The following is a 230686-nucleotide window of genomic DNA, read 5'->3' as shown; positions in this document are numbered from 1 at the left end:
CAAAGAGTATGAGTCGGACTTGGTAGCGGCCCGCCAAACCCCGCCCATCGACAAAGTGAGCTGGGAGCTGAACAACCGGGGCGTGCAGATCTACGTGAGCACTCACGACGAGGCCAACGCCACGCGCTACTACCGCTGGCGCTACGAGGAAACTTGGCTGTTTCACTCGGCTTACCAGTCGGGCGTAGAGTACGTGGACGGCACCATGCAGCAGCGCCAGGAAGGCATCTACTACTGCTGGGGCAGCGAAAACTCCACCGCCATTCAACTGGGCAGCACCAGCCGGCTCAGCCAGGACGTATTGACGGATGCGCCCCTGCGGCTGCTGGAGTCCAACTCCCTGAAGCTGGGCATCAAGTACAGCATTCTGGTAAAGCAGTACGCCCTCACGGCCGAGGAATTTGCTTACTGGGAAAAGCTGAAAAAGAACACCGAAAGCCTCGGCGGCCTGTTCGACCCGCAGCCTACCCAGCTAACGGGCAATGTGCATAACCTGGCCGACACGGCCGAGCCGGTAATTGGGTATGTGGGCGCGGCCACGGTCACGGAAAAGCGCCTGTTTATCGACCGTACCGAGCTGGGGTCCATTCTGCGCTTTAAGACCGGCTACGAAGACTGCGGCAACCCCGACACGGTGCTCCTGGCCGATGTGCCCGCGTACTTCAGCAGACCCAATCTGCTGCCCATCGAAGGCGTGTATGTGGCCCGTACGCTGATAGGCTATACCGGCAACCCGGCCGTGTGCGTGGACTGCCGCCTGCGCGGTACCACGGTTAAGCCCGATTTCTGGCCCTAGAGCCGGGCAAGCCGTTGCGTTGTGTTGATACCCTGTCTTCTCCGAACCCTTTGCCTGATGCTGTTTCGCCGCCTTTCCCTGGTTTGTTTGACGCGCTGTGTGGCCCTGCTGGGTGGCTGCCTGGCCGGGCTGGGCAACCCAAGCCCGGCGCTGGCGCAGGCCGACTCGCTGCAAAGCATTGCCCGCCGCTTCGCCCGCTACAGCCAGCAAACCCCCGCCGAAAAGCTGTTTCTGCACCTGGACCGGCCCAGCTACGTGGCCGGGGAAAACATGTGGTTCAAGGTATACGCCGTGGAAGGCAGCTCGCACCGGCCGCTGCCCGTCAGCTCGGTGGCGTACGTGGAAGTGCTGGACCCGGCGCAGAAGCCCGTATTGCAAGCCAAAGTTGCCCTGAAGCAGGCCTCCGGTTCCGGCTCCTTTGTGTTGCCCACCACGCTGGCTTCTGGGCGCTACACGGTGCGGGCCTACACCAGCTGGATGCGCAACTTCAGCCCGGAGCTGTACTTCCATACCAGCGTCGCCATCGTGAACACCCGCGCGCCGCTGGGGGTGGCGGCCAGGCCAGCCGCGGCCGCCTACGACCTGCAGCTGTTTCCCGAAGGCGGCTACCTTGTGCAGGGCGTACCGAGCAAAGTGGGCTTCAAGCTAACCAACGGCGCCGGCCAGGGCGTAGCGGCCGAGGGCACGGTGCTGGACCAGAGCGGCAACACCGTAGCTTCTTTCCGCACCCTGCGCTTTGGCCTGGGGTCTTTCAGCTTCACGCCCGCCCAGGCGGGGCAGGCCTACCGGGTAGTGGCGGAGTTGGCCAACCAGCAGACCGTAACGGCCAGCCTGCCGCCGGCCCGGGAAGAAGGCTACGTGATGCGGCTGGTAGACGGCGGTGCGGGCGTCAGCCAACTGCGCCTGGTGGTGCAGACGCGGGGCGCGGCCCTGGAAAACGAGCGGGTGTTTCTGCTGGGCCACGCCGGGCAAAAAGTAGCTTTGGCCACTGCCGGGGAGCTATTTGAGGGCCGAACGGTATTTACCGTGGACAAGCAGCAGCTGGCGGCCGGTATTTCGCACTTCACCCTCTTCAACAGCCGCCGGCAGCCGGTGTGCGAGCGGCTCTACTTCCGCCCGCCCGCTGCCGGCCTCCAGCTCACGGCCCGGGCCGATAAGCAGCAGTACTCGGCCCGCGAGAAAGTGACCCTGCAGCTGGCCTCCGACCAGACCACCGCCCGCTTATCGGTAGCCGTGTACCAGGTCGATTCGTTGTCGGCGGCGGGCGGACCGGATATGGCCGGCTACCTGTGGCTAACGTCGGATCTGAAAGGTGCCGTGGAAAACCCCGGGTACTACCTCAACGCCAGCCCCGAAGCCGCCGAGGCCGTCGACAACCTGATGCTCACCCAGGGCTGGAGCCGGTTCCAATGGAAGGACGTGCTCAGCAACAACTCCGGCCAGCTGCCTTACCTGCCCGAGCTGAACGGCCCGCTGGTGCGGGGCCGGGTGGTGCACCGCTTCACGGGCGCAACGGCCTCCAATATTCCGGCCTACTTGTCGTCGCCCAGCCGCCACATTCAGCTGTATACCGCCGTCAGCAAGCCCGATGGCTCCCTGCAATTTGAAGTGCCCGACCTCTACGGCCGGCGCCAGCTGATAGCCCAGACCAACACCCGGCGCGACAGTATGTACCGGATAGAGCTGTTCGACGCCTTCGCGCCCCGGCCCGCCGGCTCGTCGGCGCTTTCACTGGCTGTACCGGAAAGCTGGGCCGTGGGGCTCCGCCGCCGCGCCGTGCAGGCCGAGGTGCAGCAGCGCTACTATGGCAGCCGCCCCGTGATGTACACGGCCCCGGCCACCGACAGCATTGCCTTCTACGGACAGCCCAGCGAAAAATACCGCCTCGACGACTACACCCGCTTTAAGGTGATGGAGGAAGTAATGCGTGAGTACGTGCCCGGCGTGCTGGTGCGCATCCGCAAAGACGGCTTCCACTTCCTGGTGCCCGACAACAACTCCAACACCGTCTCCGAAAACCCCTTGGTGCTGCTGGATGGCATGCCCGTCTTCGACGTCAACCGCATCATGGCTTTCGACCCGCTGAAGGTACAGAAGCTGGACGTGGTGAAGTCGCGCTACCTGCTGGGGCCACTGATTTCGGATGGCATCGTGAGCTACACCACCTATAAGGGCGACCTGGCCGGTTTTCCCCTTGATGCGCACGCGCTGCTCCAGGAATACGAAGGCCTGCAGGGCCAGCGCGAGTTTTACGCCCCCCGCTACGACGCGCCCCGGCAGCAGCAAAGCCACCTGCCCGATTTCCGCAACCTGCTGTACTGGAACCCCAACGCGCCGGCCGGGGCTCCGCTGACCTTCTATACCTCCGACCAGGTGGGCACGTACCGCGTGGTAGTACAAGGCTTGGCCGGAACCGGGCAGGCCGGCAGCGCTTCCTTCACCTTTGACGTGAAGGCTCCTTTATAGCCCGGCGGTAGCTGCGCCCACAATCCGCCAGGGGTGGGAGTACACGTTGTAGCGGCCCTGGCGCAGGAAGCCGCACACCGTCAGGCCAAAGTTGTGGGCGGCCTGCACGGCCAGGGAGCTGGGGGCGCCCACGGCGGCCAGCACCGCAATACCCGCCACGGCCGCTTTCTGCACCAGCTCGAAGCTCACGCGCCCGCTCACCAGCAGCACGTGCTGGTGCAGGGGCAGCCACTCCTGCAGCAGCGCCGCCCCGATTACCTTATCGAGGGCATTGTGGCGGCCCACATCCTCGCGCAGCAGCAGCAGCTCCCCCTCCGGCGAAAACAATGCCGCCGCATGCAGCCCGCCGGTTTGCTCGAACAGCTCCTGCTGCGCCCGCAGCCGCTCCGGCAGCTGGTGCAGCAGCTCGGCAGCCACGTAGGGGCCGTCGGTGGGCAGCACGGGGCAGGCAGCCGCCTGCACGGCTTCGATGCTGGTTTTGCCGCACACCCCGCAGCTGCTGCTGGTGTAGAAGTGGCGTTCCAGGCGCGGCAGTGCTACGGGCACGGTGGATGCCAGCTCAGCCCGTACCACATTTTCGCGCTCTTCTACCTTTTCCACATCGGGGCAGTACAGAATGCCGTGCAGTTCCTGGCGCCGGCTGATGATGCCTTCGGTAAGCAGAAACCCGGCTGCCAGCTCAAAGTCGTGGCCGGGGGTGCGCATGGTAATGGCCAGCGTGCGGTGCTCCCGCTGGCCCGTGGGCCCAAACCCCAGGCGGATTTCCAGCGGCTCTTCAGCGGCCAGAATGTCGGACGCCGCCGTGATGGTAGTGCCCTGCACCTTGTGCACGGTTACATAATCGTAGCTGGTGGGCGGCAGTAGAACGGGCGCGGGCATGGATATCGATGGAGAATGAGACGGGCAGACTATGACCGGTGAACGGCATAGTCTGTCCTCTTCAGATTTTCTTACTGAAACAAAGCCAGCGCCTTAATGAATGTTTGCGACACGCCCCAGAGCAGCGGCGCGCCCACAACCAGCCAGGCAATGGCCAGCCGCAGACCGGAAGTGGAAGATTCAGGGGTGTTGGGTGTGGTGGCAGGCTCCATACGGCAGTAAGGTTGATGGTGGGAGAAACGGGCTAGTGGCCGCCGGCTTCGGGCGTAACGGGGCCTTTTTCGAAGTACTGATCTTTCACGGCCGTCACGGCAAAGTTGGCCAGCAGCCCTAGTACCAGCAGGCCCGCCATGGTGTAGAATACATTCTGGTAAGCCGCCGCGCCGCTGAGGCCTTTCGCCTGGGCGCTTTCGTGAAGGCTGTGCACAATGAGCGGGCCCAGCACGCCGGCCGTGCTCCAGGCCGTGAGCAGGCGGCCGTGGATGGCACCCACCTGATACTTGCCAAACAAATCGGACAGGTAGGCCGGAATGGTGGCAAACCCCCCACCGTACATGCTGATAATCACGCAGGCTACCACCACAAACAAGATCAGCTGTGCGTTGTGGCCCAGTTTGGGAATGAGGGCATAGAGCAGAATCCCCAGCCCGAAGTAGATGGCGTACGTGGTTTTGCGGCCCATCTTATCCGAAGCCGACGACCAGAAAAACCGCCCCAGCAGGTTAAACAAGCTCAACAGCCCCACAAAGCCGGCCGCCGCGGCCGCCGTTACGCCCTTGCCCGCGCCCAGGGCGCCGTCGGAAAACGTTTCCTGAATAAGGGGCGAAGCCGTTTCGAGCACCCCGATGCCGGCCGTTACGTTGGTGAGCAGTACCACCCACAACAGCCAGAACTGCGGCGTTTTGATAGCGTTGTCGGCCGATACGTTTTGGGTGGTGATAAGGTCATTGTGCTCGGTGCTGGGCACGTAGCCCGCGGGCTTCCAGTCATCGGCCGGCACCCGAATGCTCCAGACGCCGAACTGCATAAAGATCAGGTACAGAATGCCCATCACGATAAACGTGGGCGCCACGCCCATCGGGGCCGAGTCTTTGAAGTGGTTCATCAGGTTGTTGGCCAGTGGGGAGCCAATCATGGCGCCGCCGCCGAAACCCATAATGGCCATGCCGGTAGCCACGCCCTTGCGGTCCGGAAACCATTTGATGAGCGTACTCACGGGCGAAATGTAGCCGATGCCCAGCCCGATGCCACCCACCACGCCGTAGCCGAAATACAGCAGCCAGATGTTGTGCAGGTGCACACCGAGGGACCCAATCAGGAAGCCCCCGCCAAAGCACAGGGCCGAGGCCAGCATAGCCTTGCGGGGCCCCACCCGCTCCAGCCACTTGCCAAAAATGGCCGCCGACAAGCCCAGCAGCACAATGGCAATGGAAAACGTCCAGCCAATCTGGCCTGGCGTCCAGTCGTCGGGTGCCGGCTTGGCCACGTCACCGCTGATGAGCGCGCCCAGTGGCTTGTTGAACACGCTGAAAGCATAGGCCTGCCCAATAGCTAGGTGAATAGCCAGGGCGGCGGGTGGAATAAGCCAGCGGTTGAAGCCGGGGCCAGCCACGGTGCGGCTGCGGTCCAGCAGAGAAGTTGCTGCCATACACGAAGAAAAAAGAACAATGGTGGGGTTTGGGAATGAGGCGCGGATACCGAGCCCTCGACTGGTGCCTTCAGGAAACGGTACAGGGTTTAACCTGCTTCACCCTCAAAAGGATAAAAGTATTTTGCTAATTATGTATAGCCGGGCTCCAGAAGCCCGTATTCCTGGAGCAGCTAGCCGGACGCCGACCGGCTTGTGCCTCATCTTTTCCAGAAAACTAGCCAAACGGCGCCCAGGCGCCCCAACTTTCTGCCAGCCGAACCGGTTAACTCAGCCGGCTTCCGTTGCCCGTTTTTTCCTGCTTTCTGCCATGCTCACTTCCGAAGAACGCCAACGCTACCGCCGCCATCTGCAACTGCCCGAGATAGGCGAGGCCGGGCAGGAAAAGCTGAAAGCTGCCCGCGTGCTGGTGGTGGGGGCCGGCGGCCTGGGCTGCCCGGTGCTGCAATACCTGGCCGCCGCCGGCGTGGGCACGCTGGGCATTGTGGATGCCGATGTGGTGGACGCCAGCAACCTGCAGCGCCAGATTCTCTACGGTCCCGCCGACCTGGGCCAGCCCAAAGCCGAAACCGCCGCCCGCGCCGTGCATCGCCTCAATCCTTTGGTGCAGACCGACGTGTATGGCTGCCGCGCCACCCTCGGCAACGTGCGCGAGCTGGTGCGCAAGTACGACGTGGTGGTGGATGGCTCCGACAACTTCCCCACGCGCTACCTGCTCAACGACGCCTGCGTGAGCTTAGGTAAGCCGCTGATTTCCGCAGCCATCTACAAGTTTGAAGGGCAGGTTTCGGTGTTCAACTACCAGGGCGGGCCTACGTACCGCTGCCTGTTTCCGCAGGCGCCCTCGGCCGACGAGGCGCCTAATTGCGCGGCCACCGGCGTGCTGGGCGTACTGCCCGGCCTGGTCGGCACGGCCCAGGCCACCGAAACGCTCAAGGTGCTGCTGGGCATGGGGGAGGTGCTGTCGGGCCGCCTGTGGCTTTTCGATGCCCTTACTTTTCAGACGCGCACCCTCCGCTTTGCCCGCCGCCCCGGGCAGGCCGCCATCAACCTCGAAACTGCCAATCCCGCCGACTACGCTGACCTGTGCGGCGCCGGCGTCAACCAGATTTCGCCCGCCGAGCTTCGCCAGCAGCTGGAATCGTCGCACCCGCCGTTTCTGCTGGATGTACGTGAGCCCGAGGAGTACGCCGCCGGCCACCTGCCCGGGGCCACGCTGCTGCCGCTCGGCAGCATCGGCCAGGGCGTGGGCGCTGTGCCGCGCCACCATCCGGTAGTGGTCTACTGCCGCTCCGGGGCCCGCAGCCGCCGCGCCGTTGAGCAGCTCCAGACGGAGTTCGGCTTTGCCAACCTGCTGAACCTGGAAGGGGGCTTCCTGGCCTGGACGGAAGCTGTTTAATGTGCTAATGTGGGTGAATGTGCTGAGGTGCTAATACTCGAAATGCGCTCAGATGCTGGTACATGTCGTGGTAAGCAGCAGAAGCCATCCTGACCAACACCCTGCTCATACTTACCCCGGAAAGCTTATTGTTGCAGCATTGACAGGCTTTTCACCTATCAGAACCTAGGCACGTTCCCCAGCGGATGCCTTAGCTCGCCATGACAGCTAAAGCATTAGCACCTCAGCACATTCCCCACATTAGCACATTCAACCACATTAACGCACATGCCCCTGACCACTACCCCGCCCCAACGTCCCCGTCTCCGCTTCGACCGCAACGAGCTGGCCGGGGCGTTCGGGGATTTGGGGACGGACCTGCCGCTGCTGATCGGGGTTATTGCGGCCTCGGGCATGGACAGTGCGGGGGTGCTTATCCTGTTCGGGCTGATGCAGGTGTTTTCGGGGTGGTGGTATGGCATGCCCATGCCGGTGCAGCCGCTTAAGGCCTTTGCCGCCCTAGTCATTGCTCAGAAAATTCCGGGCCGCGTCATCTTCGGCGGGGGGCTGGCCATTGGTGTCGGGATGCTGCTGCTGTCGGTTTCAGGGCTCATTGACGGGCTGGCGCGGCTGGTGCCCAAGCCCGTTGTCCGGGGTATTCAGTTTGGGCTGGCCCTGCAGCTGGCCACGCTGGCCCTCAAGGAATACGTGCCTGCCGACGGCCTTGGAGGCTACGCCTTGGCAGCAGCAGGCTTTCTGGTCACGGTGGTGCTGCTGGGCAACCGGCGCTGGCCGGCTGCGCTGGTGGTACTGGCCCTGGGCGTAGCATACGGGCTGCTGTTCAAGCTCGACTTGGCTACTGCACAACGGGCTATTGGGCTGCGCCTGCCCACCTGGCACGTGCCGCAGTGGCCCGATATCCTGGCGGGCGCCGTGCTGCTGGCTTTGCCCCAGATTCCGTTGTCGCTGGGCAACTCGGTGCTGGCTACCCGGCAAGTGGTGCAGGACTACTTCCCGGAGCGGCCGCTGACGGTGCGGCAAATCAGCTTCACCTACGCCCTCATGAACCTGGTGAATCCGTTTTTGGGCGGCTTCCCGGTGTGCCACGGCTCAGGTGGCATGGTGGGGCACTACACGTTTGGCGGGCGCACCGGCGGCTCGGTGGTACTGTACGGGCTGCTTTTTCTCACGCTTGGCCTGTTCTTCAGCCAGGGCTTCCAGCAGATTGTGCACATTTTCCCGCTGCCCATTCTGGGCGTGTTACTGCTCTTCGAGGCCCTCACGCTGGCTTCCCTGCTCCGCGACATCAGCACCCACCGCGCCGACCTGCTTTTGGCGCTTCTGGTTGGGTTGCTGTGCAGCGGCCTGCCCTACGGCTACCTCGTGGGCCTGGTGGCCGGCACGGCGCTGTACTACGCCATGCGTCAGGGCTGGGTTGGTTTGGGGAAGTAAAAACGAGTTGCCTATGCAGGATAACCAACAGGTAGTTGAAAACTATGAAACCCAACCTACTGCTTGGCCAGGACTTGCCGGATAAGCTGTTGATAAAACGGGTCGTCCGTCATGCCATTGTGGCCCACACCGGGCAGCGTGATAAAGTGGTCCTGGGACTTGAGGACACTCTTTAATGCCAGCGAAGCCTGGTGGCTGATAACCTCGTCCTGTTCGCCGTGAAAGATGACGATGGGGGCTGAAACACGGGGTAGCACTTCGTCGGTAGCCAGTGGGTAGCGCACCACCAGACCCGGCACCCAGGGGTATTGCTGCCGGGCCATTGCCCGCATACTGGTATAGGGCGCCTGCAGAATCAACAGCTTAGGATGATGCCGGGCCGCCAGCCAAGCCGCCGCTCCCGTGCCAAGCGAGTAGCCCAGCAGCACCGTCCGGTTTTCCGGATACTCTAGCAGTAGCTGCTGATAGGCCGTATCCGCATCAGCTAGAAATTGCTGTTGGCTGCTGATGTGGCCTTCGCTTTTGCCGTAGCCCCGGTAATCGAGCAGAAATACGTCGTAGCCCAGGCGGGTGTAGGTAGGGGCTACTTCGCCCCAGGTGTCGAGGGCGCCGCCGTTGCCGTGCAGGTAAAAGATGAGCCCCCTCGACGAATCGGCGGGGAATAATAGTCCGTGCAGGCGGGTGCCGTCGGCGGCCGTAATCCACCGCTCCTCAAAGGGCTTAGGAAACCGAAAACGATAACTGGGCGGGAGCTTGGTAGGAAAGAACAGCAGCCGCTCCTGCTGGAAGTACAGCAATAGGCACACGGCTACATACAGCGCGGCTCCAAGACCCAGAATCCACAGCAAAGCTTTCATCAGAAAAGGAAGGTTAACCCGTTACCCCCCAATCGTGCTCATCGACTCGAAGCTGAGCTGATGCACGGGGCGCTGCTGCTCGGCCTCGAAGCCGTTGGCGGCACGGTGGCGGAAAGCTGACTTCAGGGCCTCGGCAATCTGTTCATCGGAAGCGCCGCCGCGCAGCAAAGCCCGGATATCGAGTACGCCTTGGTCGTAGAGGCAGGTTTTGAGGCCGCCCTCGGCCGTGAGGCGGATGCGGTTGCAGGTGCCGCAGAACGTGCGCGAGTACGCTGCAATAATGCCCAGGCGGCCCTGGTGTCCGGCCACGGTGTAGTGCGCGGCGGTGTCGCCGGGGCGCGTAGCCACGGGCGTGAGCTGGCCCAGGTGCGCTTCGAGGTGCTCCCGGATGCGGTGGTGGTTCCAGGGCAGGGTAGCGGCGTGGCTGTGGCCGTTGAAAGGCATTTCCTCGATGAAGCGCACATCCACGGGCAGCTCGCGCGTCAGCTCAGCCAGGGGCAGCAAATCCTGGGTGTTCTGCCCGTCCATCACCACGGCGTTGATTTTGACGCGGATGCCAGCCGCTAGCAGGGCGTAAAAGGTGTCGAGCACCCGGGGTAGCTCGTCGCGGCGGGTGATGCTGGCAAACCGGGCGCGGTCCAGGGTATCGAGGCTGAGGTTGACGGCGCGTACGCCCATGCGGGCCAGCTCCGGCACGTGGGGTGCCGTGAGCACGCCATTGGTCGTCAGCGTCAGCTCCTCAATGCCGGGCACTTGGCTGAGCCGGTGCATGAAGGGCACCAGGTCGCGGCGCACGAACGGCTCCCCACCGGTGAGGCGCACTTTGCGCACGCCCAGGCCCGCCAGGATGGCCACCAGCCGCTCCATCTCCTCGTAGCTCAGCAGCTCCCGTTTGGGCAGATACTGAATGCCTTCCTCGGGCATGCAGTAAAAGCAGCGCAGGTTGCACCGGTCCGTGACGGCCAGCCGCAGGTACTCCAGCGGGCGGCCGTGGTTATCAAAAAGCACCGACGGAACAGACATTGCAGATTGGGCTGAGAAAAAATAAAGAAGCCAGACGCGGCGAAGCTCCTATACGCAGGCGGTCAGAAGCCGGCTATACGAACAACAATTGGCCGGCTCCGTAGTTCAAGCCCTGACAGCAGGCACGGCAATTACTTGTTCCAAAGTAGCGGTTTCGCCGGAAAACGGGTAATCTGCGCCGGAATCTGCTCTTACTGACTTGTTATGAATCTGAAAATTGCCTTGTTCGGCATTGCCCGCGAAATCGTGGGGCAGTCTGCTCTGGAAGTTTCCGCCCCCGAAGGCCAGTCGGCTCGGGGGCTGCTGCAGGATCTGCACGCCCGCTACCCCGAGCTGGCCCGCCTTTCCAGCCTGGCCGTGGCCGTCAACAACGAATACGCCGCCGAAGACGCACCCCTGCGGGAACACGACGAAATTGCCCTCATCCCGCCCGTTTCCGGCGGATAGAAGGAGGTAGAGACGCGTATTCGCGTCTCGTCGGCGCTGATGTTGTTTAGCTTGGTGCCGTCTGGCGCACAACTGGTCGTTCAACGATGAAGCGTAAATACGCGCCACTACCTCGTCCAGATTGGTCCAGAAGTCAGCGTACAAGATTCTTCGCAGACTCGGAATGACGTTCTGTTTTTCTCCTTGCCATTATCACCTACTGCCACTTGATTCATATCGACCTGACCGACCAGCCCATTGACGTAGCCGCTGCCCTGCAACTCGTGGAGGCCGAGGGGGCGGGCGCCATCAACACCTTCATCGGGACGGTGCGCAACCAAAGCACCGGCCGCTCTGTGGTGCGCCTGGAGTACGAGGCCTACGACAGCATGGCTTTGCACCAGCTGCGCAAAGTGGCCGAGCAGGCCCTGGAGCAGTGGCCCATGCTCCAGCAGGTGGCCATCATCCACCGCAAAGGCACCCTCTACATCGGCGACGTGGCCGTGGTGGTGGCCGTATCAACGCCGCACCGGGCCGAGAGCTTCGCCGCCTGCCAGTTCATCATCGACACCCTGAAACAGGTAGTAACTATCTGGAAAAAGGAGTTCTATGAGGATGGCGACGTATGGGTGGCCGCACACCCGTAAGGGAATGTAGGGGCGGGGTTTGTCCCCGCCCGGTCGTTGCCCGATAACCGTCGAGCGGCGCGGACGGGAACAAAGCCCTTACACAGGTAATGAAGCGGCTCCTCCAGCCTGATTACACCTTCCTCATGGCTTCCACCACCTGCGCGGCTTCCTCCGGCGTGTTCACGTTGCGCAGCTCCTGGGGCGCGGGGGCGGGCAGCAGCTCAATATCGGAGTTGATGAGCGTTTTGCGCGGGCAGCTGTAGCCCAAACTCAGGAACCGCAGCAGCGTGGCATAGCTGCGCGGTTCCCAGATGGTGATAAGCGGCTCGGGCCACTCGTTCTCAGGGCTCCGAAACGCCGTGGCCAGCCGCCCGGCTTGGCGGTGCCGCACCAGATGCTCCAGCGTAGCCGCCGACAGTAGGGGCAGGTCGCAGGCAACTATCAGCCAGGCAGCATTGGGGTCCTGGCGGAAAGCCGAGAGCAGGCCACTCAGCGGGCCCAGGTCCGAAAAGGTGTCGGGCAGAGGGCGCAGCCCGGCGTATTCCAGCTCCACCACCTGGTCGGGCCGGCAGGAAACGTGCACATCCTGGCAAAAAGGTGCCAACAGCTCGGCCGCGTAGGCGCGCTGCTCCTGGCCGTGGTAGGTAAGTTTGCCTTTGTCCTGGCCCATGCGCTGGCTGCGCCCGCCGGCTAGTACCAACCCGCGCAGCGGCGGCGCGGCCTGCTGCCACTCCTGCAAAATCAGCGCGGCAATAGCCGCCGTATCGTGCAGGGGCAGTACGGGAACCTGCGCTTCGCCCAGGTGAGCCCGCAGGTAAGCCGGTACTTCCATCACGCCCGCGGGCAAAAGCAGGGCGCGCACGTCAGTGAGGCGGTCCAGCTTTTTCTCCATCGGCTTGGCCGGGTCCAGTATCACGAGTTGCTGTCGGGCGCGGAAGTGGTTGCCGTTCACCAGCACCAGGCTCTCGTGCTGGAGCAACTCCGACTGACTGAATTTATCCAGGCTCCGCTTTACATCAAGGCGGGTGAAGGTGATTTTGTCGGTCAGCTCGGCCGCGGCGCCGGCTTGCAGAATGGCATCCTGGCCGCCGCTGCCGCCCTGGGCCGCGTCGTCGCCGGCGGCGTGGTCGGCATCCACGTAGGCTACGCGCAGCTGCGGGGCCAGGATGGGTAGCAGCCGGGCCACCAGCTCCTTAATGCGGCCGCAGGGCGCGCCTAGAATGGCTAGTTCGTGGCGGCCAAACTCACCCAGGTGCGGGCGGGCCAGCTGGGCGTGCTTGCTGCGCGGGTTGTCGGCGGGATTATTCGGCATGGTGGAAGTCCTGTTTGCCGCCGGTTTTCGCCAACAGGCGCGTTTCCTGAATCACAATGTCGTGCGACAGGGCTTTGCACATGTCGTAGATAGTGAGAGCAGCCACGGAAGCACCAGTCAGGGCCTCCATTTCCACGCCGGTTTTGCCCGTCACGGTGGCAGTGCACTCGATAAGCACGGCGTCGGGGCCGTCCACTTCAATGGTTACCTGGCAGTTGTCGAGGCCCAGCGGGTGGCACAGCGGAATCAGCTCGGAGGTGCGCTTGGCACCCATGATGCCAGCTAGAATAGCCGTCTGAAATACGGGGCCTTTGCGCGTGGGCAGGTCGCCCTGCTGCACCAGGGCCATTATTTCGGGGCCCAGCACCACGCGGCTGCGGGCCCGGGCTACGCGGCGGGTGGGTTGTTTGGCGCCCACATCCACCATAGCCGGCTGCCCGGCGGCGTTGAGGTGGGTGAGTTTGGCAGAGTCAGACATAAAACGAAAAGGCAAAGAAAAACAGCGGCCGAACTTCTGGCCGCGCAGGAGTACTACGTGAAAAGGCTAACCGTTGCCAACGGAGTAAGTTGAGGGCGCGCCAACGAAAAGCGCCGTGCAAGCTAACGGATCAGGGAATGGATGCGGGGCGTGTACGCTTCGGGCACTAGCGCACCCCTCGCCTGAAGCGTGCTAATCCAAAGCTGAAGCTATGTCCTTACTGAACATTGCAAATGTCGTTGCTGAACATTTGGAATGTCGTTGCTAAACATTTGAAATGTCGTTACTGAACATTTAGAATGTCGTTGCTGAACATTGTGAATGTCGTTGCTGAACATTGTGAATGTCGTTACTAAACATTGCGGATGTCACTGCCCTGCATGGTGTATAGCGGCTGCGGCAGCTGAGGGTGCAGCAGGTATGCGGATGAGAAAGGCTGCGCCCGCTCCGGCGCTTCCGCTACCTTCGCGGGTATGATTTCCGTTGCCGAAGCCGCCCGCCTCGTGGCCGCCACCATCCGCCCGCTGCCGCCTGAGTATCTGTCCCTGCGTTTAGCCGCCGGGCGGGTGCTGCGCGAAGACCTGCGCGCCGACCGTGACTTTCCGCCCTTCAACCGCGTGGCTATGGACGGCATTGCCCTGTGCTACGCGGCTCTGGCGGCCGGTCAAACGGAGTTTCGCATCGACAACACCCAGTTTGCCGGCCAGCCTCCCGTGCGCGTTCCGGACGTCACAGCGGCCGTCGAAATCATGACCGGGGCCATGCTGCCGGCGGAGCTGGATACCGTGGTCCGCTACGAAGACCTTACTTTCCGCACCGATGCCGCCGGCCAGCGCTGGGCCCGGGTGGAAGCAGCGTCGCCCAAGGCCGGCCACAATATTCACCCCCAGGCCGCCGACCGTCGGCAGGGCGACCTGCTCGTGCCGGCTGGTACCTGCCTCGGCCCGGCGGAGCTAGCCGTGGCGGCTACCATTGGAGCGGTTACGGTGGCCGTCACGCGTCAGCCGCGGGTGGCAGTAGTGAGCACGGGGGATGAGCTGGTGCCGATTACGCAGGTGCCCGCCGCCCATCAGATCCGGCGCTCCAACGCCATTATGCTGCAGGCGGCGGCCGAAACTGCCGGCGCCATCACCGAAACGTTTCACTTCGATGACGACCCCGCCGCCCTGCGCCAGGGGCTGCCGGCGCTGCTCACCGGGTTCGATGCAGTGGTGCTGAGCGGAGGAGTATCTATGGGCAAGGCCGATTTTCTGCCCCAGGTGCTGCGCGAGCTGGGCGTTGAGCAGCTATTTCATGAAGTGCGGCAGCGGCCCGGCAAGCCTTTCTGGTTTGGGCAGCGCCCGGGCGGAGCGGTGGTGTTTGCCCTGCCCGGCAACCCGGTGTCGTCGTTCGTGAACTTCTACCGCTATGCCCGGCCCTGGCTGCTGGCCGTGCAGCAACCCACCGGCCCCGCGCCGGCTGGTGCCACCCCCACTACTGCTGTACTCACGCAGCCCGTCGATTTCAAGCCACCCGTCACCCACTTTCTGCTCGTGCGACTGGTGGCTGATTCCAATGGCCGCCTACTGGCTACCCCGGAGCGGGCCGGGGGCTCCGGCGACATGGCCAGCCTGCTTACTTCCAGCGGTTTTCTGGAGCTGCCGCCGGAGATGGAGCACTTTCCGGCCGGCACGGTGCTGCCGGCGTGGCGGTTTCGGGAATGAGTATTTAGGTAAAATCAGTAAAGCGTCAGCCCTCAAAATCGTGGCCGCAGTGAAAGCAGTGGCACAGAGGCCGCTCAGGCGCCAGAAACCACAGGCGCAGGCGGGTAAGTAAAGTGTCAGTAGGCTGTGGGTGCTGGCGGCACACCACGTCGGAGTGCTGGCAGCGCGTGCAGCGCACGGTTTCGGTTGCTGTTTCGTCCTCGGGTGGCAGTGCGTGCATGAGGGCCTGAGCTGGCTGCAACACCACTTGAGCGGCAGCCAGATCGGGTTGGCGCACGTGCAGGCGCACCGGGTCGAGAGCCGAGCTGTAGGGCCGGTGCTCGTTGCTGAGAAAACAGGGAATTCCGGCTGCTTCCAGCTGATTTTTAGCCAGATGGGCCGCAATGCCATCCGCAAAAGTGGCGACGAGCACGATGGGCGAGGACGATGGAGGCTCGGAAGGCATAAGGCAGGAAGCAGCGTAGCAGGCAGTACAATAAACAACAAAAGCACCCGGCTGGGTGCTTTTGGGAGTAGAAATCAACGCCGCCGGATTAGGGCTGCTTCACGGCGCCGCCGAGGTCTTTCACGTCGCGGCTGGTTTCCATGGTTACAAACTCAGCCTGCAGCGCCCGAATGCGCAGCTCGCTCCGGGCCGGCAAATCCAGGCGGATAGCTTTCAGCCGCTCATTCAGCTGTTTGTAGATGGCGCTGGCATAGTCCCAGTCGCGTTGCGTCCACTGGCGGCGCAGGGTGCGGGTCTGGCGCAGCAGCTGGGTGTAGGCCGGCTCAATGGTCGTGACGGTCAGCTGGTCGATAGCAGCGTAGGTGCCCAGCAGCTGTTGCGTGAAAGCCTTGGTGGCCGCGTTATCCAGCGGCTGGCGGCTGCGGGCCCGGGAGGCCGAATCGAAGCGGGCGGCACGGCGGGCGGCCACGCGCATCTTGCTGGCGGCGGTGCTGGCCAGCGTGTCGAGCTCATGCACTTCATTGCGCACGGCTTCCTGCCGCTCACGCGGAGTAGAGTCGCAGGCCGTGAGCAAGGCGGCGCACAGAAGAGGGGCTGCGTAGGGTAGGAACGTTTTCATGCCCCTAACATACGCAGCCCCTCGCTATTTGATGGGTGCAGGCCGCTACTGCGTCTGCATGCGGAAGGTAAAGGGCATTTCGTATACCACGGGCACGGCGCGGGAACCCCGGCGGGCTGGTATCCATTGCTGCGGAATGGATTTGGCTACCCGTAGCGCCTCTTCGTTGCAGCCGCCCCCAATGCCCAGCAGCACCTGGTGGTCGGTAGCGCGGCCTAGCGTATCTACCAAAAAGGTAATGATAACTTTTCCCTGAATTTTCTTGGCCTGGGCTTCCCCGGGGTAGTTCAGGCGACTCATAAAGGTGCCCAGCAGGGCGTCGCCCCCCAGAAAAAGCGGGGGCTGATCGACGCGGCCACTGGTCCAGTTATCACCTTCCTTGATGCGGTAGACGCGGTCTTCGATGGGCCGGAAGTAGATCAGCTGGTTTTTCGAGTGGTCGTACTTCTGGGCTATTACCTGCGTCCCGTCGCGGGTGTAGGCGTAGTACTCCCACACACCTACTTTATTGCCTTTTTCCAGAGTACCGCTTTCGTACTCGGTTTTGCGCGTGCGCTGGGCCCAGGCCCCGGAAACACATAGTAGTAGTAGTAAAGTAAAAAGTAGAGCTTGCTTCATGGGAATTATGCCTGCGAGGTGGGAAATTTTTTGTAGGATCAGTGCAATTTGTAAACGGCAGCTTCCCCTTCCCTTACCAGGTAGCAAGTATTGTTCCAACCGTCTGAGCCAGACTATTGGAACACCATGCGGCAAGGGGTGGGGCACCTACCGTCCGGGAAATTTACAAAACTTCCGCCTGACTAGGAATAATCTTACGCAGCTAATTTTCAAGCTCATCTGTTTTATCCCTCAGATCATATATCTGGCCCTGCAGGCCCGGCCAGTTGGGGCAGAGGCGGGCCACGCTCTCGAGAGCGGCCAGGGCCCCCGACCAGTGTTCCAGCATAAGTAGTATCTGGGCCTTGCCCAGTAGTGCCCCAAAGTGACGGGGCTCCAGGCGAAGCGTGCGGGCAATATCCTGCAACGCTGCCCGGTACTCGCCCCGCATGTAGTACGCGGTAGCGCGTTTGTTCCAGCCTTCCGCGTATTGGGGAGCCGCCTCAATAAGCGCAGAAAAATCCTGAATGGCCTGCGTATAGTCATCGGCAGCCAGGGCGCGCATACCGGCTTCCAGCTGCTTGTCCTGCAGGAGGTTACCAGTACGCAGCCATAGCAGCCAGATGCCTTCCTGCAGGGCCTCTATTTCCGGAGGTGTGGCAGCCCGGCGCAGGCGAACAAACAACTCGTCGAGGGCGTCCAAGGCGTGAAATGATGAGATGGTGAAACAGGGAGTTTTACGTTCTGCCAGCACAAATGGCGCAGTAAGAACGCAAAACTCCCTGTTTCACCATCTCACTGATTAAAACAGAGCGGCCGCTACCCGCCGGGTACTTTCCGATTTGCCCATGCTGTAGTAGTGCAGCACCGGCACGCCGTGGGCCATTAGCTCCCGGCTTTGGTTGATGCACCACTCAATGCCGATTTCGCGGGCGGCTGCGTTGTCGGGGGCTAGGTGCACGGCATCGGCCAGCGGCTCCGGAATGTTCAGGTAGAAAGCCCGGGGCAGCATTGTGAGCTGGCTTTTAGTGGTGAGCGGCTTGAGGCCGGGAATGATGGGAACGGTGATGCCCGCCTCGCGACAGCGCTTTTCGAAGTTGAAAAACTGCTCGTTGTCGAAGAACATCTGGGTCACGATGTAGTCGGCCCCGCGGTCTACTTTGTGCTTGAGGTAGCGCAGATCGGCCCCGTAGTTCGGCGACTCAAAGTGCTTCTCCGGGTAGCCGGCCGTGCCGATGCAGAAGTCAGTGGCCCATACATCATCCTGTTTTTCATCCAGGTATGCTCCTTTATTCAGATCCGAAACCTGCCCGATCAGGTCACAGGCATAGGCGTGGCCGTCGGGGTTGGGAATAAAGCTGCCTTCCGACTTAATCGGGTCCCCGCGCAAAGCCAGCACGTTGTCGATGCCCAGAAAATGCAGGTCGATAAGCGCGTTTTCCGTTTCTTCCTTCGAAAAGCCCCCGCAGATCAGGTGAGGCACGGTATCCACATCGAAGCGGTTTTTGATGGCCGCGCAGATGCCAACCGTGCCGGGCCGCTTGCGCACCGTTTTCTTTTCCAGCAGGCCGTTGGGGTGCTGGCGGTACACGTACTCCTCGCGGTGGTAGGTCACATCGATAAACGGCGGTCTGAACTCCATCAGGGGTTCAATGTTGGAGAACAGGTTCTGGATGTTCTCGCCTTTTTTTGGAGGCAGCACCTCGAAGGAAAACAACGTTTTACCGTTGGCGCGGCTCAGGTGTTCGGTTACTTTCATATAGTGGCGGCCCGGGTGCCCAATGCGGAAGCCTGGGCTAGGTAGCGGGCGGAGGAAGCTTAATAAAACAGCATGGTAGTTGGTGTCCGGGACTTTATCCCGAGGAAATCAGGCGCATTACAGCGCTGGTATCGACACACTAACAGGGTCGTAGTTCAGGTTGGGGGCCAGCCAGCGTTCCAGCTCTGCCAGCGGCATATGCTTACGCTCGGCAATGTCCGCTACCTGATCCTTGCCGATGCGGCCAAGGCCAAAGTAGCGGGACTCCGGGTGGGCGTAGTAAAGGCCGCTAACCGAGGAGGCGGGGTACATGGCCAGGTTTTCGGTGAGGCGGATGCCGGTTTTGTTTTCCGCGTCGAGCAACTCAAACAGCGTAATCTTCTCGGTGTGGTCGGGGCAGCCGGGGTAGCCGGGCGCCGGGCGCACGCCTTTGTATTTCTCCTGAATAAGGTCCTCGTTCGAGAGATTTTCGGCCGGGTCGTAGCCCCAGAACTCCTCCCTCACCCGCTGGTGCAGGCGCTCGGCAAAGGCCTCGGCAAGGCGGTCGGCCAGGGCTTTCACCATGATGCTGGAGTAGTCGTCGTGCTCCTTTTCGTACTTATCCAGCAGCTTTTCGATGCCAATACCCGCCGTCACGGCAAACCCGCCGATGTAGTCCTGGCGGCCGGTTTCTAGCGGGGCCACAAAGTCGGAGAAGGCCAGGTTGGGCACACCTGAGGCTTTCTCGCTCTGCTGGCGCAGGGTGAAAAACTCCGCCTGCACTTCCTCGCGGCGGTCATTCTGGAAAATCTGAATCGTGTCGTGCCCTACAGTGTTGGCGGGCCAGAAGCCGATGACGGCGCGGGCGGTGAGCAGCTTCTCGTCGATGATCTGGCGCAGCATTTTCTGGGCGTCGTTTAAGAGCTGAGTAGCGGCTTCGCCCACGTTCGGGTCTTCCAGAATGCGCGGATAGCGGCCCTTCAGTTCCCAGGTCTGGAAGAACGGCGTCCAGTCGATGTACTCGGCCAGCTCGGCCAAATCGTAGTCTTCAAGCGCCTTGGTGCCCAGGAAAGTCGGCTTCACAATGGGTGTGGTTTCCCAGTCGGCCTTGAAGCCGTTTTCGCGGGCGGCTTCGATGGTCAGGTAGTTTTTCTCGCGCTGGCGGCCGGCGTAGTCCTCGCGGAGCTGACGGTATTCCTCGCGCACGGTGCGGGCATACTCGGCATCGGCCGAGCCTAGCAGGGCTGCCGCCACACCCACGGAGCGGGAAGCATCGTTGACGTGCACGATGGGGCCGCTGTAGTTGGGCGCAATCTTGACGGCGGCGTGCAGGCGGGAGGTAGTAGCGCCCCCAATGAGCAGCGGGGTTTTGAGGCCGCGCTTTTCCATTTCCTGGGCCACGTACACCATCTCGTCTAGGCTCGGCGTAATCAAGCCGCTCAGGCCGATAACATCCACCTGCTGTTTCTGGGCTTCGTCGAGAATGCGCTCCAGCGGCACCATCACGCCCAGGTCCACGATGTCGAAGTTGTTGCAGGCCAGCACCACGCCCACGATGTTCTTGCCGATGTCGTGCACGTCACCTTTCACCGTGGCCAGCAGGATTTTGCCAGCCGTTTGCCGGTCCCCGCTTTGCTTGTCGGCCAGCAGGTAGGGCTCCAGATAAGCCACGGCTTTCTTCATCACCCGCGCCGACTTCACCACCTGGGGCAGGAACATCTTGCCGGCCCCGAACAGGTCACCCACCACGTTCATGCCGGCCATCAGCGGGCCTTCAATTACTTCCAGCGGGCGGCCTACCTGCTGGCGCACTTCTTCGGTGTCCTGGTCGATGAACTCGGTAATGCCTTTCACCAGTGCGTGCTGCAGGCGCTCCTTCACTGGCAGGCTGCGCCAGGCGTCGGCTACTACTTCCACCTTGTCTTTCTGCTTCACGGTGTCGGCGAAGTCCACGAGGCGCTCCGTGGCATCGGCGCGGCGGTTGAGCAGCACGTCTTCCACCAGTTCCAGCAAGTCCTTGGGCACCTCGTCGTACACGGCCAGCTGGCTGGGGTTTACAATACCCATGTCGAGGCCGGCCCGGATGGCGTGGTAGAGGAAGGCCGAGTGCATAGCTTCGCGCACCACGTCGTTGCCGCGGAAGGAGAAGCTGATGTTGCTCACGCCCCCGCTGGTGAGGGCCCCGGGTAGGTTTTGTTTGATCCAGCGGACGGCCTCGATGAAGTCCAGCGCGTAGTTGCGGTGCTCTTCCATGCCGGTGCCTACCGTCAGGATGTTGGGGTCGAAGATGATGTCCTCGGCCGGGAAACCCACTTCGTTCACCAGGATGTCGTAGCTGCGCTGACAGATTTCGATGCGCTTCTCCAGCGTGTCGGCCTGGCCGTTTTCGTCGAAAGCCATGACCACCACGGCGCCGCCGTACTGGCGCACGGTGCGGGCCCGCTGCTTAAAGACTTCTTCGCCTTCTTTGAGGGAAATTGAGTTGACGATGCTCTTGCCCTGCACGCACTTGAGGCCGGCTTCCAGCACGCTCCACTTCGAGGAGTCAATCATCACGGGCACCCGCGAAATATCGGGCTCCGAGGCAATCAGGTTCAGGAACGTGGTCATGGCCTGCTCCGAGTCGAGCATACCTTCGTCCATGTTCACGTCGATAACCTGGGCTCCACCTTCTACTTGGTCGCGGGCTACTTGCAGGGCTGCCTCGTAGTTGCCGGTGCGGATAAGGCGGGCGAAGGCGCGGGAGCCGGTTACGTTGCACCGCTCGCCCACGTTCACAAACAAACTGTCGGGGTACACGCCAAATGGCTCCAGGCCGCTCAAGCGGGTGGCCTTAGGTAGCTCGGGCAGCTGGCGCGGCGCGTATTTTTCGGCCAGCCGGACCAGCTCGGCAATGTGCTGGGGCGTAGTACCGCAACAGCCCCCAACCACCGTCACCAGCCCGTCGGAGAGGTAGCCTTCCACTACGCACGCAAATTCCTGGGCCGACTCATCATAGCCACCAAACGCGTTGGGCAGACCAGCGTTGGGGTAGGCCGAAATGTGCACATCGGCAATGCGGCTTAGTTCTTTGATATACACCTTGAGCTGGTCGGCACCGAGGGCACAGTTCAACCCCACGCTTAGGAGCGGCAGGTGGCGGATGGAGTTCCAGAAGGCTTCTACGGTCTGTCCGCTCAGGGTGCGGCCCGAGGCGTCGGTAATGGTACCCGAAATCATGACGGGCACCACTTTGCCGCCTTCGTCGAAAAACTTCTGCACCGCGTACAGGGCAGCTTTGGCGTTCAGCGTGTCGAAGATGGTTTCGATGAGTAAGGCATCGGAGCCGCCGTCTACGAGGCCGCGCACCTGCTCCAGGTAGGCAGTGGCCAGCTCATCGAAGGTCACGGCCCGGAAGCCGGGTCGGTTCACGTCGGGGGAAAGGCTGGCGGTACGGTTGGTGGGTCCAATAGCGCCGGCCACGAAGCGGGGCTTGTCGGGGTTTTGGGCCGTAAATGCGTCGGCCGATTCCCGCGCCAGCCGCGCCGATTCGTAGTTCAGCTCATATACAATATGCTCTAAGCCATAGTCGGCCTGGGCAATGGTGGTGCCGGAAAACGTGTTGGTTTCCACCATGTCGGCCCCGGCGGCGAAGTACTCGTCGTGAATGCCGCGAATAATGTCGGGGCGGGTGAGGCTGAGCAGGTCGTTGTTGCCGCGCAAGGGCTTCGGGTGGTCGGCAAAGCGGGTGCCGCGGAAGTCTTCCTCCGAAAGCGTATGGCGCTGAATCATGGTGCCCATGGCGCCGTCCAGAATCAGGACGCGCTTGGCAAGAATATCGTGGAGCGGGGAGTCAGTGACGGTCGGCATATCGGCTCTTCTCAGAAAATCGGCAGCAAAAAGTGCCTATCCAGAAAGAGCCGCGTGGGGGCGCGAGTCCTGTACTTATCTTCTTCCAGCCCGCGGTGCGGCCTGAAACGGGAGTTAGCACCTTGTGTCAAGTCAGGTTGCTAAGACGTCGTCGGGCCCAATCCCTCGGTCTTTCTGGATAAGTAACAGAGGCGAAGATACGGCGGAACGAACTAAAAACAACAACCCCGGCCATTGAGAAGACCGGGGGCGTTTAAAGCAGAGAAGCTGCGTCTGACATGCGCTAGTCTTTTTTGATGCAGTTTGGGACAGTTTTGCCGTCTTTCTGCTTGGTTCCAGCCTGCTCGTAGCCTTTCCAGCACGGATCCGTTTTTTTAGCTGAAGTAGAAGGAGTTTTCCTGGTCGCCATGGCTGCAGTGCGCGGGGCTAAATTAAAATCAGGCGCACACTTTACTTTACGACCGGGCAACGGTACTGGTTTGTCGGGCGGTCTATACGAACTACAGCCGTAGGAGCGTTTCTTTGCCCGGGGCTGCCAAACGTCACTATCTTATTCTTTCTTCCGATGAAGCACTTATTCACCTGGCTGATATTGTTGTTGAGCGCCGCGCCGCTACTGGCGCAAACATCCGCGCTGCCCGTGGGCACGGGGCTGAAAGGCACGTATTACCGGGGGATGAACTTCGAGGAAAAAGTCTTCACCCGCACCGACGGCCAGATTGATTTCGACTGGCAGTACACTCCACCCAGGCCGGATATGCCTACCGAGAGGTTTTCGGTACGGTGGCAGGGCTGGCTGTTGGCACCGGTCACGGGGGAGTATGAGTTTTCGACAGTGATGGACGACGGTTTCCGGTTCTGGCTGGGCGGCAAGCGGCTAATTGATGCCTGGCGCGACCAGGACCACCTCAATGCCACTGTGCGCATTCGGCTTCAGGCCGGCCGGTACTATCCGGTGCGCATCGAGTATTTCCAGAACGGAATAGAGAGCCGGGCCCTGTTGCAATGGCGGCGTACGGAGGAACTGGGCGGCTTCGAAACAGTGAGCAGTAAGGTGCTGTTTACGGCGCTGCCTGGCTCCGCCCGCCCTATTCCAGTAGTGCCGCCCCGGCCGGTGCCGGTGGTAGCTGCCACTCCTAAGCCAACGCCCGCACCCGTGGCGGCCCCAACGACACCCCGACGCCGGCCCACGCCCGCTGCCCGGCCGGCCACCCGCCCTGCCGTAGCTGCCGTGCCTGCCGCCCGGCCAGCTCAGGCGGTTGTTTCGGCACCAATAGTGGCTCCGGCCGCAACGCCCGACTCGCTGCCCAGCCTGGCCAATCTGGCGAAGGGCGCCGTGGTGGAGCTGAAAAATCTGTATTTCGAACAGGGCCGCGCCCGGCTGCTGCCCACCTCACAGCCCGAGCTGAACCGGCTGGTGCTGATGCTGCGGACGGAAGCAGCGGCCCGCTTCGAAATAGCCGGCCATACCGATAACGTGGGCGACGCCAAACTCAATCAGCAGCTTTCCGAGCAGCGGGCCCAGATTGTGCGCCGATACCTCGTTCAGCACGGCGTAGACTCGCTGCGCCTCACAGCCGTTGGCTACGGCGGCACCCGGCCCGTAGCCGACAACGGCGACCCACGCCAGCGCCCCCGCAACCGGCGGGTAGAGCTGGTGGCACGCTAATCAGCTTCCAGCTAATGCGCTGCAAGGCTTAGGAGCTGCGTGCTGGTGGCTCCTTCACCGCCCAAACTGCTTTCTTGCCGCCTTGAGCTACTTCCTGGGGCCGGCCACGACTTCCAGCATCGTATCGGCCTGGAGATACTGCTGAGCCAGCTGCTGCAGCTCGGAGGCCGTTACGCGCTGAATTTGTTGCACGAAGTCGGTGTAGTAGCTGGCGGGCAGGCCCAGGAAAACGGTGCTCTTGTATTTGTCGCACTGCTCAAACACGGTGCTCAGCTCATTGGCAAACTTGCCAGCCATGTAGTTTTTGACGGTTTGCAGCTCTTCAGCGGGAATAGCCTCGTCCTGCAGCAGCTGCAGCTCATGCCGAATTTCCTGGATGGCGGCCGCGGTACTGGCGGCGTTGACGTCGGTACCAATGACGAAGCTTGTGGCGTGCTCCCGGGGCGTAACGCTGGCGTAGATGCCGTAGGTGAAGCCCTTGTCTTCGCGGATGTTCTTCATCAGCCGGGAGCCGAAATAGCCACCCAATACCTTTACCAGCACCTGCAGCCAATGCGTGTCGGGGTGAGCAGGGGAGGGCCACAGCCGGCCGATGCGGATGGAAGACTGGATGCTCTCCGGCACCGTGACGTAGTCGACTGCGAGAGGCACGCTCGAAGTGCTGGTCTGCGTGTGGGCCTCGTTACGTAAGTCACTAGCGCTGCCAATGCTACCCAAAGCAGCCTGAACGGCTTGCTGCTGCGTCGGGCCAACGTCGCCGCAAAGAAAGATTTCAGCATCAGCAAATGAATATCCTTGCTGAAAGAAAGCCTGGAGCGTCTCCCGGGGAATAGCCTGAAACGTTTCTTCCTGAAACACCACCCCATAAGGGTTATCGGCCCCGAACAGGTTGCGCGAAAACCGCTCGGCCGCCAGGTAGCTGGTTTTCTGCCGCTCGATGCGCACGTTCTGGATGGTGCGGGCCTTAAGCTGCGCCAACTCGGTTTCGGGGAAAGTGGGTTCCGTGAGCACATCGGCCACAACCGGCAACAGTTGGTCGAGGTGGCGCGCCAGGCAGTAGAGCGTGAGCGTAGCGCGGTCAAAGCCCTGCTCACATTCCAGGGAAGCCCCGAAAAAGGCAACCTCGTCGGCTATCTGGCGGGCGGTGCGGGTGCGGGTTCCTTCCAGCAACATGCGGGCCGTGAGCACCGAGGCACCCGGCGTAGTATCGTACCACTTGCCAGCCCGGAACACCACCTGCAGACGGATTACGGGCTGGGCCGCGTTGCGCAGGATATGCAGGCGGCTGCCGTTAGGCAGCGAAAGCACGTCAGCCGCGGGCAGCGTGATGCTGGCCAGCGGCTGAACGGGAGGAGCAACAAGACGGTTGAGCATGTAGGTTAGTTCGTGGGAGCCGGGTCGCCGGCTGGTGAGGCTGCATCGGCGGCCCCGGCAAAGTTAAAGTGCAACGATACCCGCAAGGTTTGGGAAAGCGGGTTGTTTTTGTTGTTGGGAACCAGATAAGCGGCGTCTACTCCAAAAACCTGGTAGCGCAGGCCGGCCCCGAAGCTCAGATACTGGCGCGCGCCTTTCTGTGGGTGCTCGTAGAAATAGCCTACGCGGGCCGCCAGCAGATCATTGTACCAATATTCCAGGCCAGCAGAAATGTTGATTTCCTGCAGCTCTTCCTTGAACCCGCCGGGAGCATCACCAAACGAGCTGAAAATAGAGCTGACCAGCCCTTTGCCGGCGCGGGCGCGGTTTTCAGCATCAATTTCTTCCAGCACCTGGCGGCCCCGGCCGGTGGTGTCGCCCGTTACATAGTAGGGGCTGGGCACCAGCAGCTTGTTGGCATCCACCGTGAGCGTGAGCTTGTTGTAGGCGTCCAGCTCTTTCGTAATGGCCGTCCCCAGCTTCAGGTTGGCGGGCAGGAAGTTGCCCTGCTCGGGGTTGGTGTAGGTGATTTTGTTGCCGATGTTGGAAATAGCCGCGCCCAGCGCCAGGTTGTAGTCCTGGGCTCCGATGGTCAGATCCTTGGTGTAGTACAAACCCAGATCAACGGCGGCGGCGTTGCCGGGGCGGGTGTCACCCTGGCCGCCGGTGAGGTTGGAGCGAATGTAGCGGGCGGCTACGCCCACACCCAGGTTTTCGCTCAGCCGCTGCCCATATGATACGCTCAGCGAGTATTCCTTGGGGTTGTACGTGCCGTTGTCGGCGTTATTGATGTCGCGGAAGTTGATTTCGCCCAGATCAAAATACATGAGCGACACTCCAAAGGCGGAGCGCTGGCCCACCTTGTGGTAGCCCGAGAGGTAGCCCAGGCCCATATCGTCCGTCACCTGGCGCAGCCAGGGCGCGTACGAAAGCGAGGCGCCCGTGGCATTAGGCATAAAACCCAGCTTGCCGGCGTTGTAGTACATCGAGTTGGCATCGGGCGAAATAGCTACGCCGGCCTCGCCGAGCGCGGCGGAGCGGGAGTCGGGGCTGAGGGTGAGCACCGGCACGGCCGTCGTAATAGCGTGGTCATCCCGCTGCTGGGCCAGAGCGCCCGTAGAGAGAGTGAAAAGCCCGGCCGCAACGCTTAGCCGTACAGTCAACTTCGATAACATACTGAGGGGTGAAATGGTGGTGATAGGGGAGGAAGTGCAAAGAAAGGGGTTAGCGCAGCAGTACAAGCTTCTCGAACTTGCTGACCTGCGAGCCGTCGCGCGGAGAACGAACGTGCACCCGATACAGATACACGCCGCGGGCTACCTGGTCATTAAATTCGTCGCGCCCGTCCCAGCTTAGCGAGCCTACGTGCGACTTGCTGCTGACCAGGTTTTCGGACAGGGTGCGGATAAGCTTGCCGGTGACGGTGAAAATCTGCACCTGTACGTCCAGCTCTTCGCCCGTGCGGTTGTGGTCGAAGTGAAACGTAGTGGAGGCGGCAAACGGATTGGGGTAGTTCAGCAAATGGTCCAGCGCCAGCTTCTCGTTGCGCACCACCACAAACTCCAGCTCCTGCTCCGACGAGTTGTTGAACGTGTCCCAGGCTTTGAGGCGCAGTACGTGCGGGCCGGGCGCGAGGTTCTTAAATAGGTACCGCACCCGCCCGCTCCGAAAGTTATCCACGTCGGCCGTGTAGTACTCATTCAGCACGAGCACCTGCGTAGGAGCATTGTCCACAATGGCCGTGATTTCGTGGCCGATGCCCGAGCCGGCCGTATTGATACCGCTGCTGTCGCGCAGCACGGCCAGCAGCGTAGTGGTAGGGCTGGTGAGGCCGCCAAACACGAACGACTCATTATCCATAAACAGCTGGATGGTGGGCGGAATCGTGTCGCGCTGGGCTTCACCATTGACGCCCCCGATCAGGATTTCCCGGTTGGCTCCGTGCGCATCCCGCCCTAGGCTGGCCGATGAGGCATAAAGGCTGATTTTGCCGGCATCCACCTTGTAGTTGATGTCGCGCGGAATCACGAAGGAGGTGTTGAACTTGCCGTTGCGCACCGTAGCCTGTCCATCGTACAGCACGCTTTCCTGTACCTGCACGGTTTGCTGCCCGTCGCTGCCGTCGTTGCCGAGCATGGTGAAGGGCGTGGGCTTGTCAAACACCGTTATCTGCACTGTACCGTTGAAGTCGGAGGCCAGCTGGCTGCTGCGGTCCGACACGTCACCGGCCAGTTCCACGGTAGCCATGGCTTTCAGCGTATCAGCCGGAGTGGTTCCCTGGGAAACGGCTTTCTGGTTGATTTGCCGGATCGTGGTTTCGTATTCCGGGTAAGCCAGCCGCATGGAAGGGTCTCCGAGCAAAGCGAAATTGCGGTTGTAGGAACCGCTGACGCTGGTGTTTTTCGTTTGGGAAACTACATCGCCCAGGCGGGGCAATGGCTGGCCTGCCTGCGGGAAGGCAGCTTTATAGAAGCTGCTGCTCAGAAACTGGTTGTTGTGCTGGTACACCACGCGGGTGGTCGTCAGCAAGGCAATAGCCCCGCTTGCAATGTCCGTCAGCGCCACCTCGCCGGCCGAGACGATGCTGGGGTCGTCGTAGATGCTGAAGTCGCAGGTAGCGGTGAGCAGAAACGTGAGCCGGTTGGTGTTCTGGAGCTTTTCGATGGAGCTTTTCGTGAAGATCTGCTCGTCGGCCCAGGCTAGCGGCCCGCCGTGCCCCGAGTAATTCACAATAAGGGAGCCTTGCTCGATGCTCTGGTCGATGGCCGTTTCGGCCGCAGGGGAGCGTTGGCCACCTGCTACAGCCTGCTGCGGGTACATATCCAGGTATACCTTATGGATATTGTAGGCCGGCTCAGTGCTTTGGATCATATCAGCCAGCGGCTCGGCGGAATAGAGCGTATGCAGGTTGTTATCCCCGTCGTCGCTGACGAAGGTGAGCCGGTTGCGCCATTTGCCGTACGCGGAAGTCTGGTCGTAAGCAATAAGCTTATCCACCACCAAGCGGGCCTGGGCTGTGGAGCGGGGCTGGTCCTGGGGGGCCCGCACTGGCAAGCGGCCCACACCAATGTCCATCAGCTCAAAATTGCCCCCGGAGCCTTCCGCCCATTCGCCTTCGTTATCGTCCAGTAAGCCAAAATAGTCGTCGGAGGAAAAGGAAACCAGCGTTGAGCTGTTGATAGGGTTAAACGATTCGTACGACTCATACACCGGCACGTAATTCTGATTGGCCGCGTCCTTCACCTGCCGGCTTTTCCAGTAGCCGGGCTCAAAATCGACGTCGTTGGTTGGGTCGGCTTTGTAGTCGTACGAGGCGTCGCCGAACAGCAGGAGCATGATTTTGGACGTGCTGCTGGTGCGCTGGTCGGCTTCGTACACCATCTTCATGAAGTCGCGGATAGCCGAAATATCCTGCCCTCCGGAGCTGAACTCGTTGTAGACCTGCGTGGTCGTCACTACCTGGGCCTGGAGCTTGTCGTGGGTGCGGCGGTGCTGGGCCAGGCGCTCGGCTTCGGCCAGAAACAGCGGGTGCGTCACGATAACCAGATCCAGCTGATTTCCCTGGCTCAGGGCGTGCAGGTTCTGGTTGGCGACTTTCCCAAACAGGCGCGGCGCGGGAAACGAGCTGCCCCGGAAAGCCACGTACTCGCGCACCGAGTCAGTAGGCGCCGGGAAGCGGCCATTCGTGAGCTGGCGCTGGGCGGGCCGGCGCGGGTTGGTTACGTCCCACACGGTAGCATCGGCGGCGTTTTCCAGCACAAACTCACTGACGGCACCTGGGGCTACGTTGGTGCGGGAGCGGAACTCGCGCACGGCCCCATCCAGCCGGAGCTGACGTTCGGCCACCACTTCCAGGTAGTCGAGGTAGCCCTTGGCCGTGATGTCGCCGCTGGAGTTGTAAGCCAGCCGCACCTTCAACTCGGCCCCGCTGGCCGTTGTCGCGAAAGTCGACAGAGTCTGATTGGCAACTTCGGGGAAGTCTCCCCCGCTCCGTGGGCTGATAGACTGCGTGCCAACAGACTGCCCATTAAGCGCCAGTCCGAAAGAAGTATAAGTAGAGGAGGCGGCCGCCGTGAGGCTGGTAACGCGCACCGTGGAGCCGGCTACTACGTCGGGCCCGGAAAAGGTGAATTCCTGCTGGTCGCCGCCCGAAAATGCCTCGCCCAGCCACTGCCGCCCCGATTTGAGCAGGTTGTACAGGTCGATTTCGTGGAACTGCCGGTCGAGATAGGACGTGATGGTGGCCGTGGGCGCGGCGGTGGGCGCGGCGGCCGGGGCCACGCGGCGGCCGGCGGTGGTGCCCACCGTCAGAAAGTAGTAGGCGGTATCGGTGTAGCTGTGGTAGAGGTGGCGGAAAGGCCGCGTAGCCGTGCCAGCTTCCCAGGTGTGCGGGCCCCGGGCGTAAAATAGCACGTACTCATCATCACTCAGACTCCCATCACCGTTGCCCGACACGTAGATGGCGTTTTCCACGAGGTCGTCGGGGCGGGGCGCGCTGTTGAGTTGGGGCAACTGGCCGGTGGCGTTGCCGTAGAGCTGAAGGCGGCGCGGGTCCAGGCTCTGCACATCCAGGCCCAGCTTGCTTAATGTGGCTTTATCGAGCTTGTACATGCCGCTTTCCGGTACGCCAATCTTGAACCACTGGCCCTGGTTGAGCACGGAGTTGGCTGCGTAGACGTGGGCCGTGCGGGCTGCGCGGGTCTGCAGGCTGCGGCCCAGCGTATAGGAATACGTGAAGGAAACGAGCTTTTCGAGCTGGCCGCTGCCGGAACGCCGCAGCGGTGTAAGTGTAACGGTGGTGAGCTGCTGGCGGCTGGCTGTGCCCGTCACCTGCCGGATTTCCGGCGTGGCCACCACGGTAGCCTTGGTCAGCAGGCGCGCATCGGCTGCCGATAAGGGCTCGTACACGGCGTTCAGCAACTCGCCTTGCGCCACGGCGCCCTTCACCGAGAACTGGTAGAAAGGCACGAGCTGACCGGGCAAAAAGCCTCCTTCCAGCAAAGCCGGTACCAGCTGCTTGCGGCCGTTGGGCAGCTCTATGGTTTGGTAGCCTTTCCAGTGCAGCGTGTGCTGGCTGACCATAGCGCCAGCCTGTTGCGCCCGCACATGCAGGCTGGCGCACAAAAAGCTCAGCAGCAATCCTAAAAACCGAAAGCGCATAAATCGTTTCTCAATAAATCAGCTGCTGGATTGACAATAGGCTTGCAACAAGCCGGGCGGGTGCGAGGTTCACCACCGGCCGGAAGTGTCAACGAATCAGTTGCCAAACTATTGTGCCGCTACACGTACTTAGGTTTCAGCACCGACAGCAGCACGTACAGCAGCACGATAAGCGGCACGGCCGTAGCACCCAGCACCAGCAGCAGCCCTACTGACAGCAGCACGAAAATAAACCGCAGGGAATTGTCCTGCCAGCCGAAGTTCTTGAACTTGAGCGCAAACAGCGGAATTTCGGCCACCAGCAGGTAAGACAGCAGCACCGTGAGGCCCAGCAGCACCCAGGGGCTGAGCAGGTAGGTCTGCAGGCCAAACCGGTCGTTCAGCAGAATCAGCGGCAGCGAAACCACCAGCAGCGTATTGGCCGGCGTGGGCAGCCCAATGAAGGAGTTAGTCTGGCGGGTGTCGTTGTTGAACTTGGCCAGGCGCAGGGCCGAGAAGATGCTGACAATGAATGCCAGATACGCCAGCCACGCCGGCAGGCTAGCGGGTAGCGCGTACTGCAGCAGCTTGAACAGCACCGCGCCGGGCACCACTCCAAACGAGACCATATCCGCCAGCGAGTCAAGGTCTTTGCCGATAGGCGACGAAACGTGCAGGGCCCGGGCCACAAACCCATCGAAGAAGTCGGCCACTGCTGCCAGCCCAATGAAATATGCTGCCTGCACCAGCGGTTGCCATTGCTGCTCAGAAGAGGAAACGTACTCTGGCCGGGCGTCGTAGGCCAGAATCAGGGTCAGGGCCACACAGCCGCACAGCAGGTTCAGGCAGGTCAGGGCGTTGGGCAGATGCTTTCGGATAGCCATATATTATTGCAGAAACGGATTGGAAGCACGCTCGGCGCCGATGGTGGTGGCCGGGCCGTGGCCGGGATACACGGTTACCTCGTCGGGCAGGGAAAGTAGCTCGGTTTTGATGCTCTGGATGAGCGTGGCGTAGTCGCCGCCGGGCAGATCGGTGCGGCCGATGCTGCCCCGGAACAGCACGTCGCCCCCGATAACCACCTGGGAAGGCGCGTGGTAAAACACCACGTGGCCCGGGGCGTGACCCGGCGCAAAGCGCACTTCCAGCTCTGTGTTGCCGAAGCGCACCGGCTCGCCGGCGGCCAGGGTGCCTGTGGGCTCGGCAGGCTGGTACTGCGCAAAGCCGTAGGAGGGCGCGTAGGTCTGCACGGCCCGCAGCGTGGCTACGTCGGCTTCGTGCAGCAGAAACGGCACCTTGTAAGTCTCCAGAATGAATTGGTTGCCCAGCACGTGGTCGATGTGGGCGTGGGTGTTCACCAGCAACACTACCCGCAGCTGCTCGGCTGCAATAAACTCCTGCAGGGCCTGCTGCTCGGCGCGGGAATAGCAGCCGGGGTCTACCACCACGCATTCCTTGGTGGCATCGTGTAGCAGGTAAGTGTTTTCGGAAAAGGCGTTGAAAGTAAAGCCGGAAACAAGCATAAACAGAAATAAAAACGGCCCGCAACCGGGGCCGAAAGGCGAGGAAAGGTACGCATTCGAGTTGTACTTGTGTACCTTGGCCGCCATGACACAGTCCGTCGATTATCTGCTCGTGGGCCACGGCCTGGCCGGGGCCACGCTGGCTGCCGTGCTGCGCCAGCGCGGCCGGCGCGTGCTCGTCCTCGACCCTGGCCTGCCGGATACAGCCTCCTCGGTGGCGGCCGGCCTGCTGAACCCGGTGGCCGGCAAGCGGCTGGCGCTGGGCTGGCGCATGGCCGAACTTCTGCCCGCCGCCGTGGCGTACTACCGGCAGCAGGAGCAGGATCTGGGGCAGGAATTCCTGCGCCTGCTACCTATCCGCAAGCTGTTTTCGTCGGTAGCAGACCAGAACGATGCCATGGCCCGGAGCGCCGACCGACCCTGGCAGGACTTTGTAGCCGAAATCAGCCCGGAGCTGCCACCGCTGGCCGGGGTGCGGCAGACGTTTGGCGGTATGCTGATTGCGGGCGGCTACCTGCGGGTGCGCGAGCTGCTGGCGGCCCAGACGGCTGCCGGCCTGCGCGAAGGATGGCTGCGACAAGAAACTTTTGACCCCGGGCTGCTTGTTATCGGCCCAGCCGGTGTAACCTATGGCGACTCCGTACTCGCCGCCCACGTGGTGTTCTGTGAGGGCGCGGCAGCCCGGCATAATCCGTGGTTTAACTGGCTGCCGCTCACGCCCAACCAGGGCGAGGTGCTGGACGTAGAATGTCCCGGCCTGGCCGAAACCGAAGTGCTTAACAAAGGCGCGTACGTAGTGCCGCTCGGCAACGGGCGCTTCCGCGTGGGTGCCACCTACCGCTGGCCGCCCTTTGCGACGGGCACCACCGCCGAGGCATTAGCTGAGCTCAGCCAGCGCCTGGCGGATATCACCGATTTGCCTTTTACGGTAGTGCAGCAGTGGGCCGCAGTGCGCCCCGCCACGCGCGACCGGAAACCTTTACTGGGCACGCATCCGGCGTTGCCTTCCTTGAGTATATGCAACGGCTTTGGCTCGAAGGGTGTGCTGATGGCGCCCCGGCTGGCCGGTCACTTCGCTGATGTGCTGGAAGGCACGGCAGAGTTGTGGGCTGAAGTCAATATCCGGCGCTATTTTTCGTTGTATCCAGCAGTAGCTCCGGCCACAGCGGTTTCTTCCTGATTTATTTTTCCTTCTGGCTTAATGATGCACGTATTTACTTCTCTGCCGGGAACCTGCGAACGACGCGCAAGCGGCTGGTGGCTGGCGGTGCTGTTGCTTTTGGTGGCCTTACCGTATGCGGGCCGGTCCCAAACGTCCCAGGAACCGTTTGGCCGGGTACGCATCCAGTACAAGCAGTTCGACTGGAGCTACTACAGCACGTCCAACTTCACGATTTACTTCTACCCGGGCGGGGAAGCTACGGCCCGCCGCACGGCCGAGTACGCCGAGAAAGAGCTGCAGCGCATTACGGCGCTGCTGGGGTACTATCCGTATTCCAAGACCACCATCATGCTCTACAACTCGGTGTCGGACCTGCGCCAGAGCAACGTTGGGCTGAACTCCGACAAGTACCAGATGGGCGGCGAAACCGATTTGCTGCGCATGGATAAGGTGCAGATTGCCTTCCAGGGACAGCAAACCGTGCTCAAGCGCGATGTGAGCTACCAGGTTACGCGCGTGCTGCTGCACGATATGATGTATGGCGGCTCCCTGAAGGAAGTTATCCAGAGCAACTACCTGCTGCAGCTGCCCGACTGGTTTGTGAGCGGAGCGGCGGCCTATACGGCCGAGGGCTGGAGCGTGGAGATGGACGAGTACATGCGCAACCTCACCCAGGAGATTGAAGGCAACCGCGCCCCCGCGTTTTTCGCCCGCAACCAGGAGCTGGCCGGCCAGAGCGTGTGGAACTACATAGCGGAGCGCTACGGCTACACCAGCATCCAGAACATCCTGAACCTGACGCGCATCACCCGCGACGTGGAAACCGGCATCAGCTCCTCGCTGAACGTGCCCTATAAAACCTTCCTCAAAGACTGGCTGACGTACTACCGCCAACTCAACGCCCAGCCCGAAACGCCCTTCGCCGTCATCGACGACAAAAACCAGCTGGTGAAGCGCAACCGGCGCGGGGCCAAGTACTCGCAGATGGCTCTGAGCCCCAGCGGCAAGGAAATGGCCTACGTCACCAACGACCGGGGACGCTACCGCGTGGTAGTGGGCAACACCGATGGCAGCGGGCGGCACACCATCTACCGGGGCGGCTACAAAACCCCCGACCAGCAGGTGGATTTTCGGCTGCCGGTGCTCACCTGGCGCAGCAACGAGCAGCTGGCCGTGGTAGAAACCAACAAAGGCAAGCTCAATCTGCGGCTGCGGCCCACCAACCGCGGGGCGGGCGGCATCTTTTCCCGCCTGGTAGAAGCGCTGCCATTCGGGCGCCAGGGCAACACGGCTCTGTTCAGCGGCTTCACGCAGGTAATGGGCCTTCATTATTCCCCCGATGGCAAGTCGTTGGTGTTCAGTGGGGCCGCCAACGGGCAGAACGATTTGTATCTGCTACGCAGCGGCAGCCGCACGCCCGAGCGTCTCACCAATGATTTGTTTGACGACGTGCAGCCAGCCTTTCTGCCGGGCGGCCAGGGCATCGTGTTCAGCTCCAACCGCTGGCTCGATACCACCGGCACCGTGAAAAACAACTTTGCCAACGTCGTCAACAACTACGACCTGTTCCTGTATCACCTTGATGGCCGCGTCCAGCCGGTGGAGCAGCTGGTCAGCACAATTTCCAACGAGTCGGCACCCCGGCCCATATCCGACACAGAGCTGGTTTTCTTGAGCGAGGAAAGCGGGGTGCGCAGCCTGTACCGCTACAATCTGTCGACGCGCCAGTACGCGCCCGTCAGCAGCTTTCTGCCCAACATCCGCAGCTACGACTACAGCGCCGCCACCGGCGCTCTGGACTTTATAGCCGCCGACGAAGCTCGCGACTACGTGTATGGTTACGCCTCATACCCACTGCCCGAAGGCTTGCGGCTAGCCAAAACGGCCCGTCAGGAAACGCTGGAAGAACGCTCGAAGCCGGCTCCGGCGCCCAAGCGCCCCGCCCCCGTAGCGCCCGATACAACCCGCGCCGGCCAGACGGCTACCACCGGCGGCCAGAAAAAGGTTGGTGATTATCAGTATGAGGAAGATACGCCGCCCGCCCGCACGCAACGCCGGACAGCAGCCCGCACCACTGCTACCGCTTCGGCCGCTGACGGTATTGCGCTGGCTGGCCCCTTCCGTTACGGCAAGCAGTTCAGCATCGACAACGTAGTATCGTCGCTGTACGTGGATCCGCTGCTGGGCTTTGGCATCATTGGGCAGGCCAATCTGTCGGATCTGATGGAAGACCACCGCTTCCGGGCCGGTATTTTCGCGCTTACGGACTTCCGCACCAGCAACATTTTCGCCGAGTACAGTAACCTGCGCCACCGCTACGACTGGGGCATCAGCTACCAGAAGCAGTCCTATAGTCTGGACTTCGACTTTAACACCGACCGGCTGACGCGCCACGAAGTAGCTCCCCGCATTGCGTATCCGCTCACGCATAACCTGAACGTGCGTATGGCAGGCCGTTATGTGAACGTGCGCCGCTCCCGCTTGGCCGATTTCAGCGAAAAGGACCTGGTGGAAAACTTTGTGGGCGGGAGTGCCGAGCTGGTGTTCGACAACGCTATTGCCACCGGCGTGAATATGCTGGAAGGCACCCGCATGAAGGCCGGAGCCCAGATGCTACACGCTATGCGCGACGAGCAGCAGAGCTTTGGCAAGTTCTTCGTGGATCTGCGGCACTACCAAAAAATCCATCGGCAGATCATTTGGGCCAACCGTGCCAGCTACGGCCACTTCTTTGGCAATGCCACCAAGACCTTTCGCCTGGGCGGCATGGACAACTGGCTCAATAAAAGCTATGATGGCGACGAGGATGCCCTGTTTCAGGGACATCCGGCCAATGTGTTCTACCAGGAGTTTGTGACCAACCTGCGCGGCTTCAACTACAATGCCCGCACGGGGCCCAAGTACGTGCTCTTCAACTCCGAACTGCGGGTGCCTATCATCCAGTATTTCTCCCGCAAGCCTATCGAGTCGGGTTTCTTCCGTAATCTGCAGCTCACGGCCTTTGCCGATGCCGGCTCGGCCTATGCCGGTTCCAGCCCCTTCAACGAAAACAACTCCTACAACACGCGCGAGGTGCTGGGCAACGGGAATGCCTTTTCCGCCACCGTTATCGACTTCCGCAATCCGCTGCTGTTGGGCTACGGCCTGGGTGCCCGGACCACCCTGCTGGGCTTCTATGGCAAACTCGACGTAGCCTGGGGCCAGGAAGACGAGGAACAAACCGGCCCAAAGTTCTACTTCACGCTCGGCTACGACTTTTAGGCCAGGCAACTCCGGCCTGCGTGCTGTTACCCCAGAAAGCCCCGTCAGCAGTTGCTGGCGGGGCTTTTTAACTGGTGCTTACCTGCCTTGCAAGAACATCTTGAGCCCAGCTGATTACCCCTAACCAATCGTGTAGTATCTTTGCGGTCCTGTTCACCACCCCTGTTGCCGTGCCGCTCCTGAGCCAGATTTGGTATTTGATGCAGAAGGACTTCCGTTTGGAATGGCGGCAGCGCGCGGCCCTGAGCGGAATGCTGCTCTACGTGGGCAGCACGGTGTTTGTGTGCTACCTGAGCTTTGCCCTGCGCGGCGGCCAGCTGCCCGTGCCCGCCTGGAATGCGCTGTTCTGGATTATTCTGCTGTTCACGGCCGTGAATGCCGTAGCCAAAGGGTTTCTGCAGGAAAGCCGGGGTCGGCAGCTGTATTACTACGCGTTGGTACAGCCCCAGGCCGTGATTCTGGCCAAAATCGGGTACAACGCGTTGCTGCTGCTGGTGCTGGCCACGGTAGCCTTCGGGGCCTATGCGCTGGTGCTCGGCAACCCGGTGCAGGATGTGCCCCTGTTTGTGGGTACGGTGCTGCTGGGCGCGGTGGGGTTTGCCTCCACGCTCACGCTGGTATCGGGCATTGCGGCCAAGGCCACCAACAGCCATACGCTTATGGCCGTGCTGGGCTTTCCAATTATGATTCCGATGCTGCTCATGCTCATCAAAATATCCAAAAACGCTCTGGATGGGCTGGAGTGGTCGGCCAGCCGCAGCTCGGTGCTCACGCTGTTGGCCCTGAACCTGATTGTAGGGGCGGTGTCGTACGTGCTGTTTCCATTTTTGTGGCGAAGCTAAAGGCCGTTGGCTGCCAACCAGTAGCTGACAGTTTTTCTGATTCCAACCTCTCTTTTGACACTCAAGCCTTCCTTACATTCATATAAAAGCTACCAGCCAACCGCTCCTAGCAAAGTGCTTATGAAAAACAACTGGTGGAAAGTGCTGACGGTGGTTTTGCTGCTTTACACAGCAGTGGCAGGCCTGCTGCTGCCGGTGCCGCGGCTGGCCATCCTCAACGAAACCATCCGCAACCTGTACTTCCACGTGCCCATGTGGTTCGGGATGACCATCATCCTGACGGCATCGGTGGTATACTCGATTCGGTACCTGCGCAACCCCTCGGAACGGCTGGATACCCTTTCCCACGGCTTTGCCCAAACGGGTATTCTGATGGGCATCGTGGGGCTGGCGACGGGCAGTCTGTGGGCACGCTACACCTGGGGAACCTGGTGGACCAACGACCCCAAGCTCAACGGGGCCGCCATTGCCATGCTCATTTACGGGGCCTACCTGGTGCTGCGCTCTTCCTTTGCCGACGAGCAGCAGCGGGCCCGGGTGTCGGCCATCTACAACATTTTCGCCTTTGCCGCGGCCATGCCGCTGTTCTTTATCCTGCCCCGCCTCACGGACTCGCTGCACCCCGGCGCGGGCGGCAACCCTGCCTTTGCCAAGTACGACCTTGACAGCAATATGCGGCTGGTGTTCTACCCGGCCGTGCTTGGCTGGACGTTGCTGGGCGTCTGGATTACGCAACTGAGTGTGCGGCTGACCCTTTTAAAACAATATATTCATGAAAAACAGCTTGCGTAGCTTCATACTGCTGGTGCTGGGGTTGCTGCTGCCGGTGTGGCACGCAGTAGCTCAGTCGGCTGCCAACGCGCCCGAAATGGCCGATACCCTGCGGCAGGATGGAAAAATCTACGTGGTGGTGGCCGTCATTGCCGTGGTGCTGGCGGGGCTGCTGGTGTACCTGATTTCTCTGGACCGCAAGCTCACCCGCCTCGAAAAAGAGGTGCACAACCGCTAAACTTTCTCCCTTCTTGGACCCGGGGGATTTTTCGGGCCCGTTTGGTTGTTCTGAAGCGCTGGCCGGGGGGCTGGCGTCTAGTTCTTTTCGCTTCGTAGCGCCATGAAAAAATCACATTTACTCATTCTGGCCGTTATTGCCGTGGCTATCAGCATTCTGGTTACCACGGCTGGTGATGTAAGCCAGTATGTGTCGTTTAAGGAAGCCCGTGAGCTGGCCGCCGAGGGCAATGCTGCTAAAGTACACGTGGTAGGCCGCCTGCCCCGCGACCCGCAGAAGAACATCATGGGCCTGGAGTACAATCCTACGCTCGACCCCAATTACTTCGCCTTCACGCTGGTGGATACCAACCGCCTGGCTCAGCGCGTGGTATACTTCAACCCCAAGCCCCAGGATTTCGACAAGTCGGAGCAGGTAGTTATTACGGGCTCCATGCGCAACGACGTGTTCGTGGCCGATAAAATCCTGCTGAAATGCCCCTCCAAGTACGTGGAGAAAGACATCAAAGGCGCTACCGCTATGCGGTAAGTATGAATTATGAATTCAGGATTCTGAATTGATTGCAGCCCGCCGCAAGCAGTCTGCCATTCACTCAGTGTTCCAATTCATAATTCTGAATTCATAATTCAGAATTTCCATGAATACATTCATTGGCGACGTTGGGCACCTGAGTGTCATTGTGGCGTTTGTAGCGGCCATTGTGGCTACCTATGCCTACTACCAGGCGGCCCGCGGCCGCGCCCTCGGCGACGCCGAGCCAGCGTGGCTGCGGCTGGCGCGGGGCGCGTTTTTCGTGCACGGTGCGGCCGTCGTTGCGGTTATCGTGAGCTTGTTCGGCATCATCTACGGGCACCGCTACGAGTACTACTACGCCTGGAGCCACTCCAGCAACCACCTGCCGGTGTACTACATGATTTCCTGCTTCTGGGAAGGGCAGGAGGGCTCCTTTCTGCTCTGGATTTTCTGGCATGTGCTGCTGGGCGGCATCATCATCCGCTTCAACCGGCAGTGGGAAGCTCCCGTAATGGCCGTTTTTGCGGGCGTGCAGCTGTTTCTCACCTCCATGATTCTGGGTGTGGTAGTGCTGAACGTGAAAATCGGTTCCTCGCCTTTTATCCTGCTGCGCGACTTCCTGACCGACGCGCCGGTGTTTCGCCTCAACCCCAACTTCATCCCGAAGGACGGTACTGGCCTGAATCCGCTGCTGCAGAACTACTGGATGGTAATTCACCCGCCCACGCTGTTCCTGGGCTTTGCCCTCACACTGGTGCCGTTTGCCTTCGCCATTGCCGGCCTCTGGAAAAATGAACTGACCAAGTGGGTGAAGCCCGCCATTACCTGGAGCCTGGTGGGCGGTGCCGTGCTGGGCGTGGGAATCATGATGGGTGCTTACTGGGCCTACGAGACGCTGAACTTCGGCGGCTACTGGAACTGGGACCCGGTGGAAAACGCCGTGTACATTCCGTGGCTGGTGTTGGTGGCAGGCCTGCACGCGCTGGTGCTCTGGCAGCGCCGCCGCACGGGCCTGCGCACAGCCTTTGTGCTGGTCATCACTACCTTCCTGCTGATTCTCTACGCGACGTTCCTCACCCGCTCGGGTGTGCTGGGCAATGCTTCCGTTCACTCCTTCACCGATCTGGGCCTTTCCGGGCAGCTGCTGATCTACCTGGGCGCCTTCGTGGTGCTGGCTATTGCGCTGCTGGTAGTGAAATGGAAAACCATTCCGGTTTCCGAAAAAGAGTTGACGACTTACAACCCCGAGCTATGGGTGTTTGTGGGCGCTACGGTGCTGTGCCTGGGTGCTTTCCAGGTACTGGTCACCACGAGCATTCCGGTTTATAACGCTTTCCTGGGCTTTATCGGCATCAAATCCAATCTGGCGCTGCCCGCCGACCAGATTGCGCACTATACCAAGTTCCAGCTGTGGATGGGCGTGGCCGTGGCGCTGGTGTCGGGCATTGCGCAGCTGATGTGGTGGCAGCGCAACGACAAGGAAACCGTTTCCAACGCCTTCACGGTACCGGGCATTCTCACGCTGCTGGGCGCGGCCCTAGTTATTCTGCTGGTGCGCTTCTTCGGCCTGAAAATGTCGCCGACTTACATCGTGCTGCTGACGACGGGCATGTTTGGGGTGCTGGCCAACCTGAGCATGATTCTGGTGCTGCTCAAGCGCCGGGTGAGCCTCTCGGGCGGAGCCGTGGCGCACATCGGTATAGCCCTGATGCTGCTGGGCGTGCTGGCTTCGGCGGGCTACTCCAACATTATTTCCCAGAACAGCTCCGGCCTGGTATACTCCAAGGACTTCCCGGAGGATATCAACCGCGACAACGTGCTGCTGTGGCGCAACGAAGCGGCGCCGATGAAGGATTACGACGTGACGTACACCGGCCAGTACCTAGATGTGCCCGGCGTGCCCGGCTACGTGAATAAGGACCTGCTCTTCCGCACCGATGACGAGTACAAGGCCCTGGCCCGCGGCGACGTGAAGCGCGGCGACCGGGTGTACTACAAAGCCGGCGACACGCTCGAAATCCGTCCCGAGGATACGTACTACCGCGTGGAGTACAAGAACCGCAAGTCCGGCGAGGCATTCACGCTGTACCCGCGGGCGCAGGTAAACGAGGAAATGGGCGGTCTGCTGGCTTCGCCCGATATCAAACAGTTCCTCAGCCACGACATCTACTCCCACATCAGCACCGTGCCCGACCCTTCCAAGGAAAAGGAATGGAGCGAGGTGAAGGAGCACCAGCTGAGCGTGGGCGACACCATCTACCTCAACGACTACTTTGCGGTGCTGCGCGCCATTGAGCCCGCCCAGAAATCGGCTACAGCCGGGCTGGGGCTGGGACCCAAGGATGTGGCTATTCAGGGCGACATTATCGTGCACGGCGAGAAAAAGCAATACCATGTGCACCCCGTTTTTGTGGTGCGCAACAACCTGATCGGCCGCGTGCCCGATGAGGTGGAAGACCTGGGTTTGCGCGTGTCGTTCAACAACGTGGACCCCAATACCAAGAAATTCACGTTCGGCGTAAGTACCACCCAGAAGGACTACATCATCCTGAAAGCTGTAGAAAAGCCGTTCATCAACCTGCTCTGGAGTGGTACGCTGCTCATGGCCCTGGGCTTTGGTATAGCCTTGGTGCAGCGCAGCCGCGAGAACCGCAAACCCAGCGCTAAGCCCGTGGCCGCCGCTCGTAAGCGCCCGGTGCAGGTAGCCTAAAGGCTCTGTTGCCCACAAAAAAGTCCGGTTTCTGCTTCAGGAGCCGGACTTTTTTGTGGGCAGCAGAAGGCGCGTTGCGGCGGTATTTACCGTGGCTAACCAGCTGGTCTGTTGCGTCAGTCCAAGCGTTGCTCAGGCAAAGTCGATTTATTCCTTTCACCTTTGAGTTTATGAAGCTTCATTTTCCGGCGGGCAGCCCGTTTCGGGTAGCGGTGCTGGGTACGGGCCGTGTAGCCAGCCACCTGGTGCCGGCACTGGCACGGGCCGGGCACCAGGTAACCGCCGTGTGGGGCCGCTCGTTGGCCGCTGCTACGGAGCTAGCTGCGCTGGCGCCCGGGGCGCTGCCTGTAGCTGGCCCCGGGCCACTGCCCGCCGCCGATATCTATCTGGTAGCCGTATCCGACGCGGCCGTGGCCGAAGTTGTCAGTGCAGTGCATTTCCCCCCCGGCAGCATAGTGGCCCATACCTCCGGCTCGGTGCCGCTGGCCGCGGTGTCTGCTGGACCGGAGGTGCGTGGAGGTGTGTGGTATCCACTCCAGACCTTCAGTGCCGGCCGGGCTGTGGATTGGGCGCAGGTGCCCATCTGCGTAGAGGCCGCTGATTCTGCCGCTGAAGCAGACTTGATGGCGCTGGCTCGCAGCCTGAGCCCGGAAAAAGCACAGCTGGTAGCCACGCCACAGCGCCAGGCTTTGCACGTGGCGGCGGTGTTTGCCTGCAACTTTCCGTATCACCTGCTGGGCATCAGCCAGGAGCTGCTGGGGGCGGCGGGGCTACCGTGGCCGATGCTGGAGCCGCTCATCCGCGAAACAGTGGAAAAAGCCCTGAACAATCCGCCGTTTCAGGGCCAGACCGGCCCGGCCGTGCGCGCCGATGTGCCAACAATGCAGGCGCATCAGCGGTTATTGGCCGACCACCCCGCCTGGCAGGCTTTGTACGAGCAGCTTTCCGCCAGCATCCGGCGCCAACACGAGGCGCACACAACGCAGCTTTGATGGGGGAGCCGGCCTGCGTACCTTTGCGCCCTCAATTTGCCCATACACCTTCACGCCGTGAAAACCGTCAATATCACCTTTCAATTTGAAGACGGGCAGCCCGCACAGACGCACGTGGCCGCCGAGGGCGAATCTGTACTGGACGTGGCCCTCAACAACGACATTCAGCTGCAGCACAACTGCGGCGGGGTGTGCGGCTGCAGCACCTGCCACGTGTATGTGGTGCAGGGCGAAGACGACCTGCCCGAAATCAGCGACAAGGAAGAGGACTTCATCGACCGCGCCGTGAACCCGCGCATCAACTCGCGCCTGGGCTGCCAGTGCGTGGTGCAGGCTTCTACCAACGACCTCGTCATCCGTATTCCGCCCCAACACTTCCTGGGGCACTAATTTTTGATGTGCTGATGCGCCGCTATTGTGGCTGACTGTGTTAATGAAGAACGACTATTACCACAGCCAGCCACAGTAGCAGCCCCTCAGCATACTCCTCACATCAGCACATTACACAGATGACTTACTTCGAGCCCCCGATCCACTGGCAGGATCACGAGGATATTGCCATGGCCCTGTACGAGAAATTCGGCGACGACTTCACGGAGGCCAAAATCTACCGCATCCGCTTCACCGACCTGCTGGACTGGATACTCACGCTGCCCAACTTCGAAGGCACCCGCGAACAGGCCACCGAAGGCCACCTGGAGCAGATCCAGGCCAAGTGGGTGTACGAGTGGCGCGACAATCAATAAATGGTGAGCGGCAGGTAACAGGTGACAGGTGCTAAACCCGCCTGTATAAAAGCTGCCATCTTGTTGCCCGTCACGTATTACCTGTCATTTCATTACCCGGAAGTATGATTGATTTATCGGCTATCAAGGCGTTTATCTTTGATGTGGACGGCGTGCTGACGGATGGCACGCTGCTGGCCCTGAACTCGGGCGAGCAGGCCCGCACCTTCCACATCCGCGACGGGTATGCCATCCGGCACGCGCTGCGCAAGGGCTACCGCATCATCATCATCTCGGGCCGCGAGGAGGAGGGCGTGCGCCGCCGCTTGGAGTCCTTGGACGTGCAGGATATCTACCTGGGCGTGGATGACAAAATGGTCGTTTTCAATAAGTACATCAACCTGCACCGCCTCGACCCCGCCACCATTGCCTATATGGGCGACGACATGCCCGACGTGGAGGTGATGCGCCGCTGCGGCCTGGCTGCCTGCCCCGCTGATGCCGCCGCAGATGTGCGCGCCATCAGCGCATTTGTGGCGGCGCTGCCGGGCGGCAAAGGGGCCGTACGCGAGCTGATTGAGGCCGCTATGAAACAGCAGGGTACCTGGTAAAGCCCGGGCTGCCTACGCTGTTTTTGGCTTGTAGAACCGCGTGAAAGTGGAGTTGTGATTTTGGCAAATGCCTATATCTTTACAACATCATCCATTCACTTTTTTGCATACTTTTCATGAAAACAGGAACCGTAAAATTCTATAATGAGGCGAAGGGCTACGGCTTCATTACGGAAGACGGCACGAAGGAAGACTTCTTCGTTCATGTTACCGGCCTGAACGGGGGCCAGATTCAGCAGAATGACCGCGTGGAGTTTGATACCCAGGAAGGCCGCAAAGGCGTGAATGCGGTGAACGTGAAGAAAGTATAGAGAACCCGTCTACTCAGGTTTTTTGCATGCGGAAAGCCTCTCCAGCCGGAGGGGCTTTCTTTTTTATAGTGTTACGCCCGGTTTCGGTGCCAGGGTGGCATCTTTACGCCGTACAGGTGAACGAGCAACTAATGGTGCAGCCTTCTTCCGCCGCTGATACACGAAACCCCTGGCAGGGCCTGCGCGAGCTGGTGCAGCTGGTGCGCCTGCCTAACCTGCTGCTACTGGCTTTGTGCATGGTGCTGGTGCGCGTGGGGTTGCTGCACCGTCATGCACCCACCGCTGGCCTGGTCGATGCGCGCTTTGCCCTGCTGCTGCTGGCCACGCTGTGCGTAGCGGCCGCTGGCTACATCATCAATGACTACTACGACGTCAAGATTGACGCCATCAACCGGCCCGACCGGCTGGTGGTGGGCCGGGCCGTAAACCGCCGTCATGCCATGCTGGCCCATTTACTGCTTACGGGCATTGGGATGCTGGTGAGTGGGGCGCTGTCGCCGCTGTTGGGGCTGGTGCATGCGGCCTCGGGGCTGCTGCTCTGGGGCTACTCGGTGCGCCTCAAGCGCATAGCGTTGGTCGGTAACCTGAGCATTGCGGCCCTTACGGCGGCTTCGGTGCTCACGCCGGAACTGCAGCTGCGCACGGGCGTAAACACCGTGTGGGTGTACGCCCTGGCGGCGTTTCTGCTCTCGGTTGTGCGCGAAATCATCAAGGACGTGGAGGATATGCGCGGCGACGCCGAGCACGACTGCCGCACGCTGCCCATTGTGGCCGGCGTGGCCCGTACCAAATGGGTGGCTGGTTTCTTCCTGCTGCTGCTGGCGCTGCTGGTGAGCGGGGCCGTGTGGCAGTCGGCGCAGCTGGGCTGGTGGTGGCTGGCCGGCTGGCTGCTGGTGCTGGTGCTGGGGCCGCTAGCGGCCCTGGCCCGGCTGCTCGCCCGGGCCGACCGCAAAGCCCACTTCGCGCAGCTAAGCTTGTGGTGCAAGCTCATTATGCTGGCCGGGGTGCTGTCAATGCTGGTTGTAGAGCTAGGCGGATAACCCGTGCCGGGGCCGGTACGTTAGGAAAGGAAGCCGGCCTGTTGAGCTGGCTGCTTACTTCACCTTCCCCGACTCCTCATGCGTATTCTTACCCTGCTGCTGGCCGCGTTGTGGCTGGCGCCGGCCGCCCTTGCCCAAACCACTCCCATTGCCGCCGATTCTGCCACCGTTGCGCCAGTGCCGGCTGTTACGGCTGTTGAGCCCGCTCCAGCTGCCACCGCATCGGCAACCGCCGTAAAGCCTCCTAAAAACCCTGCCGACAAGCCCAGCTTTATTCCTGCGCCCGTGCTGTTCTATGAGCCTGAAACCGGGTTTGCGGCCGGCGCTACGTTTTTGCCCACCTGGCGGCACGGTCGCGACACCACGGTGCGCAAGTCCAACGGGCGGCTGGGCGGCTGGTTTTCTCAGAAAAAGCAGCTGAACCTGCAACTTTCGCACACCATCTTCACCCGGCAGGAGCGCTACCTGCTCATCGGGGATATTCAGTATTTCGACTATCCCATCTTCTTCTACGGCGTCGGCAACGACACTAAGAAGGAAGACGAAAGCGAAATTGCCTACAAGCTGCTCACCATAAACCAGCGCGCCCTCAAAAGCATCCACCGCTACACCTTTCTGGGCTTGCAATACCGCTTTGCCGACCTGCGCAGCCTGCGACCCAAGCTGGAGCTAAACAACGAGGAAACAGGCCCCAACCTTTACTACTCCGAGCTGACGCCCCGCGAAAAGGAGCCCTTCCGCATATCCGGTGCCGGCCCTACGTTTATCTATGACAGCCGGGACGTGATTCTGAGCACGTTCAAAGGCGCTTACCTGGACTTGCAGGCGCTTTTCAACCTCAAAGGCTTGGGCAGTGACTACACCTTCACGCGCTACGTGGTGGACGGGCGCTATTTTCAGCCCCTGGGCTCCAACCGCACTATCTGGGCCAGTCAGGTTATCGGCACCTTCCATAATGGCACAGTGCCGTTTCGGGAGCTGGGCAACCTGGGTGGGGTGAGTTTGCTGCGGGGTATCTACGAGGGCCGTTTCCGCGACCGGCAGCTGCTGGCCGCCCAAACTGAAATCCGGCATCACCTGTTCTGGCGCCTCAACGGAGCCGTGTTTGCGGGGGTGGGCCAGGTGGCGCCGCACCTGCAGGATATGTCCTTCAGCGGCATCAAGCTGGCCGGTGGTGCGGGGGTGCGCTTTCAGTTCAACCGCCGCGACCGGCTCAACATCCGCTTCGACTATGGCGTAGGTTCGGGCGGCAATAGCGGCCTGTATTTTGGGGTAAACGAGGCATTTTAGGTCCAGTCGCAACACATAAGTTATAGCAGGGAGAGTAGTGCCTAATTCTGTACATTTAGGCGCTACTCTTCCCGCCAGTTTATGCTCGTACTTCGTGCCGGAGCCACTTTGTTGCTGACGTTGCTGGCCCTGGCCACTCATGCGCAATCCTCTACCGACTCGGTAGCTACCCGCAAGCCCAGTAAAAAAACGCGGCGCGTGAAAGTGGCCGCATTGCCCATTGTGTTTTCGCAGCCCGAAACCGGTGTGGCTTATGGAGCCGCCGTGCTGCCGGTGTGGCGCTTCGGGTCAGACACTACCACGCGCAGCTCTAATGCCCGCCTGCTGGCTTACCGCACCCAGCGCAAGCAGTCCAGCGCCAGCTTTACCCACGCCATCTTCACGCCCGGCGAGCGGTACTTCATCAGCGGGGAAGCCCAGTACTTCAACCTGCCGATTTATTACTACGGCGTAGGCAACGACACTCGCAAAAGCGAGAAAAGCGACATTTCGTACCGCCTGTTCATTCTCAACCAGCGCGTGCTCAAGCGGCTGCGGCCGGGGTTATTTGTGGGCGGGCTCTACCGCCTTACTAACCTCCACCGCCTCCAAATCGACGACCCCCTAACGGACGATGGCACCCGCCCCAACTGGCTGCTGGAACGAAGTGAGCGGGAGCGGCAAAACACGCTGACATCCGGCCTGGGGCCGGCTCTGATTTACGATACCCGCGACAATATTCTAAGCGCCCACCACGGCAACTTTCTGGATGCCAGTGCCCTGCTGGTGGGTAAGGCGCTGGGCAGTGACTTCACCTTTTCGCGTCTGCAGGTGGATGCCCGCCGCTACCAGGTGCTGGGCTCGAAGGAAACCGAGCGAACGGTCCTGGCCGGGCAGGTGCTGGGCACGTTTCATGGCGGCACTGTACCATTTCGGGAGTTGGCGCAGTTGGGCGGGGAGCGGATGATGCGCGGTATCTACGAAGGGCGCTTCCGGGACCGGCAGCTGCTGGCCGCCCAGGTAGAGTTGCGCCAGCAGCTGTTCTGGCGGCTGCGGGGGGTAGTGTTTGGCAGTGCCGGCCAGGTGCAGCCCCAGGTCACCGACTTCCGGCCCGGCCAGTTCAACCTGGCCGGCGGCGCGGGTCTGCGCATCGACGTCAACCGGCAGGACCGGCTGAGCATCCGCATCGATTATGGGGTAGGCTCGGGGCAGTCCAGCGGCCTGTATTTTGCCTTCAACGAAGCCTTTTAATTCGTTCTTCGCTCCGGCGCCAGAATTACAGACAGCGGCCCCTCCCTCGGCATTTCTTTTGTCGAGCTTCATCTAAAACTCGACAATTCCGTAGGAGTGTGACCTATGGATTTGGTTTCCCCCCAACTATTTCACTTCTCTGCGGGGCCCGTTGAGTTGCTGATAGCGCCGCTGCGGATGGCGGTGGCACCCCACCCGGCGCTGCAGGCCTCTGTTATTATTCCCGCCAAAAACGAAGCGGCCGACCTGCCGGCTACTCTAGCTGCCCTTATAGCCCAGACCACGCTGAACGGACAGCTGCTTGATCCTGCTACGTTTGAAATTCTGGTACTAGCCAACAACTGCACCGATGCCACTGCCCAGGTAGTCCGCCGTTTTGCTGCCGCTCATCCTGCCTGGCAGATTCAGGTGGCCGAACTGTGGCTGCCGCCCACAGAGGCGCACGTAGGCCGAGCCCGCCGCTTGCTAATGGACGAAGCCTGCCGTCGCCTCGAAGCTGTAGGACGCCCCCAGGGACTGATTCTCTCTACTGATGCCGACACGCAGGTAGCGCCCACCTGGCTGGCTGCTACCCAGCAGGCCATCAGCGCGGGGGCCGACGCCGTGGGTGGACGCATCCTGCCCCGGCACAGCGGCCCTGCGCAGTGTGCTGTGCGTCGCCAGCACCTGCACGACGCTGCCTATCACCTGGCCCGCACCCAACTGGAAGCCCGCCTCAACCCAAGCGCCCACGACGCCTGGCCGCGCCACCACCAGCATTTTGGAGCCAGTCTGGCGCTGACCGCAGCGGCCTACCGCGCCGTGGGGGGGCTGCCCGTAGTGCCTTATCTGGAGGATGAAGCCTTGTATCGAGCTCTGCTGCGCCACGATTTGCGGGTGCGCCACTGCCCGGCCGTGCGCGTTGTTACCTCCGACCGCCGTGTGGGCCGCGTGGCCGTAGGTTTGTCGTGGCAGCTGAGCGAGTGGGCCCGGCAGACAGCAGCGGGCCAGGAACCATTGGTGGAAGGTGGCCATCAGATTGCTGCCGAAGCCACCATGTGCCGCCGCCTGCGCCTGCTCTGGAGGCAGGCCCAAGCTTCCCTGTCCGACATGCTGCTGCTGGCGGCCCAACTGCACGTGCGGGCCGACGAACTGGCATCCCGCTTGACGCAGGCACCTTGTTTTGGCTTGGTGTGGGAGTGGGCGCTGGCCCGCTTCCGGCAGGTACAGCCAATGGAGCCAGTGCCGATGAAGCAGGCTTTAGCCGAAGTCAGGCAGCAGCTCCGGCAAGCTAAGCCGGCTTCTTTTCCAGCAGATCGAGCCGGTACGTGGGCTGCCGCTGGTGCAGCAGATGCTGCGCTATTCCCCCGGGCCGGGCGTATTCCAGAAACAGCGCGTGCACTTCGTCGCCGGTGAGGGGGTAGTCGTGGACGGGCGGTGTCCAGTGCACCAGCAGCAGCTGCCCACCCGGTAGCAAGGCGTCAAATATGGTTTCGGCGGCCCGGCGCAGAGTTGGCTCATCCCAGTAGTAGCCCACCTCCGACACCAAGATCAACTCAAACTGTCCCGCTGGAAATTCATCCGGCACCTGCATCCGCCTGAACTGCACGTGAGGGAAGGCCGTGCACCGTTGCCGGGCCCTGGCTAGCGCGGCTTCAGCCACATCTACGGCCAGCAACTTCTGGCACCGGGGCGCCAGCTGGGCCGTAAGCACTCCCAGCGAACAGCCAATTTCGAACGCGCGCTGGTAGCAGGGCCGGGGCAGCGCCGCGAGGGTAGCTTGGTACTTGCTGTGCTCGTAAGGGCTGGTTTCGAAGCTCCAGGGGTCGGAGTTGGCGCGGTATACGTCGTCGAAATAAGAGGGAGGCAGGTTATGCGGCTGGTTGGGGTTCATGGGCAAGCAATGCTAAGCTTCGGCCGGGAACAAGGGTTCCAGGTAGGTTTCAAAGGGCTGGGCGAAATGAGCCAGCATTGACGGCGCCAAGTAAAAGCCGGTGGGGTCATCATCTATAGGACCGTTGGGCAGCTGAGAAGTGTGGGCGGCCAGGGCGTGCTGCTTCTGGTCGAGAGCAGAACGGATGTCCAGGCGCCAGCCCTGCACTTCCTGCGGCAGAGGTACGTCGGCGGGGGCGGCCCGCTCCCAAGCCCATACCACATACTCCAACACGCGGGGCGCAGTAGGTAGCTGGGCCAGGGCCTGCTGTACCAACTCGGTAGTGGCGCGGTGGTCGGGGTGCGGGTCGCGGCGCCAGGGTGTTAGTACGGTAGCCGGGCGAGTAGTCAGCAGCAGTTGGGCTAACTGCTCCAGTGCCTGGGCATCATCGGCAGCTACCCGACCATCGGGCCGCGCCAGGCAGGTGAGGGCCGCATCAGCCACACCCAGCCGTGCCAGGGCTTCGCGGAGCTCTGCTTCCCGGAGGGCCTGCCGGGCGGCAGGTGGGTAGCGCCGGGAGCCCGGGTGCGACATCGTACCGTCGCTTACCAGCACCACCCATACGGGCACCTGCGCTTGCCGCAATAGCGCTATCAGCCCGCCACAGCCCAGCGTTTCATCATCGGGGTGCGGGGCTACGACCAGCGTAGGGCCACAGGATAAAGCTACCGTAGCGGGCCGCAACGGCAGCGTAGAAAAAAAATTAACCGCACTACTCATTTCCAAAGCTGATAAGTGGGCGTGTCGGAGCTCAGGGCGAAGCGGCCCACATCGGCCAGGGCGGCATCAGGGGCGGGTTGGCGCAGGTAATGGGTCAGGTCGCGGTGGAGGCGCTCCAGGGGCTCAGGGCGCAACAGGCCGCGAGCCCCCACGCAGCGTTCGGCCAGGGGCAGCACCCGCAGGCAGATTTCCTCAATAGCGGTGCGCACCATGTTGGCGTAGGCCACGGTGGCTTCAGCCTGCTCCGTGGCCTCGGGGCGGGCAGCGTGTTCGGCGGCGGCGCGCAGCCACTGGCGGCCACTTTCCACCAGCGTAGCCATTTCGCCGAGGCGCTGGCGTTGGTAAGGGTCATCGGTGCGGCCCAGCTGGCGCAGGAAGCGGCGGGTTTCATCCAGCACGCTCTCGGCCCCGCCCAGCTGCACCGCCGCAAACCGGATAGCCCCACCACTAAACCAGGGGTGCCGGTAATAGTCGTTGGGTGGGCCCAGCAGCTGCGCCGGCGTTACTGTCAGCCCTGTAAAGTCGGCCCGGAAGCTGGCCGAGGCGCGCATACCCAGTGGCTGCCAAAACGAGGAGTCGAGGGCAGGCGGCTGGACGTCCGCCTCCAGGATAAGCATTTGCCAGCCCCCATCGGGCAGGCGCCCCGTAAGCAGGGGCCGCGTGACGTGGCCCGCCCCTGAGGCAAACGTTTTGGCCCCGTGCAAGGCCAGCTGGTCATCGGGTTGGGGCAGGAGCTGCACGCCGTCGGCGGCCTCGGTGTTCCAGACGCCAAACAAGTGCCCCTCACGCGCCTCCGCCGCCCAGTGCGCCTGCTGCTCGGGCTTGCCGAAGCGCAGCATGAGTTGGAGGGCATTCACGTGGCCTTCAAATACGCGGCCCACGGCCAGGTTGCCGCGCCCGATGTGACAGAGCACCCGTAGCAGTGCCTCATCGGCCAGGCCCACCCCGCCCAGCGCAGGCGGCAGCACAGCGGTGAGCAAGCCCGCGTCACGCAGCCAGGTAAACTCCTCCACAGGGAAGCCGCCGTCGAAATCAGAAAAGGGCGCATGAGCAAACAGGCGGGGAACCAGCTGCGCGGCGGCGGTTTCGGGGGCGGGCAGCACCACAGGTGCCAGCGGCAGCTCGGCGGTGGGAGTAGGAGGAACGGACATGGAAAACGAAGCAGGCAAGCACAACAGTAACTCTGATACCGTCAGTTGAGCTTAAGGGTTATGTTCGCCCCTATGTCAAGTGAATCTTGTGGACCTTTCTTGTCACCCCGCCGTCAGAGAAGGAGTGCTGCCGGGCAGCGGGCCTGTCAGCAAATTGGTGCGGGGCTTGGGTAGCTAACCGGACGCTGCCTACCTTCGCGGCGTCGTCCAGTTCAACCTTTTCTTGTTATGATGCAGTCCATTCGCTCCGCTTTAGTTTCCGTGTATTACAAAGACCGGCTGGAGCCGCTAATCCGGGTGCTGGCCCGGCACAGCGTGCAGCTGTATTCTACGGGCGGCACCCAGAAGTTCATCGAGGAGCTGGACGTACCCGTTACGGCCGTGGAAAGCCTGACGGGCTTCCCGGAGGTGTTCGGGGGCCGCGTGAAAACCCTGCACCCCACCGTATTCGGGGGTATTCTGCACCGCCGCCACGAGGCCGCCGACGTAGCGCAGGCCGCTCAGCACCAGATTCCGCCCATTGATTTGGTGATTGTAGATCTGTACCCCTTCGAGGAAACTGTAGCCTCGGGGGCGGCGGAAGCTGATGTGATTGAGAAAATCGACATCGGCGGCATTTCCCTACTCCGCGCCGCTGCCAAAAACTACCGCGACGTGCTGGTGGTCAGCAGCCGCGACCAGTACGAGGCCGTAACCACGCTGCTAACCGAACAGAACGGCGCTACTTCCCTGGAAAACCGCCGCCAGTATGCCGCCGCTGCCTTCGGGGCTACCTCGCACTACGACACGCAGATTCACGCCTATTTCCTGGGGAATAAGGAGTCAACGGACGCAAAATCCTCCTTAATTACCCCGCTGCGCTACGGTGAAAACCCGCATCAGCAGGGCGCATTCCACGGCGACCTGGCGGCGCTGTTCGACCAGCTGCACGGCAAACAGCTCAGCTACAACAACCTCGTGGATGTTGACGCGGCCGTACTGCTGATGCAGGAGTTCCAAGCCGATGGACCGGCCGCCTGCGCCATTCTCAAGCACACCAACGCCTGCGGCGTGGCCCAGGCCGATACCCTCACCGAAGCCTATCTGAACGCCTTGGCCTGCGACCCGGTGTCGGCGTTTGGGGGCGTCATCATCGTGAACCGGCCGGTGGATGTGGCTACGGCTGAGGAACTGCACAAGCTGTTTTTCGAAGTGCTGATTGCGCCCGACTTCGCGCCCGACGCTTTGGCGGTGCTACAAGGCAAGAAAAACCGCATTCTGCTGCGCCAGAAGCCGGTGGAATTCCCGCAAAAGCAAATCAAAACCCTGCTCAACGGCGTCATCGAGCAGGACTTCGACCGCGTGGTAGAAGGTCCCCGGGAGTTCCGCACCGTCACGGAATCGGTGCCCACGGCCGAGGAGACGGAGGCGCTGGCGTTTGCCCTTAAAATCTGCAAGCACACCAAGAGCAATACCATTGTGCTGGCGCGAGCCGGGCAGCTGCTGGCTTCCGGCGTGGGCCAGACGTCCCGCGTAGACGCCCTGCGCCAGGCCATTGAGAAGGCCCGGGCCTTCGGCTTCGACCTGCAGGGCGCCGTCATGGCTTCTGATGCCTTCTTCCCCTTTCCCGACTGCGTGGAAATTGCGGGCGAAGCCGGCATCCGGGCCGTGGTGCAGCCCGGCGGCTCCATCAAAGACCAGGACAGCATTGCGGCCGCCAACCAGCTGGGCATGGCGATGGTACTCACGGGCGTGCGGCACTTCAAGCACTAAGGTGAGTGAGGAGGTGACACGTAACATGTGACCGGTTCGAGCGAGTTGTTACCGTTTGGGTACAAGCCCGGCCGTAGGTATACGGCCGGGCTTGTGGCATTATGGACCGGCCTGGAAGCATGTTAGACGTACTCATTTCTATGTGCGCCCTGTTACCTGCCGCGTATCACTTGTCACTCAATTCCTGCTTACCTTTGCCCCACTTTTGACGGGCGCAACCCGCCCGTTCTCATTTATTTGCCGCTACTCAATGGGTTTCTTCAATTTTCTGACCAGTGACATTGCCATTGACCTGGGCACGGCCAACACGCTCATCATTCACAACGACAAAATAGTGGTGGATGAGCCGAGCATCATCGCAAAAGACCGCACGACCAATAAAGTAATTGCCGTGGGCCGGCAAGCGCAACAGATGCACGAAAAGACCCACGACAACATCAAAACCATACGCCCCCTCAAAGACGGTGTAATTGCCGATTTCCACGCCGCCGAGGAAATGATTAAGGGGATGATCAAGATGATTGACACCCGGACGCGGCTGTTTCAGCCCTCCCACCGGATGGTTATCTGCATTCCCTCGGGCATCACGGAAGTAGAGAAACGCGCCGTGCGGGACTCCGCCGAGCACGCCGGCGCCAAGGAAGTGTGGATGATTCAGGAGCCCATGGCCGCCGCCATCGGCATCGGCATCGACGTGGAGCAGCCTGTGGGTTCGATGATCATCGACATCGGAGGAGGCACCACCGAAATTGCGGTTATAGCCCTGTCGGGTATCGTGTGCGACCAGAGCATCAAAACCGCCGGGGACGTCTTCAACCAGGACATTCTGGACTATATGCGCCGCCAGCACAACCTGCTGATTGGGGAGCGAAGCGCCGAGCGCATCAAGATTGAAGTAGGCGCGGCCCTCACCGAGCTGGACCAGACGCCCCCCGACTTTGAGGTGCGCGGCCGCGACCTGATGACCGGCATTCCGAAGGTTATCAAGGTTACCTCATCGGAAATTGCCATTGCCCTCGATAAGTCGGTGGCCAAGATTGAGGAAGCCGTGCTCAAGGCGCTGGAAATCAGCCCGCCCGAGCTGTCGGCCGACATCTACGAAAACGGCATTCACCTGACCGGCGGTGGGGCCCTGCTGCGCGGCCTCGACAAGCGCCTGGCCGCCAAAACTAAGCTGCCCATCCACATTGCCGAAGACCCGCTTCGCGCCGTGGTGCGCGGCACCGGTGCCGCCATCAAAAACATCCAGGCCTTCCGCAGCGTGCTGCTGACCTAGAATTGAGATGAGCAGAAGTGAGAAGTGAGACTGTTGTTCTGGCACCCCATTCCGGTTGTTTGAACGAAGTCTCACTTCTCACTTCTCACGTTCTCATATCTCTCTTCCATGAATAACCTCTTCGCCTTCCTGTTCCGGTACCGGGGTATGCTGGCATTTGGCCTGCTGGAGGTGTTGAGCGTGTTTTTGCTGCTGCGCAACAGCGACTATCAGCGGGCGGCTTTCTTCAACTCGGCCAATGCCTACACCGGGCAGTTTCTGGCGCTGCGCACCCGCGTGTACGACTACTTTCGGCTGGTGGAAGTAAATAAGGCGCTGATGCAGGAAAACGCCACCTTGCGCCAGCAGCTGTACCCGCCGGATACGTCCCGGCGCGTGGCGGCTGTGCTGCCTGTGCGGCAGGATAGCCTCACGCAGGCCCGCATCCAGCGCTTGGGCCGCCCCGATTCGCTTTTGTTGGGTTTGCGCAGCCTGCCGGCTCAGGACCCCGCTTACCCACTGGTGCCGGCCCGCGTCATCAGCAATACACTGCGGCGGGTAGATAACTACCTGACCCTGAACGTGGGCAGCCGCCAGGGCGTAAAGCCGGGCATGGGCGTGGTGGCGGCGGCGGGCGTAGTGGGCCGGGTGAAGGTGGTGAGCGAGAACTACGCCACGGTATCGTCGGTGCTGCACTCCAAAACGGCTATTTCGGCCAAGATCCTGCGCGACGGCACGTTCGGCAGCATCAAGTGGCTCGGCGACGACCCCACCCGCGTACTGCTCGACTACATTCCGCGTCAGAACCGCCTCGTGCGCGGCGACACGGTGGTGACGTCGGGCTACAACGCGGTGTTTCCGGAGGGGGTGCTCATCGGGCGGGTGGAGAGCTTCGTGAAGGAGCCCGATAAGAACTTCTGGACGGTGCAGGTGCGCCTGGCGCCCGATTTTTCCAATCTTACCTACGTGTACGTGGTAGCCAACCGGGCCCAGGCCCAGCGCGACACATTGAACGTGCGGGCGGGCATCAAACCGGAAGGAGGGCAACCCTGATGCGTGGTCTGGCTGGTACCCTGCTCATTCAGATTCTGCGGTTTGCGCTCTACGCCTTTCTGCAGGTGTTCGTGGTAAGCCACGTGACGCCTACCGGCCTGTTCGGGCTGGGCTGGTGCTTTCTGTACCTGGGCTTTCTGCTGTTTCTGCCTATTGCCACGCCTATTGTGGTGCAGCTGCTGCTGGGCTTTGCCATGGGCATCAGCATGGACGTGTTCTTCGACTCGGGTGGGGTGCACGCGGTGGCTACGGTGCTGGTGGCCTACCTACGGCCCTGGGTGCTGCGCCTGCTCACGCCCCGCGACGGATACGACGCCTCCGACTCCGTGAACATTCACCGCATGGGCTGGCAGTGGTTTGGGGTGTACGTAGTGCTCTTGTTGGCCATTCACCACGCGGCATTTTTCTTCGTGGAGCTGGGCGGGTTTCGGGCGGTTGGTCTCACGCTGGGTAAGATTTTCGTGAGCGTGCTGTTTACGGGCCTGGTGCTGCTGATTGTGCAGCTGGTGTTTTTCCCGGCCGGCCGCCGCAGCCGGTAGCGCGCGGCCACCTTCCCGGTTTTTTGCAACTTCCCCAACGGCTAACCGGTTATCTTTGCACTTCCGATAACTGTATCGGAACATCGTATTTCTCAGGTTTTTCTGCTTTGCAATACTTAGAAGGCCGCAAGTTTGTGGTGATGGCCATTTTTCTGGCCGTGGCAGTAGTGTTTGCGACGCGGTTGTTCTATATCCAGGTGCTCGACGGCAGCTACAAGCTGGCCGCCGACCGCAACACGCTCCAGCGCATTGTGCAGACGCCTTACCGGGGCCTCATCTACGACCGCGCCGGCAAGCTGCTGGTGCAGAACACGCCCGTGTACGACCTGATGGTGGTGCCGCGCGAGGTGAAAACCCTCGATACGGCTCGGTTCTGCCAGCTGCTCCAGCTGCCGGTGGAGGACTTGCGCGCCGGGCTGCTGGCCGCCAAAACGTATTCCAGGGTGAAGGCCTCGCCGCTGGTGCCCAACCTGAGCACGCCCGAGCTGGCGGCCATTCAGGACAACCTGATGGACTTTCCCGGCTTCAGCATCAAGGCGCGCATGGCCCGCTCGTACCAGGATACGGTGATGGCCCACGCGCTGGGCTACGTGGGGCCCGTAACGCCGGCTCACCTCGAAAAGCCCAAGTACGCCAAGTATCTGGCGGGCGACAACCTTGGGATTTCAGGGCTGGAGTCGTTCTATGAGCAGCAGCTGATGGGCCAGCGCGGGGTGCAGTACCGCATGGTAAACGTGCGCGGCATTGAGAAGGGCGCCTTCCGGGGCGGGGAGTTCGACACGCTGTCGAGGGCCGGGCAGGATCTGCACTTGAGCATCGACCGGGAGCTGCAGCGCCTGGCGGAGAAGCTGATGGCCGGTAAGCGCGGCTCCGTGGTAGCCCTCGACCCCAAAACCGGCGAAATCCTGGCGTTTGTATCGGCGCCCACTTACAATCCCAACAAGCTTACCGGCAAAGGACTGGGCAACCGCTACATGGAGCTGCTGCGCAACCCCGAGCGGCCTTTGTTCGACCGGCCCCTGATGGCCACGTACCCGCCCGGCTCGGTGTTTAAGCTGGTGAACGAGGCCATTGCCCTGCAGGCCGGGGTAGTGACGCCTACCACGGGCTTCCAGTGCAACTGGAAGCTGGTGCGCTGCACCCACCGCCACGAGCCGCCCAACAACGTCAATATTGCCATCAAGCAAAGCTGCAACCCCTATTTCTACCAGGTGATGCGCGCCATGGTAATGCGTGGCCGATCTACCCGCAAAACCGAGGACGCGGCCTTGGGCCTAGCCGACTGGCGCCAGCAGGTAGTCAACTTCGGGCTGGCCCAGCATCTGGGCGTGGATTTGCCGGGGGAGCGGATGGGGCTGATTCCTTCGCCTAACTTCTACAACAAGCAGTACGGCAAAAACCACTGGAACTTCCGCACGGTATATTCACTCAGCATCGGGCAGGGCGAAATCGGTATTACGGGCCTGCAAATGGCCAATATCCTGGCCATTATTGCCAACCGGGGCTGGTACTACACCCCGCATTTCGTGCGCAGTGTGGGCAAGCAGGGGCCCTTGCCCCAGTTCCGGGTGCAGCACCGCCTGCCCATCGAGCCGCGCCACTTTGAGGCCCTGGTGCCGGGCATGCAGGAAGTGATAGACGGGCGCGGGGGCACGGCCAACCTGGCTTCGCTGGCCGACGTGGGCATTTCCGTAGCCGGCAAAACCGGGACCGTGCAGAACTACCACGGCGAGGACCACGCCACCTTCGCAGGCTTTGCGCCGGCTCAGGATCCTAAAATTGTGGTAGCTGTGTTCATTGAAAACGCCGGTTTCGGGGGGCTTTCCGCTGCGCCGCTGGCCTCTCTGCTCATGGAAAAATACCTGCGAGGCAACGTGGCCCCCTGGCGGAAGCGCTGGGAGTCCTGGCTGCCCGGCCCCGCCGACCGTTTCCTGTCCCGCCGACACTAAAAAGAGGTGCTGGTTTCTGGTTGCTAGTTTCTAGTTATCAACCAGGCAACCAGCAACTAAAAACCAGCAACCAGAAACTTTCTTAAACATGTCTTCTCCCGCCCGTTATAGCCGCAGTATCGATTGGGTAACGGTGGGGCTGTATGCGCTGATGGTGCTGCTGGGCTGGCTGAACGTGTACGCGGCCAGCTACTCGCCCGAGGCCCCCGCGACGTCGTTGCTCAACTTCGAGTTCAACTACGGCAAGCAGTTGGTGTGGATTGGGACTACGGTGGTGCTCATCGTAGTGCTGCTGGTGATTGACTATAAGGCCTACGACACATTTGCCTTTGTGCTCTACGGGGTGATGATTGTGCTGCTGATTTTGACGAGGTTCATTGCCCGCCCTATTGCGGGGTCCCTTTCTTGGCTGGAGTTGGGGCCGGTACGCCTGCAGCCGGCCGAGTTTGCCAAGTTTATCACGGCCCTGGCCGTGTCGCGCTATATGGCGGGCATCAACCTGCGCAACCAGAACTGGCGCGACCAGCTGGTGCTGGCCGGCCTCACGCTGCTGCCGCCTCTGCTGATTGTGTGGGCCAATGAAACTGGGCAGGCGCTGGTGTTCGGGGCATTTCTGCTGGCTTACTTCCGGGAGGGCATGTCGCCCCTGATTCTGCTGGTGCTGGCTGCTGCGGCCATTATTCTTATTCTGGCGCTGCTGGTGCCCAAGCTGTGGCTGGTAGCGGTTTTTACCCTCATTCTGCTGCTGGTTTTCGCCTTCAATACCCGGGTGCTGCGCCACCATCTGCCGGTGGCGCTTAGCGTGTGGGCCGTGGTTATCGGGATGGTGTTCGGGGTGGATTACTTCTTTAACAGCGTACTGCACGACTACCAGCGCAAGCGCATCGAGGTGCTCATCAACCCCTCGGCCGACCCGCTGGGGGTGGGCTGGAACGTGACGCAGTCCAAAATTGCCATCGGCTCGGGCGGTTTCGCGGGCAAGGGCTTCCTGCAGGGCACCCAAACCAAGTTCGACTTCGTGCCCGAGCAAAGCACCGACTTCATTTTCTGCACCGTGGGGGAGGAGTGGGGCTGGCTGGGCACGATGACGGTGATTGTGCTGTTTGTGGCGCTGCTGGGGCGCATTGTGTACGTGGCCGAGCGGCAGAAATCCGTGTTTGGGCGCACCTACGGCTACTGTGTAGCCAGCATCATCTTCTTTCACTTCAGCATCAACATCGGCATGACGATAGGGCTGGCCCCGGTGGTGGGCATCCCGCTGCCGTTCTTCAGCTACGGGGGCTCCTCGCTCTGGTCGTTTACCACGCTGTTGTTCATTCTGCTGGCCATTGACGCTTACCGCAAGCAGGACCTGGAGCGGTACTAGCAGTAGCGTCAGGCAAGTTGCTACCAAGTCCTGCCAGCCCAAGAGGTAATCAAGCAGCCAGGGAAAACCCGCGTCCGTACCCGGAATCGTTGAAACATGACCCGGAACCGTTGAAACATGACCTGAAATGCCTGGAGCATGACCCGGAACGCTTGAAACATGACCCGGAACGATTGAAACATAGGCCGGAACGCCTGGAACATGGCCCGGAACAATCGATGCTGTAGCCGGAACGCTTCGAACATGACCCGGAACGCTTCGAACATCAACCGGAACGCTTGAAACCATAGACTGGACTTTTGGAATCCGGGAGCGGGACTTTAGAATCAGCCAGCCGGACTTTTTCTGAAAAACAGCACCCGTTGGGGCCACTGCATTTTCGGGAGAACATACAAAAAGGGCCGCAGACATTGTCTGCGGCCCTTTTTGTTTAGGATTGCTCGTCCTGGCTATTCCTTGACGAACTTCTGGACCTCGGTGCCCTGGCTCCCCCGGATGGAGAGGAAGTACACGCCCTGGCGGAGACCATTGACGTTCAGCTCAGAAACCAGCTGGCGCGCGGCTACCTTCTGCTGCAGCACCACCCGGCCCAGGCCATCGGTCACGGTCAGCGTTTCGGCGGCCACCAGGGTTTCTACCCGCAGGCGGCTGGTAGCCGGGTTGGGGTAGAGCTTAGCCGCTATGGCGCTGCTGGCGTTCTGGCTGGCCAGGGCCGTGCCGGTACGGGCCTGCAGGTTGCAGCTAGTGCCCACGGTGTAGGAGAAAGGCGTGGCCGAGTTGTTGCGCTCGGGGCCGCCGGCGCCCACCTGGTAAGTGAAGTAGAGGTTAACCACCGTGCCCGTGGCCATAGGCAGCGTGTAGGTGAAGTCCCCGGCCGCGTTCTTGGTCATCGTGTAACCTGGGTAGGCCCCGCTCGTGCCCTGGCGCAGGTAGAGCAAGGCCAGGTTGCCGCCGGCCGTGGCCCCCAGCGGGTGGAAGGTGATGGTCAGGTTGCCCCCGCTGCTCACGGCCCCGTAGCTGAAGTCTGAGGTCACGGCGCAGTAGCCGCCCGTGGATGCATTGCTCACGCTCACGCTCACGGCCGAAGAAGTCGTTACCGCCCCGGCATTGTCGGTGGCACGGGCCGTCAGGGAGTAAGAGCCCGCGGCTACGCCCGTCCAGGTGTAGGAGTAGGGAGCCGAGGTGTCGGTGCCCAGCAGGGTGGTGCCGTTGTAGAAGGCTACGGAGCTGACCGTACCGTTAGCATCGGCCGCATTGGCATTGATGGTAATGGAAGCCGGGGCCGTGAAGGTCGCGCCATTGCTGGGCGAAGTTAGGCTTACGGTCGGCGGGGTGTTGGTGGTCACGGCCGCGAAGCTCAGCCAGTTTACGTTCACGCCTCCGGCTGCCGCGTAGACGCGCAGGGTCTGCGCGCCGGCCGGCAGGCTCACGGTAGCATTGAGCGTCTGCCAGCTCTGCCAGCCGCCGGTAGCGCCTACGTTCACCGAGCCTAGCACGGTACCGGCGCTGTTGCGCAGCTGCAGCGTGGCCCCGCCCGGCTGGCTAGCCACGCGGAAGCCCACGGTGTAGGAACCGGCCGAGGCCACGTTCACGGCGTAGTCCATCCAGTCCCCGGTTTCGATGTAACCCACGTTCAGGCCCCCGTTTGTGTCGGTAGTCGTCTCGGTCTGGATGCCGAGCATAGCCGAGTAGCTTTCCGCCTCAATGGTGCCGGGAATGGTCTGCCCGCTTGGGGCATTGCCTACTGTCACGCTCACGGCCGAGGAAGTCGTCACGGCCCCGGCATTGTCGGTGGCACGGGCCGTCAGGGAGTAAGAGCCCGCGGCTACGCCCGTCCAGGTGTAGGAGTAGGGAGCCGAGGTGTCGGTGCCCAGCAGGGTGGTGCCGTTGTAGAAGGCTACGGAGCTGACCGTACCGTTAGCATCGGCCGCATTGGCATTGATGGTAATGGAAGCCGGGGCCGTGAAGGTCGCGCCATTGCTGGGCGAAGTTAGGCTTACGGTCGGCGGGGTGTTGGTGGTCACGGCCGCGAAGCTCAGCCAGTTTACGTTTGTGCCCGTGGAGGCTGAGGCGTAGAGGCGCAGGGTTTGCACCCCCGCTGGCAGCGTGACCGTCGTGGTCTGCGTCTGCCAGCTCTGCCAGCCGCCCGTGTTGCCCACGTTGATGGAGCCCAGCACCGTACCACCGCTGTTGCGCAGCTGCAGGGTGGCTCCGCCGTTGGCCGAGGCCACGCGGAAACCGACCGTGTACTGGCCGGCCGCGGCCACGTTCACGGAGTAGTCGAGCCAGTCGCCGGTTTCGTACCAGTCTACGTTCTGCCCGCCGCCCGTGTCGGTGGTGGCTTCTTTGTCCGTGCCCTGCTGGGCTGTGTAGCTCTCGGCTTCAATCGTACCGGGAATGGGCTGCGCCGTGGGCGCTGCTGGCACTGTCACGCTGACGGCCGAGGAAGTTGTTACCGCCCCCGCGTTATCCGTGGCTTTAGCTGTGAGAGAGTACGTACCTGCACCTACCCCGGTCCAGGTATAGGAGTAAGGGCTAGCCGTATCCGTGTTCAGTAGCGTGGTGCCGTTATAGAACTCCACTTTGCTGATGGTCCCATCTGAGTCGGCGGCATTGGCGCTGATGGTGATGGAGGCCGGAGCCGTGAAGCTGGCCCCGTTAGCGGGCGAAGTCAAACTTACCGTGGGCGCAACGTTGGTGGGCGTAGTGCCGGCCGAAAGGCTGCGCAGATTATCGATGTAGAACACCGAGCCGTTGGTGGAATTCGGGGAGAACAGAATCACCACGTTGTCGATATCCGCGTCAGCAGTGCCGGCGTCGGGCGAGTTGGCGTAGGAGAAGGTGAGCGTGTGCCAAGCGTTGGTTTGCTTGACGACGGCCTGGTAGATGCTGTGCCGGCCCGAGGGGTAGTTGCCGGGCGTGGAGGCCGTGCTGCTTTCCAGCTGCCACGACACCACCGTGCCTACCGGCGCTGAGGTATACACGTCCATGGCAAACACTTTCTGGCCCGAAACATAAGCGCTGCCGTCCTTGATCTGCGAGCTGATCAGGGTGAGGGCGTCGTACTGCGAGGCCGTGTTGCGGGTGTACTGGCCCACTTTCGCTGAGGTATTGATGCCCGTGGCTGAAGGGTTGTTGGCAGCGGCTACATACGTGCCGTTGGCGTTGCGGAAGGCCAGGTTCCGGATGGCGTCATAGTTCTCGAAGGTAGTAGCCGCCGAGTAGGTTGGCGTGGCCTTCTTGGCAATACGGATGTTGTCGATGTAGTACGTCTCACCGGTGTACAAGCCACTGTTGAACAGCACCGCCAGCTGGTCGATAGCCACGTTGGCCGTGCCCGCATCAGGCGCGGTGTTGAAGGCGAAGGTCAGCGTTTCCCACTGGTTTTGCTTGGTGGTATTGGCCAGGTAGGTACTGTTGCGGCCGGCCGGGAACGAGTTCAGTGGGGCCGCAGCCGTCTTGTTTTGCAGGGTAATGTTGATGGGTGTACCCACGGGCGCCGAGGTGTACACGTCTACCTGCAGCTGGTAGGTTTGATTTTTAAACAAACCGGCATCCTGGATTACGGAGCCGGGGGAACCGGCATCCAAGAACAGCACGTCGTACTGCTGGGTGGAGTTGCGCACGTATTTGGCCACGTTGGCGGAGGTATTCACACCGGCCGCGCCGGGGTTGGCCGTGGGGGCCGTGTACACGCCGTTGGTGCCGGCCGCGTTGAAGGTCAGCTTGCTGGTACCGTCGTAGTTGAGGAGCACTTCCGTCGAAACCACGGCCGCTTCGGGCTGCTTTTTAATCAGCAAGTTATCGATGTAGTAGGTCGCGCCGGAGTTGGTAGCCGGCTGGAACAGGAAGGCTACGTTGTCGATGGAATAGATGCTGGTGCCCGCGTCCAACGACTTTTCAAACTCAAACTCCAGCGTTTCCCAGGCGTTCTGACGGGTGGTAAAGGCTTTGTAGGCGCTGTGCCGGCCCAGCGGGAAGTTGATGGCCGTGGTTACCTGGCTGTTCTCAAACTGCATAGTCACCTTGCTGCCTGCGGGGGCCGTGGAGTATACATCAATGAACACCTTGCGGCGCCCGGCAATAAAGTCGTTGGCGTTGCTGATGCCCAGGTTGCGTACGTACATCACATCGTACTGCTCGCTGGAGTTGCGCACGTACTTGCCCACTTTCGCCGAAGTGTTGATGACGGTGGAAGGGTTGGTTACGGCCTGCGTGAGCGTGCCGGTGGTGGTGCCGTAGGTGATGACGCGGTTGGCTTCGTAATCCTCGTACACGCGGTCCAGTTGCAGGGCCGGCGTCACGGTAATGGCCTTGGTGTAGGTAGCCGCCGCGCAGCCACTCACGGCTACGGAGGCCGTCACGTTGCCGCTCACGGCCCCGCTGGCGAAGTTCACCTGAATGGCGTTGGTACCCTGCCCACTGGTGATGGTGGCGCCGCTGGGCACCGACCACGTGTAAGTGCCGCCGGTAATGGCGTCCATGCGGTAGGTTTTGTTCTGGTCGCCCTGGTGTACCTGGTCGGCCCCGAACACGGCGTAGTTGTAGGTTCCTTTGTACACCCGCACGTAGTCGACCTGCGTGTTCACGGGGAAATCGGAGGGGGTGGGCTCCTGGTTGCCGGTGTACGGCGTGCCGGGGCCGCCCACGGCCGTATTCAGGATGATGTAGAAGTTGCCATCATTGAAGGGCCAGGAGTTACCGGTTGTGGTTTTGGGTGTAGCCGTGTGAAACAGGTTGCCATCCACAAACCACTTGATCTGATCGGGGCCCCATTCTACGGCGTACACGTGGAAGTCCAGCGACAAATCCACCGTGGAAAGGTAGTCGCGCCCGGTGAAGTGCCAGCCGCCCGCGTCGTAGTGAATGGTGCCACCTACCGACTTAGGGTTCTTGTGCTTGGCCTCCATGATGTCGATTTCACCCGTGTAAGGCCAGTTGCCGGGGTCGGCCAGCATCCAGAACGCGGGCCAAGCGCCCTGGGCCGAAGGCAGCTTCATGCGGGCTTCAATGCGCCCGTACTTAAACGTTTGCAGCCCGCCCGTAGCCGGCACTTTCGACTGTAGCTTGGCGGAGGTGTAGTTGTAGGTGCGCCCGCCTTCCACGGAGTTTTCGTAGCGCGTGGCAATGTTCAGAATGCCACCCGAAACGGTAGCATTGGCGGGGCGGTACACTTGCAGCTCGGCGTTGCCAAAGTTACAGTTGCCTACGTTGCAGCCGTCGCCGTTGTATACCTGCCACTTATCGAAGTTGCCGGGGGTGTCGAATTCGTCCTGCCAGACAATCTGGTTGCATTGGGCCTGCGCGGCGGTGGGCTGAAGCAGCCAGCTGGCACCAGCGGCCAGGGCCAGCCGGGCCCAGCGCCCGAGCCAGCGGCCCGAGGGGGTAGAGGTTGTGTTCATTATGGTGGGATTAAGGTAGAGGGGCAGCGCGGAACCACCAGGAACCTAAACCAACAATCCACCAACCCTAAATAAAGCGGCTGGGAGCTGAGTTAGTTGGCAGAACCAGCTAAAACTGGCTGCCCGGTACTTGGAGGGGTACCAAATATACCGGCATTGTATCTTGGAAAGCAACTAGTAAAACGGGCTTTAATACCGAAAAAGCACGTTTTTCCGTTATGCCACACGTACGTTATACGCTTACCGCGCAAGCGGAAAGCACCTTCATTCCGGCAACAGCCTTTCAGCTGCTACCATCACTGGTTGCGTAGCACAGGTAAGAAACAATGAAAAAAGTATCCGTTAGCCCGAATTATATTCAGCTTGAATGCCGATTGAATGAAATATCTTTTCCGAAAGCACGGCCGGGCTTTCAACAACCGGATAAATGAGGTTAAGTCAGTTGATTAGTAGGGCTTTATTTGCGGGCCGGACCTTCGCTTCGAAGCCTCAGCCCCAGACATACCGACAGCTGTGCTTATGGCAGCAGCCGGCTTTGAACGGTGCGTTGCAGCTGCGTGATGACCAAAGCCAGGGCCACCGTAAATGCCGGGGCAAACAAGTAAGCCATGCGGGCCAGCTCGCTGGAAAGCAGCATGTGTACGCCTACTACAGCCCCTAATGCTGCCCCGCCCCAGCCTAGCGGCCGCGCCCATACGCGGGCAGGCACCAGCAGCAGGGCCAGCGTGGCAAACCCAAACGCACTGAACATTTCTCCCGCCCCTTTCACCGATAACAGCCGGCTCAGCGAATAGGTCACGTTTTCGAAATGGTTGAGGGCATTATGGACGCTGGCACTGGTGGGAGTAGCGGCCTGCGCGTCAATCCAGTAGCGCAAAGCCAGGGTAAGTGCCCCGGATAACGCCAGCCAGGCCAGCTGCACCGGCCACCGCCCCGCGCGCTGCCCAAATACCAGCAGCCACGGTACCAGAAACACAAACGACTCCTTGGCCAGGGGCCCCAGCAGAATGCACGCCACCAGCGCTGCCCGCGAGTGACTGGCCGTTGCGTAGAACCCCAGCGCAAACACCAGCATGTATAGGCTGTCGACTATAGGCAGGCCGGCAATGTACACGGCCCAGCGGCTGCTTAGCACCAGCAGCATGGCCAGCGCGGCTGCTTCGCGGGTAGCACCGTAGCAGCGGCTGCCCTGGTACCACAAAAGCCCTGCGGCGGCCAGTACAAGGGTATTCACCACGTAGAAAGCCAGCCGCAACGGCCACTCCGTAGCAGCACGCTGCGGCCATACCCGGGCGTATACTGTCTCCAAAGGCCAGGCCACAGCGGCCGCTACGGCAGGTACCAACACCCGGTAGCGGCGCGTAATGCTGATATCCCGAAACTCGCCCCGGGCCACGCTCAGGTAGCTGCGCGTATCGAGGGAGTGGGAGAAATCATAGTGCACGTACATGGTGTAGGCCGGGCCGGCCAGCACGCCCACGGCCAGCCCGTACACCAACAGCAGCCGCTGCCAGTGCCGGCGCAGCAGGCGGGGCCAGCCTACAGCCAACATATCCATGGCACTGGTGGGCTTACTCAAACTTGCGGTCAATCAGCCGCAGCAGCTTGTTGATATGCTCATCCTTGCGCACCCAGCTGTATTGCTTGGCCAGATCTTCCTGCACGTAGCGCCGGGCCGAAGCGGCATCGGGCAGAGCATCAAGCTTCTGGATAGCGGCGTGGTATTCCATGTTTTCGCCGTTGAACAGCTCATTGATAAAGCTGAACCGCTGGTTGATGGAAATAGCCTCGCGCAGGGATTCTACCTTGGGCGCTTTGTCGGCCAGAGTGGCCGTGGTCGGGCGCTCCGCCCGCAGCGTTTCTGCCAGGCCGGGAGTGGCGCGCTCCGCTTTTTCGGCCTTCAGCTTTTCGTAGAGCGGCACTTCCGTAGCAGAAGGCACCGCCGGAGGAACCGCGGGTGCTGGGGCAGGTACCGGAGCGGGAATGGGGGCTGGTGGCACTACCACCGAAGGAGCCGGAGTGGGAGCAGGCTTAGCAACAACTGGTTCCGACATGGGAGTTGGCGTCGGGGCAGGGCTGGGCACTGGCAGGGGTGCCGGAGCAGCAACAGGAGCCGAAGCGGAAGCCGCAGCTTCATCCTCACGCAAATCAATTTCCGACAAAGGCAGCAGGGCGCTCAACTCGTTCACCACCGTTTCCATGGGGTGTAGCGTCTGGTAATTGGTTTGCTGATACAGCCGGAAGCGGCTGCTGAGCAACTCTCGGTCCAGGGTCGTGCCTGCCGGCAACGACTCCACGAAGCCCTGAAACAGCGGTTTCTCTACGTCGAAGTAGCGCAGGCCTTCCTGCAGCTGCTCCCGGGACACGGTCGGCTGCGCGGGCAGCAGCTTTTCATCAAAGCCCACGGCCGGCTCGGCGGCTACCCGCAGGGTGTCTGTTACGGCCCGAGCCAGTAGGGGCTCAAATGCTTCCCGGGTCAGCCGGATTCGGCGGGAAAGCAGGTTCATCAGTTGCGTAAGCGCCTGGCGCACTTCCGCGTCCTCGAAGTCGAAGTAAGGGCTGCGGAGCTGGGCCATTTCGGCTGTCCACTTGGCTAGCAGCTGCTGCACCACAAACAGGTTCACCTGCCGCACCGGGGTAAAGCGCAGCACGGCCGGCCCATCCAGCGTGGCGTCGGGTTGGGGGCCAAAGTGCCGCTGGCAGAGGTGGGCAGCCAGCTTCTGGCCGTACGCTTCGAGTTTGGGTTGACTATATTTGTCCTTCATGGCAAGCCGGGTTCACGGCGGGAAAGTTAGAGAAAGATGCCCACACTGACGGTGCAGAACCTGCCCGGCGCTACGCTGGAAGTGCCCGCAGGGGCTACGCTGCTGGCCGCCGTGCAGGCCGCCGGCTACGACTGGATGCACGCCTGCGGCGCCAAGGGCCGCTGCACCACCTGCCGCATAGCCCTGACGGCGGGGGCGGAGTTCCTAACGCCACCCACCGCGCCGGAGTTGCGCTACCAGGCTGCCGGCCGCCTGCTGCTCCAGGAGCGCCTCATGTGCCAGACTCGCCTGGAAACCGGGAGCGTCAGCGGCCGGGTGCCCCGCGCCACTATGCTGCCTCACCAGCAGTACCTGGAGTAGCCAAGGCCGTTCAGAGAATCATACTGCTTGATTTATTGAGTGGTAGCCACTGCTGCCCGGCGGAAGCTTTGAGCCTACCCGCCGGAAGTCGTACCTTAGATGTTCCGAGGAGTGCCGGGAAACCGGCCTCCGGCAACGCTCAACAACCAACGCTGTGTTTATAGAACCCCGTGTGGGCAATGCCCGCGACATGCCCCGCCGGGGCTGGATTGAAGTGGTGTGCGGCTCCATGTTTTCGGGGAAGACCGAGGAGCTGATCCGCCGCCTGAACCGCGCCAAAATTGCCCGGCAGCACGTCGAAATATTCAAGCCCGGCCTCGATACGCGCTACCACGCCCAGAATGTGGTGTCGCACAACGCCAACAGCATCCGCTCCACGCCCATACAGCTGCCCGAGGAAATGCTACTGCTGGCCAGTAGCTGCGACGTGGTGGGGGTAGACGAAGCCCAGTTCTTCGACTCTTCGCTGGTGGAAGTCTGCATCCAGCTGGCCAACCACGGCAAGCGCGTCATCGTGGCGGGGCTGGATATGGACTACCTGGGCCAGCCATTCGGGCCCATGCCGGCTCTGATGGCCGTGGCCGAGTACGTGACGAAAGTGCACGCCGTGTGCGTGTGCTGCGGCGAAATTGCCTCCTATTCTTTCCGCATTGCCGCTTCCGAAAGCAAGATTCTGCTGGGCGAAACCGACTCCTACGAGGCCCGCTGCCGGGTGTGCTTCCTGGAAGGCCAGCAAGGCAAGCACACTGATGGGGAAACCGCCGCAACTACGGTGCTGGCGCAGCACTAAACCGACCGCCGCAGCGTTAGGCGACACTACTTCTTGCTTTTAGCTTTCTTCGATGCGGCTTTTTACTCGTGCGTTAGCAGTTGGATTTCTGATAAGCGGGCTATGCGCCTGGAACGCCACTAGCAGCAAGGCGCAGGGCAGCGTAGGCTACGGCGACTGGCAGCTGCACCTGCCCACCAACCGCGCCCTGGCCCTGGCCGATACCGGCCCGCTGGTATACGTAGCGGCTGAGGACGCTTTCTTCGTGTTCGAGAAGGAGCTGCACACCACCCGCCTGCTGTCCCGCCGCGACGGCCTGCACGACGTGGGCGTGCGCACCGTGGCCTACGATTCGCTGACCCAGCAGGTGCTGGTGGCCTACCGCAATGCCAACCTCGACGTACTGCGGCCCGACGGCTCCATCCGCAACCTCAACGATATTCTGCGTAAGCAGCTGGCAGGTAATAGTAGCATCAATCAGGTGTCTTTTCACGCCAGGCGCGGCTACCTGGCGGGCAGCTTTGGCTTGGTCGTACTGGATATGGACCGCTTGGAAGTGCGCGAAACGTATTCCAACATCGGGCCGGGCGGCGCGGCTGTGCGCACGTACGCCTCCACCATTCTTGGCGACTCGCTGTACGTGGCTTCTTCGGCCGGCGTGTTGCGGGGCCGCCTCACCGATAACCTGCTCGACTACCGCAACTGGAATACCGACCCCGGCGGCGTGCAGCGCGACGGCGACCCGTACCGCGCCATAGCCACCCAGAATGGCCACGTATACGCCGGCCTCGACTACACCAATCTGCTGCGCTTTACTGGCCGCGAGTGGGTAGCCCTCGGGGCGCTGTCGGGCAAGGCCTACCGGCAGCTGACGCCTTCGCGTCTGGGTCTGCTTGTAGCGGACCAGGAAAAAGTATCGGTGCTGAGAGCCGATGGCTCCAGCATCAGTTACACATCGGAGCTGGTAGCCGACCCGCGGGCTGTCCTGCGTGGGCGCGACGGGCACCTGTACGTAGCCGATAACCGCAACGGCCTGGTGGTATCTTCGCCGGATAAGCAGCAGTTCGAAAACTTTGCGACCAACGCACCCGCCACGGCCAGCGCCTTCAACATCCTACCCGATGCCAGCGGCCGGACGACGGTTTTCACGGGGGGATTTTCCGACCGTTACCTGCAAACGGGCAAGCACGAAGGCTTCTTTGAGTTCAAGGACGGGAAATGGACAAACATCACGCCTCAGACTATTCCTGATCTGACGCAGTACCCTGACCCGCAGGATCTGGCCCGGGGTGCCCGCGCGGCCGATGGCACCTTGTATGCGGGCAGCTATGCCAACGGCCTGCTGGAGTGGAAAGGCCCGGGCAAGTTTCGGTTGTTCAACCCCACCGAAAACCAGCCCAACCCTATTATCAGTGCCCTGAAGGATAATCCCGGGTATGCCCGTATCACGGATGTGGCCGTCAATGCCAACGGCGAAGTATGGGTGCTTAACCGGCACCCGGAGTTTCCGAACAGATCGGGTGTGCACATTTTCAAGCCGGCCTCCGGGCAGTGGCGCACGGTGCCGTATTTCCCCGGGGCCGAAGCCCTGGACCGCATTGCGCTGGATGAGTACGGCAATGGCTGGCTTACCCGCTCGCGCAAGGATGGCACCGGCCTGGTAGCCGTAGACCCCGCTACCGGCAACTACCGTGCGTTCACGGAAAGCTCCGGCGGGCTGCCCGAGAAAGGCAGTGACACTTACGACATTGTGAAAGACCGGCGCGGCGCCATCTGGATAGCCACGGCCAAAGGTGTGGCCGTGTACGACGACCCCAGCCTGGTGTTCACGGCCGACGACCCCGGCTTCCGGCTGCCCATCGTGCGGCGCGGCGCGGGCAGCAACTATCCCGCTTTGTTTACCGAAACTGTGCGTACCCTGGCTGTAGATGGAGGCAACCGCAAGTGGTTTGGCACCGATGCCGGCCTCTGGCTGTTCAACGAAGATGCCGACGAAGCCCTGCTGCACTTCACCACCGAAAACAGCCCGCTGCCCTCCAATAAAATCGTGGATGTGGCCGTGAACGACAAAACCGGCGAGGTATTCGTGGCTACGGAGGCCGGGCTGGTGGCGTACCGGGGCTCGGCCACCATCACGGAAGGCGCGCCGGCCTGCGCCAAAGTATTTCCGAATCCTGTGCGCCGCAGCTTTACGGGGCAGGTGGGTATTTCGGGCCTGGCTAATAATGCCATCGTCAAGATTACGGACGTGAGTGGCCTGCTGGTGTACCAGACGCGCGCCAGCGGCGGCACCCTCACCTGGAACCTGCTGGATTATAACGGCCGCCGTGTGCAGTCGGGCGTGTATCTGGTACTCAGCTCCGATGCTGATGGCAAAAACGGCTGTATCAGCAAAATTGCCGTAGTTGAACGATAAGTGAATGTGCGAGGCGGTGAATGAGTGAGCAGCAGCCCTCAGTTCACCTCACTCGCTCATTTACTCATTCACTCCCTGTCTTATGCTCATCAAAACCCGCGGTATCGTCCTCAACTACATCCGCTACCGCGAAACGTCCATTATTGCCCGCGTGTACACGGAGCAGCTGGGGCTGCAGTCGTACGTGGTGAACGGGGTACGCAAGGCCAAACCCCCTGGCCGCATTGCCCTGTTTCAGCCGTTCACGCTGCTGGAGCTCGTAGCCTATACGTCGCGGCAGGGGGGCATTACGCGGCTGTCGGAGTTTCGGTGTGCCGAGCCGTTCGCGGCCATTCCCTACGATGTGCGCAAGAGCAGCGTGGTGCTGTTTCTCTCAGAAGTAGTGGGCCGCACGGTGCAGGAGGAGGAGCAGAACGAGCCGCTTTTCCGCTTTCTGCACGACTCCATTCTGCGCTTCGACCGACAGGCGGAAGGATTTGAGAACTTTGCGCTGGAGTTTCTGCTGCAGCTAGCCAATTACTTAGGTTTCGGCGCCGAATCGGGCCAGGAAATTACGTCCCAGGTAGCTTTTGCCGGCGCTGCGCCCAACACGGCCGCCGATACCGGCCCAGTAGCATTGCGCTTTCAGGAGTTCGACCAGTATTTTGATGAACTGCTACGCACTCCGGCGCAGGCCGCTATTCCTAACGGCCGCGTCCGCCGTGAACTGCTGCAGGTGCTTATCCGCTACTACCAGCTCCACGTCGAAAAGCTAGGCGAAATCCGCTCGTTGGCCGTACTGTCGGAAGTGCTGGCTTTTTAGGTAGTGCTTGGTGCTTCGTGCCTCGTGCTTAGGCCAAGAGGTAGTTAGGGAAAAGAAAAAAGATGAAAAAGAAAGGCCCCGCAACGGTTGTTGCGGGGCCTTTCTTTTTCATACACTCTAAGCTCTACTTTACCCGCACTATGTTCAGCTCGAAGCGCAGATCGGTATTGGGCGGAATGGTGAAGCGCTTGTTGTCGTCGGGGTCGCGCACGCCTTTGGCCCCATAGGCCAAGGCGGCCGGAATATGCACCCAGGCGCGAGTACCGGCGGGCAGGAGCGGCAGCACCTGTTCCCAACCGGGAATGACGTCATGCTCGCCTAAATGAGCCTTCACCGGACGTCCTTCTATGGCCGACGACTCAAACATTTTGCCATCGGGTAGAAAGCCGGTATAGTGCACCAGCACAGTATTGCCGTTACGGCCTGCCGCACCGGTTCCCAGGGTGTGTACCACGTAGCGGATGCCCGTGGGCAAGCTCAGCGTATCCGGCGCAGTCTGGCCATAGGCGGCCACCGGCAGCACCCCCAGCAATAAACTCCACAGGATAGACCGATGCTTCATGGCTAGCGTTGTCTTACGACCTCAATATCAAACATCAGGGGGGAATCGGCGGGAATAACGCCACTGGCGCTGGCACCATAGGCCATATAGGAAGGAATCAGCAGCGTTTTCCGGTCACCTACTTTCATCAGCAACAAAGCTTCTTCCCAGCCAGCAATTACACTATTGGCACCGACCAGCACGTTAAAACAGCCACAGGGGCTGCCGTTGTCGATGGATGAATCAAACTTGGTGCCGTTAAGCAATTGCCCAATGTATTTGACTTGGTACGAGGTGCCTTTCACCACCTGCGCGCCGGTTCCCTCAGTGATAGGCACCAAGTACAGGCCCGATTCAGTTTTGGTGAAGTTGGTGATGTTATTCGTCGTCAGATATGCCCGAATAGCCTCATCATCTTTTATTTTCTGCTCGGCCGTGTGTTTTTCAGTTTCCTTGGCGTAGTCAGATTTGCAGCCGGGCAAAAGCACGGCCGGGGCAGCTCCGAGCATCAAAAGGAGCGCAGGCAGGAGCAGGCGGCGACGGAAGGAAGAAATGCGAGTCATAGAAAAAGGAAGTAAAAAGTTCGCGCCGCCACAGGGGCGGCGCGAGGAAGAGTATGCCACAACCGGAAAAGGTTGCGTTATTTCACGTCAACCAGCTCCACATCGAAGCGGAGCACGGCATCGGCGGGGATATCGGCGCCGGCACCGCGCTGGCCGTATGCCAGCGAAGAGGGGATGAGCAGCGTGGCTTTGGTGCCTTTGTTGAGCAGGGCAATACCCTTGTCCCAACCCGGAATCACCTGACCTACGCCCAAGGGGAACTCAATAGGCTTGCCACCATTGCTCTTCGCCGAAGAGTCAAACTCTTTCCCGTCTAGCAGGGTTCCTTTGTACTGTACCAAAACCGTCTGGCCGGACTTAGGCTTGGCGCCCGTGCCCTGCTGCGCTATCACGTAGTAAATGCCCGAGGCATCTTTTTCGGCCTTCAGGTTGTTTTTTTTGATGTAGTCCTGCAGCACCACATCGTCTTTTTTCATTTGCTGCTCGGCGTAGGCCATCATTTTCTGCTGCTGCACGGCCATCATCTTCTGCTGCTCCACCATGGCCTCGTCGCGGGTCATCAGCTTGGTGGCTTTAGCATATACCGTCATCACATTGCCGGCCTTCTTCATGAATGGCGGCACCGGCACGCGGAACGACTTGGCGAAGATCGTGTCGAGGTTGAAGCGGAACACGCCGCTGTCGCCGGGCTGCATCAGGGAAATAGCATCTTCCAGGCCGCCTTTGGTGGTCAGCTCCTGCAGGGGTACCATCACGGGCGTGCCTTGCTGCTTGCGCGAGCTGAACAGTACGGAATCTTTGGCCGTGCGGTATTCCACGTTCAGGGCCAGGACTTTGCCAATACGGCTCTTGTAGGCCGTATCGGTAGCGGCTATTTCTTTGCGTGAATACTTGCCGCCTTCATTGGCGAAAAGCTGGTATTCAATACCCGATTTGGTTTTGTCGAATCCCTTGTTGCCCTTCTCACAGGAAGCCAGGCTGAGGGTACCGGAAGCCAGAGCCAGGTACAGAAAAGTGCTGTTGAAACGCATGTAAAAAGGAAGAGGGTGTAAACGTAAATTTTGGGCAAGTTACGCCGCAGGCGGCGCAACTGCCAAGGGGCTGGTCACGAGTTGAGTCTGATAGTCGGGCAGCAAACTCAGGAAGCGCTCCACGGTGGCCGGGAGCGGGTCGTAGCTGATGCCGCCGGCGGCATTGTGGTGCCCGCCGCCCTGGAAATGGCGCCGGGAAAAGTCACTGACCGAGAAGTCGCCTACTGAGCGAAAGGAAATCTTCACGGCGTTGCCCCGGTCGATGAGAATGGCGGCAAACACCACACCCTCAATGCTGAGCGCAAAGTTCACGAGGCCTTCGGTGTCGCCGGTTTTCGACTGATACTGGCGCAGCTCATCCTGGGTAATGGCAATGTAGGCCGTGTTGAACTCGCGCAGCACCGTGAGCTTGTCCTTGAGTACGAAGCCCAGGAAGCGCAGGCGCATTTCGGAGTGCGAGTCGTAGATGCGGCGGTGCACGGCCGAGAGGTCGATGCCCGCATTCAGCAGCTCGGCAATGATCAGGTGCACGTTGCGGGAGGTGCTTGGGTGGCGGAAAGAGCCCGTGTCCGTCATAATGCCGGCGTACAGACATTCCCCGATGCCTTTGTCGATCAGCTCCTGGTCGCCCATGTCCCGGATAACTTCAAACACCAGCTCGGCCGTAGCGGCGGCTTTGGCGTTGGAGAAATCGAGGCTGGCAAACTGCTCCGGCTCCTGGTGATGGTCGATAAGCACCTTCGTACCCGAGGCCGCCCGGATGTACTCGCCCAACTCATTGATGCGACTGAGGGCGCTGAAATCAAGGCAGAAAATAACCTCCGAATGGCTGAGCAGGTCCCGCACCTGGGCGTCGTTTTGCGTGGGCTCGTACACGATTACCTCGTCGTTGCCGGGCATCCAGGCCAGAAAATCGGGGTAATCGGACGGGGTGACCACCGTGACGTGGTGGCCTTTCTTGCGTAGGTAGCCTGCCAGGCCCAGCGACGAGCCCAGCGCGTCGGCATCGGGCTTGTGGTGCGTGGTGATGAAAATCTGCCGGGGTTGGGCGAGCAACTCCCGCAGGGCGCTAGTATCGTGCATTGCCTGCTGATAGGTGGCTGAAATCCGGTGGTTTAAGCCGGATACAAGGGCGCAAAAATCGGAAATATTCCGGGTTTCAACAAACCGCGCTTAGGAATGGTGCGCTTTGTTAATGTGGAGAATGTGCTAATGTGGGCTTAATGTGGTTGAATAGCTACATGGTTACATGGCTGTCATGGTGAGGAGGCACAAGGAGGACATCCGTCCTGAGCAACGTGCCAAGCCCCAGGAAGTGCCAAGCCCCCGATGCGGGCAAGCGTCAGGAGCTTTCTGGTAGAAGCACGTATCTGGTGTTGTATAGGACGGATGGCCGCGCTTCGCTCGCCATGACACGCATCAGCAGCACATCATTAGCACATTACCCACATTCTCCACATTAGCGCAGCGCAGCACATTCCTTCACCTTAGCACATTAACAAAGGGGATTCCCTACTTTTGCAGCCGCAATTCCCGTATGCCTTTTCACACTTCACGATAACCCCCCACACCCAACAGTATGGCCACGAACCGCACGTTCACGATGATTAAGCCCGACGCCACCCAGGAAAACCACATTGGTGGCATCCTGAGCATGATTGAGGAAGGCGGCTTCCGCATCGTTAGCCTGAAAAAAGTACTGCTGACGCCCGAGCGCGCCGGCGAATTCTACGCCGTTCACAAGGAGCGTCCTTTCTACGGCGACCTGGTGAAGTACATGTCCTCGGGCCCCATCGTAGCGGCTATTTTGGAGAAAGACAACGCCGTAGCTGACTTCCGCACCCTGATTGGTGCTACCAACCCCGCCCAGGCGGCCGAAGGCACCATTCGGAAGAAATATGCCAAGAGCATCGAAGCCAACGCCGTACACGGCTCCGACTCCGACGAAAACGCTCAGATCGAAGGGGACTTCTTCTTTTCGGCTGACGAACAGTTCTAGACCAAGACGCCAGAACCACGGATTCGCACGGATTTTTCGGATTACACGGATTTTGTGGACGATTCTTCTCCAACAAAAAAGCCTCGCATTGTGCGAGGCTTTTTTGTTGGAGGTTCTAGCTTAACAACCGCTGATTGCGCCAACTACGAAATCCGTGAAATCCGAAAAATCCGCGCGAATCCGTGGTTCCTATACCTGTTCCACCGTCAGCAGGGGCTCGGCGGGGAGTTCGTGCTCAGTGGTTTGGGTGGTGTGCTTGTGCTTGAAGAGAACGACAAACAGTACGGCAATAACCAGGGCGTAGAGGGCAAACGTCAGCCAGATGCCGTGCCAGTCCTTGGTGCCGTCGGCAGCCGTGAAATACTGCTGGATAACGATGCCGCTGACAGAGCTGCCCAGCACGGCCCCGAAGCCGTTGGTCATCATCATAAACAGCCCCTGGGCGCTGGCCCGAATGCTGGAGGCCGTCTGCGTTTCCACAAACAGGGAGCCGGAGATGTTGAAGAAGTCGAAGGCCATACCGTACACGATGCAGGAAAGAATAACCATCCAAAGCCCTGATTCCAGATCACCAAAGGCAAACAGGCCGAAGCGCAACACCCAGGCAATCATGCTGAAAAACATTACCTGCTTGATACCAAATCGACGCAAGAAGAAGGGAATAGCCAGAATGAAAAGGGTTTCTGAGATCTGCGAAATGGACATAATGATGGCCGGATATTTCGCCGCAAGGCCGCTGAGAGTAGCAGAAGGATTGGTTGCTAGCTGGGATAGAAGTTGAGACCAAGATTCAACATTAAAAGGAGTTACAGTTTTACTGACATCATGTAGAAATGTGTCGCCGTAGGCATTGGTTAACTGCAGAGCGGCACCTAGTAGCAGTGCGAACAAAAAGAAGGTGAGCATCTTCGTGTCGCGCAGCAGGGCAAACGACTTCAGGCCAAGTACATCGATGAGTGAGCGGCTGGGCGTGTCTTTGGAAGGCGGCGGGCAGGCCGGCAAGGTAAATGAGTAGAAACCCAGCAGGATGGCGGCCCCAGCCGCTACGTAGAATTGGTTGGCCGACTTCTCGAAGCCCAGCAAGCTCACCGTCCACATGGCCACGATGAAGCCCACGGTGCCCCATACCCGAATGGGCGGGTAGTCCTTCACCACGTCGCCACCCCGACTTTTCAGTACCGAGTACGACACGGCAATGGACAAGGCCAGCGTGGGCATATAGAAAATCATGTTCAGCAGCATCACCCAGAACATGGTGCCGGGCGAGCTAACCATGGGCACCGTAAAGAGCACAATACCGCCCAGGATGTGCAGAATGCCGTAGAGCTTCTCCGCATTCACGTATTTATCGGCCACGATGCCCATGAGCGAGGGCATGAAGATGGAGGCAATGCCCATCGTCGAGAAAATGGCGCCAAACTCAGCCCCCGACCACTGTTTGGTCTGGAACCAGTACGCGCCAATGGTTATCAGCCACGAGCCCCAGATAAAAAACTGTAAAAAGCTCAGAAGAATGAGCCGCAACTTGACACTCATGCAGAACGCGGTTGGAGGGAATTTAAGGAAATTGACTGCTAAATATACAAGAAATCTAACCGGATAGGCAGCTCATCAATGCTGCCCACGCTGGCATTCACAGGAAGCTATAAACGCGCAAAAGCCTTTCCGCGGGCTGCAGAAAGGCTTTTGTGAAATGAACCGGGAACCGGGCTGGTTAGCTGGCAGCTGAGAAGCGGCGGTTTACTTCGTCCCAGTTGATGAGGTTGTAGAAGGCCGCAATGTAGTCGGGGCGGCGGTTCTGGTAGTTGAGGTAGTAGGCGTGCTCCCACACGTCGAGGCCCAGGATAGGGGTGCCTTTGCAGCCGGTGTCGGGCATCAGCGGGTTGTCCTGGTTGGGCGTGGAGCAGATCTGCAGGGAGCCGTCGGGCTGCTTGCACAGCCAAGCCCAGCCCGAGCCGAAGCGCGTGGTGGCGGCTTTGGTGAATTCCTCCTTGAACTTCTCGTAGGAGCCAAAGGCGCTGTTGATGGCCTCAGCCACGGCGCCGGTAGGCTCACCGCCGCCGTTGGGGCCCAGCACCGTCCAGAACAGGGAGTGATTCCAGTGGCCGCCACCGTTGTTGCGCACCGCCGCGGGGGCCGCCGCAATGTTGTGCATCAACTCTTCCAGGCTCTTGCCTTCCAGCTCGGTGCCGGCAATGGCGTTGTTGAGGTTAGTTACGTAGGCCTGGTGGTGCTTCGTATGGTGGATTTCCATGGTCTTAGCATCAATGTGCGGTTCCAGGGCATCGTAAGCGTAGGGAAGCTGGGGCAGTTCGAAAGCCATAGCAGAGTAGGGTTTGGGTGAAAGAAGAAACGAGTTCAGAGTATAACCACCGAAGGGCGGCCGGGGTTACGGCTTCGGTCGGGCGGCACGGCCAAAAGTAGCCTATTTGCGCTTGCGGGCGAAAAACTCCTGCATAAGCGCCGCACACTCCAGGGCCATAATGCCGGTAGCCAGCTCGGTGCGCGGGTGCAGCAGGTTGCCGTAGCGCCGGTAGCCGCGCTTGTCTTCGGGAGCCCCGTACACCACGCGCTTCAGCTGCGCCCAGAAACTGGCGCCGGCGCACATCACGCAGGGCTCTACTGTTACATAAAGGGTGCAGTCCTGCAGATACTTGTTGCCGAGGTGGTTGGCGGCGGCCGTTAAGGCCAGCATTTCAGCGTGGGCCGTCACGTCGCGCAGCTTTTCGGTCTGGTTGTAGGCGCGGGCAATAATCTGGCGGTCCATCACCACTACCGCCCCAATCGGAATTTCCTCCTCTTCCAGCGCATAGCGGGCCTGCTTGAGTGCCTCCCGCATGTAGTGCTCGTCGGAATACAGGGAAAGAGTCATATAGATCGGGACTTGGGGTCTTGGGGACTTAGGGACTTGGTTGGCGGCGCTGGTGGTGCCGGCGCCCGGTCGGCCCCGCCACTGGATCAGTCCAGCGGTTCAATGGGCCTCTGGCAACGGAAAACCCGTCTCCCAACCGTTTGGTTGGACGATTTCCCGCGAAAGGTGGCCATCCAAACAATTGGGAAGCCATCCTACGCACGACAGGTGGCCTCCCAACCATTTGTGAAGCCATCTGGCGCGTGAAATCCGTCATCCAACCATTTGGATCGGCACCTTTCGTCGGAAAACCAGACCCACAACTGGTTGGGAAGAGGTTTTCCCACGAAAGATGGTCCCCCCACTCGTTGGATGCCGCGCAATCAGCCGCGCCAGTCCACATCCCCAAGCCAAGCACTCTACTTCATCGAAATGCTCTGCATCACGGCCTGGGCCACGGGCTGCCAGCGGGCCTGTTCCTCGGTTGGGGCATTGAAGGTGAAGACGGTGAGGGTTTTGCCCTCAATGGCGTACTGCACCAACTGATACTTGCGGATGGGCGCCAGGTTGCTGTTGCGGCGGGTATCAGCCAATTCGGAGGTGAATTCCAGCACGATGAAGTCCCGCTTGTTGATGGTGCGGATGTCCTCCGTGAGAAACGTGACCTTGGTGTACATGTTCTGAATGCTGGCCTTGTAGATTTTCAGCAACAGGGCATAGTCGCCGCTGCCGAAGGGCGTTTCCTTCTGGGCCACGCTCAGATCCACGCGGCCGGCCCGGTCGGTGAAAACGGCCAGGGGCTTGCGCGGGGCCGGAAACTTGGCGGCAATGCCTTCGTCGGGCAAGGGGGTGAAGCCCTCGGGTACGCCCAGGGAGATGCCACCGGCCAGGGCGGTTTTTTTGAGCTTGGGCTTGAGCGCAGCCAGGGCCGAGAAGGCCGTGAGCAGCACCAGCAGGAAAAGGAAACGACTGAAATGCGTTTTCATAGAAAGAGAAAAACAAGAGAGAAAGGGCGGCACTTGGGGCCGCAATCTGCGGGAAAAACGGGAAAAGCCGGCCGGGCAGAAGTAGTCAGTAAAAAAATGCCCCCGCTACCGGGCGGCAGCGGAGGCAAAATCAGGACGCTACTGAAACACCCTAGCGGCGGCTGCGCTTGTTTTTGGTGCTGCTGCTCGATACGGCGGGGTACTTGATGCGCACCTTCTTCCAGTACACATAGTTACCGGTTTTGGCTTCTACCAGGTAGGTGCCGGCCGGAATGCGGCCCAGGTCCACGGGCTGGCCGGTGTTGGTCTGCGGGTCGAGGGCGGTGGTGTAAATCGGCTCGTTCTTGTAGTTGGTCATCACCAGCGTACCGGGTACCGTGAACTGCTGGGTAAAGCTCAGCAGGATAGTGTTGGTGCTGCTGTTGGGATAAACATCAATGCCGGAAAGGGTTTCCACGCGCTTAATGGGCCCGTCCAGCACCACCGGCTCGGCCGTGCTTTTCGACTTCACCGAGGAGTCTTCGTCCTTGGCTTTGGTCTTGATTTTGGTTTGGGCTTGGGCAGCGGAAAAGCTGAGGGCAGAGGCGAGGGCGAGAAGGACGAAACGTTTCATATCGGAAGAAGGAAGGCTGAGGAAGCGGGCAACTGCCCGTGTAAAGTCGCTTTGCAGAAGTCGGGCCAAACTCGCGCACAGCCCAGCTTTGGGGAGGGCTACGGATTTGGGCGGCCGGCAGTTGGGCGCTAGCACCAACAAGAAGCCCGGTCGCAGAACGACCGGGCTTGGAGAGAGGTTCAGATCAGGCATTACGCTTTCTTTTCTTCGGGGGCTTTCACGTTGTCGTCGGGGTTGCGGTCCACCAGCTTGTTAAAGGGGTCGATGCCCACGCGCTCCGGCTTCTCAGGTACGGTAAACTCCAGGCGGTTGCGGCCGGGGCGCAGGTGCTGCTTTTGCACCAGCACGGGCACATCCTGCCACTGGCCGTTCACCTTCTTGCGGGCCAGCACGCCTACTTCCACCAAGTCGCGGGCGTTGGTCACGTCGGTTTCGTTGCCGAGGGAGTCGGCGTAAATCTTCTTGGTATCCACCGTGAACTGGACGCGGTACTGGCCGTTGGGCAGCTTGCGGTAGGAAGCCGAGTCCACCTTGTTCTCGTAGAGGGTAATCCGCTCAAACAAGTCCGTAATCAGGTACTGCAGTGAATCGGGGGTGTGCTTCCGCAGGTAGCCGATAAACTCCACCGAGTTGGTGTACGGGGCCCGCTGGTAGGCTACTTTGTCGCGGTACTCCTTAATGGCGCTGTTCACCGCTGCCTCACCCAGGTAATCCTGCAGGGCATACATCACCAAAGAACCCTTGCGGTAGTGGATGTAGGGCTGATTCTCAACCAGGTACAAGGGTACTTCCTTTTTCCGCTCGAAGCCCCGGCCCGTCAGATAGGAGTTCAGCTCAAAGCGCAGAAACTTCTTCATCTTGTCGGGGCCGTAGAGGTGCTTCATCACCATCAGGGCGCCGTACTGGCTTAGCGTCTCCGACATCAGCGTGCCGCCCTGCACGTTGCCCCCGATGATCTGGTGAGCAAACCACTGGTGCGCCACCTCGTGGGCCGTCACGTAGAGCGGGTAGTCGATGTCTTTGGGGTCGGTGGAGTCCACCTCCGCCACAAAGCCGATACTTTCGGAAAAAGGAATGGTGTTGGGGAAGCTCTGGGCAAAGCCGGAGTAGCCGGGAAACTCGATGATGCGTACCTGCCGGTGCTGGTAGGGGCCAAAGTGCGCGGTGTAGTACTCCAGGCCCTTTTTCACGCCCTGGGCCATGCGCCGGAGGTTGTACTCGTGGCCGGGATGGTAGTAGATTTCGATAGGCACCGAGTTCCACTTGTCTTTATACACCTGGTAGCGGGCCGATTGGAAGGAGTAGAAGTTGAGGATGGGCGCGTCCATCTTGTAGTGGAAATAGCGCCGGCCCTTCTCCGTCCACTCGCGCTGCAAATAGCCGGGCGCAATAGCCACCTGGTCGGGAGAGGTGCTCACCGTCGCCTCAAACCGAATCCAGTCGGCATCGTTGGTGATGTAAGTATTCATGCGGGCCGCCGAGTCACCCACCGGGGCCATGCGGGGCCGGGGCGCCAGGCCCTGCTCTTTGCGGGTGTCGTCGCCGGACAGCTCGGCCTCGGGCTGGTAGCCGATGTGGGGCAGCAGTTGGGAGTTGACGAACGTGCCATTTTCCACGATGCTCGTGTTGGAGCCGCTGTTCTTGAAGCCTGGATTAGTGTAGGCCAGATCGAAGTTCAGCTGCAGGGAGTCGCCGGGTTGCAGGGGCTGAGCCAGGCGCAGGATGCGGTAATCAACGTCGCCCACCTGGTCGTGCAGCACCTCTTTGGCGGGGCGGCTCAAAGCCATCTGCTTTACCTCAGCCTCAACCGCGCCCACCAGGTGCACCGAGTCGATGGGCTGCCGGGTGCGGTTCAGCAGCCAGTAGGAGCCCCGGAAGCGCACGTCGCGCTCCTGGGGGAAGATGTCCACGTTCACCTGCACGGCCGTGATGCGGGGCTGGGGGGCTTTTTCGAAGCGCTTGTACTTGCGCTCAAACGCCGCGCCCAGGGCATCGTTTTCGTCGGAGGTGCGGTACTCGTTTAAGATGTTGGTGTTGTAGAAAATATAAGCACCCAGCCCCGCAAATGCTAGCAGAGCCACGCCCGCCACCACACCCAAGGCCGGCGACAAACTAAAGCGGGCCTGCTGCCAGCGCCAGGAAAAACGCGTCTCGGTGCCCCGGGGCCAGAGCAAGGCGCTGCCCAAGGCCAGCAGCACGGCAAATGCCGCCCAGTAGAGCTTGAAGGCCAGGAACGGACCCACAAAATGCCCGTAGCCGTTCATGGCCGAGTAAGGCGTTTCGGGGGCTCCGTTAAAGGAATACAAGTTGTGCTCCAGCCCTAACGTGCCCTGAAACAGGTTGAAGGCGTAGTACAGGATCATGATGAAGTGCCCCAGGTACTTGTTGTTGACCAGCACCTGCACCAGCATAGCCAGTACGCACAACAGCAGCATGCCTATTAGGCGGAAGCCAAACAGCTCTTGCACATACAGCCCCAGCTCGTAGTTGAAGTAGCCCTTGAAGGTCTGCAGCAGCAGCCCGCACAGCATTACCACGGCCAGCAGCACCACCTGAATCAGCATCAGCGCGCCCAGCTTGGCCAGAAATGGCACCCACGCCGGCATGGGCATAGCATCGTAGATCTGGTTGATCTTGGCATCCCGCTCCCGCCACACCAGCTCCCCGGCGTAGAAGGTGATGATGATGAGCTGGAACAAGGCAAATGTACTGGCCAGCAGCTGCACTACCACCGGCGTGGTGGGGAACGTGTTGGTGCCGTACATTTTGCCTACCTGCATGCCCGTAACCAGCAGAAAAAGCAAGCCCGCTCCGGCAATACCGATGAAGTACACGCTGCGCACCGTGCCGAAAAACTCCAACCGGAGCAGTCGGCTCAACTGGGCCCAGGCCAGGCCCGCCGTGAAGTGCGGCGTAGCCCGTGGCAGCGTCAGATTTGGGGCGGCCTCGGCCACGCCCAGTGCTCCAGCCTTAGGCCGCGGCCCCGAGTCAGCTTTATTGGCGAAGGAAAACCGAAAGAAAGCAAAACAGGCCGCCAGCGTAGTGAAGGCCACGCTCAGCCATAGCAGACGGTTTTGCACCAGCCAGGTGCTCCAGGGAAGCAGGCGGGTGTTCTTCTCGGCCACCGTCCAGTAGCGTTGGGTCAGGTCGATGGCGCTGCCACCCAGTGGGTCAAGCAGGGTGCTGAGCGTATCGTTGTCGAGGTCCTGCTGCAGGGTGCCGCTGATGGTGTAGAGCACCAGAAACAGCACCCCGCCCAGGTAAATGGCTAGGGCCGAACGGGTGAGCGTGGCCGCCGTGAAGAAGATGGCCCCCGACAACAGCAAGTTGGGTATTACCAGCTGCAGGTAGGGCAGCAGGTAGGCGGCGACCACATTGGGGCCCAGCCGTTCCGGCGCAATGGTAGGCCAGTACGTAGCCAGCCAAGCTCCCAGAGCCGCGCCGAGGAATACCAGCACTGTGACTACAAACGAGCCCAGGAAGCGGCCGCCCAGGTAACCAGCCTTGCTGATGGGAGCCGTGTAGTAGAGCGAGTGGGTGCGGTGGTCGAAGTCGCGGAACACCGGGGTGCCCATCATGGCGGAGGTGATGAAGACCCCAAACAGGCTCACCACCGTGAGGATGGTGTTGATTTGGTAAGCCGAATTTGCCAGCATCTTGCCGCTGCCGCCTCCGATGGTCACGTTCACGCCAAACACGCCGGCCACGGCCAGCATAAACAGCCCGGCCATGAGGGCCAGCAGCACAAAGTAGATGTAAGTAGCCGGCCGCTTAAAGCGGTAGCGCAGCTCAAAAAGGAATATTTCCAGGAACATGGTCAGAATATCAGGAAGGTCATGCTGAGCGAAGTCGAAGCATCTCTACCGCTTCGCTGCAAGACTATTCAGACGAAGCAGTAGAGATGCTTCGACTTCGCTCAGCATGACAGACATGTTTGAGTTACTTAGCTACTGGTGCGGTTTCACTGACTGCCTGCTCGGCGGCGTTGATGCGGGCGAAGTACACGTCTTCCAGAGTCGGCTCCACGCCTTCGAACCCGTTGCCGGGCTGGCTCAGGCTGTGCACGTGAATAATGGTCTGGCCCGCAAACAGGCGCGAGGAAATCACCGCAAACTGCTGCTGGTACGTCGCCAGCTCCTCCTTGCGGATGCTGCGCCGCCAGATCTGCCCGCGCACTTCCTCAATGGCCCGCAGCGGGTCGCCGGTATACAGCACCTGCCCTTTGTTGATGATGGCAAACTGCCGGCACAGGTCCGAGACGTCCGACACGATGTGGGTGCTCAGAATCACGATGCGGTCTTCCCCAATTTCAGCCAGCAGGTTATGAAAGCGGTTCCGCTCGGTGGGGTCGAGGCCGGCAGTAGGCTCATCCACGATGATGAGCTTGGGGTTGCCCAGCAAGGCCTGCGCAATACCGAAGCGCTGTTTCATGCCCCCGGAGTAGCCGCCCAGGTTTTTGTTGCGCACCTGGTAGAGGTTGGTTTGCTGCAACAGGGCATCTACCACCTGGCGCCGCTCACTTTTATTGCTGAGACCCTTGAGCACGGCAAAGTGCTCCAGCAGCTCCGCTGCCGTGATTTTGGGATACACGCCAAACTCCTGGGGCAGGTAGCCCAGCACCTGGCGCACGCGCTCCGGCTCCCGCAGCACGTCGATGTCGCCCAGCTGAATGGTGCCGGCATCGGCCTGCTGCAGGGTGGAGATGGTGCGCATCAGGCTGGACTTGCCGGCGCCGTTGGGCCCCAGCAGGCCAAACATGCCGGGCGCAATGCGCAGGCTCACGTCGTTGAGGGCCTTGGTGCCGTTGGGGTAGGTCTTGGACAGGTGGTCGATAACCAGTTCCATAGCTGAAAAGTGTTTTGGTAAGAGAGCGTGAATGCGAGCAGAAGAGCTGCTGCCCGGGCCAGAAAACACCCGCGGCAGGCTCCCAAGCAAACATAGCCAAAGACCTATGAAATGTCCCTGGTTTTCAACCAACGCCGCCGCCAGCCCGCCCAACGGCACGCGGGCCAGCTGTAAATTCAACTTGGAGCGGCTAGGGCGTGTGGCGGGCCCGGCCCGGTCTTCTATCTTTGCGCCCGGCCCGCCGGCTTCCTTTCATTGAATTCCTTTCGTTTATGCTCCGTACGCACACCTGCGGCGAACTTCGCCCCGAACATGTTGGTTTAACCGTCACGCTTTGCGGCTGGGTGCAGCGCACCCGCGACAAGGGCGGCATCAGCTGGGTGGACTTGCGCGACCGGTACGGCCTCACCCAGCTCACCCTGGAAGAAGGTGTAGAAGCTGAGGAGATGCGCGCCGCCGCCCGCGAGCTGGGCCGCGAGTTTGTGGTGCAGGTAACCGGCAAAGTAGCCGAGCGCTACTCCAAAAACGACAAGATGCCCACTGGCGGCATCGAAATCCGGGTAGAAAAGCTGGAGGTGCTCAACCCCGCCAAGCTGCCACCCTTCCTCATTGAAGACGAAACCGACGGTGGCGACGACCTGCGGATGAAGTACCGCTACCTCGACCTGCGCCGCTCGCCCGTGCGCCAGAACCTGATGCTGCGCCACCGCGTGGCCCAGGCCACTCGCCGCTTCCTCGACGGTCAGCAGTTTATTGAGGTAGAAACGCCTGTGCTCATCAAAAGCACGCCCGAAGGAGCCCGCGACTTTGTGGTGCCCTCCCGCATGAACCCCGGCGAGTTCTACGCCCTGCCCCAGAGCCCCCAGACATTCAAGCAGTTGCTGATGGTATCGGGCTTCGACCGGTATTTCCAGATTGTGAAGTGCTTCCGCGACGAAGACCTGCGCGCCGACCGCCAGCCCGAGTTCACGCAGATTGACTGCGAAATGGCCTTCGTGGAGCAGGAAGACATCCTGAACACCTTCGAGGCGCTGGTGCAGTACCTGTTCAAGGAGGTGAAAGGCCTGGAAATCGGCCAGCTGCCCCGCATGACCTACGCCGATGCCATGCGCTACTACGGCAACGACAAGCCTGACACGCGCTTCGAAATGAAGTTTGTGGAGCTGAATGACGTGGTGAAAGGCCAGGGCTTCCCGGTGTTCGACAACGCCGGCCTGGTGGTAGGCATCAACGCGCACAACTCGGCCATGTACACCCGCAAGCAGCTCGACGAGTTGACGGAGTTTGTGAAGCGCCCCCAGATTGGCGCCACCGGCTTGGTGTACGCCCGCGTGGAGCAGGATGGCTCGGTGAAGTCGTCGGTAGACAAGTTCTACTCCCAGGAGGCGCTGCAGCAGTGGAAAGCCGCCTTCAATGCCCAACCCGGCGACCTGCTGCTGATCTTGGCCGGGGAGCCTACTAAAACCCGCAAGGCCCTGAGCGAGCTGCGACTGGAAATGGGCCAGCGCATGGGACTGCGCGACAAAAACACCTTCTCGGCGCTGTGGGTGGTTGACTTCCCCCTACTAGAGTTCATTGAGGAGGAAGGCCGCTACTTCGCCATGCACCACCCCTTCACTTCGCCCAAGCCCGAGGACATTGCCCTGCTTGACTCGCCCGACACGATAGGGGAGGTGCGCGCCAATGCTTATGACATGGTAATTAACGGCGTGGAAGTGGGCGGCGGCTCCATCCGCATTCACGACCGCGCGGTGCAGGCCCGCATGTTCGAGCTGCTCGGCTTCTCGGCCGAGGAAGCGCAGGCCCAGTTTGGCTTCCTGCTCGACGCCTTCGAATACGGTGCCCCGCCCCACGGCGGCATTGCCTTCGGCTTCGACCGGCTCTGCTCGCTCTTCGGCGGTGCCGATTCTATCCGCGACTTCATTGCCTTCCCCAAAAACAACTCCGGCCGCGACGTCATGATTGACTCGCCCTCGCCCATTTCCGAGGCTCAACTCAAGGAGCTGAGCATTGCCACGGCAGTGGTTGGGAAGTAGACAATCAAAGATTTATTGCAGCACGAAACGGCATCCTTGGTGGTGCCGTTTCGTGTTTCTATTATCTTCTCTTTTATGAATAAGGAATTAGAAGTTGCCTTTATCAACAAGTGCGTTGTGAAAGAAAAACGCCAACGCTATATAGGCTTTATTGAGAAGCCGACGCGTCGGCGTGATTTTCTGGAGATGCTGTACCACTGTCAAGATATTGATAAGAGTAAATACAGGAGATTAGATGCATTTTATGAGCGAACTATTCTACAACAGGTAGCAAAGCTGCCAGAAATCTCTAATTGCTACATCATATCAGTTAATAAGAAGCTGGATGGGCAAGAAATGTCGACATCCGAGGCATTGAAGAAATTGGAACCATATACTGAAGGCATTGTGCTGATATTCGGTAACTGTGAGGTAGTTTATTATCAAGGTGAGCCGCCACACAATGAGTGGTTGAGCATTTGAAAAGCTAATACCATTGCTTCTGATACAATGTTGCTATGCCTTTACGCCTCGACCTTTCTGTCTTCAAAGTCGGCTCCCATGAGTAGGATGTACAGTATAATGCCCGGCAGCAGCCCGCAACAATGGGGTAACGTTTAGGCGTCGCAGCTTATCTGGATAGCGTAGCCTTTGGTTATAATCTGAACAACCCACCCCAACTGGACCGCACTTCCTTTTCGGCTCGGTCTCACGCACTGCCTAAGGAATAATTTTTTAGTCAACTCTCTTGCTCATGTGAAATGTATTTAGACATTTGCCTAAATAACTAACCGCTCTTGAACGCCCTCTTCAAAGCCCTCAACGACCCTACCCGCCGCGCCATCCTGGAGATGCTGCGCGAGCGGCCCTGCACGGCCGGGGAAATTGCCGATGCCTTCCAGTTCTCCAAGCCCACCATCAGCCACCACCTCGATTTGCTGCGCCAGGCCGACCTGGTCGCCAGCGAAAAGCAGGGCCAGTTTGTGCTTTATACCCTCAACATGACGGTGATGGACGAGCTGCTGGGCTGGCTGCTGCAATTCAAATCCTAACCTTTCGCTAGCTCCAATCTTATGAAAACGCCTTTCTCGCTCTGGTCCCTGCTTTCCCTTATTGCCTTGGTACTGCCCACTGCCTACTTGGTGTATTGCTGGGATGCGTTGCCGGCCCAGATTCCCACCCACTTCGATGCTAATGGGCAGGCCAACGGCTTCACGGCTAAAGAAAGCATGTGGTGGCTCTGCCTGGCTCTGCCGTTGGGCATGTACGCACTGCTGCATTTTCTGCCCCGCTTCGACCCAAAAAAGCAGTTGAGCGGCACCAGCGTAAACTACCAGAAGCTACAGTTTCTGCTGGTGGCTATGCTAAGCGGGGTGAGCCTGTACAGCCTGTACGTGGCGCAGCACGCTGGCACGCCGCCCGGCAGCGGCTTGGCCGTAATACTCGGCTTATTTTTCGCCCTGCTGGGCAATTACCTGACCACCGTGCCGCAAAATTACTTTGTGGGCATCCGCACGCCGTGGGCGTTGGAGTCGACCATTATCTGGGCCCGGACGCACCGGCTGGGCGGCTACCTGTTCTTCGGGGTAGGGCTACTGAGTGCGGGGCTGGCTTTCTGGTCGGCGCCGGTGGCTACTACGGTGCTGGTGGCGGGCGTGCTGGGGACGGTGGTAGCCACCTATGTCTACTCATACTACCTGTACCGGCAGATGCTGAACGCTGCTTAAGCGGGCTATGGCAGCCCCCGCCGATTTTGCTAGCTTTGGCGGGGCTGCACCGGCACTGGTGGCTGGGCGCCCGTGCCTGCATGAAGCCTTGTACCCTGTTCTTCTTACTGCTGCTGTTTCTGGGGCGCCTAGCCGCGGCCCAGCCGGCCCTGCCGCTCACGTTCCGCACGCTCACCACCGAGCAGGGCTTATCGGAAAACAGCGTGTACTGCATGGCCCAGGACCCGCGCGGCTTTCTGTGGCTGGGCACCCAGGACGGCCTCAACCGCTACGATGGGGCCGGCTTCCGGGTTCTGCGCAACGACCCCCAGTTGGAAGGCAGCCTGAGCAGCAACTTTATTCTTTCGATGGCTGTGGACAAGCGCGGCCAGCTGTGGGTAGGTACCGGCGGCGGCGGCCTCAACCGCTACGACCCCGTCACCGGCCGTTTTCAGGTGTTCAAGCACGAAGACGGACAGGCCGGCTCCCTCGCCGACAACTTTGTGCGGTCCGTTTTCTGCGACCGAAGCGGGACACTATGGGTAGGCACGGAGGGCGGGCTGCACCGCTTCAACCCGCAAACCGGGCAGTTCCGACTTTATCAGCACCCCCCGGAAACCTCTCCTAACGTGCGGCAGAACTCCGTGCGTGCCATTGCCCAGGATGCCCAGGGGCGTATCTGGGTGGGCACCGGGGCCGGCCAGCTCAGCTACCTCGATACGGCCAGCGAACGGCTGGCTGCCCGCCCGAACTGGCAAACGCCTTCCGCCATTACTGCCTTGTGCATCAGCCAGACGGGCGGCGTGTGGGTGGGCACGGAAGTACATGGGCTACGCTTCGTATCATTGACCGGAGCCCGGGAGGAGCTGGTCTTCCGCCACGAGCCGGGCCGGACCGGCAGCCTGCGTAGCGACGCTGTGCGCAGCATTCTGGAAGATGCCCAGGGCCGCCTCTGGGTTGGTACCGATGAGGGTCTGCACCAGCTGGACCGCGTGACGAATACGTTTGCGCCCTACCAGGCTCAGTTGGGCCGCCCGCACCTGCTGCCCGAAAACACGGTGCAGGCCTTGTTTCAGGACCGTAGCGGCCTTATCTGGGTGGGTACCGAGGGCGGGGTAGCCTCGTTTATGCCGCGCCCGGCCACCTTCACGACCGTCCCCGTTACCGCCCAGCCTGACCCCGTATGGGCCGTTTGCGAAGACAAGCAAGGCCGTTTGTGGGCCGGAACCCAGGAAAACGGCGTGGTGTGCTACGATGCTGCTGCCGGCCAGCGCCACAGCTACCGCTACGACCCGGCCCGGCCCGCCAGCCTCAGCGAAAACTTCATCCGGGCCCTGTGCTTTGATAAGGAAGGCCGGCTTTGGGTAGGCACGCAGCGCAGCGGCCTCGACTGCCTCGACCCCGCTACCGGCCAGGTACGTCACTTTCGCCACGACCCGGCCCAGCCCGGCAGCCTGAGTGATAATGCTGTGCGTGCTATTCTGCTCGACCCCTCCGGCCAGCTTTGGGTGAGCACCGAAAACGGCCTAAACCTCTTCGACCCCGCCACCGGCCGCAGCACCATCTACCGCGACAAGCCCCTGACGCCCAAAGCCAGCTTTGGCACCAACTACATCCGCATGAGCTACCGTGACCGACAGGGTCGCCTGTGGGTGGGCACGGGTGGGGGCGGCCTATGTTTACTGGACCCACGCACCGGCCTGTGCCGACCCTACCGCAACGTGCCCGGCCAGCCTCGCACCCTCAGCAGCAACTTTGTGCGCGGCATCGTGCAGGACCGGGCCGGCACGCTCTGGATTGGCACCGAAGGTGGGGGCCTGAGCCGCCTCGACGACGCCGAGAAAGGTTTGTTCACCACGTTCCGGGAGCCCCAGGGCCTGCCCAACGACGTGGTGTACGCTCTATTGCCCGACCGTGAAGGCAATCTGTGGCTTTCCACCAACAAGGGTATTGCCCACTTTTCGCCCACTACGCTGCAGGTGCGCACCTACGACATGCGCGACGGGCTGGCCCAAGACGAGTTCAATGCCGGCTCGCAGTGGGCCGGCTCCGATGGACGACTGTACTTCGGGGGCATCAGCGGGCTGATTTCGTTTCGGCCGGGCGCGGTTCCCGTAAACCAGACGGCGCCGCCCGTGGTGCTTACTGGCTTCCGCAAGTTCAACCAGCCCGTGCGCCTCGATACCTCCATCACCGAGCGGCGCACTCTGCGGCTGGGCCCGCGAGAAAACTTCTTTTCCATCGAATTTGCCGCCCTGAACTTTCAGCTGCCTTCCAAAAACAGCTTTATGTACCGGTTGCGGGGGTTCGACGACGACTGGATTGAAGCCGGGGCCCGCCACGAAGCCACCTATACCAATCTCGACCCCGGCACCTACCTGTTCCAGGTGCGCGCCGCCAACAACGACGGCGTCTGGAACCAGCAGGGCGCCTCACTCCGCATTGTAGTAACGCCGCCGTGGTACCAGACGTGGTGGTTTCGGGTGCTGGCCGCCTGGCTGCTGGTGGGGCTGCTGTTTCTGGCCTACCGGGTGCGGGTGCGTCAGCTCTTGGCCCTGGAACGGGTGCGCCACAACATTGCCCGCGACCTGCACGACGACATGGGCTCCACGCTCAGCAGCATCGGTATTCTGAGCACCCTGGCCCGCAACCACCAGCACCAGAACCGCCCCGAGCAGGCTACCCAATTGCTCGACCAGATAAGTGAAAGCTCGCGCCGCATGCTTGACTCCATGGACGACATCGTGTGGGCCATCAACCCCGCGCACGACTCGATGGAAGCTGTCCTGTCGCGGATGCGCATTTTCGCTTCGGATGTGCTGGAGGCCCGGGGTATCGATTTTGCCTTCACGGTTGCACCTGAGGTGCAGGGCCTGCGGCTGGAAATGCGTGCCCGCCGGGAGTTTTTCCTGCTCTATAAAGAGGCCGTAAACAATCTGGCCAAGTACGCCCAGTGCGAGGAGGCCCGCATTCACCTCGACTACCAGTACAACCGCCTTACCCTCACGGTGGAAGACAACGGTGTAGGCTTCGACCCCAAGGACCCGGCCAAGGGCGGCGGCAACGGCCTCACCAACATGCGCACCCGCGCCGCCGCCCTCCGCGGCCAGCTCGACATCATTACGGCCCCAGGCAAGGGTACCAAGCTGGAGCTGAGCGTGCCGCTGAAAGCGGCGTAGTTTTCCTTGTAAGTCACATCATTGTGTGAGTGTGGGCAGGCCAGCTACCTGGTATCTTTACTGACCGTCTAGCCTTGCTCTGTGCCACCGTTATGGAAAAAAACACCCGCGTCCTCATCTACGAAGACAACACCGATTTACGCGCCAGCCTCAGTCAGCTGCTAGCCGGCACACCCGGCCTGGAGCTGGCCGGCGCCCTTGGCAACTGCACCCAAACCGAAACCGACATCAGCCGCCTGCGCCCCGACGTGGTGCTGATGGACATCGATATGCCCGGCATGACGGGTATCGAGGGCCTGCGCCGCATCAAAAGTGTGTCGCCGGGCGTGAGCGTGGTGATGCTGACCGTGTTTGAAGACAACGACCGGGTGTTCGATGCCATCTGTGCCGGGGCCGACGGCTACCTGCTCAAGAAAACGCCGCCCGTAAAGCTGCTCGATGCCATCAGCGAGGTGCGGGCCGGCGGCGCCCCTATGACGCCCGCCATTGCCCGCCAGGTGCTCAAGCTGTTTCCGCGCACCCCGCCCAAAGCCGCGGCTCCGCCCGAAGACTCGCCGGCCAACCTGAGCGCCCGCGAGCAGGAGGTACTCAACCTGCTGGTAGAAGGCTATAGCTACAAGATGATTGCTGCCGACCGGGGTATTTCCCTCGATACCGTCCGCTCCCACATCAAGAAAATCTACGAAAAGCTGCACGTGCGCTCCATGACGGAGGCCGTGAGCAAAGCCCTGCGCCAGGGCCTTACCTAAATTTCACATCTATATGTGATTGTGCACGCCCGCGGGTTCCTGCACCTTTGTACAGTCAGTGGCCCCGGCAGATCCGGGTCGTAGCGGAGAAAGTCCGGGGCCGCTGATGTAATGCCGGAAAAGTTAAGTACCACCAATACCAGCCGGAATTTTAGGAGCTGGTTTTGAGTTTACTGATCTGAAAACACTAACCCTGTGAAAACAAACGCCCGCCGGCCGGCCCTCGTGGTTGGTCGGCGGTTTTATTTGGGGCCGTGCCCTGGGAAAGCCTATATTCGGTATCCGAATTCAGTTAGTGGCGCCCGGCTATGCAGATTTTGCACAAAGTTTCCCTTGATCAGCTGTTCGTCCTCGACATCGAAACTGTGCCCTGCGTGGGCTGCCACGACGAGCTGAATGACATGCTGCGCCTGCTCTGGGAGCATAAGTGCCATGCCCTGCGCCGCGAGAAAGGCTGGCAGTCCAGCGCTGCCGACGTGGAGCCCCTGCCCGACCACCTGCACGCTACCAGCCTATTTGAGCAGGCCGGCATCTACGCCGAGTTTGGCAAAGTGGTGTGCATTTCCGTCGGCTGCTTTTTCTTCGACAAGCAGGAGGAGCGGTGGCGCTTCCGGGTGAAAAGCTTTGCCGACCACGACGAAAAAGCTATGTTGCGCGAGTTTGCCGCCCTGCTGGCCCGAAAGCCTAGCTACCTGCTCTGCGCCCACAACGGCAAGGAGTTCGACTTCCCTTACCTGGGCCGCCGCCTACTCATCAACGGGCTGCAGCTGCCGCCTCAGCTCGATGTAGCCGGCAAGAAGCCCTGGGAAATCAACCACCTCGATACCATGGAGCTCTGGAAGTTCGGCGACCGGAAATCCTACACGTCCCTGGCGTTGCTCGCCGCCATGTTCGGCATTCCCACGCCCAAGGACGACATTACGGGTGCCGACGTGGCCCGCGTGTACTACACTGACAACGACCTGCCGCGCATCGTCCATTACTGCCAGAAGGACATCATCACCACGGCCCGCCTGCTCCAGAAGTTCCGGGGCGAAGAGCCTTTCTCCGATGAAGCCGTGATGTACGCCGATGAGCTGAGCGCCGTGATGCGCCGGGCCTGAGGCACCGGGTTACTTGGCAGCGGGCAGGGTATCCAGCAGCTGCCAGATGGCGCCGAACTGCTTCGTCAGGGCTTCGTTTTCGTCCAGCGCCACATTGGTGATGAATACTTTGCCGATGCCGGTTTGCGGGTTGTAGAACATAAACGACGAAGCACCCGGGTCGCTGCCGGTGTGCCCGATTTGGCCGTTGCGGCGGATAGCCCAGAAAATGCCGGAATTGGGCTCTTTCGGGTGGAGGTTGCGTGGGGGAGCGGCAGCCGCAAACTGCGGCCCCAGCATCGTCTGAAACGAGGCGTGGGTTAGCAGTAGTGAAGGCTGACCGGCCGCGCCCCGTAATATTTCGGCGAGGTAGAGGCCCAAGTCGTGGGGCGTCGTGAGCAGGCCGCCGTCGGGGTAGGTGAGCAGGGAGTAGGGGCAGAGGGGTTGGCCGCCGGGCTTGTAGTTGAGGGCGTACCGGTTGGCGCGGCGCGGCTCGTACAGCCAGCCGGAGTCGTGCATTTTCAGCGGCTCGAAAATGTAGCGCCGCGTATACTCGGCAAAGCTCAGGCCCGACTTCAGCTCAATCAGGTAAGCCGCCAGCGCGGCGCCGATGTTGCTGTAGTGATACGCGGTGCCCGGCGCATCGGGGCTGAAGTTGGCGGGGCGAAACGTGCGGCCCTTCGGGCTCAGGTAGTCGCGCAGAAAGGCGGCCAGCTGCCATTGGGCCAGGGCGTGCCGCTCCGCCGAGTCGAGGGCCGCCGTGGCCGCCGTCCGCGGCACGTAGGCTTTCCGGTAGGCCGCTTCGCGGTCGATAATGCCCGAGGTGTGCGTGGCCAGCTGCCGGATGGTAATGGGCTGGGCGGGCGCCCGGGGGTGGTGCACGGCAAAAGGCAGCACCTCGTTAATGGGCGTATCGAGCGTAAACAGCCCCTGCTCCACGGCTTTCAGCAACGCCACCCCAATAAAGGTTTTGCTGACCGAGCCCACGTTCTGAATAGTGCCGGCTGAGTAAGGCTGGCGGGTTTGCCGGTTGGCGTACCCGAAGCTGTGCTCATACAAAATGCCGGTGCTATTCACTACCGCTACCCCAAACCCCGGCAGCCCGGAGGCCGAAGCCAGACGACTTAGCTGGGTGGTGAGCGAGTCGGGGCTGGGCGCCTGAGCAGTACCTAGCAATGGGACCCCCAGCAGCAGGACCAAGGCAGGAAAGCATTTCATAGCCGGAGACAAGAGAAGCGCAAAATCAGCCGCAAGTATAGGCCGATTCCCCCGAAAGCCGCGCCCCAGCCCCTTCTGTACCTCGGCGCGGGCCTTCTAGATGTGTCCATCCCCCTCCGGCACTTGGCCGCGAGCGTCTTACACCTGAGCGCGAGCGTCCGAGACGTCAGCCTGAGTGTCCTACACGTCAGCGCGAGCATTTAAAGGGGTTCCGGCAGCGTATGAAGCCCCGCCAGATGCGTATGAAACGTCAGCGCGAGTTATTATTGGCCCTGCGGTGGGCCTGGGATGAGTAACGAAAAAGGCCCCTTCCGAATGAAAGAGGCCTTTTCCAGGAAAAGAAATTCGGGAGTCCGGCGCGGGCCTAGAGCATACCGGCTACCAGGCCGGGCAGCACGCCCAGCACCACCGTGAGCAACGCCAGCAGCAGTAGCGTGGCCGACTGAAACGGGCCTACCGGTACCGGAGTGGCCGTGGTTTCGTCTTCGGCCGGGCGCATGTACATGGCAATGATGGGGCGCAGGTAATAGTAGATGCTCACCATCGACATCACCACCGCGAAGACAACCAGTCCGATGTAGCCATTCTCCACGGCTGCCGAGAAGATGAAGAACTTGCCGAAGAAGCCGCCCGTGAGCGGAATGCCAGCCAGACTCAGCATGGAAACCGTGAGGGCGAAGGCCAGCAGCGGGTTGGTTTTGGCCAGGCCGTTCAGCCCGTCGTAGTCCTCGCGCATGCGGGCATCGGCCACCAGCTTGAGTACCCCGAAGGCCGATACTGTGGCCACCGAATAAGCCAGAGAATAGAACATGATGCCGTTGGCCGAGGCTCCGTACAGCTGCCCGTTGAAAGCTACCAGCGCAATGAGCAGGTAGCCGGCGTGCGAAATGCTGGAGTAAGCCAGCATGCGCTTGACACTGGTTTGGGTCACGGCGCCCACGTTGCCGATGAGCAGGGTGAGTACGCACATGGCCGTGAGCGTGGGCAGCCAGACGCCCTGGGCATTGGCGGCCGGGAAAGCCTGCACCAGCAGTTTCAGGAAGGCCGCGAAGCCGGCGGTTTTCACCACCGTACTCATGAAGGCCGCGAAGAACGTGGGCGTGCCCTCGTACACGTCGGGCGTCCAGAAGTGGAAGGGCGCCGCCGATACTTTAAAGCCAATACCCACCAGCATAATCAGCATACCGATGTAGAGCATGGGCGTTAGCGACTCGAAGCCGGGGGCCGGGTTCTGCACCGCCGCGCTGATCTGGCTCAGCTCGAACGTGCCCGTAGCCCCGTAGATCAGCGCCACGCCAAAAAGCAGCACCCCGGTGAAGAAGGAGCCCATCAGAAAGTACTTCAGGGCGGCCTCGTTGGAGCGCAGGTTGCGCTTGTCGGAGCCGGCCAGCACGTACATGGCCACGCTCAGGATTTCAATGCCCAGAAACAGCATGAGCAGGTGGTTGTAGCTCACCAGCATGATGGCGCCCACGAGCGAAAACAGCAGCAGGGAGTAGTACTCGGCCAGGTTCGGCTCGCCGTCGCGCACGTACTTCTGCGAGAAAGGCAATAGGAGCAGCGCCGTAACGACCACAATACCCGTGAAGGCCACCGAGAAGTTGTCGACCACCAGCATCCCGCTGAAGAACGACAGCGGGCCGGTGTTCCAGTCGAGGTAGTTTACCCCGAGGGCCACCAGCAGAATGAGCATGGCCACGGGCAGCAGCAACCGGTTGGAGCGCAGAAAGCCCAAAAACAGGTTGGCCAGGCCCAGAACGGAAAGTACAATGATGGAATTCATATTCGTCTCGATGTAGAGCGAAGCAGCAAGGCGCTACGCTTAGCGGTTTACTACTTCGTTCAGGATGCCGAGCACGCTGCCTTCCGACAGGTGCAGGAACGTGTTCGGGAACAAGCCAATCCAGAACACCAGCACGATGAGCGGTACCAGCAAAGCCAGCTCGGCGCCGGTGAGGTCGGTGAAGCTTTCGGTGAACGAGGAATCGGGGCCGAGCATCACGCGCTGGAACATGCGCAGCAAGTATACCGCACCCAGAATAATGGTGACGCCGGCAACAGCGCCCATCCAGGCGTTGAACTGGTATACGCCGGCCAGCAGCAGGAACTCACCCACGAAGCCGTTGGTGAGCGGTAGGGCCACCGTGCCCAGCAGCAGCACCAGAAAGCACACCGTGAGCACGGGCGCTTTGCGGGTGAGGCCGCCCAGGTCGGCGATGTTGCGGGTGCCAGTGCGGCGCTCAATGGCGTCGGCAATGAAGAACATGCCCACCACGTTCACGCCGTGGGCCAGCATCTGAATGGCGGCGCCCTGCATCCCCATCTGGGTAAGGGAAAACACGCCGGCAATCATCAGCCCCACGTGGGAAAGGGAAGAGTAAGCAATGAGCCGCTTCACATCCTGCTGCCGGATGGCAATGATGGCCCCGTAGATGATGCCGATAATAGCCAGGATCAACACTAGGTTTTGCCAGTAGTCGGTCCCCAGCGGTACTACCGGAATCAGCCAGCGCATACAGCCGTAGATGCCCATTTTCAGCATGATGCCCGAGAGCAACATGGTGGCCGGAGCGGGGGCTTCGGTGTAGGTATCGGGCTGCCAGGTGTGGAAGGGGAAGATGGGCATCTTCACGGCAAAGGCCGCGAAAATCAGCCAGAACACCCACAACTGGGTGTCAACCGGCAGGTTCAGGTTGTAGAACGAGGTCAGGGCTGAGTTGTGCGCCGAGAGACCATCGGCTGAGGGACCAGTCTGGAAGTAGAGGTACACGAAACCGGCCAGCATGAACAGCGAGCCGATGATGGTGTACAAAAAGAACTTGAACGTGACGCGGGCCCGGGTTACGCCGCCCCACACGCCGGCCAGGAAGTAAATCGGAATCAGGGCCACTTCCCACATGAAGTAAAACAGGAAAGCATCCTGAGCGGTAAATACGCCAATCAGGCCGGTTTGCATGAACAGCACCAGCGCGTAGAACACCGACTCATTTTCGAAGTTGCGGCGGAAGGCGCTCAGCAGAATGATGGGTACCAGCACGGCCGTCAAGAGTACCAGCAACAAGCTCAGCCCGTCCATGCCCACCGCGAAGCGGATGCCGGCCGAGGGAATCCAGTTCAGGTCGTAGGCGAACTGACCAGCGTTGTTGGTGTTGAAGGTGAAGGCAGCATAAGCGGCCAGCGCAAGTTCAACCAGGGCTGCGCCCAGCGCCGGAACCCGGGCCGCACGGCCTTTGAAGAAGTGCAGCAGCAGGGCGGCCGCCACGGGCCAGAGTAGAAGAAGGACGGTGAGCATTAGCTAATCAGGTTGTTCAAGTTGCGCTCAAATTTTCCAAAGGAAACTTGCAAAGGGAAAATCTAGCTGACGTTTGGGGCTTGATATCTTTTTAAAGCTAAATACAGAGCTAAAATCCATCCTATTAGAGTCCAGCCAAAAAAGACATTGATAATAAATACATGTGGTAAAAAACGGCTAGAGCACTTAGATGCTATGATGTAAGGCGTGATGTAGCAATAGATTTCCGCAATAACTATTAGTACTGCTAAGATGAATAAGGGAATACCGGTCACTCCAAGGTTATGGAGGTATTTCACTGGGTATGCTATTATTTCACCTAAAATCTGCTTCACGGAAAACTCGATAGGTTAAAACTTCCCGAAGTTCAATGCCAGCACCAGCACGATGCCCACCACCATCAGGATGAGGTAGGTTTCCACGGAGCCGGTTTGCACGTAGCGCAGGAGCTGGCCCCCGCCCATGGTCAGGCGGCCGAAGCCGTTCACGATGGGGTCGATGATACCGTTTTCCACGTAGCGGAACAGGCCGCGCGAAAGCCACATGATGGGGCGCACGATCAGGGCGTTGTACAGCTCGTCGATGTAGTACTTGTGGTAGATCAGGTTTTCGAGGAAGCCGCGCTGCTGGCCGTCCTCCACCGGGCGCACCCCACGGCTCACGTACTGCACGTAGGCCAGGATAATGCCCAGCACGCCCGCACCCACTGAGAGGCCGATGAGCATGAGCTCCGTAGCGTGGTCGGCGTGTACTGCGAAAGCAGCCGGGTTGATCTTCTGCGAGTAGGTGAACAGCGGCGCGAGGAAGTTGGCGAGATAGGCCTTGTCTTCGCCCAGGAAGAAGGGCGCGTTCATAAAGCCGCCCACGGCCGCCAGAACGGCCAGCACGATGAGCGGCAGCGTCATGGAGGCCGGCGACTCGTGCAGGTGGTGCTTCTGCTCCTCGGTGCCCCGGAACTCGCCGAAGAAGGTGAGGAACAGCAGGCGGAACATGTAGAAGGCCGTCAGGAAGGCGGTGAACAAGCCTACCGCGTACAGCACCTTGCTGTGCTCGAAGGCGTGCAGCAGGATTTCGTCTTTGGAGAAGAAGCCCGAGAAGGGCGGGATACCGGCAATGGCCAGGCAGCCTATGAAGAAGGTGATGAACGTAATGGGCAGGGCTTTGCGCAGGCCGCCCATGCGGCGCATGTCCTGCTCGTTGCTCATGGCGTGAATCACGGAGCCCGCGCCCAAAAACATCAGCGCCTTGAAGAAGGCGTGCGTAAGGACGTGGAACAGGGAGGTGCTGTACCCCATCACGCCCAAAGCTAGAAACATGTAGCCCAGCTGCGAAACGGTGGAGTAGGCCAGCACCTTCTTGATGTCGTTCTGAGCCAGGCCGATGGTGGCCGCAAACAGCGCTGTAGCCGCGCCGATGATGGCAATAACTTCAAGCGTATCGGGAGCCAGCGTGAAGAGCACGTTGGCGCGCAGAATCATGTAGATACCGGCCGTTACCATGGTGGCGGCGTGAATCAGGGCCGAAACCGGGGTGGGGCCGGCCATAGCGTCGGGCAGCCAGGTGTAGAGCGGCAGCTGCGCCGATTTACCGGTAGCGCCCACAAACAGTAGCAGCGTAATAACCGTGACGATGCTCACGGTATAAGGCCCGAACTGATTCAGGGCCGCTTTCTGGAAAACCTCCCCAAACTGCACCGAGCCGAAGGTGAGGTAAATCAGGAAGATGCCGAGCAGGAAGCCCAGGTCGCCGACGCGGTTGATGATGAAGGCTTTCTTGGCGGCGTTGTTGTAGCTGGTGTTCTTGTTCCAGAAGCCGATGAGCAGGTAGGAGCACAGCCCCACGCCTTCCCAGCCGATGAACAGAATCACGAAGTTGGCGCCCAGCACCAGCACCAGCATGCTGAACACGAACAAATTCAGGAAGCTGAAGAACTTGCCTACGTTCTCGTCGTGGTGCATGTAGCCGATGCTGTAGACGTGAATCAGGAAGCCCACGCCCGTCACGAGCAGCAGCATAATCAAACTGAGCTGGTCGATCTGGTAGGAGAAGGGAATCTGCAGGGAGCCAACCGAAATCCAGTCGAACAGCGTGACGGTGTACTGGTACTGGAAGTTCAGGAACAGAAACACCGAAATGGCGAACGAGCCCAGCACGGCCAAACTGCTGATGGCCCCGGCCATCGTGCCCGAGAGCCGGCGGTTGAGCAGCCCGTTGATGAGAAAGCCCAGGAACGGCAGCAGCGGAATAAGCACGTACAGTATCGTGGGGTACGGTGCGCCGGCAGCAGGTAGTACAGTTTCTTGCATAAGTCAGGGACTTGGGGGCTTAGGGGCTTGGGGACTTGGACTGGTCAATGCCAAGTCCCCAAGCCCCCAGGTCCCTAAGTCCCTCGCCTAGAATTTGAGTCGATTCAACAGATTTACGGCGGTGTGCTGAACGTTGCGGTAGATCATCACGATGATGGCTAGGCCCACGGCTACTTCGGCGGCGGCCACGGCCATGATGAAGAACACGAAGACCTGCCCGTTGGGGTCGGCGCGGTAGGCCGAAAAGGCCGTCAGCAGCACGTTCACGGCGTTGAGCATCAGCTCCACGCACATAAAGATGATGATGGCGTTGCGCCGCGTGAGTACGCCCAGCACCCCGATGGAAAACAGGGCAGCGGCGAAGAAAACGTAGTACTGAAGAGGAACCGTTTGGATAACCTGCGGTATGTTCTGGTCCATGCGGTAGGGCTGACGGCGAAGTAATGCCCTGTCAGAGCAAATACGACAGGGCAATTAGCTGGCAAAAGTAGCCCGAAAATCGGAAAACACTACCCTTAAAATAACAGACCAGCCTAGCGCAGCTGGCAAGATGGCAATAGCTGATGGGCCGCAAGGCCGATACTCATTTCCCTGGGTAGAGTAAAAGCCAGTAGGTATATATTTAGTGAAGGCAATATGAACTATGTCATCAACCTGGTAGTTAGCGAAGCCCAATTGGTGCACGCTACGTTGGGTAGTAAATGAAGGTTTATTGAATTTTCCAAGATGAGGTATAGTGATTTGAAGAACTTCAGAGCGCTTGCTTATTCTCCTGGCTAAAACCTGCACTTTTACATTGACAATTGTGCGCCAACGTGTTGTAAATCAGACGTAGTTGTACTTTTTCATTTTGCACTTTCATAACCACCCTATGAAAAAACTGCTTACTCTACTACTCCTGCTGCTCCTGAGCAGTACGGCATCCTGGGCAGCTACTACCTACTACACCTTTGTTGGGGGTGGCACCAGTGGACCATGGAATAACTCCGGCACCACTAAGACGTGGACCACTGACCCCACCGGGCAGACCATTGTTGGTTCGCCAGCCGCGGCACCGCTTTCCAGTGACGTACTGGTTATTCTGAATGGCTACACCGTCAATCTAACGGCCAGCGTCGGGACTACAGGGCATAGCATAACCATCCAGAGTGGGGGCGTGCTAGATCAGGCTACGTTTAGTTTTTCTGCCAGTAACCCGGCGCTTACACTGAGCGGAACCGGTCTGCTACGACTGAAAAGTGTAAACTTTCCCAAAAGTGCGGCTAACACTTTCGCCAGCGCCGGTTCGCTCACGGTAGAATACTACGACCTTGGCGCAAATGCTACGCTGCCAGCCATTGGCAGCTACAAAAACCTGTTGCTGACGAACAGCTCCGGCACTTCGGAGGTGTCTTTGCCGAACAATACCCCGCTCACGATTACGGGTACGCTCACGACCAGCCGCACCAACTCAGCTACCCTAACATTTGCCGCCCGTAGCAACGAGCTGACGCTGCAGGGCAATACCACCTTGGGAGCAGGTACTACGCTAACCTCAAGTGCCGCTATTACCAGCAGTGCCAGCATTACCAACAACGGCACCATTACCAGCACGAATGCTATTGAGTTTACGGGTGCAAGCAACGCTACACTGGCGGCTAATGGTGCTACTACATTCCGGAACCTTACCCTGAATAAAGGCACGAATCAGCAATATATTCTATCGGTAACGGCCAGCTCGCCCGGCAACTTCGTTCTCGACTACGACTATAATGGGTACATCGTAAATTTGCTTAACGGCACTCTGAAACTCGGTAGCAATATTACGTTGCCGCGGTTGCGGGATAATACCAATGGCCAGGCAGGGTATGAAATACCTGCTACTGCCGGTCTCTGGATCAATGGGGCAGATGTTACGCTGCCAGGCGCTGCAGGAGGAGGAAATAAGGGTATTTCCGGTGGTATGATCTGCCGGGGCCTGTTCCGTATTTCTTCTGGTAAGTTTACCAGTGAAAGGAACGATGGCGCCGTAATCGGGGATGTTGGCAGCTATATTATTGAAGGTGGCGAAGTAAAGGCGGAGAAATTCAGTCCCCGCAAAGAAGGTACTCCGGTTGGTAGCTTTTTAATGTCGGGTGGTACCTTTAGTGTAAAGGGCAGTGGCGTGCAGTTAGACAAGCAAAAGGCTTATGCGCGTTTTTCTATTCCCTTCTCCACCCAAACGTTTCAAATGAGTGGTGGTATCATCAATGTTCTTAATACAGAAGATAACGGTGGGATAGATATTGCAACCGCAGCAGGTAATTACTCTGTGACGGGGGGGACGTTCAACGTTGTTCTGCCGCCGGCCGCCGATGCTTTCCCTGGTTCAATCAATATTATATCTACCGCGCCATTCTGGGATTTAAATATCTCCGAGCCAGTGGCAGCCGCTACGACTACAGTGGCTGCGTTAACAACGCAGCCACTGGTTGTGCTCAATAACCTGACCCTGATAGGAAGTAATGATGCCACGTTGAAGGCTGATGCGGGTTCGCAGCCACAAAATGTAACCGTACAAGGCACCTTCACCATCAATACGGGGGCTATCTATTTGCCCGGAACCAACCTCACCAGCTTCACTGGCAGCAAAGACCAGACGCTGCAGATTGATGGAACTATTGGTGTCAATGGCACCCCCGATAACCGGGGGCTGTACCAGATGCTGATGGATAAAACCAACGGCACGCTTTCGTTGGCTGGTTCCGCTACCGCTTCTATGCGGGTGCGCAATACGCTCACGCTGGAGAACGGGGTGTTCAACGATGCCGGCAAAGTGCTGACGGTGTTGGGCAATGTGGTAAACTCGGCTACGCATACCAGCAGCGGTACCACTACCGGTAGCATCACACTAGGCGGCAGCACGCTGCAGACCCTGTCGGGCGACGGTACAGGTATTTTTGGCAACCTGATTATCGACAACTCTTGGGGTTCTGCCGGTGCCATATCGGTGCAGACGGCCGCTGACCAGACCATCAGCGGTAAGCTGACCCTGTTTCGGGCAAAGCTCTTCGACATTAATACACACCGCCTGTACATCACCTCGGTAAGCCAGGATGCCATTTCGAGCGGCCCCGGCGCTTTCTCCAACACTCGCATGATTCTGACTGCGGGCAACCAGTCTGATGGGGGTATCCGCAAAACCTATGGCTTGCTAACGGCTTTCGTGTTCCCGGTAGGTACCAAAGTTGGGACAACGTACTACTACACGCCCGCCAAGATTGCTCTCACAGTAGCTCCTACCAAGTATGGTAAGATTAACGTAGCGCCGGTAAATGCCGTCAACCCATTTGCCACAAACAAAAATGCAGCGTTGCAATACTACTGGAAGGTAACGGAGCACGATTTTTCCGGGCTGGTTCTGAACAAGGTAATGCATACGTATTCGGCTCCGAATGCGCTGATCTACCCCGGGAATATTGTAACCGACTATGTGCCCTCGTATTATAACCCTGCAACGGTAACCTGGAATACTCCCCCTGCAACTGCACCGGCGGTTTCCAAGGATGATGTGGTGGAAAACGCCACAACCATTGATATTAAGTTTAACGCCGTTAATATCAACGGCGAGTATACAGCGGGCTACCCGGCGGCTTTCGGCGAAATCAAAAAGTTCTATAGCCTCACTACTGGCAACTGGCACACGCCCGGCACCTGGTCGCGCGAGAGCCACACCGGTACCGCAGCTACTGAAATTCCCGGCTCCGGCAACCCTGTCTTCATTGGCAACAACCATGTGGTAACGGTTACGGCTAATGGTGCTACCTCGGGTAGCCTGCAGATTGACAAGGGCGCCGTACTGGATCTGGGGACTACTACCGGGCACAACTTCGGTTCCTTGCCTGAGGAAGTAGTACAGGGCTCCGGCACCTTGCGGATTTCCACTACTGCCGCTACAGCACCTTTCCCCGGCGGCGACTTTGCCAATTTCCTAGGTGCTCAGGGTGGTACGGTTGAGTATTACTCAACTGGTACAGATTTCACCCTACCTATGAATTCGGTTACTTCCTATTATAACTTGGTACTGAATCCAGGCTCTGGGCGCCTTATCACGTTGCCCGGGCAGAGCCTGCGGATTTACAACCACTTGTCGGCGGGCACCCGAGCTGGCTTCACCGGAACAGCACGCATGAGCGGGGCTGCCGCCGGGGACCTGGTGATAGACGGGAATATTGATGTAAAGCTCGGTAGCCTACTCTACAACACCACAGCGGTGGTGCGGAACGTAACAGTTGACGACAGCGTGAAAGTAAGCACTGCTGCTACATTCGGCTTTTCGGCCGGTACGGTAATGCACAGCCTGAAAATTGGGGGCAGCGTTATCAATAACGGTACGTTTGCGCTGGCTCCTGCCGGCGTAACCGGCAAAGTGAATGTAACCTTTACCGGCGCTACCAACCAGAAAGTAACAGGTACCAACGCTGGGGCTGCCACCACGCTGAACGCAGTAACAGTAGATAAAGGCACTTCCCGCACACCTACGCTCACCCTGGACGTAGCCGGTACCCTGACGGTACCGGATGGTTCTGACAACTGGCTGGTACTCACCAATGGTACCTTCAGCTTCGCCAAACCAGACGCCACAATTAAAGTAAATACCAACGCATACACGATTGGCAGCACGGCTGGTCTGGCTGTCAACGGCGCTGGTGCGATTATCAACTTGGCCACGGGGGCTACCACCCAACTGGATGGCCGCCTGAGTGCGCTGCAAGGTACCATCAATGTAGGCCAGAGCATAGAATACTCAGGCGCTACCCAGCCGGAAATTGTTGTGCAGGATGGTACTCTAAATGTAGCCGGTCAGATTCGCCGCCCAACGACGACAACCCAAGGCTCCCTGATATACTCACAAAGTGGGGGCGAAGTAGTTGTGAGAGGAACCACCTTCAATACCACTCGCTCTATGTTTGAGGTGCTCAACTCGGGTAGTTTCACTATGACGGGCGGCACGCTTAACGTTCAGAAAAACCTGGGTACTACCAGTGCCACGGCGGAAGTGTACCTGCATCCGGCTACCAGCACCGTAACCGGGGGCGAAGTGATTTTGGGTACGAATGGCACCAGTACATCAACACTCATTAAGCTGGATACTACTGTGCCGCTGTACAGTCTGAAGGTTGAAAACGGCACCAATACCGCTCAGCTCCTGCAGAATCCGCTCACGCTGAAAGGCAACCTCACGATTGGTAACGCTACCTCCGTGTTCGATGCCAACAGCCTGGATGTATCCGTTGCCGGCAACTTCACGAACAACAACACGGCTACCACCACAGATCTGACGACTGGAGGCTACCGGGCGCAAAGTGCCTCGCAAACGACCACACTGAACGGCTCAGGCGCTAACCAAATAGTAGCAGGTGTTGGAACTAACGTTACCAATTTCGCTAATCTGGTGGTGAACAATACCCTGTCGGGTGGAAAGGTGACGTTGGCTGCCAATTCCGCGCTGCGTGTAAATGGCCAGCTGACACTGACTAAAGGCGAACTGGCCGATGGAGGAAATACCATTTCCGTTGTCGGTAACGTGGTAAACTCCGCCAAGCACAGCGGGGCTGGGAAAGTAGCGCTCATGAACCCTACCACAACTCAAACCATTGGCGGTGACGGCACGGGTATTTTTGGTAACCTGCAGCTGACCAACAGCGCCGGCGCAACCACCCTGGCTGCCCAGCAGATAGATGGCGTACTCACGCTCACGAGCGGCAACCTGACTATTGGCTCCAACTTGTTGAAGCTGACCAACACCGCAGCAGGAGCTATTGCCGGAGGTACGTTCTCTACCTCGAAGATGATCATCACCAACGGCTCGGTGGCCGATGGAGGCGTGCAGAAATACTTCCCGGCTTCTTCGCTGCCAAGCTTCACATTCCCGGTAGGGGTAGCTGGTAAGTACACCCCGGCCTCTTATGTTCTGAATACGAACTCCGTTGCGGGCACTATTACGGTGGCTCCCGTGAACACGGCGCACCCATCTACTACCAATGCGACTAACACAACAGAGCTGAAGTACTACTGGCGAGTAAGCAGCACAGGCTTCAGCCCGAGTGCCGGTTTAGCTATCCGCCATGTGTACGAGTACGCTGCGGCCGATGCCAGTTCCGCCAATGCTTACGTGGCAGGCCGCTTCCTCATCAACAAGTGGGAGCCAACAGGTGGCATCAGCAGTACAGTGCTTGCCGGATCAAATCAGATTGCGCTGGCTAACACCACGGCTGGTACTACGGTCAACTACATTAACGGCGACTATACCGCCGGCGCAACCAGCGAATTTGGCACTGTAGCGGTGTATTACAGCCGCAATGCTGCTGCTAACATCACCACCACCGGCGCTACCTGGTCGAATGTAAACACCTGGACGCTGACTGCTGATGGCTCGGGCGCTGCAGTAGCAACTGTCCCTACAACCGGTACGCCGGTAGTTATTCTGCCAAACCATGTGGTCAATACGACTGCGGCTGGTCAGAGCGCTTCCTCGCTCACGCTGAACGGTACGCTCGACATCAGCAGCTACACCTCCAACAACTTTGGGGTGGTAACGGGTACCGGACGGTTGAAAATCAACTCCTCAACGTTCCCGGCCGGCAACTACGATGACTTCACCAGCAGCGCGGGTGGTACGGTAGAATATACCGGTCTGATTGTAACGCTGCCGCCCCGCTCCATCTACAACAACCTGGTCTTCTCGGGCTCGGGTACGGCGGCTACCAAGTCGCTCGGCAACGTGGCGCTCCAAGTGAACGGCTACATGCAGATTGAAGTGGGTAACACCGTCAACAACAACGACAATATTAACGTAACCCTGCTGAACCCGGCGCAGCCGTTTACCAACTACGGTAACGTAAACCTGGGCTCGGGTAACCTGACGCTGGCTGGAGCATTGGTGAACAACACAGGTGCCAGTCTGACGCTGGCTGGGGGCAATGCTGCCATCGGCACCACGCTTACCAACGCCGGTACCCTCACCGCCGGTAACGGCAGCGTAGCCGTAGGTACTACCCTCATCAACTCGGGAACCTACAACCATGGCGACGGAGCACTGACGGTTTCGACGGATCTGGAAAACTCGGGCGCATTCAATGCCCTCAACCAGGATGGCGCAGTGACCGTGAGCGGCAACCTGACCAACAAGAACGTGGGCACCCTGCAAGCCGGCAACGGGCCTATAGCCGTAAATGGTAACCTTACCAACGCGGGCACCTATACCGCCAACGCCAACCTTCTGACGCTTACTGGCGACTTTCTAAACCAGGGCACCTTCAACGCGGGTACCGGCACCATCAGCCTGCAGGGCAACTGGACCAACTCGGCAACCTTCACGCCGGCTAACAGCACGGTTCGTTTCCTGAGCAGCCTGGCTCGCACTCTGAGCGGCACTCAGCCTACGACGTTCTATAACCTGAACAAAGTAGGCAGCGGCTCCCTTACCATGCAGCAGAACGTGACGGTAAGCAACCTGCTCAGCCTCAACAGCGGCAACATTATCACCGGCACGAATACCCTGCGCCTTACCAACACGGGCGCGCAGCCGGTAATCGGGGAGAGCCTGGGGGCCTACATCCTGGGCAAGCTGGCTATAGTATTCCCCACCACGGCCTACGCCACCCGCTCGTTCCCGGTGGGCAACTACAATATTCGCAACGAAGACTTCTACCGCCCGGTAATCATCACGGCTCAGGGCGGCAGCAGCTTAGGGACAGAAGTCTTGGTAGAAATGGTTCAGGAGTCGGCCACGGGCCCGGTAGCTACCACCGACCCGCGCATTTCCAACCTTTCGCGGGTACGCTACTACCGCATCTTCACCCTTGCCGGGACTATCAATCAGCCCACGGTGCGCCTGAGTTTCAATACCAACCGGGAAGATGAGGAAATCAACGTGCCCAGCAACCTACGCATTGCCCGGTCCAGCGTGAGTACGCCCGCCGAATCGGGTGGCACCTGGACGAACGAGGGCGGCGCCGGGGTATTCTCGCCCGCCGCGCCGGCTGGCTACGTAACGTCCGGTGCCACCACCATCGACGGCAGTTCGCTGTTTGCGCTGGCTTCGACCAACCTGGTAGATAACCCGCTCAACAACGACCTGACTCCACTGCCGGTACAGCTGGTAGCTTTCTCGGCTAAGGCCGCGGGTGCTACGGTGCAGCTGGCTTGGGCTACGGCTTCAGAGAAAAACAGCTCCCATTTCGTAGTGGAACGCTCCCTCAACGGCCGCGACTTTGTGGCTCTGACGCAGGTAGCGGGCAATGGCACTACCACCAACTACCACACCTACGCCGCCACCGATGCCAAGCCTTTCCAGGGCCTGTCGTACTACCGGTTGCGCCAGGTAGACTTGGATGGACGTACTGCTCTGAGCTCAGCAGTAACCGTTACAGTCACGACGACGGCCAAAGCCTCGATGCAGGCGTATCCGAACCCCTCGGATGGCAGCCAGCTGCGCGTGCTGACGGTAGGCCTGCGCGGCCAGGGCACGCTGCGCATCCTCGACGGCTTCGGCCGCACGGTGCAGCAGCAGGCCATAAGCCTCACGCAGGCCCGGCAGGAACTGACGGTAACGCCCGCCGCTCGTCTGGCTGCCGGTATGTACATCATCACCGTGCAGACGCCTGACGGACTGTATTCGCAGAAGCTGGTGGTGAAGTAGCTCTGAGGCTACCCACTTCCTAAAAAGCGGCTCCCCAATTTGGGGAGCCGCTTTTTGCTTTTCAGGGCCTTTAGCCACTTCGATTATTCTTATTACGCACGGCCGCTATTGGAAGGTGTGTTCGTACACATTCCTATCGGCGGCTAACGCGTACCTTCGCCGCTCGCACCTTTGTTCGCCAATTCCCTCCCGTATGAGCCTTACCATCGGCAGCCTCCCGGAACTGCAACAGTACGAAACCCAGGAACTGGGCACCTCCGCCTGGCACACCATCACCCAGGAGCAGATCAACCATTTTGCGGCCGCCACGCTCGATTTTCAGTGGATTCACCTGGACGCGGACCGTGCCGCGGCTGAGTCACCGTTTGGGGGCACCATTGCACACGGCTACCTCACCGTGGCGCTGCTGCCTTACCTCTGGAACCAGATTGTGACGATTGAGAACCTGAAAATGCAGGTGAACTACGAAATTGAAGCCCTGCGCTTCAACAAGGCCGTGCTGGTAAACAGCGAAGTGCGGCTGAAAGCCAGGCTACTATCGGTGAAAGACCTGCGCGGCATTGCCAAAGCCCGCATTGAGGTAACCCTGGAAATCAACGGCAGCCGCAAGCCGGCCTACACTGGCATCATCACCTTTCTATATCATTTTCAGTAAGGCAGCGCGCCGTTTCGAAAGGGACTTACGCCCCTTCTAAGCGCATCTAAGCCGCTTCTAAGGGCCTTTACGCCACCTCGAAGAGCCTTCACGCCGTTTCTACGGGCATTTACGCCTCTTATAAGCGCTTTTGCGCCGTTTCTATGAGTCTTTACGCTGCCGTAAGCGGAGGGGCGCAGGGCGGCTGGAATATTTTCGGCGCCGCTAAAATATATTGCCGGCTGGCGCGTCTGCGTCAGTAGAATGGAAACCATTGCTTTACCCCTCGATGCTTCGCTGATGACGGCCGGCCACCAGGACCTGCAGATACAGGAAGCCGTGCGCACCCAGCGTAAGCGCTTGCTGGCGTTTATTCGTCGCCGCATTCCCGATGAAGCGGAGGCCGAAGACGTGCTGCAGGACGTGTTTGCCGAACTGGTAGAAAGCTACCGGATGCTGAAGCCCGTAGAGCAGGCCGCTGCCTGGCTTTTTCGGGTAGCCCGCAACAAAATCACGGACCTGTACCGGCGCAAGCGCACCACCTCGCTGGAAGCGGAAATAGCCGCATACTCCGACGACGAAGAAAATTCCCTGCTGCTGGCTGACCTGCTGCCCGCCACCGACGATGCGCCGGAAAACCGCCTGCTGCGCGAAACGCTGATGGAAACCCTCAGCGACGCCCTGGCTGAACTGCCGGCCGCTCAGCGGCAAGTGTTCATCTGGCATGAATTGGAGGATAAGACCTTCCGCGAAATGGAAGAGGAAACCGGCGTCCCGCTCAAAACCCTCATTTCGCGTAAGCACTACGCCGTGCAGCACCTGCGCAAACGCCTCCAGACGCTCTACACCGAGCTATTTACGGATTGAGTTGCCAAGCGAGAGTTGTCAGTTGCCAGTATCATTGATACAGCCAAGCTGCCGGCTCTTACTACCTGACAACTATCAACTGATAACCAACAACAAAAATGAACCGCTCCTTCTGGCTGCTGCGCGGCCTCAAATTCGTACTTTTTGCCGTTTTGTTTGTGGCCGTGGCGGGCTACGTCACCATGCGCCTGTGGAACTGGCTGCTGCCCGACTTGTTCAATCTGCCGCTTATCAGCATCTGGCAGGCGCTGGGCCTGCTCGTGCTTTCCCGCATCCTGTTCGGGGGCTGGGGCGGGCGCAAGGGCCGCGGGGGCTGGGCACGGCACCGCCGGGAGTGGAAGCAGAAAGTGGAGGCCCGCATGGCCGGCCTCACGCCCGAAGAGCAGGAGAAATTCCGCCAGAAAATGGCGGGTGCCTGCGGACCGGCCTGGATGCGCCGCCGGGCGGCAGACCCTAGTCAGTCGGCTTCCTTATAACGCTTGATACTACTGCGGCCTCTGAGAAATCGGGGGCCGCGGTGGTATTAAGCGTTATACTGCGCCAGCAGGTTTGCGCGGTCGGGGCGCTCTACCTGGGTCATGGCAAGCAGGAACTGGGTGAAGCGTACTTCGTTGATCTGAATCATGCCCAGCGGGATATTCAGCTCCTGAAACCCGAGGGACTTTGCCAACTGGGCCATGGACTGGGCCACGGCGCCCTGGGTGCGGGAGGGCTCAAACTCCTGCGGCACCACCAGGCACAGAATTTTCTGCCCATGCACTTCCATCAGGTAAGCATCCTGAATTATATCCCAGTTGATAAAGCCCTTGTAAGTGGTGCGGTCGAAAATGCCTACTTCGTTGATGATGATCTGCGGGCGCCGGTCGAGTAGCTGAAAAATGCCCACGGGAATGCCCAGCCCAAAGAACCCCACGCAGGCCCACGCCATCAGGCGCGACGTATCCGGCTGCTGCAACAGCCACACGCCCGCCGCCACAAAGGCCCCGCTGCCCAGCAGCAGCTTCACGGCCCGCCAAGGAGATTTATACAGCTTGATTTCCATGCCCAAACATAAAAAACGGCGGTGAAACCGAGGCAGTAACTGCTTTCTACAGCAAGTAGTGTGTGGTCAATATAATGGCGTAAAGCCAGGAGGTATATACTATCGTGTAGGTAAATGCATAGCGCAGGCTTGGGGCAAGCCTTCCCCGGCATTCGCGCCCATGACGCAGCGCAAACCGAAGTGCCCGGAAGAAAATCCAGTAAAGCATAGCGGACAGTACCATAAAAACAACCCAGGCTACGGCCGCAAAAACCCAGAGCAACACCACGGCAATAGCTGCTACCAGCAGCCACGCCAAAATGCCGAGGATGATAGCGCCGCATCCTTCACCCGCATCAAAATCCAGATCTAAACTCCCTGTATCTAATTCGGTTATCTGGTCGGGGAAAGGCATGCGCCGGATGTGTTCCTGCAGATTGCCAAAATCGTCGTGAACCCAGACTCCCTGAAACAGGCTTACCGTCAGGAATGACCCAAATGCTACCGACAGGATGGTAAGCGTAATGAGTGATTCTTTGAACAGGCTCCACTCTTGCCGCAAACCCAAAAACCATACGACTAGAATAGTGGCTGTGGCAATGAACAGAGTATAGAAGAACGGTCTTCTAGCCGGAAGCTTCATAGTTGTTACTGCTACAATGAAGGCGAATGCATAAGAATTTACAGGATGTTGGTTGCAAGTACATAAAAAAACGCGGCGACTGATGCTTCAGCCGCCGCGTTTCATTTCTGCTGATAGCAGCAGTGGAAGCTAGAAATTCCGTTCGCCGGTTTCGCGCTTGCCCAGCATCACGGCGCCGACCATAGCCACCAGAAACAGCACGGAGGCCAGCTCGAAGGGCAGCAGGAAGTCGGTGTACAGCCTCATGCCCAGCTGGTCTACCATCCCGATCTGGGAGTTGAACGCCGTGCCGGCCGGTACTCCGGTGGGCCGCACGTCTTTCAGGGCCGCTACCAGGATGAGCAGCAGGGAGCCACCGGCTACCGCTGCGGCAATTTTGGCCAGGGCCGGCTTGTGCGGTTCCGTGTCCACGTTCAGGTTCAGGAACATAATCACGAACAAGAAGAGAACCATGATGGCCCCCGCATACACGATGATGTTCACGGCCGCCAGAAACTGCGCGTTCAGCAGCAGGTAATGCCCGGAGAGGGAAAAGAACGTCAGGATCAGGAACAGCACGCTGTGAACCGGGTTTTTGGCAAACACCACGCCCAGCGCGCTCAGCAGCGCCACAAACGACAGAAACAGGAAAAGAGGAGACATGGGGAGAAGTTAATTTTGTTGCGCTATGCAGAGCAACACAAGTATCATTATGCCTGCTGCAGCTTGCCGCGCAACGTATCGGCCTGCTCGGGCGTGAGCTGAATGCCGCGGACGGAACGCTCGTCCGGCGACACGGGCTCTACCAGCCGGTCCTTGCCGTAGATGAACTCGTCCCGCTCGAAGCGCGGCGGGGCCATCTTGTCGGCCTGGAGGTAAACGGCGGCTTTCGGGCAGGCTTCTTCGCAGAGGCCGCAGAAGATGCAGCGCAGCATGTTGATTTCGTAGCTGACGGCGTACTTCTCCTCGCGGTAGAGGCCTTCTTCGCCCTTTTTCCGCTCACCGGCTACCATCGTAATAGCTTCGGCGGGGCAGGCCACGGCGCAGAGGCCGCAAGCGGTGCACCGCTCCCGGCCCTGCTCGTCGCGCTTAAGCACGTGCAGGCCGCGGAAGATGGGGGAGAAGGGGCGCACTTCCTCGGGGTAGCGCACGGTGGCCTTCTTCATGAAGAAGTGGCGCATCGTGATGCTGAGGCCCTGGAAGATGGCCGGCAGGTAAGCCCGCTCGGCCAGCGTCATCGGCTTCTTCTCTAGTTTCTTGGCTCGGTTGGTGAGTTGCATAAGAGTAGTCGGATTCGGCTAGCTGTAGCGCAAACTTGGTGTTTTGCCCTATAGCCAGCCGATGTGACGATTATCGTTGGAAGCGCGGGCTAAAAAGCTCGCGCTTGAAGCTTTATTGAATCACCCCAAACAGGATGAGGCCGCCGGTGAGCAGGATGTTGAACACGGCCAGCGGGATGAGAATGGTCCAGCCCAGGCGCATCAACTGGTCGTAGCGGAAGCGCGGCAGCGTCCAGCGCACCCACATGAAAAAGAAGATGAAAGCAAAAATCTTGGCGAACAGGCCCACGGTGCCCAGGATGGTAATCAGGTTCTGGGCCGAGGCCAGCGTCCAGTCGTGGTTGCTCACGAGCCAGTCGCGCAGCTCGTACTGGTAGGGGAAGTTGAAGCCACCGAAGTACAGCACGCTCATCACGGCCGACACCACGAAGATGTTCACGTATTCCGAAAACAGGTACAGGCCCAGCTTCATCGATGAATACTCGGTGTGGTAGCCCCCCACCAGCTCGGTTTCGCACTCGGGCAGGTCGAAAGGGGTGCGGTTGGTTTCGGCGAAGGCGCACACCAGGAAGATGATGAAGCCCAGCGGCTGCTTGACGATGTTCCAGAACTGCCACTCGCCGGCTACCGACTGCTGCAGCGTGATTTCGCGCAGGCTAAGCGTGCCCGACATCATGAGCACGGCAATCAGCGCCATGCCCATAGCCAGCTCGTAGCTGATGTTCTGGGAAGCCGCGCGCACGGCACCTAGCAGCGAGAACTTGTTGTTGGAAGCCCACCCGCCAATCATAACGCCATACACACCCAGCGACACCACGCCGAAAATCCAGAGCATGCCGATGTTTACTTCAATGCCCTGCAGGAAGAAGGCGTTGTTGCCGAAGCTCATGTTGTTGCCGAACGGAATTACCGCCGACGACATAAGAGCCGTAATCATGGCCAGGCAGGGACCAAACACGAACAGCGCCTTGTTGGCCCCGCCGGGGAAGAACTCTTCTTTCGTGAACATCTTCACGGCATCGGCCAGGGGCTGCAGCAGGCCGTAGGGGCCGGCGCGGTCGGGGCCCACGCGGTCCTGCAGGAAGGCCGCAATTACGCGCTCCGCGTAGGTGCAGTAGGTGGCAATCAGCAGTGAAAGCGCAAATACAACGAAGATGACAATGGATTGCCAGCCGAGGGCGGGTAGTTCTAGCATTCTTTTAAGCTGTTAGCCTTGAGGACGTCTGTCATGCTTCGGCAAGCTCAGCATGACGTTCTTTGGTTTAGCTACCGAGTTTCAGTGGCGGGTTTTGCTGCAGGTCGCGCACGGTGCTTTCGGGCAGGTCGGCTACCACCGACTGGTTGAGCACGGGTAGCTCGTAGTGGTTGGCCGAAATTACCGAAGAACGGTCGATATGGGCCGGGCCTTCGATAACCCAATCCGAGGTTTCCTTTTTCTCGAAGCGGCACTCGTTGCAGATCCACTCTTTCACCTCGCCGTACTGGTCTTTGCGGGCCGTGGTACGCAGCACATCTTTGCCTTTGTACCACAGTACCACGTTGCCGGCGCACTTGGGGCAGTCACGGTGGGCATTCATGGGTTTGGTGAACCACACGCGCTGCTTAAAGCGGAAGGTCTTGTCCGTCAGAGCACCTACCGGGCACACGTCAATCACGTTGCCGGAGAAGTCGTTGTCGATGATATTCTCGATGTAGGTGCCGATTTCAGCCGCGTCGCCTCGGCCCAGCACGCCGTGCACCCGGTCGCCCTTGGCAATCTGGTCGGCGGTGTACACACAGCGGTAACACAGAATACAGCGCGTCATGTGTAGCTGAATCAGCGGCCCGATGTCGATTTTCTCGAAGGTGCGGCGCTCTTCCTGGTAGCGGGTAGTGCTCACACCGTGCTCGAAGGCAAAGTTCTGCAGGTCACACTCGCCGGCCTGGTCACACACGGGGCAGTCCAGCGGGTGGTTGATAAGCAGCATTTCCACGATGCCCTTACGCACGTTCAGCACCTGCTCGGAAGTCGTGTTTTCGACCACCATGCCGTCCTGCACTGGCGTTACGCACGAGGCCACCAGCTTGGGCATAGGGCGCGGGTCTTTGGCCGAGCCAGCCGCTACGCGCACGAGGCAGGCGCGGCACTTACCACCCGAGCCTTTCAGCGGGGTGTAGTAGCACATGGCCGGAGGAACGATGCTGCCCCCAATCTGGCGGGCTGCATTCAGGATAGTGGTTCCGTCCGGAACTTCTACCTCAACGCCATCAAAGGTTATTTTAGCCATTATTCAGAGCTTCCGAAAGGGGGAAGTGAAGTCGTTAAGAAATTAAGCCAGTACCGCGCTGGGCCGATACACTGCACCGGGTTGGGCAGCTTCCTTGGCGTGGGTCACGTGCCACTCAAACTCATGGCGGAAGTGGCGCACGGCGGCAGCCACCGGCCAAGCAGCTGCCTCGCCCAACGGGCAAATGGTATTGCCTTCGATTTGCTTGGCTACGCTTACCAGCAGGTCGATGTCTTCCATGTGGCCGTGGCCGTGCTCGAGGCGGTGCAGCACTTTCTCCAGCCAGCCCGTACCCTCGCGGCAGGGCGAGCATTGCCCGCACGACTCGTGGTGGTAGAAGCGGGAGAAGTTCCAGGTGTTGCGCACGATGCAGGTTGTCTCATCCATGGCAATGAAGCCACCCGAGCCCAGCATGGTGCCCGTTACAAACCCACCATCCGACAATGACTCATAGGTCATCAGGCGGTTTTCGCCGGCGGCCGTTTTCAGAATCAGCTCGGTGGGCAGAATGGGTACGGAGGAGCCGCCCGCCACTACGGCTTTCAACTGCCGGCCTTTCCAGATGCCGCCGCAGTACTCGTCGGAGTAAATAAACTCCTCCACGGGTACGCCCAGCTCGATTTCGTAGATACCCGGCTTGTTGAGGTGGCCGCAAGCGGAAATCAGCTTGGTGCCCGTGCTCCGGCCCACGCCAATCTTGGCATATTCGTCGCCACCTTCGTTGATGATGGGCACCACGGCCGCAATGGACTCCACGTTGTTTACTACCGTAGGACGGGCATACAGGCCCTGCACGGCCGGAAATGGAGGCTTGTTGCGCGGGTTGCCCCGCTTGCCTTCCAAGGATTCCAGCAAGGCTGTTTCCTCCCCGCAGATGTAAGCGCCACCGCCCGGATGCACGTGCAGGTCCAGGTCGTAGCCCGAGCCGAGAATGTTCTTGCCCAGGAATCCGTTGGCGTACGCTTCGGCAATAGCTTTTTCCAGGATGCGCAGCACGTACAACAACTCACCGCGGATATAGATGTACGAGGTGTTGGCGCCCAGCGCGTACGAGCTCGTAATCATACCCTCAATGAGCAGGTGGGGTAGCTTTGACATCAGCTGACGGTCCTTGAAGGTGCCCGGCTCCGATTCGTCGGCGTTGCACACCAAGTAGCGTGGCACACCTTCCGGCTTGGCCAGAAAGCTCCACTTCATGCCCGTGGGGAAGCCAGCGCCGCCGCGGCCGCGCAGGCCCGACTTCTTCACTTCTTCCACCACCTCGTCGGGCGTCATCGTTTTGATGGCCTTTTCCACCGAGCGGTAGCCGCCGTGCTTGCGGTATACCTCAAAGGTATCGATGCCTTCAACGTTAATATGTTCGGTCAGCAGTTTGCGTCCCATAGGTTCAGAGCTGAAAGACGTTAGTTGTTGGCCACTGCGTTCGGGAGGCCGGTTTCTTCCCAGGGCAGGGCGGGGCGGTGCACCTGGTTGCGCAGCTCCGTGAGCATGGCATCCACGGCTTCCGGCGTATCGAGCTGCTCGTAGTACTTCTCGCGCACCTGCACGATGGGCGCAAAGCCGCAGGCCGCCAGGCACTCAACTTCCTTCAAGGTAAACAAGCCATCGGCCGAAGCCGGGCCGCCTACTTTGGCGCCGGTAATCCGCTCCAGATGGGCCGTCAGCTCGTCGGAGCCGCGTAGCATGCAGGGGCCAGTGCGGCAGATTTCCAGCACGTGCTTGCCTACCGGCTTCAGGTTGAACATGGTGTAGAAGGAGGAAACCTCGTACACCTCAATCGGCTTGATACCAATGACCTCGGCTACCATGTCCTGCACTTCGGGGCTTACCCAACCGCCGAATTCGGCCTGGGCAATGTGCAGGATCGGAAGCAGGGCCGACTTGCGCCGGTCGTCGGGGTAATGGGTGAGCAGACGCTTGATTTCAGCCTGCGCGGCTTCAGAAAATTGCGGCTTGACGGTAGTCGTCTCCATAGAAGTCAAATTCAGCAAAAAACTACGCGTCCAGCTCCCCGGCAATAACGTTCATCGACGACAAGGTCACGATGGCGTCGGAGAGGGTCTGGCCCACCACCATTTCGGTGTAGGCTTGGTAGTAGATGAAGCAGGGGCGGCGGAAGTGCAGGCGGTAGGGTGTACGGCCCCCATCCGAAACCAGGTAGAAGCCCAACTCCCCGTTGCCGCCTTCCACAGAGTGGTAGACTTCGCCAACCGGGGCCTCAATCTCACCCATCACAATCTTGAAGTGGTAGATGAGGGCTTCCATGTTCTTGTACACGGCCTGCTTGGGCGGCAGGTAGTAGTGCGGGGCGTCGGCGTGGTAGGGGCCCTCTGGCAGGTTTTCGAGGGCCTGATTAATGATGCGCAGGCTTTGCCAGATTTCCTCGTTGCGCACCATGAACCGGTCGTAGGTGTCGCCCTTGGTGCCCACCGGAATTTCAAAGTCGAAATCCTGGTAGCTGGAGTAAGGGTTCATCACCCGCACGTCGTAGTCGACGCCGGCGGCGCGCAGGTTGGGGCCCGTGAAGCCGTAGTTCAGAGCGCGCTCGGCCGAAATGCCGCCTACGTCCACCACGCGGTCCATGAAGATGCGGTTGCGGTTGAACATCTTCTCGAACTCCTGCATCACGGCCGGAAAGCTTTTCAGCCAGGCCCGCAGCTTTTGCAGGGCCACCGGCGTGAAGTCGCGCTCCATACCGCCTACGCGGCCCATGTTGGTGGTGAGGCGGGCGCCGCTTACCTCCTCGTAGATTTCGTACACCTTCTCCCGCTCATCCATCAAGTAGAGGAAGCCGGTGAAAGCGCCGGTATCCACGCCCAGAATGCCGTTGCAGATCAGGTGGTCCGTAATGCGGGCCAGCTCCATCAGAATCACGCGCATGTACTGGGCGCGCTTGGGCACTTCCACGCCAAGCAGCTTCTCCACCGTCATGTGCCAGCCCATGTTGTTGATGGGCGACGAACAGTAGTTCATGCGGTCCGTCAGGGGCGTAATCTGGTAGAAGGGCCGGCGTTCGGCAATCTTCTCGAAGGCGCGGTGGATGTAGCCGATAGTAGGTACCCCGGAAATAATCCGCTCCCCGTCCATCTGCAGAATGTTCTGGAAGATGCCGTGGGTGGCGGGGTGCGTGGGGCCCAGGTTGAGCGTAGTCAGCTCCTGGTTGAAGTCGTTTACCGTAGGCGCCAGCGGATTGATCCGGGGCTGCTGCTCGCGGGCTTCTTCAATGATTTTATGGGTGCCTTCCAGCGTGTCGTTTACTGCCATGTTGGGTAGTATTGAGTAGTGGGTAGTGAGTATTGAGAAACTATTATCGAGTGAAATCAGACCGTTAGTCTCACTACTCAATACCAGCTACTCACTACTAAACTCTATCGTCCGAAGAACAGGTCGGTTTTGTCTTCGCGGGTGCCATCTTCCAGGGCGTACTCCCGGCGCATGGGGTGGTAGTCCATGTCCTCCACATTCAGGATGCGGATGAGGTTGGGGTGACCAGGGAAGATGATGCCGAAGAAATCAAAAGCCTCACGCTCCATCCAGTTGGCGGTGGAGTAGAGGTCAGTCAGGGTGGGCACTACCGGGTCGGTAATGGGGAAGAAGATCTTCAGCCGCAGCCGGATATTCTGCGTCAGGCTGTGCAGGTGATACACCATGCCTAGCTCCTGACCTTCCTTCTCGGGCCAGTGCATGCCGCACATGGTAGTCAGGAAGTTGAGCTGCAGCTCCTGGTCCTGCTGCAAACCAGCAATGATGTCGTGAATCCGCTCCCGGGTGGTGGTGGCGGTCAACAGACCGTAGGGTTCCTCCACATCGGTGAAGGCATCTGCGCCGAACAGGCGGTGCAGCAGGGCCAGCAGCTGCGCGTTTTTCTGCGCGGCCGGGTCCTGGGCGGCAGCTTGTTCCTGAGCCGGGATGGATTCGTTCTGTTCAGCCATTTCTGAGTATTGAGTATTTGGTATTGAGTATTGAGAGGCAGACAGCAGCGGTCCAACTACTCAATACCCAATACTCACTACCTATTTAATGTTGTAAGACGCCAGCAGGGCCTGGTACTCGGGCGAGTTGCGGCGGCGGATGGACTCATTTCGGGCCAGATCCTGCACCCGCATCAGGCCGTCGAGCACTTGCTCGGGGCGGGGCGGGCAGCCGGGTACGTACACGTCTACCGGGATAATCCGGTCGATGCCCTGGAGCACGGAGTAGGTATCGAAAATGCCGCCCGAGCAGGCGCAGGCACCCATAGCCAGCACCCAGCGGGGCTCAGCCATCTGCTCATATACCTGCTTTACAATGGGGGCCATCTTCTTGGCGATGGTACCCATTACCATCAGCAAATCGGCCTGCCGGGGCGAGAAGGAAGGGCGCTCCGAGCCGAAGCGGGAAATATCGTAACGGGAGCCCATGGTAGCCATAAACTCGATGCCGCAGCAGGAAGTGGCGAAAGGCAAAGGCCAGAGCGAGTTGGCGCGGGCCATGCCCACCACTTTCTCCAGCGAGGTAGCGAAGAAGCCAGCTCCTTCCAGGCCCTCGGGGGCCTCCACCATTTTGATTTCAGGAACTCTAGTATCCATGAGAGAAGGTCAGATTAGAAAGCGGAATTACTCCACTTCAGCCAACACCAGCTAGCAAGCAAAAGTTTGGCTTAACGGGCTTCGTTCCAGCGCAGAACGCCCTTTTTGATAACGTAGGCGAAGCCGGCCATCAGCAGCGCCAGGAACACTATCATCTGAATGAAGCCTTCGGTGCCGAGGGCGCGGAAGTTCACGGCCCAGGGATACATGAAGATAACCTCCACATCAAACAGCACGAACAGGATGGCCGTCAGAAAGTACTTCACCGAAATCGGGGTACGGGCGTTGCCCACCGACTCGATGCCGCACTCAAAGGCTTCATCTTTGACCACGCTCTTGCGACGCGGCCCCACGAGGTGCGAAACCACCATGGCAAACGCTACGAAGGCAATGGCCAGCACAAACTGCACGATGATAGGCAGAAAGTCCTGGGGCTGATAGTTGGTCGAAACGGCAAGAAACATAGGCTGCGACAAATAAACGCCGTTTAAACACGGCATGGGAGGCAAAGGTAGGGCCTAGCCGGTTGGGAACAAAGGTGAAATAGGAGGGGAGGGCAAAGGCGTGTATTTGGTGAGAAACTCAGCCTCTCAGCCATGGCACCGGTATTCACGCTGCCTCACATCCACAGAGTAGAAGTATATTTCGTCTTGCAAGAGGCCGCACAATAGTGGTCGAACACTTTACACGAGAAGGTATATACTACGTCGGGGAATACCTCCCGGCACAACCTGAATTGCGCAAATTGGTGCCTATGCGTCGTGTAGCCATTCACGCCGCTGGGGGAGCCTATAGCTATGCTGGAAATGCCGAAACCGGCCAGCACGCTATGGCTAGAGGGTATTTACGATGAAATAGTCATTACGCGAGTGCATCCGCAGACCCTGGTGAGACAGGTAGAAATTGTAATTAGCTGATTTTTTTTGTAGTTGTTTTTAGGCTGAGTAATAGTAGCTTACGTCTGGGTGTGGGCGCACACGCATCTCAGCTTCTCTACTGGCCGAGGCAGGTGGCCCAACTCCCACTACTCTTCCTTTCATCCTTTTCCACAACCACCATGAGAACAGCTTACCAAACCAAACGCCCCCAAACCGCCGGGGCGACGGACAGCCGACTACAGCGGCTGCGCAACCACCGGCTAGTTGCTTTCCTGCTTTTTATATTCGCTTTCATGTGCGGTAATGCCTCCGCGCAAACCGCGTGCAGCCCCGCCTGGAGCTCCTCCACGGTGTACACCGTGGGTAACCCCGTGTCCCGCAACGGCAACAACTACACCGCCAAGTGGTGGACCCAGGGCGAAGACCCCACCACGGCCAGCTGTACGGACTGCGTATGGAAGCTGGTAGGCCCCTGCGGCGGCACCACCACCAATACGCCGCCTACGGTAGGCCTCACAGCGCCAGCTAATGGAGCCTCCTACACGGCGCCAGCTACTATCACACTTGGCGCTACTGCTACCGACAATGTATCAGTAGCCAAGGTGGAGTTCTTCAACGGCAGCACCAAGCTGGGCGAGGACCTGACGGCCCCCTACAGCTACACCTGGGGTAGTGTGGCTGCGGGCACGTACACGCTCACAGCCAAAGCTACTGACAACGCCGGCCTTACGGCTACTTCGGCCGCCGCCACGGTTACTGTAACTGCTGCCCCGCCCGTGGGCATTGCTATTCCGGGTCAGGTTGAAGCCGAGGCGTACTCGGCGTTCAACAACGTCCAGCTGGAAACTACTACCGACACCAACGGGGGCCAAAATGTGGGCTACATTGCCGCCGGCTCCTGGATGGATTACGCGGTAAACGTGACTACCGCCGGGCAGTATGATGTCACCTACCGGGTGGCCAGCCTCAACACGGCCAGCAGCGTCCAGCTTCGCTCGGGCGCTACGGTGCTGGGTACCACGTCGGTGCCCGTTACGGGCAGCTGGCAAACCTGGACTACCACGGCCGCAACCCGGGTGACGCTGGCAGCCGGTGCCCAGACCCTGCGCGTGTACGCGGTAGCGCCGGGCTTCAACCTTAACTGGATCCGGTTTGCCGCTGCCGGCAGCACCACGAATACGCCGCCCACAGTCGGACTCACGGCACCGGCCAACGGGGCCACGTTCACGGCGCCGGCCAGCGTGACTATCACGGCCACTGCTACCGACAATGTATCAGTAGCCAAGGTGGAGTTCTTCAACGGCAGCACCAAGCTGGGCGAGGACCTGACGGCCCCCTACAGCTACACCTGGGGCAGTGTGGCCGCGGGCACGTACACGCTCACGGCCAAAGCCACTGACAACGCCGGCCTTACGGCTACTTCTGCCGCTGTCAGCATCACCGTCAACGGCACTACTACGCCTACTACAAACTTGCCTAAGCGCATCATGTCGGGCTACTGGCACAACTTCGCCGGCGGGGTGCCCTTCATCAAGCTGCGCGACGTGCATCCGGGCTGGGATGTTATCAATATCTCCTTTGCTGAGCCCATTGCCGCCGGCAGCACCGATGGCCGCATGAAGTTTGTGCTGGGCGGCCCGGCCGACTATACACCAGCCGCTTTCAAGGCCGATGTGAAGTTGCTGCAAAGCCAGGGCAAGAAAGTGGTGCTGTCCATCGGGGGCTACGAAGGCTACTTCTCCCTTGGCTCTACTACCGCCGTCAACCAGTTTGTCACCGATATCAAGAGCTTCGTGAACGAGTATGGTTTCGATGGTATCGACATCGACCTGGAGCAGTCCTCGGTGCAGTTCAACGGCGGCGCCGACCCGGATTTCAAGAACCCGACTTCGCCTAAAGTCGTCAACATGATTTCGGCTATCCGACAGATTGTTAATGCCTATCCCTCGACGTTTATCTTGTCGTGGGCGCCCGAAACCTTCTACTTCCCGATGGCGCACCAGTGGTACGGCGGCACCAACAGCTTTGTGGATACCCGCAGCGGCGTGTACCTGCCCATGATTCAGGCCCTGCGCGACCGGACTACCTATGTGCAAACCCAGCTCTACAACTCCGCCCAGATGAAGGGCAACGACGGGGTGATGTACTCGATGGGAACCGTGGAAGGCATCGTAGCCATGACCAACATGGTTATCGAGGGCTTTACCGTAGGCAGCGACACCGGCCCCTTCTTCACCGGCCTGCGTCCCGACCAGATTGTCATTGCCGTGCCTTCGTCGCAGGGGGCTGCGGGCAGCGGGCAGATTTCCAACGCCGGCCTCCAGCAGGCGTTCAACCAAGTGAATAGCAAGCACCCGGGGCTGCGTGGCATTATGGCATGGTCCATCAACTGGGACACTTTCCAGAACAGCAACTCCTTTGTCATCAGCAACAGCAACTTCCTCAAAGCCCTGCCCGCAGCCCGCACCGCTTTGAGCGACCAGCCAGCAGTTAGCCGGCAAACGGGCCTGGGCGTGTTCCCCAACCCGGCGGTGGCCGGCAACCGCCTCAGCCTTAAGCTGGGCGCCAAGTATCAGTCGGTAGACGTACTCCTCACCGACCTGACCGGGCGCAGAGTGGGTGCGTATTCCTTCCGCAGCGTAAGCCAGGCCGACTTTACTCTGCCTAAGCACGCCCGCGGCATCTTGCTGGTTCAGGTGGTGGCCGACGGCAAAACTACCGTTCAGCGCATCCTGGCCGAATAAGGGCTGGAAATCAGCTTCAAGCATAAAAAAGCCGCTCCGGGACTCCGGAGCGGCTTTTTTAGCTTAGCGAAACAACATTAAAATCCGCCCTGCCCGGTAACGTTCAGGTTTTCGCCGGTTTCCACGCCAAGGAAGGGGTAGCGGTAGTCCGTCACGGGCACGAAGGTTTCCTTGATGGCGCGCGGCGACACCCAGCGCAGCAGGTTCAGGATAGAGCCGGCCTTGTCGTTGGTTCCGGAAGCCCGGGCGCCCCCGAAAGGCTGCTGGCCAACCACCGCGCCGGTGGGCTTGTCGTTGATGTAGAAGTTGCCGGCGGCCTGTACCAGCTTCTTCGAGGCCAGGTCGATGGCGTAGCGGTCCTGAGCGAAAATGGCACCGGTGAGGGCATAGGGTGAGGTGCTATCCACCAGCTCCAGCGTCTGCTCAAACTGGTCGGCCTCGTACACGTGTACCGTCACCACGGGGCCGAACAGCTCCTCGCACATGGTCACGTACTTGGGGTCTTTGGTCACGATAACCGTAGGCTCAATGAAATAGCCTTTCGACTTATCGTAGTTGCCGCCGGCCACGATTTCCGCGTTTGGGTCGGCCTTGGCCCCGTCGATGTACTTGGCCAGCTTATCGAAGGACGTTTCGCTGATAACGGCGTTGATGAAGTTCGAGAAGTCCTCCACGTCGCCCATCTTGAACGAGGCCAGGTCTTCCTTCACGTAGCCCAGAATTTCGTCGGCCAGGTTGCTGGGCAGGTACACCCGCGAAGCCGCCGAGCACTTCTGGCCCTGGTACTCAAACGCGCCCCGGCTGATGCCCACGGCCACCGACTTGGCGTGAGCCGAGGGGTGTGCCACAATGAAGTCCTTGCCGCCGGTTTCGCCCACGATGCGCGGGTAGCTCTTGTAGCGCTTGATGTTCTGGCCAATTGTCTGCCAGATGTGCTGAAACACGCCGGTAGAGCCGGTGAAGTGGATGCCGGCAAAATCGGGGTGGGAGAAAATAACGTCGCCGGCGGTGGGCCCGTCTACATACACCAGGTTGATAACGCCAGCCGGTACGCCAGCCTCCTCAAACAGCTCCATCAGCACCTGGGCCGAGTAAATCTGGGTGTTGGCGGGCTTCCACACCACCACGTTGCCCATCATGGCCGCCGAGGCGGGCAGGTTGGCGGCAATGGACGTGAAGTTGAAGGGCGTGAGGGCAAACACGAAGCCTTCGAGCGGGCGGTGCTCCAGGCGGTTCCACATGCCGGGCTGGCTCTGGGGCTGCTGCCGGTACAGCTCCTGCATGAAGTGCACGTTGAAACGGAAAAAGTCAATCAGCTCGCAGGCGGCGTCAATTTCGGCCTGGAAGCAGTTTTTGCTCTGGCCTAGCATGGTGGCCGCGTTGAGGCGCGCGCGGTAGGGACCCGCCAGCAATTCGGCAGCTTTCAGGAAGATGGCGGCGCGCTGCTCCCAGGGCAGCTCGGCCCACTGCGGGCGGGCGGCCAGGGCGGCATCAATGGCCTGCTGCACGTGCGAAGCGTCGCCTTCGTGGAAGTGGCCGAGGGTATGTTGGTGGTCGTGGGGCGGGCTGATGCGCTGGGTGTTGCCGGTGCGCACTTGCTGGCCGCCGATGTGCATGGGAATGTCGCGCTGCTGCTGCTTGAGCTCCTTGAGTGTCTTGAGCAGCTCGGTGCGCTCGGGAGAGTTGGGCGCGTAGCCCTTCACCGGCTCGTTTATCGGGGTGGGGACGTTGAAAAAGCCGTTAGCCATGTCTGTGTTTTTCGTTGTTGGGAATTGATGACTGGGTGGAAAACAAAGGTAGAGAGGAAAGAGTGGAACCTACTAGCGGCCGTAATACCGCGTTGAATCCAGCTGCAGCATCGCCCAATTGTTATAAGCAGCGGCTATCCATTTGCCTTTTACCCGCTGTAGTTCGTCTATTTTCTGTTTAGGCCGGTTGATCAGATAAGCGGCTGGCAATTGCCCGGTGGCCGCATCATACTGTAGCTCCACTGTATCACCCATCAATCGAAAATGGCCACTTGTCTCAGACCCCGGTAAGGAAAGACTGAATTCACCATCCTTGTACAAGGTCAGTGCCCAGTTACCGACAAAGCTGTCAGTGTACGCAGTGAGAATTGTGGGTCGTACAGGTTCTGGCCAAAGTAGATAAGTCAGGAGCCCAAAACCAATAAGTAAAAGCCACCATCTTCTTTTCATGTTGCCTATCCTAACGATGTTATTCTGAGCTTTCCCAAGCTCTACTGCCGCGCCAGCAGCTCGCGGATTTGTTGCTCCAGGTCCGTCATGGAGCCGGTGTTGTGGATGGTGAAATCGAAGTGTGGATAGGTGTCGAGGGCGGTTTCGCTGGGGTGCTCGTCGTCGCGGGTACCGTCGCCGCGCTGGCAGAGCGGGTCGCCTTCTACGCGCAGCATCAGCCCGCCCTGGCGTCGGATCAGATCGGCCTCGTTGGGAAAGCGCACGTCCGGAATGAGCGTGCACTGGTCGGCGGGCAGCTGGGAGAAGAAGGCCTGCACCCAGATGTCGGGCTCCCACTGGCGCAGCGCCAGGCCTACCTGCTGGAGCATCTCGCCCCGGGTGCGCCCAAAGGCCGGCAGCTTTTCAGCCTTGCCCTTCTGCGAAAAGTACGGAGCCGTGCCTTCCCCGGCCAGGGCCGCACACACGGCCTTTATCGGTTCGCCCACGGAGCGGATGTGCCACTTGCGCTCGGGCTGCAGCCGCTGGAGCAGGCGGGCCAGCGTATCCTTGCCGCTGCCGCGCTTGCCCGAAAAACCAATCAACTGTGTCATGGAGGGCAAAGGTAGCAGACCGTACGGTTGTCCTCCCGAGCAGCCCAAAGGATCTTAGCAGGTCAGGGCAATTCGTTGTGCCGAGTGTTGTTCCAGGAAGTGCTAACGGTAAGGCGTAAATTGACGCATGGGTTATCCGCCTGCGGTACTGCTGCGGGCCGCGGGGGTGACACAGCGGGAAATGGCGGCGCGGCGCAAGGACTCCGGGTATCGGACGCGGGGTTCATCATCATCTGGCTGACCTGGTCAGCACTGCGCTGGTACCAGTACAGCCGTAAAAGCACCGAAACGCATTCTTAAAGAAACGTTGTCGGTGCTTTTGCGGCTGCTCAGATTGCAACTATAATTACTCCACTACCAGGCGTAGCGTCTCAGCTCCGCTCCGCACGACATACATGCCCGCCGGCAGCCCAGTTGGCAAGCTTAGTACCACGTTGCCTGCCGCGTCGGCTGTGGCCGACAGCACTGGACGGCCCAGTGCATCCAGCAACTGTACGGCGGTGCCGGGAGCCGCGCCGATGAGTGTGGCCGCACCGTCGCGGGCCGGATTGGGGTACACCATCAGTCTGGTCGCGCCGGTGCCAGCCAAGGGTACAGCCTGCACGAGGGAGTAGGCAGCGGTTCCGTTCTGGTCCACCTGCCGCAGGCGGTAGTAAAGTACTGCGGCGCCGGCCGGTAGCCGTTCATCAAGCAGCTGGTACGAGCGGGGCATAGTACTGGTACCGGCGGCCGCTACCTTACCAATGGCGGCAAACTGCTGCCCGTCTGAACTGCGCTCCACCTCGAAGGTGGCGCTGTTTGTTTCCTGGGCCGTGGCCCAGCTCAGGCGTACGACCTGCGGCCCGGTGGCCTGCGCCATGAACTGCGTGAGCTGCACCGGTAGGGGCGCACTGGGTCCGGTAAGGTAGAACTCGGAAAAGTGGTCGGTCACCTGTAATTCAGCGGCAAACCAGGACGTGCCGGTCGGCGAGGTGGCCGGAGCAGCCAGCGTGCGTTGCTCGCCGCCCGGGTCGTTGTCGCTTAGCAGGCAGTTCTCATTGGCCCCGCTGTACTGCATGGCCTGGAGGGTAGCCATGGTCAGGGCCGGCTCCGCCGCCTGCAGGCGGGTAAACTCTGCATTCAGACCGTAAAAACGCAAAGCTATGGTACGGCCGTCGAAGCGTCCGCTGCTGGCCGTCAGGTGGAAGTTGCGGTCGAGGTAGCTCCCCATACTGGCATCTTGGCGCACAACCGAGGCCGGGGTAGCGCGCCCCACGTCAATGGACAGGTTGCCCAGTGGAGCGCCGGTGTAGCGGTACGCCGCCACTACCTGGCCATTGCCCGCCAGCAGGTAGTGCCAGGCATCGTCGTTGATGCTCGGCGTAGGGGGCACAGCGGCAGTGCAGGCATCAAGAGCGCCACCCTCGTACACGCCCAGCACCTGGAAGGCGGGGGCCGTCAGGCTATTTCCCCCCACAAGGGAGGTAGCCACGATGGGGCTGGTACCGGCCGTAGCACCAGCCGGCACCACGGCCGTGAGGGACGTGAGCGAGTTCACGATGACACTGCTGGCCGCAACCCCACCAAATGTAACCGTGGTACCCGGCGTAAAGCCCGTGCCGGTAATAGTGATGGGCAGGCCCGGCAGCTCGGCCGCAGTACTGAGCGTGACCAGCGCGGGCGGCGAGGTGCAGGGCACGATGGTCACGGTATTTGATGGGGCCGAGGTTTCGCCATTGAGGCTGGCCACGGCCGCATAGTCGCCGGGCGTGCTGGTCACGAGCGGGTTAGCTGTGGTGTTGCCCGGCAAAAAGGTGAAGCTGGCTCCGCCCACGGGCGTGGGCGTGGTGTTCGGGGTGCCGTCGGGCAGGAGGCGGATGAGGTGGCCTGCCGGGGAATCCTGGTAACGGGTGAAGTTGCCGCCGGCCACTACGCTGCCGTCGGGCTGGACAGCCAGGCGGCGCACGCCCACATCGAAGCCCGTGCCGATATTGAACGTGGCGTCGAGGGTGCCGCCGGTTTCGAGCCGGGCTATGCGGTTTTGAGGCAGGCCTTTGTAATTGACGAATTGCCCACCCACCAGCACTTTACCATCGGCTTGCAGAGCTACCACGTTTACCGTCGCGGTGGTGTTAGTGCTAGTCGTGAAGCCGGTGCCGGTTACAAAGTCGGGGTCGCGGGTACCGTTGTCAGTTAGGCGAATAATCCCACCGAGGTTCGGGTTTGCGGTGCCGTTGTAGCTGCTGAACGTGCCGCCCACCAGTACCTTGCCATTGGCCTGCAAAGCCAGGCTATTCACCGTGTTATTAAAGCCCGTGCCGGTCGCGAAGTCGGTGTCGCGGATGCCGTTGGCGGTGAGCCGGACAATCCCGCCCAGGCCCGTGGCACTGTTGTAGCTACTGAACGACCCGCCCACCAGCACTTTACCATCAGCCTGCACCACAATGCTCTGCACGGTACTATTGAAGCCGCCGGTGTTGTTGTTGTTGTAATAGTAGTCGTCGCCACCCGTATCGAAGCTGACGTCGCGGCTGCCGTTGGGGTTGAGGCGAATAATCCTGTTATCTATCGTCGTAGTGCTGTTGTAGGCGGTGAACGAACCGCCCACCAGTATCTGGCCATCGGGCTGCACTACGATGCTCTGCACAGCGGCGCTGAAGCCGGTGCCGGTGACAAAGGTCTCGTCGCGGGTACCGTTGGCATTGAGACGAATAATCCGGGTGGCCGCCGTGCCGTTGTACATCGTGAAGTCGCCGCCCACCAGCACTTTGCCATCGGCCTGCAGCGCCACGGCGTTTACGGTTCCCGTGAAGCCGCCGGTGGTGCCCGTGCCGGTGTCGAAAGCGGCATCGCGCGAACCGTCCGGGTTAAGCTGCAGGATGCCGTTGACCGCGACTCCATCGTAGGTGGTGAAAGGTCCGACCAGCAGCAACTTGCCGTAGGGGCGCACTACGATGCCGTTCACGTTGCTATTCAGGCCCGTGCCGACCGTGAAGGCCGGGCTCGTGGCCGTACCCGTGAGGGTGAGCGGGGCGCACACCTCCAGCGGACCCGCCGGGCTGAGCGTGGCCAGCAGCCCCGCCGGACGGGGCGTGTAGGTGAAGGCCGTGGCCGTGGTCAGGACGACGCCATTCGACGTGGTGAGGGTGAGGACCCCGGAAGCCGCGCCCACCGGCACCTGCACTGTCAGGCTGGTGGCCGACTGCGCCGTGATGGGGGCCAGCTCGCTGCTGCCACCGAAGCGCACGCCGCGCACCGTATTCAGGTTAGTGCCCGTGATGGTGACGAGCGTGCCCGCCGGCCCGCTTAAGGGCGAAAAGCCGGCGATGGTGGATGGAAGGGCCGTATTGAAGCGGATAAACAGCTGGGCATAGTCATAAGCCATGTCGCCAATGTTGCCCGTAACGTTGCCTCTGGAGTTACCGGCGTGAGAGGTGAGCAGGTCCAGCGTGCCGTCGCCGTCCATATCGCCCAGCGCCACGAACGGCTTACTTCCCCCGGTGCCTACGGTGGAGCTGCTGTTGAACGCGCCGCTGCCGTTATTGAGCCGCACCACCGCCTGCCCTACGGCGGCACCACTCAGGTTTGAGTTGTCGCCGGCCGTCACTAGGTCCAGGTCGCCGTCGCCATCCACGTCGCCCAGCGTCAGGGTGTTCGGAGCAAAATCCAAGAGGTGGTCGGCACCGCCGCCGAAAGTGCCGTTGCCGTTGTTGAGCCGCACGCTCACCGTGCTGGTAGCGGAGCTGCTCGTGGCCAGGTCCAGGTCGCCGTCGCCGTCCACGTCGCCCACCACCAGCTTGGTCATGGCCCGGCCCATCGGCACGTCGTACGTGCCGCTGAACACGCCGCTGCCGCTGTTGAGCCGCACGCTCACCTGACTGCCATTGGCTATCAGCGCATCCAGGTCGCCGTCGCCGTCCACGTCACCCAGCGCCACATCCACCGCAACAATCGGAGCTTGAAACGTGCCCATGCTGAAGTAATTGGCAGTTTGGGTGAAGGTGCCATTCGTATAGAAGCTCAACGATGCCTGGGTGGCAGCCGTGAGCATATCCAGGTCGCCGTCGCCGTCCAGGTCGCCCAGCACCGTATGGGTAGGGCGGGTGCTGACTTGGGTAGCCTGGGAATTCCCAAAGCTGCCGCTGCCGTTGTTCAGCCGCCTGTATACCTGATTCTGGACGCTACCGTTGGAGTTAGTTGCCCCGCTCGTCACTAGGTCCAGGTCGCCGTCGCCGTCCACGTCGCCCAGGGTAATGGCCGTGGGGAAGGTGCCATTAATTTCGATGGGGTCCCCCAGCAGGCCGTTGCCCAAGCCGAACCGTACTACCGCCGAGCCACTTGCATTGGTGCCTCCGTAAAAATCGGTCGTCACTACGTCCAGTACGCCGTCGCCGTTCAGGTCGCCCACCGCCACGCTCTGCGACTGCGCCTGCATGGCATAGGACGTGGCGGGGTCCAGGAACGTGGCGGGAGCCTGGCCCGTCTCCGCCGTAAACTCAAACACCTTGGCCGCCGTGCCGAGGCCGCTGGTGCCCTGCACCGTGGTGGGCACCGTCACCATCACCCGCTCGCCGGGAGCAAAGCTGCGGGCCGGGTTCACCGTGATGGTGCTGCCGCTGGCCGAGGCATTGCCGCCGTGCACCAGCTGCCCGCCCCGCTGGCTGCCGAACACGCGTACATTGCCCGCTGTGGTCGCCAAAATCGGTAGCGAGAAGGAGAGGTCAACATTGGCCCCCAGCTGCGCCGTGGGCAGGTTGCGCGCCGGCGACACGTTCACGAGCACGGGTGCCGGGCTGATGCCCAATAGGGGAGTCGTGGCCCCGGTGAGGTAAAACTCGGACAAATGGTCGGGTACGCTTACTTCGGCCGTGAACCAGTCGGCCCCGCTCAGCTCTGTGGCGGACACGGCCAGCAGGCGGCTCTCGCCGTTGGAGTCATTGTCGAACAGAGTGCAGTTCTCGTTGTAGCCGCTGTACTGCGAGGCCTTCAGGCCGGCCAGCGTGGCGTTGGCATCCACGGCCGTCAGCCGGGCCAGCTCGCTGCTCAGCCCGAAGAAGCGCACCCGCACGGCCTGGCCAGGAAAGGTTTTGTTGGTGGCCGTCAGGTAGAAGTTGCGGTCGAGGTAGGCACTGCTGCCATCGGTGCGCACCGGCGTGCCGGTGGCCGTGCCCAGGGCGGTGAAGCCGGCCGTGACTGTGCCCAGGTTGCGCGTGTCTTCCAAGGCGGCCACTACTGCCCCGCCGGCTCCGGCCAGGCGCAGGTAGCGCCAGGTGCCCGCGCCCCCGCTGCCCGTCACCGTGAGGCTGGTGGTGCTCAGGCAACCGCTGGCGGCGGTGCCCCGGTATACCTGCAATACCTCGAAAGCCGGGCTATTGGGGCTGCTGCCGGTAGCGGTGGTCACTACCACGGCGCTGCTGCCGGGTGTAGCCGCTACCGGCACCACAGCCGTGAGGGAAGTAGGTGAAGTATACGTAACGCTGGCCGCAGGCACCCCGCCGAAGCTGACGGTGCTGGTACCGGTAAAGTTGAGGCCAGTGAGTACCACGGCCTGGCCTGGCAGCTCGGCGTCGCGGCTCAGGGCGTTGAGAATGGGCGTCGGAGGGCCTACGGTGAAGGCCGTGCTGCTGCCTGCGCCGCAGCCGGCGGCCACGCTCACTGTGCCCGCGCCGAGGAGAGCCCCGGCCGGCACCACGAAGGTGAAGCCCGTGGAAGTGCTGTTGGTCACGCTGGCCAGGGCGTCGGCCCCGTTCACCGTCAGGACCGTCAGGCCTGCCAGGTTGGTACCCGTTACCGTTACCGGGCTGCCGGCCCCAGCGGCGGTGGGCGTAAAGCTCAGCAGGCTGATAGGATTGATGATCAGGACGGGGCTGGTACGCTGGGTGATGCTGCCGTCGCCCACCTGACCGCTGCCGTTCAGGCCCCAGGCCCAGACGGCGCCGCAGCTTTGCTCGCCCGCCGAGTGGTTGCCTCCCGCCGCGGCGCTCAGCCAGCTGGTGAGGCCTCCCAGGTAGTGCGGAGTGGTTCGATTCGTAGTATTGCCCAGGCCGAGTTGGCCATTGACGTTGCTACCCCAGGCCCAGAGCGAGCCGTCGGTCTGCACGGCCAGCGTGTGCGCGTCGCCAGTGGCAGCACTCATCCAACTGGTGCCGGTGCCCATCTGCTGCGGGGTATTTTGGCTAGTACTATTGCCCAGGCCGAGCTGCCCGCTTCCGTTGCTACCCCAGGCCCAGAGCGAGCCATCGGCCCGCACCGCTACTGTGTGGCTGTCGCCCGCGGCCACGCTGGCCCAGTTGGTCACCGTGCCTACTTGCTGCGGGGAGGTTTGACTGGAGATATTGTTCAGGCCAAGTTGGCCTTGGTCGTTATTTCCCCAAGCCCAGAGCGAGCCATCAACTTGCACGGCTGCCGTGTGGCTTCCACCCGCGGCCGCACTCACCCAATTGGTAGCGGTGCCAATCTGCGTCGGGCTGGTGTAGCCACTGTTCGTGTTGCCCAGGCCGAGCTGGCCGTTGCCGTTGTCGCCCCAGGCCCAGAGCGAGCCATCGGCCCGTACGGCTATCGTGTGGCCGCCGCCCGCGCTGACGCTGGCCCAGCTGGTGCCGGTGCCCACCTGCTGCGGGGTATCCTGGCTAGTGCTACTGCCTAAGCCGAGCTGCCCGCTGCCGTTGCTACCCCAGGCCCAGAGCGAGCCATCGGCCCGCACCGCTACCGTGTGGCCACTGCCAGCGGCGGCACTCACCCAATTGGTAGCGGTGCCCACGCGCACGGGGTTGGGCTGCTGCCCACCGGTGGCGCTCAGGCCAAGCTGGCCGCTGGCGTTGTCACCCCATGCCCAGAGCGAACCATCGGGCCGCACGGCAACCGTGTGGCTACCACCCGCGGCCACGATGCTGGCCCGCGAAAACAGCGCCGCTCCCGCCGGGGTAATCCCCCCGCCCGTGGTGGCTGTGATGGGTCCGGTTTGGGCGCCAGCCGGCACCAATACTCCGGTTATCTGGGTACCGGCCGCATTCACGCTGAATCCCGTGCTGACCGTACGCTGGCCCGCGCTGCCGAAGAAGGTAATGCTGCTCGTGCCCGTCAGGTTGGTGCCCGTCAGCGTCACAATCGAGCCCGGCACGCCGATGAAAGGACTCACGGCCGTGAGGGTAGGCAGCAACACGTTGAAGCTCGCTGTGCTAGTGGCGGTGCCGAAGGGGGCTGTCACGCTAATGAGGCCGTTGGCGTTGCCAGCTGGTACGGGCACGGTGATTTGGGTATCGGAATTGACTACGAAGCCCGGGGCCAGCACACCGTTGAAGCGTACGGCCGTGGCATTGGTAAACTCGGTGCCTGTAATGACTACGCTCGTGCCCGCCGCCCCACTGGTGGGCGTAAAGGAGCTGAGGGTGGGCGTCACGCAGGTGATGGTGGCGGCAAAGCCGGCATAGCCCGTAGCAGAGTTGTCGCTGGAGCGCACCGTAAGCTGGCCGGTGGCGTTGGCTGCCGTCACGGTGCCGGGGCTGGCCTGGGAGTAGTGCCCGATCAGCGGGGCGTTGGCATCCGGCCCATCAAAGATGTCGAGGCTGTTGCTGGCAGGTCCCAGGGCAAACTGCGTGAAGCGGAGACGCACTTTGGCCCCGGCCGTGGCAGGGCTAAGGGTAATGGTTTGGCCCGGGCTGGACACCATGTTGCCGGGTCCGCCATTGTCGTAGAGCGTACCCGAACAAGTAGTAATGGCCGCCGGGGCCATCCAGTAGTTATTGGTGGTAAAGCTGTCAGCACTGGTGCCCGTGCCGCTGGGCGTCGTCACCGCAATGGCGCCGCTGATGGCGCCGGTCGGCACGGGCACCGTGATTTGGGTGCTGGAGTTAACCACAAAGCTCGATGCCGTCAACCCATTAAAGCGCACGGCCGTGGTGCCAGTGAAGTTCGAGCCCGTGATAACCACGCCTGTGCCCGAGGCCCCACTGCTGGGCGTGAAGGAGCTGATGAGCGGGGACAGGATGCTGAAATTATCGGCGCTGGTGCCCGTGCCGCTGGGCGTAGTTACCGTAATAACTCCGCTGGTGGCTCCGGCCGGCACGGGCACCGTAATTTGCGTGCCTGAGTTGACCACGAAGCCCGGGGCCGCCAGGCCATTAAAGCGCACGGCCGAAACCTGAAAGAAGCTGGTGCCCGTGATAACCACATTGTCGCCCACCACCCCACTAGTAGGCGTGAAGCTGCTGATGGTGGGGGCCGGCAGGGTGAAGTTGGTAGTGCTGGTGCCCGTGCCATTGGCATTGGTCACGCTAATCGGGCCAGTAGTGGCCCCAACCGGCACCGTCGCCTTCATGAGGGTGCTGGAGTTGACCGCGAAGCTGGCGGCCGCCACGCCGTTGAAGGTCACGCCCGTGATATTGGTGAAGAAGCGGCCCGTGAAAGACACTTCGGTGCCCGCCGTCCCACTGGTGGGCGTGAAGCTGCTGATGAGGGGCGGGGCCAGCGTGAAGTTGGTGGGACTGGAGCCCGTGCCGATGCCGTTGGTGACCGTGATGCGCCCGTTGGTGGTCCCGACTGGTACGCGCACCGTGATTTGCGTAGCGGAGTTGACCGTGACGTTCGTGGCCAGCACGCCGTTGAAGCGCACGGCCGTGGTGCCGGTGAAGTTCAGGCCGGTGAGCACTACGTTGTCGCCCGCTTCCCCACTGGCCGGCGTGAAGCTGCTGATGTAGGGCACCCCCAGAAAGCAGGTAATCGAGGCCGAAAACATGGGCAGAATAGGGGGACCCGGCGAAGTCGGCAGGTACCGGAAAAGCCTTATCGTGAGCTGGCCGGTGGGGTTGGTGGCCGTCACGGTACCGGGATTGGTAGTGCCGGTGTACTGGCCAATGAGTGGGGAATTGGTGTCCGGCCCGTCGTACACGGCGACGTAGCCGGGGCCGGTGATGCTGCCGTTGCCCTGGCTCGCGTCGAACTGCGTGAACGTGAGCCGCACTTTCCCGCCCACCGTGGCGGGGCTGATAGTGGTGGTTCGAAAGTTGCGCGGGGGCATTAATACCGTGCCGTAGTAGGTATAATTCTCCGCCGCGTCGTAGATGCTGCCCGAGCAGGTGGTGATGGGCGACACGCCGACCAGGGTTTTGTCGGTGGTGAAGACGCTGCTGCTACCCGTGCCATTGCCGTTGGTGACGGTGATGGGGCCGCTGGTGGCCCCGGCTGGCACCGGCACCGTAATCTGGGTGCTGGAATTGACCACAAATCCCGCCGCCGCCGTGCCGTTGAAGCGCACGGCCGTGGTACCCGTAAAGTCGGTGCCTGTAATCACCACGCTGGTGCCCGCCGCCCCGTTGGTGGGCGTGAAGCTGCTGATGGTGGGCACTCCGGCCGCGCAAGAAATAGTGGCGACAAAGCCGGGTCGGAGGGTGGAATATCCGGTAGCGGCACTTGCTAAGCGTATCGTAAGCTCGCCGCTGGGGGTGGTAGCCGCCACAGCACCGGGACTGTTGGTGCCGGCATACTGACCAATCAGCGGGGCATTGAAATCCGGCCCGTCGTAGATGTACAAGACGGCATCATAGGGGTCTATATCAAATTGCGTGAAATAGAGTTTTACCTTGCTCCCAGCCGTGGCGGGGCTGATGGTAGTCGAATAGTCATGGTTGTAGTTGTAGCCATAGGTCGGCCCGCCGTCGTCGTAGAGGTTGCCCGAGCAGACGGTAATCCCCCCCGAACCAATGAGGTGGTTATCGGTTATAAATTCGGTGGCGGTGCTGTAGCTTGTCGAGACGCCGTTGACGGGATTGATGTCGGTGATTATGATGGGTCCGGAGAGGGCCCCGGCCGGCACGCGTAAAGTGATTTGGGTGGTAGTGTGGACCACAAAGTCTCGCTTGTTCACGCCAATGGGGGTGCCAAGCGCACCGGGGAAAGACACGATGCCGGTGTTATTGAAGTTGGAACCCGTGATAACTACACTGGTACCAGTACTCCCGCTAGTTGGCGAGAAGCTGATGCCCTGAGCTCGGCCTAGCAGCGGCACCACCAGTAGCAATAGCAGCAGCACGGCCCGGTAGACCTGGACGGTCAGCGCAGGCCGGCGGCTGGTTATCAGGCGAAGCAGCGAGGAGAAGTTTGTCATAGAACCACGGATTGGAGCTGGAAGAATGGGGCTGGCTAGCGCGGGGACGCGCGCGGAGCAGCAAGCCAACTCAAAGGGGAAACCAGTCCCGCACAAGTGTTCATCTCCGGCGGGCTGGTATCAGCTTACAAAGCTCCCCGCTTCGAGCGCAAAAGCCGGTCAAATTCCTGCCATTTTTTCATTGGCAGGAATTTGACCGGCTTTTGGCAGGAACTTCTCCCTGGCTGATGGGCCCGCTACCCGATTTTCCGGCGCACGTCAGCACCTGGCCGTCCGTCAGCACTGCCCTATGGGCGGCGGCGCACTACTGCTGGGCCGCCTGGTACTCGCTGGGGCGGCGGCCAAACCGTTCGGCGTACACATTGCTGAAGTGCTTGGCCGAGGCAAAGCCCACCGCATCGGCTACTGCGGCCACCGAGCCGAAGCCTCCGGCCTCGAGCAGCTGCCGGGCCTGGTGCAGGCGCAGCTCGCGCAGCCAGGCTGCCGGCGTGAGGCCAGCCAGCTCGCCCAGGCGGCGGTACAGCGTCCGCTCACTTAGGCCCAGCAGGCGGGCCAGTTCGGTCGTGCCAAACTGCTCGTCGGCCAGGTGCGCAGCCACCTGCGTTTGCCACTGCGCCAACTGCTCGCCTACGGCGGGCGGTGGAGCCTGCAAGGTTGCGGCGACGGCCCGGTCTGTCGGGGCTAGTACTACCGTGGGCTCCGGCTGACTGACCGGCTCATCCGGCGCTTCGGCGGGCAGGGCAGCGAAGTGGCGGCGCACGTTGTAGCGAGTCAATAGCAGCTGCACGCGAGCCAGCAGCTCGGCCGGGGCGAATGGCTTGGTCAGGTAGTCGTCCACGCCCACCGTGAGGGCAGTTCGGCGGTGGTCCTCATCGGCCCGGGCGGTGAGCATGAGCACCGGTACGCGGGACCAAGTCGGGTCAGCTTTGAGGGTGGCAATCAGGTCAATGCCGCTCAGGCGCGGCATCATGGCGTCGGTGGTAATAAGGTCGATGGGAGCTTCACGGGCCAGTAGCTCCAGCGCGGCCTGGCCGTCAGCAGCGGTCAGCACCTGGCAGGTGGGTGCCAGCAGCTCGCGCAGGTATTCGCGCAGGTCGGACTCATCCTCCACCACCAGCACCCGGGGGCTAGAGTTAGCAGGTAAAAGCTGAGGGGAAAAAGACGGCCCTTCAGATGCAGGAGTCAAGGATACGGAAGCCGCGTCCGCTGCTGGCCCAGTACTGGTTGTCGTTTGCGTCTCACCAGCTTTCAGCCCTTCCGGTTCCTCTTTTAATTCATTTATTTTCACTTCCTCGGCCGGGAAGCGCAGGGTAAAAGCGGCGCCCTGCCCCGGCTCACTCACCAGCGTGAGGGTGCCGCCCAGCAGCTCAGCCAGCTCCCGGCTCAGGGCCAAACCCAGGCCGGTGCCGCCTTGCGCCTGGTTCTGGGGGCTTTGATAAAACCGCTCAAATACTCGCTCCTGCTCGGCCGGCGCGATGCCGGGGCCGGTGTCGCGCACGGTTATGGCATAGTAGCCGTCAGGTCCGGGGAGGTCGGCCGTGAGGACCAGCGTGCCGCCGGCGGGCGTGTGGTTCAGGGCATTGATGAGCAGGTTGGTTAGAATTTGCTCCACCTTGTCGGCATCTACAAGCAAGTGCAGCACCTCGGGCACCGTGTCGGGGCCACGCAGCGTCAGGCCACGCGCGGCGGCCAGCGGGGCAAACTGCGTTACCACCCGGTGCAGGAATGTGCCCAGGGCCGTGAGCACGGGCTGGACCGGCAGCCGGCCAGCCTGCAGGCGAGTCAGGTCCAGAATGCGGTTCACTAACTCGTTGAGGCGGCCGGCCTGCCGGTGGGCCAGGGCCACAGGGCCGCGCACGGCGGCCGGCAGCGGCCGGTTGGGGTCGGTGAGTAGCGTTTCGAGCGGGGCCAGCACCAGCGTGAGCGGGGTGCGCAGCTCGTGGCTGGCGTTGGCGAAGAACTGGTTTTTGGCCGCGTCCAGCTCGCCCAGGCGTCGGGCCTGGTCTTCCAGCTGCTGCTGCTGGGCCGCCAGCAGGGCATTGTCGCGGCTCTTTTGGCGCGCATTGCGCCACAGCAGCCCGGCCAGGCCGCTCAGCACGGCCAGGCCCGCCAGCAGCCCGCCCAACTGCACCCGCTGCTGCTGTACCTGGGCCGTGCTGCGCTGCTGGGCGCGGCGCAGATGCTCCAGGCGTTGCTGCTGGGCGCGGTCGTCCTGCTCGAACTCGTAGCGGGCCACGCGCGTGGCAACCTCCGCTGCCTCCAGCGTATCGGCCAGGGCCAGCGCGGCCAGGCCGTAGGTGGCTGCGCGCGCGGCTTGGCCCTGCCGCTGACAGCTGGTGGCCAGCCCGCGCAGGTAGTCCAGGGTTAGAGCTGCCTGGCGTTCCTGCCGGGCCTGGTGCAGGGCCGTCTCCCAAGCGTGCAGGGCCCGCGCCTCCTGGGCGGTGGCTGTGTAGTAGCGGGCCCAGCTGGCCTGCAACTCGCAATAGCCGGCGTAAGACCGAAGCGGCAACTGCAGGGAGTCGACCAAGTGCTGGCCGGCTACGAGTAGGGGATGGGCAGCCGCCGGGCGGCCCAGCGCCAGCAGGATGGCGCTTTCCTGCACCAGGCCCAACGCGCGGTCGTAGGGTGCAACGGTAGCCGCGGGGCGGTGGGGGCGCAGGATGCGGGCATTGCAGCGCCGGGCTGCTTTGTAGCGCCCCAGCTTGAAGTAGGCGCGGGCCAGGGCGTGGTTTATGGCCGCGTAATAGGTTTCCGGCGCGAAGCCGGGCATAGTCAACGCTTTCTGGAGGAAAGGAAGGGCCCGGGCGTGGTTGCCCCATTCGGTATACGTGATGCCGATAGCTCCCAGCTCGTTGTAGTACCGAAAGGCCGAGCATGTGCGAAAAAGCTCGGCGGCCCGCATCCGCTGGCTGATAGCCTGGTTGTAGTCGCCCAGTGCCCCGTAGTAGTTGCCCAGCATACGGTAGCAAATGGCGCTGTTCATCACGTTGCCCCGCTGCTGCTCGTGGGCCAGCCGGTGCGTGAAGAACGTGCGGTTGGCTTCCGGCTGCTTTAGCTCGGTCATGACTTGTTTAATCCATTCCAGAAGATAGGGCTGCGGCCCGCTGCCCAGGGCATCGTAGGCCCGCAAAGCAGCGAGCAGGGTATCGCGCATAGCCGACAGGTTCGGGGCCGGCCGGAGCGCCAGCTCGTCGAAGGCCACCACCAGCCGCAGGGGCACCCGCTCGGGGTAGTGCAGCCGGTTGGCCAGCCGCTGGGCTTCGCGGTGCTCGCCCAGCAGATCGGGCAGCGCCTCCTGCGACAGATCGGTCAGGTTGAAGAGCTGGTTGAGGGTTTGGAAGCGGAGGGTGTCGGCGCGCTGGCTGGCCAGTACCCTCCGCAGTGAGTCGTGGGGGGCATCCCAGTAGCGGTGGTCGAAACGCTGGCCCCGAAGCCGGCGCTGGTAGTCAGCGATGGCCGCCGGGCTGGGCCGGGCCGAGGACGCAGAGAACAGCCCCAGCCACAAGAGCAGAAGGAGCAGCCGCCTTCCCCAGGTTTTGCCGGGGGTAAGCCATTGGTGCAATTCAAAAAGGCGGGGCATAGCGGCTTCAGCACGAGCGCAGTGCCCGAAGGAAATGATTCGCCTAAAATTAGGCATTGCCAATAAGTCCAACTAATAATCGTATAAGTATAACGTTTTATAAATTAAATTGAGTCTGATGAAGTACTGCCGCTCGAATAAACTGTTTATGCCAGCGGTGGGGCTCAGGAGAGCAGGTATAACCTACAAAATCTCCTTCAGCTCGCTCAGGCAGCTGATTTCGTAGGTAATCTGGTTGAAGTGGCGGCGTTTTTCGGGGTTGAAGTACACCTGGTCGAGGCCGGCATTGTGGGCACCCAGCACGTCGCACTCCAGGTTGTCGCCAATCATGAGGCTTTCCGGGGCAGTAGCGCCGGTGCGCTCCAGGGCGTGGGCAAAGATGCGCGCATCAGGCTTGAGGTGCCCGCAGCATTCCGACGTTACTATTTCCTGGAAGTAGTCGGTGAGGCGGGAAGAGTTGAGCTTGACATACTGGATGTCCCTGAACCCGTTGGTAATCAGGTGCAGGTGGTAGCCCTTCGCCTGCAGATAGTCGAGCACCTCGTAGGTGTAGGGAAACACGGCCGACTTCAGGGGTAGAATATCCGTGAACTGCTCGGAGATGCCCGTTGGCGTATCCTCCTCGCGCAAACCCAGTTGCACGAAGGTGCGCGGAAAGCGGGTGACGCGCAGCTGCTGCTGGGTGATTTTGTTGTTCTGGTACATCCGCCACAGGCCGTGGTTGATATCGGAGTACACCTGGATAAACTTCTCCACCGCAATGCCGTGGCGCTGCAGGTTGTGCAGCTCAAACAGGTGACGCAGGGTTTCGTCGGCGTTGGTTTCAAAGTCCCACAGGGTGTGGTCCAGATCAAAGAAGAGGTGATGGTATTTCACGAAGGCGTAATGAGTTGACGGGTACTAGAACAGCTAACAGGCGAATTAGTCCGGCCTTATTCGGCTTGACCTCACTGACAATCAATCCAGCAGCAGGCGCTTCACCGGCTTTCCTTCGCTTAGGTGCTGGACAATGTCGGCCGCGTCGCGGGGCTTGACGTCCCCGTACACGGGGCCTTCCGGGTATACAACTAGGGCAGCGCCGGGGCCTTTCTTGCAGTGCTTGCACAGGTCGAGGCAGTTGCAGGTCTGCACGCGTATTTTGTGCTTTTCGCCCCCGCTGAAGAGGCTTTTCAGGCCCTGTTTCTTGACTTCAATTTTCAGCGCCCGCGCTACGTCTTTGCCGATTTCATCTTTCTGGGCAGTGCAAACAAACAATCGGACAACAGACTTCATAGAAAAAGCAAGGGCGCCAGGGCAGCAGTTAGCCACGTTCGTCGGACTCGGCGGTGCCCGTCCAGCGGCGGTTTTGCAGCTTATACGCGGCCAGCTCTCGGTTCGACCAGAGCGTCTGGTAAATCTTCTGGTCTTTGGCCAGCTGCGTGTCGCGCTCCATGTAGCTGAGCAGTTGCTGAACGAAATCCAGGGCTTCGTCCTTGATGAAGTAGAATACCCAGTTGTCGAGGCGCCGGAAGCTCACGAGGCCGGCACTTTTCAAGGTGGCCAGCTGGCGGGAAGTTTTGGTTTGAGTGAAGTCGAGCACCTGTTCCAAGTCGGAAATGCACATTTCCTGGTTGCGCCAGAGCAAATGCAGGATGCGCACCCGGCTTTCGTCGCCGAGGGCCTTAAAAATTGGCAGGCCAAATGCAACGGAGAAATGTTTCAGGCGCATCTTGTGTAGCAACGGGGAGAGGAGGGTCGGCACGGGGCCGGCGCAAATTTACGCCAAAGCGGGGAGTGCCCCGAAAGCGCCGTATACTTGTAGTCAGGTTCGTTTTGTATGTCTGAAGTGGTTCGATTTCGTTTTGTTTTAGCTGGGTTGCTGCTCCTGGCTGCCTGGCTGGGCCGCCCCATTGAGGCGCAAGCCCAGGGCCAGCGCCAGGTGGTGCAGTTCACCGGCATCGTAGCCACCGGCGACTCGCTGCTGGGCGTGCCCGGTGCTTCCGTGCTGGTGCCCCAGGCCGGGCGCGGCACCGCCACCAACGCCTACGGCTACTTTTCCCTGCCCGTGCTGGCCGGGGATAGTATCGTAATTCGCTCTTTGGGCTACCGCAACCAGTACGTAGTTATTCCGGCCGATTACCAGCGCCAGAGCTACTCCGTAATTGTGTCGCTCAAGGAAGACGCCACCGTACTTCCCGAAATCCGCATCTTCCCCTACGCCACCGAGCGGGAATTCAAACGGGCCTTCCTGGCCCTCAAGCTGCCCAAGGAAAGAGGCTCGGCCACGGCCGAAAACCTGAACGAGGACATCATGCGGCGCATTTTTAACAACGCACCCGTGACCAGTGTGGGCAACTACCGCCAAACTATGCAGCAGCAGCAGCAAGAGCAGCAGCGCCGCATGGGCCTTGGCCCCTCGGTGCAGGCCAACAACCCCCTGTTGAACCCCTTCAGCTGGTTGCAGCTCATTCAGCAAGTGAAGAAAGGCGAGTTCAAGAAAAAAGAAGGAGTGGACTACTAACGCATCGTCAGATTCCTATCAGCAGAAGGCCAGCGCGGATAGAACCGCGCTGGCCTTTTGTATTGTTCGGCCCCTATATTTTGCCGCTAAGGCAAGCTGCACGGTAACCAGAACTCCGGTTTCACGGTACAGCTACTGTTTGACCTTGCAGCAAGCTTCTCTCCCTATGGATACTAATCTTCCGGTTACCTCCCAGCCCCGCGTCGTCATCGTCGGGTGTGGCTTTGGCGGTTTGCGCCTCGCGCAGGAACTGCGCCACGACCCGGTGCAGGTGGTGGTTATCGACCGCAACAACTACCACAACTTTCAGCCCTTACTTTACCAGGTAGCCACTGGCGCCCTGGAGGCCGACAGCATCGCCTATCCCATCCGCAAGATTTTTGCTGGGCAGAAGAACTTCTTCTTCCGCATGGCCGATGTGTCGCGCGTGGATACGGCCAACAACACCGTCCACACCAACATCGGCGACATTCACTACGACTACCTGGTGCTGGCCACTGGCTCCCTCACCAACTTCTTCGGGATTGAGAGCATAGAGCGCAACGGCATGCAGATCAAGAGCATCCCGAACGCGCTGAACCTACGCAGCTTTATCTTCCAGAACCTGGAAAAAGCCCTGCTCACCGAAGACCCCGCCGCCCGCCAGGCCTTGCTTAACATTGTGGTAGTAGGTGGTGGCCCCACCGGCGTGGAAATCAGCGGCTCCCTGGCCGAAATGCGCCGGAGCGTGTTGCCCAAGGATTACCCCGAGCTGGACTTCCAGCACATGCAGATTACCATTGTGGAAGCTGGCGCGGAGCTGCTGGGGCCCATGTCGCCGCAGTCTCAGCGGGAGGCCTATGAGTACCTCAAGGAGCTGGGCGTGCACATTCTGCTCAACACTAGCATCAAGCGGTTTGAAGACTGCAAGGCCTACTATTCCGATACTGAATTCATCCCGACGGAAAACCTGATCTGGGCGGCTGGGGTGAATGGCGCTGCCGTGCCGGGCATTCCGGAGAACGTCGTGGCCCGTAACAAGCGCATCAACGTGAACCGCTGGAACCAGGTGGAAGGCTTCACCAACGTGTTTGCCATCGGCGATGTGGCCAACATGGTGACGGAAGACATGCCCAAAGGCCTGCCCATGCTGGCGCCCGTGGCCATGCAGCAGGCCGACCACCTGGCCGACAACTTCCGCCGCCTCGCCAAAGGCCAGACGCCCGTCGATTTCAAATACAATAACAAGGGCGTAATGGCCATTGTGGCCCGTAACAAAGCCGTGGTCGATTTGCCCAAAGGCCACTTCAGCGGTTTCCTGGGCTGGCTCACGTGGCTGTTTGTGCACTTGATGACGCTGGTAGGCTTCCGCAACAAAGTAGTAGCCTTCATCGACTGGGCCTTCAGCTACCTCACCGCCGATAAAGCCCTGCGTCTTATCATCCGGCCCTTCAACCGCCGCGATATGAAGGACGACAAAGGCAAGCGCCCCGCCGAGCAGCAGAACGCCACGCCCCAGTACAACGCCCCGCCGCCCGCCATCCAGACGCCCCAGGCTTAGTAGGTGCGGCTTATAAGATGATTTCAAAATTAAATACCTCTGTCAGTGCGGCAGGGGTATTTTTTTTATGGCCTGTTTGCTGAATTATGCTCACTGTCTTAATAAATACCCTTAGTTTAAGACCCGTATTTCCTATCAAGACTGTTTTGTCATGCACGACGCGCTGCCTTTGCTGTTTGCCTTCCTGGTTGGAATGGGGCACGCGTTTGAGGCAGACCATCTGATTGCCGTTACCAACCTGGTGGCCCGCCACGACAGCCGCCTGTTGGCCGTGCGCGAGGGGCTTTTCTGGGGGCTGGGCCACACCACCACGCTCGTTTTGTTTGGCGGGGCGCTACTTGCCAGCAAATCGGCAGTAGAACACGCCAATTACTTTGAGGCCGGGGTAGGGGCCATGCTGCTGCTCATGGGCCTCAGCCGCCTCACCGACAAAAACCAATACCAAACCAAGCCGCCGCGCTATCAGCGGGGCGCGGCCTATGCGGTAGGACTGGTGCACGGGCTGGCGGGCAGCGGGGCGCTGGTAGTATTGCTCATGGGCAGCATGCGCACCACCTGGCTGGGCGTAGCCTATCTGCTGCTGTTTGGCCTGGGCTCCGTGGCGGGCATGCTAGGCGCGGCCGCGCTGGTAAGCATCCCCTTCACCCAGCGCATGCGGCTCAGCTACGGCCTGCGCACGGGCATGGTCGTGGTGTCAGCCTTGCTCAGCATCGGCTACGGCAGCTGGATGATTTACGGGAATCTGTTTAGAGCGGAGAATCGGGAGCTTAAAGCCCAGACTCGTTCCACGCCTGCTCCTATTAGCTCCCGTGTTTCCCCATCCGCTTCTAACCTCTAAGCGCTACTATCTAAGTTTTAAACCCCATGCACCTTTCCCCCAAAGACCTTGATAAGCTGGTGCTGCACCAGGCCGGCGTGGTGGCCCAGAAGCGCTACGCCCGCGGCCTGGCCCTCAATTACCCCGAGGCAGTGGCCCTACTGGCTACCCAGCTGCTGGAGTTTATCCGCGACGGCGAATCGGTGGCCGACCTGATGAACAAGGGCAAGCAGATCTTGGGCTTACGCGACGTGCTGCCCGGCGTGGCCGGCCTAGTGGCCGAGGTGCAGGTGGAAGGCACCTTCCCTGACGGCACCAAGCTCGTAACGGTACACCAGCCCATCTGCCGCGAAGCCGGTTCGCCCGAGCTGGCCCTGTACGGATCCGGCCTCACCCGCACTGCGCCGCCCGCTGCCGCCGAAGCCGCCCCGGAACCCGGCGAATACCACTTGCAGCAGGCACCCCTAATCCTGAACGAAGACCGTGAAACCCTCACGCTGGACGTGCTCAACCGCGGCGACCGGCCCATCCAGGTTGGCTCCCACTACCCATTCTTCGAAACCAACGCCGCCCTCGACTTCGACCGCGCCGCCGCCCGGGGTTTCCGCCTCAACATTCCCGCCGGCACCGCCGTGCGCTTCGAGCCCGGCGAGCGGAAGCGCGTGACGCTCGTAGCCCTGGCCGGGCAGCGGATTGTGTACGGCGGGAATGGGTTGATTAATGGGAAGGTGGATTGAGAATAGAGTGCCTGTAAATGTCATGCTGAGCGGAGTCGAAGCATCTCTACCGCTTCGTCGCTACCAGTAACATTCAATATTATATGCCTAAAAAGAGCCGATGCGCCAAGCTGATTTGCCAGAACGTTGGAAAATAAGGTTGCAAGATTACTTGCTTGCGAAAGGAAGTGACCATAGGTCATTGGGTGCCTCAGACTTCCCAAACGGTAATGTGGTGCGCATTACATTCGAAGATGATTCTAAAGTTGAGTTCAGGTATGCCTTCGTTATTGAAGCTCCCGAGTTTAAAGAAATAGCTGTTTTCACAGAGCATTGTGGCTACCATTTATTCAATTCATATGAGGGAATGGACTTGGTGATAGACGAGCAGTAGAGATGCTTCGACAAGCTCAGCATGACATTCGAGAATCATTTGCTCTCATATAATTGAGTAGAATTCCTAAACCCGCGCTTAAGATCTGAATCTTATGTCCTTCTCCCTCGACCGGCGCGCGTTCGCCGATATGTACGGCCCAACTACCGGCGACCAAGTGCGCCTGGGCGACACCGACCTCCTCATCGAAGTTGAGCAGGACTACTGCGTCTACGGCGAGGAGTGCAAGTTCGGGGGCGGCAAAACCCTCCGCGACGGGATGGGCCAAGCTGTCGGCATTCCGCAGGCCGAAGCCCTGGATTTGCTCATCACCAACGCTCTGGTGCTCGACTACACCGGCATCTACAAGGCCGATATCGGGGTGAAGCACGGGCGCATCCGCGGCATTGGCAAGGCCGGCAATCCGCACATCATGCCCGGCGTCACGCCCGGGATGGTGGTGGGCGTTACCACCGAAGTAATTGCCGGAGAAGGCCTGATTCTGACGGCCGGGGGCATCGACTGTCACATCCACTTTATATGTCCCCAGCAGATTGAAGAGGCCCTAGCCTCGGGCCTGACCACCATGCTGGGCGGCGGCACCGGGCCGGCCGCAGGTACTACCGCTACCACCTGCACACCGGGCGCGTTCTACATCGAAATGATGCTGAAAGCTACCGACGCGTTTCCGCTCAACTTCGGGTTTCTGGGCAAGGGCAACTCCTCGCGCCCCGAGGGCCTGCACGAGCAGATTGCGGCCGGGGCGCTGGGCTTCAAGCTGCACGAGGACTGGGGCACCACACCCGCGGCCATCGACCAGTGCCTGCAGGTGGCCGAGCAGTACGACGTGCAGGTGTGCATCCATACCGATACGCTCAACGAAAGCGGCTTCGTGGAAAACTCGGTTGGCGCGTTCAAGGGGCGCACCATCCACGCCTACCACACCGAGGGCGCGGGCGGTGGCCACGCCCCCGACATCATCAAAATCTGCGGGGAGCCCAACGTCATTCCGTCCTCCACGAACCCCACGCGGCCCTTCACCAAGAATACTATTGACGAGCACCTGGACATGCTCATGGTGTGCCACCACCTCGACCACAACATTCCCGAGGACGTGGCCTTTGCCGAAAGCCGCATCCGGGGCGAAACCATTGCCGCCGAGGACATCCTGCACGATATGGGCGCGCTCAGCATCATTTCTTCCGACTCCCAGGCCATGGGCCGCGTGGGCGAGGTGGTGACGCGCACTTGGCAGACGGCTCATAAGATGAAGCAGCAGCGCGGCGCCCTGCCCGAAGACGCCGCCGGCACCGCCGACAACTTCCGCGCCCGGCGCTACATTGCCAAGTACACCATCAACCCCGCCCGCGCCCACGGCTTTGCCCAGGAAATAGGCTCCGTGGAGCTGGGCAAGCTGGCCGATCTGGTGCTCTGGAAACCTGCTTTCTTTGGCTCCCGCCCCGAAATGGTGGTGAAGGGCGGCGTGATTGTGCGCAGCCAGATGGGCGACGCCAACGCCTCCATTCCCACGCCCCAGCCTTCGTTTTCGCGGCCTATGTTCGGGGCATTTGGCGCGGCGGTGGGCGGCACGTCCCTGGCCTTCGTGTCGGGGGCCTCGGTGGAGCATGTACGCGGCTCCTACGGCCTGCGCAAGCAAGTCGTAGCTGTGCAGGGCTGCCGCAGCGTGACGAAAAAAGACATGGCCCTGAACGACTACCTACCCAACATCGAAGTAGACCCCGAAACCTACCGCGTGACCGTGGACGGCGTGCACCTGACCTGTGAGCCTGCAGAAAAATTGCCCCTGGCGCAGCTTTACAATCTGTTTTAAGCTTTCATATTCGTGCCATCTTTATCCAAACTTTGGCTTACACACAGCACCTTTTACTTATGTATTTACGCTCGTTTGCTTTAACCCTCTTGATGGGGCTGCTGCTATGGAACGCGGCAGCTTGCTCAAGCAAGAAAAATGATGAGCCAACCCCTGCGCCAACAGCCAGCTACCAGCTCAATGGCCAGCAGGTGACCTGCCAGGTGCGCGCTGCCGCCAGCACAGATGCAGGCTACGACTATCTGGAAATGATATGCACAACCACGCCGCAACCCACTAGCGGCGCCGAAACCCTGCACGTGCTTTTTTACAAGGCGAGCAGCAGCCCCAACACGGCTTATGAAGTGGCTGACATCTTCTTCAAGAACAGTGACCACCCACAGGACGCGCCCTTCGATAACGACATGGCGACCCTAGAGCCGAACAGTGACGGCAGTTTCTCAGGCAGCTTCTCGGGGCGGCGCACTGAGTTGGCTGGTACCATATACCAGAAGGATTACGTGCTGACTGCGGGTACATTCGCCAACGTGCGCCCTTGATTTTGCTCCATCGGTTCTGCCTTTTCGGCTTTCCATGCATATAGCCCGCCTGCTCCACCTCGCCGACTCGGCCCTGCCGACGGGGGGCTTCGCGTATTCCTACGGGCTAGAAAGCAGCCGCACGTTTGGGCTGGTGCGCGACTCAGCAGGGCTGCGGCACTACCTGTACTCGTATCTGCAGCAGGCTGTGGGGCTGGAAATTCCGTTCCTGAACTCCTGCTACGCTCTGGCCTGGCCGCTGGAAACCAAGGCGCTGGCTGATATCCTGCTCGAATACGATGCCCAGCTGCTGGTACCCGCCATGCACAAAGCCAGTCTCACCCAGGGCAAAACCTGGCTGCAACTGCTCCAGTCGTTTTACCCAGCGGCTGGGTTGCGGGAGTTGGGGGAGTTGCTGGTGGCTCAGGAGTTGCCGGGGCATTTCGTGCCGGTCCTGGCCCTGAGTCTGCGGCGCTTGGACTACAAGCTGGTCGAAGCCCACACCTTCTACCTGCATCTGGCTTTGCGTGACCAAGTCAGTGCGGCCATCCGGCTGGGTTGCCTGGGTCCCATGGAAGGGCACCGGCTTCAGCATGAGTTCTACACCATTTTCGACGACTTGCTGGCCGACGTTGCCCACCTCGACCACCGCACGGCCAGCCGCTCCGCCAGCTTGCTCGATACGGCTCAGATGCTGCACGAACACGTCTACTCCCGCCTGTTTCAGAATTAATACAACATTAAACAGTCATGCTGAGCGGAGCCGAAGCATCTCTACTGCTTCGTTGGATTACGACCGCAACGAAGCGGTAGAGATGCTTCGGCTCCGCTCAGCATGACGTGCTGATTAACAACTGACACTGCAAAACAGCAAGAAGATGCCTTTCATCGATAAGCTTGCCCTGCTCCTCCACGGCCATGCCCACGAGCAATACGACTCGCCCGGCGACTACACCCAGCGCGAAACCCGGCGCCTGCCCCCGCACCGCAACTTCCGCAAGCGGGCCTTTACGGTGGGCATAGGCGGGCCCGTGGGCACCGGCAAAACGGCCCTGCTGAAAGCTTTGTGCGAGCGGCTGCGCCACGGGTTTGAGCTGGGCGTGGTCACCAACGACATCTTCACCAGCGAAGACGCCGAGTTTCTGATCCGCCACAGTGCCTTGAGCGAAGATCGGATTGTGGGTGTGGAAACCGGCGGCTGCCCGCACGCGGCCATTCGGGAAGATATATCCCTGAACATGGATGCTTTGGAAGGCCTCATGCAGCGCTTCGACTACAAACTCGATTACCTGTTTGTGGAAAGCGGGGGCGACAACTTGGCCGCGCACTTCAGCCGCGAGCTGGTCGACTATTCTATCTACGTCATCGATGTGTCGGGCGGCGACAAGGTGCCGCGCAAAGGTGGACCCGGTATCACCCAGTCTGATCTGCTGGTCATCAACAAAACCGACCTGGCCGAGCTGGTGCGCGCCGACCTCGGCGTGATGGACCGCGACGCCCGTCGCATGCGCGGCGAAGGCCCATTCCTTTTCGCCCGCGCCCTGCACGGCGTCGGCCTCGATGAGATTATTCAGCACATCCACGCTGCCAAAGCTCAGGCACTGGAAGCCGTGCGGGAGGACAGAAGGTAAAAAGACGTACGTCTTCTGGACCTCATGCCGAGCGCAGCCGAGGCATGACGTGCTGTCTTCCTTAATACTTTCGCAATCCGGCATCGAAGCCCAGCAGCTCTGGTGCGGCCAGCGCGTGGTGCAACTGGTCGTAGATGGGCTGCAGGGCGGCGCGGCTGGTGCCCAGGGCCCGTAGCAGGAGCACGCCGGGGCGGGCCTGCGTTACGGCCACTACGCAGTCGTGGGCTGAGACATCAACGGGCAGGCCGGCGCGGGTTTGGGTTTGCTGGGCCTGGAGCACGGCGGCCAGCTGCTGAAACCGGGCGTCGTTGGGGGAGCCAGCGAGGTAGACGGCCAGGGACGTTTGGTGCTGCCGGAAGTGCGCGGGTGAGGTGGCAATGTGCTCTGCGGGACGGAACGCAAACCGGTCAAGTACCATGAGGCGTTCTTCCTGGCTTATCCGCAGCTCCGATTGGTACTCGGTAAAGGCGAACTGCTCCCCGCTGTCGATGCGGCCGGAGTGAAACCAGTCGGCCAGCAACAGCAAGGCGCCTTCGGCAAGATGCCAGTGCTGGTGTTGGCGGTAGCGGCTCTGGGCCTGGAGCACGATAGGGTCGGGGAGGACCACCGCCAGGGCACCAGCCGCTACGTGCGCTTCCGTGAGCTGCTCGGCCACGGCACCATCATCGGAGCGGTACACGCGGGTGTTGGCCTGAGTACTCAGCAGCAGGCGTGCCTCGGGCTGCACCGCCACGCGCAGCCGGATAACGTCGCCGGCCAGCAGCCCGCCCCCATAGCTGCTGAGCACCACGTGGCAACTGCTGGTAGCGGTGCGCGGGCTCAGGAGTTTCAGGGGTTGCACGTTGCGGCTCACCGTCAGCACCGACTGGCCGCGCACGGCCGCAACTTCGACTTCACTCCACAACGACGAATCGGACATAGCTAGGGGCTGAACGGCAAAGATGCAGCGCCCTGCACGGCAACCGGCCACCTTCACCCGAAAAAAAGGGGAAAATGGCCGGATTAGTGGCGGCGGAAAGGTCCTTAGAGGGCTTACTGGTTCGGCGTGCCGCACCACCCTTCGCTCTTGCATTTGGGGGCCGTCAGAATCACCCGGTCCAGATCGTACGAGGTATAAATAGCTATGCAGGCCTGGTCGGGGGCTTCCGCATCGGTGGCCAGGCGCAGGCCCGTCAGGAAGCTTTGCGACTCGGGCAGCTCGGCCGGCACCTGCGAGTAGGTAGCTACCACGTTGGCGTAGCTCACGCCTTCAATGGTGATTGTTTTGCCAAGATTAATGTCCGTCGGAAGCTGAAGCATGGTACCGTCGCAGCTGCGGCCAAGCACTTTCACGGTGGTGCAGGAGGCTTGGACAGTGGCGGTTTCCTCGTCTTCTTCGCAGCCGCTCAGCACCCCGAACGACAGCAGGCCCAGAGTTAGCAGGGTAAGGAGTTTAGGCATGGAGCATAGTGGGTTAGAAGTGTACTAAAGAGAGCCGGGGTGTCAGGCAAAAGTTGCAAGCAGCGACTAACAATTACTATGCTCCTCAAAGTGCAGTCATCAAGCGTGAAAACATAAGTCACGAGACTGTATGCGACTTCTGACGTCCGCGCAGTCGAAGGATGAGCCTCTTACTGTATTACTTAATCCGGCTGCAATACGGCCAGCAGCTCCGTGAGCTGAGTTGTGAGGCGTGTGGGCTCGGTGGTGTCGAGCAGGCGGGCATCGATGCCTACGCAGGTAGCTCCAGCCTGCTTCCACTCGCGTAGACTCTCTACCGTAGGCTGAATCCCACCGGTGGCCATGAGGGGAAGGTGAGGCAGCGGGCCGCGCAGAATCTGCAGGTAAGCCGGCGTGAGGTAGGCCGATGGAAACAGCTTAACGATGGTAGCCCCCAGGCGGTGGGCTTCATACACCTCGTTCAGCGTCTGGGCCCCGGGCAGCCAGGCCAGGTCGTAGCTGCGGCACACAGCGGCCACATCGGGGCTGCACACAGGCTGGATAATGAAATCGGCCCCGGATTCGATGAAGCGGCCGGCTTCTTCCGGGGTGAAGATAGTGCCCGCACCCAGGAGCAGGTCGGGGTAATCGGCTTCCACGAAGCGCTGCAGACGGGTGAAGATGGCATGGGCGTCGTTGCCGCGGTTGGTAAACTCAAACAGGCGCACGCCGGCCGCGTAGCTGGCAGCCAGCACCCGTCGGGCGTAGTCTTCCTGTGCGTGGTAGAAAACCGGAATGAGCGGATGCAAGCGGGCCAAGGCCAGGGTGTGGGCAGAAGAAAAGCGGGGCATCAGTGGTGAAATGGTGAGGTAGTGAAATAGTAAGTTTGACGTTCTACTGGCTCCGTCTGCGCAGGTTGCGCGGATAGAACGTCAAACGCACTATTTCACTACCTCATTGCTATAGGGCATACTCGCCCAGGGCGCGGTACACGTCGTAGATATTCTGGTCGTTGCGGAAGGTGCGGCCGATGGGAGCTTCCATGCCGCGTACCCAGATATAGAGCTCCGATTCCAGGTCGAAGTGGCCGGTGGTTTCCATCGAAAACCGCTCGATGCTGCGGTAGGGAATGCTCATGATTTCGCGCTTCTTGCCCGTCACACCCTGCTTATCAACCAGGAGCAGGCGCTGGTTGGTGAAGATGATCTGGTCGCGCAGGATGGCGTAGGCTTTTTCCACCCGCTCGCCGGCGGCCAGAATGCGGTTCAGTTCCTGCTGAATCTCTTGCGCGTCGTTTTCCGAAGCGTTGCCGAGGAGGCCGTCGAGAAGTCCCATGGAGTAGTTTGTTTTCGGGGTGAGAGGTTAGGAAGAAGGTGCTTTTTTGCGGTATACGCGAATAAGCTGGTTGTGTAGCTGGTAAGCCAGCACCGAATCCGTGCAGGCAATATCGGTCAGTTCCTCATCCAAGGGGTGACAGGTTTGCTGCTGAATTGTAACGGATAGGCCGCCGGGGGCTGATTCTACCAGGCTGGTGCGTATGTAAGCGTCACCGGCGTCTCCGAACGTTTCCGCAAGCTCCAGATCGGCACTGATACGTCCGGTTGATTCAGCCAGGACAAACAGCCGGATACGGGAAGAAAAATACTCGCCCGGTACGCGGGTAAGCAAGGCCAAACGATGATCGGGAAGCGGGATTTTCCCCACCGCAAATACTTCCTCGCCGTTGGCCTCTATATACTCGCCAAATAGCGGCAGCAAGCGGGGCGGAATCAGCTGGCCGTGCATGGGCTGGGAGCTAGCCGCTGATGGGTCATCATCTAGCTTCTGGGAGGAAACCTTGATGGGCAGCTTCAGCAGCGGATATAAAGTCAGCAGCTCCTGCAGTTGCAGGGTGGTGGAGTCGGGAGGTGAGGGCGTCGACGGGAGAACTGCAGTATCTGCGGTAGCCGAGGTGTCCGGCGGAGTATTGCTTTGGCAACTGCTGAGGAGCAGAACCGCGAACATCAGGAGGTTTGGAAGCCTCCACCAATGGAGAGTCATACAGAAAGCTGTATAGGTGTGTTGTTACAGTTCTTCTATTATTTTCTCTATCCAGTTGAGGCCAATTTCCTGTAGGGCGCGGTCGGGCTTTTGGCGAACCTGCTCCCAGAGTCGCCGGATTTCCTGTACGTCTTCTTCGGAGTACACAAATTCCTGCTCCTCCAGAATATCGAGGGCCATGTGCTTAGCTTCGTAGCCCTGATAGAAGACAATTAGGCATAAGTCTTTCAGCAGATAGCAGCAGTCATGGGTAGCCAGCGCGTACACCAGCGTACCATTGCGGCCGTGGTTGGCGGGTTTCTGAATGGCTGCCAGCAACGGTTGAATAGCCCGCTGGTCGGCCAAGTCCCGCAAGCTACCAGCCGCACGGTTGCGTAGCAGAGGCTTATCTGTTTCCAGAAGCTGCAGCAAGAATTGGAACACTTCTTCTCCGCCCAACTCGGTCAGCTCCTCGAAAGCGTCATCCGCCGTTTCGTCATCATCACCAAGAACGAGTGCCTGAAGGGTTGCCGTGCGCGTAGCCTGCATAGAATGAGTATGGGCGAGCTAACAAAAACAGCCGAACCCAGTGGGCCCGGCTGTTGAAAGCTAGCGGAAAATGCGCAATTAATTGCCGCCCGTGCCGGTAGTGCCAGCAGGCTTCTGCTCCAGCTTCTGCAGGGAGGTTTGCTGCATGGGGTTGGGCTGAGCGCGCTGCTGCTGCTCAAACAGCTCGAAGCGCGAGGGCGCGGCCCGGTGTGGGAAGGCGTTGTTGCTCAGGTCCGTGTCGGCAGTTTCTAGGAAGGGGTCCAGCACGAAGCTCACCACCGGCTTTTCGGTGATGAAGACCTTGGTTACCTGCGCGTTGTTGATGCGCCAGATTTCGGCCGGAATGTTCACTACTTCCTGCTTGCCATCCTCGTAGGTCATCTGCACCACCACGGGCATGGTGAGGCCGCCCAGGTTTTTCAAGCTCACCTCGTAGAAATGCAGACCGCTGTTGAGGCGCTGCTGCTGCGCAGGCGTGAGCTTGGCCACATAATCCTGGTAGCGCTTCTTGTCGGCCTCGGTGGCGGCCAGTGGGTCGTAGGAGTTGTAGAAGTCCTTGAGTTGGGGCTTGTCGTCCACCAGGGTGCGCTTGATGTCCTGCAGGTTGCGCTGCTCCGACAGGGTTTTGGGCGCGGCATTCAGCAGCTCCCGCTTGCGGGCGTTTTCGATTTCGGGGTTTTTCGAGTCAACCGTATACCACTTTACGTTCTCAATGGCCAGGTCGGTGTGGTCGGTGGTGTAGAACCAGCCGCGCCAGAACCAGTCGAGGTCGGTGCCGGAGGCGTCTTCCATGGTGCGGAAGAAGTCGGCGGGCTCAGGGTGCTTGTAGGCCCAGCGGCGTGCGTACTCCTTGAAAGCGTAGTCGAAAAGCTGACGGCCCAAGATGGTTTCGCGCAGGATGTTGAGGCCGGTAGCGGGCTTGGCGTAGGCATTAGGCCCAAACTGCAGCACCGATTCCGAGTTGGTCATGATGGGGGTCTGCACGTTTTTGCCGGTGCGCATATAGTCCACAATCAGCTTCGGCTCGCCGCGCCGGGAGGGGTAGTTTCGCTCCCACTCTTGCTCGGTGAGGTACTGTACGAAGGTATTCAGACCCTCATCCATCCACGTCCACTGCCGCTCGTCGGAGTTGATGATCATGGGGAAGAAGTTGTGGCCCACCTCGTGAATAATCACCGAAATCATGCCGTACTTCCGCTCCGCCGAGTAGGTGCCATCCTTCTCGGGGCGGCCGCCGTTAAAACAGATCATGGGGTACTCCATGCCGCCCACCGGGCCGTGTACCGAAATAGCCACCGGGTACTCATAGTCGATGGTGTACCGGGAGTAGGTCTTGATGGTGTGCGCCACCACTTCGGTGGAGTACTGGCCCCAGAGCGGGTTGCCTTCCTTGGGGTAGTAGCTCATGCACATGACGGGCTTGCCAGCCTGCTTGATCTGCATGGCATCCCAAATGAACTTGCGCGAAGAGGCCCAGGCAAAGTCGCGCACGTTCTTGGCGGCGTAGGTCCAGGTTTTGGTGCCTTTGGCGCGCTTCTGCTCGGCGGCTTCAGCCTCCTGCTGGCTCACGATGAGCACTGGCGTTTTGGTGTTCTTGGCTTTTTCGAGGCGCTGGCGCTGGGCGGCGCTCAGCACGTCGCCCGGGTTCTGCAGTACGCCGGTAGCCCCCACCACGTGGTCGGCGGGAGCGGTGATGCTCACGCGGTAGTCGCCGAAAGGCAGGGCAAACTCCCCGCTGCCCAGAAACTGCTTGTGCTGCCAGCCCTGGAAGTCGGAGTATACGGCCATGCGCGGGTAGAACTGGGCAATTTCGTAGAGGTAGTTCTTGTCTTCGGGGAAATACTCGTAGCCGCTACGCTGGTTGATTTTCAGCTGGTCGTTGATGTTGTAGCTCCACTTGATGCTGAACGTCACGGCTTGCTTGGGCCGCAGGGGCGTGGGCAGGTCAATGCGCATCATGGTGTGGTTGATGGTGTGCGGCAGGGCCTTGCCGCCCTTTAGCTTCACCTCCGAAATCTTGAAGCCCCCGTCAAAGTCCGAGTTCATCAGGTACTCCAGCCCCCGGAACGACATCTTATCCGACAGCTCACCCACCTCCGTGGCCTGGGTGATGGACGTTTTGTCCATGATGTTCTGGTCGAGCTGCACCCACAAGTAAGTGAGTACATCGGGCGAGAGATTGGTGTAGGTAATGTCCTCCGAGCCGGTAATGGCCTGTTTCTCGTCATCCAGCTTCACCTGGATGTTGTAGTCGGCGCGTTGCTGCCAATACTGGCTGCCGGGCGCCCCGGAGGCCGTGCGGTAGGTGTTGGGCGTGGGCAGCTCAGTGCCCAACTGGGCAAACTTATCGGTGCCGGAGTTGGTGGTTTGGGCCGCCAAGGGGCCGGCAGCCAGCGCGGCCACGGCGGCCGAGCGTAACAAATGTTTTAGCATTGAAAAGAGAAAATGCGGGTTGCGGGGCGAAAAAGTACAGGAAAACCGGCAGATAACAGGTAAAGTCACCGGCAAAGTGCCAGAAGTTGCACGGGTGGAGAGATGGTGAACTGGTAATTTTGACGTTCAAGCCACTCTATATAGGAGCTGCGCCAACAAAACGTCAACTCACCAGCTCACTATTTCACTAACAGCACCAGTGCAATGCCGAGAGCAGCACCGCTGACAACCAGCAGCCAGTCGCGGCGCGCTACACTGAGGCCGCGCAGCAGCAGGGCCCCGAGCAGCAGAATCAGCCCCACAATCAGCAGCTGACCCAGCTCCACACCCACATTGAACGCCAGCAGCTCCAGCACCGGGCGGCTCTGGTGGCCCAGCAGCTCGCGCAGGTAGCTGGAAAACCCGAGGCCATGAATCAGCCCGAACACGGCGGCCAGCAGATTGGGCCAGGCCAGCACCACCGGCTCCGGCGCCGGGCGCAACACCGGCCGGGTTGTAGGGCGGCCGGCACGAGCTAGGTTGAGCAGGCACGTCAGCACTATCGTTACCGGAATCAGCACCTCAATAGCCTGGGGCGAGTACTGCACCACGTTCAGGGTGGCCAGGGCCAGGGTGAGCGAGTGGCCTAGGGTGAAGCTGGTGACCAGCGCCACCACGCGGCGCCACTCCTGCAGCACGTAGGGCGCACACAAGGCCAGCAGAAACACCAGGTGGTCGTAGGCCTGCAGGTTGAAGATGTGGAAGAAACCGAGTTGGAGGTAGGTCTGGAACGTGGAGGCCATAAGACAAAGCTACGGCTTGCGTAGCGTTTGACCCTGCAGTTCCAACCGGGGCTGCCTACAAAAAATAAGGTCCGTCACGGCGGGTTTGCCAAGCCGCACCGGCTACCTTGCACAGCCAATTACTTCGTATCCCAATTGCCATTTATGCGTCCAACTTTATTGTGTCTGCTTTTTTGCGTCGGTACGCTATCCGCCACCCATGCCCAGACGGTGGCCACTCCCGACTCGACCCGTACGCCCGCTGCTACGACCGGGTCCGCCGATGATTGGCCCACGCAGTACTCACGGGCCGTCAACGATACAGTACAAGCAATCCAGCGTCTTTATGGCCGGCGCCGCACGGGCGGATTTGGCTGGATGATAAGCGGGGGAGTAGGAGGGCTTCGCAGCCTGCTGGCGGCCAGCCAGGAAGAAACGATAACCACGAGTTACGGAACTGTGGTAACCCGGGATAAAGCCGATGCCGGCGGGATTCTCACGGGCGTTGCCATCATTGGAGTAGTGGAGGCGTACGGGGTAAGCAAGCTGGTACGCTTCAGCTCCCAGCGCGAAGCGGCCATGATAGAGCTGGTACGCCAAGGCAAGCGCCTGCCGGATGATTTGCGCCGCCGCCTGAAACCACGCTTCTTTCTGAAAAGGAAGTAGCCAAGCGGTTGTTTTAACTACCCAAACCCAAGGCGGTTCTTGCCCTGGAAGCCAGGGAATACACCTGCCTACTCCTGGCCCAGCTTATTTTCCTCCTGGCTTTCCTTTTTGTCTACCTGCTCTGTCTGGGAGGCGGTGTCGATAAACCGTTCCCGCTTCTGGTGAATGGGCGCGGCCCCCGTAAGGCCTACGCCCGCGGCAGCCAATAGGAGCATGGCAATCAGGCCAAGGAGGCGGAGGTAGCGTTTGAGGGTTTCCATAGCGTGGTAGGGTAAGCGTAGCGTAAGTACAAAACGGCCTTTTGCACCTTTAGAGCGTCCTGCTTAGCGCAGCCGAAGCATCTCTACCGCTTCGCCTGCACCGATTCAACGAAGCGGTAGAGATGCTTCGACAAGCTCAGCATGACAACCGTTTTGGGTTAGTGGCGACAAAGCTTAGTGAGTAAGAAAAAAGCCCTGCCAGTACGGGTACTGGCAGGGCTTTTTATCAGCTGTTCAGCATGAGATTACACGCCGGGGATTTCCACGTCCACGTTGTTGAAATGCACTTGCCCATCTTCGAGCACGGCTTCCACCACGGCGTCCTTCGAGACTTTGCCGCTCAGGATTTCCTTTGACAGCTCGTTCAGGATTACCCGCTGCAGCACGCGCTTGAGGGGGCGGGCGCCGAACTGCGGGTCGAACCCGGCCTCGCCGAGGAAGTCCAGCACCTCGTCGGTGGCTTCCAGGCGGATGCCGGCTTCTTCCAGGCGCTGCTGAATCTGCTTGAACTGGATGTCGACAATCTTGCGAATCTCCTTGCGCTTGAGCGGCTGGAACATCACGATTTCGTCGATGCGGTTCAGGAACTCGGGGCGCATGTGCTGCTTGAGGCGCTCTACCACTTCCTCGCGGGTGCGGTCCACCACTTCCTCGTGGTTGTACTCGTTCAGCTCCTTGAAATTGCGCTGAATGATGTCGGCGCCGGTGTTCGAGGTCATGATGATGATGGTGTTCTTGAAGTTGGCTACCCGACCCTTGTTGTCGGTGAGGCGGCCGTCGTCGAGCACCTGCAGCAGGATGTTGAACACGTCGGGGTGGGCCTTTTCGATTTCGTCGAGCAGAATCACCGAGTAGGGCTTGCGGCGCACGGCCTCGGTGAGCTGCCCGCCTTCGTCGTAGCCCACGTAGCCGGGAGGCGCCCCGATTAGGCGCGAGGTGGCGTGGCGCTCCTGGTACTCGCTCATGTCGATGCGGACCATGCTGTTCTCGTCGTTGAACAGGTACTCGGCCAGGGCCTTGGCCAGCTCGGTTTTACCCACCCCGGTGGTGCCGAGGAAGATAAACGAGCCGATGGGCCGCTTGGGGTCCTGCAAGCCGGCGCGGGAGCGGCGCACGGCGTCGCTGATGGCCGCAATGGCCTCCGACTGCCCGGCTACGCGCTTGCCTAGCTCGGCTTCAAGGTTGAGTAATTTCTCGCGGTCCGACTGCAGCATCTTGCTCACCGGAATGCCCGTCCACTTGGCTACTACCTCGGCAATGTCTTCATGGGTTACCACTTCCTGGAGCATGGAGCCGCCGTCCTTGTTGGCGTTGGCTTGCTCCTGCAGGGTTTTGAGCTTGGCTTCGGCTTCCTGAATTTTGCCGTAGCGCAGCTCGGCTACGCGGCCGTAGTCGCCCTGGCGCTCGGCCTGCTCGGCTTCTACTTTGAAGCGTTCAATGGATTCCTTTTGCTCCTGGATGTCGTTGAGCACGTTTTTCTCTGATTCCCAGCGGGCTTTGAGCGAGTCGCGCTTTTCGCCCAGTTCGGCTAGCTCGCGGTTGAGCACGGCCTCGCGGTCCTTGTTGTCTTCGCGGCGGATGGCTTCGCGCTCAATTTCCAGCTGCATGATGCGGCGCTGCACCTCGTCGAGCTCCACGGGCATGGAGTTCAGCTCGATGCGCAGCTTGGCGGCTGCCTCGTCCATCAGGTCGATGGCCTTGTCGGGCAGGAAACGGTCGGTGATGTAGCGGCTGGACAGCTCCACGGCGGCAATGACGGCGTCGTCGGTGATGCGCACGCCGTGGTGCAGCTCGTACTTCTCCTTGATGCCGCGCATGATGCTGATGGCGTCCTCGGTGCTGGGCTCGTCTACCATCACGGCCTGGAAACGGCGCTCCAGGGCCTTGTCCTTCTCGATGTACTTCTGGTACTCCTTGAGGGTGGTGGCGCCGATGGCGTGCAGCTCGCCGCGGGCCAGAGCGGGCTTGAGCAGGTTGGCCGCGTCCATGGCGCCGTCGCCGCCCGCGCCGGCCCCGATCAGGGTGTGCATCTCGTCGATAAACAGAATGATCTGGCCTTCGGAGTCGGTGACTTCCTTGATGACGGACTTGAGGCGCTCCTCGAACTCGCCCTTGTACTTGGCCCCGGCGATGAGCAAACCCATGTCGAGCGACATGATGACTTTCTCGCGGAGGTTCTCGGGCACGTCGCCGGCCACGATGCGCTGGGCCAGGCCCTCCACAATGGCGGTTTTGCCGACGCCGGGCTCCCCGAGCAGGACGGGGTTGTTTTTGGTGCGGCGGGAGAGAATCTGCAGTACCCGGCGGATTTCCTCGTCGCGGCCGATAACGGGGTCCATCTTGCCGGTGCGCACCTGCTCGTTGAGGTTGCGGGCGTAGCGGTTCAGGCTCTGGTACTGGTCCTCGGCCGACTGCGAGGTGACTTTGCGGCCGCCCCGCAGCTCTTTGATGGCGGCTTTGAGGTCTTTGAGGTTAAAGCCCGTGTCCTTGAGCAGGGTAGCCGTGGCGTCGCGGCCATCGACGAGGGCCAGCAGCAGGTGCTCCACGGCTACGTACTCGTCGCCGAACTCCTTGAGGAAGTTGTTGGCGCGTTGCACGGCGTTGGCGGCCTCGTTGGCGAGGTAGGGGGAGCCGCCGCTTACCTTGGGGTAGGCTTCTACCAGGGCATCGAGGCGGGGAGTGAGGATATTGAGGTTGGCGCCGAGCTTCTTGGCGAGGAAGCCGGTCACGTTTTCATCCACCTGAAAGAGGGCTTTCAGGAGGTGGCCCGTTTCGATGGCCTGCTGCTGATGGCCGCCGGCAATTTCGGTGGCCTTCTGCACGGCCTCCTGGGCCTTGATGGTGAAGTTATTGAAGTTCATAGCTCTAAGTCTGTTTCAGTTGCTTGGTTAAGCTGATACGGACCTAGCAAAGGATGGGCTAAACGAGATACTCGGACTTTTTGGCTGGTTTTGGGGATTTTAATGATGCTGCTTATGCGTTTTTGGCAGAAATATAACAGAGGCAGTGATAGAAGCGGCGCCGGCTTTTGCTCTGCTTGCAGGGCGAAACACGAGTGACTATCTGTTACCTTGACGCTTCAAAATCTGACCCCAACTCAAACTTTGCTTTACTGATGAATGCTACTAAGCTCCCTGCCGACTTCCAGTTTCTTCCTGAGATGTATGAGGATGATTATTTCCCTGCCAAGCAGGTGGATAAGGTAAAAGCAGCTATTCAGAAGGTAGTAGTCTACCTGGAAAAGGATAGCACTGACCCTGATAAGGTGCAGGATAAGCTTGATCAGATGACTTCTAAGATCAACGAGCTACAAGAGGATTTTGAGGAGCATGATAGCGAGATTGAAACGGGTGCCCGTGAATCGATAGCGGAAACTGTGGAGCGGGTCCTCGCTCATTTCAACATTGACATTGATATTGAAGAGGCGCTGAGAGAGCGGGAGTGGTAATCTTGACCTCTACTCAAGCAAAAAGCCGCTCAGCTTAGGGCGGCTTTTTTCATGTTCGTGGAAGACTTTATTACCAGTTGTCGCCGCTTATAACACGTAGTCAGATCTGGCGCATGAGGTAGGGGCAAGCTACGCAAGCGGGGTGGTTTAACATGAGAAGAGATACAATACTACAAAACAAAAGCTCCCATAATTAATGATTAACTCAAGTAAGTAAAGAAAATATAAAAAGTTTAAATTGCTATTGTTGCTTTGTTTGTAAAAAAATAGCTTGTCATGTCAAATAACTCAAAGAAACATCATTATCTTCCTCAGTTTTATCTGCGTGGTTTTGTGGATAAAAAAGGTTTTTTCTTTATATATGATAAAGAATTAAAAATATTTAGACGGAGTAGACCTGAGCATGAATTTTATGAAAAGAATAAAAATGCTATTGATATAAATGGTGAGCGGGTTTTGTTGTTGGAGCATATGTATTCGCATATAGAGTCAACTTTGGCGCCTGTTATATCAACAATAGAAAAATCTGGGCCAACGGACCATGTACTTAATGCTGATGTAATTATAAGGCTAAAGTTCTTTGTTGAAATAATGAGATGGCGCAATCCAGCTCTAGACGACGTGTATAATAAGATTATAGGTAGAATGTCTATTAAGGACTTTGGTTTTTCTGTTAGAGGTGGTTCAGAAGAAAGACGTGCCGAAATCGAAGCTATGATGATGGATCATCCATTTGTGCAAAAAACAGTTAGGCCACTTATGGCCGCAATGGGTATGGGGGAACTTACCAACGTCGATTACGATACATCAAAATGGAATATCTTATATCAAGACGGTGGTTTTCCAATACTAGGAGATTTCCCAATTATCTTTAACCCAAATAGCATTAATAAAATATTTGAGGGTGACTTTATTTTACCTCTTTCTGCACAAAGGACAATAGTGTATTCACAGGTGCCTCGTGTAAAACAGCTGCCGGACTCGTTTTCTATTGATAAAGATTTAATGCAAATGCATTTAGCTAAAAGGTTTGTTTGCTGTAAACATGAAAGCTATTTAAGGTTTATGGTAAATTTCTATGCGCTCAATAAATCGGCTATCGACGATGGATATATACAAAACATGTTCTCAGTTCTTTCCAAAGGGGTATGACTCCTAAAATTTGAACGCAGCGAAGCGGGTGAGTTCCTTCACTCCGCTTCGCTGCGTTCAGGATGGCAGGTGGCTGAGGCGGCGGATGCTACTGCCCATTACCCTGGCTGCTCCGGCGTCTCTTCGCTGCTTTTGTGGCTGCCGGGGCGGTCTACTACGATGCGGGCGGCCTGGATGCGCTGGTAGAAGGCGGGGGCGGAGCGGGCATACTTGCGCAGGCTGCGTTCGAGGCGGTCTTCGAGTAGGGTGGCGAGCTGGGCGAACTGGGCTTTGATGGCGAGGCGGGCGGCTTTGCCCTCGCTGATTTGCTGGCGCGGGTCGTTTTTGCCGCCGTTGAAGCTGGTGAGGGCAGTTTGCAGCTCGGTGAGGCGGGCGGGGGTGAGGCCGTAGTCGGCGAGGGCGGTTTTGTGGGTGGTGGCCTCGTCGTAGATGTGCTGGGCCAGATCGGCGAGGGCGGTGGGGCGCAGCTTAAAGAGGGTGGAGTAGTTGTAGTCGGCGCTGGTTTGCAGGGTGCGGTTCTGCTGGTCGGTGGCGTAGCTGTACACGTCGCCGGCTACTTCGGCCGCGGCGGTGGCTAGCAGGTGGCGGCGCTGGCTTTTGGTTTTGGAGGCGCCTTGGCTGGCGGTGCGCAGGCCTTGCTGGCGCAGGGGCTTGAGGGCGGCGAGCAGGGCGTCGAGGTCGGTGCGGACTTTCTGCAGGGCCTTGTCGGCGGTGTAGGTGGGGGCAGCCTCGGCCAGGGCGGCGGATACGTTTTCGGCGGCCGTGAGGCGGTTGTCTTGTTTGGCGGTAAGCATAACGAGGGTATAAGTAGGGAAATGAGGGATGCGGCTGGCACTGAAGCAATAGGGGTAGTTCGCTAGCGGCGGGGTAATGGTGAAGCTGTTTAGAAGTCAAAAGTGGTTGTCATCCTGAGCGCAGCGAAGGACCTTATCCCGTTAGAACAAATCGTTCAAGCGTGACAAGGTCCTTCGCTGCGCTCAGGATGACAAACCAAGCGGAAAAGCAGGCTTTCTGAACAGCTTTCGTATAAGAATACCGGATTCCCGCGATATTTCCAGGTGCGGGCGGCGGAAAAGTTGTGGCGGCACCCGCAACAATTGAATCTGGACCCGCGACGACCGGGGCGACACCCGCGACGACTGAATCCGGACCCGCAACGACTGAATCTAAGGCCGCATCGAGTGAATCTTGGCCCGCAACGACTGCGGCGTGACCCGCGACGAGTGAATACAGACCCGCATCGATTGAATCTTAACCCGCGACAATCGGGACCAGACCCGCGACGACTGCGCCCACACATCGGACTTTTGGAATCCGCAGGTCGGACTTTTGGTGTTCGGTCGGCGGACTTTTTGCGCGAAAGGGGGAGGTGTAGCGATGGGGTTAACGGCTAGGCACCCTAACCGTAAGGGCTAAAGCTGTTCTGTTAACTTAGCCAAGGCGTCTTTCACGGAGGGCATATGCGTACATACCCTGGGGTCCATGATGTTGCCTCCAAAGCCGTTTTCTTCGGTTGAGGCGTGTTTCGCTAATTTCTGTAGCTCAGGCTTTAGCTCGATTGGTTTGTAAGCAGCCAGCGTCCAGACGGCTACGGTTTTGGTGAAATCCGTGGTGGTTTTGTCCTTGAGCAAGGCCAGGAGCTGCTGCTTGGCCTCGGGCGTGTTGGTAGGGGTGAGGGCGCGGGCGGCGCTTATCTGGGCGTGGAAGTTTTGGCTGTCGCGCAGGAAAGGCTGCACCAGGGCATAAAAGTCCGTCAGGCCTAGGTGGTAAATGGTTTCCAGGGCCGCGTGCTGCAAGAAGAAGGTGGCCATACTTTCCTCGTTGATGGTAGCGGGCGGCAGCGCCAGGGTTTGGTTTAGGAAGCTTTTGATAAAGGTTGCATCGTAGCTTTTGCCGTGGTAGTGGTTGAAAATGGCCGTCATGGTGGGTTCGTACACGGCTTGGGGCACTAGGGCCTGGTGGTAGCTGTGGCGGTAAGTAGCGGCCACCTTGTTCTGGCGCACCGTCGCAAAGCCCGTGGTGGGCGTGGCAAGGCTATAGGTGCCTTGCGGGTTCTTCTTCAGGAAGAAGTAGCAGGTGTCGGCTTTCTCGACATGAAACTCGGGACCATGCCCGCCGGAGGTGCTACAGATATCCAGCAGGTAGAAGTCGGTAATGGCTATAGAGCCCGCCAGGTTGCTGCCGTCCAGGGAGCGGAGTATCGTAACGGTAAGCCCTTTCTTTTCATCATGCTCCGTGACTTTTGCCAGCACAAAATGGTCAGCACCCTTGACCACCTGATCCTGCCAGGGTTCGTCCCAGGTGGTAGCTTGTGCCATACGGACGCAGAACAAAGCGGCAAAAACGAGCAATAGGAGGCGGAAGCGCATACGAGCAGGAAGGATATAGATGAAAAATTGAATGAGAATACTTAGAAGTCGTAAGATTTTGAGGCTTTTCCGATTGTGTAAAAGGCGTAACCGAATAAGTGCGAGCCGGCAGTGTAGGCCGAACCGGTAGGGGCACAGTTGCCGGTTTGGCACACCGCGCTACATGACATTGAGCCCAGCGGCCAGCCGGTGGTAAAGATGCGGAGTAGCATAGCCTTTCAGCTATACAAAGCTGTGCTCAGGGTTTTTATTGTAACCGGATAAATAAATCTAGGGGATAGGAGCAACAAAGCATAAAAGCTGCAAGAATCTGCTTAGGCCGCTTGCTCCTTGTTGCCTTTGCCGAACAGCTTCTTGGCTAGCAGCACCAGCTTTTCTACCACGTACCCAATCAGCAAGCCGCCCAGGGCGCAGGACAGGGCTTTGGCCAGCCAGGCCACAATGGGCAAATGGGCTAAGGAAACTTCCAGATCGTGCAGCAGATGAGCGGTGAATGGAATACCGTGGGCAATGATTTCGGCGCCTACCCACAGCATGGCGGCGGTGCCCACGTAGCTGAGGAGGTTCAGGAAGTGGGGCATGAACTGGACGAGGCCGTGCCCGAATTTCTGGGTGCCAGGGTGGAATTTGTCCTGGGCCAGGTGGACGCCGATGTCGTCGGCCTTTACAATGAGGCCCACAAAGCCGTAGACGGCCACGGTAATGAACACGGCCACGGCCAGCATCACGGCAATCTGGTTGACCAGGGGCTGGCCCGTGACCTGGCTGTAGGCTATGGCCATGATTTCGGCCGAGAGGATGATATCGGTGCGCACGGCCCCGGCCACCCGTTCCTGCTCCAGCTCCTCGGGAGTAATGGTTTGGAGCTGCTCCATTTCGGCCGGCACCTCGGGGTGCTGGCTGAACATGCCATGCACCTTCTCATACCCTTCAAAGCACAGGTAGGCGCCGCCCAGCATGAGGATGGGCGTAATGGCCCAGGGTGCAAAATACCCAAGCACCAGGGCGGCGGGGCTCAGGATGAACAGCTTATTGATCAGGGACTTTTTGGCAATCCGGTAAATTATGGACAGCTCCCGGGAGGGGTCGAGGCCTACCACGTACTTGGGCGTAACGGCGGTATCGTCGATGACGATGCCGGAAACTTTGCCGGTGGTTTTGGCAATCTGGGCGGGCACGTCGTCTAAGCTGGCGGCACTGGCTTTTACCAGGGCGGAAATGTCATCTAACAGCGCGAAAAACCCTGAAGCCATATTCTCTGTGTTGGGTACTTGAATGGGATTTTCAACCGGCCAGGTGTTTTTGCTCCGGGCAATCCGGCCGCAAGGTAGGCCCGATTCCGGCAATCCTGCCGCCGGGAGTGGTACGGCGTGGTTTGGGCGGGCAGGTGCAGGGCGGGCTGTGCGTACGAGCCGGGGGCCTTTTAGGCGGGAAAATTTCACTAGCGCAGCCCCGAGGATGACGCCGCGGTAGCGGCCAGAACCCGCGAAATCAGGGCTGCTGAAACAGCTGGATGGTGTAGTCGAGCAGGCTGGGGCCGCCCACAGCGCCGTGGCCGGGCACCACCACCTGCAGCCTGGGGTAGGCCTGCTTTACCCGGGCTACGGTGGCGGGCCAGGCGGACACGTTGGCATCGGCCAGGTTGCCTTTACCGGCCTGCAGCTCCTTGATGAGGCAACCTCCGAACAGCACTTCGTCGGTGGGAAAATAGCCCACCACGTTGTCGCGGGTGTGGCCTTCGCCGAAAAATGTGGTGTACACTTTGGCGGTGCCCACGCGCAGGGCAAGGCGGCGGGTAAACGCATGCTGGGGCACGTTGAACTTATGTTGCCGGGCGTAGGCAATGGTCTTTTTGTGGGCGTAGGAGGGGATGTTATGACGTTGGAATTCCGGCAGCCCGCCCACGCAGTCTTCGTGGAAGTGGGTAGGCACTACCGCCTTCACCCGGCAGTGCAGCTCCCCAGTTATCCAGGCAATCAGCTCCCCGGATTCTTTGTCCCCAGTGGGCGTGTCGAACACCACGGTTTCCGCGCCGCTTCTCACCACCAGGCCGTTGCAGGGTACCTTGCCGAAGGTTTCGGTCTGCAGAAACGAGGTGTGCACATAGCTGTTCGGGGCCACCTGGGTGATGGTTAAATCGGCCGACTGGTACACGACTTTGTCGGGGCCGGGCGAACTGCTGTTCGGGGCAACGGCCGCTAGCAGGGAAAAGGCAAGCAGGAATTTCATGGGCGGTGATAAGCGAAAGGCCAAGCTGGGGCCAATATACTGGCTGATTGTCGGGTTAAGCTGGCTGAGTTTCTTGCCCTGAGCTCTGGGGAGTGCCCAGCAGGCTCGACCTTAACCTGGCAGGTAAGGGCTGCGTTCTACCAGCGCCAACCCCGTGTGGGAGCGGCGCTTTGCTGAAACGTGCATCATCTGCTATGAAGCTTCTGCTGCTAACCGGCGGCCTACTGCTCCTGCTGCCCCCGGTGGCCCAGGCATGCCGGGTGTGCCGGCCGCGCGTGCAGGCCACCATCCACGGCCCCGACTACACCCAGCATCTGGCGGTACTGCTGTTGCCGGTGGCGGTGCTGGTGCTGGTAGGGCTGGGGGTGTTTTTTGCGGCCGATATCCGCGCCTATTTTCACCGTTTACGCGCTACGCATGACTAACACAGCCTCAGAATTAGTGCACCGGGGGCCACTGCTGGCGGCTGGTATCCTGCTCGGCGCGGGCCTGGGCGGCTTCGTGGATGGCATTGTGCTGCATCAGATTTTGCAGTGGCACAACATGCTTTCCAACCAGCTCCCGCCCGACAACCTAATTAATGCCAAGGTGAATATGTATTGGGACGGAGTATTTCATGCGGCCGTGTGGGTAATGACGGCCGTGGGACTGCGCCTGCTGTGGGCAGCCGGATGCCGGGCCGATGTGCCGTGGTCGGGCCGCACGCTGGTGGGCGGGCTGCTGCTGGGCTGGGGCCTTTTCAACGTAGTCGAAGGCATTATCAACCATACCCTGCTGGGCTTGCACCACGTGAACGAGTACACCGCTGATAAGCTGCCCTGGGATATGGCTTTCCTGGGGTTTGGGGCGCTGCTGCTGCTGGCTGGCTGCTTGTTAGTTCAGGCCGGCCGCCACGACACGGCGGTGCGCGGCACCCGCAAGCCTTAACCCCTTACTGGTTCTGCTATGCTGCCTGCCTGGTTTATCGGCTGCTCCGGCTACCACTACCGCCACTGGAAAGGCGCGTTCTACCCCGACAGGCTGCCCCAGCGCCGGTGGTTTGAGTTCTACAGCCAGCACTTCAACACCCTGGAGCTGAACGTGACGTTTTACCGGTTTCCGCAGCTCTCGTTTGCGGAAGGCTGGTACGCGGCCAGTCCGCCGGAGTTCCGGTTTGCGGTGAAGGCCCCGCGGCTGATTACGCACTACAAGCAGTTCAAGGACACGGCCGGGCTGCTGGCCGATTTCTACGGCACGCTGCAGGAAGGGCTGCGGGAGAAACTGGGGCCGGTGCTGTTTCAGCTCCCGCCCAAGGCGGCCTACACCGAGGAGCGGCTGGGCCGCATTCTCGACAGCCTGGACCCGGCCTTTCGCAACGTGCTGGAGTTTCGGCACCCAAGCTGGTGGACGGGCGAAGTGTACCGGGCGCTGGCGGCCCGGGGCGTGAGCTTCTGCGGGCAAAGCCACCCCTTGCTGCCCGATGAGCTGGTGTGCACCACGCCGGTGGGCTACTACCGCCTGCACGGGGTACCCGACCTGTACCGCTCGCCCTACCCCGAGGAGTTTCTGCGCCGGCTGGTGCAGGAGGTGCAGGAGCCCGGGGTGCCGCTCCGGGAAATGTACTGCTACTTCAACAACGACATAGATGCTTCGGCCATTGGCAACGCCCGGCAGCTCCGGGCGCTGGTGGGGCCGTAGGAGCGGGCCTGCCCCCGTCCGTTGTTCGCCGCGTGCCCATGTCGTTAGACCCGACGGCGCTGGTAGTGGGCGGGGACAAGCCCCGCCCCTACAAAAAACCGGGCCTGCTCGTTGGAGCAGGCCCGGTTTGGGAATAGCTGGATATACCCGACGGCTTAGCCGTGGCGTTTTTTCCAATCGTCAGCCAGGCCGAGCTTCTTGGCAATGTCCTTGAACATTTCGGGGTCAAAGTCATCTTCGCCAGGCGAGGAAAGCTGGGGCTCTTCTTCCAGCACGGGGTAGGGCACCCCCTGAATAGCGCCCTGCACCACTTCCAGCGGAGAGCCGTCTTCGGGGTGTTGGCCGTTCCAGATCAGGCCCGCCTCGGCGTAGGCATTGGGCGAGAAGGTGTAGAGTTGACGGTGCAAGCCGTGCTCCATGAACTTGCGCGCCTCGGGGAACTTGGCGTTGGACAGGGGCGGCACGGGCATGATTTTCTTTACATCGACCCCGGTAATAACTTCCAGGGCCTTGGCGTAGGCATACACGTGCAGGCCGCCGCGCACCAGCAGGTAGCCCACCATGGTGCGGGCGCAGGGGTCGGTTACCATCTCGTACGCTTTGATTTTGTTGGCCCGGGCTCCGCACTCCAGGAAGAAGTTATGCAGCAGGTCGAGGCGCAGGTTGCCGGAGCTGTTCACGTACTGGCCGGTCCAGGGGTTGCCCATGGAGTCGAAGGGCAGGGCCGCCTGCCCGCTGGCCAGAAAGTGGTAGGTGTTGCGGGCATCCACCGCATCGGAAAGGGGGCCCGGCTTGGGGTCTTTGCCGCGTTCCGTCACGCCGGTGAGCAGCAGGTTGATGGCGTAGCTGACCGCCTCGATGTGGGAATACTCCTCGGCCGCAATGGCCGACGTGAGGGCGTAGAAGGGCCGGAGCCGGTCCCGCCCCCGGAAGTTGAACGACTGGAACGTGTAGTTCATCAGCGTGCTCATCTCGCCGAATTTACCGCCCAGCAGCTCCTGGATGGCCGCGGCGTCGTTGGCCGAAGGATTTTTGGGTTTTGGCAAATCAAGCGCCAACTCATCGAGACGAAGAATCATAGGAAAGAAAGTAAGAAGGTGAAGGAAGGTCGGAGGAAGGGCAAAGCCCGCATACGCCACATCGGGACGCCAACTGCACTATTCAAGCGTGGTAAGCAGCAACATACGCACAGAAGTAGCCTTGGTCGCGTGCAGAATTTGGCGGCTCAACAGTAACAGAGGCCTGTCTGGCTGGACTTTCAGCCCTGTAGGCAGCCATTAGAATTGCCCTCAGCGACTCCCGGGCGCCGGCTGCGTAGAAGCCCGACACCTCCACTATCTGCTATGCCCACCTACTACATCGGCTGTTCCGGCTTTTCCTACCGCGACTGGAAGGGCGTGCTTTACCCCCAGGGGCTGCCGCCGCGCAAATGGTTTGCTTACTACTGCACCCAGTTCAACACCCTGGAAGTAAACGTGACCTTCTACCGGATGCCGGAGCTGAAGGTGTTTGAAAGCTGGTACGAGCAAAGCCCCGCCGACTTCCGGTTTGCCGTGAAGGCCCCACGCCCGGTGACGCACTATAAGAAGTTCAACGCCGAGTGCGGCCCCATTCTGGCTGATTTCTACGGCACAGTGCGCGAGGGACTGCGCGAAAAGCTGGGGCCGGTGCTGTTTCAGCTCCCGCCCAAAGCCGTCTACACGGAAGAGCTGCTGGGCCGCATCCTGGAGCACCTCGACCCCGATTTCCACAACGTGCTGGAGTTCCGCCACCCAAGCTGGTGGACGGGAGAAATCTTCCGCACCCTGGCCCGGCACGGCATCAGCTTCGTGGGCCAGAGCTACCCCGCCACCCTACCAGATGAGGTGATTGTGAATACGCCCCAGGTGTACTACCGCCTGCACGGGGTGCCAGAGCTCTACACGTCGGCGTACTCGGAGGAGTTTCTAGCCGGCGTAGCCCGGCAGATTCAGGCCGAGCCCACCGTGCGGGAAGCCTACGTGTATTTCAACAACGGCATCGGCGGGGCAGGCGTAGTGAATGCCCGGCAGCTGCAGGCGCTGGTAGGGGAGTAGCAAGTAGCTACAGCGCTTGGCTAGAACTCCCGAGGAGGTATTGAACCATCAAAGACAACGGAGTGTAGAAAACGCTGACGGTCTTTGATCGTATCGGCAGTTTCGGGCAGGCGGTAGGCGCAGGCGAAGAAGTAAATGACTTCGCCTCGCCAGAGGTAGATCAAATCAAGATAGACGGGCTTATTGCGCTCCTCATCACGACCAATAAAACGGGCAGCGCGGGCAGGTGAGTCAGCAAATACAAGATTGCCCTGCGTAAGTAAGGTGATTTCTTCCCGACGTAACGCTTTGCACTGACGCCGAATCAGACGGTTAAAGTATTTGTTGAGAGACTCAACTGTAACGAAGCCATTAGGATTGTAGTTGGGATTATAGCGTAAATCCACACTGCCTGCCATCAAAATAATGTTTTCGGTTTCGGTGGTAAAAACCTGTGTACCTGGTGTCTTGCTGTCACGCTCAGCTGAAGTGACGTAGGGTAGCTCAACGAGCATGTGTTCATCAAGCCGGGTTTCTATCCAGTTTGTTACGGCCCATTGCGCCCGACCGTGAACGGGCAGCGCTACTACCAACAGGAGCAGTAGCGCAAATCGATAGAAAGACATACTGGAGAGGGCAGTATAGATACCAGGAGCCGGGTCGCTCAATGAGCAGACTTTGAGCGAGGAGGTAAGCTATAAAAGGACTACCGATTCACCAAGCAATCTGGTTTAGACCTACGCCGCTACGCCGGGCTGGGCCTGCTGCAGGAGCCATTGGTAGAGCTTGTCCACGTCAGCTTTGCGGAACAGCTCGGTGCCGGGGTTCATAGTAGCGGCCGTGCCGCAGGCCACGCCCAGGCGGGCCGTTTCGCGCACCGATAAGCCCGTAGACAAGCCGTAAACCAGGCCGGCCACCATCGAGTCGCCGGCACCCACGGTGCTGCGCTTTTTCACGGCGGGGGCAGGCACGTGGTCGGTGGAGTCCCGGGTGACGACGCAGGCACCCTGGGGCCCGAGCGACACCACGAGGATTTCGGCCTTGCCCTCGCGCACCAGGCGCTGGGCGGTTCCAGCTACCGCTTCGTTATCCAGCTCTTCCACGCCGGCCATTTTGCTTAGCTCGCCCACGTTGGGCTTGGCCAGATACACGCCTTCCTCCAACACACGGTGCAGGGCCGGGCCCGAGGTGTCGGCCACCACCTTGATGCCCATTTGCTTGGCCGCCCGCACAATGCGCACGAGGAACTCGGGCTCCACGCCGGGCGGGAGGCTTCCGCTGATAACCAGGAAATCGGGCACGGTGGGCAGGTTGCGCAGCGTCGTCAGCACCTGTTGCTGCTCTTGCTCCGAAAGCTCGGTTCCCGGCATCCCGAAGCGGTATTGCTGGCCGGTGCGGGCATCTACCACGATGAAGTTTTCGCGGGTGCGGCCGACCGTTTCCACCGGCTGCTGCTGAATCTGCTCCTGGGTGAGGAGCTCCCGCAGCAGCTGGCCGCTGGGGCCGCCCACCGGAAACACCGCCACCGAGTCGGCCCCGAGGCGCCGGAGGGCCCGCGACACGTTGATGCCACCCCCGCCGGGCTCGAACTTGGGCGCCGCGCACCGCAGCTTCTGGTCGGGAATGATCTGGTCGGCCGTGGTGCTTTTGTCCACAGTGGGGTTCAGCGTGAGCGTTACGATGGAAGCCATGCGCGCAAGGAAATCAGGGTTGTTTCGGTGAATGTACTGCGGTTTGGCGGTGGGGTTGCGGGGCGGCTTCCGAACAACTGGCAGAATTGTGCGTTTTTTGCGGCTACACTTGTTCTCCGCTTTATGCCGGTTGATATTCCTGAGCTGCGCACCGTAAACGTGACGCGCTACGTGACGCCCCTGCGCGAAGGCGGCTCGTTGCCCGCCTTGGTGGAGGCCGACGACAATTTTCTGTACGTGGTGAAGTTCCGGGGCGCTGGCCAGGGCCTGAAGGCGCTGGTAGCCGAGCTGATTGTAGGTGAGCTGGCTCGAGCTTTGGGCCTGCGTGTGCCTGAGTTGGTGTTCATCGAGCTTAACGAAGCCTTTGGCCGCACCGAGCCCGACGAGGAAATTCAGGACCTGCTGCGTGCCAGCACCGGCCGAAACCTAGCCCTGCACTACCTCAGCGGCGCCATCACCTTCGACCCACTCGTGACAACCATCGAGCCCCGGCTGGCTTCGCTCATTGTGTGGCTCGACTGCCTGACCCTGAACGTGGACCGCACCGCCCGCAACACCAACCTGCTGATGTGGCACCGGGAACTGTGGCTCATCGACCACGGTGCGGCCCTGTACGTGCACCACATTGGGCCGAGCTGGGCCGAGGTCAAAAACCGGCCGTTTGCCCAGGTGAAAGACCACGTGCTGTTGCCCCAGGCTGCCGAGCTAGCCTGGGCCGATGCCGAAGGCCACGCCCGCCTCACTTCGGAGCGCCTGCGCGCCATCGTGGCCCTGGTGCCCGACGAGTGGCTGCAGGAGCCCGACCTCACGCCCGAGCAGCAGCGCGCCAACTACGTGCAGTTCCTGGAAAACCGCTTGGCTGCGTCTGAAATCTTTGTTCAGGAAGCTACAACCGCCCGCCATGCACTTGTTTGAGTACGCCGTACTGCGCATTGTGCCGCGGGTAGAGCGCGAAGAATTTCTCAACGTGGGCGTCATCGTGTACTGCGCTTCCCAGGGCTTTCTGGAGTGCCGCTACTGCGTGCCCGAGGCTCGGCTGCGCGCCTTTACCCATTGCGAGCTGGACGTGGATGACTTGACGGAGCGGCTGCGCTCTTTCGAGCGGATTTGTCAGGGCCGGCGGCATGGCGGGCCCATCGGGCAACTGCCGGTGGCCTCGCGGTTTCGGTGGCTCACGGCCACGCGCAGCACTCTGGTGCAAACTTCGCCCGTGCACCCTGGTTTGTGTGAATACCCCGCTGCCACCCTGGCCCGACTCTACGCCCAACTAGTGGAGTAAGCCGGCCACCCTTCTCTCGCTTATTCGCCATTCATCATGGAAAACGACATTCAGCAGCAGGTGCAGGAATACTACGGCACCGAGCTGCGCACCAGCCATGACCTAAAAACCAACGCCTGCTGCACCGACGACATCCCGGCCGCGCACAAGAAGATTCTGGCTACCCTGGAAAGCGAGGTGCTGGAGAAATACTACGGCTGCGGGGTGTGCATTCCGGCCGCCATTGAGGGCTCCACCGTGCTCGACCTGGGCTCCGGCTCGGGCCGCGACGCCTTCCTGCTCTCGAAGCTGGTAGGGGAGCAGGGCCACGTGATTGGGGTAGATATGACCGACGAGCAGCTGGCCGTGGCCCGCCGCCACGTAGCCGCCCACACCGCGCAGTTCGGTTACGAGCAGCCAAACGTGGAGTTCCGCAAAGGCTACATCGAAGACCTGCGCACCGCCGGCCTCGAAGACAACAGCATAGACTTGGTAGTAAGCAACTGCGTGCTGAACCTGAGCACCGACAAAACAGCCACCTACCGCGAGATATTCCGGGTGCTGAAGCCCGGCGGCGAGCTGTACATTGCCGACGTCTTTGCCGACCGCCGCGTGCCCGAAAGCCTGCGCCAGGATCCGGTGCTGTACGGAGAGTGCCTGAGCGGGGCCCTGTACATCGAGGACTTCCGCCGCCTACTTCACCAGCTGGGCGTGCACGACTACCGCCTCACGGCCAAGCGCCAGCTGTCTATCGACAACGAGGAAATTGAGCAGAAAGTGGGCAACATCAAGTTCTACTCGCTTACCGTACGTGCCTTCAAGCTCGACCTCGAAGACCAGTGCGAAGACTTCGGACAGGTGGCCACCTACCTTGGCACCGTACCCGGGGAGCCGCACCGCTTCGTGCTCGACGACCACCATACCTTTGAAACCGGGCGGCCAGTGCTGGTGTGCGGTAACACCGCCGACATGCTTTCTCAGACCCGCTACGGCGCCCACTTCCGGGTGCTCGGCAGCAAGGAGCAGCATTTTGGCCTGTTTCCCTGCGGCCCGGCTCCAGCTACCGCGGCCTCTGACGAAGCTGCAGCTTCCTGTGGCTGCTGAGAAGCGCAAGCGTAGCCGATGAGACGCAACGTGTTGCGTCTCTATCGTTCGACCTGTCGGCCTTTGCCAAGGCGGATATTTCCTTTGTTTTCCAACCTATGCATCAGCCCGTAGACAGCATCATTTTCGACCTTGATGGCACCCTGTGGAATGCCACCGAAGCCGTTACGCAAGCCTTTCAGCAAGCCAGCCGCAGCGTCGACTACATTTCCGATTCCGTGACCGTGGCCGATGTGGAAGCTGTAACTGGGCAGCCGTTCAGCGCCGTGTACGACAAGCTGTTTCCCTCTTTGCCACCCGATAAGCGCGACGAGTTCAAGGCCATTTGCGCGGAAGAGGAGTTGCGTCACGCCCGGCAGTACGGAGGCACCCCGTATCCCGGTCTGGCCGATACGGTGCGCAACTTGGCGGGGCGCTACCGCCTGTTTATTGTGAGTAACTGTCAGACGGGCTACATCGAAGCCTTTTTTCAGCACATCCAGCTGGAGCCGTATTTCGAGGGACACCTGTGCTTTGGTACCAAAGGTCTGCCGAAAGCTGAGAACATCAAAGAGGTAGTAGCGGCCTTCCACCTGCAGGCGCCCGTGTACGTGGGCGATACGCGTAGCGACTTTGAGGCTAGCCAGTTGGCCGGAGTATCGTTCATTTTTGCCGAATACGGCTTCGGCCAAGTGCCGGCCGAGGAGGCTCCCCAGCGCATCAGTCAACCAGCCGATTTACTGAAGTTGCTGTAAGCAGTATGGTCTTTTCCTGTGACCAGTAAACAAAACGAGCCGGCCTCCACAGAAGCCGGCTCGTTTGCTGAAAACCAATAGCCCGGTTTAGTTGACCGGAGTCTTGTAAGGCGTCAGGCCCATGTTCTGGAACAGGAAGGCCCACTTGTCGGTCTGCTCGCTGATAACCTGGGCGGTGGAGCGGCCCGCGCCGTGGCCGGCTTTGGTTTCGATGCGGATAAGGGCCGGGGACGGGCCTTTCTGCATTTCCTGCAGGCGCGAGGCAAACTTAAACGAGTGCGCGGGCACTACCCGGTCGTCGTGGTCGGCGGTGGTGACGAGGGTGGCGGGGTAGCTGGCGGGCTTGAGGGCGTGGTAGGGTGAGTATTTGTAGAGGTACTCAAACATCGGCTTGGAATCCTGGGCGGTGCCGTAGTCGTAGGCCCAGCCGGCGCCGGCCGTAAACTGGTTGTAGCGGAGCATGTCCATCACGCCCACGGCCGGGAAAGCCACCTTGAACAGCTCGGGGCGCTGCGCCATCACGGCGCCCACCAGCAGGCCACCATTGGAGCCGCCCGAAATAGCCAGGTAGTCCTTGGAGGTGTACTTGCTTTTTATCAGGTATTCGCTGGCGGCAATAAAGTCGTCGAATACGTTCTGCTTTTGCAGCTTGGTGCCGGCCAGGTGCCACTTCTCGCCGTACTCGCCGCCCCCACGCAGGTTGGCCACGGCGTATACGCCGCCGTTTTCGAGCAGTACAATGGTGGAAGTGCCGAAGCTGGGCGTTAGGCTGGCGTTGAAGCCGCCATAGGCGTAGAGCAGCGTGGGGTTATTGCCATTCAGCGCCAGCCCTTTCTTGTGAGTGATAATCATGGGCACCTTGGTGCCGTCCTTAGACGTGTAGAATACCTGCTTCGACTCGTACTGGCTGGGGTCGAACTGCACGTTGGTTTTCTTGTACACCTCCGATTTGCCGGTGGCAATGTCGTACCGGAAGATGGTGGGCGGGAAGATGTAGGAAGTGAAGGTGTAGTACGTCTCCTTTTCTTCTTTCTTAGTGCCAAAGCCCCAGGCCGTGCCCACTGAGGGCAGCTGAATTGCGCGCTCCTTCTTGCCGTTCATATCATATTGCTCAATTAGCGTGGTGGCATCCTTGAGGTAGTTGGCGAAGATCTTGCCGCCGCCGGTGCTTACCGTCAGCACGTTCTTGGTTTCCGGAATCAGGTCTTTCCAGTTCGCGGGCTGGGGCTTGGCCGCGTCTACTATTACCAAGCGGTTGTTGGGTGCGTTCAGGTTGGTGACGATATAGAGCTTGCTGCCCACGTTGTCCACCACGTCCACGCTGCTTTTCTCGTTGTCCACGACCTGCACAATGGCACTGCCGGGCTTGCTCAGATCCTGGAGATACAGCTCGTTGCCGGTGGTGGTATTGGCTCCGCTGATGATGAGAAAACGCTCGTCCTCCGTGAGCGAGGCGCCTACGTAGCGACGTGGTGTTTTCTCGCCCCCGAAAATGAGTTGGTCGGTGCTCTGGGGCGTGCCGAGCTTGTGGTAGTAGAGCTTGTGGTACTGCGTTTTGCCGGCTAGCTGGCTGCCGGCCTGGGGCTTGTCGTAGGAGCTGTAGTAGAACCCGTCGTTGCCCTGCCAGGCCAGGCCCGAGAACTTCACGTCGCGCAAGGTGTCGCCTACCTGCTTTTTGTCGGCGGTTTGCAGCACAATCACCTTGCGCCAGTCGGAGCCGCCCTCCGATATCTGGTAGGCGGCCAGGGAGCCGTCCTTGGTGAAGTTGATGCCGGCCAGCGAGGTAGTGCCGTCCTTGGCAAACTGGTTGGGGTCGAGAAACACTTCCGGCGCGCCGGTACCTACTTGCCGGTAAAGTACCGACTGGCTCTGCAGCCCCGTGTTTTTGTAGAAGTAGGTGTACTTGCCTTCCTTGAAAGGCGCGCTGTATTTCTCGTAGTTCCAAAGCGTTTCGAGGCGCTTACGAATAGCGTCGCGGTAGGGAATCTGGCTGAGGTACTGCTGAGTTACTTTGTTTTGTTCCTGCACCCAGCCTTTGGTGTCGGCCGACTGGTCGTCTTCCAGCCAGCGGTACGGGTCGGCCACCTTGGTACCAAAGTACGTGGTGACTGTATCCACCTTACGGGTTTGGGGGTAGGGCAAGGTCTTGGGAGAGGTTTGGGCCAGGGCCGAAGAGCCTGCCAGCAGCGCCACCAGCGCCGGAACAATATGTTTCATAAAAGTGCGCCAGCGTAAAAAAGCTGTCTGGGCGCTCAAATTAGCAAGCATTCGGCAAAGTGGCGCGCTGGTAGCCGGCATAACGGCCCACCCCATCAACTGCCAGTAACCAACTACCTAAGCGCCCAACTATGCTGACCGCAGTTGCTGTAGTAATAGCATCAAAAGGTGGTATACCTGGCGCAACTGCACCGGCTCCAATACGCCTTCCTCATGAGTAGCCGTTAGCAGCAACGCCGGTGATTCTGCGGCTGACGGCGCCAGGCTCAATCGCAGGTCGGGGTACTCTAGCAGCAGGCCCTGCACCTCCGCGTCGGCCAGCAGTGCGCGCAGCGTTTCGGGTTGATTGGTCTGAATGATGAAGGCTGCGTCAAGGGCCGGATAGCCCAGCTCTATATCCTCCATACCCAGCAGCTTACCCATCTCATTTACCCAGTCCTGCTTGTGTAAAGAGAAGCGTAAGGGTACGTCAGCTGGTATCGCCGCCGACAGTGTGGTAAATTCGTAACCTCCCTCGAAGCCGCCTCCTAAGTCAACATCAATTTCAAGTAGTATTTCATAATTGCTCTGTCGGAGTAGGACCTGGTAGTCCAGTGGGCTTTCCAGTCGAGCCATATCGGCCGTTACCTGTTGCCACAGGGCATCTTCTGAGTCGGCGCTGAGAATGTGGGGCGTAGTATTCATCGGAGTACGAAACAAGAGAAGAGAGAAGTCTAATAGCTAGATGGTTGGCAAGTAAAACCCCGACCGATTAGGCCGGGGTTGCGGGCAAATGATGCGGAAAGCAGGTTAGTCTTTGCGGGAGTACTGCTCGTAGCGTTGCTGGTCTTTCTTTTTGTCTTTTTTGCGGCCGATAACGCCCCCGGCCGCGGCGCCCACTACGCCGCCCACAATGGCGCCTTTACCGCCGCCCACCACGGCCCCGGTAGCCGCCCCCGCGCCGCCACCAATAGCGGCGCCTTTAGCTTTTTTACTCCAGGATTTGCGGGGTTTCGTTTGGGCCTGCGCAGGTAGAAAATCGGCGCTGACCAGCAGGAAGGCCAGCAGAAAGGCGAAGACTATTTTCAGGGTTTTCATAGGAAAGAGAAGCAAGGGCCCCGCCGGGCAGAGCCAGTGAGAAACATGCTCCTGAAAACGCAAAGCCAGCAATACTGGTTGTGCAAAACCCCGGCAAAATGTAACGCCCCGGCCAAAGGCCGGGGCGTTACAGTAAGTCCTGAAGTAGCAGACTGTCAGGAGTTGATAGGCGCTTCGATGATGATAAAGCGGCTTTCCTCAGGGCACTCAATTGAAATCAAGTCTGTGTCCCAAAGCCCGATACTGTCACGCTTGACTACTGCCTGACCGTTCACCGTCAGGCTGCCGTCTATCACGAATACGAAAATGGCTTTATTGAGTGGCTTGAGTGGGTAGCTGAGCTGCTGACCGGCCTCGAAATAGCCCAGCGAAAGGCGGGCGTTCTGGTTGATCCAGCAGTGGGTCGTGCCTTCGTCGTTGCTGACAATAGTTACGAGCTGGTTGCGGCGCTTTTCCTCCGGAAACTGCCGGCGCTGGTAGCGCGGGGCAATGTTGCCCAGCTTGGGCTCAATCCAGATCTGCAGGAAGTTGACCTCGTCGTCACCTACATTATATTCTTCGTGGCGCAGACCAGTGCCAGCACTCATAATCTGCACGCCCCCGGGCTCAATTATTTCGGAGTAGCCCAAGGAGTCTTTGTGGTTCATGCGGCCGGCCAGCAGCACCGAAATGATTTCCATGTTCTGGTGCGCGTGCAGCCCGAAGCCGCCGCCTTTCTGCACGAAGTCGTCGTTGAACACACGCAAAAGCCCGAAGCCGCTTCGCTCGGGGTTGGCGTAGCTGCTGAAGGAAAACGTGAAGTTGCTTTGCAGCCAGCCAATATCTTTGAGGCCCCGCTCGGCAGCCCGGATGATGCGGTGGTTCATAATGATGAAGGTTAGCTCGGAAGCTGGGTGTGGAAGGTGAAATCAGCCAGTGGGTTGCGCTGGCGGGGGGCTTTTTCGCGGCTCAGGAACGGCTCCTCCAGCTGCTCCGCCTCGCCCAGGTAGCCCAGCGCCAGCATCACCACGGGCTGCAGGTTTTCCGGCAGCTGAAAGGCTTGCCGGGCCTTGTCACGGTCGAAGCCACCCATAAAGTGGCCGTGCAAGCCCAGGGCCGTGGCTTCCAGCATCAGGTTGGCATTGGCCATGCCCAGGTCGTGCAGGGCGGCGCCGTTGGGCGTGCCGTTGCCCAGGTCGGTTTTGGCCAGGGCCAGAACGAGAACGGGAGCGTGCCGGGCCCAGGGCTGGTTGCCGGGCAGCAGGCAGTCTACCATTTTTTGGAAAGCCTCGGTATCGGCATGATGGGCGTAGACGTAGCGCCAGGGCTGCTCATTCATGGCGCTGGCGGCCCAGGACGCGGCCTCAAACACCTGATTCAAGGTTTCGGGAGCTACGGGGTAGCTGGCAAATGCGCGCGGACTCCAGCGTTTGCGAATAAGGTCGTGCACCGGGTAGGTGGTGGGGGCGTGTTTCATATCAGGGAAGCAGCAGTACGGGCAGCCGCTGAAGGAAAGTTGAAAAAAGGAAAGCCGATCAAGGCGAAGTCGGCCGCCAGTGCATACGCAGTTTCGGCCGCCGGGTAGGTTGCTAGAAGCTCATGGGTACTTCCATCAGCAGCACCCGGGCATTCGTATCGGCGCTGAATTGCAGCGCATCGGTTTCCCAAACGCCCAGTCCGTCGCGGCGGTGCAGGGGCTGGCCGCTCACGGTCACGTCGCCTTCCAGCACAAACACATATACGCCGTTGCCAGGCTTTTTCAGCGAATAGTCGGCGGCGTGGCCGGCGGAGAAATCGGCCAGGTGAAACCAGGCATCCTGCTGAATCCACACGCCGGCATCGTTGGGTGAGGGCGACAGAATCTGCTGAAACTGGTTTTGGCGGTCTTCGGCCCGGAAGGTCTGCTGGTCGTAGCGGGGCGTTACGTTGCGCTGGTTCGGAAACACCCAGATCTGTAGAAACTTCACCTGCTCGGCGTGGCTGTGGTTTTTCTCGCTGTGGGCAATGCCGGTGCCGGCGCTCATCACCTGCACGTCGCCCTGCCGAATGATGCCGTGGTTGCCGGCGCTATCCTTGTGCTCCAGGGTGCCTTCCAGCGGAATGCTGATGATTTCCATGTTGTCGTGCGGGTGCGTGCCGAAGCCCATGCCCGCCGCCACGGTGTCGTCGTTGAGCACACGCAGGGCTCCGAAGTGCACCCGCGCCGGGTTGTTGTAGCCCGCGAAGCTGAAGGTATGGTAAGAGTTGAGCCAGCCATGGCTGGCGTGGCCGCGGCTGTCAGCCGCGTGCAGAACCGTTTTCATAAAAGTAGAGCGTAATCGAAAGCCGTTCGGAGTGAAGCGGCTGCGAATATATGTACATACATAGGTTGCGGCAAAATGTTTCCTTAGCGCTTTGTATTTTTTCAGCAGGAAGCGGCGGTCCTTGCCTACACAGTAGTGGCTATACCAGCAGATCAGCTTGTTTTAAGGCTCAATAGCCTATAAGTGTGGGTCTGGGAATTGTCATGCTGAGCTTGTCGAAGCATCTCTACCGATTCATTGTACTGCTATTGATTAGTCAGAGGTAGAGATGCTTCGACAAGCTCAGCATGACGGAAAACAACATTTTGGTATGCTCCCGTTTCTCTTACTGCACCACCAAGCGCTGAACGCCAAGACTGCGGCCATCGGCGGCAAAGCCCTGCACCAGGTACAGCCCCGGTGCCAGCCCGGACAGGGGCAGCACTGGAGCCGACCCCGCCACGCGCCCTCGTTCCCGACTGAGGTTATCCAGCAGCCGCAGCTCACTGCCAGGCGGAGGCGACCCGGTCCAGGAAATGCGCGCCGCGCCGGTAGCGGGGTTGGGTGAAAGGTACCAGAAGCGTCGCGCGCCAGATTTATTGGTCGTGGCCGTCACGGCGCAGCTCAGGGCCGAGATATAGCTCCAAAGCTCCGTATCGAACGACGAAACTGCCAGACGCGGACCGCCGGCTGACTTGCCCTGGCGCAACACTACCAGGCCCTGGCTGGGTACCACGTAAATCTTCTGGTCGTTTTTGCCCAGGGCCGCGAATAAGTCGTCGGGGGCGGAGGGTATGAGCGGGCCGGGTAGTACGGTTTGCTGCGGGCCTGGCAGCATGTAAGAGGACTGTCCGTTCAGCCACCACAGGTACCCGTAGGCTTGATTATAGGCCTGAGAAGGCGTAGTCATCTGCCGGAAATAGTCGGCATCCGTGAGCAGGGCGGAGCCGTTCCATTGCCCTTTGGCCAAAGCCAGCAAGCCGAAGCGGGCCATGTCGCGGGCCCGGCTGTAGTACACGCCCTGCACCCAGGCCCCACGCATTCCAATCCTCTCGGCCAGCTTTTGGTTGGTGTACTGATTGATGGGGAGGCCGCTGGATTTCGCCAGCACATCGAGCAGGCGGCGGTAGGCCCCGGTGTGGTAGCTCCAGCGCGAGCCGGCCGGAGCATGATAGAGCAGGCAGGCTTTGTCCGTGCTTTCATTGTCGCAGGGCAGGGGCGGGGTATCGTCGAGGCCGGAAGTCATGGCCAGCAGGTGGCGCACGGTTATCTGCCGCTCCTGCGCTGAGGTAGCCGAGGTCCAGCCCCGGCCCAGGTGTTTCGACACGCTGTCGGTCAGCATGAGCTGCTTTTCCTGCTGCGCAAGGCCCACCAGCGTAGCGGTAAGCGCCTTGCCGGCCGAGGCCCAATACCAAATGGAATCCTGAGTGTAGCTGCCGTAGTATTTCTCCACCACCAGCCGTCCGTCTTTCAGGATAAGGAATGACTTGGTGTTTTTGCGCTCCAGAAAATTCAGTAACGAGTCGAGCTGCGGCTGGCACCAGCCCAGGCTTTGGGGCGAAGCTGTGGCCCAGGTAGCAGTGCCGGAAACCGGTGGGAAGTAGAGGCTGCGTTGGGCCTGCGCGGTGGTGAAAGGCAGCAATAGGGACAGCAGGAGTAACGGGTGTTTCATGGGCAGCGCTTAAAAACAGGTTGTAGCGCTTGGACGGCCGCGCAAGTGAATAGTTTAGGATGAATATACCAAAGGGCCGTCGACGCGGCGGCTGTTGGTATCTTTACCCGTTGCTATGCTGCTGCCCTTGCCACTCGTTTCGCCCATTGTTTCGCGTCTGGCGCCCACGCCCAGCGGGTTTCTACACTTGGGCAACGCCGTAAACTTCACGCTCACTTGGCTGCTGGTGCGCCAGGCCGGCGGCACTTTGCACCTGCGTATCGACGACCTGGACCGGGCCCGTTTTCGACCCGTCTACCTAGAGAATATCTTCCAGACGCTGCAGTGGCTGGGCCTCGACTACGACCAAGGTCCCGGCGGCCCCACCGACTTCGAGCAGCACTATTCCCAGCGCCATTTTCTGCCCCAGTACGAAGCCGTGCTGCAGGCCGCCCGCGCAACGCAGCCGGGGCTGTTTTACGGCTGCCGCTGCTCCCGCACCGAGCTGGCCCGCACCACCGCCAATGGGCTCTATCCTGGTACCTGTCAGGCGTTGGCAGTGCCCCTAGATGCGGCGGAAACAGCCTGGCGGGCGTGGGTGCCGGCCGGTACACTGGTTGATTTTCGGGACCTGTGGCAGGGACCAGCGGTAGTGCCGCTGGATGCCGTGCTGAGCGATTTTGTGGTGCGTCGGAAAGACGGGTGGCCGGCCTACCAACTGGCTTCGGTGGTGGATGATGTGCGCCTGGGCGTGACGCTTATCGTTCGGGGGCTGGACCTGCTGCCTAGCACGGCCGCTCAGCTTTGGCTGGCTTGCAGGCTGCCCGGCATGGGTGCCTTTCAGCGCATCCAATTTGGCCACCACGCCTTGCTGCCGGGACCCGATGGCCTGAAGCTCTCCAAATCAACCCAGGCTTCCACCCAACGTGGTATCGTGGCCGAGGCAAATAGCCCACGGGTGGTATATGAAGTAGTGACGCAACTGCTGGGCTTGCCGGCAACGGCGGCAGCTTCGTTGGCGCATCTGCAGGCTGCTTTAGGCGCTGCAGGGCACGCGTAAGTCCAGAAACAGCAGCCGCCAGCGCCCATCAGCTGAGCGCCCAAAATGAAACCGGAAGCTGGTAGTCGTCTGGAGTACCGTGCGCCTCACGCGCTGCTGGGCTGCCTGCTCCTGGGCCTGCGTACCGCCCCGAACGGTAGCGTAGGGCCATACCTGCAGCGCCCGAAACTCCGTGCCCGGCCCCGCAAAGCATCCTTCCCGCGCAAAGCCCGAGCGGCCCTTGTCCTGCGCCCCGCAGTCGAAAGGCGGAAACAGCTCTACGGCGGTGGGGGTAGCACACGGCATCAACTGGGCCGCCAACGAAAACAAGGGCTGTTGCTGGTACTCGCGGCGAAAGGTCGAAGCGCGCGTAACGTGCGTCAGCAGCGGCATGGCGCCCGGCTGCTCCAGTATCCACAGACCGGCAGCGGGTTCAACCAGCGCCTGCAGGGCTACGGAATCCGACTGCCGTAGCGCACGGTCGAGCTGCTGCCAGGTGGCTAGGAAGGAGGTGTCAGCGGCAGCCGGAGCTGGTGCCGACGTGGAGCGGGGCGGGACTGGCAGCCGGGGCAGATGAAGCCGGAGCGGCGGACGGAGCCGTTGGGGCAGAAGCGGGCTGCCGGGGCGTATCGGACTGGCAGCTCAGCAACCCGGACACTACTGTGCTAAGCAGGCATAAAATTTTTTTTCGGAACATCAGCGCAGCTCTTTTTTGAATTCTTCGGCCCAGTGGTCGGCCAGGCGGGTAGGCTCGGGCAGCTTGTAGCCGCGCAGGCAGGCCAGCGTGAGGCGGGTAGCCGTGGCCTGGTCGCAGCGGTGGCCGGGACTCACGAACAGCGGCAGCACTTTGTCCTTGCTGCGGATAACCTGGCCCAGCAGCTCCCCGCTTTTGTCGGTGAGCGGGCTGATGCTGCCCTTTTCCGGCGCGGGCTCCTGGAAAGTGCCCGTCAGCTTGTTTTTGGCGACGCCGAAGGTGGGCCGGTCGAGCAGTACGCCCAGGTGCGCGGCAATGCCCATGCGGCGCGGGTGCGCAATGCCGTGCCCATCCACCATAATTACATCGGGCTGGTGCTGGAGCTTATCGTAGGCCAGCAGCAGGTTGGGCGCTTCCCGGAAAGCCAGCAGCCCCGGAATGTACGGCAGCGTGACGGGGCCAGTATGGTACACCTTCTCCACCAGCTCCAAGGACGGAAAACGCAGCACCACAAATACCGATAACACCGTTTCCGGCGTCGGGAACGAGGAGTCGCAGCCTGCAATGAGCGTGGGTTCGGCCATCAGCGGCTCCAGGCGCAGGTGGGCGCGCAGCTCGTCCTGCTGGCGCGTCAGGTCCCGCACGATGAGCGGGTCGGCGGGTGGGTGGTAGGGGCGGTAGTAGGCCATCAGTGAGTGAGTGAGTGAGTGAGTGAGTGAGTTTGACGTTGTGGGGCGTTGGTTCTCTGCGGTAGCCACTGCTACGGGCAAAGAAAGTTGACCTTATACGGCGGCTCAGATCTATTTATTCACTTACTCGCTCATTCACTTATTCACCGCCAGCCTAACCCGGCCGGGCTGCGCTGCGTTAGGAAAATCCGGCCTGGCGGCCACACCCCGGCGCCGGCCCGCTGCTATGAACAAACCCGAACAACCCGCCCAAACTGGTGCCGGCCCGCACATCGAGCGGCGGTACTACATCGACGTGGAGCACCCCCAAAAATCGGCCAGGGAGCTGTTCAACGACATCAAGTGCGACCTGGAGAAGTTTTCTCCCGACCTGCTGGCCGATTTTCACAAGGAAAAAGGCGAGGCCCACACCCTGGCCGTCGGCGACGAGTTTCATATCAAAATTCTGGGCCCGTGGAATGGGGAAGTGCGCGTAACGGAAGTAGCCGACCAGCATTTTGAGCTGGTGACGCTGGAGGGCCATCCAGAAGCTGGCCGCATCCGCTTTTCGGCCCGTCAGCTGCCCGGCAATGCCGATGCGCTGCGGTTTGAAATTCACTCCCGGGCCCGCTCCCGCGACGGGCTGGTGGCCTTTGCCTACAACACCATTGGCGTGGGCAAGCAGGTGCAGGAGCAAACCTGGGTGACGTTTTGCCAGCGCGCCGCCGAGGCCAGCGGTGGCCGCCCCCTGGGGCCGGTGCAGGTAGAAACCGTAGAAAGCGACGAGAACGGCCAACACAAAGAACGTCATGAACGCCCCATCTAAGGCTCCCGCGCTCTGGGAGCAGCAGCAAGCCCGCCTGGCTTCTTACGAAAAGGCTCAGGTGAACTTCGACCTCACCCGCGTGAGCGAGTACACCGCTGAAAACGGCTGGCGCATCGACGACTACGAGCTGGAGTTACCCCAGGAAGCGCCCGGGCCACCGGCGGCGCACGGCAGCTGGGTTGCGGCCCAGGAAGTGCTGCGGCGCTATTCCTTTCCGCCGCCCAGCCTCATTACCGGCATCTTCGTGCCCGATCAGCCCCTGGAAAAACGGCTGATGGTGCTGCGGGCACAGTTTCTGGGTTTCTCGTTTTGGTTTGGCGTGCGCATCGGCGGCGTCACGGACGAGCGGCGCCCCACCCCCGAGGGCGAGGAGCAGGTGTGGGGCTACAACTACCGCACGCTGGAAGGCCACTTCGAGCGCGGGCAGATTGACTTCACCATCCATAAATTCCTGGCTACCGGGCGTGTGGTTTTCCGCATTCACGCCTTTTCCCAGCATGGCCATATTCGCAATCCTTTTTACTGGATTGGTTTCAAGCTCTTCGGCCGGATGCTCCAGAAGCGCTTTGCCCGCGAATCGATGCGCCGCGTGCAGGAGCAGGTAGCCGAAATCATGCGCACCGGCCAGGCTGCTCCCGCTCCCGAAGCCACGCCTGTGCAGGCGGCCTCCGAAAGCAAATCCGCGCAGGCCCAGCTGGATAAGGCAAGCTGATGAAAGGTGCAGCCAAGTGCTGCTAGGCCGTCATTCCGAGTGCAGCCGAGGAATCTCGCTAGTGTGGTAAAATTATCTACTACCACAACGTCAGCACGCAAGATTCTTCGGCTTCGCTCGGAATGTTGGCCTTTTCATCCTGAGATTGTGATTGTATTAATTGGCTGCTGAAAGCGGTTACCGCAGTTGCTGGCGTTCTTTCAGTCGTTGCTGCAGCTCCGTGAGTATAGCCTTGTCGGGACCTATAAGGAGCAGAACCCGCGTGGCGTGTTCACGCGCCAGCGGCTCCGTTACGCGGCCAATAAGGCGGACCTGCCGAAAATGCGCGGCATCCTCCGCATCGGGCCCGTCTTCGCTCACCAGCACGATGGCCCGGATGGAGCGCAGATCCGGAAACCAGTACACGTAATCGGCATTGAAGGACACGGCGGGCGGCAGACTGCCGGCAGCGTAGTAGTTGATGGCACCGGTCTGGCCGTAGTTGTCGCAGAGCACCAGGGTGTGGGCGCGAAGGGAGTCGGGGAGGAGCTGGTAGGCCCGGGTAGCCTGGTCAGCCATTTCGCGCCACCCCAGCATATCGGCAAAGTCCTGGGGCAGGGGGTGGTTGCGGCCATCTTCCCAGCGCAGCAAGCCCAGCGCCTCAAAATCGGCGGCGCGGCGCTGCAGGGCGGCCGGCGGCTGCAGCGGAAAGGCTACCCGCAGCATAGGAATAAACAGCAGGGCCTGCACCAGCGGCAGCACCGGCCGCAGGTAGCGCCAGCGCCCGGCTTGCAGCAGATGCTCCATGTACACCGCGCCCACGGCCAGCAGCGGTGGGTACAGCCCAATGGCGTAGTAGTCTTTGGCCCGCAGCGCCAGGAAAATGGCTAGCGTCAGCAGCACGCTCCAGCCCAGAAACCGGTAGGGCCGCAGCGCGGGCCAGCGCACCAGCCCCACCCCGGCGGCTATCAGCAGCCACAGGCTATTCAGGAAATACAGCAGTTGGCTTTTTAGAAAGTCTGAGGGTTGCACGTTCACCAGCTGGGTGCGCTTGAGCTCCTGCATGTGCCACACTACCGGAAAGTTGTGCTTCACCTGCCAAAAAAGGTTTGGTAGGAAAATCAATAAAGCCAGGCCCGCTGCCAGGTACGTAGCCTGCCGCCCGAATACCCGCGCGCGGTGCGGCGAGAACAGCAAAGCCGGGGCCATGCCGGCCGCCCAGAACACCACATTGTACTTATTCAGCAGCCCGAAGCCCAGGGCCGCGCCCACGCCCAGCATCCAGCCCAGGCGCTCAGTACGCAGGTAGCGCACCAGGCAATACGTGGCCGCGGCCCAGGCCAGCACATCAAAGGAATTGGGCTGAAACAGGAGGTTGATGCGCAGCAGGGCCGAAAACAGCACGGCCCCGGCGGCCAGCAGCTTGGCGTAGAGGCCACCGCCCAACTCGTGCGCCAGCGCCCACACCAGCGCCAGCGTGAGAACCCCAAACAGGGCCGGGAAAAAATGCACCCAGAACTCGCCGTTGCCCAGGGCCTGCACCAGCCACGCCACCCACGAGGTAAGTGGGGGCAGCGAAATATAGCCCCAGGCCAGGTGGTTGGCCTGGTCGAGGTGCAGGTACTCGTCGCGGTGCAGCTGGTAGCTGGGGTGCGTGAGCCGGTACTGCGCCGCCATTCGCAGTACCGAAAGCAGCAGAAGCCAGCCACCGTAAAAACGGCGCGTGGGCGCGGGAAAGGGCATCATAAGCAGAAAAAAGAGATGCAAGGGGAATATCGGCGGGGCAAGATACTGCGCGGCGGTGCACAACCTTCGGGCGGCGGCCGAGTTAAACAGACTTCTTTTCAAGCTTTCTTACCCATGACCCCAGCCAAAGCCTACGCCGCCCCCGCGGCCAATATTCCTCTTGAGCCTTTCCAGTTTGAGCGCCGCGAAGTAGGCGCCCACGATGTACAAATTGAAATTCTGTTCTGCGGCGTGTGCCACTCCGACCTGCACCAGGTGCGCGACGAGTGGGGCGGCTCCATCTTCCCCCTGGTGCCCGGCCACGAAATCGTAGGTCGCGTGACGCAGGTGGGCGCCCACGTGAAAAACTTTAAAGCCGGCGACTTGGCCGGCGTGGGCTGCATGGTGGACTCCTGCCGTACATGCCCCAGCTGCCAGGAAGGCCTGGAGCAGTACTGCGAAGTAGGCATGGTAGGCACCTACAACGGCCGCGAAAAGGAAACCGGCGCGCCCACCTACGGCGGCTATTCCAACCTGATTGTGGTGGATGAAAAATACACGCTGCGGGTGCCCGACTCCCTGCCCCTGGCCGGCGTGGCCCCGCTCTTGTGCGCCGGCATTACCACGTACTCGCCCCTGCGCCAGTGGAACGTAAGCCCCGGCCACCGCGTGGGCGTGATGGGCCTGGGCGGCCTGGGCCACATGGCCGTGAAGCTGGCCGCCGCCATGGGCGCTGAGGTAACCGTGCTCAGCACTTCCCCCGATAAGGAAGCCGATGCCCAGGCCCTGGGGGCCCACAAGTTTGTGGTAACGAAAGACAAAGCTGCCCTCAAGAGCGTGAGCAACTACTTCGACTTCATCATCAACACCGTTTCGGCCCCGCTGGACCTGAGCCAGTACGTGAGCCTGCTACGCCGCGACGGCACCATGATTCTGCTGGGCGTGCCCCCGGAGGCACCGCAGCTGCCCGCTTTCCAGCTCATTGGCAAGCGCCGCCGCATTGCCGGCTCGCTTATCGGCGGCATCCAGGAAACCCAGGAAATGCTCGACTTCTGCGCTCAGCACAATATCGTGTCCGACGTCGAGGTCATTCCCATGAGCTACATCAACGAGGCCTACGAGCGGATGCTGAAGAGTGACGTGAAGTACCGTTTCGTTATTGACCTGGCAACGCTGTAAGCGAAAAGGCCGACAAGCAATAATTCGGGCTGCTCCTCAAGAGTGGCCCGAATTGTTTTTAACGGAGCTACCGATCCTCGTAGGGAAAGGAAAACGAGCCTTCCAGCACCAGGCGGCGGGCGGCGCTGCGGGCCACGTTGGTCTGGCACAGCACGGCCCGGTAGGTGCCCGTGAGGAGGTGATGCTCCGCGTCCACGGCCGTGACGCGCACTTCCCCGTCGTTCAGGGCGCAGGCTTTCGACTCAGCCGATACACTGCCCACGCGGTAGGAAGCCTCCCGGATGTGGCCGCTCAGAATTTCCTTGAAGCGGTATACTTGCGGCACTGGCTTGAACTCATCCACCATAATAGTCAGGCCGGGGTCGTCGGGTGCGTCGGCCGGTACGATGGTGAGCGTGAGTACGTGGCCCGCGCCCGGCGACACCTCAAAGCGGGAGCTAAGCGAATCGGTGGACAGGGCCGCGCCGTTGCGCCGCAGCGTAAGGTACTGGGCCTGGCGAACGGGCGGCGCGCTGCTCAGCAACAAGCCTGCGCCTACAACCCCGACCAACAACACGGAAACTCGCATCAGCAGTAATTTATCTAAGCACGAAAAAACCGTCGAAGCTCGCTCATCAGCCAGTTTCGACGGTTTTAAGATACGCAGGAATCGGCAGTTTCTACTCCTGGCTGGCGGCCTGGCCTCCATGTAGCATGTCGGAGGTGATGCCCCGGTCCTTGTGCAGCTCGGCCCATACCACGCCCACGATGTGTACCACGATAAAGGCCAGAATCAGGTACATATTCACGTTGTGGATTTCCTTGATGGTGTGTTCCAGCTTGTGCAGGGCCTCCACGTCGTCGGCGTACACCAGCAGCAGGCCCGTCACCACCATTACCGTCAGCAGCAGGTAGAACAGGAGGTAGCTGTACTTCACTGCCGCCGACTTACGCAAACGAAAGCCGGCGCCCTCTGCGGGCGCCTGATTGGCCTGCCGCAGCCGCGCCCGGAAGCTTTGCACAGCGGGCTGCACCAATTCCGTAACCATACGCCAGCCCAGCAAAATCGATAGAGCTACGCCCAGGTAGATGTGCCAGTCCCAGATGCGGTGGCTGACCAGCCGCCCCACGCCGCGCAGCTGCTGCTCAGTAGCCGTAATGCCCTGCTCCTGCAGCACCTGCTGCATCTTCGGAAACAGCCCACGCATATTGATGATGACCCGCAGAAACAGAATGGTGCTCAGCAGCCCCGAAATCACGAGGTAGTTGGACCAGTGCCAGATGCGCAGACCGGCGGAGTACTTCTTTACGGATGGGGTTTCGGTCATCGGGGACATAGGGAAAGCAGGTTGGGCGTAGCGTTGTGAGGCAGGAAATAAGCCGGAAAGAAACCGTTGGCAAAAGCTACGGCTTATCCTTCAGGAACCGGCAAATAACCGCTTATCCTCCTGATTCCGTCGACCAGGGTACACCTGGAGAGCATGTTCCAGACAATCCATAGCGGCATTCAGGGCCGGAATATTCAGCACGTAGGCCAGGCGTACTTCATCGAGGCCCGCGCCGGGCGTAGCGTAGAAGCCCACGGCCGGCGACATAATCAGCGTCTGGCCCTGGTAGTCAAAGTCCTCCAGCAGCCACTGCGAAAAGCGGGCAGCATCGTCTACGGGCAAGCGGCAAAGCACATAGAACGCGCCGCCGGGGCGGGGGCACACCACGCCGGGCATGGCCTGAAGGCGTGCCACCAGCTGGTCGCGCCGCGCCTGGTACTCGGCTTTGGTATGGTCGAAATAGGTTTCGGGCAGGTCGGCGGCGGCTTCACCCAGCAGCTGGGCCAAGCCGGGCGGAGAAATACGCATCTGCGCAAAACGAAACGCGGCGTCGCGCACGGCCTGGTTTTTCGTGACCAAGGCCCCCAGCCGCGCCCCGCAGGCACTGTAGCGCTTGGAAATAGTATCAAGCAAAATCACGTGCTCGTGGGTGGCCGTGCCCAGGTGCAGGGCACTCACGTAGGGGGCGTCGTAGCAGAATTCCCGGTACGCCTCATCCGACAGCAGGTACAGGTCATGGCGCAGGCACAAGTCCAGCAGCTGCTCCAGCTCCGCGTGGCTGTACACGTAGCCGGTGGGGTTGTTGGGGTTGCAGATGAGCACGGCGCGGGTGCGGTCCGTGACGTGAGCCTCCAGCTCGGCCAGCGGGGGTAGCGCAAAGCCCGTTTCGATGTGCGAGAGAACCGGCACCAGCGTGACGCCGGCCGCAATGGAAAACGCCGTGTAGGCCCCGTAGTAAGGCTCTGGTACCAGCACCTCGTCGCCGGGGTTCAGGCAGCTGAGCATGGCAAACAGAATAGCCTCCGAGCCGCCCGTCGTCACAATGATTTCCTCGGGCGTCACGTCGATGTCGGCGCGCTGGTAGTAGGCCGCCAGCTTGCGGCGGTAGCTGGGGTTACCGGCGCCGTGGCTGTATTCCAGCACCCGGATATCGGCCTGCTGTACGGCCGCCAGCATGGCTGGGGGCGTTTCGATATCGGGCTGGCCGATGTTCAGATGGTACACGTGCAGGCCGCGGGCTTTGGCGGCTTCGGCATAGGGCGTAAGGCGGCGGTAGGGTGAGAGGGGCATGGCCCGGCCGCGCTGAGAAACTTGCAGCATGGGCTAAATGTACGCCCCGTTTGCTTGCGCGCCTATACCAAAGGGGGCGCTTCTACTATTTCTGTAGCACTACCACCTTGCCCAGCCCCGGCTCGGTGGGCTTTCCGTTCAGTTCGAAACGGGTGAGCGTAGTTTCCGTGCAGCCGCAGCTGCTTTCTGACGTTTTCACTTCCAGGGCATTGATATCATAGGTGCGCGCGGCGGCGGGCACCACCAGCCGGTAGCTTTGCGGCAGCGCCCAGTAAGAGTTGGCTGAGGACGTAGCCGAGGCTACGGGCAGCAGCGAAAGCATCGCCTGAGGCCAGTATACGCGCAGGCTGGTGGGCTGCCGCAGCGTATCCAGGGGCTGGGTCAGGGCATCGTCCTGGTAGCGCACCACGTAGGCCGAGCGCAGCTCGGCCCGCCGGAAACCCCGGCCACCCAGCGAGTCAGTCGAAAAAGCCAGCGACAGGTATTCGTTGCCGTCGTTGCCGATACACGTGCCGCAGCAGCCCGACAGCACGCCGGCCAGCAACACCGTTCCTATGGCCAGTGAAGGATAATACATTGCAGATAGCAAGCGGAAAAAGGGCGGAAAGCAAGCCGGGCCTCCCGGCCCGTACTTGTTCCGTAGAGCCACATCGACGCGCAAAAGTTGCAAGCCTGCCATCATTACCCTAAGGCCAAGAGTCTCACTAACAAAACCAGTGGGTGAGGCCAGTGGGTTGATATAAAACACTATATGAGTTGCGGCCTTAGCCGCCGGGCCCACGCAAAATCCCCCGGCGCAGCCGATTCCCTGTCAGGAAAGCAACCACACCGAGGGATTGAAAAGAGTTGGCGTATGCACCGCGGGCTTACGGCTTCTCAGGCAGCAGAGTAGCTTCTTCGTAGTTGCCGAGCACGGGGGCGGTTCCTTCCGTAACGGCTTCCACCAGCAGCTTGCCGCCCACGAAGGCACCTTTCCACGACTCACCCAGCCCACCGAACACCTCTTCCCGGTCGCCGCGGGAGCGGAGCTTGTTGATGCCCACTTTAAAGGCGCGCACCTCGCGGGCCGTGCGCTCAGCCCACTTCTGGTCGTCGGAGGCTACGGCGGCTACCAAGGCACCGTTGCTGATGTTCATTTCGCCCACCAGTTCCTCCACGCGGTCTACCAGCACAATGGAGTCGATAGGGCCGAAAGGCTCCTTGAAGTACAGCTCGCTCTGACGCGGCAGGTTTACCAGGGCCCGCGGGGCACGATAAGCCGAGCGGTCCTGGCCGGGCAAGAACAGCGAATCATCCAGCTGGCCCTCGAAAATGGGCGTCGCCCCGGTTTTCAGCGCGTCGGCGTAGAGGCGGTCCAGATCCTCGGCCTGGTGGTGGTTGATAACGGGACCGAAGGCCAGGTCGGGCAGCTTGTCGTCGGGGCCGTCTACCAGCGTGGGGTTGCCCACTTTCAGGCTGCGAATGGCTTCCCAGTAGGTTTCGAGAAAGCGCGGAAACAGGCTGCGCTGCACCACGAAGCGCACGTAGGCTGTGCAGCGCTGCTTGCCGTAGTCGTAGCCTTTCTTGAGCTGGTCGCCCAGCGCATTCCAGTCGGAGTAGTCCCAGATACCGTAGGTGTTCACGCCTTCCATTTCCAGCATGTAGCGCTTCTGGTGCTGGGCCAGGGCGTCGGCAATATTGCGCCCATTGTAGCGCCCGCCCACAAAGCTTAGGCAGTCAATAGCGTCATTTTTCACCAGCGCGTCGCTCAGCTCCCCGCCGGGGCCGCTCACCAGCGTCACGGGCAGGCCGCAACGGCGGGCAATGGCAAAGGCCAGACTCAGGGAGATAAAGCCGCCGTCGGTGGGCGTTTTGGCAATAACGGCGTTGCCGCACAGGGCCTGCACCAGCACCGCGTGCAGCAGCACCGACATGGGGTAGTTCCAGGAGGCAATGTTGCTGACCAGGCCCAGCGGCTTGCGGGAGCCCAGCATGCTTTCAATGTTGTCCACGTACCACTGCACGCCCTCAATGGCGCGGTCGATATCAGTGAAGCCCAGCTTGTAGGTTTTGCCGATTTCCCACATCAGCAGCTTGCCGATGAGGTCAACCTGGGGGCGCAGCTGGTCGAGGCAGTCCTGCACGCGACGCTTGCGCTCGTCAAGGTCCACGTTGGCCCAGTCGGCGGCTTCCTTTTTAGCCGCGTACACGCCACGCAGGACCGTGTCGCGGTTGAGCATGGGCAACGGCCCCAGCGGCGAGCCATCAATGGGAGAGGAGAACTCGCGCGGGGTGCCGGGTTCCTGCCAGCGGCCTTCCAGCAGGTTCAGGAATTTGCCGTCGGCAGAAAAAACCTCAGGTGTGGCTGCTTTCATCTGCTGCAGCAAAAAACTGAATTCGACCTGCGGGGAAATGATTTTGGGCATGCGTTTTCGGGGTTTTAGGAAGAAGAGAAGGCAGACGTGATGGGGTCAAAGTAGGACTTTGCGCCGGGAAACCGCGTACTATTTCCGAACCGCCTACAACGTCTAACCGTTGGAGGGCCGGGGCGGTTATGTCGGCAGCCTTCGGAAACCACTTTTTTCGCGGTACCTTGCGCGGCTTCCTTTGCTTCTCTATGCACCGTTATTTCCTCGTGCTTCTGTTGTTGGGTCTGGGCTGCCCGCTGGCCGCGTGGGCCCAGCAGCCCGATACTACCCAGCGTCAGCAGCCCATCCGCAATATCGAGCTGGGCGGCGTGGAAGTGGCCCCCAGTGCCGTGGACACCAAAGGCTGGCTGCTGCTCGACAAGGACATTCAGGTGGAGTTGGGAGGGGCCGTGGAAAATCTCTACAACTTCAAATTCGATAAGGCTGAGCGTCAGTTTCGCTCTTTGCGGCGGCGCTACCCCAACCACCCCATGCCCTACTTCCTGCTGGGCCTGAGCACCTGCTGGAAGATGATGCCCAGCAACTTTCAGGACAAGCAGTACGACAAGCTGATGCTGGCTTACCTGGATACGGCCATAGTGCACGGGGAGCGGCTCTACGAAGACGACAGCAAAAACTACGAAGCCAGCTTTTTCCTGGCCGCCTCCTATGGCTTTGCGGCCCGCCTGCACGCCGAGCGCAAAAACTGGCGCAAAGCTACCCTCAACAGCAAGGAGGCCCTCGACTACCTCGATAAAAGCAAGGAAGCCAACGGCCTCAGCGCCGACTTCCTGTTCGGGCAGGGCCTGATCAACTACTACGCCGTCTGGATTTCGGAAAACTACCCGCTTCTGCGCCCTGTGCTGCTTTTCTTCCCCAAGGGCAACCGCCAGCTGGGAATGCAGCAGCTGCGTACGGTGGCCCGCAACGGGTTCTATACCAGCACCGAAGCCAAATTTTTCCTGATGCGGCTGCTGTACACGGAGGAGAAAAATCCCAAAGCCAGCCTGCAGGTGGCCCGCGAGCTAGCCACCAACTACCCCGATAATGCTTACTTCCAGCGCTATTACGCGCTGGTGTGCTACAACCAGGGCGAGTTTGTGGAGTGCCAGCGCGTGAGCAAGCAGATTCTGGACAAGCTGAACCGGGGCCTGCCGGGCTACGAAGCCATCAGTGGGCGCTACGCCTCGTTTTTCCTGGGCTACATCGCGCAGTTCATGGAGCGCGACCTACCGGCTGCCCAGAACTACTATCAGCGCAGCGTGGTGTTTGCCGAAACCACCGGCGAAACCGAAAGCGGCTTCTACCTGCTGGCCAACGCTTATCTTGCCCGCATGGCGGCCAAGGACGGGGATAAGAAAGCCGCCCGCAACTATTACCTGGTGCTGCGCGAAAATGCCGAGCACCGCTCCGACCTCTACCGCGAAGCCCAAGCGTATCTGAAAGGCAATAAGAAGTGAGGAAGGAGAAGAAGTAACAGGTGACACGTAACAGGTATGTACGCCTAGCGGCAGACTTAACCCGCGCAGCGGGCGCGTCTGTCCGCCGAAGAATAGAAGCCAGTCTCCCGACTGGCGGCTGCCCCAGCGGCCATGCGGCCCCACGCTGCTAATCACCTGTTATGTGTCACCTGTTACCTGTCATCTCCCCATGTCTTCCCTGCCCGAAGTATGGCTGCGCGGGCCGCTGCCCGAGGTACCGCCGCTGCTCCAGCCCATTGCTCACGCCCTGTTACAAGCCCAGGAAGAGCTGGATGCCGCCCTGCACGACTTCCCCGACCACTTGCTGGCGGCCCGGCCGGCCGGCGTGGCCTCGGTGGGCTTTCACCTGCGGCACCTGGCCGGTGTGCTCGACCGGCTGGCTACCTACGCCCGTCAGGAGCCGCTGACTGCGGCGCAACTGGCTTACCTGGCCGCCGAAAACGATGTGCCCACTGCACCCGGCAGCACGGCCGCGCTGCTGCGGCACTTTCATGAGCAAACCGAACAATTCCTCGTCCAGCTGCGCGCTACGCCCGAAAGCAGCCTCCCGGAGTTCCGGCTGGTGGGGCGGGCCGGGCTGCCCAGCACCGTGGTGGGGCTGCTCACGCACGCCGCCGAGCACACCACGCGCCACCTGGGCCAGTTGCTCGTCACGGCGCGGGTGGTGCAGGCCTGACGCAGCGCTGCCCCGGCCCCGAAACCGTTGAGGAAGGTTTCGGGGCCGGGGCAGCCCGTTTATGCGCACGTTTAGTTTAAGCCGCCTGCGCCGGCTCCAGAGCCGCTACGCCGCCGTGCCGGGCAAAAAACTCCAGGGTGTGGCGCTGCAGCTGCCGGAAGTCGTTGGAGGTTAGCTCGGCCAGGATCTGGTCTTCGCGGTTGAGGTGGGCGCTGGTGGCCAGGAGGTAGCCCGATTCGTGGAGCCAGGCGTACACGTACAGCACGGTGCCGTCGGCGGCGGGGCGGGGGTGGCGGTAGCGCACATCGGTGGTAGCCACGTAGCTGAGGGGCTGCGCGGCGGCCAGCTGATGCACGGGCTGGTCGGTACGTAGGGGCACGAAGCCCAGCGCCTTGAGGTAGCTGTCTTTGAGCACCAACGAAAGGGCGGCGGGCTGTGGAGAGCGGGGAGCGGCAGGGGTGATGGAGAAGGTGCGCATAAGAACCAGGAAGTAAGGGGAGGAGCCGGGGCCCGGCGGCAACGACAGGAGCAATTCTACGGCGAAACCCCAGCAGATGAAAGGCAGAACCAGCATGATTTGTGACACCGTATTGACGCTGGGTTAGATGCTGGCTTTCTGTTTATATAAGTGCTGTTGCCGGGAAATGCTGGATACTCCCAGCAAAAAATCGGGGAATAGTGACTACAGAATTATTATGACTTTACTTTCTCTACTGCCACATCCAGCTACTGTAAATTATATACCGCTCTGGAGACAGTCTGGGCCCCTTATTGCCTTCGTGTGGCTGAAAGCCGATGGATAAATAAGTAGTAAGTTGATACCGCAATATCTATCTGCTGATGTCCATTCCTGCCCCCACTACCGTTGCTGAACGCAAGGCGCTGTTCCTGGCGCGCCTTAAATCCGGCGAGTCCTGCCTGTCGTCTTCCGATAAGGAGGGCTACCGCGTGTTGTGCTACTACCACGGCGCCTTTCTGTTTGTAGCTGTGGGCGACGATGGCACCAGCGTGCTACACCTGCCTGCCGACGAAATCTTGCTCAACTACGTCTGGGCCCGGGATGGAGTGCGGATGGACCTAGAGTGGGTAGACGGGCAGCCCCGCTGGCGCTACGCTCTCACGCCCGAGGAACAGCTGGAAAGCTGGCAAAAGCTCCTTACCCGTCTTTCCCCGGTTACGGATAGTACCCGGCGGTTTGTCGCCAGCACATTGGCGGGGCTGGCGGCTATTGCTGGTGGGTCTGACAACTAACAAAGGCTTCGGCGCCGAGGAATACAAAGGGGGCGGGGAACTGAGCCAATAGTGTTTCGGCGTTCTTTTCGTTAGCTTTCAAGGACACGCTACTGACTCCCTATATGGCTGGTTCCTGTACCGTAGCGGCCGTTACCCACGCCGACTACAAGCCTTTCCTGCGCAAGTTTCACGCTACGGACGACAGCGTGTACGACCTGCTCTTTGCGGAGCTGCAACCCGTTAGCTACCAGAAAGGGGAGTTTCTGGTGCAGGAAGGCAGCGTGGAGCGCGACTTGTATTTCGTGTACGAAGGGGTGCAAATTGCCTATTTCAACAACGATGGCAAGGAGCACGTGGTGTCGTTTTCGTATCCGCCGTCGTTGGCAGGCATCCCCGATTCGTTTCTAAACCAGAACCCCTCTGAATACGCCATCCGGGCCCTGACGGCAAGCCGGTTGGGGCGGGTGTCGTTTCAGCGGCTGAATGAGCTGTTTGACCAGTCGCAGCAACTGGAGCGGCTGTTTCGGAAGATGGTGGAGGCCAAGTTTGTGGGGCTGGCCGCCCGGCACCGGGAGTTCCACGCCTGTAGCATTGAGGAACGCTTTATCCGGTTCACGCAACGCAGCGCGCCCCTGTTTCAACTGGTACCGCACAAGTACATTGCCTCCTACCTGCACATCGACCCCACCAACTTCAGCAAGCTGTATAACTCCATCCGCTTTTGAAAACTTGGTGTACACCAAGTTTTGCCGGGCGCGCGGGCGTGTCCTTTGCTGCATGAAAACTGCTGTGTCCATTGCCGCTCCACATCGTTCCTCCTTCAAAGACCAACCCCTTGCCGAAGCCTTTCTGACGCATTGGGTGGACCAAGTGGAAACCTTGAACAACTGCCGTTACCAGCGGCTGGAAGTTTCTTCGCTTCTGGGTACTACAGTGGTATGGACGATCAACGCCGACCAAACAGACTGGCCGGCGGTGGTGGTGTTTCCCGGGTTTCGTACCGTGGGTTTGTTCTGGGACCTGGATGGTAACCTTGCTCCGCTAAAAGAGAAGTTCCGCATCTTCCTGGTAGACGTGAATGGGCAGCCCTGCCTGAGCGACGGCGCTACCCCCGACGTGAAAGGCGACGGATACGGGCAGTGGGCCGCCGACCTGCTACGTCAGCTGGGCCTGTCCAAAGCGCATATCCTGGGGGCCTCATTTGGTGGGCTGCTGGCCCTCAAGCTCAGCCAGGAAGCCCCGGAGCTGGTCGATAAGATCGTGCTGCTCAACCCCGGATGCTTGCAGCCTTTTTCGCTGGGGGTACGCAACCTGTACTACAACCTGCTGCCGCTGGTGCGCCCAACTATGCCCAACGTGCTGACCTTTCTCGACCGGGCCGTGTTTTGCCCGCCGCATCACCAGCTGTCGGCCTCCGCCCGGCAATTACTGGCCGACTACGAGCTGTTTGCCATTACGCAGTACCAGGACCACACGCAGAAGCCCTACGCTATGCCCGCCACCGAGCTGGCTAAGGTTTCATCAGCCGTTTACCTCTTGGTAGGAGAGCAGGATCTGTTGTTTCCCTATCGCAAATCCGTGGCAGTGGCCCGCCAACACCTGCCCCGGTTGCGGGGTGTACAGACCTTTCCAAACACAGGCCACGGTATTGAAACATCCCGCGAGGCACTGGCAGCCGTGTCAGCGTTGCTGGTTAGATAGGCTCCGTGTTTGAACTTGATTATAACACGTTTCAACTAAAAACCCCGCGCCGGCCTTGCAGCCAACGCGGGGTTTCTTGTGGTTGATTAGCCTAAGCCAAGCTACTACATATTCTTTACAATCTCCTCGCCGAACTCGCTGCATTTGAGCAGGGTAGCGCCCTCCATCAGGCGTTCGAAGTCGTAGGTGACGCGCTTGGAAGCAATGGTGGCTTCGATGCCTTTGTAGATCAGGTCGGCGGCTTCCTGCCAGCCCAGGTGCTCCAACATCAGGGCCCCGCTCAGAATCACGGAGCCGGGGTTTACCTTGTCCTGGTTGGCGTACTTGGGCGCCGTACCGTGGGTAGCCTCGAAGATGGCGTGGCCGGTGAGGTAGTTGATGTTGGCACCCGGGGCAATGCCGATACCACCCACGATGGCGGCCAGGGCGTCGGAGATATAGTCGCCGTTCAGGTTCAGGGTGGCTACCACGGAGTAGTCGGCGGGGCGGAGCAGGATCTGCTGCAGGAAGGCATCGGCAATGCTGTCCTTGATGAGGATTTTACCGCTGTCGAGGGCCAGCTTCTGCTGGGCGTCGGCCACATCCTGGCCTTGCTTGGCGGCCACCTTATCGTACTGGTTCCAGGTGTACACCTTGTCGCCAAACTCCCGCTCGGCCAGCTCGTAGCCCCAGGTTTTGAAGGCGCCCTCGGTGAACTTCATGATGTTGCCCTTGTGCACGATGGTCACCGAGGGCTTCTTGTTTTCGATGGCGTACTGGATGGCGGCGCGCACCAGGCGCTCCGTGCCTTCCTTGCTCACGGGCTTGATGCCAAACGAAGACGTTTCGGGGAAGCGGATTTTCTTCACGCCCATTTCGTCCTGCAGGAATTCCAGCATTTTCTGGGCCTGCGGGGTGCCGTTCATGTACTCGATGCCGGCGTAGATGTCTTCCGTGTTTTCGCGGAAGATAACCATGTCCGTCAGCTCAGGGTGCTTCACGGGCGAGGGCACACCCTCAAACCAGCGCACCGGGCGCACGCAGGCGTACAGGTCGAGCTCCTGGCGCAGGGCTACATTCAGGGAGCGGATGCCACCACCCACGGGGGTAGTGAGGGGGCCTTTGATGCCCACGAGGTACTCGCGGAAGGCATCGAGGGTATCGTTGGGCAGCCAGTTGTTGAGCTGCTTGAAGGCTTTTTCACCGGCCAGCACCTCTTTCCACACCAGCTTGCGCTTGCCGCCGTAGGCTTTTGCCACCGCTGCGTCAAACACTTTCACGGAAGCCGCCCAGATATCGGGCCCGGTACCGTCGCCCTCGATAAAGGGAATCGTGGGTTGATCCGGAACGTTAAGCTTGCCGTTTTTGATGGTGATTTTATGGTCTGCCATATACTACGTTGTCAGGAAGTTGACGCGGGGGTTAGAGGGTTGTAGGAGGAGCGAACGGGCGCTGGCGGCCGAAACAGGCAAAAAGGACGGGCCGCTGCCGTAACAGGATGCAAAGCACCGACTAAAATCGGGGGGAAACAAGCGTTTCAAAAAAATGTCGTATATGCCGGCCGCGTAGGCCTCACACCGGTGGCCTCACCCCCGGCCCCTCTCCCATAGAGAGGGGAGCCAGACGATTTCGTTCTGACGGGGCGGTGCTGCTTCGCTCGCGTTGCGCAGCACCGCCGTGGGAGTTCCTCTGGCTCCGGCGTGTGGTTGGGGCGTAAAAAAGCGGGAGCAATGAGCCTTAGCTCATTGCTCCCGCAGTCGTTGCTGATGGCTGGCTCACCTCTCCGCGGGAGAGGGGCCGGGGGTGAGGTCCCGGAGCCCTTAGTACCCGAAGATTTCCTTCAACGTCAGCTGCTGCACCTGGCCGTACTTGGCCAGCTCCTTGAAGTTGAGGCGGTCCTTGGAGCCAATTACCAGAATAGTCTGGTTCTGGCCTTTCACCTTGGCTTGCTGAAACTTACGCAGGTCGTCGAAGCTCATATTCTGAGTTTGCTCGTATACGTCGCGGCGCAGGTCATAGTCGAGGCCGAGGCGCTTGGCCCGCTCGTAGCTGAAGAGGATGTCGCTCTTGGTAATCCGCTCCGTGGCAATGCTGTTGCGGATAGCGTCCTTGGCAATCTGCAGGTTGGCTTCGGCCACGGGCATATCGTTGAGCAGGGCCTGCATGCCGGCCATGGCCTCGGGCAGCTTGTCGCTCTGGGTGCCGATGTAGGAGCTGATGTAGTTGGAGCGGCCCACTTTGCCGGCGTTGGAGTAGCCCGAGTAAGCCGAGTACGCCAGGGCCTTGCTTTCGCGCAGCTCCTGAAACACGATGCTGCCCATGCTACCCCCGAAGTACTCGTTGTAGAGGCTCACGGTGGGCACCAGGGTTTTGTCGTACACGTCTCCCTTGGTCAGGAACACGATTTCGGCCTGCACCATGTTATAATCCACCCAATACACTTTGCGGCTGTTCATGGGCAGCTCGGCAAAGTCCTTGGCCGCCGGCACCGGTGTGAGCTTGGCGGGCGTTTTATGGTCGGCGTTGAGCACTGCGGTGAGGCCATCCGAGGCCTTCGGCCCATAGTACAGCACGCGGTGCTCGTAGGTTGGAATCTTCTGAATGAGGGCCGTCAGCTCCTGAGGCTTCAGGGCTTTAAGCTGCTTCTCGCTGAGCTGGGTGGTGAAGGGGTTTTTGGGGCCGTACTTGGCGTAGTTCACCAGGGCCTGGTTCAGAATCACGCCTTTGTTGAGCTTGGCGTCCTGGCGGGCTTTCAGCACACCAGCCACCATGTTCTGCAGGGCTTCGGCGTCGGGCTTGGGCTTGGCCAGCAGGCTTTCAAACAGCTGCACGGCCGGCTCGAAGTTGCTGTCGAGGCCGGAGAGACTCACGTAGATGCGGTCGGCCCCGCTCTGCACCCCGAAGGAGCAGCCCAGCTTGTAGAACTCCTGCTGGAGCTGGGCGGCGGTGTACTTGTCGGTGCCGAGGTACTGGAGGTAATCGGCGGCGAGGCCCAGGCGCGGGTCGTTGTTGGTGCCCATGTCGAGCACGTAGTACAGGTCGAAGAGGTTGTTTTCGGTGTTGCGGGTGTAGAACACCGGCACGCCCGAGGCCAGCTTGGTTTCCTGAATGTCCTTCTTATAGTCCACGAACACGGGCTGGAGGGCCGGGGCTGGGAGGCTGGTTACCTGCTTGTAGAAGCCGGAAGCGGCGTCGCGGTTCACGGGCACGGGCGTGATGGTGGGCTTCACCACTTTCACCTTGTTGGGGTCCTGGCCGGTGCGCTTGTACACGGCCACGTAGTTCTGACCGTAGTACTGGTTGGCCACGCGCATCACATCGGCCTTGGTAATCTTAGCGAAGTCGTCGATTTGCTTTACGTAGTCCTTCCAGTCCTGGCGGGCAATAAAGGCCGAAACGAAGGCGCCGGCGCGGGCCTCGTTGCTTTCGTAGCTCTTGGTGCGCTGCAGCTTTTCGCTGTTGATGATGGCCGGAATCAGCCAGTCGGGGAAGTCACCTTTCTTCACCTTAGTCAGCTCCGCCAACAGCAGGTCACGCACCTGCTCCAGCTTTTGGCCCTGGCGCGGGGTGGCGTAGAGCACGTGGGTGGAGTAGTCGTTGTTGAGGTCGGTGAAGGTGGCCGCCTGCAGCACTTTCTGCTGCTGGTTGAGGTCGAGGTCCACCAGCCCGGCCTGGCCGTTGGTCAGGATCTTATCAATCATGCGCAGCACCACCGCGTCGGGGGTAGTGGTGCCAGGGAAGCGGAAGCCCAGCATCACGTTTTCCGCGTCGGGGCCTTTGATTTCCTTTACAATGGGCGCCGCAATGGGCACTTCCTGCGCGGGCGTAAACGCCGGTACGGGCTTGCTTTGCAGCCCGCCAAAGTACTTGTCGATGATGCGGATGGTCTGGTCGTAGTCCAGGTCGCCGCTTAGCGTCAGGGCCACGTTGTTGGGCACGTAGTACTGGGTAAAGTACTTCTTGATTTCCGTGATGGACGGGTTCTGCAGGTGCTCAATGGTGCCGATGGTGGTCTGGGTGCCGTACTCGTGCTTCTGGTAGAGGGCGGCGTTCAGGGCCTGGTATTCCTTGCTGAAGTCACTGTCGAGGGTGCGGTTTTTCTCCTCGTACACGGCTTCCAGCTCGGTGTGAAACAGGCGGGGCACCATTTCCCCAAACCGCTCGGCCTGGATGGCAGCCCACTTCTCCACCTGGTTGCTCGGAATGTCTTCCTGGTACACCGTCTGCTCCACCGAGGTGTAGGCGTTGGAGCCCTTGGCCCCGATGGCACCCATCACCTTGTCGTACTCATTGGCCACGGCGTATTTGGCCGCCACGCTCGACACCGAGTCAATCTGGTGGTAGAGGCGCTTGCGCTCCGCCACGTCGGTTTTGCTGCGGTACTGCTCGTAGAGGGCCTCAATCTTGGCCAGCTCCGCCTGCTCGGCGGCCCAGTTCTGGGTGCCGAGCTTGGAAGTACCCTTGAACACCATGTGCTCCAGGTAGTGGGCCAGGCCAGTGGCCGTGTGCGGGTCGTTTTTGGAGCCGGCGCGCACCGCTACGTAGGTCTGAATGCGCGGGGCGTCCTTGTAGTCGGAGAGGTACACCGTCAGGCCGTTGTCGAGGGTGTAGATGCGGGCCTTCAGCGGGTCGCCCTCCACGGTCTGGTACTTATATTCCTTTTGAGCTGGCGCAGCAGCAGGGGCCGGAGCCGTTGCGGCGGCCGTAGCGGCCGGCTTGCTCGACTGGCACTGGGTTAGACTCAGCGCCGCCATAGCCGGCAGCACGAGCATCAAGGTTTTTTTCACGGAAAACAGATGAAGTAGGGCAGAAGAATGAAAGTCAAAGATAAAGGCGCTGTGTTAATGTGGGGTTAATGTGCTTCGCTAATGTGGAAAATGTGCTGATGTGCTAGTGGATAGCTGCGTCGTAGCGCGAGTTGAATAGCTCGCGCTACTCCCCATTCATCGGAGCCCTGGTATAACTCAGGTTTGGGGCCTTGCTCAAGCCGGATATCTTCTTCCCTAGCTCGGTGTGCCGCCTGACGGCGCGAAATAGTATTTCTCCGTAGTAGCCCGCAGAGCGTTCCTAAAGGGTGAGTTAAGAGTGCCTTCATAGTGAGTATATTCATATCGACCTCCGCGGCACTGTAACCTGCCCTCAATACCCACCGCCGAAATAGAACGAAAACCAGAACAGGGTACTCTGGGCAAGTTGCTTCACACTACTTGCCAAGGGCAGGTTGAGGCGCAGTCACCGCATCAGCATATTGGTCGAAGAACGAGCTTGAGATTCGTAAAACCTTCTTTAGAACGTCATGCTGAGCGAAGCCGAAGCATCTCTACCGCTTCGTTGTAATGCTATTCAGACGAAGCGGTAGAGATGCTTCGGCTGCGCTCAGCATGACCTTAAAGCGAAATCCCAAACACGCCCTAAAAGTCGGTATCCAAACCCAGGCGCTGCTTCATGGTGACCAAGGCGGGAAACTTCTCGGCCAGGTACTCAAACTTGTCGGCGGAGGTGTAGAGCTTGCGGCCGGTGCTTTGCTGCTCCACCACTTCCACCTGCACCGTGAGGCGCGGGTAGCCCGTGCGGCGGCGCAGCTCCCCCAAGAAATCGGCCCGGAAGTCGTTGAATACGTCTTCCTGCACCGGGTTGTCCACGCGCAGCACAATCATGTGCCGCTCGTCGGCCTGCACCGGGCGGTTCAGCACGGTGTACTCGCTCATGCTGCCGGCCTTGCGCATTTCCTTGAGCTCATTCCAAACCTGCTGCAGGCGGGCATCGTCGATGGCGGGGAGGGTGCCGGACGCAACGGCCGGGGCATCCTCCTCGGTAGCCGCGGCTTTGGGCGCCGCGCTCTGGCGGGCCGCCTGCTCCTTCATGGCGGTAAGGCTGGGCAGCTTGGAGGCTACGCCGGCGCTGCGCGTCAGGGACGGAATGGGCCGGATAGGTGCCGCTACGATGGGCGCGTCCTGGGGCTCGTGGCCGGCTACGCTGGGGCGGCCGGTGTCTACGTGCGGGGCCGTATCGTGCAGCTGGTGCCGGACCGGCACGGCGGCCGGCGGGTTTTCGATGCTGGGCGTATCGTGCAGCTCTTCCACGCCGCTGTCCACCGGCACAATGGGCTCCGGATCGGCGGGAGCGTGGGCCAGGGTGTTAGTGCCTGGTGCCTGGTGCTTAGTGCTTAATGCAGTACCGTAAGCGGCCGGAGCTTCGGCGGTACCGTCGGCCACGAGGCGGCCGGCGGGCGCCGTTGGTACGGGCGCCGCGGCCGGAACTGCTGGTGAGGCGGCAACTAGGGCAACCGGCGTTACGCTACTTTTTTTTTTCGCCTCGCCGTTGTCCGACGAGGCTGCACTGGCCAGGGCCGGAGCGACCTGCAGGTCGCGGGCAAACTGCACCGCCCCGTTCAGGTAGGCCAGCTTCATGAGCGTAAGCTCCACGTGCAGGCGCTGGTTTTTGGCTTGCTTGAACTCCCGGTCGCAGAGGCTCACCAAATTCAGGGCCGAGAGCAGGAAGGCCAGCGGGGCGGCCTGAGCCTGCTGCACGTAGCGCGCCCGGATGTTGTCCGAAACTTCCAGCAGCTGCACCGTCACGGGGTCTTTGCACACCAGCAGCCCACGCAGGTGCTCGGCGGCGCCCACCACAAAGTTGTGCAGGTCGAAGCCCTGCTGCATCACCTCATCCAGCAAGAGCAGCGTAGTACTCAGGTTTTCGGTCAGCAGCGCGTCTACCAGCCGGAAGTAGTACTCGTAGTCCAGGATGTGCAGGTTCTGCACCACATCCTGGTAGCGCAGGTTCTGGCCCGAGAACGTCACCATCTGGTCGAACATGCTCAGGGCGTCGCGCAGGCCGCCGTCGGCTTTCTGGGCCAGCAGGTGCAGGGCGTCGTCTTCGGCCTGAATATGCTCCTGGGTGGCCACGTAGCGCAAGTGCTTGCGCATGTCGTCCACCTTGATGCGGTTGAAATCGAAGATCTGGCACCGCGACAAAATGGTGGGGATGATCTTGTGCCGCTCCGTGGTAGCCAGGATGAAGATGGCATAGCTCGGTGGCTCCTCCAGCGTCTTCAGAAAGGCATTGAAGGCCGCATTCGAGAGCATGTGCACCTCGTCGATGATGTACACTTTGAAGCGGCCCTGCTGCGGGGCGTAGCGCACTTGCTCTACCAGACTGCGGATGTCTTCTACCGAGTTGTTGGAAGCCGCATCCAGCTCGTGCACGTTGAAGGAGGCACTTTCCTGGAAAGCCCGGCACGAGGCGCACTTGCCACACGCTTCCAGTTCGAAGGGTGTGTTGTCGGGGTCGGCAGCCTGTTGCAGGGCCGTGGGTACAATGTCGGGCTGGGTCTGGATTAATTCCGACACCGGCCGGCCCTGGCGCACGTGCTGCTCCACAAACTCGCAGTTGATGGTTTTGGCCAGGATGCGGGCGCAGGTGGTTTTGCCCACGCCGCGGGGGCCGCAGAACAGAAACGCCTGGGCTAGGTGCTGGGAGGCAATGGCGTTCTGCAGGGTGGTAGTAACGTGCTGCTGCCCCACCACGCTGCGAAACGTGGCTGGGCGGTACTTACGGGCCGAAACAACGAAATTTTCCATACGAGCTAGTCACAAAGATAAGCAACCGCCCGCCCGATTCCGCTCCGGTCGGGCCGCTAGTATGCCCCGCGCCCCAGGAGTTGGCCCAGGGCCGCCGTGCGGTTGGTCACGCCCAGCTTGCTGTAGATGTTCTGCAAATGGTTCTGCACCGTGCGCGTACTGATGCTGCACTGCTGGCCTATTTCCTTGTCGGTCAGGCCTCGGCTGAGCAGGGTTAGCACGTGGGTTTCGCGGGCCGTAAGCTCCGTGAGCAGGGCCATTTCCGGGGCAGCAGCCGGCTGGCTCTGGAGGCGGGCTACGGTGCGGGCGTGGCGCACGGCCACCTGCATGTGGGGCTTGAGCAGGTGCAGCACCTGGCGGTCGGCCTCGGTGAAGTTGCGCCGGCGCCGGGCCAGCGCGCAGGTTACCCAGCCATAATCCGTCAGCTCCAGGCCGAGAATCATGTGGTGGGTGAGGGCCAGGGGCCGGTAGAAGGAGTTGAACAGGGTAGTCCGGAAGTACTGCGGCATGCGGCAGAAGTCACTGGTGCGCAGGGGCTCGGAGCGGCGCTGCTCCATAATGGCCGGAAACAGCGGGTGCTCGGCAATGTGGTTGCCAAGCAAAGGAAAATCGTCGGCCATGAACAAGCCTTCGGGGTAAGCACCTAGGTGACCAATGCGCCCGTGCAGGTCATAGCCGTCGAAGCACACCGTTTCTGCTGAAATAGCCAACATCACCGCCCTCGACAGTTGCCCAAACAAACCCAACGGACCATCCTCGGCATGGACTAGCTCAATAGCTTGGTTGAGGCGCAGAAAATCGGCGTGGCGCAGACGAATCATTCGGGAAGATAACGACAACGCCGGAATAGCCTAGTTACGCGAGTAGGTAATCTTACTCATTTTAAGTAGGACTATAGCCGGTAGCTTTGGCCCGCCGTGCATCGGTGTACCGTTTAGCTTAGGGTTTCACATCATCATGTGATTGAGAACGATAAGCGGATGTGCCACCTTGCAAACAGTTTCGACAGTACCATTTTATCTAAGTTTTCTACCAAGATAGGCCCATAGGGTAATTCGGTAGCAAACCTACCTCCACCGTTGCCGATGCTGCATTGCTCCGCCCGTTTCGGCTTACTTTCTTTTTGCTGGCTACTAGCCGTTGCGCTGCTAGTTGGTACGGGTACCAGCCGCGCCCAAACCCTGGCTACCCGCGTGTATGGCCTAGCCGACGGGCTGCCGCAAAGCACCGTGTACTGCCTGGCCCAGGATGAGCGCGGGCAGTTGTGGGCCGGGACCCAGGGCGGGGTTTGCTGGTTTGATGGTCGCAGCTTTCAAACTCTCGATGCCCGCCAGGGCCTCCCCGATAACCACGTAAGCAGCTTGCTCCCAGCTCCGGGCGGCGGCATGTGGCTGGGCCACGCGGCCGGCATCATCACGGCCATCAGCCCAAGTGGGCGAGTGAGCAAGCTGGGCCCGGCCCACTGGCGCGCTAATGCCAGCATCCGCCAGCTTTTGCCAGCCCCAAACCAGCAGCTGTGGGTAGCTACCCTCGGCAACGGCTTATATCACCTGCCGCAAGCCGGCTCCGGCCCGGTTAGGCACTTAGCAGCCCCGCAAGGCCTGCCTTCCGATACCATCTTTCAAATAGCCACCGGCGCTGCCCAAGAGCTGTGGGTAGCTACTGCCCGAGGCGTAGTCATTGTACACGCCAGCACCGGGCAGCCGCAGCAGGAAGCCACAGCGGCCCTGCCCGCCGCCATCCGCCAAGAACGCGTGTACTCGGTGCACCGAGCCTCCGATAATGCGTACTGGCTGGGGTTGAAAAATGGCTTAGGTCAGCTCACGCGTTCCTCGCCTTCGCAGCCCTGGCAGCTGCGGCTGATAGGGCAGGAGCAAGGCCTGTGCGCTTCCGCGCCCCAGCGGGTGCTGCCCGACCGCCTTGGGCGGGTGTGGGCCGTGTCGGCGGCGGGCGTGAGCTGCTACCAGCCAGCCACGGGCCGCGTCACCTGCTTTCCCCAGCACAGCCTACTCAGCGACCAAACCGCCTGTGGCTTGCTCGAAGACCGCGAAGGCAGCATGTGGGTGGTGCTCGACGACGGCATCCTCCAGCACATTCCCGACGAGCAGTTTGCCTTGTTTGGGTCGGCCGAAGGGATGGGGGGCCGCAACGAACCCGGCGAGGCCGACGTGCAGAACATTGTGAACGTAGCGCCGGGCGTGTACTGGGTAGGCACCCGGCTGGGCCTGTGGGAATTTCGACCCAACAACCCCGCTGGCCGGCAGTTCCGGCTGGCGTATCGGCGGCCGGGCGGCGACGCGGCCAACTTTGTGCGGGCCCTGTTCAAGGACGCGCAGGGCCGTATCTGGCTGGGCAGCCGGGGCAGCGGTGTGGCCGTCTACACGCCGGCTACAAGGCACTGGCAGGAGTTGAGTAACGTTCCGGGCCTGGTAGGCCAGAACGTGCGTCAGTTTGCCCAGGACAAGCTAGGTCGGGTGTGGGCGGTTACGGCCGCCGCCGGGGCTACCGTGGTGCTGAACCCCGCCACCGGCGCCAGCCGCACCTACGGCGCCAGCTCCGGCCTGGGTACCAACGCCCTATGGGCCGCTTTCCAGGACCGGGAGGGCACGCTCTGGCTGGGCACCGACGATCGGGGCCTGGTGCGCGTAGATGTACAGGCCGACGGCCCCGACCAGCTGGGCCGCGCCGACGGCCGCACCGACCACCTGAGCATCGGCTCCATCACCGAAGACCTGCGCGGCCACCTCTGGCTGGGCTCCATTAATGAAGGGCTGCTTGAATTTGATGGACGCCGCCTGAAAGCCTACGGGCCGGAAGCCGGGCTGAAATCCAACAACCCGTACTTCGTGCGCTGCGATGCCCGGGGCCGGGTGTGGGTGGGCACCAACCTGGGCCTGGATTTATTTGACCCAGCCACGCGCCGCACCGTGAGCTACGGCACTGCCGAGGGCTTTCTGGGTCAGGAAACCAACCAGAACGCCGTGCTGCTGGAGCCTAACGGCCTGCTGTGGGCCGGCACCGTGAATGGCCTCATGCGCTACGACCCGCGCCAGGCCCGCCCCAACCCCGTGCCGCCCAGCACGCACGTCACCCACCTGCGCGTGTTCGGCCGCGACACATTGCTGGCTTCGGGGTTCACCTTGCCCCACCATCTCAACCAGTTGGCCTTTGAGTTTGTGGGCGTCAGCCTTACCAGTCCTACCAAAGTCCGCTATCAGTACCGCCTCGCGGGTTTCGACGAGCGGTGGAGCAAACCCGCCGAGGCTACTTCCGCTACTTACACCAACTTGCCGCCGGGCAGCTACACCTTCGAGGTGAAGGCCGCCAACAACGTGGGCCGCTGGAATTCGCAGCCTACCCGTCTGTCCTTCACCATCAGTCCGCCCTGGTGGCGCACCTGGTGGGCCTATGCGCTATACGCCGTGGGCGTGGCCGGGGCCTTCTACATGGTACGCCGCAACACCCAGCGCCGGGAACGGGAGCGGGCCCAGCAGCAGTTGGAGTACCAGGCGCTGGTGCATCTGCAGGAAATGGACCGGGTGAAAACCGACTTCTTCACGCACATCAGCCACGAGCTGCGCACCCCGCTCACGCTGATTCTGGGCCCGGCCGAGGAGCTAGCCTACGACGAAGCCATGCCCGCCACGGCCCGCCGCCACGGCCTGCGCATCGGCGACAATGCCCGCAAGCTGCTGCGCCTCATCAACCAGCTGCTGGACTTGAGCAAGCTGGAAGCCGGGGGCCTTATTCTGCATCCTCAGGCCGGCGACGTAGCGGCCTCGGCCCGTGCCTGGCTGGCTGGTTTTCAGCACTTGGCGGCGGCCCGGCAGATTGGCTTGCACCTCGCCGCGCCTGCTCAGCCGGTCTCGTTGGTTTTTGATGCTACCCGGCTGGAAGAAGTAGTCTGCAATCTGCTGGCCAATGCTCTGCGCTTCACGCCCGCAGGTGGACACGTCACGCTGGCCGTGCACGACGAAGCGCCCACGCCGCTGGCACCCCAGGGCACCGTGGTACTGAGCGTGCAGGATACCGGTGTAGGCATTGCGCCAAGTCACCTCCCGCACCTGTTCGACCGGTTTTATCAGGTACTGAGCAGCGGTGCCGATTCGGGTGGTAGTGGGGTAGGGCTGGCGTTGGTGAAGGAACTGACCGAGCGACATGGGGGCACGGTGCAAGTGATGAGCACCCCGGGCGCTGGCACCACCTTCGTAGTGAGGCTACCGCGGGGCCTGCTCTCAGCCGTGCCCGCGCAGCCAGTCACGAACCCTACGAGTACTGCGCCGCCTCTACCAATGGAAACCACCCTGCCCGAGCCCGCCGAGGATGCCGAAGTGGTGCTGGTAGTAGACGACAGCGCCGAGGTGCGCGCTTTCGTGCAGGAAACCCTGGCCAGCGCGGGCTACCGCCTGCTGGAGGCCGCCGATGGACCAGAAGGAGTGCGGATGGCACGCGAAATGGTCCCCAGTCTGATTGTGTCGGACGTGATGATGCCGGGCTTTGATGGCATGGAGCTATGCCGCCAGCTGAAAGCTGACCTAGCCACCAGCCACGTGCCCATTGTGCTGCTCACGGCCCGCGCCGAAGCCGCCGACCGCCTCGCCGGCCTCGAAACCGGGGCCGATGCCTACCTGCCCAAACCCTTCGACCCGCGGGAGTTGCGTGCCCAGGTGCGCAACCTGCTGGCGCTACGCAGGGGCACCCAAACGCAACTAGGGCTGCTGGCGGCTGTGCCCGAGGCTACACCGGAAAACCCGGCCGCCGCCGCGCTGCCCGATTCCTATGCGGCTTACGCGGCTGCCGTGGCGGCCCTGCCTTCTCTCGACCAGTGTTTCCTGAAACGGGTAGAGCAAGCCATTGAGCGCCACCTCGACAACGGGGAGTTCAGCGTGGAAATGCTCGGCGACGAGGTGGCCCTGAGCCGGGCGCAGCTCCACCGCAAGCTCAAGGCCCTCACCGGCCAAGCCCCCAGCGACTTTATCCGGGGGCTGCGGCTGCGGCGGGCCCACGTGCTGCTGGCCGCCCGCTCCGGCACGGTGTCGGAAGTTGCCTATCAGGTCGGCTTCAACTCCCCGGCCCACTTCAGCACCAGTTTCTCCCGCCATTTCGGCTACGCCCCCAGCGAGGTGCCCAGCCTAGTTTCGAGTTGATAGTTGCTAGTTGATGCCGCTAACGATTGGTTTCAGTCAATAGCCCGTCATGCTGAGCGGAGTCGAAGCATCTCTACCGCTGGCTGACTCAATTGTGGAGACGAAGCGGTGGAGATGCTTCGGCAAGCTCAGCATTGATGGGCTGGCCAACAACGAGAAATTACCTACTAGAAACTTCCCTTCGCGACGTGTGCGCAAGCCTTTGCGACCTGCGTGAATGCCGTGGCCACGCCTCCCGGCGTCCTTTGCTGGCACTTGCTCTAACCCGCTGGCGCTATGCACACCCTGGTTCTTCCGGCCCGTCGCCTTACTACTTCCGATGAACGCTGGGCGGCCGGGCTGCTAGCCGAAGCCTACGCGGCCGACCCGCTGTTTGGGCCGGAACCAAACTGCCCAGCCCAGCCCAACTACTACCTCCGCCTAGTGGTGCGCTACGCCCTGCGCACGGGCTGCGTGTATGCCAGCCCTAGTGGACAGGCCGTGGCCGTGTGGCTACCGGCCGAAGCGGCCGATTTTTCCTGGCAGCAGGTGTTGAAAGCCGGGCAGCTGGCCTGGCCGTTGGGCGTGGGCTGGTCGCGGTTCTGGCGCTTGGTGGGCTGGCAGCATCAGCAGGATGAAATACGCCAGCAGGTGCTGCCGCTGCCGCACCATTACCTGCTGGCACTGGGCGTGCGCCCGGGCGTGCAGCGGCGGGGTGAGGGCCGGGCGCTGCTGCGCGCCTCACTGGCGGCGCTGGGGGCCCGCTACGCACCTTGCTACGCCAATGTACACACGCTGGCGGCGGTTCATTTTGGGCAGCGGCTAGGGTTTGAAGTAGCCAGCTACGGCGAACTGCCCGGGCCGGGGCTGCCGGTGCCCTGCTGGGGAATGGTGCGCCCGGCCGCGCCGGTATAGCGCACGTCGCATTTGCTTGCGTGCGACTTGTGCGCATGCCTTTGCGACGAGGATGAATGCCTTTCGGAGCCTGGGGCCGCACTTTTGGGCCATTGCTACCACCTCCTGGAAAACGCGCATTTCATCTGAGAATCTTTCTGCTAAACCTCTTCTCTTATCAAGCTCATGAAAACGAACCACCCCTTGGCTTTCCGCCTGCTCTCGTTGCTCGTGTGTCTGCCTTTACTCACGGCCTGCTCTTCCGGCGACAAGGAAGACGACCCTGACCCCACCACCCAGAGCGGCGGCGATGAAGTGCGCTGGAAGGTGAGCGGAACCGAGTATGCCGGCTTCGGTAGCAACGTGCAGACCCAGGGCCACTACCGCCCCAGCAGTGCCGACGACAAGAACAAGGAGCTGCTCATTCTGGCCGACGACTCCAAGACCTACCAAGTGAGCGTGCTCATCGACAACTTCACCGGCAAGGGCACCTACACCTTGGTGCCTAATGGCAACTCCCGCGGTGGCCTCACCGAAATGACCGGCTCGAAGAGCACCTACATCAGCATATGGGCCGCCAGCAGCCCGGCAGGTACGGTAGAAATAACGGAGTGGGACCCCAATACGACCCACGTGAAAGGCACTTTCTCTTTTAAAGCCCGCGTGCGCAACACGGGCGGCACGTTTGGGCCTTCGGTAGAGGTTACCAGCGGCTCCTTCAACTTCAAGTCAGTCTACAAATACTAACCAGTTTTCACTCTACCACCCCACAGCTATGAAAACGACTTCCTTTCTGTTCCGGCCGCTGCTGCTGGCTTGTTCCTTCTTGTTACTTTCCGGCTGCGGCAAAGATGATGAGGAAGATGCCGCACCCGACTCCGACGGCACGGTAACCTGGACGCGCAACGGCAAAACCATTACCAGCACCATCTATTCCGGGGCCTTCTACGACGACAATATGTACGTGAAGGATGTGATGAAAATTTCGGCCTCCCAGAATATCAACGAAGAAACCCTGAGCTTGGCAATTGATGGGCTGGATGCCAAAGGTGTGGGTACCTACGAGCTGAAGAAAAGCTCCGCGCAGGATGATGGTTCGGTAGGGGCCATTGTGGTAGGCAACGGCCAGACTGGCGCTCTATACAACACGCTTAGTGCCAGCGGCAGCGTGAATGGTACCATCAAAGTGACGGCCTACGATAAGGCCACGCAGAAGCTGGAAGGTACGTTCAGCTTCACGGCCGGGGCTGTGCCCTTCGGTAACGGCACCGGTACCCAAACCATTACCAACGGCACCTTCAGCTTCCACCGCTTCCGGTAGGCCGCGCCGCTTTTCACCCGCCATTCCACTACTGCTATGAAAACTTGGAAGCCCGCCGGTTGGTGCGGGGTAGGGGGAGCTTTACTCGGCCTGAGCGCGCTGCTGGCCGCACCGGCCGCCGCGCAGGATATAGCCACGCTCGATCAGCAGAAGCCCGTTACGCTCTCGGGCACGCTGGATGTGCGCGGCATTTTCTACCAGGCCCAGGGCATTGAAGCCCGGCGCAAGCCATTTTCCTACGTGCTGGCCGGGTCGCCCACGCTGAGCATCTATGGCATTGCCGTGCCCGTGAGCTTTGTGCTGAGCGAACAGGACCGCCGGTTTCGCCAGCCCTTCAACCAGTTTGGCCTAAGCCCCACCTACAAGTGGGTGACAGTACACGCTGGGTACCGCAACCTCACGTTTTCGCCCTTTACTCTGGCCGGGCACACCGTGCTGGGTGGGGGCGTGGAGCTGAACCCCGGCAAGCTGCGTTTTGCCAGCATGGTGGGCCGCTTCAGCCGGGCCACCAGCGTCGACCCCGTGAGTGGCTCACTGATGCCGTTTTCGTTTTCGCGCAAGGGCTACGCCGGCAAGCTGGGCTTCGGCACCGAGAAGTCCTTCATCGACCTGAGCTTGGTACGGGCCCGCGACGACAGCAGCAGCGTGAGCCGCGAAACCCGGCAGCTGGCCGAAACCACCGGGGCTGCCAACAACCGGGTGCTGCCCGCCGCCAATCTGGTGCTGGGCCTGAGCGGCCGCCTCACCATCAAAAAAGACTGGCTGCTGGAAGCCGACGGCGGCCTGAGCTTTTTCACCCGAGACGTGGGCAGCTCCCTGGCCGTGGAAGAGGCCCTGCCGAAAGCCTTGCGCCAGCCGCTCAGCAAGCTCATTGCCGTGAATGGCTCTACCGAAGCCTACACCGCCTGGCAGGCGGCGGCCGGCTACCAGCACAATGGCAACGGCCTGAAAGTGCGCTACCGCCGGGTGTCGCCGGGGTTCCAGAGTATGGGCGCCTACTATTTCCAGGACGACGTGCAGAACCTCACGCTGGTGCCCACGCTCACGCTCTGGCAGCAGAAGCTGCGCCTCACGGGCAGCGTGGGCATTCAGCAGGACAACCTGCGTGAGCAAAAGCAGCTCACCAGCCGCCGCCTCATTGGCTCCCTGAATGCCTCCGCCGAGTTTACCGAGCGGCTGGGCCTGGATGTGAGCTATACCAACTACACTACCGATCAGCAGCCCGGGGCCGTGCAGGTGGCCGACACGTTTCGGCTAACCCAAACCCAGCAAAGCCTGAGCGTAGCCCCGCGCTACACCTACGCCGGCGAAACCTGGGGCCATACCGTGCTGCTGAGCGCCGACCGCGCCATTCTGCGTGACCAGAGCCCCGATGAGTTGGGCAAGCTGGGCGAGTTTACGTCCTACAATGCCTTTCTCAGCTACCAGCTCACGTGGGTGCCGCGGCGCTTTTCGGTGGGCGCCACTTACAACTACACCCAACTCAAGCTAGCCACCGGCGACGATGGCAACCATGGCCTCCAGCTCAACGCCGACCAGGCTTTCGGGCAAGACGGGCAGGTGCGCCTGGGCGTACGCGGCTCCCTGCTGCGCAGCCTCCGCGCCGACCAGCCCAGCCGCCTGGTGGGCGGGGGCCTGCGGGCGGCCTGGCGCGTGAGCCGCCACCACACCTTCCGCACCGATGTAGTCTTCACGGGTCATTATCCCACCGGCGACGAAACCACCCAAAACCGCCGCTACAGCGAAACCAGCGGAGAAATTGGCTATGCATTCACGCTTTGACCCCTCTCTTACTTTCTCTCATTTGGCTATGAAAACAACTCGTACTACTGGCGTCTGGTGGTGGCTGCTGCCCTTGCTGACGCTGCTGAGCGCCCCGCGGGCCTGGGCCCAGTCGGGCACGGAGGTGCGCGTGACGGTGCTGGCCCTGCCACCCTACTCCACGCATTTGTCGGACTACGTGGACCAGCCCAACCGCCTCGTCGTCACGCTCACGAACACCACGCGCCAGCCCCTGCAGCTGCAGCTGGCGGGCACGCTCACCGGCGACAATGGCGTGCAGGCCCGCACCCGCGACCAGGTGCGCTCGGCCCGGCCCCTGGAACTGGCTGCCCTGCAAACCCGCCGCCTCGACCAGGACGAGCTGGGTCGCCTCTTCGACGAAAACCAGTTGACGTACTCGGGCATCACCCTGCAGCAGATGGTGCGCGGCAACGGCCTGCCCGAAGGCACCTACACCATCTGCGTGCGCGCCCTCGACTACAGCACCCTGCGCCCCTTGTCGGCCGAAAACCCGCTGGGCTGCAGCAAGTCATTTCTGCTGCGCAGCCTGGAGCCGCCCCAACTCGTGCGGCCCACCCCCGACGAGGTAGTAAAAACCCGCAGCCCCCAGAACATCCTCTTCACCTGGACGCGCCCGGCCGGCGCGGCGGCTACCACTGAGTATGAGGTGCGCATTGTGGAGCTGTCGGACAACCGACGCAACCCCAACGATGCCTTCCTGGCTGGCACCACGCCCCCGCTGTTTGAGCGCACTGTGCTGGGCGTAACCACGCTGCTCTACGGCCCCGGCGAGCCGGCCCTGATTCCGGGCCGCCGCTACGCCTATGCCGTTACGGCCCGCGACCCGCAGGGCCGCGCAGCCTTCCGCAACAACGGCCGCTCCGAGGTAGGTACCTTCGTGTACGGCGAAACCACTACCCCCGCGAAAAGCAACCCCGTAGTCACCGTAAAGCCGCCTAAGAACACCAGTAAGCCCATTTCGGAGGTCAAAGCCGACATAAAAATGCCCGCGGTGCAGATTCGGGGACGGGTGCTGTGGGCCTTTCGCAAAAGCGAGGAAGGCGGCGTGTCGTTTGCCTCGGTGCCCGCGCCGGGCGTAGAAGTGCAGGGCGCGGCCTACGCGGCCATGCTCGACCCCACCACCGGCGGCAGCGGCAGTGCGGCTATTCTCGGGGCAATGCAGGCCAGTAAAACCGGAGGCAGCAGCCAGGGCAGCGCCGCCGCGCCTTCGGCCAGCCAGAACCCCACCGGCACCTATAACACCAACACGACCACCACAGGACCACTGGTGAGCGTGATGCAAGGCAGTACCAGCGGCAAGGCGGGCGCCGACCTTGGCAGCACCACCGTAGTAAATGGTGGCGGCGTATTCAACGGCGTGCTGGTGGGCAATGGCACCTACAACAGCGGCGCGGGCAAATCCAGCAAGCCCGGCGACATTGGCCCTATTCAGGAGTACGGCGCCGCCCCGGAGTTTAAGCTCACGCCGTTGCTGGGCTCCGGCCGGTTTCCGCTGAGCTTTACCAAAGTGCGGCTCGTGTACCGCTACCACCGCATCAGCAAGGGCCAGGTAGGCTGGAACGACCCCATGCTGAACCCCGAGCGGGAGGAAGTACTGGGCCACGGTACCACCGACGACCAAGGCAACTTCAGCATCGGGGTGGTGTCGCCAACTCCTTTCGACGACCCGGCAGCCCAGCCTGTCGGCACCAAAGCCTATATCAAATGGCTGGTTGATGGCAAGCCCGAGGAAATTGGCTACCTGCACGTAGAGGTAATTAACCCTCGCTTTTTCTCCGAGCCGGCCGCTTACTCGCTCAAAACAGCCGCCGATGGTGGCTACGACTTGGGCGAAGGCGTGTGTATGGCCAACACCTATCGGCTCAAAATAAAAGTGATGGAAACGGCCACCAAGGAAGCTACCGGGCCCGTGCAGGTGCAGGTGCTGCGCCTGAGCAACTGGTACGACCCCAAAGCCCGCGCCTATGCCCGCCAGGAAGGCCAGCTGCCCGCCGACAACCGGCCCACCGTGGTGTTCGACAACCCCAACAGCGCCACCCAGGGGCAGTGCACCGTGGTGACGCAAATGGCTACGGCTGATAAAGACCTTACCCGCCTGTTTCCGAACCTGGAAGGCGCGGCCGACAAATACCTCATCACCCTGAAAGCCGACGGCTACAGTGACTTCACCACCTCGATAGCCGTGCAGCCGGGCACCCAGGACTACGAGGAAGGCGTCGTCACCGTCACCAAAACCTACACGCTCAACAGCAACCCGCCCCAGGTGCGCGGCCGCGTGGTGCGCCAGCACGACAGCTCGCCCATTGCCGGAGTCAACATCCGCTTGGCCCGTTCCACGCCCGGCAGCGGCAAAGTCTACACCACCCAAACCGATGCGCAGGGCCGTTTCTCCATCACAACTGTTGGCATAAGCTATATACCCATGACGCTGGAAGTGCTTCCCGGCGCGGAAGTGGGGAAAGGCTGGAAGGAAGAAAACCTCAAGCTCAGCAAAACCGGTCCGGCCGGCATCATCACCCGCGACCCTATCCCCGTGGATGTGACCCTGCACCCGGTGATGGGCGCGGTAAACAGCAGTGAAGGCGGCCCCGTGGCTCAGGCCAGTATGCGCTGGAGCACGGGTGGCCAGCCCTGGCAAACCGACGAATACGGCCGCTTCCTGACGACCCACCAAGCCGGCTCCGACACGCTCATCATCAGTCGCCTGGGCTTCCAGGAATTGCGCAAGCTGGTGATGGTAAACAGCTCCAGCTCCTTTTTCAACATCGAAACGCCCAAGGAAATGCAGGGTGCGGCCAAGCAGCTAAGCAACGCCCTGGACGGCGCTTCCAGCCTGCAGGTAGCCGGTGCCCCACCGTTTCAATTGCCGGGAGCTGGCAACCCCCCTTCCGCAGGCAACAACTCTGGAAGCGGCAGCAAGACGGGTTACCAGGTGAGCTTAGGCAGTGCCAATACATATGCCGGGGGCCTGTTTTCCGACAAAGACGCGCTGACGGGCTACCTGAGCGGGCTCGGGGTGAGTGCCAGCACCCCTCTGGGGGCCGGCCAGGACCTGGGCCAGTTCACGCTAACCAAGCTGGTGGGCCGCCTGCGCGTAACGGTGCTCGACTCGGCCAGCGGTCAGTCTTTGCCGGGGGCGCTGATTGCCTTTGCGGGCGCAGAGCCTGCCCTGGAGCAAACCACGGGCTCGGATGGGCAGACGTATTTCGCCAAAGCCCCCGGCGGGCCGGTGAGCTTGCGCGTGAGCGGCCCGGCCAAAGGTCCGGTGGCTTACGTGCCTGCCCTGCAGGACCTGACGGTGGCCGTGGATGGCACTACCACGTTGCTTACCGTGAAACTAGCGCACGGCACCCGCGTGCAGGGAACCGTGCGCGCCGGCACCCTGGCCGTGGCTGGGGCCACCGTGCGGGTACAGGGCCGCCCCGAGCTGACGGTGCAGACTTCGGCCACCGGCCAGTACGAGCTGGTGGGCGTGCCCAAAGGCAGCTGGACGCTCGACGCTACCAAGTCGGGGCTGGTGGGCCAGAGCCAGACCAAAAAGTTTGCGCCCGGCGCTACTAGCACGGTTGACTTCACGCTCACCAGCGCGGGCTTCGCCATCGACAAGCTGCTGGGCTTCCCGATTGAAGTGAAAACCCTCACGCTGGGTGCTGATACGCTGCTGACTGGGGCCTTCGTGAATTTGCCCGGCAACGCCGCATTTGGGGTGGCCGCTGGTACGCGCCTGGAGTTTGCCAACATACCCATCCACGTAGGAAAAACCGGCTTACCGCGCCCCAAAGGCAAGGACTTTGTGCTGACGGATGCCACCGAGCTGGCACTCAAAGCCTTCAAATACCTGCCCGTGCTGGTGGTCGAGCCCACTGGCCTGAAGGTGCAGATGCAAGCCGGCAACCCCGCCAAGGGGCAGCTGGCGGGCATGGTAGTACCCAACTTCGGCTCCCTGGGCTCGGCCCTGGGCTGGACCTGGCAGGACGGCGTGAAGCTGTTTCTGAGTGAGGCCAACGGGACCGGGCAGGTGCCGCCGCTGATGGTCTTGACTTCGGACGGCACCGTGCCCTACACCAACGGCCTCAAAATTCGCAGTACCGTGAAGTCGGTGGGGCTGGACTTATACGGCTTTGGGGCTGCCGTAGACCTGACAAAAAGCAGCGTAGCCACCGACGGCCTGCACCTGACGGGCAGCGTAGATTTGAAAAGCGTGCCAGGCCTGGGCTCAGCCGCCATTCAGGTGTCGCAGCTGTGGATAGGTACCGATGGCAGCATCAAAACGGCCAAGCTGGGTTTCTCGCCGCCGGTAGCCGTGTCCATTGGTGGGTTTGGCTTCACGCTCACGGGCGGTGGCCTCACCGAGCAGGGCTTCAGCCTGAATGGCAACGTGAAAGTGACGGTGCCCGGCTCGGAAGCTACCAACATCAGCTTCGCCGATCTGGCCATCGGACCCAAGCAGTTCTACGGGGGCAAGTTTGCCCTGCCCGAAGCGGGACTGGATGTGTTCGGGCTGGCCCGGTTCAAGCCCGTGAAGGGCAGCCCGCTGGCATTTGGCAAGCTGGCTGAGGGGCCTTCCTTCTTCAGCGGAGGCGCCAAAACTACCCTAGGGCTGATTAATAAGACGGTTACTATCGAGTCGTTCACGGTGCGCTCTGATGGCAAGTTCTCGGCCCAGGTACCCGCCGACTACAAGTTGACCTTCCTGGACATGGCCGAACTCAACATTACTGGCGTCAAGTTCAACTCCATCGGCACCTTGGGCATTGATGTGCTGGGCGACCTGCGCCTGCAGCTCCCAGTAGTGCAGGCCGAGGTAAGCAACATAAAGTACCGCCAGGGGGAAGCGCCCAAGTTCGATGCGAGCCTGCACGTTCCCATTGGGGTAGGCACGCTGGGCGGCGGCATCAGCTTCAAGGACAATGGTTTTAAGGGCGACCTGGGCCTGAAGGTTATCAGCGTGCTGGACGTGCAGACGGACTTCGCCTACAGCAAAGTAAACGGGCTCGTGGAGTTTGACGCCAAAATCAAGACCAGCACGCCGCCTATTCCCGTGGGCCCGGGCCTGGCTCTAACGGGTATTTCAGGCGGCATTGGCTTCAGCGGCGGGGAACTGAAAAAGGTGTCGGTAGGAGGGGCGGTGAGCTTCGTGGGGGTAGAGGCTGGCCTGGCTTTGAAGCCAATTGAGGTAACGGTAGAGCCCGGCCCGGTGGTAACCGGCACGGCCAGTCTGACGGTGCTCGACAAGGCTATATCCGATGCTAAGCTGGTGCTCGATTTTCCCAACTCCTTAGCCTCAGTAGAGATTCTCATCAACTACGACCCCATACCCGTGGTCAGCTCGGCCACGGCCGGCGGCAAAATCGTGGTCAGCGGCAAATCCAACGACACCTACTGGGCCCTGGGCATGTATGCCCACTCCAGCCTGCTGGGGCTGCTGGATGCCAATACCAACATTCTGGCGGCCCAGAATATGAACCTGGCGGCTCACCCCGAGATGAACGAGTACGCCTACTTCATCGACAAAAACTACCTCTCGGGTGGCACTACGGTGAACGGCGCCCACCTACTTGGGACTTCGCACTTCGGGCGCAGCAAGGAGAACCCCTGGTCGGTTTCTTTCCTGGAAGTAACGGGCAAGGCCTGGCTCTACAATGATGGAGAAATGGCCCTCAACGCCAACTTCAAGGACAATGCCTATAGCTTGGGCATTGCGGCGGCCTGGGGCGGCGGCGCCGAGCTGAGCGTGTCCGACATTGCCCTGGGCAGCGTGGATATTGGGGCCAAATACGCCGCGGTGGGGGGCTACAACAAAACCCAGGGCTGGAACTTCGACGGCAGAGCCGAGGCTCACCTCATTGCCTCCTTCGGGGATTGTACCAATGACTGCGCCACCAAAATCTGCTGGGAAGCCGGCTGCGTCGACCCCTGCTACTACGCCACCCTAGGCTGGAAGTCCTGTGAAGTATGCACCATCCCCACCGGGGCCAAAGTATGCGTGCATCCCAACATACACGTCACCTACACCTCCAACGACGGGGTAGATGCCAACCTTGAATTCTGAGTTGCTACGGCCTGTGTCATGCTGAGTGACGTCGAAGCATCTCTACCGCTTTGGCTGAAGACTACTGTAACGAAGCGGCAGAGATGCTTCGATGTCGCTCAGCATGACGAATACCAAAAACCGACAACTGACAACAAACAACTGAAACAGCTATGAAACGCCTGACTATACTCTTTTTGCTGGCGCTGCTGACCGTGGCGGCCCGCGCCCAGGCGCCGATGCCGAAGGCCGGGGCCGAACTGCCCGCATACCCCTCGCCGGAGGGCGTGTGGGTGGTGCTGGCCAAAAACCGCCCCGAGCCAGGGCCGGGTACCCTGCTGGGCGCCCGCCTGCTGCGCGCCGCGGCTGGCTCCAACGACTTTCGGGAAGTAGCCGTGCTGCGGGCGGCCACATCCCTGACCGAACTGCGGGAGCTGGCCGGGCAGGCTACCATTGACGCGCTGCGCGCCGGCCTGCGCCTGCCCTCCGACGAGGCGGTGTGGACCTTCGTGGAAAGTCATCCTAACCTCGACAGCTACGGTGTGCATGGCCTGAGTATGAACCTGCGCCGGGCCCTGGGCACGGTGATGCTGGATGCCTCGGCGACCCAGGCTGCGCCTGGCACGCGCTATATATACCGCCTGGCTCCGGCTGCGGGCTTTAAGCCAGAAAAGGCCGCCGCAACTGCCATCAAGCATCTGGAGAAAACCGTGGAAATAGGCCGCCGCAGCAACCTGCCGCGCCCCCGCACCCGCCGCAGCCTCGGCCGCGACTCCTCGGTGGTGGTCCGCTGGGCTGCCCGCGTGCAGCCTGGGACCAGCACCGTATTTGGGCGCGTGTACCGGCAAGGGCCGGGCGAAAAAAGCTTCGCGCTGCTGCCTGGCCGCCTGCTGGTGCGTCAGGTACGCGACTCGGCCTTCTTCGTGCTGGATCAGCGGGTAGAGCCCGAGGCCATGTACCGCTACTACCTCGAGCCCCTGGACTTTGTGGGGAACCCCGGCCCGGCCTCCGATACGGCCTACGTGCTGTCGGTGACGCCTGGACGTATGCCGCTGGTGCAGCGTGCTACCGCCCACGATACAACGACGGGCATCATCCTGCGGTGGCCCGCCCTACCGCGCAAGGCTTACCTGGCGGGCATCGAAATTCAGCGCTCCCGCGACGCCCGCGGCAACTACGTGCGCCTCGACACCATTCCGGCCACGGCCACTAGCTACCTCGACACGCGCCTACTGCCCAACATCGGCTACCACTACCGCCTGCGGGCTTTGCTGCCGAAAGGTATTCCCACACCCGGCACAGCCTCGGCCACGGCCTTTGCCAGCCACCAACCCGGAACCATGGCCGCGCTATTGGCTCCCGTGGCCCTCACGGCCGAGCCGGAAGGGAAGGGGGTGCGCCTGCGCTGGCAGCCCGCCGCCCCCGACCTCACCCACGATGCCTACTATGTGTACCGTGGCACCTCGGCCCAGGATTCCCTGGTGGTGGTGTCGCCGCCGCTGCGGGGCAATGTGCTGACGTTTCTGGATACCACTGCCCGCAACGGCCGCCGCGAGTACGTGTACGCCGTGCGCGATGCCAACCAGAACATGCAGCTGAGTCCTTTCTCGGCTTTGGCGGCCGCCCGGCCCAACCGCGCCATGCCAGTGACGGCCCCGCTGGGGGTGAGTGCCTATGCCGCGGGCTCGGCCGTGCAGCTCACCTGGGACGATGCCCGCCGCGACCCCGCCGTGGTAGCGTACCGCCTGTACCGCCGCGCGGCTTCGGCTACGGCGGCCGCCAGCCCGGCGCGGGCCTCAGATTTCACCCGGCTGGCCGCTGACTTGGTTGCCCCGGCTTACACTGATGCGGCCGCCAAAGCCGGCCAAACCTATCAATACGCCGTGGCCGCCGTGGATGCCCAGGGCAATGAAAGCCCCTTGTCGCCGGTGATGGTGGTCCGTGTGACGGGCGCTCCGCTGGTGCCGCCCGGTCAGCTGGTGGCTCGCCCGGTGGCTACAGGTCTTGAGGTAAGCTGGAGCCGGCCGGCGGTGGCCCCGGCCAAGGGCTACGCCCTATACCGCCGTCAGCGCGACCAGCCCACGGCCCAGCGCGTGGCCACGCTCACGGCCGCTCAAACCCGCTACCTCGACCAGACTGCCAAGCCCGGCACGCTCTACATCTACTCCCTCAGCGCCCTCACGCCCACGGCCGAGTCGGCCCGGACGCCCGAAATCAGCGCACGGCGCTAAGCCTTTCACCTCAACTTTTCGCTCACATATTTTCTCCTCTCTTATGAAAACCTTCCGCCATTACCTCGTGCTGATAGGCCTGCTACTGACGGTGGCTGCCTGCAAAAAGGACAAAGACAACGAGCCTTCCCGCACGGACATGCTGACCAGCAAAGACTGGCAACTGAATGACATGAACATGCGCGTCAACGGCGTGACGGGCACCTACACAGTGCCGGCCGATGAACAGTACACCTACCGCTTCACGTCGGACGGCAAGGGCACTATGGAGGAAGCCGACGGTACCAAAGAAAACCTGACGTGGTCGTGGCAGAACAACGAGGAAGTGTTGCGCGTGACCAGCAGCGGCGACACCTACGATTTCCAGGTGTTCACGCTCTCCAAGTCCAGCCTGTCGGTGGGCTTCCAGCTCAACCAGCAGCAGATTAAGGATGATGCAAGTGCGGGCGGGGGGACTTTGCTCTATTTCGCGCTCCTCTACCAGGCCTTCACCTTCCCGCCCAATGCCCCCAAGCTCAATGATATCAACACGCTGACGGATCTACAGCTGCAGCTCAACTACCAGGCGAAGTAGCGCAGATTCACCGGCCAGTTATCCTACGTAGTACCATGAAGTATTCTCTCCTCATTCGAATGGGCGTGCTGGCAGCGGGCGCGCTGGGGGCCTGCTCCGGCCCCGACAAGCCCGCCGACCAACCCACCACTAAGCCCGCCGCCATCGTCACTACTACCCAGGCCAAGCCCGAGGCTGCACCGGCCCCGCCGCCCGCCCCGGCCGATACGGCGGCTGCCGGCTTCGACATCAGCCAGGTGCCGGTGGCGAACCCCAAGCTCGGTGGTTTTCCCTACTTCAGCCTGCTCGATGGCTACCAGAAGGGTGACCCGAAAGGCAACATGATGTCTACGTCGGCCAAGGACTACCTCAAGGACGTGGCCTTTGACCGCTACGAATTCTTCGATGGCACCAAGCTGATTCCGGTGGACGGCCGCCTCATGACTACCAAAGCCTTTGGGGACGGTGCCTCGTTTTATCAGGTGCAGAAAACCTACGAGAAGCTGGTGCACGACCTGGGCGGCGTAACCGTGTGGGAGGGCAACATGGAGGAGTTCCAAAACCGCAAGCTGCAGATGCAGGAAAAGCGCCACCGGGGCAACTACAGCATCTGGAGCGCCGAAAAAGCCGGCGTGTATGTGGTGCGCACCCCCGACCGCGAAATCTGGGTGGAAGTGTATGAGCCCTACGAAAACAAAAATGGCTACTGGCTGACCGTGGTAGAGCGTAAGGCCCTGCCGATGACGGCCAAGCTGATGCCCGCCGAGGAAATGAAGAAAGCTTTGGACGCCAACGGCCACGTGGCCGTGTACCTCAACTTCGACACCGACCAGTCCACCCTGCGCCCCGACGCGGCCCAGGGCATCGGGGAAATTGTGAAGCTGCTCCAGCAGGACACCGCCCTGCGCCTCACCGTGGAAGGCCACACCGACAACACCGGTGCTTTTACCCGCAACCAGCAGCTCTCGGAGCAGCGGGCCGGCACGGTGGTAGCGGCCCTCACCGCCCAGGGAATCGCGGCCGAGCGGCTGCAGCCCAAGGGCCTGGGGCAAACCAAGCCCTTGGCCGACAACAGCACCGAGGAGGGCAAAGCCAAAAACCGCCGCGTGGAGCTGGTGAAGCGCTAGCCCCTGGCAAAACAGCGTGGAATAAGACCTGAGCGCAACAGTTTGCGACCTGCGTGAAAGCGAGGGATAAAGGAATAGCGTTTCTTTAGGTGGTTGATAAATAGTAAATTAACCTATTCGACGGCGGGGGTAGGCATAGTAGCCAATGCGCCGGCCAAGTGGTAGCAGCGTTTCACTTTCTTTCCTTTCTGCGCATGAAAACAACGTTCCCTTTTCTCGCTCTTCTGCTGGCAGCCCCGGCGGCCCTGGCCCAGTCGGCGCTGCCGGCGGCTCCGGCCAAGCCCGCTTCCGATACCTACTTCGGAGTGAAAGTAGAAGACCCCTACCGCAACCTCGAAAACCTGCAGGACCCGGACGTAGCTTCTTGGATGAAAGCCCAGAGCGAGTACGCCCGCCGCACCCTCAACGCCATTCCGGGCCGTCAGCAGTTGCTCGACCAGATGGTGGCCATGGACCAGCGCAAGGCCGCCCGCGTGACGGACATCCGCGTTACCGACAACGGCCGCTACTTCTACTTTAAGTCGCGCCCCCAAGACCAGCAGCCCAAGCTCTACTGCCGCGACGGGTATCAGGGGCAAGAGGTGTTGCTCTTCGATCCAGAGAACTACGAGAAAGGCGAGGTGTTCAACATCAATGGCTTTTCGCCTAGTGACGACGGCTCCAAGGTGTCGTTTGGCCTCAGCGAGAAAGGCGCCGAGCTGGGTCGCACACTCATTATGGACGTGAAAACCAAGAAACTCTACCCCGAGCAGCTCCAGCTCAACCGGGGTAGTGGCCAGTGGCTGCCCGACAACCAAAGCCTGACGTACACGCCCTACAACAACGGCGACCTGAAGGACATGGCCGCCCGCCAGAAAACCCAGTGCGTGCTGCACCGCGTGGGCACCCCCCAAAGCCAGGACAAACCCATCTTCTCCACCCAGCTCTATCCCAAGCTCGACATCAAGCCCAGCGACTATCCGTACGCCGGCATCGACCGGGACGCGAAGCTGGCGTATGGCTTCCTGTATTCCGTGGACCGCTACCTCAAGGCGTACTACGCGCCGGCCGCGGCCCTCGCTAAGCCCAATGTGCCCTGGCAGCCCCTGTTCAAGCCCGCCGACGAAGCCACCAACTTCGTGTCGGATGAGCAGTACATCTACTTCGTGACGTCTAAGAACACGCCCCGCCAGAAGATTATGCGCATGCCGGCCAGCAAGCCCAGCGTGGCTGCGGCCGAGGTGCTGGTGCCCGAAGCCGCCGACGAAGCCATCCTGGACGAGCAGCTGAAAACCACCAAAGACGGCTTGTACTTCGTGCGCAGCCGCAATGGGGTGGAGGCTAAGCTCTACTTCGTGCCCAAGGGCAGCAAAACCGTGCAGGAGCTGAAGTTGCCGCAGTCGGCGGGTCGACTGGAGCTGGCCGGCAAAAACCTACAGTCCTCGGAGCTGTGGGTGACCATGGGCGGCTGGACAGCCGACCGTAAGCGCTACCGCTACGATGTGGCTGGCCGCCGCTTCGTGCCGGAAGCTCTGTCGTCGGAGGCGCAGTACCCTGAATTTAACGACCTGGTGGTGGAGGAAATCATGGTGCCCTCCCACGACGGCGTGCTGGTGCCGCTGTCCATCATCTACAAGAAAGGCCTGAAGCGCGACGGTTCGGCGCCTACGCTTATGGTGGGCTACGGTGCCTATTCTATTTCGATGGAGCCCACGTTTATGCCCCCATTCCTGCTGTGGGCGCAGCAAGGTGGCATCTTGGCTTGCCCACACGTGCGCGGTGGTGGGGAGCTGGGCGAAGCCTGGCACAAGGACGGCCAGAAAACCACTAAGCCCAACACCTGGAAAGATCTGATTGCCAGCGCCGAGTACCTCACCAAAAACAACTACACCGCGCCCGGCAAAATAGCCATCAACGGGGGCAGCGCCGGCGGCATCCTCATTGGCCGGGCCATGACGGAGCGCCCCGACTTGTTTGCCGCCGCCATTCCGGAGGTGGGCTGCCTGAACGCCGTGCGCATGGAAAACTCCCCAAACGGCCCCGTGAACGTGCCTGAGTTTGGGACGATGACCAAGGAAGACGAAGCCAAGGCCCTGCTGGAAATGGACGCTTACCACCACCTCAAGCCCGGCACCCAGTACCCGGCCACGCTCGTCACGGCCGGCTTCAACGACCCGCGCGTTATTGCCTGGCAGCCGGCCAAGTTTGCGGCCCGCCTTCAGGCCAGCCAGGCCGGCGGCAAGCCCGTGCTGTTCTTCACCGACTACGAAGCTGGCCACGGCATGGGCGACTCCCGCCTCAAGCAGTTTGAAAGCATTGCCGACCTGATGAGCTTCGGCCTGTGGCAAACCGGCGCGCCCGGCTTCCAGCCTACGGCTACGGCTGTGAAGTAAAAGGCGATGCCTGCTAAACCCAGTGGATAATAACGAATAAAACGTCATCTGACTATATTAGGCCGTCATGCTGAGCGGAGTCGAAGCATCTCTACTGCGTCGCCTGTAACGATTCAGACGAAGCGGTAGAGATGCTTCGACTCCGCTCAGCATGACGTTCTGGATAGCTTAGATCAATACTTGGTCGGATAAAAAACGGCTGGGCAACGCTCGGGTAGAGACGCTGCGCCGGAACAATTTTGCCCGCCAGCAACGTTTATTCCCCGATGTGCGTACCTTCGCACCCCGCCTTTCGGGTGGTTTCGTTCTTTCTAATCTGGGGCTGACTGGAATTGACAGCTCGTGCAAGTCGCGAGTAAGCGTGTCGGGAGTTGGATGAATCTCCCGCCAAAAAATCCTCCAACCAATAAATGGCGACTATTCGTACGCCATGGCTGCCTAGTCTAGGTACTAAGCACTAGCCATCATCCCGCGTCCGTCTTCCTTTTCACGGACGAGTTCGGGGTGTCGAAAGCATAAGGATAGTCTGGGCGGCGCTGCGACGCCCAGGCGAAACTCAAGCAGATAAGGGTAGCCTATAGGCCTGATGTGCGCCTCGGCTGCTTCGAACAAATCAAGCATAGCTACACACGTAGAAAGCTCGATGCCTTCCTTGTCTGGACCAGGGTTCGAATCCCTGCAGCTCCACCCTAAACGGCCTGTACGCTTCGTATAGGCCGTTTTCATTTCTTCGGGGTACACGTGGGGGTACACACCCGCAAAAGGAGCGCTCTGAGGTCATTCACAAACAGATTGTATCTTTGGCTTAGCCGAAGGATATGTAGTTGCTAGGAAGTGTTAACAGTAGGTATTATTTTGGAGGATGGACTTTATGCTGACGGACGCGCAATGGGCGCGCATCGC

At 60.6% G+C, this 230686-nt stretch carries 182 protein-coding genes, 1 other RNA gene, 1 pseudogene and 1 riboswitch (1 of these 185 cut by a window edge); of the genes and pseudogenes, 87 read left to right on the top strand and 97 right to left on the bottom strand.

Annotation, left to right across the window (positions count from 1 at the left end; translation table 11 throughout):
* Positions 1-796, top strand: partial view of a DUF4249 domain-containing protein gene (locus I5L79_RS12100; RefSeq protein ID WP_196955312.1) — the 3' portion only. Its footprint begins 347 nt before the window's first position; the window shows 796 of its 1143 coding nt (coding positions 348-1143); the start codon falls outside the window, past its left edge; it ends in the stop codon at positions 794-796.
* Positions 797-853: 57 nt separating this feature from the next.
* The gene (locus I5L79_RS12095; RefSeq protein ID WP_196955311.1) at positions 854-3262 is read left to right on the top strand and encodes a hypothetical protein; all 2409 of its coding nucleotides are present in this window, start codon (positions 854-856) and stop codon (positions 3260-3262) included.
* On the opposite strand, the gene fdhD is transcribed toward I5L79_RS12095, so the two are convergent.
* From fdhD to I5L79_RS12080, 3 genes are all read right to left on the bottom strand, one after another.
* A complete protein-coding gene (gene fdhD / locus I5L79_RS12090) occupies positions 3257-4141 on the bottom strand; it encodes a formate dehydrogenase accessory sulfurtransferase FdhD (RefSeq protein ID WP_196955310.1) in 885 nt (294 codons plus the stop codon). The genes I5L79_RS12095 and fdhD overlap by 6 nt on opposite strands.
* Before the next feature lie 71 nt (positions 4142-4212).
* Positions 4213-4353: an MFS transporter small subunit gene (locus I5L79_RS12085; RefSeq protein WP_196955309.1), complete on the bottom strand. Its 141-nt coding sequence runs from the start codon at positions 4351-4353 to the stop codon at positions 4213-4215.
* Positions 4354-4385: 32 nt separating this feature from the next.
* Positions 4386-5789, bottom strand: coding sequence for an L-lactate MFS transporter (locus I5L79_RS12080; RefSeq protein ID WP_196955308.1), 1404 nt, complete (start codon positions 5787-5789; stop codon positions 4386-4388).
* A 310-nt stretch (positions 5790-6099) separates the two neighbouring features.
* Between I5L79_RS12080 and moeB the strand changes: the two genes are divergently transcribed.
* Positions 6100-7188 carry a molybdopterin-synthase adenylyltransferase MoeB gene (gene moeB / locus I5L79_RS12075; protein WP_196955307.1) on the top strand — a complete coding sequence of 363 codons (1089 nt, stop codon included), beginning with the start codon at positions 6100-6102 and terminating at the stop codon, positions 7186-7188.
* A gap of 267 nt (positions 7189-7455) precedes the next feature.
* The gene (locus I5L79_RS12070) at positions 7456-8619 is read left to right on the top strand and encodes a putative sulfate/molybdate transporter (RefSeq protein WP_196955306.1); all 1164 of its coding nucleotides are present in this window, start codon (positions 7456-7458) and stop codon (positions 8617-8619) included.
* 56 nt (positions 8620-8675) lie between these two features.
* Here the strand turns inward: I5L79_RS12070 and I5L79_RS12065 are convergent, their stop codons facing one another.
* Together I5L79_RS12065 and moaA are read right to left on the bottom strand one after the other, a co-directional pair.
* Positions 8676-9476, bottom strand: a complete 801-nt coding sequence (locus tag I5L79_RS12065) for an alpha/beta hydrolase (protein WP_196955305.1) — start codon at positions 9474-9476, stop codon at positions 8676-8678.
* 21 nt (positions 9477-9497) lie between these two features.
* Positions 9498-10484 (bottom strand): GTP 3',8-cyclase MoaA, encoded by a 987-nt coding sequence (gene moaA, locus I5L79_RS12060; RefSeq protein ID WP_196955387.1) that lies wholly within the window; start codon positions 10482-10484, stop codon positions 9498-9500.
* Between the two features lie 219 nt (positions 10485-10703).
* On the opposite strand from moaA, the gene moaD reads away from it, so the two are divergent.
* Together moaD and I5L79_RS12050 are read left to right on the top strand one after the other, a co-directional pair.
* Positions 10704-10946 (top strand): molybdopterin converting factor subunit 1, encoded by a 243-nt coding sequence (gene moaD / locus I5L79_RS12055; protein WP_196955304.1) that lies wholly within the window; start codon positions 10704-10706, stop codon positions 10944-10946.
* Between the two features lie 206 nt (positions 10947-11152).
* The gene (locus I5L79_RS12050; protein WP_196955303.1) at positions 11153-11572 is read left to right on the top strand and encodes a molybdenum cofactor biosynthesis protein MoaE; all 420 of its coding nucleotides are present in this window, start codon (positions 11153-11155) and stop codon (positions 11570-11572) included.
* A 112-nt stretch (positions 11573-11684) separates the two neighbouring features.
* On the opposite strand, the gene I5L79_RS12045 is transcribed toward I5L79_RS12050, so the two are convergent.
* Entirely contained in the window at positions 11685-12866 is a 1182-nt protein-coding gene (locus I5L79_RS12045; RefSeq protein WP_196955302.1) for an NTP transferase domain-containing protein, read from the bottom strand.
* A complete protein-coding gene (gene moaC / locus I5L79_RS12040; protein WP_196955301.1) occupies positions 12856-13344 on the bottom strand; it encodes a cyclic pyranopterin monophosphate synthase MoaC in 489 nt (162 codons plus the stop codon). Before moaC ends, I5L79_RS12045 begins: the two co-directional genes overlap by 11 nt.
* Positions 13345-13817: 473 nt before the next feature.
* On the opposite strand from moaC, the gene I5L79_RS12035 reads away from it, so the two are divergent.
* Positions 13818-15047, top strand: coding sequence for a molybdopterin molybdotransferase MoeA (locus I5L79_RS12035; RefSeq protein ID WP_196955300.1), 1230 nt, complete (start codon positions 13818-13820; stop codon positions 15045-15047).
* 25 nt (positions 15048-15072) lie between these two features.
* On the opposite strand, the gene I5L79_RS12030 is transcribed toward I5L79_RS12035, so the two are convergent.
* The 6 genes from I5L79_RS12030 to metH form a co-directional block, all read right to left on the bottom strand.
* Complete coding sequence (locus I5L79_RS12030; protein ID WP_196955299.1) at positions 15073-15492, bottom strand: putative signal transducing protein; 420 nt, start codon at positions 15490-15492, stop codon at positions 15073-15075.
* An 88-nt stretch (positions 15493-15580) separates the two neighbouring features.
* On the bottom strand, positions 15581-16111 hold the full coding sequence (locus I5L79_RS12025; protein WP_196955298.1) for a hypothetical protein: 531 nt from the start codon (positions 16109-16111) through the stop codon (positions 15581-15583).
* Positions 16112-16156: 45 nt separating this feature from the next.
* Positions 16157-16729: an energy transducer TonB gene (locus I5L79_RS12020; RefSeq protein WP_196955297.1), complete on the bottom strand. Its 573-nt coding sequence runs from the start codon at positions 16727-16729 to the stop codon at positions 16157-16159.
* A gap of 202 nt (positions 16730-16931) precedes the next feature.
* Entirely contained in the window at positions 16932-17411 is a 480-nt protein-coding gene (locus I5L79_RS12015) for a tetratricopeptide repeat protein (RefSeq protein WP_196955296.1), read from the bottom strand.
* A gap of 99 nt (positions 17412-17510) precedes the next feature.
* On the bottom strand, positions 17511-18467 hold the full coding sequence (metF, locus tag I5L79_RS12010) for a methylenetetrahydrofolate reductase [NAD(P)H] (RefSeq protein ID WP_196955295.1): 957 nt from the start codon (positions 18465-18467) through the stop codon (positions 17511-17513).
* Between the two features lie 117 nt (positions 18468-18584).
* The gene (metH, locus tag I5L79_RS12005; RefSeq protein WP_196955294.1) at positions 18585-22295 is read right to left on the bottom strand and encodes a methionine synthase; all 3711 of its coding nucleotides are present in this window, start codon (positions 22293-22295) and stop codon (positions 18585-18587) included.
* Positions 22296-22367: 72 nt separating this feature from the next.
* A riboswitch (SAM riboswitch) is annotated at positions 22368-22480 on the bottom strand.
* Between the two features lie 380 nt (positions 22481-22860).
* On the opposite strand from metH, the gene I5L79_RS12000 reads away from it, so the two are divergent.
* Complete coding sequence (locus I5L79_RS12000; protein WP_196955293.1) at positions 22861-23964, top strand: PA14 domain-containing protein; 1104 nt, start codon at positions 22861-22863, stop codon at positions 23962-23964.
* A gap of 87 nt (positions 23965-24051) precedes the next feature.
* Here I5L79_RS12000 and I5L79_RS11995 read toward each other — a convergent pair whose 3' ends face one another.
* The 5 genes from I5L79_RS11995 to I5L79_RS11975 all read right to left on the bottom strand — a co-directional run bounded on the left by I5L79_RS11995 (position 24052) and on the right by I5L79_RS11975 (position 32039).
* The gene (locus tag I5L79_RS11995; RefSeq protein ID WP_196955292.1) at positions 24052-25338 is read right to left on the bottom strand and encodes a M16 family metallopeptidase; all 1287 of its coding nucleotides are present in this window, start codon (positions 25336-25338) and stop codon (positions 24052-24054) included.
* A gap of 5 nt (positions 25339-25343) precedes the next feature.
* Positions 25344-26552 (bottom strand): type IX secretion system outer membrane channel protein PorV, encoded by a 1209-nt coding sequence (gene porV, locus I5L79_RS11990; RefSeq protein WP_196955291.1) that lies wholly within the window; start codon positions 26550-26552, stop codon positions 25344-25346.
* Between the two features lie 49 nt (positions 26553-26601).
* On the bottom strand, positions 26602-30537 hold the full coding sequence (porU, locus tag I5L79_RS11985) for a type IX secretion system sortase PorU (RefSeq protein WP_196955290.1): 3936 nt from the start codon (positions 30535-30537) through the stop codon (positions 26602-26604).
* Between the two features lie 119 nt (positions 30538-30656).
* Positions 30657-31400: a CDP-diacylglycerol--serine O-phosphatidyltransferase gene (pssA, locus tag I5L79_RS11980; RefSeq protein WP_196955289.1), complete on the bottom strand. Its 744-nt coding sequence runs from the start codon at positions 31398-31400 to the stop codon at positions 30657-30659.
* Between the two features lie 3 nt (positions 31401-31403).
* Positions 31404-32039, bottom strand: a complete 636-nt coding sequence (locus tag I5L79_RS11975) for an MBL fold metallo-hydrolase (protein WP_196955288.1) — start codon at positions 32037-32039, stop codon at positions 31404-31406.
* A gap of 85 nt (positions 32040-32124) precedes the next feature.
* Between I5L79_RS11975 and I5L79_RS11970 the strand changes: the two genes are divergently transcribed.
* The 16 genes and pseudogenes from I5L79_RS11970 to I5L79_RS23320 form a co-directional block, all read left to right on the top strand.
* A complete protein-coding gene (locus tag I5L79_RS11970) occupies positions 32125-33219 on the top strand; it encodes an NAD(P)/FAD-dependent oxidoreductase (protein WP_196955287.1) in 1095 nt (364 codons plus the stop codon).
* A gap of 21 nt (positions 33220-33240) precedes the next feature.
* Positions 33241-36462, top strand: a complete 3222-nt coding sequence (locus I5L79_RS11965; protein WP_231403061.1) for a hypothetical protein — start codon at positions 33241-33243, stop codon at positions 36460-36462.
* A gap of 200 nt (positions 36463-36662) precedes the next feature.
* Complete coding sequence (locus tag I5L79_RS11960; RefSeq protein WP_196955385.1) at positions 36663-37304, top strand: heme exporter protein CcmB; 642 nt, start codon at positions 36663-36665, stop codon at positions 37302-37304.
* Positions 37305-37424: 120 nt separating this feature from the next.
* Complete coding sequence (locus I5L79_RS11955; protein WP_196955286.1) at positions 37425-38096, top strand: cytochrome c biogenesis protein; 672 nt, start codon at positions 37425-37427, stop codon at positions 38094-38096.
* Positions 38077-38313: a CcmD family protein gene (locus I5L79_RS11950; RefSeq protein WP_196955285.1), complete on the top strand. Its 237-nt coding sequence runs from the start codon at positions 38077-38079 to the stop codon at positions 38311-38313. The genes I5L79_RS11955 and I5L79_RS11950 overlap by 20 nt, the downstream gene beginning before the upstream one ends.
* A gap of 102 nt (positions 38314-38415) precedes the next feature.
* Positions 38416-38841, top strand: a complete 426-nt coding sequence (locus I5L79_RS11945) for a cytochrome c maturation protein CcmE domain-containing protein (RefSeq protein WP_196955284.1) — start codon at positions 38416-38418, stop codon at positions 38839-38841.
* A 109-nt stretch (positions 38842-38950) separates the two neighbouring features.
* Positions 38951-41536, top strand: coding sequence for a cytochrome c biogenesis protein CcsA (ccsA, locus tag I5L79_RS11940; protein ID WP_196955283.1), 2586 nt, complete (start codon positions 38951-38953; stop codon positions 41534-41536).
* 170 nt (positions 41537-41706) lie between these two features.
* Positions 41707-42528, top strand: coding sequence for a Rossmann-like and DUF2520 domain-containing protein (locus tag I5L79_RS11935; protein WP_196955282.1), 822 nt, complete (start codon positions 41707-41709; stop codon positions 42526-42528).
* A gap of 57 nt (positions 42529-42585) precedes the next feature.
* Positions 42586-42918 carry a 2Fe-2S iron-sulfur cluster-binding protein gene (locus I5L79_RS11930; protein WP_196955281.1) on the top strand — a complete coding sequence of 111 codons (333 nt, stop codon included), beginning with the start codon at positions 42586-42588 and terminating at the stop codon, positions 42916-42918.
* 119 nt (positions 42919-43037) lie between these two features.
* The gene (gene iscX, locus I5L79_RS11925; RefSeq protein WP_196955280.1) at positions 43038-43274 is read left to right on the top strand and encodes a Fe-S cluster assembly protein IscX; all 237 of its coding nucleotides are present in this window, start codon (positions 43038-43040) and stop codon (positions 43272-43274) included.
* Positions 43275-43378: 104 nt separating this feature from the next.
* Positions 43379-43864 (top strand): KdsC family phosphatase, encoded by a 486-nt coding sequence (locus I5L79_RS11920; protein ID WP_196955279.1) that lies wholly within the window; start codon positions 43379-43381, stop codon positions 43862-43864.
* 116 nt (positions 43865-43980) lie between these two features.
* Positions 43981-44175 carry a cold-shock protein gene (locus I5L79_RS11915; protein ID WP_196955278.1) on the top strand — a complete coding sequence of 65 codons (195 nt, stop codon included), beginning with the start codon at positions 43981-43983 and terminating at the stop codon, positions 44173-44175.
* A gap of 116 nt (positions 44176-44291) precedes the next feature.
* Positions 44292-45215 (top strand): geranylgeranylglycerol-phosphate geranylgeranyltransferase, encoded by a 924-nt coding sequence (locus tag I5L79_RS11910; RefSeq protein ID WP_196955277.1) that lies wholly within the window; start codon positions 44292-44294, stop codon positions 45213-45215.
* A 78-nt stretch (positions 45216-45293) separates the two neighbouring features.
* On the top strand, positions 45294-46505 hold the full coding sequence (locus I5L79_RS11905) for a BamA/TamA family outer membrane protein (protein ID WP_196955276.1): 1212 nt from the start codon (positions 45294-45296) through the stop codon (positions 46503-46505).
* 81 nt (positions 46506-46586) lie between these two features.
* Positions 46587-47735 (top strand): BamA/TamA family outer membrane protein, encoded by a 1149-nt coding sequence (locus I5L79_RS11900; RefSeq protein WP_196955275.1) that lies wholly within the window; start codon positions 46587-46589, stop codon positions 47733-47735.
* Between the two features lie 105 nt (positions 47736-47840).
* A pseudogene (locus I5L79_RS23320) lies at positions 47841-48635 on the top strand (glycosyltransferase family 2 protein); the annotation flags it as partial.
* Between the two features lie 370 nt (positions 48636-49005).
* Here I5L79_RS23320 and I5L79_RS11895 read toward each other — a convergent pair.
* The 3 genes from I5L79_RS11895 to I5L79_RS11885 are packed head-to-tail and all read right to left on the bottom strand — an operon-like array spanning position 49006 to position 51518.
* Positions 49006-49608: a class I SAM-dependent DNA methyltransferase gene (locus tag I5L79_RS11895; protein ID WP_196955274.1), complete on the bottom strand. Its 603-nt coding sequence runs from the start codon at positions 49606-49608 to the stop codon at positions 49006-49008.
* A 12-nt stretch (positions 49609-49620) separates the two neighbouring features.
* Positions 49621-50331 (bottom strand): PIG-L deacetylase family protein, encoded by a 711-nt coding sequence (locus tag I5L79_RS11890; protein ID WP_231403059.1) that lies wholly within the window; start codon positions 50329-50331, stop codon positions 49621-49623.
* A 32-nt stretch (positions 50332-50363) separates the two neighbouring features.
* On the bottom strand, positions 50364-51518 hold the full coding sequence (locus tag I5L79_RS11885) for an acyl-CoA dehydrogenase family protein (protein ID WP_196955272.1): 1155 nt from the start codon (positions 51516-51518) through the stop codon (positions 50364-50366).
* A gap of 228 nt (positions 51519-51746) precedes the next feature.
* Between I5L79_RS11885 and purH the strand changes: the two genes are divergently transcribed.
* The 6 genes from purH (at position 51747) to rodA (ending at position 59432) form a co-directional block, all read left to right on the top strand.
* Entirely contained in the window at positions 51747-53270 is a 1524-nt protein-coding gene (gene purH / locus I5L79_RS11880; RefSeq protein ID WP_196955271.1) for a bifunctional phosphoribosylaminoimidazolecarboxamide formyltransferase/IMP cyclohydrolase, read from the top strand.
* A 250-nt stretch (positions 53271-53520) separates the two neighbouring features.
* Complete coding sequence (locus tag I5L79_RS11875) at positions 53521-54546, top strand: rod shape-determining protein (RefSeq protein WP_149070810.1); 1026 nt, start codon at positions 53521-53523, stop codon at positions 54544-54546.
* 108 nt (positions 54547-54654) lie between these two features.
* Positions 54655-55578, top strand: coding sequence for a rod shape-determining protein MreC (gene mreC, locus I5L79_RS11870; protein WP_196955270.1), 924 nt, complete (start codon positions 54655-54657; stop codon positions 55576-55578).
* A complete protein-coding gene (locus I5L79_RS11865; protein ID WP_231403058.1) occupies positions 55578-56117 on the top strand; it encodes a hypothetical protein in 540 nt (179 codons plus the stop codon). Before mreC ends, I5L79_RS11865 begins: the two co-directional genes overlap by 1 nt.
* A gap of 107 nt (positions 56118-56224) precedes the next feature.
* The gene (gene mrdA / locus I5L79_RS11860; RefSeq protein ID WP_262894881.1) at positions 56225-58066 is read left to right on the top strand and encodes a penicillin-binding protein 2; all 1842 of its coding nucleotides are present in this window, start codon (positions 56225-56227) and stop codon (positions 58064-58066) included.
* 88 nt (positions 58067-58154) lie between these two features.
* Entirely contained in the window at positions 58155-59432 is a 1278-nt protein-coding gene (gene rodA, locus I5L79_RS11855; protein WP_196955269.1) for a rod shape-determining protein RodA, read from the top strand.
* A gap of 449 nt (positions 59433-59881) precedes the next feature.
* Here the strand turns inward: rodA and I5L79_RS11850 are convergent, their stop codons facing one another.
* From I5L79_RS11850 to I5L79_RS11840, 3 genes are all read right to left on the bottom strand, one after another.
* On the bottom strand, positions 59882-64834 hold the full coding sequence (locus I5L79_RS11850; RefSeq protein ID WP_196955268.1) for an Ig-like domain-containing protein: 4953 nt from the start codon (positions 64832-64834) through the stop codon (positions 59882-59884).
* 517 nt (positions 64835-65351) lie between these two features.
* Positions 65352-66392, bottom strand: coding sequence for a hypothetical protein (locus I5L79_RS11845; protein WP_196955267.1), 1041 nt, complete (start codon positions 66390-66392; stop codon positions 65352-65354).
* 13 nt (positions 66393-66405) lie between these two features.
* On the bottom strand, positions 66406-67599 hold the full coding sequence (locus I5L79_RS11840; protein WP_196955266.1) for a hypothetical protein: 1194 nt from the start codon (positions 67597-67599) through the stop codon (positions 66406-66408).
* Between the two features lie 36 nt (positions 67600-67635).
* Between I5L79_RS11840 and I5L79_RS11835 the strand changes: the two genes are divergently transcribed.
* The 4 genes from I5L79_RS11835 to recO all read left to right on the top strand — a co-directional run bounded on the left by I5L79_RS11835 (position 67636) and on the right by recO (position 71946).
* On the top strand, positions 67636-67959 hold the full coding sequence (locus I5L79_RS11835; protein ID WP_196955265.1) for a 2Fe-2S iron-sulfur cluster-binding protein: 324 nt from the start codon (positions 67636-67638) through the stop codon (positions 67957-67959).
* A 154-nt stretch (positions 67960-68113) separates the two neighbouring features.
* Positions 68114-68749: a thymidine kinase gene (locus tag I5L79_RS11830; RefSeq protein WP_317191379.1), complete on the top strand. Its 636-nt coding sequence runs from the start codon at positions 68114-68116 to the stop codon at positions 68747-68749.
* A gap of 52 nt (positions 68750-68801) precedes the next feature.
* On the top strand, positions 68802-71144 hold the full coding sequence (gene porZ, locus I5L79_RS11825) for a type IX secretion system anionic LPS delivery protein PorZ (RefSeq protein WP_196955264.1): 2343 nt from the start codon (positions 68802-68804) through the stop codon (positions 71142-71144).
* 82 nt (positions 71145-71226) lie between these two features.
* Complete coding sequence (gene recO, locus I5L79_RS11820; RefSeq protein ID WP_196955263.1) at positions 71227-71946, top strand: DNA repair protein RecO; 720 nt, start codon at positions 71227-71229, stop codon at positions 71944-71946.
* Between the two features lie 124 nt (positions 71947-72070).
* Here recO and I5L79_RS11815 read toward each other — a convergent pair whose 3' ends face one another.
* The 4 genes from I5L79_RS11815 to I5L79_RS11800 form a co-directional block, all read right to left on the bottom strand.
* Positions 72071-72508, bottom strand: coding sequence for an FKBP-type peptidyl-prolyl cis-trans isomerase (locus I5L79_RS11815; RefSeq protein ID WP_196955262.1), 438 nt, complete (start codon positions 72506-72508; stop codon positions 72071-72073).
* Positions 72509-72510: 2 nt separating this feature from the next.
* Entirely contained in the window at positions 72511-73050 is a 540-nt protein-coding gene (locus I5L79_RS11810; RefSeq protein ID WP_196955261.1) for an FKBP-type peptidyl-prolyl cis-trans isomerase, read from the bottom strand.
* 77 nt (positions 73051-73127) lie between these two features.
* Positions 73128-74081: an FKBP-type peptidyl-prolyl cis-trans isomerase gene (locus I5L79_RS11805; RefSeq protein ID WP_196955260.1), complete on the bottom strand. Its 954-nt coding sequence runs from the start codon at positions 74079-74081 to the stop codon at positions 73128-73130.
* A gap of 39 nt (positions 74082-74120) precedes the next feature.
* Positions 74121-75164 (bottom strand): DHH family phosphoesterase, encoded by a 1044-nt coding sequence (locus I5L79_RS11800; RefSeq protein ID WP_196955259.1) that lies wholly within the window; start codon positions 75162-75164, stop codon positions 74121-74123.
* Positions 75165-75660: 496 nt separating this feature from the next.
* Between I5L79_RS11800 and I5L79_RS11795 the strand changes: the two genes are divergently transcribed.
* Positions 75661-76080: a nucleoside-diphosphate kinase gene (locus tag I5L79_RS11795; RefSeq protein ID WP_149070794.1), complete on the top strand. Its 420-nt coding sequence runs from the start codon at positions 75661-75663 to the stop codon at positions 76078-76080.
* 189 nt (positions 76081-76269) lie between these two features.
* Here I5L79_RS11795 and I5L79_RS11790 read toward each other — a convergent pair whose 3' ends face one another.
* From I5L79_RS11790 to I5L79_RS11760, 7 genes are all read right to left on the bottom strand, one after another.
* On the bottom strand, positions 76270-77616 hold the full coding sequence (locus I5L79_RS11790; RefSeq protein ID WP_196955258.1) for a nucleoside permease: 1347 nt from the start codon (positions 77614-77616) through the stop codon (positions 76270-76272).
* A gap of 178 nt (positions 77617-77794) precedes the next feature.
* Positions 77795-78403 carry a superoxide dismutase gene (locus I5L79_RS11785; protein ID WP_196955257.1) on the bottom strand — a complete coding sequence of 203 codons (609 nt, stop codon included), beginning with the start codon at positions 78401-78403 and terminating at the stop codon, positions 77795-77797.
* A gap of 102 nt (positions 78404-78505) precedes the next feature.
* On the bottom strand, positions 78506-78952 hold the full coding sequence (locus I5L79_RS11780) for a nucleoside deaminase (RefSeq protein ID WP_196955256.1): 447 nt from the start codon (positions 78950-78952) through the stop codon (positions 78506-78508).
* A gap of 398 nt (positions 78953-79350) precedes the next feature.
* A complete protein-coding gene (locus I5L79_RS11775; RefSeq protein ID WP_196955255.1) occupies positions 79351-79917 on the bottom strand; it encodes a hypothetical protein in 567 nt (188 codons plus the stop codon).
* A 151-nt stretch (positions 79918-80068) separates the two neighbouring features.
* Positions 80069-80530 (bottom strand): T9SS type A sorting domain-containing protein, encoded by a 462-nt coding sequence (locus I5L79_RS11770; protein WP_196955254.1) that lies wholly within the window; start codon positions 80528-80530, stop codon positions 80069-80071.
* Positions 80531-80721: 191 nt separating this feature from the next.
* The gene (locus tag I5L79_RS11765) at positions 80722-84345 is read right to left on the bottom strand and encodes an ABC transporter permease/M1 family aminopeptidase (protein WP_196955253.1); all 3624 of its coding nucleotides are present in this window, start codon (positions 84343-84345) and stop codon (positions 80722-80724) included.
* A gap of 124 nt (positions 84346-84469) precedes the next feature.
* Complete coding sequence (locus I5L79_RS11760; protein WP_196955252.1) at positions 84470-85375, bottom strand: ABC transporter ATP-binding protein; 906 nt, start codon at positions 85373-85375, stop codon at positions 84470-84472.
* 272 nt (positions 85376-85647) lie between these two features.
* Between I5L79_RS11760 and aspS the strand changes: the two genes are divergently transcribed.
* The 7 genes from aspS (at position 85648) to I5L79_RS11725 (ending at position 94127) form a co-directional block, all read left to right on the top strand.
* Positions 85648-87411, top strand: coding sequence for an aspartate--tRNA ligase (gene aspS / locus I5L79_RS11755; RefSeq protein ID WP_196955251.1), 1764 nt, complete (start codon positions 85648-85650; stop codon positions 87409-87411).
* Between the two features lie 75 nt (positions 87412-87486).
* Positions 87487-87873 carry a hypothetical protein gene (locus I5L79_RS11750; RefSeq protein ID WP_196955250.1) on the top strand — a complete coding sequence of 129 codons (387 nt, stop codon included), beginning with the start codon at positions 87487-87489 and terminating at the stop codon, positions 87871-87873.
* Between the two features lie 314 nt (positions 87874-88187).
* A complete protein-coding gene (locus tag I5L79_RS11745; protein ID WP_149070783.1) occupies positions 88188-88442 on the top strand; it encodes an autorepressor SdpR family transcription factor in 255 nt (84 codons plus the stop codon).
* 21 nt (positions 88443-88463) lie between these two features.
* A complete protein-coding gene (locus I5L79_RS11740) occupies positions 88464-89117 on the top strand; it encodes an SdpI family protein (RefSeq protein WP_196955249.1) in 654 nt (217 codons plus the stop codon).
* A gap of 80 nt (positions 89118-89197) precedes the next feature.
* Positions 89198-92275 carry a sensor histidine kinase gene (locus tag I5L79_RS11735; protein ID WP_196955248.1) on the top strand — a complete coding sequence of 1026 codons (3078 nt, stop codon included), beginning with the start codon at positions 89198-89200 and terminating at the stop codon, positions 92273-92275.
* Between the two features lie 92 nt (positions 92276-92367).
* Positions 92368-93024, top strand: coding sequence for a response regulator (locus I5L79_RS11730; RefSeq protein ID WP_196955247.1), 657 nt, complete (start codon positions 92368-92370; stop codon positions 93022-93024).
* 308 nt (positions 93025-93332) lie between these two features.
* Positions 93333-94127 (top strand): 3'-5' exonuclease, encoded by a 795-nt coding sequence (locus I5L79_RS11725; RefSeq protein WP_196955246.1) that lies wholly within the window; start codon positions 93333-93335, stop codon positions 94125-94127.
* A 9-nt stretch (positions 94128-94136) separates the two neighbouring features.
* Here I5L79_RS11725 and I5L79_RS11720 read toward each other — a convergent pair whose 3' ends face one another.
* From I5L79_RS11720 to nuoK, 6 genes are all read right to left on the bottom strand, one after another.
* Positions 94137-95324 (bottom strand): serine hydrolase domain-containing protein, encoded by a 1188-nt coding sequence (locus I5L79_RS11720; protein ID WP_196955245.1) that lies wholly within the window; start codon positions 95322-95324, stop codon positions 94137-94139.
* Positions 95325-95688: 364 nt separating this feature from the next.
* Positions 95689-97107: an NADH-quinone oxidoreductase subunit N gene (locus I5L79_RS11715; RefSeq protein ID WP_196955244.1), complete on the bottom strand. Its 1419-nt coding sequence runs from the start codon at positions 97105-97107 to the stop codon at positions 95689-95691.
* 39 nt (positions 97108-97146) lie between these two features.
* Positions 97147-98616, bottom strand: coding sequence for a complex I subunit 4 family protein (locus tag I5L79_RS11710; protein WP_196955243.1), 1470 nt, complete (start codon positions 98614-98616; stop codon positions 97147-97149).
* A gap of 62 nt (positions 98617-98678) precedes the next feature.
* Positions 98679-98891 carry a superinfection immunity protein gene (locus tag I5L79_RS23770; protein ID WP_394368801.1) on the bottom strand — a complete coding sequence of 71 codons (213 nt, stop codon included), beginning with the start codon at positions 98889-98891 and terminating at the stop codon, positions 98679-98681.
* A gap of 75 nt (positions 98892-98966) precedes the next feature.
* Positions 98967-100922 carry an NADH-quinone oxidoreductase subunit L gene (nuoL, locus tag I5L79_RS11700; protein ID WP_196955241.1) on the bottom strand — a complete coding sequence of 652 codons (1956 nt, stop codon included), beginning with the start codon at positions 100920-100922 and terminating at the stop codon, positions 98967-98969.
* An 87-nt stretch (positions 100923-101009) separates the two neighbouring features.
* Positions 101010-101342 carry an NADH-quinone oxidoreductase subunit NuoK gene (gene nuoK, locus I5L79_RS11695; protein WP_196955240.1) on the bottom strand — a complete coding sequence of 111 codons (333 nt, stop codon included), beginning with the start codon at positions 101340-101342 and terminating at the stop codon, positions 101010-101012.
* 451 nt (positions 101343-101793) lie between these two features.
* On the opposite strand from nuoK, the gene I5L79_RS11690 reads away from it, so the two are divergent.
* The 4 genes from I5L79_RS11690 to I5L79_RS11675 all read left to right on the top strand — a co-directional run bounded on the left by I5L79_RS11690 (position 101794) and on the right by I5L79_RS11675 (position 111561).
* Positions 101794-109584: a T9SS type A sorting domain-containing protein gene (locus tag I5L79_RS11690; RefSeq protein ID WP_196955239.1), complete on the top strand. Its 7791-nt coding sequence runs from the start codon at positions 101794-101796 to the stop codon at positions 109582-109584.
* Positions 109585-109777: 193 nt separating this feature from the next.
* Positions 109778-110239: a MaoC family dehydratase gene (locus I5L79_RS11685; RefSeq protein ID WP_196955238.1), complete on the top strand. Its 462-nt coding sequence runs from the start codon at positions 109778-109780 to the stop codon at positions 110237-110239.
* A gap of 243 nt (positions 110240-110482) precedes the next feature.
* Entirely contained in the window at positions 110483-111085 is a 603-nt protein-coding gene (locus I5L79_RS11680; RefSeq protein ID WP_231403057.1) for an RNA polymerase sigma factor, read from the top strand.
* 98 nt (positions 111086-111183) lie between these two features.
* Positions 111184-111561, top strand: a complete 378-nt coding sequence (locus tag I5L79_RS11675) for a hypothetical protein (protein ID WP_196955237.1) — start codon at positions 111184-111186, stop codon at positions 111559-111561.
* 47 nt (positions 111562-111608) lie between these two features.
* Here I5L79_RS11675 and I5L79_RS11670 read toward each other — a convergent pair whose 3' ends face one another.
* From I5L79_RS11670 to I5L79_RS11615, 12 genes are all read right to left on the bottom strand, one after another.
* Positions 111609-112127: an STM3941 family protein gene (locus I5L79_RS11670; protein WP_196955236.1), complete on the bottom strand. Its 519-nt coding sequence runs from the start codon at positions 112125-112127 to the stop codon at positions 111609-111611.
* 46 nt (positions 112128-112173) lie between these two features.
* Positions 112174-112749 (bottom strand): hypothetical protein, encoded by a 576-nt coding sequence (locus I5L79_RS11665; RefSeq protein ID WP_196955235.1) that lies wholly within the window; start codon positions 112747-112749, stop codon positions 112174-112176.
* 129 nt (positions 112750-112878) lie between these two features.
* Positions 112879-113391 carry an NADH-quinone oxidoreductase subunit J family protein gene (locus tag I5L79_RS11660; protein WP_196955234.1) on the bottom strand — a complete coding sequence of 171 codons (513 nt, stop codon included), beginning with the start codon at positions 113389-113391 and terminating at the stop codon, positions 112879-112881.
* Positions 113392-113438: 47 nt separating this feature from the next.
* Positions 113439-114008 carry a NuoI/complex I 23 kDa subunit family protein gene (locus tag I5L79_RS11655; RefSeq protein WP_196955233.1) on the bottom strand — a complete coding sequence of 190 codons (570 nt, stop codon included), beginning with the start codon at positions 114006-114008 and terminating at the stop codon, positions 113439-113441.
* Between the two features lie 112 nt (positions 114009-114120).
* Positions 114121-115203 carry an NADH-quinone oxidoreductase subunit NuoH gene (gene nuoH, locus I5L79_RS11650; RefSeq protein ID WP_196955232.1) on the bottom strand — a complete coding sequence of 361 codons (1083 nt, stop codon included), beginning with the start codon at positions 115201-115203 and terminating at the stop codon, positions 114121-114123.
* Positions 115204-115270: 67 nt separating this feature from the next.
* Complete coding sequence (locus I5L79_RS11645; protein WP_196955231.1) at positions 115271-116275, bottom strand: 2Fe-2S iron-sulfur cluster-binding protein; 1005 nt, start codon at positions 116273-116275, stop codon at positions 115271-115273.
* A gap of 42 nt (positions 116276-116317) precedes the next feature.
* Positions 116318-117658, bottom strand: a complete 1341-nt coding sequence (gene nuoF / locus I5L79_RS11640; protein ID WP_196955230.1) for an NADH-quinone oxidoreductase subunit NuoF — start codon at positions 117656-117658, stop codon at positions 116318-116320.
* Positions 117659-117678: 20 nt separating this feature from the next.
* Complete coding sequence (locus I5L79_RS11635; RefSeq protein WP_196955229.1) at positions 117679-118248, bottom strand: NADH-quinone oxidoreductase subunit NuoE family protein; 570 nt, start codon at positions 118246-118248, stop codon at positions 117679-117681.
* Between the two features lie 22 nt (positions 118249-118270).
* Positions 118271-119539: an NADH-quinone oxidoreductase subunit D gene (locus I5L79_RS11630; RefSeq protein ID WP_196955228.1), complete on the bottom strand. Its 1269-nt coding sequence runs from the start codon at positions 119537-119539 to the stop codon at positions 118271-118273.
* 104 nt (positions 119540-119643) lie between these two features.
* Complete coding sequence (locus tag I5L79_RS11625) at positions 119644-120207, bottom strand: NADH-quinone oxidoreductase subunit C (protein WP_196955227.1); 564 nt, start codon at positions 120205-120207, stop codon at positions 119644-119646.
* Positions 120208-120288: 81 nt separating this feature from the next.
* Positions 120289-120843: an NADH-quinone oxidoreductase subunit B gene (locus tag I5L79_RS11620; RefSeq protein WP_317191378.1), complete on the bottom strand. Its 555-nt coding sequence runs from the start codon at positions 120841-120843 to the stop codon at positions 120289-120291.
* 71 nt (positions 120844-120914) lie between these two features.
* Positions 120915-121307, bottom strand: coding sequence for an NADH-quinone oxidoreductase subunit A (locus I5L79_RS11615; RefSeq protein ID WP_196955226.1), 393 nt, complete (start codon positions 121305-121307; stop codon positions 120915-120917).
* 593 nt (positions 121308-121900) lie between these two features.
* Here I5L79_RS11615 and I5L79_RS11610 point away from each other — a divergent pair.
* Complete coding sequence (locus I5L79_RS11610; protein WP_196955225.1) at positions 121901-124465, top strand: Ig-like domain-containing protein; 2565 nt, start codon at positions 121901-121903, stop codon at positions 124463-124465.
* A gap of 77 nt (positions 124466-124542) precedes the next feature.
* On the opposite strand, the gene pruA is transcribed toward I5L79_RS11610, so the two are convergent.
* The 7 genes from pruA to I5L79_RS11575 all read right to left on the bottom strand — a co-directional run bounded on the left by pruA (position 124543) and on the right by I5L79_RS11575 (position 142622).
* Complete coding sequence (pruA, locus tag I5L79_RS11605; protein WP_196955224.1) at positions 124543-126213, bottom strand: L-glutamate gamma-semialdehyde dehydrogenase; 1671 nt, start codon at positions 126211-126213, stop codon at positions 124543-124545.
* Positions 126214-126704: 491 nt separating this feature from the next.
* Positions 126705-127253, bottom strand: a complete 549-nt coding sequence (locus I5L79_RS11600) for a hypothetical protein (RefSeq protein WP_196955223.1) — start codon at positions 127251-127253, stop codon at positions 126705-126707.
* Between the two features lie 346 nt (positions 127254-127599).
* Positions 127600-137334, bottom strand: coding sequence for an RCC1 domain-containing protein (locus I5L79_RS11595; RefSeq protein WP_196955222.1), 9735 nt, complete (start codon positions 137332-137334; stop codon positions 127600-127602).
* Positions 137335-137638: 304 nt separating this feature from the next.
* Entirely contained in the window at positions 137639-140914 is a 3276-nt protein-coding gene (locus I5L79_RS11590) for a hybrid sensor histidine kinase/response regulator transcription factor (RefSeq protein WP_196955221.1), read from the bottom strand.
* A gap of 183 nt (positions 140915-141097) precedes the next feature.
* Positions 141098-141790, bottom strand: coding sequence for a YjjG family noncanonical pyrimidine nucleotidase (locus I5L79_RS11585; protein WP_196955220.1), 693 nt, complete (start codon positions 141788-141790; stop codon positions 141098-141100).
* 81 nt (positions 141791-141871) lie between these two features.
* Positions 141872-142186, bottom strand: coding sequence for a (2Fe-2S) ferredoxin domain-containing protein (locus I5L79_RS11580; protein ID WP_196955219.1), 315 nt, complete (start codon positions 142184-142186; stop codon positions 141872-141874).
* A 28-nt stretch (positions 142187-142214) separates the two neighbouring features.
* Positions 142215-142622 carry an ArsR/SmtB family transcription factor gene (locus I5L79_RS11575; RefSeq protein WP_196955218.1) on the bottom strand — a complete coding sequence of 136 codons (408 nt, stop codon included), beginning with the start codon at positions 142620-142622 and terminating at the stop codon, positions 142215-142217.
* A 147-nt stretch (positions 142623-142769) separates the two neighbouring features.
* Between I5L79_RS11575 and I5L79_RS11570 the strand changes: the two genes are divergently transcribed.
* The 9 genes from I5L79_RS11570 to ureG all read left to right on the top strand — a co-directional run bounded on the left by I5L79_RS11570 (position 142770) and on the right by ureG (position 150840).
* Complete coding sequence (locus tag I5L79_RS11570) at positions 142770-143414, top strand: carboxypeptidase-like regulatory domain-containing protein (RefSeq protein WP_231403056.1); 645 nt, start codon at positions 142770-142772, stop codon at positions 143412-143414.
* A 166-nt stretch (positions 143415-143580) separates the two neighbouring features.
* Positions 143581-144954 carry an NAD(P)/FAD-dependent oxidoreductase gene (locus I5L79_RS11565; RefSeq protein ID WP_196955216.1) on the top strand — a complete coding sequence of 458 codons (1374 nt, stop codon included), beginning with the start codon at positions 143581-143583 and terminating at the stop codon, positions 144952-144954.
* Between the two features lie 151 nt (positions 144955-145105).
* Positions 145106-145792, top strand: coding sequence for a HupE/UreJ family protein (locus tag I5L79_RS11560; RefSeq protein ID WP_196955215.1), 687 nt, complete (start codon positions 145106-145108; stop codon positions 145790-145792).
* A gap of 26 nt (positions 145793-145818) precedes the next feature.
* Positions 145819-146508, top strand: coding sequence for an urease subunit beta (locus I5L79_RS11555; protein ID WP_196955214.1), 690 nt, complete (start codon positions 145819-145821; stop codon positions 146506-146508).
* 100 nt (positions 146509-146608) lie between these two features.
* Positions 146609-146881, top strand: a complete 273-nt coding sequence (locus I5L79_RS11550; protein ID WP_196955213.1) for a hypothetical protein — start codon at positions 146609-146611, stop codon at positions 146879-146881.
* A 94-nt stretch (positions 146882-146975) separates the two neighbouring features.
* The gene (ureC, locus tag I5L79_RS11545) at positions 146976-148691 is read left to right on the top strand and encodes an urease subunit alpha (protein WP_196955212.1); all 1716 of its coding nucleotides are present in this window, start codon (positions 146976-146978) and stop codon (positions 148689-148691) included.
* Between the two features lie 92 nt (positions 148692-148783).
* Positions 148784-149230: a hypothetical protein gene (locus I5L79_RS11540; RefSeq protein WP_196955211.1), complete on the top strand. Its 447-nt coding sequence runs from the start codon at positions 148784-148786 to the stop codon at positions 149228-149230.
* Positions 149231-149264: 34 nt separating this feature from the next.
* Positions 149265-149942 carry an urease accessory protein UreF gene (locus I5L79_RS11535; RefSeq protein WP_196955210.1) on the top strand — a complete coding sequence of 226 codons (678 nt, stop codon included), beginning with the start codon at positions 149265-149267 and terminating at the stop codon, positions 149940-149942.
* Positions 149943-150087: 145 nt separating this feature from the next.
* Positions 150088-150840, top strand: coding sequence for an urease accessory protein UreG (ureG, locus tag I5L79_RS11530; protein ID WP_196955209.1), 753 nt, complete (start codon positions 150088-150090; stop codon positions 150838-150840).
* Positions 150841-150901: 61 nt separating this feature from the next.
* On the opposite strand, the gene I5L79_RS11525 is transcribed toward ureG, so the two are convergent.
* From I5L79_RS11525 to I5L79_RS11490, 8 genes are all read right to left on the bottom strand, one after another.
* Positions 150902-151759, bottom strand: coding sequence for an urease accessory protein UreD (locus I5L79_RS11525; protein WP_196955208.1), 858 nt, complete (start codon positions 151757-151759; stop codon positions 150902-150904).
* A gap of 113 nt (positions 151760-151872) precedes the next feature.
* Positions 151873-152280: a hypothetical protein gene (locus I5L79_RS11520; protein WP_196955207.1), complete on the bottom strand. Its 408-nt coding sequence runs from the start codon at positions 152278-152280 to the stop codon at positions 151873-151875.
* A 182-nt stretch (positions 152281-152462) separates the two neighbouring features.
* Positions 152463-153110, bottom strand: coding sequence for a beta/alpha barrel domain-containing protein (locus I5L79_RS11515; protein ID WP_196955206.1), 648 nt, complete (start codon positions 153108-153110; stop codon positions 152463-152465).
* A gap of 109 nt (positions 153111-153219) precedes the next feature.
* On the bottom strand, positions 153220-153594 hold the full coding sequence (locus tag I5L79_RS11510) for a PH domain-containing protein (RefSeq protein WP_196955205.1): 375 nt from the start codon (positions 153592-153594) through the stop codon (positions 153220-153222).
* 27 nt (positions 153595-153621) lie between these two features.
* On the bottom strand, positions 153622-154263 hold the full coding sequence (locus I5L79_RS11505; protein ID WP_196955204.1) for a hypothetical protein: 642 nt from the start codon (positions 154261-154263) through the stop codon (positions 153622-153624).
* A gap of 60 nt (positions 154264-154323) precedes the next feature.
* Positions 154324-154827, bottom strand: a complete 504-nt coding sequence (locus I5L79_RS11500) for a HEAT repeat domain-containing protein (RefSeq protein ID WP_196955203.1) — start codon at positions 154825-154827, stop codon at positions 154324-154326.
* A gap of 78 nt (positions 154828-154905) precedes the next feature.
* Positions 154906-157260, bottom strand: a complete 2355-nt coding sequence (locus tag I5L79_RS11495; RefSeq protein WP_196955202.1) for a M1 family metallopeptidase — start codon at positions 157258-157260, stop codon at positions 154906-154908.
* A 179-nt stretch (positions 157261-157439) separates the two neighbouring features.
* Positions 157440-158042, bottom strand: a complete 603-nt coding sequence (locus I5L79_RS11490; RefSeq protein ID WP_196955201.1) for a HupE/UreJ family protein — start codon at positions 158040-158042, stop codon at positions 157440-157442.
* 144 nt (positions 158043-158186) lie between these two features.
* Between I5L79_RS11490 and I5L79_RS11485 the strand changes: the two genes are divergently transcribed.
* On the top strand, positions 158187-158687 hold the full coding sequence (locus I5L79_RS11485) for a hypothetical protein (RefSeq protein ID WP_196955200.1): 501 nt from the start codon (positions 158187-158189) through the stop codon (positions 158685-158687).
* Between the two features lie 68 nt (positions 158688-158755).
* On the opposite strand, the gene I5L79_RS11480 is transcribed toward I5L79_RS11485, so the two are convergent.
* Both I5L79_RS11480 and clpB read right to left on the bottom strand, forming a co-directional pair.
* Positions 158756-158947: a hypothetical protein gene (locus I5L79_RS11480; protein WP_196955199.1), complete on the bottom strand. Its 192-nt coding sequence runs from the start codon at positions 158945-158947 to the stop codon at positions 158756-158758.
* A gap of 245 nt (positions 158948-159192) precedes the next feature.
* Positions 159193-161808: an ATP-dependent chaperone ClpB gene (gene clpB / locus I5L79_RS11475; protein WP_196955198.1), complete on the bottom strand. Its 2616-nt coding sequence runs from the start codon at positions 161806-161808 to the stop codon at positions 159193-159195.
* 254 nt (positions 161809-162062) lie between these two features.
* On the opposite strand from clpB, the gene I5L79_RS11470 reads away from it, so the two are divergent.
* A complete protein-coding gene (locus tag I5L79_RS11470) occupies positions 162063-162395 on the top strand; it encodes a DUF5713 family protein (protein WP_196955197.1) in 333 nt (110 codons plus the stop codon).
* Between the two features lie 276 nt (positions 162396-162671).
* On the top strand, positions 162672-163547 hold the full coding sequence (locus I5L79_RS11465) for a DUF4238 domain-containing protein (protein WP_196955196.1): 876 nt from the start codon (positions 162672-162674) through the stop codon (positions 163545-163547).
* 98 nt (positions 163548-163645) lie between these two features.
* Here I5L79_RS11465 and I5L79_RS11460 read toward each other — a convergent pair whose 3' ends face one another.
* The 4 genes from I5L79_RS11460 to bla all read right to left on the bottom strand — a co-directional run bounded on the left by I5L79_RS11460 (position 163646) and on the right by bla (position 168145).
* Positions 163646-164341, bottom strand: coding sequence for a hypothetical protein (locus I5L79_RS11460; protein ID WP_196955195.1), 696 nt, complete (start codon positions 164339-164341; stop codon positions 163646-163648).
* Positions 164342-164959: 618 nt separating this feature from the next.
* Positions 164960-165865: a hypothetical protein gene (locus I5L79_RS11455; RefSeq protein ID WP_196955194.1), complete on the bottom strand. Its 906-nt coding sequence runs from the start codon at positions 165863-165865 to the stop codon at positions 164960-164962.
* A gap of 365 nt (positions 165866-166230) precedes the next feature.
* Entirely contained in the window at positions 166231-167169 is a 939-nt protein-coding gene (locus tag I5L79_RS11450) for a DUF808 domain-containing protein (protein ID WP_196955193.1), read from the bottom strand.
* Positions 167170-167407: 238 nt separating this feature from the next.
* Positions 167408-168145: a subclass B1 metallo-beta-lactamase gene (bla, locus tag I5L79_RS11445; protein ID WP_196955192.1), complete on the bottom strand. Its 738-nt coding sequence runs from the start codon at positions 168143-168145 to the stop codon at positions 167408-167410.
* A 194-nt stretch (positions 168146-168339) separates the two neighbouring features.
* On the opposite strand from bla, the gene I5L79_RS11440 reads away from it, so the two are divergent.
* Genes I5L79_RS11440 through I5L79_RS11430 form a run of 3 tightly spaced genes read left to right on the top strand, consistent with a single transcriptional unit; the run spans position 168340 to position 169822 of the window.
* The gene (locus I5L79_RS11440) at positions 168340-168570 is read left to right on the top strand and encodes a hypothetical protein (RefSeq protein WP_196955191.1); all 231 of its coding nucleotides are present in this window, start codon (positions 168340-168342) and stop codon (positions 168568-168570) included.
* Positions 168563-169072 carry a DUF2243 domain-containing protein gene (locus I5L79_RS11435; RefSeq protein ID WP_196955190.1) on the top strand — a complete coding sequence of 170 codons (510 nt, stop codon included), beginning with the start codon at positions 168563-168565 and terminating at the stop codon, positions 169070-169072. Before I5L79_RS11440 ends, I5L79_RS11435 begins: the two co-directional genes overlap by 8 nt.
* Positions 169073-169090: 18 nt before the next feature.
* Positions 169091-169822, top strand: coding sequence for a DUF72 domain-containing protein (locus tag I5L79_RS11430; RefSeq protein ID WP_196955189.1), 732 nt, complete (start codon positions 169091-169093; stop codon positions 169820-169822).
* 155 nt (positions 169823-169977) lie between these two features.
* Here I5L79_RS11430 and I5L79_RS11425 read toward each other — a convergent pair whose 3' ends face one another.
* The gene (locus I5L79_RS11425; protein WP_196955188.1) at positions 169978-170901 is read right to left on the bottom strand and encodes a manganese catalase family protein; all 924 of its coding nucleotides are present in this window, start codon (positions 170899-170901) and stop codon (positions 169978-169980) included.
* 264 nt (positions 170902-171165) lie between these two features.
* Here I5L79_RS11425 and I5L79_RS11420 point away from each other — a divergent pair, with 264 nt between their 5' ends.
* Entirely contained in the window at positions 171166-171897 is a 732-nt protein-coding gene (locus I5L79_RS11420; protein WP_196955187.1) for a DUF72 domain-containing protein, read from the top strand.
* Positions 171898-171917: 20 nt separating this feature from the next.
* On the opposite strand, the gene I5L79_RS11415 is transcribed toward I5L79_RS11420, so the two are convergent.
* Positions 171918-172502, bottom strand: coding sequence for a hypothetical protein (locus tag I5L79_RS11415; RefSeq protein WP_196955186.1), 585 nt, complete (start codon positions 172500-172502; stop codon positions 171918-171920).
* Positions 172503-172613: 111 nt separating this feature from the next.
* Positions 172614-173567 carry a 1-phosphofructokinase family hexose kinase gene (locus I5L79_RS11410; protein ID WP_196955185.1) on the bottom strand — a complete coding sequence of 318 codons (954 nt, stop codon included), beginning with the start codon at positions 173565-173567 and terminating at the stop codon, positions 172614-172616.
* 123 nt (positions 173568-173690) lie between these two features.
* On the opposite strand from I5L79_RS11410, the gene I5L79_RS11405 reads away from it, so the two are divergent.
* The 4 genes from I5L79_RS11405 to I5L79_RS11390 all read left to right on the top strand — a co-directional run bounded on the left by I5L79_RS11405 (position 173691) and on the right by I5L79_RS11390 (position 176663).
* Positions 173691-174482 (top strand): HipA family kinase, encoded by a 792-nt coding sequence (locus I5L79_RS11405; protein WP_196955184.1) that lies wholly within the window; start codon positions 173691-173693, stop codon positions 174480-174482.
* The gene (locus I5L79_RS11400; RefSeq protein ID WP_196955183.1) at positions 174469-174846 is read left to right on the top strand and encodes a DUF3037 domain-containing protein; all 378 of its coding nucleotides are present in this window, start codon (positions 174469-174471) and stop codon (positions 174844-174846) included. The genes I5L79_RS11405 and I5L79_RS11400 overlap by 14 nt, the downstream gene beginning before the upstream one ends.
* Positions 174847-174882: 36 nt before the next feature.
* Positions 174883-175929 carry a methyltransferase domain-containing protein gene (locus I5L79_RS11395; protein WP_196955182.1) on the top strand — a complete coding sequence of 349 codons (1047 nt, stop codon included), beginning with the start codon at positions 174883-174885 and terminating at the stop codon, positions 175927-175929.
* Positions 175930-176027: 98 nt separating this feature from the next.
* A complete protein-coding gene (locus tag I5L79_RS11390) occupies positions 176028-176663 on the top strand; it encodes an HAD family hydrolase (RefSeq protein WP_196955181.1) in 636 nt (211 codons plus the stop codon).
* An 87-nt stretch (positions 176664-176750) separates the two neighbouring features.
* Here the strand turns inward: I5L79_RS11390 and I5L79_RS11385 are convergent, their stop codons facing one another.
* The 7 genes from I5L79_RS11385 to I5L79_RS11355 form a co-directional block, all read right to left on the bottom strand.
* The gene (locus I5L79_RS11385; protein WP_196955180.1) at positions 176751-178880 is read right to left on the bottom strand and encodes a prolyl oligopeptidase family serine peptidase; all 2130 of its coding nucleotides are present in this window, start codon (positions 178878-178880) and stop codon (positions 176751-176753) included.
* A 129-nt stretch (positions 178881-179009) separates the two neighbouring features.
* Positions 179010-179564: a hypothetical protein gene (locus I5L79_RS11380; RefSeq protein WP_196955179.1), complete on the bottom strand. Its 555-nt coding sequence runs from the start codon at positions 179562-179564 to the stop codon at positions 179010-179012.
* Between the two features lie 105 nt (positions 179565-179669).
* Positions 179670-179957 carry a glycine zipper domain-containing protein gene (locus I5L79_RS11375; RefSeq protein WP_196955178.1) on the bottom strand — a complete coding sequence of 96 codons (288 nt, stop codon included), beginning with the start codon at positions 179955-179957 and terminating at the stop codon, positions 179670-179672.
* Between the two features lie 155 nt (positions 179958-180112).
* Complete coding sequence (locus I5L79_RS11370; RefSeq protein WP_196955177.1) at positions 180113-180823, bottom strand: pirin family protein; 711 nt, start codon at positions 180821-180823, stop codon at positions 180113-180115.
* A gap of 11 nt (positions 180824-180834) precedes the next feature.
* On the bottom strand, positions 180835-181413 hold the full coding sequence (locus I5L79_RS11365) for a nitroreductase family protein (protein ID WP_196955176.1): 579 nt from the start codon (positions 181411-181413) through the stop codon (positions 180835-180837).
* Between the two features lie 112 nt (positions 181414-181525).
* On the bottom strand, positions 181526-182239 hold the full coding sequence (locus I5L79_RS11360) for a pirin family protein (protein WP_196955175.1): 714 nt from the start codon (positions 182237-182239) through the stop codon (positions 181526-181528).
* Positions 182240-182564: 325 nt separating this feature from the next.
* Positions 182565-183890 carry a serine hydrolase domain-containing protein gene (locus I5L79_RS11355; protein WP_196955174.1) on the bottom strand — a complete coding sequence of 442 codons (1326 nt, stop codon included), beginning with the start codon at positions 183888-183890 and terminating at the stop codon, positions 182565-182567.
* A gap of 115 nt (positions 183891-184005) precedes the next feature.
* Here I5L79_RS11355 and I5L79_RS11350 point away from each other — a divergent pair, with 115 nt between their 5' ends.
* Positions 184006-184929 carry a glutamate--tRNA ligase family protein gene (locus tag I5L79_RS11350; protein ID WP_196955173.1) on the top strand — a complete coding sequence of 308 codons (924 nt, stop codon included), beginning with the start codon at positions 184006-184008 and terminating at the stop codon, positions 184927-184929.
* Here I5L79_RS11350 and I5L79_RS11345 read toward each other — a convergent pair.
* Both I5L79_RS11345 and nfi read right to left on the bottom strand, forming a co-directional pair.
* Positions 184906-185301 (bottom strand): hypothetical protein, encoded by a 396-nt coding sequence (locus I5L79_RS11345; protein WP_196955172.1) that lies wholly within the window; start codon positions 185299-185301, stop codon positions 184906-184908. The genes I5L79_RS11350 and I5L79_RS11345 overlap by 24 nt on opposite strands.
* 303 nt (positions 185302-185604) lie before the next feature.
* Positions 185605-186291 (bottom strand): deoxyribonuclease V, encoded by a 687-nt coding sequence (nfi, locus tag I5L79_RS11340; RefSeq protein ID WP_196955171.1) that lies wholly within the window; start codon positions 186289-186291, stop codon positions 185605-185607.
* A gap of 226 nt (positions 186292-186517) precedes the next feature.
* Between nfi and I5L79_RS11335 the strand changes: the two genes are divergently transcribed.
* Together I5L79_RS11335 and I5L79_RS11330 are read left to right on the top strand one after the other, a co-directional pair.
* Positions 186518-187096, top strand: a complete 579-nt coding sequence (locus I5L79_RS11335; RefSeq protein WP_196955170.1) for a DUF1990 family protein — start codon at positions 186518-186520, stop codon at positions 187094-187096.
* Positions 187080-187808 carry a DUF1990 domain-containing protein gene (locus tag I5L79_RS11330; RefSeq protein WP_196955169.1) on the top strand — a complete coding sequence of 243 codons (729 nt, stop codon included), beginning with the start codon at positions 187080-187082 and terminating at the stop codon, positions 187806-187808. Before I5L79_RS11335 ends, I5L79_RS11330 begins: the two co-directional genes overlap by 17 nt.
* Before the next feature lie 177 nt (positions 187809-187985).
* Here the strand turns inward: I5L79_RS11330 and I5L79_RS11325 are convergent, their stop codons facing one another.
* A complete protein-coding gene (locus tag I5L79_RS11325; RefSeq protein ID WP_196955168.1) occupies positions 187986-189533 on the bottom strand; it encodes a glycosyltransferase family 39 protein in 1548 nt (515 codons plus the stop codon).
* A gap of 114 nt (positions 189534-189647) precedes the next feature.
* Here I5L79_RS11325 and I5L79_RS11320 point away from each other — a divergent pair, with 114 nt between their 5' ends.
* Entirely contained in the window at positions 189648-190691 is a 1044-nt protein-coding gene (locus I5L79_RS11320) for an NAD(P)-dependent alcohol dehydrogenase (protein ID WP_196955167.1), read from the top strand.
* Positions 190692-190758: 67 nt separating this feature from the next.
* Here I5L79_RS11320 and I5L79_RS11315 read toward each other — a convergent pair whose 3' ends face one another.
* From I5L79_RS11315 to I5L79_RS11295, 5 genes are all read right to left on the bottom strand, one after another.
* Entirely contained in the window at positions 190759-191259 is a 501-nt protein-coding gene (locus I5L79_RS11315) for a hypothetical protein (RefSeq protein ID WP_196955166.1), read from the bottom strand.
* Between the two features lie 91 nt (positions 191260-191350).
* Entirely contained in the window at positions 191351-192007 is a 657-nt protein-coding gene (locus I5L79_RS11310; RefSeq protein WP_196955165.1) for a cytochrome b/b6 domain-containing protein, read from the bottom strand.
* Between the two features lie 81 nt (positions 192008-192088).
* On the bottom strand, positions 192089-193318 hold the full coding sequence (locus tag I5L79_RS11305) for a pyridoxal phosphate-dependent aminotransferase (protein WP_196955164.1): 1230 nt from the start codon (positions 193316-193318) through the stop codon (positions 192089-192091).
* A gap of 55 nt (positions 193319-193373) precedes the next feature.
* Complete coding sequence (locus I5L79_RS11300; protein ID WP_196955163.1) at positions 193374-193865, bottom strand: hypothetical protein; 492 nt, start codon at positions 193863-193865, stop codon at positions 193374-193376.
* A gap of 289 nt (positions 193866-194154) precedes the next feature.
* Positions 194155-195693 (bottom strand): aldehyde dehydrogenase family protein, encoded by a 1539-nt coding sequence (locus I5L79_RS11295; RefSeq protein ID WP_196955162.1) that lies wholly within the window; start codon positions 195691-195693, stop codon positions 194155-194157.
* Between the two features lie 191 nt (positions 195694-195884).
* Between I5L79_RS11295 and I5L79_RS11290 the strand changes: the two genes are divergently transcribed.
* Together I5L79_RS11290 and I5L79_RS11285 are read left to right on the top strand one after the other, a co-directional pair.
* Positions 195885-197135, top strand: a complete 1251-nt coding sequence (locus tag I5L79_RS11290; protein ID WP_196955161.1) for a tetratricopeptide repeat protein — start codon at positions 195885-195887, stop codon at positions 197133-197135.
* A 190-nt stretch (positions 197136-197325) separates the two neighbouring features.
* Entirely contained in the window at positions 197326-197832 is a 507-nt protein-coding gene (locus tag I5L79_RS11285) for a DinB family protein (protein WP_196955160.1), read from the top strand.
* 76 nt (positions 197833-197908) lie between these two features.
* Here I5L79_RS11285 and I5L79_RS11280 read toward each other — a convergent pair whose 3' ends face one another.
* Positions 197909-198406, bottom strand: a complete 498-nt coding sequence (locus I5L79_RS11280) for a hypothetical protein (protein ID WP_196955159.1) — start codon at positions 198404-198406, stop codon at positions 197909-197911.
* A 266-nt stretch (positions 198407-198672) separates the two neighbouring features.
* On the opposite strand from I5L79_RS11280, the gene I5L79_RS11275 reads away from it, so the two are divergent.
* The 3 genes from I5L79_RS11275 to I5L79_RS11265 all read left to right on the top strand — a co-directional run bounded on the left by I5L79_RS11275 (position 198673) and on the right by I5L79_RS11265 (position 200766).
* On the top strand, positions 198673-199083 hold the full coding sequence (locus I5L79_RS11275; RefSeq protein WP_196955158.1) for a hypothetical protein: 411 nt from the start codon (positions 198673-198675) through the stop codon (positions 199081-199083).
* A gap of 104 nt (positions 199084-199187) precedes the next feature.
* Positions 199188-199790 carry a Crp/Fnr family transcriptional regulator gene (locus I5L79_RS11270; protein WP_196955157.1) on the top strand — a complete coding sequence of 201 codons (603 nt, stop codon included), beginning with the start codon at positions 199188-199190 and terminating at the stop codon, positions 199788-199790.
* Between the two features lie 52 nt (positions 199791-199842).
* Entirely contained in the window at positions 199843-200766 is a 924-nt protein-coding gene (locus I5L79_RS11265; RefSeq protein ID WP_196955156.1) for an alpha/beta fold hydrolase, read from the top strand.
* Positions 200767-200870: 104 nt separating this feature from the next.
* Here the strand turns inward: I5L79_RS11265 and icd are convergent, their stop codons facing one another.
* From icd to I5L79_RS11245, 4 genes are all read right to left on the bottom strand, one after another.
* A complete protein-coding gene (icd, locus tag I5L79_RS11260; protein WP_196955155.1) occupies positions 200871-202136 on the bottom strand; it encodes an NADP-dependent isocitrate dehydrogenase in 1266 nt (421 codons plus the stop codon).
* Between the two features lie 429 nt (positions 202137-202565).
* Complete coding sequence (locus tag I5L79_RS11255) at positions 202566-205532, bottom strand: M16 family metallopeptidase (protein ID WP_317191377.1); 2967 nt, start codon at positions 205530-205532, stop codon at positions 202566-202568.
* A 624-nt stretch (positions 205533-206156) separates the two neighbouring features.
* The gene (dnaX, locus tag I5L79_RS11250) at positions 206157-208325 is read right to left on the bottom strand and encodes a DNA polymerase III subunit gamma/tau (protein ID WP_196955154.1); all 2169 of its coding nucleotides are present in this window, start codon (positions 208323-208325) and stop codon (positions 206157-206159) included.
* Between the two features lie 56 nt (positions 208326-208381).
* Positions 208382-209146 carry a helix-turn-helix transcriptional regulator gene (locus I5L79_RS11245; protein WP_196955153.1) on the bottom strand — a complete coding sequence of 255 codons (765 nt, stop codon included), beginning with the start codon at positions 209144-209146 and terminating at the stop codon, positions 208382-208384.
* 264 nt (positions 209147-209410) lie between these two features.
* Between I5L79_RS11245 and I5L79_RS11240 the strand changes: the two genes are divergently transcribed.
* The 11 genes from I5L79_RS11240 to ssrA all read left to right on the top strand — a co-directional run bounded on the left by I5L79_RS11240 (position 209411) and on the right by ssrA (position 230473).
* Positions 209411-213472, top strand: a complete 4062-nt coding sequence (locus I5L79_RS11240; protein WP_196955152.1) for a hybrid sensor histidine kinase/response regulator transcription factor — start codon at positions 209411-209413, stop codon at positions 213470-213472.
* A 276-nt stretch (positions 213473-213748) separates the two neighbouring features.
* Complete coding sequence (locus I5L79_RS11235; protein WP_196955151.1) at positions 213749-214366, top strand: GNAT family N-acetyltransferase; 618 nt, start codon at positions 213749-213751, stop codon at positions 214364-214366.
* Positions 214367-214531: 165 nt separating this feature from the next.
* On the top strand, positions 214532-215092 hold the full coding sequence (locus I5L79_RS11230; protein WP_196955150.1) for a DUF6252 family protein: 561 nt from the start codon (positions 214532-214534) through the stop codon (positions 215090-215092).
* Between the two features lie 28 nt (positions 215093-215120).
* Positions 215121-215666, top strand: coding sequence for a DUF6252 family protein (locus I5L79_RS11225; RefSeq protein WP_149072185.1), 546 nt, complete (start codon positions 215121-215123; stop codon positions 215664-215666).
* Between the two features lie 36 nt (positions 215667-215702).
* Entirely contained in the window at positions 215703-217448 is a 1746-nt protein-coding gene (locus tag I5L79_RS11220) for a hypothetical protein (protein WP_196955149.1), read from the top strand.
* Between the two features lie 28 nt (positions 217449-217476).
* On the top strand, positions 217477-223521 hold the full coding sequence (locus tag I5L79_RS11215) for a carboxypeptidase regulatory-like domain-containing protein (protein ID WP_196955148.1): 6045 nt from the start codon (positions 217477-217479) through the stop codon (positions 223519-223521).
* 152 nt (positions 223522-223673) lie between these two features.
* Positions 223674-225731 carry a fibronectin type III domain-containing protein gene (locus tag I5L79_RS11210; protein ID WP_196955147.1) on the top strand — a complete coding sequence of 686 codons (2058 nt, stop codon included), beginning with the start codon at positions 223674-223676 and terminating at the stop codon, positions 225729-225731.
* Positions 225732-225774: 43 nt separating this feature from the next.
* The gene (locus I5L79_RS11205; RefSeq protein ID WP_196955146.1) at positions 225775-226305 is read left to right on the top strand and encodes a hypothetical protein; all 531 of its coding nucleotides are present in this window, start codon (positions 225775-225777) and stop codon (positions 226303-226305) included.
* Positions 226306-226340: 35 nt separating this feature from the next.
* A complete protein-coding gene (locus I5L79_RS11200) occupies positions 226341-227411 on the top strand; it encodes an OmpA family protein (protein WP_196955145.1) in 1071 nt (356 codons plus the stop codon).
* Positions 227412-227605: 194 nt separating this feature from the next.
* A complete protein-coding gene (locus I5L79_RS11195) occupies positions 227606-229783 on the top strand; it encodes a prolyl oligopeptidase family serine peptidase (RefSeq protein WP_196955144.1) in 2178 nt (725 codons plus the stop codon).
* Between the two features lie 318 nt (positions 229784-230101).
* Positions 230102-230473: a transfer-messenger RNA gene (ssrA, locus tag I5L79_RS11190) on the top strand.
* Positions 230474-230686: the final 213 nt, after the last annotated feature.

Source organism: Hymenobacter guriensis, assembly GCF_015773195.1.
Taxonomy (GTDB): domain Bacteria; phylum Bacteroidota; class Bacteroidia; order Cytophagales; family Hymenobacteraceae; genus Hymenobacter; species Hymenobacter guriensis.
Note: the sequence above shows the minus strand (reverse complement) of the source record. Positions and strands in the feature narration are given on the sequence as shown.

Bases quoted from the DNA above. Each gene is read 5' to 3' on its own strand.
- I5L79_RS11815 (WP_196955262.1), bottom strand. From the start codon at position 72,508: ATGAAGCATCGGTCTATCCTGTGGAGTTTATTGCTGGGGGTGCTGCCG.
- I5L79_RS11630 (WP_196955228.1), bottom strand. From the start codon at position 119,539: ATGGCAGTAAACGACACGCTGGAAGGCACCCATAAAATCATTGAAGAA.
- I5L79_RS11675 (WP_196955237.1), top strand. From the start codon at position 111,184: ATGAACCGCTCCTTCTGGCTGCTGCGCGGCCTCAAATTCGTACTTTTT.
- I5L79_RS11395 (WP_196955182.1), top strand. From the start codon at position 174,883: ATGGAAAACGACATTCAGCAGCAGGTGCAGGAATACTACGGCACCGAG.
- I5L79_RS11510 (WP_196955205.1), bottom strand. From the start codon at position 153,594: ATGGGACTTCTCGACGGCCTCCTCGGCAACGCTTCGGAAAACGACGCG.
- I5L79_RS11770 (WP_196955254.1), bottom strand. From the start codon at position 80,530: ATGAAACGTTTCGTCCTTCTCGCCCTCGCCTCTGCCCTCAGCTTTTCC.
- I5L79_RS11730 (WP_196955247.1), top strand. From the start codon at position 92,368: ATGGAAAAAAACACCCGCGTCCTCATCTACGAAGACAACACCGATTTA.
- moaC (WP_196955301.1), bottom strand. From the start codon at position 13,344: ATGTCTGACTCTGCCAAACTCACCCACCTCAACGCCGCCGGGCAGCCG.
- I5L79_RS11330 (WP_196955169.1), top strand. From the start codon at position 187,080: ATGAACGCCCCATCTAAGGCTCCCGCGCTCTGGGAGCAGCAGCAAGCC.
- I5L79_RS11750 (WP_196955250.1), top strand. From the start codon at position 87,487: ATGAATAAGGAATTAGAAGTTGCCTTTATCAACAAGTGCGTTGTGAAA.
- bla (WP_196955192.1), bottom strand. From the start codon at position 168,145: ATGAAATTCCTGCTTGCCTTTTCCCTGCTAGCGGCCGTTGCCCCGAAC.
- I5L79_RS11670 (WP_196955236.1), bottom strand. From the start codon at position 112,127: ATGGAAATCAAGCTGTATAAATCTCCTTGGCGGGCCGTGAAGCTGCTG.
- I5L79_RS11645 (WP_196955231.1), bottom strand. From the start codon at position 116,275: ATGGCTAAAATAACCTTTGATGGCGTTGAGGTAGAAGTTCCGGACGGA.
- I5L79_RS11635 (WP_196955229.1), bottom strand. From the start codon at position 118,248: ATGGAGACGACTACCGTCAAGCCGCAATTTTCTGAAGCCGCGCAGGCT.
- pssA (WP_196955289.1), bottom strand. From the start codon at position 31,400: ATGGCTATCCGAAAGCATCTGCCCAACGCCCTGACCTGCCTGAACCTG.
- I5L79_RS12030 (WP_196955299.1), bottom strand. From the start codon at position 15,492: ATGCCTTCCGAGCCTCCATCGTCCTCGCCCATCGTGCTCGTCGCCACT.
- I5L79_RS11775 (WP_196955255.1), bottom strand. From the start codon at position 79,917: ATGAAAACGCATTTCAGTCGTTTCCTTTTCCTGCTGGTGCTGCTCACG.
- I5L79_RS11430 (WP_196955189.1), top strand. From the start codon at position 169,091: ATGCTGCCTGCCTGGTTTATCGGCTGCTCCGGCTACCACTACCGCCAC.
- I5L79_RS11540 (WP_196955211.1), top strand. From the start codon at position 148,784: ATGGGGCTGCTGCTATGGAACGCGGCAGCTTGCTCAAGCAAGAAAAAT.
- clpB (WP_196955198.1), bottom strand. From the start codon at position 161,808: ATGAACTTCAATAACTTCACCATCAAGGCCCAGGAGGCCGTGCAGAAG.
- I5L79_RS11385 (WP_196955180.1), bottom strand. From the start codon at position 178,880: ATGAAACATATTGTTCCGGCGCTGGTGGCGCTGCTGGCAGGCTCTTCG.
- I5L79_RS11235 (WP_196955151.1), top strand. From the start codon at position 213,749: ATGCACACCCTGGTTCTTCCGGCCCGTCGCCTTACTACTTCCGATGAA.
- I5L79_RS11470 (WP_196955197.1), top strand. From the start codon at position 162,063: ATGAATGCTACTAAGCTCCCTGCCGACTTCCAGTTTCTTCCTGAGATG.
- I5L79_RS11215 (WP_196955148.1), top strand. From the start codon at position 217,477: ATGAAAACAACTCGTACTACTGGCGTCTGGTGGTGGCTGCTGCCCTTG.
- I5L79_RS11895 (WP_196955274.1), bottom strand. From the start codon at position 49,608: ATGAACCCCAACCAGCCGCATAACCTGCCTCCCTCTTATTTCGACGAC.
- aspS (WP_196955251.1), top strand. From the start codon at position 85,648: ATGCTCCGTACGCACACCTGCGGCGAACTTCGCCCCGAACATGTTGGT.
- I5L79_RS11765 (WP_196955253.1), bottom strand. From the start codon at position 84,345: ATGTTCCTGGAAATATTCCTTTTTGAGCTGCGCTACCGCTTTAAGCGG.
- iscX (WP_196955280.1), top strand. From the start codon at position 43,038: ATGACTTACTTCGAGCCCCCGATCCACTGGCAGGATCACGAGGATATT.
- I5L79_RS11270 (WP_196955157.1), top strand. From the start codon at position 199,188: ATGGCTGGTTCCTGTACCGTAGCGGCCGTTACCCACGCCGACTACAAG.
- I5L79_RS11375 (WP_196955178.1), bottom strand. From the start codon at position 179,957: ATGAAAACCCTGAAAATAGTCTTCGCCTTTCTGCTGGCCTTCCTGCTG.
- I5L79_RS11920 (WP_196955279.1), top strand. From the start codon at position 43,379: ATGATTGATTTATCGGCTATCAAGGCGTTTATCTTTGATGTGGACGGC.
- I5L79_RS11835 (WP_196955265.1), top strand. From the start codon at position 67,636: ATGCCCACACTGACGGTGCAGAACCTGCCCGGCGCTACGCTGGAAGTG.
- I5L79_RS11495 (WP_196955202.1), bottom strand. From the start codon at position 157,260: ATGCTAAAACATTTGTTACGCTCGGCCGCCGTGGCCGCGCTGGCTGCC.
- I5L79_RS12035 (WP_196955300.1), top strand. From the start codon at position 13,818: ATGATTTCCGTTGCCGAAGCCGCCCGCCTCGTGGCCGCCACCATCCGC.
- I5L79_RS11520 (WP_196955207.1), bottom strand. From the start codon at position 152,280: ATGCCTAAACTCCTTACCCTGCTAACTCTGGGCCTGCTGTCGTTCGGG.
- I5L79_RS11195 (WP_196955144.1), top strand. From the start codon at position 227,606: ATGAAAACAACGTTCCCTTTTCTCGCTCTTCTGCTGGCAGCCCCGGCG.
- rodA (WP_196955269.1), top strand. From the start codon at position 58,155: ATGTCTTCTCCCGCCCGTTATAGCCGCAGTATCGATTGGGTAACGGTG.
- I5L79_RS11560 (WP_196955215.1), top strand. From the start codon at position 145,106: ATGCACGACGCGCTGCCTTTGCTGTTTGCCTTCCTGGTTGGAATGGGG.
- I5L79_RS11200 (WP_196955145.1), top strand. From the start codon at position 226,341: ATGAAGTATTCTCTCCTCATTCGAATGGGCGTGCTGGCAGCGGGCGCG.
- I5L79_RS11945 (WP_196955284.1), top strand. From the start codon at position 38,416: ATGAAAAAATCACATTTACTCATTCTGGCCGTTATTGCCGTGGCTATC.
- I5L79_RS12085 (WP_196955309.1), bottom strand. From the start codon at position 4,353: ATGGAGCCTGCCACCACACCCAACACCCCTGAATCTTCCACTTCCGGT.
- I5L79_RS11800 (WP_196955259.1), bottom strand. From the start codon at position 75,164: ATGCACGATACTAGCGCCCTGCGGGAGTTGCTCGCCCAACCCCGGCAG.
- I5L79_RS11615 (WP_196955226.1), bottom strand. From the start codon at position 121,307: ATGTTTCTTGCCGTTTCGACCAACTATCAGCCCCAGGACTTTCTGCCT.
- I5L79_RS12000 (WP_196955293.1), top strand. From the start codon at position 22,861: ATGAAGCACTTATTCACCTGGCTGATATTGTTGTTGAGCGCCGCGCCG.
- I5L79_RS11315 (WP_196955166.1), bottom strand. From the start codon at position 191,259: ATGCGAGTTTCCGTGTTGTTGGTCGGGGTTGTAGGCGCAGGCTTGTTG.
- I5L79_RS11595 (WP_196955222.1), bottom strand. From the start codon at position 137,334: ATGACAAACTTCTCCTCGCTGCTTCGCCTGATAACCAGCCGCCGGCCT.
- I5L79_RS11230 (WP_196955150.1), top strand. From the start codon at position 214,532: ATGAAAACGAACCACCCCTTGGCTTTCCGCCTGCTCTCGTTGCTCGTG.
- I5L79_RS12095 (WP_196955311.1), top strand. From the start codon at position 854: ATGCTGTTTCGCCGCCTTTCCCTGGTTTGTTTGACGCGCTGTGTGGCC.
- I5L79_RS11740 (WP_196955249.1), top strand. From the start codon at position 88,464: ATGAAAACGCCTTTCTCGCTCTGGTCCCTGCTTTCCCTTATTGCCTTG.
- I5L79_RS11885 (WP_196955272.1), bottom strand. From the start codon at position 51,518: ATGTCCGTTCCTCCTACTCCCACCGCCGAGCTGCCGCTGGCACCTGTG.
- ccsA (WP_196955283.1), top strand. From the start codon at position 38,951: ATGAATACATTCATTGGCGACGTTGGGCACCTGAGTGTCATTGTGGCG.
- I5L79_RS11280 (WP_196955159.1), bottom strand. From the start codon at position 198,406: ATGCTGGTTCTGCCTTTCATCTGCTGGGGTTTCGCCGTAGAATTGCTC.
- moeB (WP_196955307.1), top strand. From the start codon at position 6,100: ATGCTCACTTCCGAAGAACGCCAACGCTACCGCCGCCATCTGCAACTG.
- I5L79_RS11915 (WP_196955278.1), top strand. From the start codon at position 43,981: ATGAAAACAGGAACCGTAAAATTCTATAATGAGGCGAAGGGCTACGGC.
- porZ (WP_196955264.1), top strand. From the start codon at position 68,802: ATGCGGCTTTTTACTCGTGCGTTAGCAGTTGGATTTCTGATAAGCGGG.
- I5L79_RS11335 (WP_196955170.1), top strand. From the start codon at position 186,518: ATGAACAAACCCGAACAACCCGCCCAAACTGGTGCCGGCCCGCACATC.
- I5L79_RS11285 (WP_196955160.1), top strand. From the start codon at position 197,326: ATGTCTTCCCTGCCCGAAGTATGGCTGCGCGGGCCGCTGCCCGAGGTA.
- I5L79_RS11305 (WP_196955164.1), bottom strand. From the start codon at position 193,318: ATGCTGCAAGTTTCTCAGCGCGGCCGGGCCATGCCCCTCTCACCCTAC.
- I5L79_RS11965 (WP_231403061.1), top strand. From the start codon at position 33,241: ATGATGCACGTATTTACTTCTCTGCCGGGAACCTGCGAACGACGCGCA.
- I5L79_RS11505 (WP_196955204.1), bottom strand. From the start codon at position 154,263: ATGTTCGCGGTTCTGCTCCTCAGCAGTTGCCAAAGCAATACTCCGCCG.
- nuoH (WP_196955232.1), bottom strand. From the start codon at position 115,203: ATGCTAGAACTACCCGCCCTCGGCTGGCAATCCATTGTCATCTTCGTT.
- I5L79_RS11535 (WP_196955210.1), top strand. From the start codon at position 149,265: ATGCATATAGCCCGCCTGCTCCACCTCGCCGACTCGGCCCTGCCGACG.
- purH (WP_196955271.1), top strand. From the start codon at position 51,747: ATGATGCAGTCCATTCGCTCCGCTTTAGTTTCCGTGTATTACAAAGAC.
- I5L79_RS11660 (WP_196955234.1), bottom strand. From the start codon at position 113,391: ATGTCTCCTCTTTTCCTGTTTCTGTCGTTTGTGGCGCTGCTGAGCGCG.
- I5L79_RS11265 (WP_196955156.1), top strand. From the start codon at position 199,843: ATGAAAACTGCTGTGTCCATTGCCGCTCCACATCGTTCCTCCTTCAAA.
- I5L79_RS11590 (WP_196955221.1), bottom strand. From the start codon at position 140,914: ATGCCCCGCCTTTTTGAATTGCACCAATGGCTTACCCCCGGCAAAACC.
- I5L79_RS11450 (WP_196955193.1), bottom strand. From the start codon at position 167,169: ATGGCTTCAGGGTTTTTCGCGCTGTTAGATGACATTTCCGCCCTGGTA.
- I5L79_RS11685 (WP_196955238.1), top strand. From the start codon at position 109,778: ATGAGCCTTACCATCGGCAGCCTCCCGGAACTGCAACAGTACGAAACC.
- recO (WP_196955263.1), top strand. From the start codon at position 71,227: ATGCTCATCAAAACCCGCGGTATCGTCCTCAACTACATCCGCTACCGC.
- I5L79_RS11295 (WP_196955162.1), bottom strand. From the start codon at position 195,693: ATGCCCAAAATCATTTCCCCGCAGGTCGAATTCAGTTTTTTGCTGCAG.
- I5L79_RS11780 (WP_196955256.1), bottom strand. From the start codon at position 78,952: ATGACTCTTTCCCTGTATTCCGACGAGCACTACATGCGGGAGGCACTC.
- I5L79_RS11440 (WP_196955191.1), top strand. From the start codon at position 168,340: ATGAAGCTTCTGCTGCTAACCGGCGGCCTACTGCTCCTGCTGCCCCCG.
- nuoK (WP_196955240.1), bottom strand. From the start codon at position 101,342: ATGGACCAGAACATACCGCAGGTTATCCAAACGGTTCCTCTTCAGTAC.
- I5L79_RS11850 (WP_196955268.1), bottom strand. From the start codon at position 64,834: ATGAACACAACCTCTACCCCCTCGGGCCGCTGGCTCGGGCGCTGGGCC.
- I5L79_RS11905 (WP_196955276.1), top strand. From the start codon at position 45,294: ATGCGTATTCTTACCCTGCTGCTGGCCGCGTTGTGGCTGGCGCCGGCC.
- I5L79_RS11710 (WP_196955243.1), bottom strand. From the start codon at position 98,616: ATGCTCACCGTCCTTCTTCTACTCTGGCCCGTGGCGGCCGCCCTGCTG.
- I5L79_RS11405 (WP_196955184.1), top strand. From the start codon at position 173,691: ATGCCGGTTGATATTCCTGAGCTGCGCACCGTAAACGTGACGCGCTAC.
- I5L79_RS11680 (WP_231403057.1), top strand. From the start codon at position 110,483: ATGGAAACCATTGCTTTACCCCTCGATGCTTCGCTGATGACGGCCGGC.
- nuoF (WP_196955230.1), bottom strand. From the start codon at position 117,658: ATGGGACGCAAACTGCTGACCGAACATATTAACGTTGAAGGCATCGAT.
- I5L79_RS11355 (WP_196955174.1), bottom strand. From the start codon at position 183,890: ATGAAACACCCGTTACTCCTGCTGTCCCTATTGCTGCCTTTCACCACC.
- I5L79_RS11600 (WP_196955223.1), bottom strand. From the start codon at position 127,253: ATGACACAGTTGATTGGTTTTTCGGGCAAGCGCGGCAGCGGCAAGGAT.
- metF (WP_196955295.1), bottom strand. From the start codon at position 18,467: ATGAAAGTAACCGAACACCTGAGCCGCGCCAACGGTAAAACGTTGTTT.
- I5L79_RS12070 (WP_196955306.1), top strand. From the start codon at position 7,456: ATGCCCCTGACCACTACCCCGCCCCAACGTCCCCGTCTCCGCTTCGAC.
- ureC (WP_196955212.1), top strand. From the start codon at position 146,976: ATGTCCTTCTCCCTCGACCGGCGCGCGTTCGCCGATATGTACGGCCCA.
- I5L79_RS11245 (WP_196955153.1), bottom strand. From the start codon at position 209,146: ATGATTCGTCTGCGCCACGCCGATTTTCTGCGCCTCAACCAAGCTATT.
- I5L79_RS11320 (WP_196955167.1), top strand. From the start codon at position 189,648: ATGACCCCAGCCAAAGCCTACGCCGCCCCCGCGGCCAATATTCCTCTT.
- I5L79_RS11360 (WP_196955175.1), bottom strand. From the start codon at position 182,239: ATGAAAACGGTTCTGCACGCGGCTGACAGCCGCGGCCACGCCAGCCAT.
- I5L79_RS11465 (WP_196955196.1), top strand. From the start codon at position 162,672: ATGTCAAATAACTCAAAGAAACATCATTATCTTCCTCAGTTTTATCTG.
- I5L79_RS11400 (WP_196955183.1), top strand. From the start codon at position 174,469: ATGCACTTGTTTGAGTACGCCGTACTGCGCATTGTGCCGCGGGTAGAG.
- I5L79_RS11900 (WP_196955275.1), top strand. From the start codon at position 46,587: ATGCTCGTACTTCGTGCCGGAGCCACTTTGTTGCTGACGTTGCTGGCC.
- I5L79_RS11345 (WP_196955172.1), bottom strand. From the start codon at position 185,301: ATGCCGCTGCTGACGCACGTTACGCGCGCTTCGACCTTTCGCCGCGAG.
- I5L79_RS11420 (WP_196955187.1), top strand. From the start codon at position 171,166: ATGCCCACCTACTACATCGGCTGTTCCGGCTTTTCCTACCGCGACTGG.
- I5L79_RS11425 (WP_196955188.1), bottom strand. From the start codon at position 170,901: ATGATTCTTCGTCTCGATGAGTTGGCGCTTGATTTGCCAAAACCCAAA.
- porV (WP_196955291.1), bottom strand. From the start codon at position 26,552: ATGTTATCGAAGTTGACTGTACGGCTAAGCGTTGCGGCCGGGCTTTTC.
- I5L79_RS11840 (WP_196955266.1), bottom strand. From the start codon at position 67,599: ATGAAGGACAAATATAGTCAACCCAAACTCGAAGCGTACGGCCAGAAG.
- I5L79_RS12025 (WP_196955298.1), bottom strand. From the start codon at position 16,111: ATGAAAACGTTCCTACCCTACGCAGCCCCTCTTCTGTGCGCCGCCTTG.
- I5L79_RS11350 (WP_196955173.1), top strand. From the start codon at position 184,006: ATGCTGCTGCCCTTGCCACTCGTTTCGCCCATTGTTTCGCGTCTGGCG.
- I5L79_RS11325 (WP_196955168.1), bottom strand. From the start codon at position 189,533: ATGATGCCCTTTCCCGCGCCCACGCGCCGTTTTTACGGTGGCTGGCTT.
- dnaX (WP_196955154.1), bottom strand. From the start codon at position 208,325: ATGGAAAATTTCGTTGTTTCGGCCCGTAAGTACCGCCCAGCCACGTTT.
- I5L79_RS11275 (WP_196955158.1), top strand. From the start codon at position 198,673: ATGTCCATTCCTGCCCCCACTACCGTTGCTGAACGCAAGGCGCTGTTC.
- I5L79_RS11415 (WP_196955186.1), bottom strand. From the start codon at position 172,502: ATGTCTTTCTATCGATTTGCGCTACTGCTCCTGTTGGTAGTAGCGCTG.
- porU (WP_196955290.1), bottom strand. From the start codon at position 30,537: ATGCGCTTTCGGTTTTTAGGATTGCTGCTGAGCTTTTTGTGCGCCAGC.
- I5L79_RS12045 (WP_196955302.1), bottom strand. From the start codon at position 12,866: ATGCCGAATAATCCCGCCGACAACCCGCGCAGCAAGCACGCCCAGCTG.
- I5L79_RS11380 (WP_196955179.1), bottom strand. From the start codon at position 179,564: ATGAATACTACGCCCCACATTCTCAGCGCCGACTCAGAAGATGCCCTG.
- I5L79_RS11725 (WP_196955246.1), top strand. From the start codon at position 93,333: ATGCAGATTTTGCACAAAGTTTCCCTTGATCAGCTGTTCGTCCTCGAC.
- I5L79_RS11410 (WP_196955185.1), bottom strand. From the start codon at position 173,567: ATGGCTTCCATCGTAACGCTCACGCTGAACCCCACTGTGGACAAAAGC.
- I5L79_RS11490 (WP_196955201.1), bottom strand. From the start codon at position 158,042: ATGGCCTCCACGTTCCAGACCTACCTCCAACTCGGTTTCTTCCACATC.
- I5L79_RS11975 (WP_196955288.1), bottom strand. From the start codon at position 32,039: ATGCTTGTTTCCGGCTTTACTTTCAACGCCTTTTCCGAAAACACTTAC.
- I5L79_RS11950 (WP_196955285.1), top strand. From the start codon at position 38,077: ATGAAAAACAGCTTGCGTAGCTTCATACTGCTGGTGCTGGGGTTGCTG.
- I5L79_RS11665 (WP_196955235.1), bottom strand. From the start codon at position 112,749: ATGAAGCTTCCGGCTAGAAGACCGTTCTTCTATACTCTGTTCATTGCC.
- I5L79_RS11795 (WP_149070794.1), top strand. From the start codon at position 75,661: ATGGCCACGAACCGCACGTTCACGATGATTAAGCCCGACGCCACCCAG.
- I5L79_RS11240 (WP_196955152.1), top strand. From the start codon at position 209,411: ATGCTGCATTGCTCCGCCCGTTTCGGCTTACTTTCTTTTTGCTGGCTA.
- I5L79_RS11480 (WP_196955199.1), bottom strand. From the start codon at position 158,947: ATGGAAACCCTCAAACGCTACCTCCGCCTCCTTGGCCTGATTGCCATG.
- I5L79_RS11655 (WP_196955233.1), bottom strand. From the start codon at position 114,008: ATGCAACTCACCAACCGAGCCAAGAAACTAGAGAAGAAGCCGATGACG.
- I5L79_RS11690 (WP_196955239.1), top strand. From the start codon at position 101,794: ATGAAAAAACTGCTTACTCTACTACTCCTGCTGCTCCTGAGCAGTACG.
- I5L79_RS11865 (WP_231403058.1), top strand. From the start codon at position 55,578: ATGCGTGGTCTGGCTGGTACCCTGCTCATTCAGATTCTGCGGTTTGCG.
- I5L79_RS11365 (WP_196955176.1), bottom strand. From the start codon at position 181,413: ATGAAACACGCCCCCACCACCTACCCGGTGCACGACCTTATTCGCAAA.
- I5L79_RS11225 (WP_149072185.1), top strand. From the start codon at position 215,121: ATGAAAACGACTTCCTTTCTGTTCCGGCCGCTGCTGCTGGCTTGTTCC.
- I5L79_RS11760 (WP_196955252.1), bottom strand. From the start codon at position 85,375: ATGGAACTGGTTATCGACCACCTGTCCAAGACCTACCCCAACGGCACC.
- I5L79_RS11550 (WP_196955213.1), top strand. From the start codon at position 146,609: ATGCGCCAAGCTGATTTGCCAGAACGTTGGAAAATAAGGTTGCAAGAT.
- I5L79_RS11205 (WP_196955146.1), top strand. From the start codon at position 225,775: ATGAAAACCTTCCGCCATTACCTCGTGCTGATAGGCCTGCTACTGACG.
- nfi (WP_196955171.1), bottom strand. From the start codon at position 186,291: ATGGCCTACTACCGCCCCTACCACCCACCCGCCGACCCGCTCATCGTG.
- I5L79_RS11935 (WP_196955282.1), top strand. From the start codon at position 41,707: ATGAAGCTTCATTTTCCGGCGGGCAGCCCGTTTCGGGTAGCGGTGCTG.
- I5L79_RS11810 (WP_196955261.1), bottom strand. From the start codon at position 73,050: ATGACTCGCATTTCTTCCTTCCGTCGCCGCCTGCTCCTGCCTGCGCTC.
- pruA (WP_196955224.1), bottom strand. From the start codon at position 126,213: ATGGCTAACGGCTTTTTCAACGTCCCCACCCCGATAAACGAGCCGGTG.
- I5L79_RS12080 (WP_196955308.1), bottom strand. From the start codon at position 5,789: ATGGCAGCAACTTCTCTGCTGGACCGCAGCCGCACCGTGGCTGGCCCC.
- moaD (WP_196955304.1), top strand. From the start codon at position 10,704: ATGAATCTGAAAATTGCCTTGTTCGGCATTGCCCGCGAAATCGTGGGG.
- I5L79_RS11370 (WP_196955177.1), bottom strand. From the start codon at position 180,823: ATGAACCACCGCATCATCCGGGCTGCCGAGCGGGGCCTCAAAGATATT.
- I5L79_RS11790 (WP_196955258.1), bottom strand. From the start codon at position 77,616: ATGAGTGTCAAGTTGCGGCTCATTCTTCTGAGCTTTTTACAGTTTTTT.
- I5L79_RS11460 (WP_196955195.1), bottom strand. From the start codon at position 164,341: ATGCTTACCGCCAAACAAGACAACCGCCTCACGGCCGCCGAAAACGTA.
- I5L79_RS11525 (WP_196955208.1), bottom strand. From the start codon at position 151,759: ATGTCCGATTCGTCGTTGTGGAGTGAAGTCGAAGTTGCGGCCGTGCGC.
- I5L79_RS11390 (WP_196955181.1), top strand. From the start codon at position 176,028: ATGCATCAGCCCGTAGACAGCATCATTTTCGACCTTGATGGCACCCTG.
- fdhD (WP_196955310.1), bottom strand. From the start codon at position 4,141: ATGCCCGCGCCCGTTCTACTGCCGCCCACCAGCTACGATTATGTAACC.
- I5L79_RS11580 (WP_196955219.1), bottom strand. From the start codon at position 142,186: ATGAAGTCTGTTGTCCGATTGTTTGTTTGCACTGCCCAGAAAGATGAA.
- ureG (WP_196955209.1), top strand. From the start codon at position 150,088: ATGCCTTTCATCGATAAGCTTGCCCTGCTCCTCCACGGCCATGCCCAC.
- I5L79_RS11555 (WP_196955214.1), top strand. From the start codon at position 145,819: ATGCACCTTTCCCCCAAAGACCTTGATAAGCTGGTGCTGCACCAGGCC.
- I5L79_RS11290 (WP_196955161.1), top strand. From the start codon at position 195,885: ATGCACCGTTATTTCCTCGTGCTTCTGTTGTTGGGTCTGGGCTGCCCG.
- I5L79_RS12020 (WP_196955297.1), bottom strand. From the start codon at position 16,729: ATGAAGCAAGCTCTACTTTTTACTTTACTACTACTACTATGTGTTTCC.
- I5L79_RS11875 (WP_149070810.1), top strand. From the start codon at position 53,521: ATGGGTTTCTTCAATTTTCTGACCAGTGACATTGCCATTGACCTGGGC.
- I5L79_RS11960 (WP_196955385.1), top strand. From the start codon at position 36,663: ATGCAGAAGGACTTCCGTTTGGAATGGCGGCAGCGCGCGGCCCTGAGC.
- I5L79_RS11300 (WP_196955163.1), bottom strand. From the start codon at position 193,865: ATGTATTATCCTTCACTGGCCATAGGAACGGTGTTGCTGGCCGGCGTG.
- mreC (WP_196955270.1), top strand. From the start codon at position 54,655: ATGAATAACCTCTTCGCCTTCCTGTTCCGGTACCGGGGTATGCTGGCA.
- I5L79_RS11500 (WP_196955203.1), bottom strand. From the start codon at position 154,827: ATGCAGGCTACGCGCACGGCAACCCTTCAGGCACTCGTTCTTGGTGAT.
- I5L79_RS12065 (WP_196955305.1), bottom strand. From the start codon at position 9,476: ATGAAAGCTTTGCTGTGGATTCTGGGTCTTGGAGCCGCGCTGTATGTA.
- I5L79_RS11715 (WP_196955244.1), bottom strand. From the start codon at position 97,107: ATGAATTCCATCATTGTACTTTCCGTTCTGGGCCTGGCCAACCTGTTT.
- I5L79_RS11805 (WP_196955260.1), bottom strand. From the start codon at position 74,081: ATGCGTTTCAACAGCACTTTTCTGTACCTGGCTCTGGCTTCCGGTACC.
- I5L79_RS11785 (WP_196955257.1), bottom strand. From the start codon at position 78,403: ATGGCTTTCGAACTGCCCCAGCTTCCCTACGCTTACGATGCCCTGGAA.
- I5L79_RS11720 (WP_196955245.1), bottom strand. From the start codon at position 95,324: ATGAAATGCTTTCCTGCCTTGGTCCTGCTGCTGGGGGTCCCATTGCTA.
- I5L79_RS11220 (WP_196955149.1), top strand. From the start codon at position 215,703: ATGAAAACTTGGAAGCCCGCCGGTTGGTGCGGGGTAGGGGGAGCTTTA.
- metH (WP_196955294.1), bottom strand. From the start codon at position 22,295: ATGCCGACCGTCACTGACTCCCCGCTCCACGATATTCTTGCCAAGCGC.
- I5L79_RS11210 (WP_196955147.1), top strand. From the start codon at position 223,674: ATGAAACGCCTGACTATACTCTTTTTGCTGGCGCTGCTGACCGTGGCG.
- I5L79_RS11735 (WP_196955248.1), top strand. From the start codon at position 89,198: ATGAAGCCTTGTACCCTGTTCTTCTTACTGCTGCTGTTTCTGGGGCGC.
- icd (WP_196955155.1), bottom strand. From the start codon at position 202,136: ATGGCAGACCATAAAATCACCATCAAAAACGGCAAGCTTAACGTTCCG.
- I5L79_RS11515 (WP_196955206.1), bottom strand. From the start codon at position 153,110: ATGCCCCGCTTTTCTTCTGCCCACACCCTGGCCTTGGCCCGCTTGCAT.
- I5L79_RS11455 (WP_196955194.1), bottom strand. From the start codon at position 165,865: ATGGCACAAGCTACCACCTGGGACGAACCCTGGCAGGATCAGGTGGTC.
- I5L79_RS11310 (WP_196955165.1), bottom strand. From the start codon at position 192,007: ATGTCCCCGATGACCGAAACCCCATCCGTAAAGAAGTACTCCGCCGGT.
- I5L79_RS11610 (WP_196955225.1), top strand. From the start codon at position 121,901: ATGAGAACAGCTTACCAAACCAAACGCCCCCAAACCGCCGGGGCGACG.
- I5L79_RS11485 (WP_196955200.1), top strand. From the start codon at position 158,187: ATGCGTCCAACTTTATTGTGTCTGCTTTTTTGCGTCGGTACGCTATCC.
- I5L79_RS11620 (WP_317191378.1), bottom strand. From the start codon at position 120,843: ATGGATACTAGAGTTCCTGAAATCAAAATGGTGGAGGCCCCCGAGGGC.
- I5L79_RS11995 (WP_196955292.1), bottom strand. From the start codon at position 25,338: ATGCTCAACCGTCTTGTTGCTCCTCCCGTTCAGCCGCTGGCCAGCATC.
- I5L79_RS11565 (WP_196955216.1), top strand. From the start codon at position 143,581: ATGGATACTAATCTTCCGGTTACCTCCCAGCCCCGCGTCGTCATCGTC.
- I5L79_RS11845 (WP_196955267.1), bottom strand. From the start codon at position 66,392: ATGGATATGTTGGCTGTAGGCTGGCCCCGCCTGCTGCGCCGGCACTGG.
- I5L79_RS11625 (WP_196955227.1), bottom strand. From the start codon at position 120,207: ATGGCTGAACAGAACGAATCCATCCCGGCTCAGGAACAAGCTGCCGCC.
- I5L79_RS11970 (WP_196955287.1), top strand. From the start codon at position 32,125: ATGACACAGTCCGTCGATTATCTGCTCGTGGGCCACGGCCTGGCCGGG.
- I5L79_RS11435 (WP_196955190.1), top strand. From the start codon at position 168,563: ATGACTAACACAGCCTCAGAATTAGTGCACCGGGGGCCACTGCTGGCG.
- I5L79_RS11955 (WP_196955286.1), top strand. From the start codon at position 37,425: ATGAAAAACAACTGGTGGAAAGTGCTGACGGTGGTTTTGCTGCTTTAC.
- I5L79_RS11575 (WP_196955218.1), bottom strand. From the start codon at position 142,622: ATGCGCCTGAAACATTTCTCCGTTGCATTTGGCCTGCCAATTTTTAAG.
- nuoL (WP_196955241.1), bottom strand. From the start codon at position 100,922: ATGCAAGAAACTGTACTACCTGCTGCCGGCGCACCGTACCCCACGATA.